The 227,088-nt window shown below is 72.4% G+C and carries 208 protein-coding genes and 2 tRNA genes (1 of these 210 only partly in view); 114 read left to right on the forward strand and 96 right to left on the reverse strand.

Annotated features, from left to right (window positions below):
• The 15 genes from AC27IY_RS04180 to AC27IY_RS04250 all read left to right on the forward strand — a co-directional run.
• Nucleotides 1-1,596 (forward strand): peptidoglycan D,D-transpeptidase FtsI family protein (locus AC27IY_RS04180; protein WP_487177169.1); only part of this gene is annotated, 1,596 nt, incomplete at its 5' end.
• Between the two features lie 40 nt (nt 1,597-1,636).
• Nucleotides 1,637-3,175 (forward strand): UDP-N-acetylmuramoyl-L-alanyl-D-glutamate--2,6-diaminopimelate ligase, encoded by a 1,539-nt coding sequence (locus AC27IY_RS04185; RefSeq protein ID WP_371250257.1) that lies wholly within the window; start codon nt 1,637-1,639, stop codon nt 3,173-3,175.
• On the forward strand, nt 3,175-4,599 hold the full coding sequence (locus AC27IY_RS04190; RefSeq protein WP_487177170.1) for a UDP-N-acetylmuramoyl-tripeptide--D-alanyl-D-alanine ligase: 1,425 nt from the start codon (nt 3,175-3,177) through the stop codon (nt 4,597-4,599). Before AC27IY_RS04185 ends, AC27IY_RS04190 begins: the two co-directional genes overlap by 1 nt.
• Nucleotides 4,596-5,654 carry a phospho-N-acetylmuramoyl-pentapeptide-transferase gene (mraY, locus tag AC27IY_RS04195; RefSeq protein WP_329580462.1) on the forward strand — a complete coding sequence of 353 codons (1,059 nt, stop codon included), beginning with the start codon at nt 4,596-4,598 and terminating at the stop codon, nt 5,652-5,654. The genes AC27IY_RS04190 and mraY overlap by 4 nt, the downstream gene beginning before the upstream one ends.
• On the forward strand, nt 5,651-7,027 hold the full coding sequence (gene murD, locus AC27IY_RS04200) for a UDP-N-acetylmuramoyl-L-alanine--D-glutamate ligase (RefSeq protein WP_487177171.1): 1,377 nt from the start codon (nt 5,651-5,653) through the stop codon (nt 7,025-7,027). The genes mraY and murD overlap by 4 nt, the downstream gene beginning before the upstream one ends.
• Nucleotides 7,024-8,319 carry a putative lipid II flippase FtsW gene (ftsW, locus tag AC27IY_RS04205; RefSeq protein ID WP_364445493.1) on the forward strand — a complete coding sequence of 432 codons (1,296 nt, stop codon included), beginning with the start codon at nt 7,024-7,026 and terminating at the stop codon, nt 8,317-8,319. Before murD ends, ftsW begins: the two co-directional genes overlap by 4 nt.
• A 12-nt stretch (nt 8,320-8,331) precedes the next feature.
• On the forward strand, nt 8,332-9,408 hold the full coding sequence (gene murG, locus AC27IY_RS04210; protein ID WP_449944928.1) for an undecaprenyldiphospho-muramoylpentapeptide beta-N-acetylglucosaminyltransferase: 1,077 nt from the start codon (nt 8,332-8,334) through the stop codon (nt 9,406-9,408).
• Entirely contained in the window at nt 9,405-10,808 is a 1,404-nt protein-coding gene (gene murC / locus AC27IY_RS04215) for a UDP-N-acetylmuramate--L-alanine ligase (RefSeq protein WP_423452735.1), read from the forward strand. The genes murG and murC overlap by 4 nt, the downstream gene beginning before the upstream one ends.
• 80 nt (nt 10,809-10,888) lie before the next feature.
• On the forward strand, nt 10,889-11,554 hold the full coding sequence (locus tag AC27IY_RS04220; protein WP_344214875.1) for a cell division protein FtsQ/DivIB: 666 nt from the start codon (nt 10,889-10,891) through the stop codon (nt 11,552-11,554).
• A 334-nt stretch (nt 11,555-11,888) separates the two neighbouring features.
• Nucleotides 11,889-13,340 carry a cell division protein FtsZ gene (gene ftsZ, locus AC27IY_RS04225; RefSeq protein ID WP_344214877.1) on the forward strand — a complete coding sequence of 484 codons (1,452 nt, stop codon included), beginning with the start codon at nt 11,889-11,891 and terminating at the stop codon, nt 13,338-13,340.
• 47 nt (nt 13,341-13,387) lie between these two features.
• Nucleotides 13,388-14,137 (forward strand): YggS family pyridoxal phosphate-dependent enzyme, encoded by a 750-nt coding sequence (locus tag AC27IY_RS04230; protein WP_371250252.1) that lies wholly within the window; start codon nt 13,388-13,390, stop codon nt 14,135-14,137.
• Between the two features lie 142 nt (nt 14,138-14,279).
• Nucleotides 14,280-14,780: a cell division protein SepF gene (locus tag AC27IY_RS04235; RefSeq protein ID WP_091076051.1), complete on the forward strand. Its 501-nt coding sequence runs from the start codon at nt 14,280-14,282 to the stop codon at nt 14,778-14,780.
• Nucleotides 14,781-14,860: 80 nt separating this feature from the next.
• The gene (locus AC27IY_RS04240) at nt 14,861-15,148 is read left to right on the forward strand and encodes a YggT family protein (RefSeq protein ID WP_020545512.1); all 288 of its coding nucleotides are present in this window, start codon (nt 14,861-14,863) and stop codon (nt 15,146-15,148) included.
• 107 nt (nt 15,149-15,255) lie between these two features.
• On the forward strand, nt 15,256-16,131 hold the full coding sequence (locus AC27IY_RS04245; RefSeq protein WP_329580428.1) for a DivIVA domain-containing protein: 876 nt from the start codon (nt 15,256-15,258) through the stop codon (nt 16,129-16,131).
• A 41-nt stretch (nt 16,132-16,172) separates the two neighbouring features.
• Nucleotides 16,173-18,392 carry a hypothetical protein gene (locus AC27IY_RS04250; RefSeq protein ID WP_487177172.1) on the forward strand — a complete coding sequence of 740 codons (2,220 nt, stop codon included), beginning with the start codon at nt 16,173-16,175 and terminating at the stop codon, nt 18,390-18,392.
• A gap of 73 nt (nt 18,393-18,465) precedes the next feature.
• On the opposite strand, the gene ileS is transcribed toward AC27IY_RS04250, so the two are convergent.
• Nucleotides 18,466-21,612, reverse strand: coding sequence for an isoleucine--tRNA ligase (gene ileS, locus AC27IY_RS04255; protein WP_487177173.1), 3,147 nt, complete (start codon nt 21,610-21,612; stop codon nt 18,466-18,468).
• 463 nt (nt 21,613-22,075) lie between these two features.
• Between ileS and AC27IY_RS04260 the strand changes: the two genes are divergently transcribed.
• The 3 genes from AC27IY_RS04260 to AC27IY_RS04270 are packed head-to-tail and all read left to right on the forward strand — an operon-like array spanning nt 22,076 to nt 23,971.
• Nucleotides 22,076-22,465: a TraR/DksA family transcriptional regulator gene (locus tag AC27IY_RS04260; RefSeq protein ID WP_344214889.1), complete on the forward strand. Its 390-nt coding sequence runs from the start codon at nt 22,076-22,078 to the stop codon at nt 22,463-22,465.
• Nucleotides 22,466-22,503: 38 nt separating this feature from the next.
• Nucleotides 22,504-23,049 (forward strand): signal peptidase II, encoded by a 546-nt coding sequence (gene lspA / locus AC27IY_RS04265; RefSeq protein ID WP_487177174.1) that lies wholly within the window; start codon nt 22,504-22,506, stop codon nt 23,047-23,049.
• A complete protein-coding gene (locus AC27IY_RS04270) occupies nt 23,042-23,971 on the forward strand; it encodes an RluA family pseudouridine synthase (RefSeq protein ID WP_344214893.1) in 930 nt (309 codons plus the stop codon). Before lspA ends, AC27IY_RS04270 begins: the two co-directional genes overlap by 8 nt.
• A gap of 10 nt (nt 23,972-23,981) precedes the next feature.
• On the opposite strand, the gene AC27IY_RS04275 is transcribed toward AC27IY_RS04270, so the two are convergent.
• Genes AC27IY_RS04275 through AC27IY_RS04300 form a run of 6 tightly spaced genes read right to left on the reverse strand, consistent with a single transcriptional unit; the run spans nt 23,982 to nt 31,084 of the window.
• Nucleotides 23,982-25,544 carry a serine/threonine-protein kinase gene (locus tag AC27IY_RS04275; protein ID WP_487177175.1) on the reverse strand — a complete coding sequence of 521 codons (1,563 nt, stop codon included), beginning with the start codon at nt 25,542-25,544 and terminating at the stop codon, nt 23,982-23,984.
• A 9-nt stretch (nt 25,545-25,553) separates the two neighbouring features.
• Nucleotides 25,554-25,865 (reverse strand): AzlD domain-containing protein, encoded by a 312-nt coding sequence (locus AC27IY_RS04280; protein ID WP_344214897.1) that lies wholly within the window; start codon nt 25,863-25,865, stop codon nt 25,554-25,556.
• Nucleotides 25,866-25,872: 7 nt separating this feature from the next.
• On the reverse strand, nt 25,873-26,538 hold the full coding sequence (locus tag AC27IY_RS04285; protein ID WP_487177176.1) for an AzlC family ABC transporter permease: 666 nt from the start codon (nt 26,536-26,538) through the stop codon (nt 25,873-25,875).
• 10 nt (nt 26,539-26,548) lie between these two features.
• Complete coding sequence (locus tag AC27IY_RS04290; protein WP_423452727.1) at nt 26,549-27,391, reverse strand: AraC family transcriptional regulator; 843 nt, start codon at nt 27,389-27,391, stop codon at nt 26,549-26,551.
• A 29-nt stretch (nt 27,392-27,420) separates the two neighbouring features.
• Nucleotides 27,421-29,262, reverse strand: a complete 1,842-nt coding sequence (locus AC27IY_RS04295) for a protein kinase domain-containing protein (RefSeq protein WP_487177177.1) — start codon at nt 29,260-29,262, stop codon at nt 27,421-27,423.
• A gap of 10 nt (nt 29,263-29,272) precedes the next feature.
• Nucleotides 29,273-31,084, reverse strand: coding sequence for a serine/threonine-protein kinase (locus AC27IY_RS04300; protein WP_423452725.1), 1,812 nt, complete (start codon nt 31,082-31,084; stop codon nt 29,273-29,275).
• A 1,002-nt stretch (nt 31,085-32,086) separates the two neighbouring features.
• Between AC27IY_RS04300 and AC27IY_RS04305 the strand changes: the two genes are divergently transcribed.
• Nucleotides 32,087-32,410, forward strand: coding sequence for a chorismate mutase (locus AC27IY_RS04305; protein WP_364446252.1), 324 nt, complete (start codon nt 32,087-32,089; stop codon nt 32,408-32,410).
• A 33-nt stretch (nt 32,411-32,443) separates the two neighbouring features.
• On the opposite strand, the gene AC27IY_RS04310 is transcribed toward AC27IY_RS04305, so the two are convergent.
• Together AC27IY_RS04310 and AC27IY_RS04315 are read right to left on the reverse strand one after the other, a co-directional pair.
• Complete coding sequence (locus tag AC27IY_RS04310; RefSeq protein WP_487177178.1) at nt 32,444-33,532, reverse strand: SGNH/GDSL hydrolase family protein; 1,089 nt, start codon at nt 33,530-33,532, stop codon at nt 32,444-32,446.
• A 201-nt stretch (nt 33,533-33,733) separates the two neighbouring features.
• Nucleotides 33,734-35,119, reverse strand: coding sequence for an amino acid permease (locus AC27IY_RS04315; protein ID WP_449944966.1), 1,386 nt, complete (start codon nt 35,117-35,119; stop codon nt 33,734-33,736).
• A gap of 208 nt (nt 35,120-35,327) precedes the next feature.
• Here AC27IY_RS04315 and dnaE point away from each other — a divergent pair, with 208 nt between their 5' ends.
• Both dnaE and AC27IY_RS04325 read left to right on the forward strand, forming a co-directional pair.
• A complete protein-coding gene (gene dnaE / locus AC27IY_RS04320) occupies nt 35,328-38,855 on the forward strand; it encodes a DNA polymerase III subunit alpha (protein WP_423452722.1) in 3,528 nt (1,175 codons plus the stop codon).
• 150 nt (nt 38,856-39,005) lie between these two features.
• Entirely contained in the window at nt 39,006-40,376 is a 1,371-nt protein-coding gene (locus AC27IY_RS04325; protein WP_344214912.1) for an amidase, read from the forward strand.
• 15 nt (nt 40,377-40,391) lie between these two features.
• On the opposite strand, the gene AC27IY_RS04330 is transcribed toward AC27IY_RS04325, so the two are convergent.
• Complete coding sequence (locus AC27IY_RS04330) at nt 40,392-40,754, reverse strand: hypothetical protein (protein ID WP_344214914.1); 363 nt, start codon at nt 40,752-40,754, stop codon at nt 40,392-40,394.
• Between the two features lie 102 nt (nt 40,755-40,856).
• Here AC27IY_RS04330 and sigJ point away from each other — a divergent pair, with 102 nt between their 5' ends.
• The gene (sigJ, locus tag AC27IY_RS04335; RefSeq protein ID WP_487177179.1) at nt 40,857-41,750 is read left to right on the forward strand and encodes an RNA polymerase sigma factor SigJ; all 894 of its coding nucleotides are present in this window, start codon (nt 40,857-40,859) and stop codon (nt 41,748-41,750) included.
• Nucleotides 41,751-41,812: 62 nt separating this feature from the next.
• Here the strand turns inward: sigJ and AC27IY_RS04340 are convergent, their stop codons facing one another.
• Nucleotides 41,813-42,463 carry a hypothetical protein gene (locus tag AC27IY_RS04340; protein WP_487177180.1) on the reverse strand — a complete coding sequence of 217 codons (651 nt, stop codon included), beginning with the start codon at nt 42,461-42,463 and terminating at the stop codon, nt 41,813-41,815.
• Between the two features lie 62 nt (nt 42,464-42,525).
• Between AC27IY_RS04340 and murA the strand changes: the two genes are divergently transcribed.
• Both murA and AC27IY_RS04350 read left to right on the forward strand, forming a co-directional pair.
• Nucleotides 42,526-43,836 carry a UDP-N-acetylglucosamine 1-carboxyvinyltransferase gene (gene murA / locus AC27IY_RS04345; protein ID WP_344214920.1) on the forward strand — a complete coding sequence of 437 codons (1,311 nt, stop codon included), beginning with the start codon at nt 42,526-42,528 and terminating at the stop codon, nt 43,834-43,836.
• Between the two features lie 52 nt (nt 43,837-43,888).
• Nucleotides 43,889-46,147, forward strand: a complete 2,259-nt coding sequence (locus tag AC27IY_RS04350; protein ID WP_423452719.1) for a transglycosylase domain-containing protein — start codon at nt 43,889-43,891, stop codon at nt 46,145-46,147.
• On the opposite strand, the gene ybaK is transcribed toward AC27IY_RS04350, so the two are convergent.
• Both ybaK and AC27IY_RS04360 read right to left on the reverse strand, forming a co-directional pair.
• A complete protein-coding gene (ybaK, locus tag AC27IY_RS04355) occupies nt 46,148-46,603 on the reverse strand; it encodes a Cys-tRNA(Pro) deacylase (RefSeq protein WP_344215070.1) in 456 nt (151 codons plus the stop codon).
• Between the two features lie 59 nt (nt 46,604-46,662).
• A complete protein-coding gene (locus AC27IY_RS04360; protein ID WP_487177181.1) occupies nt 46,663-47,403 on the reverse strand; it encodes an AraC family transcriptional regulator in 741 nt (246 codons plus the stop codon).
• A 55-nt stretch (nt 47,404-47,458) separates the two neighbouring features.
• Here AC27IY_RS04360 and AC27IY_RS04365 point away from each other — a divergent pair, with 55 nt between their 5' ends.
• Nucleotides 47,459-48,583, forward strand: a complete 1,125-nt coding sequence (locus AC27IY_RS04365; RefSeq protein ID WP_487177182.1) for an MFS transporter — start codon at nt 47,459-47,461, stop codon at nt 48,581-48,583.
• Here AC27IY_RS04365 and AC27IY_RS04370 read toward each other — a convergent pair.
• From AC27IY_RS04370 to AC27IY_RS04380, 3 genes are all read right to left on the reverse strand, one after another.
• Entirely contained in the window at nt 48,574-50,010 is a 1,437-nt protein-coding gene (locus AC27IY_RS04370; RefSeq protein ID WP_487177183.1) for a trypsin-like serine peptidase, read from the reverse strand. The two genes, AC27IY_RS04365 and AC27IY_RS04370, sit on opposite strands and share 10 nt — an antisense overlap.
• Before the next feature lie 109 nt (nt 50,011-50,119).
• Nucleotides 50,120-51,121 carry a non-homologous end-joining DNA ligase gene (gene ligD / locus AC27IY_RS04375; RefSeq protein ID WP_487177184.1) on the reverse strand — a complete coding sequence of 334 codons (1,002 nt, stop codon included), beginning with the start codon at nt 51,119-51,121 and terminating at the stop codon, nt 50,120-50,122.
• Between the two features lie 30 nt (nt 51,122-51,151).
• A complete protein-coding gene (locus AC27IY_RS04380; protein WP_344214932.1) occupies nt 51,152-51,364 on the reverse strand; it encodes a hypothetical protein in 213 nt (70 codons plus the stop codon).
• 407 nt (nt 51,365-51,771) lie between these two features.
• Between AC27IY_RS04380 and hisD the strand changes: the two genes are divergently transcribed.
• From hisD to hisF, 9 genes are all read left to right on the forward strand, one after another.
• The gene (hisD, locus tag AC27IY_RS04385) at nt 51,772-53,118 is read left to right on the forward strand and encodes a histidinol dehydrogenase (RefSeq protein ID WP_487177185.1); all 1,347 of its coding nucleotides are present in this window, start codon (nt 51,772-51,774) and stop codon (nt 53,116-53,118) included.
• Nucleotides 53,119-53,183: 65 nt separating this feature from the next.
• Complete coding sequence (locus tag AC27IY_RS04390; RefSeq protein ID WP_449945414.1) at nt 53,184-54,212, forward strand: histidinol-phosphate transaminase; 1,029 nt, start codon at nt 53,184-53,186, stop codon at nt 54,210-54,212.
• Nucleotides 54,209-54,802, forward strand: a complete 594-nt coding sequence (gene hisB, locus AC27IY_RS04395; protein WP_020543824.1) for an imidazoleglycerol-phosphate dehydratase HisB — start codon at nt 54,209-54,211, stop codon at nt 54,800-54,802. Before AC27IY_RS04390 ends, hisB begins: the two co-directional genes overlap by 4 nt.
• Nucleotides 54,799-54,954 (forward strand): hypothetical protein, encoded by a 156-nt coding sequence (locus AC27IY_RS04400; protein WP_177240453.1) that lies wholly within the window; start codon nt 54,799-54,801, stop codon nt 54,952-54,954. Before hisB ends, AC27IY_RS04400 begins: the two co-directional genes overlap by 4 nt.
• Complete coding sequence (gene hisH, locus AC27IY_RS04405; protein ID WP_364446248.1) at nt 54,951-55,586, forward strand: imidazole glycerol phosphate synthase subunit HisH; 636 nt, start codon at nt 54,951-54,953, stop codon at nt 55,584-55,586. Before AC27IY_RS04400 ends, hisH begins: the two co-directional genes overlap by 4 nt.
• 28 nt (nt 55,587-55,614) lie before the next feature.
• Nucleotides 55,615-55,944, forward strand: a complete 330-nt coding sequence (locus tag AC27IY_RS04410) for a hypothetical protein (RefSeq protein ID WP_423452714.1) — start codon at nt 55,615-55,617, stop codon at nt 55,942-55,944.
• Between the two features lie 4 nt (nt 55,945-55,948).
• Nucleotides 55,949-56,671: a bifunctional 1-(5-phosphoribosyl)-5-((5-phosphoribosylamino)methylideneamino)imidazole-4-carboxamide isomerase/phosphoribosylanthranilate isomerase PriA gene (gene priA, locus AC27IY_RS04415; protein WP_487177186.1), complete on the forward strand. Its 723-nt coding sequence runs from the start codon at nt 55,949-55,951 to the stop codon at nt 56,669-56,671.
• Between the two features lie 20 nt (nt 56,672-56,691).
• The gene (locus AC27IY_RS04420) at nt 56,692-57,102 is read left to right on the forward strand and encodes a Rid family hydrolase (protein ID WP_344214945.1); all 411 of its coding nucleotides are present in this window, start codon (nt 56,692-56,694) and stop codon (nt 57,100-57,102) included.
• Nucleotides 57,099-57,860, forward strand: coding sequence for an imidazole glycerol phosphate synthase subunit HisF (gene hisF, locus AC27IY_RS04425; protein ID WP_344214947.1), 762 nt, complete (start codon nt 57,099-57,101; stop codon nt 57,858-57,860). The genes AC27IY_RS04420 and hisF overlap by 4 nt, the downstream gene beginning before the upstream one ends.
• A gap of 30 nt (nt 57,861-57,890) precedes the next feature.
• Here hisF and AC27IY_RS04430 read toward each other — a convergent pair whose 3' ends face one another.
• The 3 genes from AC27IY_RS04430 to AC27IY_RS04440 all read right to left on the reverse strand — a co-directional run bounded on the left by AC27IY_RS04430 (nt 57,891) and on the right by AC27IY_RS04440 (nt 60,279).
• Nucleotides 57,891-59,252, reverse strand: a complete 1,362-nt coding sequence (locus tag AC27IY_RS04430) for a glutamine synthetase family protein (RefSeq protein ID WP_487177187.1) — start codon at nt 59,250-59,252, stop codon at nt 57,891-57,893.
• A 61-nt stretch (nt 59,253-59,313) separates the two neighbouring features.
• Complete coding sequence (locus AC27IY_RS04435; RefSeq protein WP_020543816.1) at nt 59,314-59,475, reverse strand: cytochrome c family protein; 162 nt, start codon at nt 59,473-59,475, stop codon at nt 59,314-59,316.
• Between the two features lie 174 nt (nt 59,476-59,649).
• Nucleotides 59,650-60,279, reverse strand: a complete 630-nt coding sequence (locus tag AC27IY_RS04440) for a TIGR03085 family metal-binding protein (RefSeq protein WP_487177188.1) — start codon at nt 60,277-60,279, stop codon at nt 59,650-59,652.
• Between the two features lie 117 nt (nt 60,280-60,396).
• Between AC27IY_RS04440 and AC27IY_RS04445 the strand changes: the two genes are divergently transcribed.
• Together AC27IY_RS04445 and AC27IY_RS04450 are read left to right on the forward strand one after the other, a co-directional pair.
• The gene (locus tag AC27IY_RS04445) at nt 60,397-62,235 is read left to right on the forward strand and encodes an ABC transporter ATP-binding protein (RefSeq protein WP_449945416.1); all 1,839 of its coding nucleotides are present in this window, start codon (nt 60,397-60,399) and stop codon (nt 62,233-62,235) included.
• Complete coding sequence (locus AC27IY_RS04450; RefSeq protein WP_487177189.1) at nt 62,232-64,013, forward strand: ABC transporter ATP-binding protein; 1,782 nt, start codon at nt 62,232-62,234, stop codon at nt 64,011-64,013. The genes AC27IY_RS04445 and AC27IY_RS04450 overlap by 4 nt, the downstream gene beginning before the upstream one ends.
• On the opposite strand, the gene AC27IY_RS04455 is transcribed toward AC27IY_RS04450, so the two are convergent.
• Entirely contained in the window at nt 64,014-64,403 is a 390-nt protein-coding gene (locus tag AC27IY_RS04455; protein ID WP_423452710.1) for an ATP-binding protein, read from the reverse strand.
• A 151-nt stretch (nt 64,404-64,554) separates the two neighbouring features.
• Here AC27IY_RS04455 and AC27IY_RS04460 point away from each other — a divergent pair, with 151 nt between their 5' ends.
• From AC27IY_RS04460 to trpA, 9 genes are all read left to right on the forward strand, one after another.
• On the forward strand, nt 64,555-64,917 hold the full coding sequence (locus AC27IY_RS04460; RefSeq protein WP_344214958.1) for an STAS domain-containing protein: 363 nt from the start codon (nt 64,555-64,557) through the stop codon (nt 64,915-64,917).
• Nucleotides 64,918-64,956: 39 nt separating this feature from the next.
• Nucleotides 64,957-65,301, forward strand: coding sequence for a phosphoribosyl-AMP cyclohydrolase (gene hisI / locus AC27IY_RS04465; protein ID WP_423452709.1), 345 nt, complete (start codon nt 64,957-64,959; stop codon nt 65,299-65,301).
• Nucleotides 65,302-65,305: 4 nt separating this feature from the next.
• Nucleotides 65,306-65,887 (forward strand): Trp biosynthesis-associated membrane protein, encoded by a 582-nt coding sequence (locus tag AC27IY_RS04470; RefSeq protein ID WP_487177190.1) that lies wholly within the window; start codon nt 65,306-65,308, stop codon nt 65,885-65,887.
• Between the two features lie 105 nt (nt 65,888-65,992).
• A complete protein-coding gene (locus AC27IY_RS04475) occupies nt 65,993-66,598 on the forward strand; it encodes a DUF4190 domain-containing protein (RefSeq protein ID WP_487177191.1) in 606 nt (201 codons plus the stop codon).
• 137 nt (nt 66,599-66,735) lie between these two features.
• The gene (locus AC27IY_RS04480) at nt 66,736-67,287 is read left to right on the forward strand and encodes a CD225/dispanin family protein (protein WP_423452706.1); all 552 of its coding nucleotides are present in this window, start codon (nt 66,736-66,738) and stop codon (nt 67,285-67,287) included.
• Between the two features lie 44 nt (nt 67,288-67,331).
• On the forward strand, nt 67,332-67,763 hold the full coding sequence (locus AC27IY_RS04485; protein ID WP_487177192.1) for a DUF2752 domain-containing protein: 432 nt from the start codon (nt 67,332-67,334) through the stop codon (nt 67,761-67,763).
• Nucleotides 67,764-67,894: 131 nt separating this feature from the next.
• Nucleotides 67,895-68,734, forward strand: coding sequence for an indole-3-glycerol phosphate synthase TrpC (trpC, locus tag AC27IY_RS04490; RefSeq protein ID WP_364445456.1), 840 nt, complete (start codon nt 67,895-67,897; stop codon nt 68,732-68,734).
• Between the two features lie 20 nt (nt 68,735-68,754).
• Nucleotides 68,755-69,978 (forward strand): tryptophan synthase subunit beta, encoded by a 1,224-nt coding sequence (gene trpB, locus AC27IY_RS04495; protein ID WP_423472630.1) that lies wholly within the window; start codon nt 68,755-68,757, stop codon nt 69,976-69,978.
• A gap of 71 nt (nt 69,979-70,049) precedes the next feature.
• Nucleotides 70,050-70,844 carry a tryptophan synthase subunit alpha gene (gene trpA / locus AC27IY_RS04500; RefSeq protein ID WP_364445455.1) on the forward strand — a complete coding sequence of 265 codons (795 nt, stop codon included), beginning with the start codon at nt 70,050-70,052 and terminating at the stop codon, nt 70,842-70,844.
• 61 nt (nt 70,845-70,905) lie between these two features.
• On the opposite strand, the gene AC27IY_RS04505 is transcribed toward trpA, so the two are convergent.
• A complete protein-coding gene (locus AC27IY_RS04505) occupies nt 70,906-71,565 on the reverse strand; it encodes a VC0807 family protein (protein ID WP_487177193.1) in 660 nt (219 codons plus the stop codon).
• Nucleotides 71,566-71,762: 197 nt separating this feature from the next.
• On the opposite strand from AC27IY_RS04505, the gene AC27IY_RS04510 reads away from it, so the two are divergent.
• The 6 genes from AC27IY_RS04510 to AC27IY_RS04535 all read left to right on the forward strand — a co-directional run bounded on the left by AC27IY_RS04510 (nt 71,763) and on the right by AC27IY_RS04535 (nt 77,843).
• Nucleotides 71,763-72,239 (forward strand): MauE/DoxX family redox-associated membrane protein, encoded by a 477-nt coding sequence (locus AC27IY_RS04510; protein ID WP_364445453.1) that lies wholly within the window; start codon nt 71,763-71,765, stop codon nt 72,237-72,239.
• A 23-nt stretch (nt 72,240-72,262) separates the two neighbouring features.
• Complete coding sequence (locus AC27IY_RS04515) at nt 72,263-73,000, forward strand: DsbA family protein (RefSeq protein ID WP_487177194.1); 738 nt, start codon at nt 72,263-72,265, stop codon at nt 72,998-73,000.
• A 26-nt stretch (nt 73,001-73,026) separates the two neighbouring features.
• Complete coding sequence (gene lgt / locus AC27IY_RS04520; RefSeq protein ID WP_487177195.1) at nt 73,027-74,247, forward strand: prolipoprotein diacylglyceryl transferase; 1,221 nt, start codon at nt 73,027-73,029, stop codon at nt 74,245-74,247.
• Nucleotides 74,244-74,948, forward strand: coding sequence for a VIT1/CCC1 transporter family protein (locus AC27IY_RS04525; protein ID WP_423452703.1), 705 nt, complete (start codon nt 74,244-74,246; stop codon nt 74,946-74,948). The genes lgt and AC27IY_RS04525 overlap by 4 nt, the downstream gene beginning before the upstream one ends.
• A 551-nt stretch (nt 74,949-75,499) precedes the next feature.
• Nucleotides 75,500-77,206, forward strand: coding sequence for a hypothetical protein (locus AC27IY_RS04530; protein WP_487177196.1), 1,707 nt, complete (start codon nt 75,500-75,502; stop codon nt 77,204-77,206).
• A gap of 49 nt (nt 77,207-77,255) precedes the next feature.
• Nucleotides 77,256-77,843 (forward strand): hypothetical protein, encoded by a 588-nt coding sequence (locus AC27IY_RS04535; RefSeq protein WP_344214987.1) that lies wholly within the window; start codon nt 77,256-77,258, stop codon nt 77,841-77,843.
• 26 nt (nt 77,844-77,869) lie between these two features.
• On the opposite strand, the gene AC27IY_RS04540 is transcribed toward AC27IY_RS04535, so the two are convergent.
• A complete protein-coding gene (locus tag AC27IY_RS04540) occupies nt 77,870-79,453 on the reverse strand; it encodes a bis-aminopropyl spermidine synthase family protein (protein WP_487177197.1) in 1,584 nt (527 codons plus the stop codon).
• A 342-nt stretch (nt 79,454-79,795) separates the two neighbouring features.
• Between AC27IY_RS04540 and gltB the strand changes: the two genes are divergently transcribed.
• The 4 genes from gltB (at nt 79,796) to pyk (ending at nt 89,205) form a co-directional block, all read left to right on the forward strand.
• A complete protein-coding gene (gene gltB, locus AC27IY_RS04545; protein WP_487177198.1) occupies nt 79,796-84,301 on the forward strand; it encodes a glutamate synthase large subunit in 4,506 nt (1,501 codons plus the stop codon).
• A gap of 14 nt (nt 84,302-84,315) precedes the next feature.
• On the forward strand, nt 84,316-85,797 hold the full coding sequence (locus AC27IY_RS04550) for a glutamate synthase subunit beta (RefSeq protein ID WP_449945037.1): 1,482 nt from the start codon (nt 84,316-84,318) through the stop codon (nt 85,795-85,797).
• Between the two features lie 137 nt (nt 85,798-85,934).
• On the forward strand, nt 85,935-87,593 hold the full coding sequence (locus tag AC27IY_RS04555) for a S8 family peptidase (RefSeq protein ID WP_487177199.1): 1,659 nt from the start codon (nt 85,935-85,937) through the stop codon (nt 87,591-87,593).
• Nucleotides 87,594-87,774: 181 nt separating this feature from the next.
• Nucleotides 87,775-89,205 (forward strand): pyruvate kinase, encoded by a 1,431-nt coding sequence (gene pyk, locus AC27IY_RS04560; protein WP_344214997.1) that lies wholly within the window; start codon nt 87,775-87,777, stop codon nt 89,203-89,205.
• A gap of 57 nt (nt 89,206-89,262) precedes the next feature.
• Here pyk and dapD read toward each other — a convergent pair whose 3' ends face one another.
• From dapD to AC27IY_RS04575, 3 genes are all read right to left on the reverse strand, one after another.
• A complete protein-coding gene (gene dapD, locus AC27IY_RS04565) occupies nt 89,263-90,225 on the reverse strand; it encodes a 2,3,4,5-tetrahydropyridine-2,6-dicarboxylate N-succinyltransferase (RefSeq protein WP_344214999.1) in 963 nt (320 codons plus the stop codon).
• Between the two features lie 44 nt (nt 90,226-90,269).
• Nucleotides 90,270-90,692, reverse strand: a complete 423-nt coding sequence (locus AC27IY_RS04570) for a pyridoxamine 5'-phosphate oxidase family protein (RefSeq protein WP_329580257.1) — start codon at nt 90,690-90,692, stop codon at nt 90,270-90,272.
• A 136-nt stretch (nt 90,693-90,828) separates the two neighbouring features.
• A tRNA-Leu gene (locus AC27IY_RS04575) sits at nt 90,829-90,911 on the reverse strand.
• Nucleotides 90,912-91,022: 111 nt separating this feature from the next.
• On the opposite strand from AC27IY_RS04575, the gene AC27IY_RS04580 reads away from it, so the two are divergent.
• Together AC27IY_RS04580 and AC27IY_RS04585 are read left to right on the forward strand one after the other, a co-directional pair.
• The gene (locus AC27IY_RS04580; protein ID WP_157383121.1) at nt 91,023-91,604 is read left to right on the forward strand and encodes an ANTAR domain-containing response regulator; all 582 of its coding nucleotides are present in this window, start codon (nt 91,023-91,025) and stop codon (nt 91,602-91,604) included.
• 205 nt (nt 91,605-91,809) lie between these two features.
• The gene (locus AC27IY_RS04585; protein WP_344215002.1) at nt 91,810-93,114 is read left to right on the forward strand and encodes an ABC transporter substrate-binding protein; all 1,305 of its coding nucleotides are present in this window, start codon (nt 91,810-91,812) and stop codon (nt 93,112-93,114) included.
• 3 nt (nt 93,115-93,117) lie between these two features.
• Here AC27IY_RS04585 and AC27IY_RS04590 read toward each other — a convergent pair whose 3' ends face one another.
• The gene (locus tag AC27IY_RS04590) at nt 93,118-93,957 is read right to left on the reverse strand and encodes a hypothetical protein (protein ID WP_487177200.1); all 840 of its coding nucleotides are present in this window, start codon (nt 93,955-93,957) and stop codon (nt 93,118-93,120) included.
• A 187-nt stretch (nt 93,958-94,144) separates the two neighbouring features.
• Here AC27IY_RS04590 and AC27IY_RS04595 point away from each other — a divergent pair, with 187 nt between their 5' ends.
• Complete coding sequence (locus AC27IY_RS04595) at nt 94,145-95,452, forward strand: ABC transporter substrate-binding protein (protein WP_487177201.1); 1,308 nt, start codon at nt 94,145-94,147, stop codon at nt 95,450-95,452.
• An 86-nt stretch (nt 95,453-95,538) separates the two neighbouring features.
• Here AC27IY_RS04595 and AC27IY_RS04600 read toward each other — a convergent pair whose 3' ends face one another.
• The 6 genes from AC27IY_RS04600 to AC27IY_RS04625 form a co-directional block, all read right to left on the reverse strand.
• Nucleotides 95,539-95,913 (reverse strand): hypothetical protein, encoded by a 375-nt coding sequence (locus tag AC27IY_RS04600; protein WP_344215008.1) that lies wholly within the window; start codon nt 95,911-95,913, stop codon nt 95,539-95,541.
• Between the two features lie 87 nt (nt 95,914-96,000).
• On the reverse strand, nt 96,001-96,795 hold the full coding sequence (locus AC27IY_RS04605) for an ABC transporter ATP-binding protein (RefSeq protein ID WP_344215010.1): 795 nt from the start codon (nt 96,793-96,795) through the stop codon (nt 96,001-96,003).
• Complete coding sequence (locus AC27IY_RS04610) at nt 96,792-97,670, reverse strand: ABC transporter ATP-binding protein (RefSeq protein WP_344215076.1); 879 nt, start codon at nt 97,668-97,670, stop codon at nt 96,792-96,794. Before AC27IY_RS04610 ends, AC27IY_RS04605 begins: the two co-directional genes overlap by 4 nt.
• A gap of 85 nt (nt 97,671-97,755) precedes the next feature.
• The gene (locus AC27IY_RS04615) at nt 97,756-98,742 is read right to left on the reverse strand and encodes a branched-chain amino acid ABC transporter permease (protein ID WP_423452696.1); all 987 of its coding nucleotides are present in this window, start codon (nt 98,740-98,742) and stop codon (nt 97,756-97,758) included.
• Nucleotides 98,743-98,754: 12 nt separating this feature from the next.
• Nucleotides 98,755-100,044: a branched-chain amino acid ABC transporter permease gene (locus AC27IY_RS04620; protein ID WP_423452695.1), complete on the reverse strand. Its 1,290-nt coding sequence runs from the start codon at nt 100,042-100,044 to the stop codon at nt 98,755-98,757.
• Between the two features lie 418 nt (nt 100,045-100,462).
• Nucleotides 100,463-100,834: a PaaI family thioesterase gene (locus AC27IY_RS04625; protein WP_344215078.1), complete on the reverse strand. Its 372-nt coding sequence runs from the start codon at nt 100,832-100,834 to the stop codon at nt 100,463-100,465.
• 104 nt (nt 100,835-100,938) lie between these two features.
• Between AC27IY_RS04625 and polA the strand changes: the two genes are divergently transcribed.
• The 6 genes from polA to coaE all read left to right on the forward strand — a co-directional run bounded on the left by polA (nt 100,939) and on the right by coaE (nt 108,933).
• Nucleotides 100,939-103,629: a DNA polymerase I gene (polA, locus tag AC27IY_RS04630; protein WP_423472299.1), complete on the forward strand. Its 2,691-nt coding sequence runs from the start codon at nt 100,939-100,941 to the stop codon at nt 103,627-103,629.
• Between the two features lie 109 nt (nt 103,630-103,738).
• On the forward strand, nt 103,739-104,848 hold the full coding sequence (locus tag AC27IY_RS04635) for a polysaccharide deacetylase family protein (RefSeq protein WP_371250182.1): 1,110 nt from the start codon (nt 103,739-103,741) through the stop codon (nt 104,846-104,848).
• A gap of 192 nt (nt 104,849-105,040) precedes the next feature.
• Nucleotides 105,041-106,519 (forward strand): 30S ribosomal protein S1, encoded by a 1,479-nt coding sequence (gene rpsA / locus AC27IY_RS04640; protein ID WP_091075891.1) that lies wholly within the window; start codon nt 105,041-105,043, stop codon nt 106,517-106,519.
• A gap of 131 nt (nt 106,520-106,650) precedes the next feature.
• Entirely contained in the window at nt 106,651-107,805 is a 1,155-nt protein-coding gene (locus AC27IY_RS04645; protein ID WP_487177202.1) for an epoxide hydrolase family protein, read from the forward strand.
• Nucleotides 107,806-107,832: 27 nt separating this feature from the next.
• Entirely contained in the window at nt 107,833-108,321 is a 489-nt protein-coding gene (locus AC27IY_RS04650) for a GNAT family N-acetyltransferase (protein ID WP_364446239.1), read from the forward strand.
• Between the two features lie 9 nt (nt 108,322-108,330).
• Nucleotides 108,331-108,933 (forward strand): dephospho-CoA kinase, encoded by a 603-nt coding sequence (gene coaE, locus AC27IY_RS04655; protein ID WP_364445436.1) that lies wholly within the window; start codon nt 108,331-108,333, stop codon nt 108,931-108,933.
• A 104-nt stretch (nt 108,934-109,037) separates the two neighbouring features.
• On the opposite strand, the gene AC27IY_RS04660 is transcribed toward coaE, so the two are convergent.
• Both AC27IY_RS04660 and AC27IY_RS04665 read right to left on the reverse strand, forming a co-directional pair.
• On the reverse strand, nt 109,038-109,658 hold the full coding sequence (locus AC27IY_RS04660; RefSeq protein ID WP_487177203.1) for a hypothetical protein: 621 nt from the start codon (nt 109,656-109,658) through the stop codon (nt 109,038-109,040).
• A 316-nt stretch (nt 109,659-109,974) separates the two neighbouring features.
• A complete protein-coding gene (locus AC27IY_RS04665) occupies nt 109,975-110,796 on the reverse strand; it encodes an SDR family NAD(P)-dependent oxidoreductase (protein ID WP_423452691.1) in 822 nt (273 codons plus the stop codon).
• Nucleotides 110,797-110,892: 96 nt separating this feature from the next.
• On the opposite strand from AC27IY_RS04665, the gene AC27IY_RS04670 reads away from it, so the two are divergent.
• The gene (locus AC27IY_RS04670; RefSeq protein WP_423472291.1) at nt 110,893-111,480 is read left to right on the forward strand and encodes a TetR/AcrR family transcriptional regulator; all 588 of its coding nucleotides are present in this window, start codon (nt 110,893-110,895) and stop codon (nt 111,478-111,480) included.
• Here the strand turns inward: AC27IY_RS04670 and AC27IY_RS04675 are convergent.
• A complete protein-coding gene (locus AC27IY_RS04675; protein WP_487177298.1) occupies nt 111,469-115,677 on the reverse strand; it encodes an NACHT and WD40 repeat domain-containing protein in 4,209 nt (1,402 codons plus the stop codon). The genes AC27IY_RS04670 and AC27IY_RS04675 overlap by 12 nt on opposite strands.
• Nucleotides 115,658-117,049 carry a TIR domain-containing protein gene (locus AC27IY_RS04680; protein ID WP_487177204.1) on the reverse strand — a complete coding sequence of 464 codons (1,392 nt, stop codon included), beginning with the start codon at nt 117,047-117,049 and terminating at the stop codon, nt 115,658-115,660. Before AC27IY_RS04680 ends, AC27IY_RS04675 begins: the two co-directional genes overlap by 20 nt.
• A 60-nt stretch (nt 117,050-117,109) precedes the next feature.
• Here AC27IY_RS04680 and AC27IY_RS04685 point away from each other — a divergent pair, with 60 nt between their 5' ends.
• The gene (locus tag AC27IY_RS04685; protein ID WP_344205311.1) at nt 117,110-118,267 is read left to right on the forward strand and encodes an ArsB/NhaD family transporter; all 1,158 of its coding nucleotides are present in this window, start codon (nt 117,110-117,112) and stop codon (nt 118,265-118,267) included.
• A gap of 3 nt (nt 118,268-118,270) precedes the next feature.
• Here the strand turns inward: AC27IY_RS04685 and AC27IY_RS04690 are convergent, their stop codons facing one another.
• From AC27IY_RS04690 to AC27IY_RS04720, 7 genes are all read right to left on the reverse strand, one after another.
• Nucleotides 118,271-118,513, reverse strand: a complete 243-nt coding sequence (locus AC27IY_RS04690) for a hypothetical protein (protein ID WP_344205312.1) — start codon at nt 118,511-118,513, stop codon at nt 118,271-118,273.
• 120 nt (nt 118,514-118,633) lie between these two features.
• The gene (locus AC27IY_RS04695) at nt 118,634-119,434 is read right to left on the reverse strand and encodes an inositol monophosphatase family protein (RefSeq protein ID WP_364445430.1); all 801 of its coding nucleotides are present in this window, start codon (nt 119,432-119,434) and stop codon (nt 118,634-118,636) included.
• A gap of 10 nt (nt 119,435-119,444) precedes the next feature.
• The gene (locus AC27IY_RS04700) at nt 119,445-120,059 is read right to left on the reverse strand and encodes a hypothetical protein (protein WP_344205314.1); all 615 of its coding nucleotides are present in this window, start codon (nt 120,057-120,059) and stop codon (nt 119,445-119,447) included.
• The gene (locus tag AC27IY_RS04705) at nt 120,056-121,096 is read right to left on the reverse strand and encodes a hypothetical protein (RefSeq protein ID WP_423452688.1); all 1,041 of its coding nucleotides are present in this window, start codon (nt 121,094-121,096) and stop codon (nt 120,056-120,058) included. Before AC27IY_RS04705 ends, AC27IY_RS04700 begins: the two co-directional genes overlap by 4 nt.
• Nucleotides 121,097-121,240: 144 nt before the next feature.
• Complete coding sequence (locus AC27IY_RS04710) at nt 121,241-122,014, reverse strand: sporulation protein (protein ID WP_344205317.1); 774 nt, start codon at nt 122,012-122,014, stop codon at nt 121,241-121,243.
• Nucleotides 122,015-122,030: 16 nt separating this feature from the next.
• Entirely contained in the window at nt 122,031-123,260 is a 1,230-nt protein-coding gene (locus AC27IY_RS04715; protein ID WP_344205319.1) for an SPFH domain-containing protein, read from the reverse strand.
• Complete coding sequence (locus AC27IY_RS04720) at nt 123,257-124,873, reverse strand: SPFH domain-containing protein (RefSeq protein WP_423452687.1); 1,617 nt, start codon at nt 124,871-124,873, stop codon at nt 123,257-123,259. The genes AC27IY_RS04715 and AC27IY_RS04720 overlap by 4 nt, the downstream gene beginning before the upstream one ends.
• Nucleotides 124,874-125,043: 170 nt before the next feature.
• Between AC27IY_RS04720 and AC27IY_RS04725 the strand changes: the two genes are divergently transcribed.
• The 3 genes from AC27IY_RS04725 to AC27IY_RS04735 all read left to right on the forward strand — a co-directional run bounded on the left by AC27IY_RS04725 (nt 125,044) and on the right by AC27IY_RS04735 (nt 128,216).
• On the forward strand, nt 125,044-125,277 hold the full coding sequence (locus AC27IY_RS04725; protein ID WP_344205323.1) for a helix-turn-helix transcriptional regulator: 234 nt from the start codon (nt 125,044-125,046) through the stop codon (nt 125,275-125,277).
• A gap of 38 nt (nt 125,278-125,315) precedes the next feature.
• Nucleotides 125,316-127,427 (forward strand): excinuclease ABC subunit UvrB, encoded by a 2,112-nt coding sequence (uvrB, locus tag AC27IY_RS04730; RefSeq protein WP_344205324.1) that lies wholly within the window; start codon nt 125,316-125,318, stop codon nt 127,425-127,427.
• 69 nt (nt 127,428-127,496) lie between these two features.
• Nucleotides 127,497-128,216 (forward strand): PepSY domain-containing protein, encoded by a 720-nt coding sequence (locus tag AC27IY_RS04735; protein WP_487177205.1) that lies wholly within the window; start codon nt 127,497-127,499, stop codon nt 128,214-128,216.
• A gap of 315 nt (nt 128,217-128,531) precedes the next feature.
• Here AC27IY_RS04735 and AC27IY_RS04740 read toward each other — a convergent pair whose 3' ends face one another.
• Entirely contained in the window at nt 128,532-129,293 is a 762-nt protein-coding gene (locus AC27IY_RS04740; RefSeq protein ID WP_423472284.1) for an alpha/beta fold hydrolase, read from the reverse strand.
• 58 nt (nt 129,294-129,351) lie between these two features.
• Here AC27IY_RS04740 and AC27IY_RS04745 point away from each other — a divergent pair, with 58 nt between their 5' ends.
• Both AC27IY_RS04745 and AC27IY_RS04750 read left to right on the forward strand, forming a co-directional pair.
• On the forward strand, nt 129,352-129,891 hold the full coding sequence (locus tag AC27IY_RS04745) for a PadR family transcriptional regulator (RefSeq protein ID WP_487177206.1): 540 nt from the start codon (nt 129,352-129,354) through the stop codon (nt 129,889-129,891).
• A gap of 41 nt (nt 129,892-129,932) precedes the next feature.
• Complete coding sequence (locus tag AC27IY_RS04750; protein WP_487177207.1) at nt 129,933-130,493, forward strand: hypothetical protein; 561 nt, start codon at nt 129,933-129,935, stop codon at nt 130,491-130,493.
• Here the strand turns inward: AC27IY_RS04750 and AC27IY_RS04755 are convergent.
• A complete protein-coding gene (locus AC27IY_RS04755; protein ID WP_487177208.1) occupies nt 130,469-130,891 on the reverse strand; it encodes a MerR family transcriptional regulator in 423 nt (140 codons plus the stop codon). The two genes, AC27IY_RS04750 and AC27IY_RS04755, sit on opposite strands and share 25 nt — an antisense overlap.
• A gap of 47 nt (nt 130,892-130,938) precedes the next feature.
• Here AC27IY_RS04755 and AC27IY_RS04760 point away from each other — a divergent pair, with 47 nt between their 5' ends.
• Nucleotides 130,939-131,736 carry an MBL fold metallo-hydrolase gene (locus AC27IY_RS04760; protein ID WP_487177209.1) on the forward strand — a complete coding sequence of 266 codons (798 nt, stop codon included), beginning with the start codon at nt 130,939-130,941 and terminating at the stop codon, nt 131,734-131,736.
• A gap of 403 nt (nt 131,737-132,139) precedes the next feature.
• Here the strand turns inward: AC27IY_RS04760 and AC27IY_RS04765 are convergent, their stop codons facing one another.
• Nucleotides 132,140-132,745, reverse strand: coding sequence for a hypothetical protein (locus tag AC27IY_RS04765; RefSeq protein ID WP_344205337.1), 606 nt, complete (start codon nt 132,743-132,745; stop codon nt 132,140-132,142).
• Between the two features lie 167 nt (nt 132,746-132,912).
• Between AC27IY_RS04765 and AC27IY_RS04770 the strand changes: the two genes are divergently transcribed.
• Together AC27IY_RS04770 and AC27IY_RS04775 are read left to right on the forward strand one after the other, a co-directional pair.
• Nucleotides 132,913-133,773, forward strand: coding sequence for a glucose 1-dehydrogenase (locus tag AC27IY_RS04770; RefSeq protein WP_487177210.1), 861 nt, complete (start codon nt 132,913-132,915; stop codon nt 133,771-133,773).
• Between the two features lie 3 nt (nt 133,774-133,776).
• Nucleotides 133,777-134,589: an alpha/beta fold hydrolase gene (locus AC27IY_RS04775; RefSeq protein ID WP_364445418.1), complete on the forward strand. Its 813-nt coding sequence runs from the start codon at nt 133,777-133,779 to the stop codon at nt 134,587-134,589.
• Between the two features lie 147 nt (nt 134,590-134,736).
• On the opposite strand, the gene AC27IY_RS04780 is transcribed toward AC27IY_RS04775, so the two are convergent.
• Nucleotides 134,737-135,342 (reverse strand): DUF4126 domain-containing protein, encoded by a 606-nt coding sequence (locus AC27IY_RS04780; RefSeq protein WP_423452678.1) that lies wholly within the window; start codon nt 135,340-135,342, stop codon nt 134,737-134,739.
• A gap of 19 nt (nt 135,343-135,361) precedes the next feature.
• Nucleotides 135,362-136,294, reverse strand: a complete 933-nt coding sequence (locus AC27IY_RS04785) for a phosphotransferase (protein WP_423452677.1) — start codon at nt 136,292-136,294, stop codon at nt 135,362-135,364.
• Nucleotides 136,295-136,363: 69 nt separating this feature from the next.
• On the opposite strand from AC27IY_RS04785, the gene AC27IY_RS04790 reads away from it, so the two are divergent.
• Entirely contained in the window at nt 136,364-138,727 is a 2,364-nt protein-coding gene (locus AC27IY_RS04790) for a GcvT family protein (RefSeq protein ID WP_487177211.1), read from the forward strand.
• Here the strand turns inward: AC27IY_RS04790 and AC27IY_RS04795 are convergent.
• The 3 genes from AC27IY_RS04795 to AC27IY_RS04805 form a co-directional block, all read right to left on the reverse strand.
• Entirely contained in the window at nt 138,720-139,463 is a 744-nt protein-coding gene (locus tag AC27IY_RS04795) for a GntR family transcriptional regulator (protein ID WP_487177212.1), read from the reverse strand. The two genes, AC27IY_RS04790 and AC27IY_RS04795, sit on opposite strands and share 8 nt — an antisense overlap.
• Nucleotides 139,464-139,489: 26 nt before the next feature.
• Nucleotides 139,490-140,611, reverse strand: a complete 1,122-nt coding sequence (locus tag AC27IY_RS04800) for an NAD(P)H-dependent flavin oxidoreductase (protein WP_487177213.1) — start codon at nt 140,609-140,611, stop codon at nt 139,490-139,492.
• A 62-nt stretch (nt 140,612-140,673) separates the two neighbouring features.
• Nucleotides 140,674-141,318, reverse strand: coding sequence for an acyltransferase (locus tag AC27IY_RS04805; protein ID WP_364445412.1), 645 nt, complete (start codon nt 141,316-141,318; stop codon nt 140,674-140,676).
• A 110-nt stretch (nt 141,319-141,428) separates the two neighbouring features.
• On the opposite strand from AC27IY_RS04805, the gene pyrG reads away from it, so the two are divergent.
• The 9 genes from pyrG to AC27IY_RS04850 all read left to right on the forward strand — a co-directional run bounded on the left by pyrG (nt 141,429) and on the right by AC27IY_RS04850 (nt 151,305).
• Nucleotides 141,429-143,093 carry a CTP synthase gene (gene pyrG, locus AC27IY_RS04810; RefSeq protein ID WP_364445411.1) on the forward strand — a complete coding sequence of 555 codons (1,665 nt, stop codon included), beginning with the start codon at nt 141,429-141,431 and terminating at the stop codon, nt 143,091-143,093.
• An 8-nt stretch (nt 143,094-143,101) separates the two neighbouring features.
• Nucleotides 143,102-143,710, forward strand: coding sequence for an NUDIX domain-containing protein (locus tag AC27IY_RS04815; protein ID WP_344206428.1), 609 nt, complete (start codon nt 143,102-143,104; stop codon nt 143,708-143,710).
• Nucleotides 143,711-143,731: 21 nt separating this feature from the next.
• A complete protein-coding gene (gene xerD, locus AC27IY_RS04820; protein ID WP_344205349.1) occupies nt 143,732-144,637 on the forward strand; it encodes a site-specific tyrosine recombinase XerD in 906 nt (301 codons plus the stop codon).
• 123 nt (nt 144,638-144,760) lie between these two features.
• Nucleotides 144,761-145,696 (forward strand): ParA family protein, encoded by a 936-nt coding sequence (locus AC27IY_RS04825; RefSeq protein WP_371250375.1) that lies wholly within the window; start codon nt 144,761-144,763, stop codon nt 145,694-145,696.
• The gene (locus AC27IY_RS04830; RefSeq protein ID WP_423452673.1) at nt 145,693-146,514 is read left to right on the forward strand and encodes a segregation and condensation protein A; all 822 of its coding nucleotides are present in this window, start codon (nt 145,693-145,695) and stop codon (nt 146,512-146,514) included. The genes AC27IY_RS04825 and AC27IY_RS04830 overlap by 4 nt, the downstream gene beginning before the upstream one ends.
• Before the next feature lie 640 nt (nt 146,515-147,154).
• Nucleotides 147,155-147,688, forward strand: coding sequence for an SMC-Scp complex subunit ScpB (gene scpB / locus AC27IY_RS04835; protein ID WP_329592529.1), 534 nt, complete (start codon nt 147,155-147,157; stop codon nt 147,686-147,688).
• 236 nt (nt 147,689-147,924) lie between these two features.
• The gene (locus AC27IY_RS04840) at nt 147,925-149,742 is read left to right on the forward strand and encodes a pseudouridine synthase (protein ID WP_487177214.1); all 1,818 of its coding nucleotides are present in this window, start codon (nt 147,925-147,927) and stop codon (nt 149,740-149,742) included.
• Nucleotides 149,743-149,817: 75 nt separating this feature from the next.
• Entirely contained in the window at nt 149,818-150,177 is a 360-nt protein-coding gene (aroH, locus tag AC27IY_RS04845) for a chorismate mutase (protein ID WP_344205353.1), read from the forward strand.
• Nucleotides 150,178-150,216: 39 nt separating this feature from the next.
• Nucleotides 150,217-151,305 (forward strand): prephenate dehydrogenase, encoded by a 1,089-nt coding sequence (locus AC27IY_RS04850; protein WP_344205354.1) that lies wholly within the window; start codon nt 150,217-150,219, stop codon nt 151,303-151,305.
• Nucleotides 151,306-151,382: 77 nt separating this feature from the next.
• Here the strand turns inward: AC27IY_RS04850 and AC27IY_RS04855 are convergent, their stop codons facing one another.
• Nucleotides 151,383-151,577, reverse strand: a complete 195-nt coding sequence (locus AC27IY_RS04855; RefSeq protein WP_344205355.1) for a DUF2795 domain-containing protein — start codon at nt 151,575-151,577, stop codon at nt 151,383-151,385.
• Nucleotides 151,578-151,627: 50 nt separating this feature from the next.
• Nucleotides 151,628-152,473: a glycosyltransferase family 2 protein gene (locus tag AC27IY_RS04860; RefSeq protein ID WP_487177215.1), complete on the reverse strand. Its 846-nt coding sequence runs from the start codon at nt 152,471-152,473 to the stop codon at nt 151,628-151,630.
• 118 nt (nt 152,474-152,591) lie between these two features.
• Here AC27IY_RS04860 and AC27IY_RS04865 point away from each other — a divergent pair, with 118 nt between their 5' ends.
• From AC27IY_RS04865 to aspS, 5 genes are all read left to right on the forward strand, one after another.
• Nucleotides 152,592-153,362, forward strand: coding sequence for a TetR/AcrR family transcriptional regulator (locus tag AC27IY_RS04865; RefSeq protein WP_487177216.1), 771 nt, complete (start codon nt 152,592-152,594; stop codon nt 153,360-153,362).
• Nucleotides 153,359-154,720 carry a carotenoid oxygenase family protein gene (locus AC27IY_RS04870; RefSeq protein ID WP_487177217.1) on the forward strand — a complete coding sequence of 454 codons (1,362 nt, stop codon included), beginning with the start codon at nt 153,359-153,361 and terminating at the stop codon, nt 154,718-154,720. The genes AC27IY_RS04865 and AC27IY_RS04870 overlap by 4 nt, the downstream gene beginning before the upstream one ends.
• 52 nt (nt 154,721-154,772) lie before the next feature.
• The gene (gene cmk, locus AC27IY_RS04875; RefSeq protein ID WP_487177218.1) at nt 154,773-155,429 is read left to right on the forward strand and encodes a (d)CMP kinase; all 657 of its coding nucleotides are present in this window, start codon (nt 154,773-154,775) and stop codon (nt 155,427-155,429) included.
• Nucleotides 155,430-155,471: 42 nt separating this feature from the next.
• Nucleotides 155,472-156,863 (forward strand): ribosome biogenesis GTPase Der, encoded by a 1,392-nt coding sequence (gene der / locus AC27IY_RS04880; protein ID WP_423452666.1) that lies wholly within the window; start codon nt 155,472-155,474, stop codon nt 156,861-156,863.
• A gap of 336 nt (nt 156,864-157,199) precedes the next feature.
• The gene (gene aspS / locus AC27IY_RS04885; RefSeq protein ID WP_487177219.1) at nt 157,200-158,462 is read left to right on the forward strand and encodes an aspartate--tRNA(Asn) ligase; all 1,263 of its coding nucleotides are present in this window, start codon (nt 157,200-157,202) and stop codon (nt 158,460-158,462) included.
• Between the two features lie 21 nt (nt 158,463-158,483).
• Here aspS and AC27IY_RS04890 read toward each other — a convergent pair whose 3' ends face one another.
• The 3 genes from AC27IY_RS04890 to AC27IY_RS04900 form a co-directional block, all read right to left on the reverse strand.
• Nucleotides 158,484-160,064, reverse strand: a complete 1,581-nt coding sequence (locus AC27IY_RS04890; RefSeq protein ID WP_423472260.1) for an MFS transporter — start codon at nt 160,062-160,064, stop codon at nt 158,484-158,486.
• Entirely contained in the window at nt 160,061-160,714 is a 654-nt protein-coding gene (locus AC27IY_RS04895) for an LppX_LprAFG lipoprotein (RefSeq protein WP_423452663.1), read from the reverse strand. Before AC27IY_RS04895 ends, AC27IY_RS04890 begins: the two co-directional genes overlap by 4 nt.
• Nucleotides 160,715-160,800: 86 nt before the next feature.
• Complete coding sequence (locus tag AC27IY_RS04900) at nt 160,801-161,259, reverse strand: MarR family winged helix-turn-helix transcriptional regulator (RefSeq protein ID WP_344205370.1); 459 nt, start codon at nt 161,257-161,259, stop codon at nt 160,801-160,803.
• 33 nt (nt 161,260-161,292) lie between these two features.
• Between AC27IY_RS04900 and AC27IY_RS04905 the strand changes: the two genes are divergently transcribed.
• On the forward strand, nt 161,293-162,237 hold the full coding sequence (locus AC27IY_RS04905) for a cation diffusion facilitator family transporter (RefSeq protein WP_487177220.1): 945 nt from the start codon (nt 161,293-161,295) through the stop codon (nt 162,235-162,237).
• On the opposite strand, the gene AC27IY_RS04910 is transcribed toward AC27IY_RS04905, so the two are convergent.
• From AC27IY_RS04910 to AC27IY_RS04960, 11 genes are all read right to left on the reverse strand, one after another.
• Nucleotides 162,234-162,836 (reverse strand): 4'-phosphopantetheinyl transferase family protein, encoded by a 603-nt coding sequence (locus tag AC27IY_RS04910; RefSeq protein ID WP_487177221.1) that lies wholly within the window; start codon nt 162,834-162,836, stop codon nt 162,234-162,236. The genes AC27IY_RS04905 and AC27IY_RS04910 overlap by 4 nt on opposite strands.
• A 17-nt stretch (nt 162,837-162,853) precedes the next feature.
• Nucleotides 162,854-163,612: a hypothetical protein gene (locus AC27IY_RS04915; protein WP_487177222.1), complete on the reverse strand. Its 759-nt coding sequence runs from the start codon at nt 163,610-163,612 to the stop codon at nt 162,854-162,856.
• Nucleotides 163,609-164,946 carry an MlaD family protein gene (locus AC27IY_RS04920; RefSeq protein ID WP_487177223.1) on the reverse strand — a complete coding sequence of 446 codons (1,338 nt, stop codon included), beginning with the start codon at nt 164,944-164,946 and terminating at the stop codon, nt 163,609-163,611. The genes AC27IY_RS04915 and AC27IY_RS04920 overlap by 4 nt, the downstream gene beginning before the upstream one ends.
• Nucleotides 164,943-165,959, reverse strand: a complete 1,017-nt coding sequence (locus AC27IY_RS04925; RefSeq protein ID WP_487177224.1) for an MCE family protein — start codon at nt 165,957-165,959, stop codon at nt 164,943-164,945. Before AC27IY_RS04925 ends, AC27IY_RS04920 begins: the two co-directional genes overlap by 4 nt.
• On the reverse strand, nt 165,956-166,975 hold the full coding sequence (locus tag AC27IY_RS04930; RefSeq protein ID WP_487177225.1) for an MCE family protein: 1,020 nt from the start codon (nt 166,973-166,975) through the stop codon (nt 165,956-165,958). Before AC27IY_RS04930 ends, AC27IY_RS04925 begins: the two co-directional genes overlap by 4 nt.
• Nucleotides 166,972-168,021, reverse strand: coding sequence for an MlaD family protein (locus tag AC27IY_RS04935; RefSeq protein WP_487177226.1), 1,050 nt, complete (start codon nt 168,019-168,021; stop codon nt 166,972-166,974). Before AC27IY_RS04935 ends, AC27IY_RS04930 begins: the two co-directional genes overlap by 4 nt.
• The gene (locus AC27IY_RS04940) at nt 168,021-169,076 is read right to left on the reverse strand and encodes an MCE family protein (RefSeq protein ID WP_487177227.1); all 1,056 of its coding nucleotides are present in this window, start codon (nt 169,074-169,076) and stop codon (nt 168,021-168,023) included. The genes AC27IY_RS04935 and AC27IY_RS04940 overlap by 1 nt, the downstream gene beginning before the upstream one ends.
• A 1-nt stretch (nt 169,077) precedes the next feature.
• Nucleotides 169,078-170,097 carry an MCE family protein gene (locus AC27IY_RS04945; protein ID WP_487177228.1) on the reverse strand — a complete coding sequence of 340 codons (1,020 nt, stop codon included), beginning with the start codon at nt 170,095-170,097 and terminating at the stop codon, nt 169,078-169,080.
• 4 nt (nt 170,098-170,101) lie between these two features.
• Nucleotides 170,102-170,953 carry an ABC transporter permease gene (locus AC27IY_RS04950; RefSeq protein ID WP_487177229.1) on the reverse strand — a complete coding sequence of 284 codons (852 nt, stop codon included), beginning with the start codon at nt 170,951-170,953 and terminating at the stop codon, nt 170,102-170,104.
• Nucleotides 170,953-171,705: an MlaE family ABC transporter permease gene (locus tag AC27IY_RS04955; RefSeq protein WP_329580065.1), complete on the reverse strand. Its 753-nt coding sequence runs from the start codon at nt 171,703-171,705 to the stop codon at nt 170,953-170,955. Before AC27IY_RS04955 ends, AC27IY_RS04950 begins: the two co-directional genes overlap by 1 nt.
• A 204-nt stretch (nt 171,706-171,909) precedes the next feature.
• Nucleotides 171,910-173,313 carry an aminopeptidase P family protein gene (locus tag AC27IY_RS04960; RefSeq protein WP_487177230.1) on the reverse strand — a complete coding sequence of 468 codons (1,404 nt, stop codon included), beginning with the start codon at nt 173,311-173,313 and terminating at the stop codon, nt 171,910-171,912.
• A 145-nt stretch (nt 173,314-173,458) separates the two neighbouring features.
• Here AC27IY_RS04960 and AC27IY_RS04965 point away from each other — a divergent pair, with 145 nt between their 5' ends.
• From AC27IY_RS04965 to AC27IY_RS05005, 9 genes are all read left to right on the forward strand, one after another.
• Entirely contained in the window at nt 173,459-173,887 is a 429-nt protein-coding gene (locus AC27IY_RS04965; protein ID WP_364445391.1) for a CBS domain-containing protein, read from the forward strand.
• 22 nt (nt 173,888-173,909) lie between these two features.
• Nucleotides 173,910-174,521: an Rv1352/Rv1906c domain-containing protein gene (locus AC27IY_RS04970; RefSeq protein ID WP_487177231.1), complete on the forward strand. Its 612-nt coding sequence runs from the start codon at nt 173,910-173,912 to the stop codon at nt 174,519-174,521.
• 207 nt (nt 174,522-174,728) lie between these two features.
• Complete coding sequence (locus tag AC27IY_RS04975; RefSeq protein ID WP_487177232.1) at nt 174,729-175,697, forward strand: carbohydrate kinase family protein; 969 nt, start codon at nt 174,729-174,731, stop codon at nt 175,695-175,697.
• Nucleotides 175,694-176,974 carry an alpha-glucosidase/alpha-galactosidase gene (gene melA / locus AC27IY_RS04980; protein WP_364445388.1) on the forward strand — a complete coding sequence of 427 codons (1,281 nt, stop codon included), beginning with the start codon at nt 175,694-175,696 and terminating at the stop codon, nt 176,972-176,974. The genes AC27IY_RS04975 and melA overlap by 4 nt, the downstream gene beginning before the upstream one ends.
• On the forward strand, nt 176,971-178,248 hold the full coding sequence (locus AC27IY_RS04985) for an ABC transporter substrate-binding protein (protein ID WP_487177233.1): 1,278 nt from the start codon (nt 176,971-176,973) through the stop codon (nt 178,246-178,248). The genes melA and AC27IY_RS04985 overlap by 4 nt, the downstream gene beginning before the upstream one ends.
• The gene (locus AC27IY_RS04990) at nt 178,245-179,159 is read left to right on the forward strand and encodes a carbohydrate ABC transporter permease (RefSeq protein ID WP_364445386.1); all 915 of its coding nucleotides are present in this window, start codon (nt 178,245-178,247) and stop codon (nt 179,157-179,159) included. Before AC27IY_RS04985 ends, AC27IY_RS04990 begins: the two co-directional genes overlap by 4 nt.
• Nucleotides 179,156-179,977, forward strand: a complete 822-nt coding sequence (locus tag AC27IY_RS04995; RefSeq protein WP_487177234.1) for a carbohydrate ABC transporter permease — start codon at nt 179,156-179,158, stop codon at nt 179,975-179,977. The genes AC27IY_RS04990 and AC27IY_RS04995 overlap by 4 nt, the downstream gene beginning before the upstream one ends.
• An 85-nt stretch (nt 179,978-180,062) precedes the next feature.
• The gene (locus AC27IY_RS05000; protein WP_487177235.1) at nt 180,063-180,836 is read left to right on the forward strand and encodes a cyclase family protein; all 774 of its coding nucleotides are present in this window, start codon (nt 180,063-180,065) and stop codon (nt 180,834-180,836) included.
• Nucleotides 180,833-182,686, forward strand: a complete 1,854-nt coding sequence (locus AC27IY_RS05005) for a thiamine pyrophosphate-binding protein (protein ID WP_487177236.1) — start codon at nt 180,833-180,835, stop codon at nt 182,684-182,686. Before AC27IY_RS05000 ends, AC27IY_RS05005 begins: the two co-directional genes overlap by 4 nt.
• A 140-nt stretch (nt 182,687-182,826) precedes the next feature.
• Here the strand turns inward: AC27IY_RS05005 and dhaM are convergent, their stop codons facing one another.
• The 3 genes from dhaM to dhaK are packed head-to-tail and all read right to left on the reverse strand — an operon-like array spanning nt 182,827 to nt 184,912.
• On the reverse strand, nt 182,827-183,201 hold the full coding sequence (gene dhaM / locus AC27IY_RS05010; protein ID WP_344205401.1) for a dihydroxyacetone kinase phosphoryl donor subunit DhaM: 375 nt from the start codon (nt 183,199-183,201) through the stop codon (nt 182,827-182,829).
• Complete coding sequence (gene dhaL / locus AC27IY_RS05015; RefSeq protein ID WP_487177237.1) at nt 183,201-183,932, reverse strand: dihydroxyacetone kinase subunit DhaL; 732 nt, start codon at nt 183,930-183,932, stop codon at nt 183,201-183,203. Before dhaL ends, dhaM begins: the two co-directional genes overlap by 1 nt.
• Nucleotides 183,932-184,912: a dihydroxyacetone kinase subunit DhaK gene (gene dhaK, locus AC27IY_RS05020; RefSeq protein ID WP_487177238.1), complete on the reverse strand. Its 981-nt coding sequence runs from the start codon at nt 184,910-184,912 to the stop codon at nt 183,932-183,934. Before dhaK ends, dhaL begins: the two co-directional genes overlap by 1 nt.
• A gap of 120 nt (nt 184,913-185,032) precedes the next feature.
• On the opposite strand from dhaK, the gene AC27IY_RS05025 reads away from it, so the two are divergent.
• Both AC27IY_RS05025 and AC27IY_RS05030 read left to right on the forward strand, forming a co-directional pair.
• Entirely contained in the window at nt 185,033-186,199 is a 1,167-nt protein-coding gene (locus tag AC27IY_RS05025) for a cytochrome P450 (RefSeq protein ID WP_344205406.1), read from the forward strand.
• 21 nt (nt 186,200-186,220) lie between these two features.
• On the forward strand, nt 186,221-186,967 hold the full coding sequence (locus AC27IY_RS05030) for a lysophospholipid acyltransferase family protein (protein WP_423472235.1): 747 nt from the start codon (nt 186,221-186,223) through the stop codon (nt 186,965-186,967).
• Between the two features lie 548 nt (nt 186,968-187,515).
• Here AC27IY_RS05030 and AC27IY_RS05035 read toward each other — a convergent pair.
• Both AC27IY_RS05035 and AC27IY_RS05040 read right to left on the reverse strand, forming a co-directional pair.
• Entirely contained in the window at nt 187,516-188,322 is an 807-nt protein-coding gene (locus AC27IY_RS05035; protein ID WP_329580026.1) for a serine/threonine-protein kinase, read from the reverse strand.
• A 56-nt stretch (nt 188,323-188,378) separates the two neighbouring features.
• A complete protein-coding gene (locus AC27IY_RS05040) occupies nt 188,379-189,653 on the reverse strand; it encodes an MFS transporter (RefSeq protein WP_487177239.1) in 1,275 nt (424 codons plus the stop codon).
• 73 nt (nt 189,654-189,726) lie between these two features.
• Here AC27IY_RS05040 and AC27IY_RS05045 point away from each other — a divergent pair, with 73 nt between their 5' ends.
• A complete protein-coding gene (locus AC27IY_RS05045) occupies nt 189,727-190,341 on the forward strand; it encodes an ArsR/SmtB family transcription factor (protein ID WP_449945186.1) in 615 nt (204 codons plus the stop codon).
• 22 nt (nt 190,342-190,363) lie between these two features.
• Here the strand turns inward: AC27IY_RS05045 and AC27IY_RS05050 are convergent, their stop codons facing one another.
• Both AC27IY_RS05050 and AC27IY_RS05055 read right to left on the reverse strand, forming a co-directional pair.
• Nucleotides 190,364-190,987 (reverse strand): DJ-1/PfpI family protein, encoded by a 624-nt coding sequence (locus AC27IY_RS05050; protein ID WP_487177240.1) that lies wholly within the window; start codon nt 190,985-190,987, stop codon nt 190,364-190,366.
• 2 nt (nt 190,988-190,989) lie between these two features.
• Nucleotides 190,990-191,952, reverse strand: coding sequence for a GlxA family transcriptional regulator (locus tag AC27IY_RS05055; RefSeq protein ID WP_487177241.1), 963 nt, complete (start codon nt 191,950-191,952; stop codon nt 190,990-190,992).
• Between the two features lie 181 nt (nt 191,953-192,133).
• Between AC27IY_RS05055 and AC27IY_RS05060 the strand changes: the two genes are divergently transcribed.
• On the forward strand, nt 192,134-192,586 hold the full coding sequence (locus tag AC27IY_RS05060) for a helix-turn-helix domain-containing protein (protein WP_487177242.1): 453 nt from the start codon (nt 192,134-192,136) through the stop codon (nt 192,584-192,586).
• 18 nt (nt 192,587-192,604) lie between these two features.
• Nucleotides 192,605-193,192 (forward strand): PIN domain-containing protein, encoded by a 588-nt coding sequence (locus tag AC27IY_RS05065; RefSeq protein ID WP_487177243.1) that lies wholly within the window; start codon nt 192,605-192,607, stop codon nt 193,190-193,192.
• 91 nt (nt 193,193-193,283) lie between these two features.
• On the opposite strand, the gene pruA is transcribed toward AC27IY_RS05065, so the two are convergent.
• A complete protein-coding gene (gene pruA, locus AC27IY_RS05070; protein ID WP_423452637.1) occupies nt 193,284-194,909 on the reverse strand; it encodes an L-glutamate gamma-semialdehyde dehydrogenase in 1,626 nt (541 codons plus the stop codon).
• A 3-nt stretch (nt 194,910-194,912) separates the two neighbouring features.
• Nucleotides 194,913-195,830, reverse strand: coding sequence for a proline dehydrogenase family protein (locus AC27IY_RS05075; RefSeq protein ID WP_344205418.1), 918 nt, complete (start codon nt 195,828-195,830; stop codon nt 194,913-194,915).
• A gap of 107 nt (nt 195,831-195,937) precedes the next feature.
• On the opposite strand from AC27IY_RS05075, the gene AC27IY_RS05080 reads away from it, so the two are divergent.
• Nucleotides 195,938-196,990 (forward strand): PucR family transcriptional regulator, encoded by a 1,053-nt coding sequence (locus tag AC27IY_RS05080; protein WP_364445373.1) that lies wholly within the window; start codon nt 195,938-195,940, stop codon nt 196,988-196,990.
• A gap of 67 nt (nt 196,991-197,057) precedes the next feature.
• Here AC27IY_RS05080 and AC27IY_RS05085 read toward each other — a convergent pair whose 3' ends face one another.
• Both AC27IY_RS05085 and AC27IY_RS05090 read right to left on the reverse strand, forming a co-directional pair.
• The gene (locus tag AC27IY_RS05085; protein ID WP_487177244.1) at nt 197,058-198,161 is read right to left on the reverse strand and encodes a glycosyltransferase; all 1,104 of its coding nucleotides are present in this window, start codon (nt 198,159-198,161) and stop codon (nt 197,058-197,060) included.
• Nucleotides 198,162-198,272: 111 nt separating this feature from the next.
• Nucleotides 198,273-200,105, reverse strand: a complete 1,833-nt coding sequence (locus AC27IY_RS05090; protein ID WP_423452634.1) for a SpoIIE family protein phosphatase — start codon at nt 200,103-200,105, stop codon at nt 198,273-198,275.
• A gap of 58 nt (nt 200,106-200,163) precedes the next feature.
• On the opposite strand from AC27IY_RS05090, the gene AC27IY_RS05095 reads away from it, so the two are divergent.
• Complete coding sequence (locus AC27IY_RS05095; protein WP_329580002.1) at nt 200,164-200,880, forward strand: ANTAR domain-containing response regulator; 717 nt, start codon at nt 200,164-200,166, stop codon at nt 200,878-200,880.
• 20 nt (nt 200,881-200,900) lie between these two features.
• Here AC27IY_RS05095 and AC27IY_RS05100 read toward each other — a convergent pair whose 3' ends face one another.
• Complete coding sequence (locus AC27IY_RS05100) at nt 200,901-201,257, reverse strand: STAS domain-containing protein (RefSeq protein WP_364446234.1); 357 nt, start codon at nt 201,255-201,257, stop codon at nt 200,901-200,903.
• Nucleotides 201,258-201,438: 181 nt separating this feature from the next.
• On the opposite strand from AC27IY_RS05100, the gene AC27IY_RS05105 reads away from it, so the two are divergent.
• Both AC27IY_RS05105 and AC27IY_RS05110 read left to right on the forward strand, forming a co-directional pair.
• Complete coding sequence (locus tag AC27IY_RS05105) at nt 201,439-202,209, forward strand: SigB/SigF/SigG family RNA polymerase sigma factor (protein ID WP_344205423.1); 771 nt, start codon at nt 201,439-201,441, stop codon at nt 202,207-202,209.
• Between the two features lie 15 nt (nt 202,210-202,224).
• The gene (locus tag AC27IY_RS05110; protein WP_423452633.1) at nt 202,225-202,635 is read left to right on the forward strand and encodes an ATP-binding protein; all 411 of its coding nucleotides are present in this window, start codon (nt 202,225-202,227) and stop codon (nt 202,633-202,635) included.
• 82 nt (nt 202,636-202,717) lie between these two features.
• Here AC27IY_RS05110 and AC27IY_RS05115 read toward each other — a convergent pair whose 3' ends face one another.
• From AC27IY_RS05115 to AC27IY_RS05130, 4 genes are all read right to left on the reverse strand, one after another.
• Nucleotides 202,718-202,915 (reverse strand): hypothetical protein, encoded by a 198-nt coding sequence (locus AC27IY_RS05115; RefSeq protein WP_329579995.1) that lies wholly within the window; start codon nt 202,913-202,915, stop codon nt 202,718-202,720.
• Nucleotide 202,916: 1 nt separating this feature from the next.
• The gene (locus AC27IY_RS05120; protein ID WP_487177245.1) at nt 202,917-203,732 is read right to left on the reverse strand and encodes a hypothetical protein; all 816 of its coding nucleotides are present in this window, start codon (nt 203,730-203,732) and stop codon (nt 202,917-202,919) included.
• A gap of 7 nt (nt 203,733-203,739) precedes the next feature.
• Nucleotides 203,740-204,288 (reverse strand): hypothetical protein, encoded by a 549-nt coding sequence (locus AC27IY_RS05125; RefSeq protein WP_329579989.1) that lies wholly within the window; start codon nt 204,286-204,288, stop codon nt 203,740-203,742.
• A gap of 146 nt (nt 204,289-204,434) precedes the next feature.
• Nucleotides 204,435-204,863: a helix-turn-helix domain-containing protein gene (locus AC27IY_RS05130; RefSeq protein WP_487177246.1), complete on the reverse strand. Its 429-nt coding sequence runs from the start codon at nt 204,861-204,863 to the stop codon at nt 204,435-204,437.
• Between the two features lie 93 nt (nt 204,864-204,956).
• Here AC27IY_RS05130 and AC27IY_RS05135 point away from each other — a divergent pair.
• A tRNA-Pro gene (locus AC27IY_RS05135) sits at nt 204,957-205,030 on the forward strand.
• A gap of 270 nt (nt 205,031-205,300) precedes the next feature.
• Here the strand turns inward: AC27IY_RS05135 and AC27IY_RS05140 are convergent.
• The 10 genes from AC27IY_RS05140 to AC27IY_RS05185 form a co-directional block, all read right to left on the reverse strand.
• The gene (locus AC27IY_RS05140; protein WP_487177247.1) at nt 205,301-206,500 is read right to left on the reverse strand and encodes a hypothetical protein; all 1,200 of its coding nucleotides are present in this window, start codon (nt 206,498-206,500) and stop codon (nt 205,301-205,303) included.
• A gap of 11 nt (nt 206,501-206,511) precedes the next feature.
• Nucleotides 206,512-208,446: a TOMM precursor leader peptide-binding protein gene (locus AC27IY_RS05145; RefSeq protein ID WP_487177248.1), complete on the reverse strand. Its 1,935-nt coding sequence runs from the start codon at nt 208,444-208,446 to the stop codon at nt 206,512-206,514.
• Nucleotides 208,443-210,182 carry a hypothetical protein gene (locus tag AC27IY_RS05150; RefSeq protein ID WP_487177249.1) on the reverse strand — a complete coding sequence of 580 codons (1,740 nt, stop codon included), beginning with the start codon at nt 210,180-210,182 and terminating at the stop codon, nt 208,443-208,445. Before AC27IY_RS05150 ends, AC27IY_RS05145 begins: the two co-directional genes overlap by 4 nt.
• Nucleotides 210,179-211,384, reverse strand: a complete 1,206-nt coding sequence (locus AC27IY_RS05155) for a hypothetical protein (RefSeq protein WP_487177250.1) — start codon at nt 211,382-211,384, stop codon at nt 210,179-210,181. The genes AC27IY_RS05150 and AC27IY_RS05155 overlap by 4 nt, the downstream gene beginning before the upstream one ends.
• Nucleotides 211,381-213,978, reverse strand: a complete 2,598-nt coding sequence (locus AC27IY_RS05160) for a lantibiotic dehydratase (RefSeq protein ID WP_487177251.1) — start codon at nt 213,976-213,978, stop codon at nt 211,381-211,383. Before AC27IY_RS05160 ends, AC27IY_RS05155 begins: the two co-directional genes overlap by 4 nt.
• 62 nt (nt 213,979-214,040) lie before the next feature.
• Nucleotides 214,041-214,202, reverse strand: coding sequence for a thiazolylpeptide-type bacteriocin (locus AC27IY_RS05165; protein ID WP_329579958.1), 162 nt, complete (start codon nt 214,200-214,202; stop codon nt 214,041-214,043).
• 15 nt (nt 214,203-214,217) lie between these two features.
• Nucleotides 214,218-214,364 carry a thiazolylpeptide-type bacteriocin gene (locus tag AC27IY_RS05170; protein WP_329579955.1) on the reverse strand — a complete coding sequence of 49 codons (147 nt, stop codon included), beginning with the start codon at nt 214,362-214,364 and terminating at the stop codon, nt 214,218-214,220.
• Nucleotides 214,365-214,374: 10 nt separating this feature from the next.
• A complete protein-coding gene (locus tag AC27IY_RS05175) occupies nt 214,375-214,536 on the reverse strand; it encodes a thiazolylpeptide-type bacteriocin (RefSeq protein WP_423452624.1) in 162 nt (53 codons plus the stop codon).
• Nucleotides 214,537-214,606: 70 nt separating this feature from the next.
• Entirely contained in the window at nt 214,607-215,416 is an 810-nt protein-coding gene (locus AC27IY_RS05180; RefSeq protein ID WP_487177252.1) for an ABC transporter permease, read from the reverse strand.
• Nucleotides 215,413-216,357, reverse strand: coding sequence for an ABC transporter ATP-binding protein (locus AC27IY_RS05185; RefSeq protein ID WP_487177253.1), 945 nt, complete (start codon nt 216,355-216,357; stop codon nt 215,413-215,415). Before AC27IY_RS05185 ends, AC27IY_RS05180 begins: the two co-directional genes overlap by 4 nt.
• A 205-nt stretch (nt 216,358-216,562) precedes the next feature.
• Between AC27IY_RS05185 and AC27IY_RS05190 the strand changes: the two genes are divergently transcribed.
• From AC27IY_RS05190 to AC27IY_RS05210, 5 genes are all read left to right on the forward strand, one after another.
• Nucleotides 216,563-216,748 carry a thiazolylpeptide-type bacteriocin gene (locus AC27IY_RS05190; RefSeq protein ID WP_329579942.1) on the forward strand — a complete coding sequence of 62 codons (186 nt, stop codon included), beginning with the start codon at nt 216,563-216,565 and terminating at the stop codon, nt 216,746-216,748.
• 80 nt (nt 216,749-216,828) lie between these two features.
• Nucleotides 216,829-217,911 carry a hypothetical protein gene (locus AC27IY_RS05195; RefSeq protein ID WP_487177254.1) on the forward strand — a complete coding sequence of 361 codons (1,083 nt, stop codon included), beginning with the start codon at nt 216,829-216,831 and terminating at the stop codon, nt 217,909-217,911.
• The gene (locus AC27IY_RS05200) at nt 217,908-219,548 is read left to right on the forward strand and encodes a hypothetical protein (RefSeq protein ID WP_487177255.1); all 1,641 of its coding nucleotides are present in this window, start codon (nt 217,908-217,910) and stop codon (nt 219,546-219,548) included. The genes AC27IY_RS05195 and AC27IY_RS05200 overlap by 4 nt, the downstream gene beginning before the upstream one ends.
• Nucleotides 219,549-219,550: 2 nt before the next feature.
• Nucleotides 219,551-221,314: a TOMM precursor leader peptide-binding protein gene (locus tag AC27IY_RS05205; protein ID WP_487177256.1), complete on the forward strand. Its 1,764-nt coding sequence runs from the start codon at nt 219,551-219,553 to the stop codon at nt 221,312-221,314.
• A 13-nt stretch (nt 221,315-221,327) separates the two neighbouring features.
• The gene (locus tag AC27IY_RS05210) at nt 221,328-222,917 is read left to right on the forward strand and encodes a thiopeptide-type bacteriocin biosynthesis protein (RefSeq protein WP_487177257.1); all 1,590 of its coding nucleotides are present in this window, start codon (nt 221,328-221,330) and stop codon (nt 222,915-222,917) included.
• Nucleotides 222,918-222,921: 4 nt separating this feature from the next.
• Here the strand turns inward: AC27IY_RS05210 and AC27IY_RS05215 are convergent, their stop codons facing one another.
• The 3 genes from AC27IY_RS05215 to AC27IY_RS05225 all read right to left on the reverse strand — a co-directional run.
• On the reverse strand, nt 222,922-223,461 hold the full coding sequence (locus AC27IY_RS05215) for a response regulator transcription factor (protein ID WP_423472203.1): 540 nt from the start codon (nt 223,459-223,461) through the stop codon (nt 222,922-222,924).
• A 123-nt stretch (nt 223,462-223,584) separates the two neighbouring features.
• A complete protein-coding gene (locus tag AC27IY_RS05220; RefSeq protein ID WP_487177258.1) occupies nt 223,585-226,641 on the reverse strand; it encodes an AfsR/SARP family transcriptional regulator in 3,057 nt (1,018 codons plus the stop codon).
• Nucleotides 226,642-227,060: 419 nt separating this feature from the next.
• Nucleotides 227,061-227,088: the 3' end of a hypothetical protein gene (locus AC27IY_RS05225; protein ID WP_487177259.1), read on the reverse strand. Its footprint extends 242 nt past the window's final position; only the last 28 of its 270 coding nucleotides appear in the window; its start codon lies off the right edge, out of view — the gene reads right to left on this strand; the stop codon is at nt 227,061-227,063.

Here is a 227,088-nt window from a genome sequence, read left to right on the forward strand (position 1 = left end):
CAGCGCCAGCACGTCGAGACGATCCCCGCCAAGCGCGGCTCGATCACCGACGTCAACGGCCACGACCTGGCGGTGACGGTCGAGGCCCGCGAGCTGTCCATCGACCCGTCCAAGATCACCGACGCGGGGGTGCGCGCGAAGGCCGTCAAGCTCCTCGCCCAGCAGCTCGGCAAGAGCGAGCAGGACATGGCCGCCAAGCTGGCCCGTACCGACACCCGTTACCAGCGCCTGGCGAGCGACGTCGACCCGCTCGTGGCGAGCCGCCTGCTGCAGGCGTCCATCCCGGCGCTGAACGCGAAGAAGACCTACCGCCGCCTCTACCCGGGCGGCGACCTCGCGGGCAGCCTCATCGGCTTCATCGGCGACGAGGGCAAGGGCCTGATCGGCATCGAGCGCACCAGCAACAAGCTGCTCGCCGGCCGCGACGGGCAGCAGCGCATGGAGATCGGCCGCGACGGCCAGCAGATCCCGATGACCAGCAGCCAGCGCACGGCCCCCGTCAACGGCCAGAACGTCCGGCTGACCCTCGACCGCGACGTCCAGTGGGCCGCCCAGAAGTCGGTCGCCGACCAGGTCAAGGAGTCGGGCGCGGACAGCGGCACGGTCATCGTCATGGACGTGCGCACCGCGCAGATCGTCGCCATGGCCAACGCCCCCGAGCTCGATCTCGGAAACTGGCGCTCGGCCCCGGCCTCCAGCCAGATCAACAAGGCCGCCGCCGACGTCTTCGAGCCGGGCAGCACCAACAAGGTCATCACGGCCGCCGCCGCGCTGGAGGCCGGGATGGTCACCCCGGACACCGTGTTCGAGGTGCCCGACCGGATCAAGTGCTACGACCAGGTGCTGCGCGACGCGCACGCGCACGCGGCCGAGTCGATGACGTTCCGCCAGGCGATGGCCGAGTCCAGCAACGTGGCCACGATCATGGCCGCGCGCAAGGTCGGCAGCGCCCGCCTGTACGCGATGCTGAAGGCGTTCGGCTTCGGCAGCACGCCGGGCGGCGGGGTGCCGGGCGCCGAGGCGGGCCTGCTGCCCGACTACCGCAAGTGGTCCGGCAGCCAGAGCTGCACCGTAGCCTACGGACAGGGCGTGTCGGTGACCGCGCTGCAGATGGCCAGCGTCTACCAGACCATCGCCAACGGCGGCGTCAAGATCGAGCCGCAGATCGTGGCGGGCACCACGGACGCCTCCGGCCGCTTCGTCCCGGCCGCCCCCGGCAAGCAGACCAGAGTGGTGAGCGAGACCACCGCCAAGGAGATCACGACCATGCTGGAGAGCGCCGTCGGCGAGGAGGGCACCGGCCATCTGGCCGCCATCCCCGGCTACCGGGTGGCGGGCAAGACCGGCACCGCCAACCGCTACGACGCCGCCCTCGGCCGCTACGACGGCTACACTGCCTCGTTCGTCGGTTTCGCGCCGGCCGACGACCCGCGCCTGGTGGTGCTGTCGGTGCTGCAGAACCCGAAGAACGGGCACTTCGGCGGGCAGCTCGCGGCCCCCGTGTTCAAGGATGTGATGACGTTCGCCATCAAGAGCAAGAAGATTCCTCCCACAGGCTCCTCCGCGACGCCGGTGCGTACGCGCGCCGGAGAGTGACCAGGGAAGGTACGCTCTCGCCGTGCGTCCCCCGTCGTCTATGCGTCCCACGACCAATCCGCCCCGCCCGCTGACCGGGCTCGCGACCATGCTCGACGCCGGCTCCGGCACGTCGAGGTCGCCCCATGCCGCCCTGACCGGCGTCACCATCGACTCCCGCGACGTCCGGCGAGGTGATCTCTACGTCGCCCTGCCCGGCAGCCAGGCGCACGGCGCCACGTTCGCCGCGCAGGCGATGGCCGGCGGCGCGGTGGCGATCCTGACCGACCCCGCCGGGCGGGAGGCCGCCGCGGCCACCGGGCTGCCCGTGCTGATCGTGCCGGAGCCGCGCGCGCTGCTCGGGCAGATCTCCTCCTGGGTCTACGGCCAGCCGGCCCACGACATCCAGGTCCTCGGCGTGACCGGCACCAGCGGCAAGTCCACCACCACGTTCATGCTGGAGGCGGGCCTGCGGGCGGCCGGGCACACGACGGGCCTGGTGGGCGGCGTCGAGATCCGCGCGGGCGAGCTGCGCTTCCAGCCGACGCTGACCACGCCGGAGGCCACGGCGCTGCACGGCTTGTTCGCCCTCATGCGCGAGCAGTCCGTCACCGCGGCCGCCATGGAGGTCTCCAGCCACGCGCTCGCCCTCGGCAGGATCGACGGCGTCTACTACGACGTGGCGCTGTTCACCAACCTCTCGCAGGACCACCTCGACTTCCACAAGGACTTCGAGGACTACTTCGCCGCCAAGACGCGGCTGTTCCAGCCGGAGCTGAGCCGCGCGGGCGTCACCAACCTCGACGACCGCCACGGCCGCGAGCTGCTGCACCGGGCCAAGGTGCCGATGACCACGTTTTCGGCGGAGGGCGACCCGGAGGCCGACTGGCGGGCGCTGGACGTCCGCCTGGGCGCCGACGGCAGCGCCTTCCGGGTGACCGGTCCCGGCGGCGTGGAGGCCGACGCGCGGATCGCCCTGCCGGGGCCGTTCAACGTCGCCAACGCGCTCGGCGCCATCGTCACCCTGGTCGAGGCCGGGGTGCCGCTGCAGACCGCCGTGCACGGCGTCGGCACGCTCGCCGGGGTGCCGGGGCGCATGCAGCGCGTCACGACCGCCGAGGACGACTTCCAGGCGATCGTCGACTACTCGCACAAACCGGGCGCGGTGGAGTCGGTGCTGCGCTCGCTGCGTACGGTCACCGCCGGCCGGCTGGTCATCGTCCTCGGCTGCGGCGGCGACCGCGACAAGGGCAAAAGGCCCATCATGGGCGAGATCTCCGCCGAGCTGGCGGATGTGGCCATTTTCACCAGCGACAATCCCCGTACGGAGGATCCGCTCGCCATTCTCTCGGCGATGATGGAAGGAGCGCTCCGCGTTCCGCAGCACGGCCGCGCTCATGTGATCATTGAGCCCGACCGCGCCGCCGCCATCGGCCTGGCGATCGCCAGGGCCGGGCGCGGCGACGTGATCGTCGTGGCAGGCAAGGGTCACGAGCAGGGCCAGTACGTCTCAGGCGAAGTGATCCCCTTCGACGACCGCGAGGCCGTCGCCGAGGCGATCCACGCACGCAAGGAAAGCACGGAAAGCAGGAAGCACTGATGATCCCGTTGCCGCTGGCCAGGATCGCCGAGATCACCTCCGGCACCCTGTCGGGCAAGGCCGATCCCCGCGCCGTCGTGCGCGGGCCCGTCGTGATCGACTCGCGGGCCGTCGAACCGGGATCGTTGTTCGTCGCGTTCGCGGGCGCGCGCGTGGACGGCCACGACTTCGCCGCCCAGGCCGTCAGGTCCGGGGCCGTCGCCGTGCTGGCCACCAGGCCCGTCGAGGCGCCCGCGGTGATCGTCGAGGACGCCGCGGCGGCCCTCGCCGTGCTGGCCTCCGCGCAGGTCGCCGCGCTGCCCCGCACCACCGTGATCGGCGTGACCGGCTCGGCCGGCAAGACCACCACCAAGGACCTCCTGGCCCGGCTCACGGCCAGGATGGGCCCGACCATCGCCCCCGTCGGCAGCTTCAACAACGAGCTCGGCCACCCGCTGACCGTGCTGCGCGCCGACCAGGACACCCGGTTCATGGTGCTGGAGCTGGCCGCCCGCAACATCGGCCACATCAAGGAGCTGACCCGCATCGCGCCGCCGCGCATCGGCGTCGTGCTCAACGTCGGCACCGCCCACCTCGGCGTGTTCGGCGGCAAGGAGGCCATCGCCAAGGCCAAGGGCGAGCTGGTCGAGGCGCTGTCCGGGGAGGGCGTGGCGGTGCTCAACGCCGACGACCCCCTCGTCCGCGAGATGGCTTCGCGCACCGAGGCCAGGGTCACCTTCTACGGCCGGGGCGAGGACGCCGCGATCCGCGCCGAGGACGTCACCATGGACGAGCGCGGGCGGGCCTCCTTCACCCTGCGCGCCCCGTCCGGCGCCGCGCCCGTCACGCTCCAGCTCTACGGCGGCCACGCGGTCGACAACGCGCTCGCGGCGGCTGCGGCGGCGTACGAGCTGGGGCTGCCCGTCGCCACCATCGCCGAGGAGCTGTCGCAGGCCACGCCGGCCAGCCGGTGGCGGATGGAGGTCAGCGAGCGGGCCGACGGCGTCACCGTGATCAACGACGCCTACAACGCCAACCCCGACTCGATGCGGGCCGCGTTCGAGACGTTCGCCGTGCTCGGCCAGGGGCGGCGGCGCTTCGCCGTCATCGCGGCCCTGCGCGAGCTCGGCGAGGAGGCCACCGCGCTCAACCGCGAGCTCGGCGTCCTGGCCGGCGGCGCGGGCCTGACGGGCCTCGTCGTGGCCGGGCCCGACGCCGAGCCCGTCCTGGAGGGCGCCCACGAGGCCGCGAAGGCCGCGCAGGCGCCGCCGGGCGGCCCGCCCGGCGAGACCGGGCCGCGCATCGTGCACGTCCCCGACGCCGCCGCGGCCGCCGCCGCGCTCGGCGAGTGGCTGCGGCCCGGCGACGCGGTGCTGATCAAGGGCCCGCGCGCCATGGGCCTGGAGCGCACTGCCGAACTGGTCCTCGGAGGTGCCCCCCAGTGACCAACATCATCATCGCCGGCGCGGTGGGCCTCATCCTCTCGATGCTGGGCACCCCGCTGGCGATCCGGCTCTTGACGCGGCGCGGCATCGGCCAGCAGGTCCGGGAGGAGGGCGTGCAGGCCCACCTCGGCAAGCGGGGCACCCCCACCATGGGCGGCATCGTGTTCGTCCTGGCCGCCCTGTTCGCCTACGGGGCCTCCCACCTGGCCACCCTCACGCCGCCGACCGTCTCGGGCACGCTGGTGCTGTTCCTGATGACGGGGCTCGGCGCGGTCGGGTTCCTCGACGACTTCATCAAGATCTACAAGCAGCGCAGCCTCGGCCTGCGCAGCGGCGCCAAGGCACTCGGCCAGCTCGTCGTCGGCGCGGTCTTCGCCGTCCTCGTCGTCCGCCAGCCCAACGTCTACGGCATCACCCCCGCAGAGACCCGGGTGTCGTTCCTGCGCGACATCGGCCCCTCGATCGGCATCGTCGGGTTCACCATCTGGGTGCTCATCATGATCGTCGGGTTCTCCAACGCGGTGAACCTCACCGACGGGCTCGACGGCCTGGCGAGCGGCGCCGCCGGCGTGGTGCTGGCGGCGTACGTGCTGATCGGCAACTGGCAGCTGCGCAACAACTGCATCGACCAGCTCGGCCCCAACTGCTACTGGGTACGCGACCCCCTCGACCTCGCCGTGGTCGCCGCGGCGGTGCTGGGGGCGCTCATCGGCTTCCTGTGGTGGAACGCCCCGCCCGCCCGCATCTTCATGGGCGACACCGGCTCGCTCGCCCTCGGCGGCGTGCTGGCCGGCCTGGCGATCGCCACCCGCACCCAGCTCCTCCTCATCATCCTCGCCGGCCTGTGCGTGATCATCACCCTGTCCGTGATCATCCAGGTCGGGTCGTTCAAGATGACCGGCAAACGCGTCTTCCGCATGGCCCCGCTCCAGCACCACTTCGAGCTCAAGGGCTGGGCGGAGACCACGATCGTGGTCCGCTTCTGGCTCATCGCCATGCTCTGCGCCGCGCTCGGGCTCGGCCTGTTCTACGTCGAGTGGATGCCCAAGCCATGACCTTCACCTGCGTCGCCGGGCTCGGCGTCTCCGGCACCGCCGTGGCGCGGGCCCTCGCCGGGCGCGGCGAGCGCGTCGTCGTCGTGGAGGCCGCCGAGGGGGAGCGCCAGCTCGCCGCCGCGGCCGAGCTGGCCGGGCTCGGCGTCGAGACCCGCTTCGGCGCGATGACCCTGCCCGAGGGCGCCACGCGGCTCGTCACCACCGGCTGGGCGCCGCACCACCCGCTCGTCGCCGCCGCGCTGGAGGCGGGCGTGGAGGTCGTGGGGGAGGTCGAGCTGGCCTGGCGGCTGCGCCCGGCCCAGGCCGCCCCGTGGCTCGCCCTGACCGGCACCAACGGCAAGACCACCGCCGTGCGCATGCTCACCTCGATCCTGCTCGCCGCCGGGCACAAGGCCCTGGCCGTGGGCAACGTGGGCCTGCCCGTGGTGCGGGCGGTCGCGGAGCCGTACGACGTGCTGGCCGTCGAGCTGTCCAGCTTCCAGCTCCACTGGTCGGCCACGCTGGCCCCGCACGCCGCGGCCGTGCTCAACGTCGCCCCCGACCACCTCGACTGGCACGGCTCCATGGAGGCGTACGCCGCCGCCAAGGGCCGCGTCTTCGAGCGCGCGGGCACCGTGATCTACAACGCCGACGACCCCGAGGCGGCCCGGCTGGCCGCGCCCTACCCGGGGGCCGTCGGGTTCACGCTGCGGGTGCCGAAGCCCGGGCAGCTCGGCGTCGTGGAGGACCTGCTGGTCGACCGGGCGTTCGTGGCCGACCCGGTGGAGGCGGCCGAGGAGCTCGCCACGCTGGGCGACATCCGCCCCCTCGCCCCGCACAACGTGGCCAACGCCCTGGCCGCGGCGGCGCTGGCCCGCGCGTTCGGCGTGCCCGGCGAGGCGGTCGCGCGGGGCCTGCGGGACTTCGTGCCCGACCCGCACCGGCTGGCGCTGGTCGAGCGGGTCGGCGACGTCGACTACGTGGACGACTCCAAGGCCACCAACCCGCACGCCGCCGCCGCTGCCCTGGCCTCCTACCCGTCGGTCGTGTGGGTGGCGGGCGGCCAGCTCAAGGGCGCCGACGTGGACGACCTCGTCCGCCGGGCCGCCCCCCGGCTGGTCGGCGCCGTGCTGCTCGGCGCCGACCGCGCCCAGATCGCCGAAGCCCTCGCGCGACACGCCCCGAATGTCCCCGTCGTGGACATCGCCGATCGGGACACTGGTGCGATGGAGAAAGTCGTCATCGCAGCCGCCGGCCTGGCCTCGCCGGGCGACACCGTGCTGCTCTCCCCGTCGGCGGCCTCACTCGACATGTACCCCGGCTATCCGGCGCGGGGCGAGGCGTTCGCGCGCGCCGTACGCGGGCTGAAGGAGCGGGCCGAGGGAGCGGTGTGAGCGCGACCGCCGAGAAGCGCGCGCACCCCGCCCCCGCCTCCGCCTCCGCCGAGGGGCCGCAGGGCTGGGCCCGCGAGCAGCTCGCCACCCTGCGCGAGCTGCTCGGCAGGCCGCTCACCACCTACTACCTGATCATCATGTGCGGCGCCCTGCTGCTCGCGCTGGGCCTGATGATGGTGCTGTCGGCCTCCAGCGTCGAGGCGCTGCAGGAGACCGGCAGCCCCTTCTCGTGGTTCATCAAGCAGTCGCTGTCGGCCGCGATCGGCCTGCCGGTCATGTACGCCTGCTCGCGCCTGCCGGTGAAGTTCTTCCGCTGGGCCGGCTATCCGCTGATGGCGCTGTCGATCATCTTGCTGGTGATGGTGCTGTTCATCGGCTCCGCGGAGCAGGGCGCGCAGCGCTGGATCTACGTCGGATCCCTCACCATCCAGCCGTCGGAGCCGGCCAAGCTCGCGCTCGTGCTGTGGGGCGCCGACCTGCTGGCGCGGCGGGCGCGGCAGGGCCGCATCGAATGGCGTCAGCTGCTGATCCCGCTGATGCCGGGCACCGCCATCATGGTCGTGCTGGTGCTGCTGGGCAGCGACCTCGGCACCACGCTGGTGCTCTTCATGATCTTCCTGTCCCTGCTGTGGGTGGTGGGCGCGCCGATCAAGCTGTTCGGCGGCATCATGTCGCTGGCCGTGCTGGCCGCGGTCATCATGATCAAGGTGGAGCCCTACCGGATGCGGCGCATCGGCTCCTTCCTCAACCCCTGGGCCGACGCGCAGGACGCCGGCTACCAGGCCGTGCAGGGGCAGATCGCGATGGGCTCCGGCGGCTGGTTCGGGGTCGGGCTCGGCCAGAGCCGGCAGAAGTGGAGCTGGCTGCCGCACGGCGAGAGCGACTTCATCTTCGCCATCGTCGGCGAGGAGCTGGGCCTCATGGGCACGCTCCTGGTCGTCGCGCTGTTCGGGCTGCTCGGCTACGCGGGGCTGCGCGTCGCCGTACGCGTCAACGACCCCTTCATCCGGCTGACCGCGGCCGCCATGGTCGCCTGGATCGTCGGGCAGGCCATCGTCAACATGGGCGCCGTCCTCGGCGTCCTGCCCATCACCGGCATCCCCCTTCCGCTGGTCTCGTACGGCGGCTCGTCGCTGGTGCCCACGCTCGCCGCGCTCGGCATGCTGCTGTCGTTCGCCAAACACGAGCCGGGCGCGCGCGAGGCTCTGGCCGCTCGTGGCCCCGGACCCGGCGCGCGGGCCCTAAGCTGGCTTGGCCTGGGGGGTACGTCCAGAGGCCGAGCGACACGTTAGGGAGTGACCTTGATGAGGGTGGTCCTCGCCGGTGGGGGGACGGCCGGGCACATCGAGCCCGCGCTAGCCCTTGCGGACGCGCTGCGCCATCTCGATCCCGGCATCGGCGTCACCTGCGTGGGCACCGATCGCGGCCTGGAGACCCGGCTGGTGCCCGCCAGGGGCTACGACCTGGAGCTGGTGCCCGCGGTCCCGCTGCCGCGCGCGATCACCCCCAGCCTGCTGACCGTCCCCGGCCGGCTGGCCGGGGCGATCAACGCGGTCGCGAACGTGCTCGAACGCGTCCAGGCCGACGTGCTGGTCGGCTTCGGCGGCTACGTCGCCACGCCCGCCTACCTGGCGGCCAAGCGGCGCGGCCTGCCGATCGTCGTCCACGAGGCCAACCCGCGCGCCGGGCTGGCCAACCGGCTCGGCGCGCGGCTCACCGAGCACGTCTTCACCGGCCACCCCGAGGCCGCGCTGCCGAAGGCCGACTACATCGGCACGCCGCTGCGCCGCGAGATCGTCACGCTCGACCGGCTGTCCATGGGCGACAAGGCGCGCTCGTGGTTCGGGCTGGAGACCGACCGGCCCACGCTGCTGGTCTTCGGCGGCTCGCAGGGGGCCCGCTCGATCAACGAGGCCGCGCTGGCCGCCGCGCCCGCGCTGCGCGGGGCCGGGGTGCAGGTGCTGCACGTGATCGGGCCGAAGAACGTCATCGAGCGCGAGCCGCCGCCCGGCGACCCGCAGTACGTCCTGCTGCCCTACGTCGACCGCATGGACCTCGCCTACGCCGCCGCCGACGTGGCCCTGTGCCGCAGCGGCGCGCTCACCTGCGCCGAGCTGACCGCGGTGGGGCTGCCGGCCGCGTACGTGCCGCTGCCGCACGGCAACGGCGAGCAGGCGCTCAACGCCGAGCGGATCGTGCGCGGCGGGGGCGGGCTCATGGTCGACGACTCCGAGCTGTCGCCCGACTGGATCATCAGGAACGTGCTGCCGATGCTGCACGACCCCGAGCGCGTCGCCGCCATGTCGGAGGCCGCCGCCAGGCTCGGCCGTAAGGACGCAGATATCATGCTTGCCAGGAAAGTGTTGGAGATAGCCCGATGAGTCTCGTGAAGCTGGTCGATCCCGTCCGCGTCGAAGAACTGGGGCGGGTGCACTTCATCGGCATCGGCGGAGCGGGCATGTCCGGCATCGCGCGCATCCTGCTCAAGCGCGGCGTGCGCGTGTCGGGCAGCGACGCCCGCAGCTCCGAGCTGGTCGCCGAGCTGCGCGAGCTCGGCGCCTCCGTGCACATCGGCCACGCCGCCTCGCACATCAAGGACGTCGACACCGTCGTCGTCTCGACCGCCATCCGCGACTCCAACCCGGAGCTGGGCGAGGCGCTCAAGCAGGGGCTGCGGATCATCCCGCGGGCGGCCGCCCTCGCCTCCGTGATGGCCGGGCGCACCGCCGTGGCCATCGCCGGCACCCATGGCAAGACCACCACGACCTCGATGCTGACGGTGGCGCTGCAGAAGTGCGGCGCCGACCCGTCCTACTGCGTGGGCGGCCAGCTCGTCACCACCGGGCTCGGCGCCGACGACGGCACCGGCACGGTGTTCGTGGCCGAGGCCGACGAGAGCGACGGCTCCTTCCTCATGCTGGCCCCCGACATCGCCGTGGTCACCAACGTCGAGGCCGACCACCTCGACAACTACGGCGACCCGCGGGCCGTGCACGACAGCTTCGCCCGTTTCGCCGACCGGGTCGGCTCGCTGCTGGTGATCTGCGCCGACGACCCGGGCTCGGCCGAGCTGGCCGACCGGGCTCGCGAGCGCGGGCTGCGGGTGCGCACCTACGGCGCCGCCGAGGGCGCCGACTACCGTCTCTCCGGGGTCCGGCCCGACGGGTTCGGCACGGTCTTCGAGATCGAGGGGCGCGGAGACGTGCGTCTGGCCGTCCCCGGGGCGCACAACGCGCTCAACGCCACCGCGGCGATCGCCGTGGCCGACGAGCTTGGGTTGTCCTTCGAGGAGATCAGAGGGGGCCTGGGGGCCTTCACGGGGGCCAAGCGGCGCTTCGAGGCCAAGGGGGAGGCCGGGGGCGTCGCCGTGTTCGACAGCTACGCCCACCATCCGACCGAGCTGGCCGCCGACCTGCGGGCCGCCCGCGACGTCGTCGCCTCCTACTCGGGCGACGGGCGGGTCGTCGCGATCTTCCAGCCGCACCTCTACTCGCGCACCCGCTTCTTCGCCGACGAGTTCGGCGCGGCGCTAGGGCTCGCCGACGAGGTCGTCGTGCTCGACGTCTACGGGGCCCGTGAGGACCCGGAGCCGGGCGTGTCGGGGGCGATGGTGGCCTCGCGGGTGCCGCTGCCCGCGGAGCGGGTCTCGTACGCGCCGGACCGGGCCGCCGTGCCGGCGCTGGTGGCCGAGCGGGCGCGGCCGGGCGACATCGTCCTCACGATGGGCGCCGGCGACGTCACCGAGCTGGGCCCCCAGATCGTCGCCCGGCTCTCCTCCTGACGGCCGCCCGGGCGTGGCGCCGGGTCTCAGGCGTCGCGCGGGCGTAGGTTCGGTGCCGATATGCGTGATCTGGGAGGGCGATGAAGGCGCGGACGGCGTTCCTGGTCCTGCTCACGGCGGGGGTGGTGGGCACGGCCGCGTGGCTGGTGTTCTTCTCGCCCGTGCTGGGCGTGCGTTCGGTGGAGATCGTGGGAAATATCACAGTCTCCCGCGAGCACATCGAACGGCAGGCCGCGGTGGCCGACCTGCACCCCCTGGCCACCGTCGACCTGGCGGGCGTCGAGTCGCGGGTGCTCGGCATCAGACAGCTCGCCAGCGCCAAGGTGGACCGGATCTGGCCGGGCACGCTGCGGATCGAGGTCGTCGAGCGGGAGGCCGTGGCGGCCATCCCCGCGGGCGGCCAGGTCGCGATCGTGGACGGCCAGGGCGTGGTGATCGAGGTCAGGCAGGAGGTCCCGCCCCTGCTGCCGGTGCTCCGGGTGGACAACCCCTCGGCCACCGACCCGGCGACGGTCGCCGCGCTCCAGGTCATCAAGGCCGTTCCCGGCGCGATCGCGCCGAAGGTCAGGCAGGTGCGCGCCGGCACGGCCGAGGGCGTCACGCTGGTGCTGTCCGACGGCCGTACGGTCGTGTGGGGCGGCACCGACCGGCCCAAGGAGAAGGGCCGCATCCTGGCCTCGCTGCTCAAGCGCGAGAAGGCGAACGTCTACGACGTGAGCTCGCCCGACGTGGTCACCCTGAAGTGATCAAGACCGTCAGGGTCTGGCAACCCAGCGGCAACGGCATCGCCCAGGCTGTGCGAGGCAGGGGTCGCGGCGTGAGAGCCTAAAGTCGTGATCGGCCAGGGGAGTGCCCCGACCAGGCACGACTTCGGAGCGAACCGGACAGCCCGCGACACGCCGGACGTGCTTGCGGCGCGGTTAGTTGACCCGCCCGGAGCGTAACTCCTACTGTCCGTATCAATCCTCAGGTTGACATAAATCTAAATCTCAACCTGAGGTTGAGAGTTACCCGAACTGACAAAAAGCGGAGACAATCCGCACCGAAATGGCAAGTCAACGAGCGGAAAGGCCCCTCGTCGTGGCAGCACCGCAGAACTACCTCGCGGTCATCAAGGTCGTCGGCATCGGCGGCGGCGGAGTCAACGCCGTCAACCGGATGATCGAGGAGGGACTCAAGGGCGTCGAGTTCATCGCCATCAACACCGACGCCCAGGCGCTGCTGATGAGTGACGCCGACGTGAAACTCGACGTGGGCCGCGAGCTCACGCGCGGACTGGGCGCGGGCGCCAACCCCGACGTCGGGCGCAAGGCCGCCGAGGACCACCGCGAGGAGATCGAGGAGGTCCTCAAGGGGGCCGACATGGTCTTCGTCACGGCGGGCGAGGGCGGCGGCACCGGCACCGGCGGCGCCCCCGTGGTGGCCAACATCGCCAGGTCGCTGGGCGCACTCACCATCGGCGTCGTCACCAGGCCGTTCAGCTTCGAGGGGCGCCGCAGGGCCATGCAGGCCGAGGCGGGCATCGAGACGCTGCGCGACGAGGTCGACACGCTGATCGTCATCCCCAACGACCGGCTGCTGTCGATCTCCGACCGGCAGGTCAGCGTGCTGGACGCGTTCAAGGCGGCCGACCAGGTGCTGCTGTCCGGTGTCCAGGGCATCACCGACCTCATCACCACCCCCGGTCTGATCAACCTGGACTTCGCCGACGTCAAGTCGGTCATGTCCGGCGCCGGCTCGGCCCTCATGGGCATCGGCCACGCCCGCGGCGACGACCGCTCGGTGGCGGCCGCCGAGATGGCGGTCTCCAGCCCGCTGCTGGAGGCCAGCATCGACGGCGCCCACGGCGTGCTGCTGTCCATCGCGGGCGGCTCCGACCTCGGCCTGTTCGAGATCAACGAGGCCGCCCAGCTCGTGTCGATGGCCGCGGCGCCCGACGCCAACATCATCTTCGGCACGGTCATCGACGACGCACTCGGCGACGAGGTGCGCGTGACGGTGATCGCGGCCGGCTTCGACGACGTGCCGGGACCGGCGGTCAAGGAGGTCCCGCGGCCGGCTGGCCGCGCCGCCGCCGCGCCGCCGCCCGCGCCCCCGGTGTCCTCGCCGGTGCGGCCGAGCGTGTCGTCGCCCAGCGTCAAGTCCGAGCCGCCCGTGCTGCGCCCCGAGCCCCGCCCGGAGCCCCGTCCCGAGCCGCGCGCGGACTTCCGTACGGAGACCCGCCCCGAGCCGCGCCCCGAGCCGCGTCCTGAGCCCCGCCCCGAGCCGCGTCCCGAGCCCCGGCAGGAGTTCAGGCCGGAGCCGCGTCCCGAGCCGGTGCGCCCGGTGGAGCCGGTGCAGGCCGTCGCCGAGCCGGCCGGGGAGCCGCCCGCCGACGAGCCGTCCGGGCCCGTCTCCATCCCGCGGCCCACTCCCGAGCCCGCCAACCCGCCCACGCCCATCACCTCCCGCATGCAGGAGCCGGCCAAACGTCCCCGGGTGATCTTCGAGGAGCAGGAAGAGGAGCTCGACGTTCCCGACTTCCTCAAGTAGCACAGGCGTTCCACGCCGCTCCCCGGGGACACGGGAGCGGCGCCGTCATGTGCGCGGCAGGTCCGGACGCGACGACTCCGGCACGAAGACGCAGGGAGACTCAGGTGAGAAGGGACGAGATCGCGGCCGGCCTCGCCCAGGTCGACGAGAGCATCGCGGCGGCCTGCCGCGCGGTGGGCCGCGACCGGGGCGAGGTCACGCTGATCGCCGTCACCAAGACCCGCCCGGCCGAGGACGTCAGGATCCTCGCCGAGCTGGGCGTGCGCGACGTCGGCGAGAACCGCGACCAGGAGGCCGCGCCCAAGGCGGCCGAACTGGCCGGGCTCCCGCTGACCTGGCACTTCGTGGGCCAGCTGCAGACCAACAAGGTCCGCTCCGTCGTCGCCTACGCCGACGTGATCCACTCCGTGGACCGCGTACGGCTGGTGGAGGCGATCAGCCGCGAGGCGGTCCGCCAGGGACGCGACGTCGGCTGCCTCATCCAGGTCGCCCTCGACGACGACCCGGCCAGAGGCGGCGCCCGCCCCGCCGACGTCCCGGAGCTCGCCGACGAGGTGGCCCTGGCCGAGGGCGTCTGGCTCGGGGGCGTCATGGCGGTCGCGCCGCTGGGGGAGGAGCCCGCCAAGGCGTTCGCCCGGCTGCGCGAGGTGGCCACGCGGGTGCAGGAGCAGCACCCGCGCGCCACGATGGTCTCCGCCGGGATGAGCGGCGACCTCGCCGAGGCGATCGCGCACGGCGCGACACACGTGCGGGTCGGTACGGCGTTGCTCGGTCGTCGCAAGCCCTTCGTCAGGTAATGTCCCCTCAAGTGGGTCTTCAGGCCCATGATCAGGTAGAGGTCGAGCCGGTGGAGGGTCTGAGCGGGTCACGTGATACCGCCTCGGCGCCGGGACACCGGGCCCGAGCGAGGGCGACCATGAGCAGGAGGACGACGTAGCGATGGCCGGCGCGATGCGCAAGATGGCGGTCTACCTCGGTCTCGTGGAGGACGACCGCTACGAGAGGTATGAGACCTACCAGGACGATTACGCCTACGAGGACGAGGCACAGCGGACCGGCGAGGAGCGGCCCGTGGCGGTCCAGGACCGCGACGACGAGCCTGACGCCCCGGTGCCCGCGCCCAGGCCCTCCACGGCGATCCTGGAGCGCCGCACGACCGATCTGGCCCGCATCACCACGCTCCACCCGCGCACGTACAACGAGGCGCGCACCATCGGCGAGCACTTCCGCGACGGCACCCCGGTCATCATGAACCTGACCGAAATGGTTGACAGCGACGCCAAACGGCTGGTCGATTTCGCGGCAGGTCTGGTCTTTGGCCTACACGGAAGCATTGAACGTGTTACCAACAAGGTGTTCCTGTTGTCCCCTGCCAATGTCGAGGTGACCGCCGAGGACAAGGCTCGAATCGCGGAACGCGGGTTCTTCAATCAGAGTTAGAGTCTCTGTATGTCCAACCCACCCCACCCGGTCTCGGCGAGACGGGGAGGGCTCATCAGAAGTGGAGGCTCGGCCGGGCCGTGGCGATCGTAGGTCAGATCTTGGTCGTAGTCCTGTCTCTCTACTTGGTGCTGCTCATCGGCAGAATGATCTTCGAGACCGTGCAGGCCTTCGCCAGACACTGGCGGCCGACCGGGCTCGTGCTGGTGCTGGCAGAGGCCACGTACACCGCGACGGATCCACCTCTGAAGTTCCTCCGCCGTTTCATTCCCCCGCTCCGGTTGGGTACGGTGGCCTTTGACCTAAGCTTCACCGTCCTCTTCATCGTGGTCCTGATCCTGATCCAGCTCGCGGGGCTGCTGCGGTGAACGGGACCGGTGCCGCGCAGGTCGTGTTCCAACTCGTGTCCGCGCTGAAGTGATTCGGGTTACCGTCCCTCCGGACAGACTCCAAGCGCGCCAAGGAGACCAAAAAGATGCCGCTGACGCCCGCTGATGTGCGGAACAAGCAGTTCAGTACCACCCGGTTGCGGCCGGGCTACGACGAGGAAGAGGTCGACGCCTTCCTCGACGAGGTGGAGGCTGAGCTTGACCGCCTGATCCAAGAGAACGAGGAGCTCCGAGCCAAGCTGGCCGAGTGCCTGCGCGGGAAGGTGCCGGGCGGCATGAGCATGCCCATGGCCTCCGCCCCGGTCCAGGAGCAGCCCAAGCCCGAGATGATGGCGCCGCCGCAGCCGGAGCCCATGCGGGCCCCCGAGCCGCCGCCGGTGCAGCAGCAGCAGCCGATGCCCGTGGCCATGAACATGCCTCCCGCCGAGGACAACATGGACACCGCGGCCCGCGTGCTCGCGCTCGCCCAGCAGACCGCCGACCAGGCGATCGCCGACGCCCGCCGCGAGGCGGACGAGACCGTCACCCGCGCCCGCCGCGAGGCCGACGAGATCCTCACCAAGGCCCGCCGCCAGGCCGAGCAGGTCATCGGCGACGCCCGCGCCCGCGCCGAGACCCTGGAGCGCGACGCGCAGGAGCGCCACCGCCAGGCCATGGGCTCGCTGGTGCAGACCCGCGACGAGCTGGAGCGCAAGGTCGAGGAGCTGCGCAGCTTCGAGCGCGAATACCGCAGCAGGCTCAAGCTCTACCTGGAGAACCAGCTCGCCGAGCTCAACGTCTCGGCCGAGGGCAGCGGAGGGTTCCCGGTCATGTCCGGTGGTCCCGGCGGTCAGGCTCCGGCCATGCACGCCGTGCCGCAGGGCGGCCAGCCGCCGCTTCCCGGCAGCCCCAACCCCTTCGGCGGAGAGGCTCCTCAGGGTGCTTTTCCCGGCGGTGACGGTCCCCACAACGACCGCCGGTAAAGTAACGGGTCACTAGGACCTGTCACTCGAAAGAGCCCTCTGTGATCCTTATCAGTGCTGGTTTGGTGCTCGCGGCGGTCGTGTTGCTGATCGCGGGCTTCGTACTGGCGAAGCCGTTCCTGATCATGTGGTCCATCGTGGTCAGCGTGCTGTCCGCGCTGTTCCTGGTGATCGGGGCGTTCCTGCGGAGACACGAGCTGTTCCCCGGTGGTGGGCGGGCCGCCGCACCGGCCACCCCCCCTCCTACGGGGCTCATGCCGCCGCCTCCTGGCTCGCCGTACAACCAGACCGGTCCTGTGGCTCACCAGCCGCCGCCCCATACGCGCCCGCAGCCGCAGCCGCCGCAGCGGACGGTGACCCTTCCGGCCACCGGCCCGCGCCGCCCCCCGGCCGGCGGTGTCGCACCGGACGCGATCGTGCTGGTGATCCCCGGCCGCAAGCGCTACCACGTGGCCGGCTGCCGGCAGCTCGCCGGCCGGGAGCACGAGGAGCTCACCTACGAGGAGGCACGCGAGGAGGGCTTCACGCCCTGCACGGCGTGCCTGCCCGACGCAGCGCTCGGCGGACGGCAGCTGCCGCCTGCCGCCGACCCCGAGCCCGCCGCCGCCCCCGGCTCCGCGCTCGCCGCGGAGAGCCGGGCGGAGCCGCCCGCAGAACCCCGCACCCCGTCCACGCCCCGCCCAGGCCCGCAACCGGCCAGCGGCCCGCAGCCGTCTACTGGCCCGCAGGCGTCTACTGGTGCACGCCCGGCCGCCGATGCGCAGCCGGCCACAGGCCCCCAGTCGGGCACCGGCCCTCAGTCGGGCAGCCGTCCGCAGCCGTCCACCGGCCCGCAGCCGTCCACCGGCCCGCAGCCGGTCAGCGGCGCGCAGGCGGCTACTGGCCCGCGGTCGCCCAGTGGCCCGCAGGCGTCTTCCGGTCCGCAGGCGGGGGTCCGTTCGCAGTCGCCTTCCGGCCCGCAGGCGGCTACCGGTCCGAAGCCCGGTGAAGGCGCTCGGTCCGGTGATGCGCCGCAGTCCGGAACCAGACCGGCTGCCCGGCAGGAGCCCGCCGGAGCTGAGGCCGAGGGGGCGAAGTCCGGAGACAGGCCGGAGCAGGCCGCCTCCCGCGAGGAAGGCGCCACCGGGTGGTTCGGCAGGCCGGCCGCCGCGTCGGCAGGCCAGGCCGGGGCCAAGGGCCCGGCCACCCCCGGCGCTGGGTCCGAGGACGAGCAGGGGGAGACGCAGACCTCCATCTTCCGGCCGCCGCCGTACGCGAGCCGGCCCCAGTCCACGCCGCCCGGCAAGAGCTCCCGTCCCGAGGACGAGCCCGGCCCGCGCCCCGAGGGCAAGAAGCCCGGCACCCCGTCCGCGAAGCCCACCGCCTCCGGCACTACGGGAGCGGCATCCGAGGCCGCCGCCGGCAAGTCCGGCAAGCCCGGCGCGACGCCTGGCAAGCCCGCTGCGACGTCCGGGGAGCCTGCAGGCAAGCCCGGTAAGCCTGCCACGACGTCTGGCGAGCCTGTCGGCGCGTCCGGCAAGTCTGCCGCGACGTCTGGCGAGCCTGTGGGCGCGTCCGGCAAGTCTGCCGCGACCCCTGGTAAGTCCGCCGCCACGTCCGCCGAGCCAGTTGGCGCATCCGGTAAGCCGGGCGAGAAGCCTGGTAAGCCTGTCGGTACGTCCGGCAAGCCTGGTGCGACGTCCGGTAAGTCCGTTGCCGGCAAGTCCGCTGCCACCCCCGGTGCATCCGGCGAGCCCGCCGCGACGTCCGGTAAGTCCACCACCACCTCCGGTAAACCCGTCACGTCCGGTGGTTCCTCTGGAGTCAAGGGTGGGACGCCGCCCGAGGGGGACGCCGAGCGTACCGATCCCGCGCTGCGCCCTCCGGGCCGGCCTGAGGGAGCGGGGCGGGCCGGCGGTGACGAGGATGATGATGCCGGGCCGTCCACGGCGCCGCAGCCGCGGATCACGGTCGCGCCGAAGGAGCGGACCGAGCGGGCGCAGGAGTCTTCCGCCGCCTCCCGGACCACGGTGTTCCCCGTCGCGGGACAGGAGAAGGCCGAGGGCGAGAGCGGTGAGGAGCCGGCGGGGCCGAAGGGGGCGGATCAGGGTGCTAGCGCGGTGAAGGTCATCGCCGGCACGCGCCGCTACCACGGCGCCGACTGCCCGTTGGTCAAGGGTGCGGGGGACCGCGACGTCGAGACGATGACGGTCGCCGCGGCGGAGGCCGCCGGGCTGACGATCTGCCCGATCTGCCGGCACGACCGCGAATCGGTCTCCTGACCCCTCCTTCCCGAGCGCACGCGAACGCCCCCGGTCAATACACGACCGGGGGCGTTCGCCGTACCAGATGGGGTCAGGCGCGGCGGAGCTGGAAGGTCAGGGACAGGTCGTCGTCCGTGTGGACGGGCAGGCCGTCGGCGGTGCCCTCCGTCAGCGACGTCGCCAGCACCTCCTCCGCCACCACGCGCGGCTCCTCCCGCAGCGCGGCGGCGAGCTCCGGCGACGTGGCCGACCACCACAGCTCGATGCGGTCCGTGATCGACAGCCCGGTGGCCTTGCGGGCCTCCTGGACCAGGCGGATCACCTCGCGCAGCAGCCCGGCGCGGCGCAGCTCGTCCGTGAGCTCCAGGTCCAGGGCGATGGTCTCGCCCGCGCCCGCGCCGATGGCGCCGGTCTCCACGGCCCAGCCCGACTTGGGCTGCTCGTTGACGATCACGTCGTCGGGGCCGAGCATGATCTCGCCGAGCTCGTCCGCCTCGACCATGACCGTGCCGCCGGCACGGATGGCGCGCGCCACGCGGGCCGGGTCGGCGGCGGTGACGGCCGCGGCCACCAGCTTCGTACGGGGCCCGAACCGCTTGCCCAGCGTCCGGAAGTTGGGCTTGACCGTGTAGGACACGAGGTCGGCGCTGAAGCCCGACATGTCCTCCAGGGTCTGGACGTTGAGCTCCTCGGCCACCAGCCCCCGCAGCTCGCCGGGCAGCGACTGCCAGCCGTGCGCGCCCACCAGCGCCCGCCGCAGCGGCTGCCGGGTCTTGACGCCGGAGGTGGCGCGGGCCGAGCGGCCCAGCTCCACCAGCCGCCGCACGAGGGCCATCCGGTCGGACAGCACCGGGTCGATGAGGTCCTGGCGCGCCTCCGGCCAGGACGCCAGGTGCACGGAGACGGGGGCGTCGGCCGGGCGGAGGACGTCCCAGAGGTGGTCGGTGACGAACGGCGTGACGGGCGCCATCAGCCGCAGCACCGTCTCCAGGCACTCGTACAGGGTCGCGAAGGCGTCCTCGGAGCCCTGCCAGAAGCGGCGGCGCGAGCGGCGGACGTACCAGTTGGACAGGTCGTCGAGGAACTCGGCGAGGCGGCGGCCGGCCCGCTGGGTGTCGTACTCGTCGAAGGCGGCCGTGACCTCGGCGACCGTGCGGTGCAGCTCGGCGAGGGCCCAGCGGTCGAGCAGCGAGCGCTCGGCGGCCGGGGTGGCCTCGGCCAGCTTGGCCGGGGTCCAGGACTCGGCGTTGGCGTAGAGGGTGAAGAACGACGAGGTGTTCCACAACGTCAGGAGGACCTTGCGGACGATCTCCTCCAGGACGTTGTGTCCCACGCGCCGGGCCGACCACGGCGAGCCGGAGCAGGCCATGAACCAGCGCAGCGCGTCGGCGCCGTGCTCGTCCATGAGCGGGATCGGCTCCAGGATGTTGCCGAGGTGCTTGCTCATCTTGCGGCCGTCCTCGGCGAGGATGAGGCCGAGGCAGAGCACGTTCTCGTAGGAGGACTGGCCGAAGACCAGCGTGCCGACGGCCATGAGCGAGTAGAACCAGCCGCGGGTCTGGTCGGTGGCCTCGCAGATGAACTGCGCCGGGTAGACGCCCTCGGGCTTGCCGCGTTCGCCCCACTGCGCGAACGGCATCGAGCCGGAGTCGTACCAGGCGTCGATGACGTCCGGCACCCGGCGGGCCTCGGCGCCGCAGCTCGGGCAGGGGAAGGTGACGTCGTCCACGAAGGGGCGGTGCGGGTCGAGCGCGGAGACGTCCCGCCCGGCCAGCGTGCCCAGCTCCTCCAGCGACCCGACGCACGTGACGTGGCCGTCGTCCTCGCCGCACACCCACAGCGGCAGCGGCGTGCCCCAGTAGCGCGAGCGCGACAGCGACCAGTCGACGTTGTTGCGCAGCCACTCGCCGAACCGGCCCCACTTGATCGTCTCGGGGAACCAGTTGGTGTCGGCGTTCTCGGCCAGCATCTGGTCCTTGACCGCGGTGGTGCGGATGTACCAGGACGGGAGCGCGTAGTAGAGCAGCGCCGTGTGGCAGCGCCAGCAGTGCGGGTAGCTGTGGTCGAAGTGGCCGCCGCGGTAGAGCAGGCCGCGGGCGCGCAGGTCGTCGGTCAGCCGCTCGTCGGCGTCCTTGAAGAAGGTGCCGCCGACCATGGGCACGTCGTCGAGGAAGCGGCCGTCGGGGCCGATCGGGTTGACGACCGGCATGTCGTAGCGCTTGATGACCGCCATGTCGTCGGCGCCGAACGCGGGGGCCTGGTGTACCAGGCCGGTGCCGTCCTCGACGGTGACGTAGTCGCCGAGCACCACGTAGTGGGCGCCGGGGATGTCGACCAGCTCGAACGGCCGCGCGTACGGGGTGTGCTCCAGCTCGCGGCCGGTGTAGCGGGCCACCTCGGTGGCGCCCTCGCCGAGGACCGACAGCAGCGGCTCGGCCACGACCAGGACCTCGCCGTCGGCGGTGCGCGCGGCGACGTAGGTGACGTCGGGGTGCACGGCGACGGCGGTGTTGGAGACCAGCGTCCACGGCGTGGTGGTCCAGATCAGCAGCGAGGCGTTCAGCTCGGCCAGCGGGCCGGACAGCACCGGCATGCGGACGTAGACCGACGGGCTGGAGACGGTCTCGTACGCGCCGGGCTGGCCCATCTCGTGGTCGGAGAGGCCGGTGCCGCAGCGCGGGCAGTAGGGCGTGATCCGGAAGTCGCGGAACAGCAGCCCCTTGTCGTGGATGACCTTCAGCGACCACCACACGGACTCGACGTAGGACGGGTCCATGGTGCGGTAGGCCTGCGACAGGTCGATCCAGTAGCCCATCCGCTCGGTGAGCTGCTCGAAGGCGTCCACGTTCCGCAGCACCGACTCTCGGCACTTGGCGTTGAACTCGGCGATGCCGTACGTCTCGATGTCCCGCTTGCCGGACAGGCCCAGCTCGCGCTCGACGCCCACCTCGACGGGCAGGCCGTGGCAGTCCCAGCCGGCCTTGCGCGGGACGCTGAAGCCGCGCATCGACTTGTAGCGGGGGAAGAGGTCCTTGAAGACGCGCGCCTCGACGTGGTGCACCCCGGGCAGGCCGTTGGCGGTGGGCGGGCCCTCGTAGAAGACCCACGACGGGTTGCCCGCGTTCTGCTCCACGGAACGCTCGAAGATCTTCCCGTCCCGCCAGCGGTCGAGGACCTCGCGCTCGAGCGCGGGCAGGTCGACCTGCGCGGGGAGAGGGCGGAAGGTTGGGGAAGACATCTCGGGCGTGACCTCCACGCTTGATCGGCCGACAGGGCGAGCGTGAAGGGACGAAGCCGTGCGGCTCCGCGGTACCACCCTTCTTGACCCCGCCCTGCGGGCGGAGCCCTCTTCTTTGGGTCTGCTGCCGGGTCTAATGAGCTCGCGGGCGAGCCGTTCTTCCGGCGGCTCCGGGGTGATATCCCTCACATTCGGGGCCCCATCGACGCCTTGCAGGTCTTCAACAATAACGCAGAGCCGGGCCCGCAGCTTCCACGTTTGCGGTGGCGTCCGCGGAGGCCGAAGGGTACGCAACCCGTAAACACCGACAAAGTTGTGGGAATGGACGCCGCCGCGGAGGAGTTGAACGCGCGAGCCGGGATAGTACGGGGAAGGCAAACCGTGCGGCGGGTCGTTTGTCGTTCCGTTATCAGGATCCTAAGCTGCCCGCACCTTATGGCCTTGATCAGCAATGGAGGCAAGCATGGCGGCAGTCACGCAGACCGCTACACCGTCGATGTGGTCGAACAAGGAGCTGGCCGAGGTACGCGACAGGCTCCAGCAGGAGATCGACGAGCTCGAGGCGGACATCCTCCGGCACGAGAACGAGATAGCCTCCGGGGAGATCACCCAGGGAGCCGGCGACGACCAGGCGGACGCCGGCGCCAAGACGTACGAGCGCGAACGTGAGATCGCCCTTACCCTGAATGCGCGCGATCTGGTCGCGCAGAACGAACGTGCGATCGCCAGGATCGACGCAGGGACCTATGGAGTGTGCGAATCGTGCCACAAGCCGATCGGCAAGGAGCGCCTGCAGGCGTTCCCGAGGGCGACGCTGTGCGTGGCCTGCAAGCAGAAGGAGGAGCGCCGCTAGGCCGACCTCGCCGTCGCCGCCTGGTCGCGCTCCTCGTCGTGCTGTCGGCCGTGATCTACACGGCCGACCTCATCACCAAGACGGTGGTGCTGCGGACGCTCGAGGGCCAGGCGCCGCTGGTCGTCATCCAGGACGTCCTGCAGTTCCGGGTGATCTTCAATTCCGGTGCCGCGTTCAGCATCGGCACCGGGATGACCTTCGTCTTCACGCTGATCGCCGCCGGCGTGGTGGTGGCGATCATCCGCACCGCACGCCAGCTGGGCAGCCGGGCGTGGGCCGTCACGCTCGGCCTGCTGCTCGGCGGCGCCCTCGGCAACCTCACCGACCGGCTGCTGCGCTACCCGTCGGGGTTCGGGCGGCCGACGCAGCTCCAGGGGCACGTGGTCGACTTCATCGAGGTGCTGCCCGGCCACTTCCCCGTCATCGACTACTTCCCGGTGTTCAACATCGCCGACTCCGCCATCGTCTGCGGCGGCATCCTGGCGGTGCTGCTGGCCTGGCGGAACGTACAGATCGACGGGACCAAGGAGAGCGCCGACCAGGCGAAGCCGAACGGCGGCAAGGAGGCGGGCGCGAGTGAGTGAGCAGCGCAGCCTGCCGGTGCCCGACGGCCTGGAGGGCGAGCGGCTCGACGCCGCGCTCTCGCGGCTGTTCGGCTTCTCCCGCACCCGGGCCGCCGACCTGATCGCGGGCGGCGACGTGCTGGTGGACGGCCGGCAGCCGGCCAAGTCGGACCGCGTGCAGGCGGGCGCGTGGCTGGAGGTCACCCTGCCGCCGCCGGTCACCACGCCCATGCCCGTGGCCGAGCCGGTGCCCGGCATGACCATCGTGTACGAGGACGACGACATCGTCGTGGTCAACAAGCCCATCGGCGTGGCCGCCCACCCGACCGTCGGCTGGACCGGCCCCACGGTCATCGGCGGGCTGCTCGGCGCCGGGCACACCATCGCCACCAGCGGCGCCGCCGAGCGCCAGGGCATCGTGCACCGCCTCGACGCCAACACCACCGGGGCCATGGTCGTGGCCAAGAGCGAGCACGCCTACTCCCACCTCAAGCGCGCCTTCAAGGAGCGCACGGTCGACAAGCGCTACCACGCGCTGGTCCAGGGGCACCCCGACCCGTTCCGCGGCACGGTGGACGCGCCCATCGACCGTCACCCGTCGGGCGACGGCCGCTTCGCGGTGGTGGCCGGCGGCAAGCCGTCCGTCACCCACTACGACACGATCGAGGCGTTCCGGGCTGCCTCGCTGCTGGACATCAAGCTGGAGACCGGGCGTACCCACCAGATCCGGGTGCACATGTCCGCCCTGCGGCACCCGTGCGTCGGCGACCTGCTCTACGGCGCCGACCCCACGCTCGCCGCCCGCCTCGGGGTCACCCGGCAGTGGCTGCACGCGGTGGCCCTCGGGTTCGAGCACCCGTCCACGGGCGACTGGATGTCGTTCAGCACCGACTATCCGGCGGACCTGCAGAAGGCGCTGGACGTGGTGCGCGAGGAGTCCTGAGGGCGCGCGGTCACTGCGACCCCTCGATCACGCCGGACGTTTCCGGGTCGGACGGCTGGTCGTCCCCTTCGCCGGTGTCCCGTTTCTCGCCGCCGCCGTTGTCGTCCCCGCCGTTCTCGTCCTTGCGGTCTTTGCCGCCTTTGTTGCCCTTGTTGCCTTTGTCGTCGGCCGGGGCCGAGGTCCTGGCGGGGGTCTTCCTCTGGGTCGGGCGATCGCCGGTGGGGGAGGGCGTGGGGTCCGGTGACCGCTGGGGCGCCGGCGCCTCGCCGCTCGGCCGGGACGGCGGCTCGGTGTCCGCCGGGCGGGACTCCTCCTTCTCGGCTGAGGGTCGTGAGGAGGACTCGGTGACGACGGCCGGCTGGGTGGACGACGGAGGGCGTTCCGTGTCCGACGCGCGGCTCGACCACCAGGCCGCGCCGCCGGTGGCCGCGGCCACCAGGACCACGCCTCCGGCGAGCGCCGCCAGCGCGAACCCGCGCCGCCGCCTCCCCGCCCCGAAAGCCGCGCCCGCACCTGCGCCCGCCGCTGCACCTGCGCCTGCGCCCGCACCTGCCGCCCGGTGATCCCCGCCCGCCGCTGCGATGCCGCCGTACGCCGCCTGGGCGCCGGCGTTCGCCGGTCGCGTCTCCCCGCCCGCGTAGGCGTCCGCCGCGCCGCCGGCCGGTCCGCCCGGGACCGTCCCCGCGTCCAGCCCGGCCGCGCCCGCCACGGGGGTGGGCATGATCCTGGTGGCCCGCGCCGGGTCGGGGGCGGCGCCCATGACGATCGCGGTGAGCCGTCGTTCGGCCTCGTCCAGCGTCATGCGTTCGTTCGGGTTCTTGCGCAGCAGCCCGTCCAGCACCGGGGCGAGCGCGCCCGCGTGGGTCGCCGGCTCCGGCTTGGCGTGCATGACCGCGCCCAGCGTGGTCAAGGGGTTGGTGCGCTGGAACGGGGAGTGGCCCTCGACGGCCTGGTAGAGCGTGACGCCTAACGACCACAGGTCCGACGCGGGCGAGGCGCGCCCGCCCGCCGCCCGCTCGGGCGCGATGAAGGCGGGCGTCCCGATGAGGACGCCCGTACGGGTGACGGTGCTGTCGTCCTCGGTGGTGGCGATGCCGAAGTCGGTCAGCACGGCCCGGCCGTCCTCGGCGAGCAGCACGTTGTCCGGTTTGACGTCGCGGTGCAGCACCCCGGCGGCGTGCGCGGCGCGCAGCGCCTGGAGCAGCTGCACGCCGATCTGCGCGGCGTCGTACGGGGACAGCGGCCCGTCCTCCCTGATCGCCTCGCCGAGCGTGCGCGAACGGACGAGCTGCATGACGATCCAGGGGTGCCCGTCCTCCTCCAGGACGTCGTACACCGTGGCCACGCCCGGATGCGCCACCCGGCCCGCCGCCCTGGCCTCGCGGAAGGTGCGCCGGGAGAACACCTCGCGCTCAGGGCCGGTCAGGTCGGGCGGAGGCAGGACCTCCTTGACCGCCACGTCCCGGCCCAGCACCTCGTCATGCGCCTGCCAGACCTTGCCCATGCCGCCCTTGCCGATCGCCTTGAGCAGCCGATATCTCCCGCCGACCATCACCGCCGCTGAATCGGACATGCATCGCGACTACCCCAGAAGCAGCCGGGCAAGCGCGGTCACCGCCGCCGCGGCGAACAGCACGGCGAGGAACGGCGCCCGCAGCAGCAGCGCGACCACCGCCGCGGCGAGCCCCGCCGTACGGGCCGGGTCGACGTGCAGCTCGCCCGCCTCGGTGAACGTCTGGACCGCGATCAGCGCGGCCAGCAGCGCCACCGGCACCAGCTCGGCGAACCTGCGTACCACGGGATGCTCCAGCACCCACCGCGGCGCGGCCAGTCCCGAGAGCTTCAGCGCGTAGCAGCCCGCGCACAGGGCGGCGATCGCCCACCACAACGTCATCGCCGCCTCACCTCCGGATCAGGGCCGGCAGCACGGCCGCGGCCGACAGCAGCACAGGGACGCCCGGCGACAGGAACGGCGTGGCGCACAGCGCGAGCGCCGCCGCGCCCGCCGCGAGCGCGCGCAGCTCGCGGCTCGCGCTCAGCCGGGGCCAGAGAATGGCGAGGAACGCGGCCGGTCCCACCACGTCCAGCCCGAGGGCGCCGGGGTCGCCGAGGAACGCGGTGCCGTACGCGCCCGCGAGCGTCGTCAGGTTCCAGGCGATGTAGAGGCTGACGAAGGTGACCGTGAAGCCCGTGCGCGCCGATTCCCTGTCAGGCTGGGCGAGCGCGACGGCCGCGGTCTCGTCGATCACGCCGTGCGCGGCCAGCAGCCGCCGGGGGCCGCGTACCCGGAGCAGGTCGGCGAGGCGCAGGCCGTAGAGGGTGTTGCGGCCGCCGAGCAGCAGCGCGCCGGCGACGGCGGCCAGCGGGTCGCCGCCCGCGCCGACGGCTCCGGTCAGCGCGAACTGGGAGGCGCCCGTGAACGTCAGCAGGCTCAGCACGCACGCCTGCGGCACGCTCAGCCCCGCGGTGACGGCGGCGGCCCCGAAGGCGATCCCTGACAGCCCCACGGCCAGGCCCACGCCCAGACCGTCCCGCACGGCGGCGGGACGATGTGTCGTTCCATCCATGGCCAGGAGGTTAGGTGCCGGGCGTTTCGTCCGTCTTGTACGTTCCTGCGGCACGTTGATAGGCGGCCGGCGGAACCCCCACGATCCGGCGGAAGTGCCGGGTGAGGTGCGCCTGGTCGGTGAACCCCACCTCGGCGGCCACCTGCGCCGGCCGTACGCCGTCCTCCAGCAGGCGGCGCGCGGTGCGTACGCGGAGCGAGGTCAGGTACGCGTGCGGCGGCAGCCCCGTCGCCTCCTTGAACGCCCGCAGCAGCCCGAACGGCCGCGCCCCCACCGCCGCGGCCAGCTCCTCCAGCGCGGGCGGGTCCACCAGGCTCTCGTGCAGCAGCTCCAGAGCCTCCCGCACGGCCCGGCCGCCCGCGGGCGACAGCGGCCGCACCGGGCGGGGCGCGGCGTGGCGGGTCAGCAGCCGGGCGAACATCGTCCGGCTCAGCGTGGACGCGGCCAGCGCGTCACCCCGCTCGGCCGCCTGGTGGGCCCGCGCCAGCAGCGCCGCGACCGCCTCGTCGCGGACCACCTGGCGCGGGAAGTGCGGCGTCGCGTAGGGGGCGCGCAGCTCGGCCGCGATCGTGGTCAGCGCCTCGATCGACGGGTAGAGCATCCGGTACGACCAGCCCTCCGGCGTGCCCGCCTGGCCCGTGTGCACCGACTCGGGGTTGACCAGCACCAGCTCGCCCGCGCCCGCCCGATGGGTGGTGCCCCGGTAGTCGAACTCCTCCACGCCCCTGACGATCACGCCGATGGCGTAACCGTCGTGGACGTGGCGGGAGAAGCGGTGGGTGACGTAGCGGGCCTTGAGCAGGTCGGTCTCCGGCACCGCGGGGTGCCGCCAGAAGTGGGCCAGCTCTTTCACGCCTGTTCTCTGCTCACGGGTCCGGGCCTTCACTGAGGGCGGAAGGTCCTCACGAAGGCGTCGAAGTAGTGACGGTCGCGGGCCCAGCGGGAGTCGAGGGTCTCCCAGTAGAGGGCGAACGGGCGGCCGTCGGCGGTGTGGAAGCCGCGGTTGACGACGTGGATGAGGGTCCCGGAGCGGGTCCGGGTGAACTCCCAGTCGGCGGCTTCCCGTCCAAGGTACCTGACGCCGGTGATGCCGATGCGGGTGTAGTCGCGGAACTCGCCCTTGGCGCGGATCTCCCGTTCGAGGCCCAGCCAGTGGGCTTTCGGGTCCTGCCACGGGATGTCGGGGACGGTCCACTCGACGATCAGGGCGCCGGGGGTGTCGGGGCCGGTGAGGCGGATGCTGTCCCTGTCGGGGTTCTTCGTGGCCCGCCAGCCCTTGGGGAGGCCGATGGTGAAGCCGCCCGCCGAGTTGGTGAGCGTACGCCAGCCTGCGGGGAGGGGGCGGGTCGTGGGGTTGGGCGAGGAGGTGACGGACGGCGTCGGCTCCGGTTGATCGGTCGCCGTCGTCGGATCGGCCCCTGTCGGATCGGTTTCCGTCGGGCCGGTCGTCGGGCCGATGGCCGTCAGGTCGGTCGCTGTCGGGTGGGCCGCCGGGGAGGACGTCTGGGGGGAGGCCGAGCGGTCGTACAGCATCCAGCCCCCCACGCCGAGTGCGCCGAGCGCCGCCAGCGCGGCCACGACGGCCGCCCCGACGGCCAGCGGCCCCCTGCCGCGCCGGGACCGCCCCTCCGGCACCGTGATGTGCGCCCGACCCGGCTCCTGCGTCGCGTGCGGCCCGCCCGGGGCGGCGGGCACCTGCCCGAAGGAGTGGGGCGCCTGCCCGGCGGGGCCGAGGGGCGGCCCGAAGGGGGCAGGAGGGTGCCCCGGGGGGCCGGAGACCTGCCCGGCAGGGTCGGAGAACTGCCCGGAGGGGCCGGGGAAGGGTGTGCCAGGGCCGGGAGGCTGCCCGGAGAGGGCGGGAGGTTGCCCGGAGGGGCCGGAGAACTGGCCGGCGGGGCCGGGGAAGGGTGCGGAGGGCGTCGTCTGGGCGGTGGCGATTTCGTGCAGCAGGCGTGCCGCCTCCCCGGCCGGCAGCCGGCCGGCCGGGTCCCGGTGGAGCAGCCCCATGACGACCGGCGCGAGCGCCCCCGCCCGGCGCGGCGGCTCGGGCTGGTCGCGCAGGACCGCCGCCACGGTCGCCGCCCACGACTCGCGCTTGAACGGCGGCTCGCCCTCCACCGCCGCGTACAGCGTCGCCCCCAGCGCCCACAGGTCGGACTCCGGCCGAGCGGGCTCGCCGTTCAGCCGCTCCGGCGGCATGTACGCGGGCGTGCCCACCAGCCCGCCGGTCGCCGTCAGCCCCGCCTCGGCCTCCAGCGAGGCGATGCCGAAGTCGGTCAGCACCACCCGGCCGTCGTCGGCCAGCAGCACGTTCTCCGGTTTGACGTCACGGTGCAGCACCCCGGTGGCGTGCGCGGCCCGCAGCGCGTCCAGCACCCGGCCGCCGATCACCGCCACCTGGCCGACCGGCAGCGGCCCCTGCTCGCGCACCACCTGCGCGAGCGAGCGCGAGCGTACGAGCTGCATCACGATCCACGGCCGGCCGTCCTCCTCGACCACGTCGTGGACGACCACCACCGACGGGTGGTCCAGGCGGCCCGCCGCCCTCGCCTCCCTGATGGTGCGCCGGTTGAGCTCGGCCCGCCGCTCGTCGCCGACGCCGGCGTAGCGGACCTCCTTGATCGCGACGGTCCGGTCGAGCAGCTCGTCGTAGGCCCGCCAGACCACGCCCATGCCGCCCTCGCCGAGGGGTTCGAGGAGACGGTAGCGGTTGCTGACACGCACGGCGGGAAGCCTACTTGGCCGGTTTGAACGACGCGCAGAACCCTTCGAAGAAGCGGTAGTCGGCCTTCCAGTGGCTGTTGAGCGTGTGCCAGTAGATGGCGTACGCGCGCCCGTTGTCGGTGACGAAGCCCCGGTTGCGCACCCGCGTCTTGCCGGTGTTGGTGTTCCAGGTGAAGTCCCAGTCGGCGGCGGACTTCTGGTAGTCGACGCGCTTGATGTCGAGCTTCTTGTAGCCGCCGAAGTTGTGCTTCAGCACCGGCTCCTGCTTCTTCCAGTCCTTGTACGGGTCCTTGCCCGGCTTGGCGGCCTCCTCGACCATGACGTACGCGTTGGACGCCGCCCCCGGACCCTTGAACTTGACCTGCAGCCCGCTGCGGTCCCAGACGTCCCAGCCGGGAGGCAGGCCGATGGTGAAGCCCATCTTCTTGTCCTTGTACCACTTCCAGCCCTTGGGCAGCGCGGCCTCGGCGGTCTTCTCCTCGCTCGGGGACGCGCTCGGGGAGGCGCTCGGCGTGGCCGTGGGGCTCGGCGTGGCGGAGGCGCTCGGCGACGGGCCGTCCGTCGGCGTGCCCTCGCTCGCCGACGGCGAGGACGGCGGGGCCGGAGGGGACGCCGCCGTGCTCACGCCCGCCGTGGAGGCGCCGGCGTCGCCGGTGTCGTCGCCGGGGCCGGAACGCAGGCCGAGGTAGCCGGCCACGCCCGCGATGAGCAGGACCGCGAGCGCCGCCGCGATCACCGGGCCGGGCCGCTTCTGCTCCGACGGCGAGGCCGCGTCCATGGTGGACTCCGCGGGCGGCTTCGGGCCGGCGGTCACCGGCGTGAGCCTGGCGCCCGTCTCGGGCGGCGTGCCGGCGGCGGGCAGGAGGTCGGGATCGGTGGGGGTGTCGTCCTCGGCGGGCGGCTTGGGCTGGTAGGGCTGCCTGCGCGGCCGGGCCGGCTTCGCGGACGACCTGGTCTCGCGCGGCGCGGAGGCCGGGAACTGCGTGGTGGCCGACGGGCTCGCCTGCGCGATCGCCCCGCGCAGCATGCGCTCGGCCTCCTCGTACGTCAGCCGCTGCACCGGCTCCTTGGCCAGCAGTCCGGCGATCACGTCGGCCAGCGGGCCCGCGTGCGGCGCGGGGTCGGGCTCGTCGGTCAGCACGGCGTGCATGGTCGCCAGCGCCATGCCGCGCTCGTGCGGAGAGCGGCCCTCCACCGCCGTGTAGAGGGTGGCGCCCAGCGACCACAGGTCGGACTCGCGCCGCGCGGGCAGCCCCTTCAGCCGCTCGGGGGCGATGAACGCCGGCGTGCCCGCCAGGCCCGTCACCGTGAGCTGCGTCTCGGTCTCCAGCGTGGCGATGCCGAAGTCGGTGAGCACCACGCGGCCGTCGTCGGCCAGCAGCACGTTCTCGGGCTTGACGTCGCGGTGCAGCACGCCCGCCTCGTGCGCGCGGTGCAGCGCGTCGAGCACGGCGATGCCGATCTCGGCCACCCGCTTGGGCGGCAGCGGCCCCTCCTGCTTGATGACCGTCCCCAGTGAGCGCGACTGCACGAGCTGCATGACGATCCAGGGACGGTCGTCCTCCTCGATCACGTCGTGCACGACGATCACGTTGGGGTGCTCGAACCTGGCCGCCGCCCTCGCCTCGCGCATCGTGCGCCGGTTCAGGAGCTGCACTTCCTCGCCCAGGGCGGCCGCGTAGCGGACCTCCTTGACCGCGACGGTGCGGTCGAGCAGCTCGTCGTGGGCTCGCCAGACGATGCCCATCCCGCCCCGGCCGATGATCTCCTGCAGCTGGTAGCGGCCGGCGATGCGACGTCCTGCCTGCTTACGATCCGACATCAACGGCCTCAAACCCTCCCTCTCGGCCAAGAAATACTCCCATAGCGGGGGATCATCGGCGACTCGCGCGAAGGACAGTCCGCCATACGAGAAGGGCCGTCCAGCAGGTGAGAACAGGGTGTAGGCTGCTCGCATGACTTGTCGCCAGGTGTTTACCGAGCCGGCTCCGGGAGGGCCGGTCGGCAGCTAGCGACCACCTGGAGCCGGCACAAGGCAGAGACGCACCCGTCTCTGCCTTTTTGTATTCCCGCCGGCTCCTGTCCGCATGGCGTGTGGGCCGGCCTGTGCAGAGAGGGTTCGGTCATGTCGTCGACCTTGGAACGGCACGCGGTGGCCGTCGGTGACCTGCTGGTGGGCGAGGGGCCCGCCGTGGTGATCGGGGACCGGGTGAGCCTGCGGGCCCATCCGGCGGAGGCGGACGCGTACGAGGTGCTGCGGGAGGCCCGTGGACTGCCGGGCGCGCTCGTCGAAGGCGCTCCGGAGGGCGCGCCGGCCCGTGAGGGGGCCGCGGCCGTGCTCGCCGAGCCGCGCACCGCCGCCGACCTGCCGGCCGTCGCCGCGCTCGCGGACGCGGTCGTGGTGGGGGCGGCGTGGACGCGCGACATCCCGCTCGTACGGGCGGCGGCGGAGCTCGGGCTGCCGGTCGTCGTCGAGCGGCGGGCGGGCGCGCCGCTGGGGGAGTGGCTCGGGCTGGCGGACTACTGCGCCCTGGAGGGCGACGGGCGGGTGATCCTCTGTGAGCGTGGCCCGCTCGACCTCGGGCTGCTGCGGGCGGCCCGCACGGCGTCGGGACGGCCGGTGCTGGCCGACGTCTCGGCCGACCCCGGCCTGTCCGCGGCCGCCGTCGCCGCCGGAGCCGACGGGCTCATCGTCCACGCCCCCGCCCACCTCCGACTCGCCCCGGCCTTGCCGTACGGGACGCCGCCCCTTCCGCGCGGTGGCGCCGTACGGCGGGGGACGACCGGCCAGGACGCGAAGGCGGAGGCGCTGACGGCGTGGCGGATGGCCGAGGAGGCCGTGACGGTCGTGGGGGCGTTGCTGCGGCCCGAGTCGCCCGCGACGATCCCCGAGTGCCGGGCCGCCATCGACCGCGTGGACGCCGCCCTGGCCACCCTCCTCGAACGGCGTGCCGCCCTCGCGGGCACCGTCCAGCGTCTCAAGCCCGTCGGCGGCTTCGCCGGGCGCGACCTGGCCAGGGAACGCGCCCTGGTGGCCCGCATGGCCCTGCGCGCGCCGTCACTCGGCGAGGCCCGGCTGGCCCCCGTCATGAACGCCGTCATCGAGGCGGGCCTCCACCTGGCCGAGGAACGCGGCCACCACCACTGACCCCCTCCACCCCGCTTCACGCGGCGGGCGGGGTCAGGGGCTGGTGGTGAGGCGGTAGTTGTTGAGCGGGCGGCCCGGGCCGGCGGCGATCTGCTGGATGATCAGCTCGGCGAAGCGCCGGTAACCCTCGCCCGTCGGGTGGTAGCTGCGGGCGTTGACGTTGATCGGGTCCATGTCCAGCGCCAGCCCGTTCAGGTAGGGCTGCTGCCGCCCCACCTCGTGCCCGGTGAAGGCCTCGTAGGCGTCCACGTATTCGGCGCTGCCCGGCCCGCCGAACGCCGCGATGGCGCGGTCGAAGTCGCGCACCACGGACCCGACCGTGTCGTTGAGCCGCCGGGCCACGCCGTTGATCCACCGCTGGTCGGCGGCGCTCAGGTTGTCGACGGAGGCCACCGGGTCCTGCGGGAACGGCCGGGGGTAGCCGAGGACGATGATCCGCGCCTCGGGCGCGCGGCCGCGCAGCTCGCGCAGCACCTTGAGCATGTCGGCGCGCAGTTGCTCGATGCGGCGTCCGACGGCGGCGTCCTGGTCGACGCAGGCCGACGACCAGGGCAGTTTGGCGATGCAGGCGGTCAGGACCCTGGAGAAGCCCGCGTCGTTGCCGCCGATGCTCAGCGTGATCAGGCTCGCCTCCGGGCCGACCCGGCTGATCTGCGGGGGGTGGCCCCACTGGCCGGTGAGGAGCTGGCCGGTCGTGGCGCCGCTGCAGGCGTAGAAGGCGGTGCCGCCGGGGAAGCGGTAGGTCTCGGCGATCACGGGGACGTACGAGCCGCCGGCCCGGTGGCAGCGGTCGGCGCCGTCGTTGACCGGCTCGGTGTCCTGGTCGTAGACGCCTTCGCCGGAGGAGTAGGAGTCGCCGAGGCCGACGTACGCGCCGCTCTGCGCCGCCTGGAGCGGCGTGAGGCGGACCCGCTCGGGAAGCCGGCCGGTAGGCGCGGTCAGGTCAGGGCAGCCGAGGCCGAGGACGGCGCAGGCCAGTGTCGGCACCACGCCGAGCGGCAGGCAGGCGACCGCGAGGACGACCCCCAGCACGACCGCGGCGACGACCCGCCCCGGCGCCCCCCGCCACCGCGCCCACCCCAGGCCCCGCTCGGGCGACGGCGGGCGGGAGGACGGCGGCACGGCCTCAGTCGGGACGGGCTCAGTCGGGACGGGCTCAGTCGGGACGGGCTCAGTCGGGACGGGCTCAGTCGGGACGGGCTCAGTCGGGACGGGTTCTGTGAGGGTGGGCGAGGCGGGCTCGGTCGCTCGGTGGGCGAGATCGGGCTCGGTCGTGTCCAGTGCGGCCTCCCCCCGGACGGCGGACTTCGTGCCGCATCGAGACTAACCCGTCTCCGGCCGCCCTTCGGGAGCCGCGAGGGCCCCCGCAGGCCCGTCACGCCGCCTGCGCACCAGCAGCCACCCCGCGGCGATGGCCGCGACCAGCGCCGGGATGAGGAAGAACGCCACCCGCTGATCGCGGTCGGCGAACGGCATCAGCAGCACCACCAGCGCCAGGAACGCCAGCGTCAGCCAGTTGGTGACGGGCGAGCCGGGCATGGGGAACGCCGAGCGGTGCCCCGCCCGCCGCAGCCGCAGCTGGCAGTAGACGAGCACCCCCCAGGTGGTGACCACGCCGAGCGAGGCGCCCGCCGTGGCGATGTTGAACGCCCGCTCCGGCAGGAAGTAGAACAGCACGACCCCGCTGAGGAACGTGAGCGCCGTGAACACGATGCCCCCGACGGGCACGTGCCGCCTGCTCAGCGCGGCGGCGAACCCCGGCGCCTCGCCCTTCCTTGCCATCGACCGCAGGATGCGCCCGGTCGCGTACAGGCCGGAGTTGCACGAGGACAGGGCCGCCGTGATGACGACGAGGTTCATGGCGTCGGCCGCCCACGGCACGCCGAGCCCGGAGAAGACGGTCACGAACGGCGACACCCCCGCCCGGTACGCCGTCCACGGCAGCACCATCGCCAGCAGCAGCACCGACCCCACGTAGAAGACCGCGATGCGCCACACCACGCCGTTGACGGCCTTCGGCATCACCTCGCGGGGCCGCGCCGTCTCGCCCGCCGCGATGCCGACCAGCTCGATCGAGGCGTACGCGAACACCACCGACTGCAGGCTCATCAGCACCATGGGCAGCCCGGTCGGGGTGAACCCGCCGTGCGCGACCAGGTTGGCCGGCCCGGCCCCGCCGACCGAGAAGACCACCAGCACCAGGCCGACGACGAGGAAGACGGTGATCGCCAGCACCTTCAGCAGCGCGAACCAGAACTCCAGCTCGCCGAACAGCCGCACCGACAGCAGGTTGACCACGAGGACGAAGCCGAGCGCGATCAGCGCCGTCAGCGCCTGGGGGAAGGCGGGCGCCCAGTAGTGGATGTACGCGGCGATCGCGGTCAGCTCGGCGATGCCGGTGAACGCCCAGTTGACCCAGTACATCCACCCGCTGGCGAAGGCCGCCCACGGGCCGATGAACTCGCCGGCGTACTCGACGAACGACCCCGACGTGGGCCGGTAGAGCACGAGCTCGCCGAGCGCCCGCATGACGAAGAAGGCGGCGAGGCCGGCCGCGGCGTACGACAGCACCAGCGCGGGCCCGGTGGCCTGCAGCCGGCCGCCCGCGCCGAGGAACAGCCCCACCCCGATCGCGCCGCCGATCGCGATCATCTGGACCTGCCGGTTGCCCAGCGCGTGCGAGTAACCCTCGTCGGTCTGCGTGCGCACTCCGCGTCCTTCCCGCTACGTTCCGTGGTCACGACGATATCGGCGCCGCTGATCGCGTGAGCCACCGGCGCGCCGTCCGCGAACCCGTCAGGAAGAGCCCCCGGCGATCGTCGCGGGGCGGCTCCAGGATGTCGGCGCGGGCCACTAGAGTCGGACCACCGCCATCGTCCGGCGGGCACCGTCAGGCAGACCCGGGAGGCGCCGCTCCATGTCGTCCAGCGACTCGTTCGTCCATCTGCACGTGCACACCGAATACTCGATGCTGGACGGCGCCGCCCGGCTGAAGCAGATGTTCAAACAGGTCGGCGACCTCGGCATGCCGGCGATCGCCATCACCGACCACGGCAACATGCACGGCGCCTACGACTTCTACAAGCAGGCCACCGGCGCCGGCATCAAGCCGATCATCGGCATCGAGGCGTACGTCGCGCCGGAGCTGCGCCACAACAAGCGCCCGGTGCTGTGGGGCGAGCCGCACCAGAAGAGGGACGACGTCTCGGCGGGCGGCTACTACACCCACATGACGATCTGGGCCCGCAACAAGACGGGCCTGCACAACCTGATGAAGCTCAGCTCGCGCGCCTACACCGAGGGGTTCGTGCGCAAGTGGGCCCGCATGGACGCCGAGATCCTCGCCGAGCACTCCGAGGGCCTCATGGCCACCACCGGCTGCCCCTCGGGCGAGGTGCAGACCCGGCTGCGCCTCGGCCAGTACGACGAGGCGCTCAAGGCCGCCGCGAAATATCAGGACATCTTCGGCAAGGACAACTTCTTCCTGGAGATCATGGACCACGGCCTCGACATCGAGCGCCGCGTCCGCGACGGGCTGACCCGCATCAGCAAGGAGCTGGGCATCCCGCCCCTCGTCACCAACGACTCCCACTACACCTACGAGTCCGACGCCGCCTCGCACGACGCCCTCCTGTGCATCCAGACCGGCAAGCAGCTGTCCGACCCCGACCGCTTCCGCTTCGACGGCACCGGCTACTACATCAAGACCGCCGACGAGATGCGCGCCGTCGACTCCTCCGACCTGTGGGCCGAGGGCTGCCGCAACACCCTGCTGGTGGCCGAGAAGGTCGATCCCGAGGGGTTCTTCACCTACAAGAACCTCATGCCGACCTTCCCCGTCCCCGAGGGGATGACCGAGGAGGCGTTCTTCCGGCAGGAGGTCTGGAAGGGCCTGGAGCGCCGTTTCCCCGAGGGCGTCGACGACGAGCACCGCGAGTGGGCCGAGAACGAGCTGCGGGTCATCATCCAGATGGGCTTCCCGAGCTACTTCCTCGTGGTCGCCGACTTCATCATGTGGGCCAAGAACAACGGCATCCGCGTCGGCCCGGGGCGTGGCTCGGCGGCCGGCTCGCTGGTCGCGTACGCGCTGGGCATCACCGACCTCGACCCGATCCCGCACGGCCTGATCTTCGAGCGCTTCCTCAACCCCGAGCGCGTGTCCATGCCCGACGTCGACATCGACTTCGACGAGCGCAGGCGCGGCGACGTGATCCGTTACGTCACCGAGAAGTGGGGCGCCGACAAGGTCGCCATGATCGCCACCTTCGGCACCATCAAGGCCAAGGCCGCCATCAAGGACGCCGGCCGCGTCCTCGGCTACCCCTACGCGCTGGGCGACAAGGTCTCCAAGGCGTTCCCGCCCGCCGTCATGGGCAAGGACATCCCGCTGTCGGGCATCTTCGACAAGGACCACCCCCGTTACGCCGAGGCCGGCGAGCTGCGCAAGCTCTACGAGGAGGACGTCGACGTCAAGTCGACGATCGACCTCGGGCGCGGCCTGGAGGGCCTGATCCGGCAGACCGGCGTGCACGCCGCCGGCGTGATCATGTCCGCCGAGGTGCTGACCGACCACATCCCGATCATGCGCCGCGACTCCGACGGCGCGATCATCACGCAGTTCGACTATCCGACCTGCGAGACGCTCGGCCTGCTGAAGATGGACTTCCTGGGCCTGCGCAACCTCACGATCATCGACGACTGCCTCAAGATGATCGAGGCCACCAGCGGCGAGAAGATCGACCTGCTCAAGCTGCCGCTGGACGACCGCAAGTCATACGAGCTGCTGGCCCGGGGCGACACGCTCGGCATCTTCCAGCTCGACGGCGGCGGCATGCGCACCCTGCTGCGCCTGATGAAGCCCGACAACTTCGAGGACATCTCCGCCGCCCTCGCGCTCTACCGCCCCGGCCCGATGGGCGCCAACTCCCACACCAACTACGCGCTGCGCAAGAACGGCGCCCAGGAGATCACCCCGATCCACCCCGAGCTGGAGGAGCCGCTCGCGGAGATCCTGTCCACGACCTACGGCCTGATCGTCTATCAGGAGCAGGTCATGGCCATCGCCCAGAAGGTCGCCAACTACTCGCTGGGCGGCGCCGACCTGCTGCGCCGCGCTATGGGCAAGAAGAAGAAGTCCGAGCTGGACAAACAGTTCGTGACCTTCGAGGCGGGCATGAAGGACAACGGCTTCTCCGACGCCGCGGTCAAGGCCCTGTGGGACATCCTGCTGCCCTTCTCCGACTACGCCTTCAACAAGGCCCACACCGCCGGCTACGGCCTGGTCTCCTACTGGACCGCCTACCTCAAGGCCAACCACCCGGCCGCCTACATGGCCGCGCTGCTGTCGTCGGTCAAGGACGACAAGGACAAGTCGGCGCTCTACCTCAACGAGTGCCGCCGCATGGGCATCAAGGTGTTCCCGCCGGACGTCAACGACTCCGACTTCGACTTCACCCCGCGCGGCACCGACATCCGCTTCGGCCTGTCGGCCATCCGCAACGTCGGCGCCAACGTCGTCGACGGCATCATCGCCGCGCGCAAGGAGAAGGGCCGCTTCTCCGACTTCAAGGACTTCCTGCGCAAGGTGCCCGCGCTGGTGTGCAACAAGCGCGTCATCGAGTCGCTGATCAAGGCCGGCGCGTTCGACTCGCTCGGGCACGTCCGCAAGGGCCTGGTGATGGTGCACGAGCAGGCCGTCGACGCGATCATCGACATCAAGAAGAACGAGGCCATCGGCCAGGACTCCCTGTTCGGCGCGATCGACGGCGGCGAGGACCAGACGTTCGACGTGCAGATCCCGCCGGGCGAGTGGGACAAGACGACGCTGCTGCAGTTCGAGCGGGAGATGCTGGGCCTCTACGTGTCCGACCACCCGCTGTTCGGGGTCGAGCACATCCTGGCGGCCGGGGCCGACTGCTCGGTCGCGGCCCTGCAGGACGACAGCCGGCCCGACGGGCAGATCGTGACGGTCGGCGGCATCCTCAGCGGGGTGCAGCGCAAGGTCACCAAGAAGGGCGACACCTGGGTGCTGACCCAGCTGGAGGACCTCGAAGGCGCCATCGAGGTGATGATCTTCCCGTCGGCCTACCAGCTCTGCTCGACGATCCTGGCCGAGGACGCGATCGTGTTCGTCAAGGGGCGCATCGACAAGCGCGAGGACATCGGCAAGATCATCGCGATGGAGGTGACGGCGCCCGACCTCACCCAGGAGGCCGGCGGGCCGCTGCTGGTGAGCCTGCCGCTGACCCGCTGCACGCCGCCCGTGGTGAGCCGGCTGAAGGAGATCCTCACCACGCATCCGGGCACGTCGGAGGTGCACCTCCAGGTCCACAACGGGCCGCGGACGACGGTGATGCGGGTCGACGACCGGCTGCGCGTCACCCCGTCGCCGGCCCTGATGGGCGACCTCAAACAACTCCTCGGCCCGGCCTGCCTCGGCGCCTGACACCGGGCCCAGGGCGGCCCCCTGCCTCGGCGCCTGACGCCGGGTCTCGGCCGGACCTCGGCCTGGCGCCTGATCTTCACAGGGTGGTGGGGCGGCGATCGGCAACCCTCGCCATCGCCCGCCCGCACCCCGTGGGGCAGGATCGTCAGGGTGAGCGAACTGCACTACCTCAGCGCGACCGAGCTGGCCGGACTGATCAGGACCAGGCAGGTGAGCGCCGTCGAGGCGGTCCGTGCCTGCCTCGACCGCATCGACCAGGTCAACCCGCAGGTCAACGCCATCGTCACGCTGGCCGCCGAGCAGGCGCTCGACGCGGCGAAGGCGGCCGACGCCCGCGAGCCGGACGGCCCGCTGCACGGCGTGCCCGTCGCGCACAAGGACCTCGTCGACACCGCCGGCATCCGCACCACCTACGGCTCGCCGGTCTACGCCGACCACGTCCCCGACCGGGACGAGCTGATCGTCGAGCGGCTGCGCGCGGCCGGCGCGATCAGCATCGGCAAGACCAACACGCCCGAGTTCGGCACCGGCTCCCACACGGTCAACGAGGTGTTCGGCGCGACCAGGAACCCCTACGACCTGTCGAGGTCGGCGGGCGGCAGCAGCGGCGGGGCGGCCGTGGCGCTGGCCACCGGCATGGTGCCGCTGGCCGACGGCTCCGACATGGGCGGCTCGCTGCGCAACCCGGCCTCGTTCTGCAACGTGGTGGGCCTGCGGCCCACCCCCGGCCGGGTCCCGGTGGTCTCCGACGTCAACGCCTGGTACACGCTGTCGGTGCTCGGGCCGATGGCCCGTACGGTCGAGGACGTCACGCTGATGCTGGGCGCGATCGCCGGTTTCGACCGGCGCTCGCCGTACGCGATCAAGGAGTTCTTCGCGCCCGAGCCGGAGGAGGGCGTGCGGGGGATGCGCGTGGCGTGGAGCCCCGACCTCGGCGGGCTGCCCGTCGATCCGCGCACGGCGGCGGTCACCGCCACGGCGCCGGCCGTGTTCGAACGGCTCGGGGCGCGGGTGGAGCAGGTCGAGCTCGACCTGTCGGACGCCGAGGACGCCTTCCGCACCTACCGGGCCTGGAACTACGCGCTGTCCTTCGGCGACCTCGACCGCCTCGGCCCCAACACGGCCTGGAACGTCGAGCAGGGCCGCCGGGTCACCGGGGCCGACCTGGCGCGGGCCGAGCGCGCGCGCAGCCGCCTCTACCAGCGTATGGCGGCCTTCTTCGACGTCTACGACGTGTTGATCGCGCCGGTCAGCCAGGTGCCGCCGTTCCCGGTCGAGCACCCGTACGTCAGCGAGATCAACGGGCAGGAGCTGCCGGACTACCTGGCGTGGATGCGCTCGGCGTACTGGATCAGCGTGCTGCACGCGCCGGCCGCGTCGGTGCCGGCCGGGTTCACGCCGGAGGGGCTGCCGGTGGGGGTGCAGATCGTGGGCGCGCCGTTCGCCGACGCGCGGGTGCTGCGCGTGGCGCGCGCTTTCGAGCAGGCGACCGGTCACGGCCTGCGCCGCCCGCTCCTCTGACCCCCACGCGGAGTGTCAGCGCCGCGCCAGCGCCAGCACGCTCAGGCCGAACATCAGGACGCCCAGGGGCAGATGGACCGCCGTGAGGTGCGCGATGCCGAGCGCGACCTGGGCCGAGGCGAGGACGAGGAAGACGGCCGCCTGCCCGATGGGCCGGGGGGAGCCGCCGCCCGGCTTCCACGCCAGCACCGCCGCGATCACGTACAGCAGCGCCGCCCCCCACATCACGCGGGCGCCGATGCTGTGCAGCGTCTCCCCGTAGGAGGTGGTCAGCAGCAGTCCGGCGGAGATCGCCTGCAGGAAGATGGTCAAGGTCTGCAGGGCGATCGCGATCCGCAGAAACGAGAGACGGTCCTGTGCCGTCGCCTGGGTGGCCATGTCATGGTCCCCTTTCCCGCCCCGGGGCGGTAGGTCGATAAGGTCTCATGAGCCCGACGACGCGGGCCCGCGAAAGGTAAGGCGAGGAGGCTGCCGGAGACCATGGGGACGGCTGTGACGGGGGCCGGCGAGCTCGCCGGTGAGCGGGGCCCGCTGATCAACGTCGCCTACCGGCTGCTCGGCTCGCTGTCGGAGGCCGAGGACGCCGTGCAGGAGGCCTACGCGCGCTGGTACGCGCTGCCGCGCGACCGGCGCGACGAGGTCGTGTCCCCCGGCGCCTGGCTGACGACCGTGACCGGCCGCATCTGCCTGGACGTGCTCGGCTCGGCGCGGGCCCGGCGCGAACGGTACGTCGGCGCGTGGCTGCCCGAGCCGCTGCCGGACCGCGCGGGGGAGGGGTCCGGCGCCGACCCCGCCGACCTGCTGGTGATGGACGAGTCGGTGACCACGGCCTTCCTCGTCGTCCTGGAGTCGATGACGCCCGCGGAGCGGGTGGCGTTCGTCCTGCACGACGTCTTCCGCTATCCGTTCGCCGAGATCGCCGGCGTACTCGGCCGCAGCCCCGCGGCCTGCAAGCAGCTCGCCTCCTCCGCCCGGCGGCGGGCCCGCCTGGCGCGGACGCCGGGGCCGGTGGCCGAGCGGGCCCTCACCGTACGGCGGGTCAAGGAGGCCTGGCAGGCCAGGGACATCGCGGCCCTCGTCGACCTCCTCGACCCGGCCGCCGTGCTGACCGCCGACGGCGGCGGCCTGGTCAGCAGCGTCCTGCATCCGGTCGAGGGCGGCGCGGAGATCGCCCGCTACATGGTCGCCATCGCCGACCTGGCCCAGGGGCTCGAACTCCTGGAGCGGACGGTCAACGGAACGCCCGGCCTGGTGGCGCGGCAGGCGGGCGTGGTCGGGACGGTGGCGTCGTTCGAGATCGACGGCGGTCGCGTCACCCGGATCTGGGCGGTGCGCAATCCGGAGAAGCTGCGGGCCTGGACGCGGGACGGCTGACCCGTTCGACCCGTTCGAGCCGTTCGAAGCGGTGGCGGGCGGGCGGGTCGTCCGAGACGGCTCTAGCCGCGGACGGGGCCGTCCCCGCCGCCGGGAGGCCCGTCGAGAGGCCGTTCTGCGGGCCCGCCGGGAGGCCGTTCTGCGGGCCCGCCGAGGGGCCCGTCTGCGGGCCCGCCGAGGTACCCGCCCGTGGGGCCGCTGAGAGGGCCCTCGCCGTACGGCTGCCGCAGCGGCGACTCGCGGTAGCCGTGCATGCCCTCCAGCAGCCCGAACAACCCCACCGCGAGCAGCGGCCAGGCCACGGCGACGCCGTTCGCGGTCAGCGCCAGCGCCCCGGGAACGATCTTCACCCCGGGCACGGCCGCCGCCTCCACCGTGACGGCCCCGATCGTGAACGTCGAGCCCACCCAGTACGTGAGCGCCGCCCCCGCGCTCCCGCCCACGCCGAGCCCGGCCAGCACGCCCAGCATCCACCGCCGCCCCGCGAACCAGCCGGCCGCGCCGCAGAGCAGCCCGAGCCCGCCGGTGATCACCGCGTACCAGCCGTCGGCCGCGATGAGCGCCTGCGTGGACAGGTCGGCCAGCACGAGCCCGCGCTCGGTGACCTGGTAGGGGGCGCGCGGCGACACGGCGGACCAGAGCAGCCCGGCGCCGATCCCGAGTGTGGCGAGTGCGAGGACAGTTACCGCGAAGGCGCGTACTTCCCTCGACACTCCACGCTCCCTGATATCTCCGTCCGAATCACTCGATGGTATCCCCCGGCTAGGCTCGCTCCGTGATTGCAGAAGAGGTCTGGCTGATTGAGCCCTCCGGCCCGCTCCGGGGGGACGTCGAGGTGCGCGGTTCCAAGAACGGCGTCTCCAAGCACATGGTCGCCGCCATGCTGGGCACCGGCGAGAGCAGCATCCACAACGCCCCCGAGGTGGGCGAGGTCGGCATCACGGCCGCGATGCTGGAGGCGCTCGGCATCCACGTGCGGATCGACGGGCCGGAGATCAGGATCGAGCCGGGGGCGCACATCGAGCCACGGGTGCCCGACGCGTTCACCGGGCTCAACCGCATCCCGATCCTCATGCTCGGCCCGCTGCTGCACCTGGCGGGGGAGGCGTTCGTGCCGCTGGTCGGCGGCGACCCCATCGGGCGGCGGCCGGTGAACTTCCACGTGGAGGCGCTGCGCTCGATGGGCGCCGAGGTGGAGGTGGGCGACACCGGCATCTACGCCAAGGCGGGACGGCTGCACGGCACCCGGATCGAGCTGCCGTACCCGAGCGTGGGCGCGACCGAGACGGTGCTGATGTCGGCGGTGCTGGCCGAGGGCAAGACGGTGCTGAAGAACGCCGCCATGGAGCCCGAGGTGGTGGAGCTGGCGCTGTTCCTGCAGCGGATGGGGGCGCGGATCGAGCTGTCGCCCGACCGCAGGATCGTCATCGAGGGCGTCGAACGGCTGCGCGGCGCCTCCACCTGGCTGACCGGCGACCGCATCGAGGCGTTCTCGTACCTGGCGGCCGGCCTGGTGACCGGGGGAGAGGTGCGGGTGCACGGCTGCCCGCAGGACCGCCTGGTTACCGCCATCACCACGCTGGCCAGGATGGGCGCGCACTTCGAGATCAACGACCAGTACCTGTGCGCCACCGCGCCGCCGGAGGGGCTGCGCGCGGCGGCCGTGCAGACCGACACCCATCCGGGGTTCATGACCGACTGGCAGACGCCGCTCATGGTGCTGTTCACGCAGAGCCAGGGCATGTCGGTGCTGCACGAGACGGTCTTCGAGAACCGCCTGGTGTACGTGCCCGCGCTGCAGAAGATGGGCTGTGAGATCGAGGTCTTCGACCAGTGCCTCGGCGGCCCGGCCTGCCGCTACCACGACACCAACGCCCGCCACTCGGCGGTCGTGCGCGGCGTGTCGAAGCTCAAGGGCGCCGACGTGACGCTGCCCGACATCCGGGCCGGGTTCTCGGCGGTGCTGGCGGCGGCGGTGGCCGACGGTCCGTCCACACTGCGCGGGGTGCACCACATCGAGCGCGGGTACCACCGGCCGTTCGAGCAGTTCGCCTCGCTCGGTCTGAACATTCGCAGGCAACGGTAAAGACGCAGGGCCCGGGCGTTTGCCGGTGATCGTCCGGTTGCACATCGTTTGAGTGACCGTACTCAGGACCGCCGGAACGCTCGCCCTGGCCGGTGCGCTGGGCGGCGTGCTGGCGGCGGCGCTGGCCGCGCCCGTGGTGAGCGGGGGCGGCCTGGCGGCCAAGAACGTCGCCGACACCTTCGTCCAGCTGCCGGCGGCGCCCCGCGAGGAGCCGCTGGCGCAGGTGACCAGGCTGCTGGACCGGGACGGCCGGCCGTTCGCCCAGTTCTACGAGGCCAACAGGACGGCCGTGCCGCTGGCGTCGGTCTCGCCCGTCATGCGCAAGGCCATCGTGGCCATCGAGGACGCCCGCTTCTACGAGCACGGCGGCCTCGACGTGCGCGGCACCCTGCGGGCGCTGCTGACCAACACCCAGGCGGGCGGCATCCGCCAGGGCGGCTCGTCGCTGACGCAGCAGCTCGTCAAGAACATCCTGGTGGAGAGCGCGCGTACCGACGAGGAACGCGACCGGGCCCGCGCGCCCAACCTGGCCCGCAAGATCACCGAGCTGCGGCTCGCGATGGCGCTGGAGCGCAAGTACCGCAAGGACGAGATCCTGGAGCGCTACCTCAACATCGCTTACTTCGGCGCCGGGGCGTACGGCGTGGAGGCGGCGGCCCGCCGCTTCTTCTCGACCTCGGCCGCCCGGCTGACGCTGACCCAGGCGGCCACGCTGGCGGGGGCGGTGCGGATGCCGTACTCGACCGATCCCTCGCTCGGCGCGGCGCACCGCACCCGGCTGCGGGCCCGGCGCGACCTCGTGCTGGACCGCATGGCCGGGCTGAAGATCATCAGCCAGCAGGAGGCGACGGCGGCCAAGAGCGCGCCGCTCGGCATCAACCTGCGGCCCGAGCCCGGCGGCTGCGAGCAGAGCGAGTATCCGTTCTACTGCCTGTACGTCCAGCGCGAGCTGCTGTCGAACCCCGTCTTCGGCAACACCCCGTCGATCCGCCGGGCCAGGATGGCGCGGGGCGGCCTGACGATCAGGACCAGCCTCGACCCGATCGCGCAGCGCGCCGCCGAGCGCGCCATCCGCCGCCATGTCCATCCCGAGGACACCGAGGTGGCCGCCGAGGCCATGGTCGAGCCGGGCACCGGCCGGATCCGCGCGATGGCGGCCAGCAAACGCTTCGGCCGCAACCCCGGCAACCGCAAGAACGGCTCCAGGACCACCTTCAACCTGGTCGCCGACGTCGCCCACGGCGGCGGCCAGGGCTTCCAGGCGGGCTCGACGTTCAAGGTGTTCACCCTGGCCACGGCGCTGCGGCAGGGGTGGAGGTTCGGTGACGGCTTCCAGACGCCCGGGGCGCTGGTGCCCGCCGCCGGCTACCGCAACTGCGAGGGCCGGCCGGTCAACGACCCCGGCACCCGCGTGCTCAACGCCAGCGGCGAGGGCGAGGGCGGCCCGCACAGCATCGAGACCGGCACCTGGAAGTCGGTGAACATCTTCTACATGATGCTGGAGCGCAAGGTCGGGCTGTGCAACGTGGTCAAGACCGCCAAGGCGCTCGGCATCGCCAGGGCCGACGGGACGCCGCTGCGCGAGGTGCCGACGTTCACGCTGGGCATCAACGAGATGGACCCGGTGACGGTGGCGGCGGCGTTCGCGGCGTTCGCCGCCCGCGGGACCTACTGCCGGCCGCTCGCCATCGTCGAGATCGTCGGCAGGGACGGGCGGCGCACCCACGTGCCGCCCGCCTGCGAGCAGGCCATCGAGCGGCCGGTCGCGGACGCGGTCAACCACGTGCTCGAAGGCGTCTTCGACAAGGGCACCATGAAGGGGCAGAGCATCGGCCGCCCGGCCGCCGGCAAGACCGGCACGAACAACGGCTACACCTCGGCCTGGTTCGCCGGCTACACGCCGCAGCTCGCGGCCGCGGTGAGCGTCGGCGACATCCGGGGCTCCTACCGCTACCCGCTGCGGGACGTGCAGATCGGCGACGACTACTACGGCTCGGTGCAGGGCGCGTCGCTGCCCGGGCCGATCTGGGTGGAGTCGATGGAGCCGGCGCTGCGGGCGGTCGAGCCCCGGCGGTTCCATCCGCCGGACATGAGCCGCTTCGGCGGCGGCAACACTCCCGGGCTCAAGGAGGCGCTGGCCGAGGAGGAGAAGCGGAAGAAGCGGCACGGCGACCGGGCCTTCCGCCGGCACCGCAGGCTCTTCCAGTGGCTGCTCGGCCAGACGCCGGGCGTGCCGTCACTGGAGTGGCCGCCCCGCGCGCCGCTCGACGGCTGGGAGCGGCGCCCCTGGCCCCGCCGCCACCGGCACTGATCAGCCGGTCTTGCCTATGGGGGCCGTTACGGCGCGGGTGAGCGTGATGAGGTTGTCGGGCGCGGTCTCGATCTGGAGGCCGCGCCTCCCGGCGGAGAAGTAGATCGTCGGGAAGTCGAGCGCGGAGGAGTCGACCACGGTCGGGAGCTGCTTGCGCTGGCCGAGCGGGCTGATGCCGCCCACGACGTAGCCGGTCACCCGCTCGACCCTGGCCGCGTCGGCCATGGCGGCCCGCTTGCCGCCCAGCGCGTGGGCGAGCGCCTTGAGGTCGAGCTTGCCGGCCACCGGCACCACGGCCACCGCGAGGCCGCTCTCGGTCTCGGCGACGAGGGTCTTGAAGATGCGCTCGTACGGGAGGCCGAGCGCGTCGGCGGCCTCCTCGCCGTAGGCCTGGGCGGAGGGGTCGTGGTCGTACGGGTGGAGCGTGAAGTCGGCCTTGGCCCTGGTCAGGGCCATCGTCGCCGGCGTGCCGCCTTTGCCTTTCGCTTTGCTCACAAAGAGCGATTGTAGCGAATCTACAACGTAAAGGCCCGGCCGGGGGTGTACCCCAGGGCGCGCCGGAACACGTCGATGAACGCGCTCGCCGACGCCCACCCGCAGCGGTGCGCGACCGCGGTCACCGGCAGGCCGTCGGCCAGCAGCAGGAGCGCGTGGTGCAGGCGGAGCTGGGTGCGCCACTGGGGGAAGCTCATGCCGAGCTCGTTCCTGAACAGCCGGGCCAGGGTGCGCTCGCTCGCGCCCGCCCCGGCGGCCAGCTCGCCCAGTGTCCTGCGGTCGGCGGGGTCGCGCTCCAGCGCGGCGCAGACGGCGGCGAGACGGGGGTCGGCCGGCGCGGGCAGGTGGAACGCCTGCTCGGGCGCCCGCCGCAACCGGTCCAGCAGCACCCCCAGCAACCGTCCCCGCTCGCCGTCCCCGAGGTCGCCCGGCTCGCCGGTGTAAGCGATGATCAGCTCGCGGAGCAGGGGATCGACGGCGAGCACGGCGGGGCGGTCGAGGGCGAGCGGGTTGCCGGTGAGTCCGATGAGGCGCAGGTCGGTGTCGCCGTGCGCCCGGTGCTCGTGGACGGTGCCTGCGGGCACCCAGATCGCGCGGTTGGCGGGCGCGACCCAGACGCCGGCGCCGGTGGTGACGGACAGGACGCCGCGGCAGGCGTACACGATCTGGTGGGTGTCGTGGCGGTGGGCGTCGATGCCGCCGCCGGGCGCGAGCGGGCGCCGTCCGGTGGGCGCCTCGGCGAGGTGGCGGATCTCCGACATGAGTTGGCACTTTATCGGAAGCAGGCCACCGGCGGCGCGGGCGACGATCGGAGGCGTGAACAGGGTCCCCATGCTGGCCGCCGGGCACGCGGCCGTCGATCTCTACCAGGGCGCGGTGCCCGCCCTGGTGCCCTTCCTGGTGGCCGAGCGCGGCTACGGCTACGTCGCGGTCTCGGGGGTGGTGCTGGCGGCGACGTTGCTGTCGTCGGTCGTGCAGCCGGTGTTCGGGCTGCTGACGGACCGGTGGCGGATGCCGTGGCTGATCCCCGTGAGCATGGTGGCGGCCGGGGCTGGGGTGGCGGTGGGCGGGGTGGCCGGCTCGTACGCCCTGACCTGCCTGGCGGTGGCGCTGTCCGGGCTGGGGGTGGCGGCCTACCATCCGGAGTCGGCGCGGCTGGCGCGGATCGCGAGCGCGGGCAGTCATGTGCGGATGAGCTGGTTCTCGCTGGGCGGGACGCTGGGGTTCGCCGCGGCTCCGGTGCTGGTGACCCCGTTGCTGGCGGGGTGGGGACTGGGGGCCTCGCCGCTGCTGGCGGTGCCCGCGGTGGCGGGTGCGCTGGTGACGCTGCCCGCGGTGCTGGCGCTGACGGGCGGCGGTGGCGGGTCACGGCGGGAGGGGACCCGGGCCGTGCGCGGGCGGGACGACTGGCGGTCGTTCGCGCGGCTGACGCTGGTGATCGTGTTCCGATCGGTGGTGTACGTGGGCCTGAGCACGTTCGTCGCCCTGTACATGGGCGGCGGCGCGGCCGGGGCCGTGGCGCTGTTCGTGCTGTTCGCGGGCGGGGCGGCCGGGACGGTGCTGGGCGGGCGGCTGGCGGCCCGCTGGGGGCGGGTGCGGACGATGCGGCTGGCGTACGCGGCGGCGGCCCCGGCGGTCGCGGGCGTGGTGCTCGCGCCGGGGCCGGCCGCGTACGTCTTCGTGGCCGCCTCCTCGATCGCCCTGTACGTCCCGTTCTCCCTGCACGTCACGCTGGGCCAGGATCTCCTGCCGAACCGGGTGGGCACGGCGGGCGGCGTGACCCTGGGGCTCGCGGTGAGCGTGGGCGGGCTGACCAGCCCGCTGGTGGGCGCGGTCGCGGAGGCGTCGTCGCTGCGGGTGGCGCTGGGCTGCCTGGTGGTGTTCCCTGTCCTGGCGTGGCTGCTGGCGCGCACGCTGCGGGAGCCGGTGCCTCAGTCCTGAACCGGGATGCGGGCCACCGCGGTGTTGTCGCGCTGTGAGGGGTCGAGGGCGGTGGCGGTGACGTGCGCGGTGACCGGCACCTGGCGCGGCGCGCCGGCGGTGAGGCGTACGCGGGCGGTGAGCCGGACCGGGTGGCCGGGGCGTACGGCGTCGATCGCGCAGGCGGCCTGCTGGGCGGTGCGGGCGCAGGCGGCGCCGGTGACGGCGGTGAGCGCGGCGCCGTCGGGGACGCGGAGGGTGACCGGCACCTGGGCGGCGGCCAGGAGGCCGCGCATGGTGACGGTGGCGGTGACGGTGGCGGTCCGGCCGCGGCGCACCGGGCCGTTGGGGCCGGTGGCGGCGACGGACAGGGCGTCGTAGACGCCGCGCGGGTCGGCCTTCTTGACGATGGCGCCGTAGCTCTCGACGTTGAGCGCGTTGGCGACGGAGTAGCCGTCGGCCTCGCCGTCCTCGGTGCCGGCCGACAGCACGCCGACGAGGTCGCGGGTGCCCTGGACCACCCAGGGGCCGCCGCTGTGGCCCTTGGACAGGTGGCAGTTGTACGTCTCCAGCTTGCCCACCAGTTCGGTGGCGCTGGAGGAGACGGCGGCGTTGACGGCGGCGAGCGCGCGGGCCGGCTGGGTGCGGGCCAGGCACCAGAGCTGGTCCCTGCCGTCGTAGGGCTTCCTGCCGAGGACGCCGGGGTAGCCGGTGGAGATGACGGTGTGCCGCCCGCCCTGGCTGCGCAGGGGGGTGAGGGCGCCGACGGCGTCCTGGAGGGTGCGCTCGCGCCGGCCGACCTCGATGAGCGCGACGTCGTAGACGGAGTTCCAGTCGCCGCCGGCCAGGCCGGTGTAGGCGCCGGGTTTCCAGGCGCGGCGCCCGCCCCAGCGCCCGTACGGCTCGCGCTGCCGCTCGCCGGTGGCGCGCCCGTCGTAGGCGGGGACGAAGGCGAAGTTCGTGTGCCATTGGCCGTGTTCGGCCCCTTCGGGGACGCTGTAGACGCAGTGGGCGGCGGTCACGACGAGCAGCCCGGACGCCGAGCGGACGACGCTCGCGCTGCAGGAGTCGCCCTGCCCGGCGGCGTTGACGAAGAACAGCCGGCCGGTGACGCGGCTGCGCGCGGCCCCGGTGTAGGGCCGGCGGACGGGGGCGTAGCCGTTGTCGTCGCCGCCGGGGGTGATGCGCTGGTCGTCGGGGACGCTGAGCAGGCGGCGGGCGGAGGCGGGGACCAGGGACGGCCGGGTGGCGGGCAGCTCGGCGGCGCCGGCCCCGGCCTGCCTGGCGGGCGTCCAGTAGCGGATGGCCTGGCGGGGGCGCATGAGGGGGGACGCCTCCGCCCCGCCCAGCGCCCGCGTTGCCGCGCTGCTCTCCAGTGAGGTGGTCGTGGCGAGGCCGCCCAGCGCGGCCAGTGCCGTGACCAGTGTGCTGACCAGCGTTCTCGCCACGGTGTCCCCCTGGGCGTCGATACGGAGCAAATCCTCTCGGTCACTTTAAGTCACGAGATCGGGACGAACCGTAGTCATGGGGGTCGTGTCGTGATCGGTCCGGCCCGGGTCAGCCGGCGGCGTCGCCGCGGCGCGGAAGGAGCTCGGAGGTGACCGCGTCGGCGGGGGAGCGGTCGGGGCGCAGGCCGCGCCAGGACGGGTGGCGCAGCAGCCCGTCGCCGGTGACCTCGGCGTACTGGACCTCGCCGACCAGGACGGGCTCGGTCCAGCGGGCGTCGCGGGCGTGCTCGCGCGGCACGGGCTCGGCGAACGGCGACGCGGGCCGCTCCAACGGGGCCAGCCGCTCGTGCAGGTCGGCGAGCATGGCCTGGGTGAAGCCGGTGCCGACGTGGCCGACGTAACGCAGCCGGCCGCGTTCGTCGTGCGCGCCGAGCAGCAGCGAGCCGATCGTGCCGGAGCGCCGGCCGCCGCCGGGCCGCCAGCCGCCGATGACGACCTCGACGGCGCTGACGTTCTTGATCTTGGTCCATTCCGCGCTGCGCCGGCCCGGCCGGTACGGCGAGTTCAGCCGCTTGCACACCACCCCTTCGAGCCCGAGCCGGCGGGAGGAGTCGAGCGCGCGCTCGGCGTGGTCGGGGAACGAGACGGGCACCTGCCACCGGAACCCCGGCGTGAGCACGCTTTCAAGCAGCCGCCGCCGCTCGCTGTAGGGCAGGCCGACGGTGGGCGTCTCGTCCAGGTGCAGGATGTCGAAGGCCATGAACGTCACCGGCACGGCCCTCGCCAGCTCGGCGACGGCGACCGGGTTGCGCTGGTGCATGCGCGGCTGGAGCGCGCCGAAGCTGGGGCGGCCGGCCTCGTCGAAGGCGACGATCTCGCCGTCGATCACGGCGGCGCGGCGGTCGGTGGCGCCGGCCATGAGCTGGAGCTCGGGGTAGGCGGGGGTGATGTCCTTGCCGTTGCGTGACATCAGGCGGACGGCGCCGCCCTCCACGTAGGCGAGGGCGCGCACGCCGTCCCATTTCATCTCGACGGCCCAGTCCTCGCCCTGGACGGAGGTCAGGGCGCCGAGCTGGGCGAGCATCGGCGCGTAGGCCGGCAGCCGCACCATGGTGCGTGCATTACCCCGTCCGCTTGATCGTCAAGGGTGGCGAGGGGTCTCCGGATGGTCAAGCGGCCCGTCCTCGACGAGCTCGGCCAGGTCGACGCCGTGGCGGTGCAGCTCGGTGACGTTGTGGCAGTAGCCGCGCAGGTACGTACGGCCGCCGATGTTGTGGGTGACGCGGAGGAGGGGGCGGTCGTCGAGAATGATCGCCTCCACCAGGATGCCGTCCGGCCCGCGCCACTGTCCCATGCGGCAAGGGTATGCGACTGGACATAATGGACATGTAATAAAAAAGCGACCGTCATGTTTCCGGACTCGCCCGAAACGGGCCGCTCTAGCGGTAAAGATGACTTGGGGTGAGCTTGAAGAGCAGAAAGTAGTTCGGTCCCGGACGTTAAACGCTCTTCACCCCGGGCACGGCACAACCCGAACTTCCTCCGGAGTCGTGGCCGCGCCCCCGTGGCGGCCACGGCGGAACGCCCCGGCAGGCCCGGTCCGGGGCGGCGACGGCCGCGTGGCGGTACAGGCGAGTGCCGCCACGCGGCCGTCGTGCGCCCCGCACCGGAAGCCGGCGCCGCCGGACGCCCCGGTCCGTCCGCCTGTCCCGCAGTGTGGACAGAACGAGATTCGGGGCCCGGACTCCGTAGACTGTGGGGGTGATTTCCCGTATTGACATGCGCGGTTCCCTCCCGGCGAACCTGCGTGACGTGCTGCCCCGCGCCGAGCTCGACGTCGAGGCCGCCCTGGAGAAGGTGCGGCCCATCTGCGACGACGTGCGCCATCGCGGCGTGGCAGCCGTACGGGAGCTGACCGCCAGGTTCGACGGCGTGGAGATCGCCACCACCCGCGTCCCCGCCGAGGCCATCGAGCGCGCGCTCGCCGAGCTCGACCCGCGGGTGCGCGCGGCGCTGGAGGAGTCGATCCGGCGCACCCGGCTGGTCCACCGCGACCAGCGGCGCGCCGACGTCACCACCCAGGTGGTGCCCGGCGGCACGGTCACCGAGCGGTGGGTCCCGGTCGACCGGGTGGGCCTCTACGTCCCCGGCGGCCGCGCGGTCTACCCCTCCAGCGTGGTCATGAACGTCGTCCCCGCCCAGGAGGCGGGCGTCCCCTCGCTGGCCGTCACCAGCCCGGCCCAGAAGGAGTTCGGCGGGCTGCCGCACCCCACGATCCTCGCCGCCTGCGCCCTGCTCGGCGTCGAGGAGGTCTACAACGTGGGCGGCGCCCAGGCCGTGGCCATGTTCGCCTACGGCACCGAGGAGTGCGCCCCGGCCACCCTGGTGACCGGGCCGGGCAACATCTACGTCGCCGCCGCCAAGCGCCTGCTGAAGGGCCGCATCGGCATCGACTCCGAGGCCGGGCCGACCGAGATCGCGATCCTCGCCGACGACACCGCCGACCCGGTGCACGTCGCCGCCGACCTGATCAGCCAGGCCGAGCACGACACGATCGCCGCCGCCGTGCTCGTCACCACCAGCCCAGAGCTTGCCGACGCCGTGGAGAAGGAGCTGCCCGGCCAGGTCTCGGCCACCCGCCACTCGGCGCGCATAGCCGAGGCGCTGAGCGGCCGGCAGTCCGGCATCGTGCTGGTGAGCGACCTCGACGACGGACTCAAGGTCGTCGACGCCTACGCCGCCGAGCACCTGGAGATCCACACCGCCGACGCCGCCGCCGTGGCGGCGCGGGTGCGCAACGCGGGCGCGATCTTCGTGGGCACGTACGCGCCGGTCTCGCTCGGCGACTACCTCGCCGGCTCCAACCACGTGCTGCCCACGGGAGGCTGCGCCTGCCACTCCAGCGGCCTGTCGGTGCAGTCGTTCCTGCGCGGCATCCACGTCGTCGACTACACCCGCGACGCGCTGGCAAGCTCCGCCGCGCACGTCACGGTCCTGGCCGACGCCGAGGACCTGCCCGCCCACGGCGCCGCCGTCCGCGCCCGCTTCGACTGGCGCGTGCCCACCGCAGAGCCCACCGCCGTGCCCACCACGGAGACGACCGAGTGAACCCCGACCAGAAGCCCGGCGACGTGACGCTCGCCGACCTGCCCATCCGCGACGACCTCAGGGGCATGTCGCCCTACGGCGCTCCCCAGATCGACGTCCCGGTCCGGCTCAACACCAACGAGAACCCCTACCCGCCCTCGCCCGAGCTGGTCGCCGACCTCGCCGAGGAGGTGCGCGGCCAGGCGGGCGAGCTCAACCGCTACCCCGACCGCGACGCGCTCGCCCTGCGCGCCGACCTCGCCGGCTACCTCGGCCACGGGCTCTCCACCGAGCAGGTGTGGGCGGCCAACGGCTCCAACGAGGTGCTCCAGCAGATCCTCCAGGCGTTCGGCGGCCCCGGCCGCACGGCGATCGGGTTCGAGCCCTCCTACTCGATGCACCCGATCATCACCGGCGGCACCAGCACCGAGTGGATCAGGGCCAGCCGCGAGGACGACTTCTCCCTCGACCCCGGCAAGGCGGTCGCGGCGATCGAGGAGCACCGCCCCGACGTCGTCTTCCTGACCTCGCCCAACAACCCGACCGGCACCGCGCAGCCGCTGCCCGTCATCGAGGCCGTGGTCGAGGCGGCGCCGGGCATGGTCGTGGTGGACGAGGCCTACTTCGAGTTCGCCCGCGAGGGCACGCCGTCGGCGCTGACGCTGCTGCCCGAGCACCCGCGGCTGATCGTCACCCGGACGATGTCCAAGGCGTTCGCCATGGCCGGCACCCGTCTCGGCTACCTCGCCGCGCACCCGGCGGTGATCGAGGCGCTGCTGCTGGTGCGGCTGCCGTACCATCTGTCGACGCTCACCCAGGCGGCGGCGCGGGTGGCGCTGCGCCACCGCGCGGAGCTGCTCGGCACGGTCGACGCGCTGCGCCGCGAGCGCGACGACACGGTGGCCTGGCTGCGCGCCAAGGGGCTGCGGGTCGCCGACTCCGACGCGAACTTCGTGTTGTTCGGCCGCTTCCCCGACCGGCGCGCGGTCTGGGAGGGGCTGCTGGAGCGGGGCGTGCTCATCCGCGAGGTGGGCCCGCCCGAATGGCTGCGGGTGTCGATCGGCACCGGCGAGGAGATGGCGGCCTTCCGCGCCGCCCTGGAAGGAGTCCTGTGAGCCGCGTAGGCCGCGTCGAGCGCGTCACGAAGGAGACCTCGGTCCTGGTGGAGGTCGGCCTCGACGGCACCGGCCGGGTGGAGGTCGCCACCGGGGTCGGCTTCTTCGACCACATGCTGGCCCAGCTCGGCAAGCACGGGTTGTTCGACCTGACGGTCAAGACCGAGGGCGACCTGCACATCGACTCCCACCACACGATCGAGGACACCGCGCTCGCGCTGGGCGCCGCGTTCCGCGAGGCGCTGGGCGACAAGTCGGGCATCAGGCGGTTCGGCAGCGCGTCGTGCCCGCTGGACGAGTCCCTCGCCCAGGTCACCGTCGACCTGTCCGGCCGCCCCTACCTCGTGCACACCGAGCCCGAGGGCATGGCGCCGATGATCGGCCACGACTACGACACCACGATGACCCGCCACATCCTGGAGTCCCTGGTCGCCCAGGCCGCGATCTGCCTGCACGTGCACGTCCCCTACGGCCGCAACGCCCACCACATCGTCGAGGCCCAGTTCAAGGCGCTGGCGCGGGCGCTGCGCGAGGCGTCCGAGCCCGACCCGCGTGCGACGGGGGTGCCCAGCACCAAGGGCGTGCTGTGACGGGCAACGCCATCGCCGTCGTGCTGGTCTTCGTCGGGCTGTTCCTCGCCGGCGGCGTGTTCTCCCTGTTCAAGCAAGGGCTCAAGATCGGAGCCGCCGTCTGCGCCGTGGGCGCGGTCATGGCGGTCACGGCGGGGGTGTTGTGGTGGTGAAGAAGAACGTCGTCGTCCTCGACTACGGCTCGGGCAACCTGCGCTCGGCCGAGCGGGCCCTCGCCAGGGCCGGCGCGGAGGTGACCGTGACCGCCGACTTCGACGCGGCGGTCGAGGCCGACGGGCTGGTGGTGCCCGGCGTGGGCGCGTTCGCCGCGTGCATGACCGGGCTGAGGGCGGTGCGCGGCGAGCAGATCGTCGGGCGGCGGCTGGCCGGCGGCCGGCCGGTGCTGGGCATCTGCGTCGGCATGCAGATCCTGTTCGCCCGCGGCGTCGAGCACGGCGTGGAGAGCGAGGGCTGCGGCGAGTGGCCCGGCACGGTCGAGCGGCTGGACGCCCCCGTGCTGCCCCACATGGGCTGGAACACCGTCAAGGCGCCCGCAGGGAGCGTGCTGTTCGCCGGGCTCGACCCCGAGACCCGCTTCTACTTCGTGCACTCCTACGGCGTGCGCGAATGGGAGCTGCACGCCGGCGAGGGGTTCGCCGAGCCGCTCGTCACCTGGGCCGAGCACGGCGTGCCGTTCGTGGCCGCCGTGGAGAACGGCCCGCTCATGGCCACCCAGTTCCACCCGGAGAAGTCCGGCGACGCCGGCGCCGTGCTGCTGGGCAACTGGCTCAAGACCCTCGACTGACCACGAGCGCGACCAGGGCGGGAGAGCGGTGAGCAAGGAACGGGCCCGGCGGCGGGCCGAGCGTGAGGCCGAGCGGGCCCGCGCCATGCGCGCCAACGAGGAGCGCCAGGCGCGCGGCGCCCGGCGGCGGGCCTTCTTCGCCCGGCTCGTGCCGCGCCCGGTGCGCGTCCGCCGCCAGGGCGGCCTGATCGCCCGCCGCCACCGGGCGCAGAACGTGGTGGTGGGGGCGGCGTTCCTGCTGGTCCAGGCGCTGGCCTGGCTGCTGTGGGGCTCGCTCGCGGTCAGTTTCGCGGTGCTCGTCCTGTCCCTGTTGCTCGTACCCGTTGTCGTGACCCTCGCCTTCGACCGGAGGACCTGAAGAAATGTCGCTCGTACTGCTGCCCGCCGTGGACATCGTGGACGGCCAGGCCGTCCGCCTGAGCCAGGGCGAGGCCGGCACCGAGACCGGCTACGGCGCGCCGCTGGACGCCGCGCTGGCCTGGCAGGAGGCCGGCGCCGAGTGGATCCACGTGGTGGACCTCGACGCGGCGTTCGGCCGGGGGGACAACCGCGAGCTGATCGCCGAGCTGATCGGCCGGGTGGACGTCAACGTGGAGCTGTCCGGCGGCATCCGTGACGACGCCACCCTGGCCGCCGCCCTGGCCACCGGCTGCCGCCGGGTCAACATCGGCACCGCCGCGCTGGAGAACCCCGAGTGGTGCCGCAAGATCATCGCTGAGCACGGCGACCGCATCGCGGTGGGCCTCGACGTGCGGGGCACGACCCTGGCCGCGCGCGGCTGGACCCAGGACGCCGGTGACCTGTGGGAGGTGCTCGACCGGCTGGAGGCCGACGGCTGCCCCCGCTACGTCGTCACCGACGTCACCAAGGACGGCATGCTCCAAGGCCCCAACCTCGACCTTTACCGGCAAATCTGCGCACGGACTGACAAACCGGTCATCGCCAGCGGCGGCGTCTCCAGCCTCGATGACCTGCTCGCACTGGCTTCTCTCGTTCCCGACGGAGTGGAGGGCGCCATAGTGGGCAAGGCCCTCTACGCTCACGCGTTCACACTCGAGAACGCGCTTGCCGCGGTACGCGTGTAGCTCCGCCGGGAGGGGACGGAATGAGCGTCAGCAGCGACGGCATGCAGAACACCGGTCCGAGGATCTTCTCCGGAGGCATCTGGGAGGAGAAGTACGGCTACGCCCGCGCCGTGGTCGCCGGGGAGCGGGTGATCGTGTCCGGGTGCACGGCCACGGTCGAGGGAGAGGTCCGGCACGTCGGCGACGCCCACGCGCAGGCGCTGACCGCGATCGACATCGCGCTGGAAGCCGTCCTGATGGGCGGGCTCACCCGCGAGGACGTCGTCATGGTCCGCTACTACGTGGTCGAGCAGCGTCACTTCGACGTCGTCGGCCAGGCCATCGGCGAGGCCTTCGGCAAGGTGCGGCCCGCCTGCACAGGAGTACGGGTGGCCGGACTGGTCGACCCGAGAATGCTGGTCGAGATCGAAATAGAGGCACTGCGAGCATGACCGTAGCCGTACGAGTGATCCCCTGTCTCGACGTCGACGCCGGGCGCGTGGTCAAGGGCGTCAACTTCGAGAACCTGCGCGACGCGGGCGATCCCGTCGAGCTGGCCCGGCGCTATGACGAGGAGGGCGCCGACGAGCTGACCTTCCTCGACATCACCGCCTCGTCCGGCGAGCGGGAGACCATGCTCGACGTGGTGCGCAGGACCGCCGAGCAGGTGTTCATCCCGCTCACCGTCGGCGGCGGGGTGCGCTCGGTCGAGGACGTCGACCGGCTGCTGCGGGCCGGCGCCGACAAGGTGTCGCTCAACACCGCCGCCATCGCCCGGCCGGAGCTGCTGACCGAGGCGTCGCGGCGGTTCGGCGCCCAGTGCGTCGTGCTGTCGGTGGACGCCCGGCGGGCGCCCGGCACCCCGAGCGGGTTCGAGGTGACCACCCACGGCGGGCGGCGCGGCACCGGCATCGACGCGGTGGAGTGGGCGGCGCGCGGCGAGGAGCTGGGCGTGGGCGAGATCCTGCTCAACTCGATGGACGGCGACGGCACGCTCGACGGCTACGACCTGGAGATGCTGCGGGCGGTGCGCGCCGCCGTCCGGGTGCCGGTGATCGCCAGCGGCGGGGCCGGCCGGCTGGAGGACTTCCCGCCGGCGGTGGCGGCGGGCGCCGACGCCGTGCTCGCGGCGTCGGTTTTCCACTTCGGCACGCTGAAGATCTCCGAGGTCAAGGACACGCTGCGGATGGCGGGCCACCCGGTCCGCTGATCCGCGAGGGGGAGGGCCACCGCGTGCGCGTCAGAAGGCGCGCACGTGGTGGTACAGCTCGTAGGCGACGTCGTGGGCGGCGAACGCGGCCGCCTCCGACCGCTTGACCGCCACGTACGCGCTGCTGCGCAGCGGCCCGAGCGCCTCCGTCAGCACCTCGTCGGCCTCCAGCGAGTCGAGCGCCTCGCCGAGCGAGGACGGCAGGCGGGGATAGCGGCCCGGCAGCGTGTCCGGGTCGACGCCGACCGGCTCGCCGGGGTCGAGCCCGCGCCGGATGCCGTCGAGGCCGGCGTGGATGACCGCGCCCAGCGACAGGTAGGGGTTGGCCGAGGAGTCCGACGGCTTCAGCTCCAGGTTGGGCTCGCCGCTCTCGCCGAGCGCGGAGCACACGCGGACCGCGGCCTCGCGGTTGTCCGGCCCGTAGACCGCGTACGCGCTGGCCCACGTGCGCGGCGCCAGCCGGCGGAAGCTGTTGACGCTGCCGCAGGTGAGCGCGGTGAGGGCGGGCAGGTGGGCGAGGAGCCCGCCGATGAAGGCGCGGCGCACGTCGTTGTCCTGGCCGAAGACGTTGACCTTGTCGTCCCACAGCGACAGGTGCAGGTGGGCGCCGTTGCCCGCCTGGTCGGCCAGTGGCTTGGGCGCCAGCGTGGCCCACATCTGCATCCGCATGGCCACGCCGCGCGCGCTCTCGCGGAACAGCACGTGGTTGTCGGCGGCCCGCAGCGCGGGCGCGTGCCGGACGGACAGCTCCTGCTGGCCGGGCCCGAGCTCCGGGTGGTAGTGCTCGACGCGCAGGCCCTGCGTCTCCAGCGTCCTGACGAGCTTGACGGCGTAGTCGTGGGCCGTGTCGAACCCGGTGTTGGCGTAGCACAGCGAGTCGTCGAGCGGGACCAGCCGGTCGGGGCCGCCCCCGGGGTCGGGCAGCCGGCGTCCGAGCGTGAACTCCGGCTCGAACGCCGCGACCAGCGTGTAACCCTCGGTGGCGAGCTCGGCGATCGCGTCCTTGAGGAACGTCCGCGGGCACGCCTCCCAGGGCGAGCCGTCGGGCCGGCGAAGGTCCGACAGCATGGCGGCCGCGCCTGGGGCATGCGGCAGCGGGACGTAGGTGGCCGGGTCGGGGACGATGCGGACCTCGCCCACCGGGCCCAGCTGCTCGACGTCCTGGAGCTGGTCGAGCATGTTCATCGCCATCATGGCCACCGTGTGCCCGATGCCCGTGCCGAGGCGTTCGGCCAGCCGCGACCTGGACGCCGCCTTGCCACGGATCACGCCACCGTGGTCGGCGTACAAGAAGCGGATCAGCTCGACGCCCTCCAGCTCGGCCCGTTCGAGGATGCGCCGTGCGTGGGGGTCGAGCTGGCTGGTCCTGTTGCCGCTGGGGCGATCTCTCATCCTGCCTGCGTAACACGATCGGGCACCGCGGGGAAGCACCCGCCGCAGACAGAAGGGCGGGTTACGTCAGAACCTGCGAGAAGAACACGGCCAACTGATCGGCTCCTTGGAAGATTCCGTTGATCACACCGTTCACCGCGTCGGCGGCTTGGGCCGGCCGGGTGAACAGGTAGAAGACCACGAACGCGATAGCCACGTAGGTGATCACCTTCTTGACCTGCATGGGGGGCCTCCTGCAGTCCATTCCCAGCCGTATATACCCGGATCTGGGCGATCACTGGCATCCACGGCGAAGATGTTCATGATCATAACCGGGGGGCTTCTTTCCTCTGCCATGGTACGGGCTCGAATGCTCATGCGAGCCCCTACGGGACCGGGACTTCTGCTTGACCGGCGGCTAGATCCCCAGGGTCGCCGAGCGCACCCTGGCGACCGCCTCGGGGTCGCCCGTGAGCTCGACCCGGGCGTGCTCCTGGCGGCCGAAGCAGAACAGCAGCAGCTCGGAGGCGGTGCCGGTGACCTCGACCCGCGGGCCCTGGCGGGGGCCGCCGAGCGCCACGCCGCCGCCGAGGCGGTGCAGCACGACGCCGACCGGCGAGCGGCGCAGCATGAGCCGGGAGCCGGCCGAGACCCGCTGCCACAGGAGGCGGTCGAGGCCGGCGGGCAGGTCGCGGGGCTCCCAGGCGGACTGGGCGCGGCGCACGTCCTCGTGGTGGACGAACATCTCGATCGTGTTGACGGTCTCGTCGAGGAAGCGGGCCAGGCCGTAGACGCCGCCGGGCCGCCGGACGATGCCGACCAGCTCGGGATAGGGATGTCTGGCCTTCATGGCGTCCATGACGGAGGCGGTGTAGCCGGACAGCGCCTTGACCGCGATGCCGGGCATCGCGTCCGGGCGGCGCTCGCGGACCGCCAGGTGGGCGGCCAGGTCGTAGCTGGTCCAGCCCGTGCACAGGGTCGGCGCGTCGGGGCCGACCCGGTCGAGCAGGTCACACAGCGCGTTGCGCTCGTCGCGGGCATACGTCACGTGCCCACCCTACCCACGGGAATAACAGCAGGATCAGGGGTGATGTAGTGACTTGCGTGTAAATACCGTTGAATACAGGGAGGCCAACCGGTGGCGAGCAAGGTCACCTCGGCCGTCATGCGTCAGGGACTGCGGGTCCTTGGGGTGGCCGTCCGTACCGAGAAGGCCGTTTTCGCCCTCGCCGTGCTGGCCAGCGCGGTCTACGGGGGCATGACCGTCGCCTCCGCCTGGGCGCTCGGCTGGGCCACCGAGAACGTGGTGCTGCCCGCCTTCGCCGAGGGCCGGGTAGGCGCGGGCGCGCTGTGGGCCGGCGCGGGCCTCATCCTGGGCACCGCGCTGCTCAAGGCGCTGGGCGTGGCCGGGCGGCGCATCCTGGCCGGCGTCATGCAGTACCGCATGCAGGCCAGGTCCCGCAGGGACGTCACCAAGCAGTACCTCCGGCTGCCGCTGTCCTGGCACCACCGGCACCCGACCGGCCAGCTCCTGTCGAACGCCAGCGCCGACGCCGAGGCCGCCTGGGCCCCGCTCGCGCCGCTGCCCATGGCCGTCGGCGTGATCGTCATGCTGGTCACCGCGGCCGTGGCGATGGTGTTCACCGATCTCGTGCTGGCCCTGGTGGGCTTCCTGATCTTCCCGGCCATCGCCGTGCTCAACCTCGTCTACCAGCGCAGGCTCAGCCCGCTGGCCACTCGCGCCCAGCAGCTGCGCGCCGAGGTCAGCGAGATCGCGCACGAGAGCTTCGACGGCGCGCTCGTCGTCAAGACCCTCGGCAGGGAGGACCTGGAGACCGAGCGCTTCCTGCGCCGCGCCCACGAGCTGCGCGACGCCAACATCGCCGTCGGGCGGGTGCGCGGCCTGTTCGACCCGATGCTGGAGGCGCTGCCCACGCTGGGCGTGCTCGCGGTCCTGGCCGTCGGAGCACTGCGGCTGTCCGGCGGCGCGATCGGCTCCGGCGACCTGGTGCAGGTCGCCTACCTGTTCACGCTGCTGGCCTTCCCGATCAGGGCGCTCGGCTGGGTGCTGGCCGAGCTGCCGCGCAGCGTCGTCGGCTGGCAGCGGGTGCAGGCCGTGCTGGACGCCACCGGCTCCATGGACTACGGCACACGCGAGGCCGCCGCGCAGGAGGCCGGGCCCGCCGCCCTGGAGGTGCGCGGCGTCTCCTACGCCTACGGCGAGGCCGAGGTGCTGCACGACGTCGCCTTCGAGGTGCCCGCCGGGCGTACCGTCGCGATCGTCGGGCCGACCGGCGCGGGCAAGTCCACGCTGGTGCAGCTGCTCGTCAGGCTCGTCGACCCCGACCGGGGCGCGGTCCTGCTCGACGGCGCCGACCTGCGCGAGCTGGCCTACGGCGCGGTCGCCTCCTCGGCGGCCCTGGTGCCCCAGCAGACGTTCCTGTTCGACGACACCGTACGCGGCAACGTCGCGCTCAACCTGGACACCTCCGACGAGGACGTGTGGGCCGCGCTCCGGCTGGCCCAGGCCGACGGCTTCGTGGCCCGGCTGCCCGAGGGGCTGGACACCCGGGTCGGCGAGCGGGGCGCGTCCCTGTCCGGCGGCCAGCGCCAGCGCGTCGCGCTGGCCCGCGCGATCGTCCGCCGCCCCCGCCTGCTCGTCCTCGACGACGCGACCAGCAGCGTCGACCCCCAGGTCGAGGCCAAGATCCTGTACGGCCTGCGGGACGCCGCCGAGTCCTCCACCGTCGTGGTGGTCGCCTACCGCATGGCCACGATCGCGCTCGCCGACGAGGTCGTCTACCTCGACCACGGCCGGGTCGTGGACCACGGCCCGCACGAGGAGCTCATCGAGCGCTGCGCGGGCTACCGCAACCTGGTGACGGCCTACGAGCGCGAGGAGGCCGAGCGCGTCGCGATCGAGGTCGCGGGCGTCACCGGGGAGGAGCTGGAGGAAGAGATCGAGAAAGAGATCGCCGGCGAGGAAGAAGAGGTCAGCGCATGACGGTCCAGGGCATCCACGGCAACGCCGAACGCTCCGCGCTGGCCACCGTCCGGCAGGGGTTGTCGCTCACGCCCGAGTTCCGCAAGGGGCTCGGGGTCACGCTCGCCCTCGCCGTCGTCGCCACGGCCGGCAAGATCATCGTGCCGATCGCCGTCCAGCAGACGATCGACCAGGGGCTCAAGTCCGGCAGGCCGGACGTCGCGTACATCACCTGGGCCGTGGTGGTGTGCGCCGCCGCCGTGGTGCTGACGGCGCTGGCCGCGTACGTCATGAACGTCCGCCTCTACAAGGCCACCGAGTCGTCGCTGGCCACCCTGCGCGTGCGCGGCTTCCGGCACGTGCACGACTTGTCGGTGCTCACCCAGAACTCCGAGCGCCGCGGCGCCCTGGTCTCGCGCGTCACCAACGACATCGACCAGATCAGCTCCTTCATGCAGTGGGGCGGGCTGATGATCATCGTGTCGCTGGGGCAGCTCCTCGTGGCCACCGCGCTCATGCTCGTCTACTCCTGGCAGCTCACGCTGCTGGTGTGGGCCTGCTTCATCCCGCTGATGATCGCCCTGCCGCGCTTCCAGCGGCTGCTGTCGCGGGCGTACACGGTGGTGCGTGAGCGGACCGGCGACATGCTGGCCGCGGTCAGCGAGTCCGTCGTCGGCGCCGCCGTCATCCGCGCCTACGCCGCCGAGCGCCGCACCGCCGAGCGCGTGGACAAGGCCGTCAACGCCAACCGCGCCGCCCAGACCAGGGCGCAGACCATCGTCGGCTTCGTCTTCCCGCTGACCGAGATCGTGGCCGCCGTCGCGATCGCCGGGATCGTCCTGCTCGGCGTGCGGCTCGGCCTGTCCGGCGACATCTCGCAGGGCCGGCTCGTGGCCTTCCTGTTCCTCGTCACGCTCTTCGTCTCGCCGCTCCAGACCGCCACCGAGGTGCTCAACGAGGCCCAGAACGCGGTCGCCGGCTGGCGGCGCATCCTCGGCGTCCTCGACACCCCGCCCGACGTGGCCGACCCCGGCCCCAAGGGCGTCGAGCTCCCCCGCGGCCCCATCTCCGTCGCCTTCGAGGACGTCGACTTCGCCTACCCCGGCGGCGCGCCCGTGCTGCGCGAGGTCTCGGTGCGGATCCCGCCCCGCTCGCGGGTCGCGATCGTGGGGGAGACCGGCTCGGGCAAGACCACGTTCGCCAAGCTGCTGACCCGGCTCATGGACCCGGTCGCGGGCCGCGTCACCGTGGACGGCCACGACCTGCGCGACGTGCGCTTCTCCTCGCTGCGCGAGCGCATCGTCATGGTCCCGCAGGACGGCTTCCTGTTCGACGGCACGCTGGAGCAGAACATCCGCTACGGCAAGCCGTCGGCGACCCGCGAGGAGATCGCGCTGGCGCTGACCGAGCTGGGCCTCGCCGACTGGCTGGAGGGCCTGCCCGCGGGCCTCGACACGCCCGTCGGCCAGCGCGGCGAGTCGCTGTCGGCCGGCGAGCGGCAGCTCGTCGCCCTGGCCCGCGCCTACCTCGCCGACCCCGACCTGCTGCTGCTGGACGAGGCCACCTCGGCCGTGGACCCGGCCACCGAGGTGCGCCTGGCCCGCGCCCTGGAGGGCGTCACACGCGGGCGCACCGCCGTCTCGATCGCCCACCGCCTGTCGACCGCGGAGAACGCCGACGAGGTGCTGGTCTTCGACGCCGGGCGGCTGGTGCAGCGCGGCCCGCACGCCGAGCTGGTGGGGCAGCCCGGGGTGTACGCCGACCTGCACGCCTCCTGGGTCTCGGCCGCCCGCTCCTGATCAGCCGGCCCCCGCCGCGAACGTCACGGTCGTGCCTCGGGGCCCGGAGACGATCATGACCTGGTCGCACAGCGTCCGCATCAGCCACAGCCCCCGCCCGCCGCTCTCCAGGCCGGTGGGCGGGGGCCGGGCGGCCGTCCAGCCCGGCGGCAGCCCGGGGCCCTCGTCGGAGACCTCGCACCACAGCCGCCCGGCGTGCGACCAGAGCCGCAGCGTGCCGCACCCGCCGCCGTGCACCACGGCGTTCGTGGTGATCTCGTTGACCGCCAGCACGAAGTCCTCCAGCCGCGGCCCGGCCAGCCCCTCGCGGGCGGCGTGCTCGGCGACCGTCCTGCGCAGGGACGCGATGTGCCCGCGCGCGAAGACCACGCGCAGCGCCTGCCTACACATCACCCACCCGGGACGTCCCCTCCTCCAGCACGAGCCGGCCACGAAAATACCCGGCGGCTCGTCATCACGTAGCGCATTCTCTGCAAAACCCACGGTGACGCCTCCCCGGGCGGTGTACCTTTCCGGCGGGGGACCGCCCAGGGGAGGGGTCATGAACGACGTGAGCGCCGGCGTGCTGGAGATGACGCGGCGCCGCCACGGCGAGCTCGTGGTGGTGAGCCTGGCCGGGGAGGTCGACGTGGACAACGCCACACGGGTGCGCGCCTGCCTGGACGAGGCGGCGGCCGAGGCCGCGAAGGTCCCGGGACCGCGCCTGGTCGTCGATCTGAGCGCGCTGACGTTCATCGACACGACGGGGCTCGGCGTCCTCGTGCGCCAGCTCGCCGCGCTGCGCGAGCGCGACGGCTCGATGGCGCTCGTCGCCCCCGACGGCCAGGTGCTGCGGCGGCTGCGCAGGACCAACCTCGCGCCGCTGTTCCCCATCTACGACACGCTCTCCCAGGCCCTCGCCTGAGCGACGGCGGTGGCGGGGGCGTGCCGCCGGGCTGGTTGAATGGAACGCATGTCCCTGGATCCGGAGATCGCCGCCCGGCTGAAGCGCAACCCCGAGGGCCTCGTCCCCGCCATCGCGCAGCAGTACGACACCGGCGAGGTGCTGATGCTGGCCTGGATGAACGACGAGGCGCTGCACCGCACCCTGACCACCGGCCGGGCCACCTACTGGTCGCGCAGCCGCCAGGAGTTCTGGGTGAAGGGCGACACCTCCGGCCACGTCCAGCACGTCAAGTCGGTGGCGCTCGACTGCGACGGCGACACCCTGCTCGTCCGGGTCGATCAGGTGGGCGCTGCCTGCCACACCGGCGAGCGCACCTGCTTCGACGCCGACGTGCTCGCCTAGGCCGATGTCGACGGACAACGACGTCCGGCCGCGGGCGGCCACGCGCGGGCGGGAGCTGTGGGCCTGGCTGGCGGTCACCGTTCTCGGCTGTCTGCTGGTGCTGCTGGCCGCCGGCCGCACCTGGGTGAGCGTCGCCCAGGCCGGGGCGGATACGCCGACCGGCGGCGACCTCAGCCCGGTGCTGACGCCCCTCGCGCTGGCCGGGCTGGCCGGCGTGGTCGCCGTGCTGGCCACCAAGGGCGCCGGCCGCCGCGTCGTCGGCGGCCTGCTCGCCCTGTGCGGTGCCGGAGCGGGCGCCGGGACATGGACCGCGCTCGACGGCTCCGGGGTGACCGACTGGCTCGCCGCCCACAACACCCTGCACGGCGCGACCGGCCTCACGTGGCACTTCGTGGCGGTGTGGCCGGCGGTGGCCGGCGCCGGCGCGCTGCTGCTGGCCGGGGGAGGGGTGCTGGCGATCGTACGCGGCGGCAGGTGGGCCGGCATGTCGGCCCGCTACGAGCGGCGCGGCCCGGCCCCCGCCGACGGCGACGAGGCCCTGTGGGACGCCCTCGACCGGGGGGACGACCCGACCGATCCCCGCTGACGCCGGGGATGACGAAATCAGCACTGTTCTGAACCTCTGTCCGCCCGTCCGCCGTTTCCTCAATAAGCTGCCGGTGCAACGGGCCACGACACGAGGAGTCAGGGGATGAGCTACGGGGACCAGGGCGGCGGCTACGGCGCCCAGCCGCCAGGCGGCGGCTACGGCCAGCCGGGCCAGGGCCAGCCGGGTTACGGCCAGCCGGGCTACGGGGGCTACGGCCAGCAGCCGCAGAGCGGGGGCGGCGGCTACGGCCAGCAGCCGCCCAGCGGGGGCGGCGGCTACGGCGGTTACGGCCAGCAGCCCCCGAGCGGCGGCGGCTACGGCGAGCAGCCGCCGAGCGGCGCGGGATACGGTCAGCAGCAGTACGCCTACGGCCAGATGCCCCCGAGCGGCGCCTACGGCTACAACCCGTACGGCGCGCCCCCGCCCCCGCAGCGCCCCACCAACGGCATGGCCGTCGCCTCGCTCGTCCTCGGCATCGTGGGCCTGATCAGCTGCGGGCTGACCAGCATCGTCGGGGTGATCCTCGGCCACATCGCGCTCGCCCGCATCAAGCGCTCCGGCGAGGAGGGCCAGGGCATGGCGGTGGCCGGCCTGGTGACGTCGTACATCATGGTCGTGATCAACGTCCTGCTGCTGATCTGGTTCGGCGGCATGATCCTGTCGATCATCGGGATCGGCGCCGCCGCGTCGACTTCCTACGGCTATTAGCCACGGGCCAGTAGCCGCACGATGACCATGCGCTTGCGGTCGGATCACGAATTGTCCGCGATGCGGATATAAGTCCACGTGGGGCGGGGTTTCTCGCTAGGCTGCCGCGCACTCGCACCACTTGAGAGGTAAAACCCATGACGTACGGAAACCAGGGCGACGGCGGCTACGGCTCGCAGCCGCCCGGCGGGGGTTACGGCCAGCAGCCGCCCAGCGGTGGCGGCGGCTACGGCCAGCAGCCGCCCAGCGGCGGTGGCTACGGCGGTTACGGCCAGCAGCCGCCGAGCGGCGGTGGCTACGGCGAGCAGCCGCCCAGCGGCGGCGGTTACGGCGGTTACGGCCAGCAGCCCCCGAGCGGCGGCGGTTACGGCGGCGGCTACGGCCAGCAGCCCCCCGGCGGCGGTGGCTACGGCGGCCAGCAGCCGCCGGACAACCACCTCGTCCCCGCCATCCTCACCACGCTGTTCTGCTGCCTGCCCCTCGGCATCGTGTCCATTGTGAAGTCGTCGCAGGTCAACCAGAAGTGGCAGGTCGGCGACTACCAGGGCGCGGTGCAGGCGAGCGAGGAGGCCAAGACCTGGTGGAAGCGCTCGATCATCTTCGGCGCCATCGGCTGGGGACTCCTCGTCCTCTTCTACGTCGTGGTGTTCGTCCTGCTCGCGGCGAGCATGCCGTCCACGTCGTACTGACGGCCGGACACGAAGACGGATACCGGAAGACGGATACTGGAAGCATGAATCTCGCGACGACCGGGCGGCGCGGCACGGGCCGGATCAAGGGCCTGCTCGCGCCGCTCGGGGTCGCGGCCGGGACGGGGGCGGTGTTCGCGCTCGTCGGCGCGGTGGACCCCAACGAGCCCGGCCACTACCCGACCTGCCCCTTCCTGTGGCTGACCGGCCTCTACTGCCCGGGCTGCGGCACGCTGAGGTCCATCCACGCGCTGGCGCACCTCGATCCGGTCGCGGCGCTCGGGCTCAACCCGCTCATGGTGGCGATGATCCCGTTCCTGCTGTTCTGGTGGGGCAGGTGGGTGGTCCGGGCCGCGCAGGGCCGGCCACGCAGGACGACACTCGCTCACCCGGCGTGGCTATGGGCCTTCCTGGCGGTCGTCGTGGTCTACTGGATCGTCCGGAACCTGCCTTTCGGTGCGTTCCTCGCCCCCTAGGGCACGTGGAGACGCGAGCCCTGTGGTGAGGTACCCCGCAGGGGCCGATACCATCGCAGGACAGGCGGAGAGCGGACGCGAAGCGAACTCTTCAGCCACCCCCACAGTCGATCCGGAGGGACCCCAAGCGCGTGAGTGAGCGGACGGAAGGGCCGAGTGTCCTCGACGACATCCTCGACGGGGTGCGCGCCGACCTCGCGGCACGTCAGCAGGCCGTGTCCATGGAGGAGCTCAAGCGGCGGGCCGAGCGGGCCCAGCCGCCCAGGGACGCGATGGCCGCCCTCGGAGGCGACAAGGTCTCGGTGATCGCCGAGGTCAAGCGCTCCAGCCCGTCCAAGGGCGCGCTGGCCGCCATCGCCGACCCCGCCGCCCTGGCGGCCGACTACGAAGCGGGTGGCGCCCACGTCATCAGCGTGCTGACCGAGCAGCGCAAGTTCGGCGGCAGCCTCGACGACCTGGCCGCCGTGCGCGCCCGGGTCGACATCCCGATCCTGCGCAAGGACTTCATCCTCACCTCCTACCAGCTGTGGGAGGCGCGGGCGCACGGCGCCGACCTGGCGCTGCTCATGGTCGTCTGCCTGGAGCAGGAGGCGCTGGTGTCGCTCATCGAGCGGGCCGAGTCGATCGGGCTGACCCCGCTGGTCGAGGTGCACACCGAGGAGGAGCTCGACCGGGCGGTCGCCGCCGGGGCCCGCGTCATCGGGATCAACGCGCGCAACCTCAAGACACTTGAGGTCGATCGCGAGGTCTTCACGAAGCTGGCGCCGAAGATCCCGGATAATGTCCTCAAGATCGCCGAGTCGGGCGTGCGCGGACCGCACGACCTGCTCGCCTACGCCCGTAACGGCGCCGACGCCGTCCTGGTGGGGGAGAGCCTGGTCACGGGCAAGGACCCGCGCAAGGCCGTGGAGGCGCTGGTCACCGCCGGCGCGCACCCGTCGACGCGCCCCGACCACTCAGCAGAGGGATAGCAGTGGCAAACGAAGGCACCATCCTGACCGCCGCGGATCTGGCGGGCAACGGCGCACTGGGCAACGACCCCGACGTGCACGGCAAGTTCGGCATCTTCGGCGGACGGTTCGTGCCCGAGGCGCTGATCCCGGCGCTCGACGAGGTCGCCTCGGTCTACGAGAAGGCCAAGAACGACCAGGAGTTCATCCGCGAGTTCGACCACCTGCTGCGCACCTACGCCGGGCGGCCCACGACGCTGACCGACGTGCCGCGCTTCAGCGAGCAGGCCGGCGGCGCCAGGATCGTGCTCAAGCGCGAGGACCTCACCCACACCGGCGCCCACAAGATCAACAACGTGCTGGGCCAGGCGCTGCTCACCAAGCGGCTGGGCAAGAAGCGGGTCATCGCCGAGACTGGCGCGGGACAGCACGGCGTGGCCACCGCCACCGCCGCGGCCCTGCTCGGCCTGGAGTGCGTCATCTACATGGGCGCCGTCGACTGCGAACGCCAGGCGCTCAACGTGGCCAGGATGAAGCTGCTCGGCGCCCAGGTGGTGCCGGTCACCAACGGCTCCCAGACGCTCAAGGACGCCATCAACGAGGCCTTCCGCGACTGGGTCACCAACGTCGACTCCACCCACTACCTGTTCGGCACCATCGCGGGGCCGCACCCGTTCCCCGAGATGGTCCGCGACTTCGCGCGCATCATCGGCGTCGAGGCCCGCCGCCAGATCCAGGAGCTCACCGGCCGGCTGCCCGACGCCGTGTGCGCGGCCGTCGGCGGCGGCAGCAACGCCATCGGCATCTTCCACGCCTTCCTCGGCGACCAGGACGTCGCCCTGCACGGCTACGAAGCCGCCGGGCACGGCCTCGACAGTGGCGAGCACGCGCTCACGCTCACCGCGGGAACGGTCGGCGTGCTGCACGGCTCGCGCACGTACGTGTTGCAGGACGACGAGGGCCAGACGATCGAGTCCCACTCGATCTCGGCCGGCCTCGACTACCCGGGCGTCGGCCCGGAGCACGCCTGGCTCAAGGACACCGGCCGGGCCACCTACCACGGGGTGACCGACGACCAAGCCATGCAGGCGTTCTCCCTGCTGGCCAGGACCGAGGGCATCATCCCCGCCATCGAGTCCTCCCACGCCCTCGCCGGCGCGCTGGAGCTGGGCCGCGAGCTCGGCCCCGAGGCGACCATCCTGGTCAACCTCTCCGGCCGCGGGGACAAGGACATGGGCACGGCGATGAAATACTTCAACCTCTGACGAGTCGCCACCCCGGCAGCGGGCCTGCCGCGGGGCATCATGGTGGGACTCGACCTTCGAAACGGACAGACATGACGACTCTACAGACGGTGTTCGCCAAGGCGAAGGCGGACAACAGGGCCGCGCTCGTCGGCTACCTGCCCGCGGGCTTCCCGTCCAAAGACGGCGCCATCGCCGCCGCCGCGGCCCTGGTGGAGGCCGGCTGCGACGTCATCGAGATCGGCCTGCCCTATTCCGACCCGCTCATGGACGGGCCGACCATCCAGGACGCGGTGCACCGGTCGCTGACCAACGGCACTCGCATCGCCGACGTGCTGCGCACCGTCGAGGGGGTGGCCGCGACCGGCGCGGCCACGCTCGTCATGACCTACTGGAACCCGATCGACCGCTACGGCGCCGAGCGCTTCGCCCGCGACCTCGCCGCCGCGGGCGGGGTGGGCACGATCACGCCCGACCTGACGCCCGAGGAGTCCGAGCCGTGGCGGGCCGCCTCGGCCGCCGCCGGCATCGACACCGTGTTCCTGGTCGCGCCCAGCTCGACCGAGGAGCGCATCAAGGCGGTCGTCGACTGCTGCACCGGCTTCGTCTACGCCGCCTCGCTCATGGGCGTCACCGGCGCCCGCGAGACCGTCAACGTCGCCGCCGAGGGCCTGGTCAAGCGGACGCGGGAGCACACCACGCTGCCGGTGTGCGTCGGGCTCGGCGTCGGCACCGGCGCGCAGGCGGCCGAGGTCGCCTCCTACGCCGACGGCGTGATCGTGGGCTCGGCGTTCATCCGGCGGCTGCTCGACGCGCCTGACGAGGCCGCGGGGCGCGAGTCCTGCGCGGCCCTGGCCCGCGACATGGCGAGCGGCGTGCGCCGCTGACGTTCCGCGTGGACAGCGCGGTCCCCTCGTACGGGGGCCGCGCTGTCGTGTTGTTCCCGCCTCACCCGGTCGCGGTGGCGGGCTCCCGGAGGGGCGCGTACAGCGGCGCGTACCGGTTGTAGAGCCCCGTGGGCACCAGATAGACGTTGATGGCGACCTGCATGAGCAGGAGCCACACGACGTACTGCGCGGTGCCCAGCGCGGGCACCACGTCCATGGGCAGGGTGCAGGCCATCACCACCCGCACCGCGGCGTCCGCCAGCAGGCCCACCCCGTACATCACGGTCACCACCCGCCAGATCCGGCGGAAGGCGGGCAGCCGCTCCCACAGCACGTCCCAGGACTCGCCCGCCGGCCCGACCCGCCCCTCCAACAGGAACCGGGTGAACGTGAACGCGAGCGGCCGGTCCCAGCGCGCGCTCGACAGGAACCACAGCCCCGCCGCGCCCATGAACCAGCCGTCCTTGGCCAGCAGGAAGCGCGGGTCGTGGACGAGCGCCGAGACCGCGGCGCCGGCCAGGATCATCGCGGTCATGAACAGCGCCAGCCGGTCGGGCCTGCGCCCCCGCGCCAGGCTCACGGCGACGCTCACGCCAGGGACGAGCGAGCTGAGCACCAGGGCCAGGTGCTCGTCGAGGCCGGCGCCGTGGCGCAGGCCGTAGTAGACCCCCGTGGGCAGCGCGACGTCGACTCCGAGGACGGCCAGCGCTTTTACTCGCATGAGTAATTCTTACTCTCTTCCGGTAAAACCGGCAAACATCGCAGGTCGGAGTGGGGGACACGCCGCTTAGCTGATGCTTATTCCGGGCGTGGTCCGATGGAGTCCCGGTACTGTGCGCAGTCCCGGCACGGAGAAGAAGGAGATGGCCTGTGGACGCGTCACTATCGTCACCTTCGGCCAGGTTGCCGATACCCTGGGTGACGACAGTCGCCCGGCTGGTGCTGGGCGGAGTGCTGATCGCGGCGGGTGCGCTCAAGATCGGCAACCCGTCCGACTCGGTCCTGGCGGTCAAGGCTTACCAGTTGCTGCCCGAGTCGGTCGCCGTCGGGGTGGGCTACGCCCTGCCGATCGTGGAGATCGTCGTCGGCGTGCTGCTGGTCGTCGGTCTGCTGACCAGAGTGGCCGCCGTGATCGCGGCGCTGCTCATGCTGGCGTTCGTGTTCGGCATCGGCTGGGCGTGGGCGAACGGCCTGCGGATCGACTGCGGCTGTTTCGGCGGCGGCGGGCAGCTCGGGGCCGGCCAGGAGCCGGCCTACCTGATCGACATCCTGCGTGATTTCGGACTGGCGCTGCTCGGCGTCTGGACGGTCCGCTTCCCGCCGGGCCGCTTCGCGCTCGACGGCGCCCTCGGGCTCGGGGGCGACAGTGCTGACGACGACTTGGAGGACCTGTGATGGGCAAGGGCGAGAGGACGACCATGACACGCGGCGCACGCGAGAAGATCAAGGAGCAGCAGGCCGCCGCGCGCGCCCAGGAGCGGCGCAGGCGGGCGATCACCTACACCGCGGCCGGGCTCGCCGCCGTGGCCGCGCTCGGGGCCGGCATCTGGTACGGCGTCAGCAAGTCCCAGCCCGAGGAGGCCGCCGGCGACCTCGCGCCGATCACCGTGCAGTCCGACGGCACCGTGGTCATGGCGAAGAGCGGCGTCGAGAAGCCCGTGCTCGACGTCTACGAGGACTTCCAGTGCCCGGCCTGCAAGGAGGCCGAGCGGGTCAGCGGCCAGACGATCAAGAACCTCGCCGCCGAGGGCAAGGTCAAGGTCGTCTACCACCCCATCACGATCTTCTCCCAGGAGCCCACCCGCTCCAACTCCCTGCGCGCGGGCAACGCCGCCAGGTGCGTCGCCGACGGCAAGCAGTGGCTGTCCTTCCACAACCTGCTCTTCCAGAACCAGCCGTCCGAGACCGCGGAGGGCTTCACCAACAGCCAGCTCATCGAGTGGGGCAAGGAGGCCGGGGTGACCGCGCCCGACTTCGAGCAGTGCGTCAACTCGGGCAAGCACGCGCAGGCGCAGCTGTCGTACAGCGAGAAGATCATGAACGAGCAGAAGCTGACCCACACGCCGACGCTGAAACTTAACGGCACAGAAGTGGACAACGCGGTCGTCTTCAGCCCTTCGGAGCTACGGGACGCGGTCACGAAGGCCGCCAAGTAGGCTCACGTCCGCTACCCTCACCTGACATGCCCCTTGCCTCGATTCCCAGCCCTTCCCAGGGGGTCTGGTATCTCGGAATCATCCCGATCCGGGCCTATGCGCTGTGCATCGTGCTCGGCGTCATCGTCGCCGTCTGGCTGAGCGAGCGGCGCTGGCGCGCCCGCGGTGGCCAGAAGGGGACGATCATTGACATCGCGGTCCCCGCGGTCATCTTCGGGCTGATCGGCGGCCGGCTCTACCACGTCATCACGGACTGGCAGACCTACTTCGGCAGCCGCGCGATCAAGCCCGCCTACAAGGCGCTGTTCATCTGGGAGGGCGGCCTCGGCATCTGGGGTGCGATCGCGCTCGGCGGCGTCGGCGTCTGGCTGGCGGCGCGCCGGCGCGGCCTGTCCATGACCGCCCTGGCCGACACGATCGCCCCCGGCATCGCGTTCGCCCAGGGCATCGGCCGCTGGGGCAACTGGTTCAACCAGGAGCTGTACGGCTCGCCGACGACGCTGCCGTGGGGCCTGGAGATCGACGTCGACCATGGCGGCGAGCCCGGCGTCCTCTACCACCCGACCTTCCTGTACGAGTCGATCTGGGACATCCTGCTCGGCTTCGCGCTCCTCCTCGTGGGCCGCCGCCTGAACTTGCGGTACGGGCGGCTGTTCGCCCTCTATGTGGCCGGCTACACCTTCGCCCGCTTCTGGATCGAGGGGCTGCGCATCGACCCGGTCGGCGGGGTCGACCACGCGGTGACGTTCCTCGGGCTGCGCATCAACCAGTGGACGTCGATCGTGCTGTTCGTCGGGGCGCTCATCTACTTCTGGGCGACGCGGAACAAGGAGGGCGTGGAGGTCGTCGTCTCGCCGTCCGCCGACGCCGACCCGGAGCACGGGGCCGACCAGAGCGATCCGGGCTCCACCGACGACACCCTCGCCTCGGACACGTCCACTTCCGGCGCGTCCGCCTCTGGTGCGTCTGCGTCTGGTGCGTCTGCGTCTGACGCGCCCGCCTCCGACGTGTCCACTGCCGGTGGGTCCGCCTCCGGCGCGCCTGCCTCTGACACCCTCGCCTCCGACGTGCCCGCCGTGGACGGCGGGTCGGGGGCGCCCGGCGACGACCGGGACACCGGCTCCGCGATCGGCTCCGGCTCCGGTGACGCCGCCGTCGGCGCCGTCACCGCCGACTCGCGCGAGGGCGCCGAGGAGGCGGAGAAGGAGCCCGGCAGCCGCGCCGGGAAGGAAACGAACACGCGATGACCGAAGGCGCGGAGATCCACCACCGGCATCGCGACGTCACGGGCGGCTGGCTGCGGCCCTCGGTGTTCGGCGCGATGGACGGGCTGGTGTCCAACTTCGCGCTCATCGCGGGTGTCGCGGGCGGCACCGCCGACACCCGGGTCATCGCCCTCAGCGGCGTCGCCGGCCTGGCCGCGGGAGCGCTGTCGATGGCCGGCGGCGAGTACGTCTCGGTGGCCAGCCAGCGGGAGCTGGCCCAGGCCGAGATAGCCGTCGAACGCCGCGAGCTGCGCCACCACCCCGAGGACGAGCAGGCCGAGCTCGCCCAGACCTTCGTCGACAAGGGCGTGGACCCCGCGCTCGCCGCCGAGGTGGCCAGGCAGATCTCCCGCAACCCCGAGCGCGCCCTGGAAGTGCACACGGTCAACGAGCTCGGGGTCGCGCCGGGGAACCTGCCGTCTCCGCTGGTCGCCGCCATCTCGTCGTTCCTGTCGTTCGGGGTGGGGGCGTTGTTGCCGCTGTTGCCGTACGTGCTGGGAGCCGAGGAGCTGGTGATCTCGGCGGCGCTCTCGTGTGCGGCGCTGTTCGCGGCGGGCGCTATCGTGTCGGCCGTGACGGCGCGAAGCTGGTGGTACTCAGGACTGAGGCAGCTCGTGGTGGGCGCGGTGGCGGCCGCGGTCACCTTCGGGGTGGGCAACCTGGTCGGGGCGGCGGGGCTGTGATGGCCCGCAGAAGAGCGGGCTCCCGCGGCAAGAACGACCAGCCCGGCCAGGACCAGGATCCCGCCTACTCCGGCCCCTCATGGCCGGAATCGGGCCCGGTGAGCGGCGGCCACCCCGGCCAGGGTCCGTACGCGGAAGGCCCGGCGAGCGGCGCCCACCCCGCCACCCCCGGATACGGATACGGCGGTGCGCCTGCTCCGGCCTCGTACGACGACGGCCGGCGAGAAGATCCAGGCGGCCGGAGCGGACGCTCCCGGCACGGCCGCGCGTCCGATGGCCGCCGCGCCACCGGCGCCCCGCCTCACCCGTCCGCCGGACCGGACACCGGCGGCCACCGGGCGTCGTCAGGCGGCACCGGCAACTGGCCGTTCTCCCCACCGACCGGCGAGAACGCTTGGACGTCCACCTCCCCGGAGAGCAGAGGCGCCTGGACACCGGCCTCTGCGGAGGGCGGGAGCGCGTGGACGCCGGCTCCTGGGCCGGGTGGGGGCAGCCGGGCGCCGGGCCCCGCGGAGGGCGGGAGCCCCTGGGCGTCCACCCCTGCGGAGGGCGTGAGCAACTGGACGCCTGCTCCGCCGGACGGTGGCGGCCGTCGCGGCGCCACCGGCTCCGGCTCCGGCGGTGGCGGACACCGGGCGCTGGCCGGCGCCTCCGACGGCGGCTGGGCGGTGGTCACGGGCCCGGGTGCGGCGGATGCCGACGCCCCCGGCAGCGCGCGTGGCGGCCACCACGCAGGGAGCCGGGGCACGGATCCCGCAGCGGACGTGCCGGCGGCGGACGCCGGCCGTGGCAGGCGCCGTAAGGGCCTGTTCGGAAAGGACAAGCCCGAAGAGGACTCCTTCGGCGGAGGAGACGGCCGGGACGGACGCGACTTCTTCGCGAAGGACCGAGTCGTGTCGGAGGCCTACAGCTCGGACGTCATGGCCGCCGAGGGCTTCGACCTGAACGACGGACCGCCCCTGGGCGGCTCCGGACCTGCCCAGGGGCCGTCACGCCGCTCCAGGAGGGCCAAGGGCCCGGCACGCGACACGGATGCGGGCCAGGGTCCGGCACGTGGCCGCGACGCGGGCCGGGGAGCGGCACGTGGCTCGGAGGGGCAGACCCCAGCGCATGGTTCGGATGCGGGGCAGGGCTCGGCTGGCGGTTTCGACGCAGGCCAGGGGCCGGCCCGTGGTCGCGACGCGGGCCGCGGGGCGGCGCGTGGCTTCGATGCGGGCCAGGGCCCGGGAGGCGGCCTCGATGCGGGCCAAGAGCGAGACGCAGCAGCCGGCGGCTTCGCGCGGGGCCCGGGGAGCGGCGGCTTCGCCGCGGCTGCCGGGGCCGGCGGCCGCGGGAGCCTCGCTGCGGGTGCTGGGGGCGGTGGTCGTGGCGGCTTCGGCGCGGACGCGGCCACCGGCGGTCGCGGGGCCGACGCGACGGCGGAGCAGGACGACGACGGCCGGGAGGCGGCGGGCGGCGGGTCGCGGAAGCGGCGGCGTACTCCGCCGTCCGACTGGCAGTTCCCCGTGCTCACCGGCATGGGCCTGCGCCCCAAGCAGCAGAAGACGATCGTCATCGTCGCATCGGTCATCGGCTTGGTGGCCGCACTGGCGGGCGTGGTGATCTTCGCCACCTCGCTCGGCAGGTACACGCCCGACCGCGAGCCCAGCGCGGCCCTGCTGGGGCCCGACACCACGCTGCCGCTGGTGTTCCGGGGCTGGAAGTCGCCCAAACTGTTCGACCCGCTGGCCGACCGGACCAAGGACGCCAAGGCGCTGACGGAGAAGGAGGTGTTCGGGCAGAGCGAGCTCTCGGTCGACAGGAAACTGCGGCTGAAGCTCGTGGCCAAGCGGCTCGACTCCGACTGCTCGGCGGCGGTGTGGGGCCAGGGACTCACCGAACGGGTCTCCGACGCCGGCTGCACCCAGGCCGCCCGCGGCCTCTACCTCAGCTCCGACGGCCGCTACGTCGGCCAGTACACCCTGCTCAACCTCAAGGACGGCCAGGCCGCCGCCGAGCTGGTGGACGCGCTGGAGACCCTCTACAGGGGCGGCTGGGCGCGCCCGCTGCCCTCGCCCAAGGGCTCCTTCCCGGCGGGCGGTTACTCCGAGGCCGGTGGCTACGCTCTCGGTCATTACGTCGGCCTGGTGTGGCTCGGCCGGGTCGACGGCGCCGAGCCCGGCGTCAAGGACGACTACGTCTCGCTCACGCTGGGCCTGCGCGGCGCGGAGAAGGCCGTCTACCGCCGGGTCGTCGCGATCACGGGGCCGAAGTCGTGACGAGCGCGCGGCAGGCCGCCGCTGTCGTGAGCGGGGGAGCAGAAGGCTGATGTCAGGTCGTGTGGTGATCTCCGCCGTGGCCGTCAGTGTGCTGGTCGTCGCCGCCGCCGCGTGGTGGTGGCTGCGTGGCGACGACCCTCGGCCGGCCGCGTTCCACGGCGAGTCCACCTCCGCCTTCTACGCCGCCATCGACAACCGCGGCAAGGACGCCGCCCCGCTCACCGCGCAGGAGGTCTTCACCGCCGAGACCGAGACGGTCGGCGCCATGCGGCGCGAGACCACGGCGGAGTTCACCGACTGCGACGAGGTCCTGTGGGGCGTGTCCCCCGCCGGGTGCGCGCAGGCTCTGCGGGCCACCTACAGGGGCGGCACGATGGCAGGTCAGTTCGTCATCTTCAACATGAGCGACAGCGGGGCGGCCGACGCGCTGGTGGCGGCGCTGGGCAAGGACGGGTTCGTACGTCAGGGCGTGCCGTTCGACCCGGCGACCAGCCGGGCGCAGGCCCGTGCGATGGGCCACTACGTGACGGTGAGCTGGGCCGGCGGCACCGCGTACGAGCAGGAGCTGGTGGCGGCGCTGGTCGCGCTGGACGGGCTCGGGCGGGTGGTGCAGGGCAGGATCGTCGCCGCCACCTGAGCCGCCACCTGAGCCGCCGGACCGCGTCAGGACGTGGTCGTGGTGAGCGCCGTGACCGTGGTGGCGATCGCGGCGGGCAGGGACTCCAGGCGGTGGAGCGGGGCGTCCAGCGGGGTGAGGTCGTCCGACCAGGGGGCGGCCTCGCGGATCAGGGCGCGGGCATCGTTCTTGGTGAGGGCCGAGCCCTGGGCGCGGGCGAGCGCGATGAGCGCCTCGCGCCAGGTGTTGGCCAGCTTGGCGTGGCCGTTGTCCAGGATGCGGCGCAGCACCGCGGGGACGTCGCCGTCCGGCTGCGGCAGGCGTACGGCGTCGAGGCCGCCGGGGCCGGGCCGGACCTCGTAGACGGTGGCCAGCACGGCGGGGAGCGGCGGCAGGCCGGCGCCGGTGACGTGGACGCGCGGGGCGCGGGTGGCCAGCAGCAGCCGGGGCAGGGCGGCCTCCAGGCCGGGCGGTACGGCGATCGCGACCCGCTCGGCCGCCGCCGCGTACGGCTTGGCGAGCCACGTGGACAGCTTGACCCGGGGCTGCGGCAGGCCCTTGGGCCAGTCGCCGACGAGGAGGTCGGGCTCGAAACCCGTGGCGACGGCGACCGGAGCCGCCTCCCCGGGCGCGGACTCGACGGACTGCGGGCCCTGGGTGTAGATGGCGGTGGTGAGGCGGCTCAGCCGGGAGGCCACGGCCGGGCGGGTCTTGGTGGTGGGGCGCAGGAGGTAGAGATCGGCGGCCGAGCCGATAGCCTCCGCACCGAAATAGCGGTTGAAGTCGGGATAGATCGCCTCGTAGGCGAGGTTGAGCTCCGCCAGCGCCTGCTGCACCTTGTACGCCAGCATCGGCGTGCGCTCGCTCGCCCCGTACGCCACCAGCACCCGGCCGTCGTCCTTCAGCCCCTCCACGGCGCGGGCCGCGAACAGGCCGATGCCCTCCGGTGTGTACGGCGGATCGGTGAACGCCAGGTCGTGCCCGTGCGCGGAGGCGGGCAGGCCGAGCCGCAGGTCGGCCCAGCGGGTGCGGACCCCGAGGTCCTGGGCGTCGATGTAGGCCAGGATGCGCTCGTCCACGTCCACGACCGTGACGTCGGTCTCGGGATGGACCAGCTTGACCGCCAGCGAGGTGAGGTCGTGGTCGCCGACGCACAGCAGACGGGCGCCCGGCAGCCAGAACCGGGCCCCGAGCAGCAGCGCGCGCCGCAGCGCCGTCTCCGGCGTGGCCGAGACGTGGTCCAGCGTGTGGCGGGCGCGCGGGGCGTCCGCGACGAGGCGGGCCAGCCGGTCGAGGACGCTCGCGTAGTGGGGGACGAGGTGGCCCACGGGGTCCTCGGGAGGCGGCGCGACGGCGAGGAGGTCCTGGTAGACGGGGGTGTGGGTGAGCGGCACGCGGAAGGCGTCGGCGCCCTGCCGCCGTTCGAGAGGGAGCTCGCGCAGCAGGGCCTCGATCGTGCGGCGGGACGTGGCGGTGGCCCTGACCAGGTCGGCGAGCGTCCACCACTGGCCGTCGCAGAGCAGTGCCAAGGCGTGCCGGAGGCGCCGGCTGTCGGCGCCCGCCGCGTCGAGCAAGCGCTCGACCCCGTCCCGCTCGTCGCCCCTGTCGCTGCGCACCCCGTCCTCCCGCATGGGCCAACCCTATCGAGGGCCCGCCCCCGTCCGGTCTGGTGCAGCAACGGGACCGAAGACACAGGAGGGGCCGGAGGGGCGCGCCCCGGCGCGGGGGCTGAGGGAGGCGGATATCGCTTCTTGTTCCGCAAAAACCACCCATGATCGGGAATTTTGCGCCACATGCCCGAACTTTGGGATGATGAGTTCGGATGTGAGGAATGCCCGAATGTTCGCAATGCGGACGCGGCGGGCACCATTCCGACATGGTGCGGTAACCTCTACGCACGATATGCAGCAGGGCCAACGTCGTCCCCGCCTGTGAATGAAGTTCCAGACAGCGATGACGACGGGAGGGACTACATGCCTGCTGCCCACCTCGGATTCCCCGAGCCCCAGGGCCTCTACCACCCCGCCAACGAGCACGACGCCTGCGGTGTCGCCATGGTCGCCGACGTCGCGGGACGCCGGGGACACGGGATCGTGGTCAAGGCTCTGACGGCACTGTGCAATCTCGACCATCGGGGAGCCAAGGGTAGCGAGCCCGACACCGGCGACGGCGCCGGCATCCTCACGCAGATCCCCGATGCGTTCTTCCGGGCCGTGGTGCCGTTCGCCCTGCCCGCCGCCGGCGCGTACGCCGCCGGCATGGCCTTCCTGCCGGCCGACGAGGAGGCCCGCGGCGTCGCCGTACGGCTGATCGAGGAGATCGCGGGGGAGGAGGGCCTGACCGTCCTCGGCTGGCGTGAGACGCCGGTCGAGCGCACGCTCCCCGGCCCGAGCGCCCGCGCGGTCATGCCGCACTTCGCCCAGCTGTTCGTCGCGAGCCCCGAGGGCCGCGAGGGGCTGGAGCTGGACCGGCTGGCGTTCTGCCTGCGCAAGCGGGCCGAGCACGAGGCGGACGTCTACTTCCCCTCGCTGTCGGCGCGCACGATCGTCTACAAGGGGATGCTCACCCCCGACCAGGTCGAGCCGTTCTTCCCCGACCTGTCCGACGAGCGCTACGAGAGCGCGATCGCCCTGGTGCACTCGCGTTTCTCCACCAACACGTTCCCGAGCTGGCCGCTCGCCCACCCCTACCGCTACGTCGCGCACAACGGCGAGATCAACACGGTCAAGGGCAACCGCAACTGGATGCGCGCCCGCGAGGCGATGCTGGCCTCCCCGCACATCCCGGGCGACATCTCCCGCCTTTTCCCGATCTGCGACCCCGACGGCAGCGACACCGCGAGCTTCGACGAGGCGCTGGAGCTGCTCCACCTCGGCGGGCGCAGCCTGCCGCACGCGGTCCTCATGATGATCCCGGAGGCGTGGGAGAACCACACGGAGATGGACCCGGCCCGCCGGGCCTTCTACGAGTTCCACTCCTCGATGATGGAGGCCTGGGACGGCCCCGCCTCGATCACCTTCACCGACGGCACCCTCGCCGGCGCCGTGCTCGACCGCAACGGCCTGCGCCCCGGCCGCTTCTGGGTGACCGCGGACGGCCTGGTCGTGCTGGCCTCCGAGGCCGGCGTGCTCGACATCAGGCCCGAGGACGTCGTACGCAAGGGCCGCCTGCAGCCCGGCCGGATGTTCCTCATCGACACCGCCCGCGGCAAGATCATCGAGGACGACGAGATCAAGGCCGAGCTGGCCGCCGAGCTCCCCTACGCCGACTGGCTGCACGCCGGCCTGGTCCGCTTCGAGGAGCTGCCGTCCCGCGAGCGCGAGACCATCACCCACGAGGCGCTGGTCAAGCGGCAGCAGACCTTCGGCTACACCGAGGAGGAGCTGCGCATCATCCTCGCGCCGATGGCGAAGGCGGGCCAGGAGCCGATCGGCTCCATGGGCACCGACACGCCGGTGGCGGTCCTGAGCGAGAAGCCGCGGCTGCTGTTCGACTACTTCACGCAGCTGTTCGCCCAGGTCACCAACCCGCCGCTGGACGCCATCCGCGAGGAGCTGGTCACCTCGCTGGCCAGCACCATCGGCCCCGAGGGCAACCTGCTCGACCCGGGCCCTGCCTCGTGCCGGCAGCTCGTGCTGCCGTACCCGGTGATCGACAACGACGAGCTCGCCAAGATCATCCACATCAACGACGAGCACGACCTGCCCGGCTTCCAGCCGCGCGTCATCAGCGGCCTGTACGAGGTCGCCGGCGGCGGGCAGGCCCTGCTGCGCCGCCTGGAGGAGATCCGGGCCGAGGCGTCCCAGGCGATCGCCGACGGCGCGCGCATCCTCGTGCTGACCGACCGCGGCTCGTCCGACACCCTCGCCCCGATCCCGTCGCTGCTGCTGACCGGCGCGGTGCACCACCACCTGATCCAGGAGAAGACCCGCACCAAGATCGGCCTGGTCGTGGAGACCGGCGAGGCCCGCGAGTGCCACCACATGGCGCTGCTCATCGGCTACGGCGCCGGCGCGATCAACCCCTACCTCGCGATCGAGACCGTCGAGGACCTCGTCGACACCGGCGTCCTGCCGCTCGACAAGCGCAAGGCCGTACGCAACCTCATCAAGGCCTACGGCAAGGGCGTCATCAAGGTCATGTCCAAGATGGGCGTGTCCACGGTGGCCTCCTACACCGGCGCGCAGATCTTCGAGGCGCTCGGCCTGAGCCAGGAGGTCATCGACTCCTGCTTCACCGGCACCACCTCGCGCCTCGGCGGCGTCGGCTTCGACGTGCTGGCCGAGGAGGTCGCGCAGCGGCACCGCCACGCCTACCCGCGGGCCGAGAACGCCCACCGCAGGCTCCAGGTCGGCGGCGAGTACCAGTGGCGGCGCGAGGGCGAGCCCCACCTGTTCAACCCCGAGACGGTCTTCAAGCTGCAGCACGCCACCAGGACGCGCCGCTACGAGATCTTCAAGGAGTACACGAACCTCGTGGACTCCCAGGCCGAGCGGCTGATGACGCTGCGCGGCCTGTTCAAGCTGCGCAAGGGCCGGCCGATCCCGATCGAGGAGGTCGAGCCGGTCTCGGAGATCGTCAAGCGCTTCTCCACCGGCGCGATGTCGTACGGCTCCATCTCCATGGAGGCGCACGAGACCCTCGCCATCGCCATGAACCAGCTGGGCGGCAAGTCCAACACCGGCGAGGGCGGCGAGGACCCCGAGCGGCTCTACGACCCGGCCCGCCGCTCGGCGATCAAGCAGGTGGCCTCCGGCCGCTTCGGCGTCACCAGCGAATACCTGGTCAACGCCGACGACCTGCAGATCAAGATGGCCCAGGGCGCCAAGCCCGGCGAGGGCGGCCAGCTCCCCGGCCACAAGGTCTACCCGTGGATCGCCAAGACCCGGCACTCCACGCCCGGCGTCGGCCTCATCTCGCCGCCGCCGCACCACGACATCTACTCCATCGAGGACCTCGCCCAGCTCATCCACGACCTGAAGAACTCCAACCCGGAGGCGCGGGTCCACGTGAAGCTGGTGGCCGAGGTCGGCGTCGGCACGGTGGCCGCGGGCGTGTCCAAGGCGCACGCCGACGTGGTGCTCATCTCCGGCCACGACGGCGGCACCGGCGCGTCGCCGCTGACGTCGCTGAAGCACGCCGGCGCGCCGTGGGAGCTCGGCCTCGCCGAGACCCAGCAGACGCTGCTGCTCAACGACCTGCGCGACCGCATCGTGGTCCAGGTCGACGGCCAGCTCAAGACCGGCCGCGACGTCGTCATCGCCGCGCTGCTCGGCGCCGAGGAGTACGGCTTCGCCACCGCGCCCCTCGTGGTCAGCGGCTGCGTCATGATGCGGGTCTGCCACCTCGACACCTGCCCCGTGGGCGTCGCCACGCAGAACCCCGAGCTGCGCAAGCGCTTCACCGGCAAGCCGGAGTTCGTGGTCAACTTCTTCGAGTTCATCGCCGAGGAGATCCGCGAATACCTGGCCGAGCTGGGCTTCCGCTCGCTGGACGAGGCGATCGGGCACGTCGAGCTGCTCGACACCACGGCCGCCGAGGAGCACTGGAAGGCGAGCGGCCTGGACCTGTCGCCGATCCTGCACCGGCCGGAGCTGCCCGCGGGCACGCCGCTGCGCCGGGTCACCGGCCAGGACCACGGGCTGGCGCACGCGCTGGACAACACCCTGATCCAGCTCGCCGAGGGCGCGCTGGAGCACGGCACCCCGGTCACGCTGGAGCTGCCCATCCGCAACGTCAACCGCACGGTCGGCACCATGCTCGGCTACCAGGTCACCAAGCGCTACGGCGGCCAGGGCCTGCCCGACAACACGATCGACATCGGCTTCACCGGCTCGGCGGGCAACTCCTTCGGCGCCTTCGTGCCGCGCGGGATCACGCTGAGGCTGACCGGCGACGCCAACGACTACCTCGGCAAGGGCCTGTCCGGCGGCCGGATCACCCTCCGGCCGCACGAGGAGGCACCGCTGGACGGCGACATCATCGCCGGCAACGTCGCGCTCTACGGGGCCACGTCCGGCGAGGTGTTCATCCGCGGCGTCGTCGGCGAGCGGTTCTGCGTGCGCAACTCCGGCGCCACGGCCGTCGTCGAGGGCGTGGGCGACCACGGCTGCGAGTACATGACCGGCGGCCGGGCCGTCGTGCTCGGCCCGACCGGGCGCAACTTCGCGGCCGGCATGTCGGGCGGCATCGCCTACCTGCTGGACCTCAAGCAGGAGCGGGTCAACCGCGAGATGGTCGCGGTCGAGGAGCTGTCTGCGGCGGACGCAGAGTTCCTCAAGGAGGTCGTCGAGAAGCACTTCGCGGAGACCGGCTCACCGGTGGCCAAGGAGCTGCTGGCCGACTGGGAGGCGGCGCTCGGCAGGTTCGGCAAGATCATGCCGACCGACTACAAGCGGGTGCTGGCCGCCGCCGAGGCCGCCCGCATCGAAGGCAGGAACGTCGACGAGGCGGTCATGGCCGCCGCGGTTCAGGGTTAAGGGAGGCGTACCGAATGGCTGACCCGAAGGGTTTCCTCACGCACGACCGGGAGCTGCCGGCGCGCCGCCCGGTGGACGTCCGCATCAGCGACTGGCGCGAGGTCTACGAGGACTTCTCCCAGGAGAAGCTGACCAGGCAGGCGTCCCGCTGCATGGACTGCGGCATCCCGTTCTGCCACAACGGCTGCCCGCTCGGCAACCTCATCCCCGAGTGGAACGACCTCGTCTACCGCACCGACTGGCGCGAGGCCATCGAGCGGCTGCACGCCACCAACAACTTCCCCGAGTTCACCGGCAGGCTCTGCCCGGCTCCGTGCGAGGCGGCGTGCGTGCTCGGCATCAACGCGGACCCGGTGGCGATCAAGCGGGTCGAGGTCGAGATCATCGACCGGGCGTTCGCCGAGGGCTGGGTCACCCCGCAGCCCCCGGCGGCGCGGACCGGCAAGCGGGTCGCGGTCGTCGGCTCCGGGCCCGCGGGCCTCGCCGCCGCCCAGCAGCTCACCAGGGCCGGGCACGACGTGGTGGTGTTCGAGCGCGCCGACCGCGTCGGCGGCCTGCTGCGCTACGGCATCCCCGAGTTCAAGATGGAGAAGCGCCACATCGAGCGCCGCCTGGAGCAGATGCGGGCCGAGGGCACCGAGTTCCGCACCGGCGTGAACGTCGGCGTGGACATCACCGCGGCCGAGCTGCGCGAGCAGTTCGACGCCGTGGTGCTGTCCGGCGGCGCCACCCAGTGGCGCGACCTGCCGGTGCCGGGGCGCGAGCTCAAGGGCGTCTACCAGGCGATGGAGTACCTCCCGCTGTCCAACAAGGTCCAGGAGGGCGACTACCCGGTCTCGCCCGTCTCGGCCGAGGGCAAGCACGTGGTGGTGATCGGCGGCGGCGACACCGGCGCCGACTGCATCGGCACCGCGATCAGGCAGGGCGCGGCGTCGGTCACCCAGCTGGAGATCATGCCGGTCCCGCCGCGGGAGCGGCCGGCCGGCCAGCCGTGGCCCACCTTCCCGATCCTGTTCAAGATGGAGAGCGCCCACGAGGAGCTCGCCGACCGCGGCGGGGAGCGCGTGTACGCGGTCTCCACCACGGAGTTCCTCGGCGACGCCGACGGCAACGTGCGGGCGCTGCGCCTGGTCGAGGTCGAGGGGCCGCAGGCCGGTTTCAAGCCGGTCCCCGGCACCGAGCGGGAGATCCCGGCCGAGCTGGTCACGCTGTCCATGGGCTTCCTCGGGCCGGAGAAGGGCGCGCTGCTGACCGACCTCGCCGAGGTCGCCGGCGGTGACGACTTCTTCGACCGGCGGGGCAACGTCGCCCGCGACAAGACGTACATGTCCAAGGTGGACGGCGTCTTCGTGGCCGGCGACATGGGCCGCGGGCAGTCGCTCATCGTGTGGGCGATCGCCGAGGGCCGCGCCGCGGCCTCCGGTGTCGACCGCTACCTGAGCGGGGAGACGGCGCTGCCGTACCCGATCCTGCCGACCGCGCGGCCGCTGGTCTGACCGCGGTTCCGCCTTCTCGTGGAGCGGGCTCCCTCCGGGGAGCCCGCTCCGTCGTGTGTAGCCCTAATTTGGCTAGTTGGTGGCATCGGCGGTTGACTGTCGGAAAGATGAGCATTCTTCGAGATGTGGGGGGAACGATGCGGCGAGTCGCCTCCGGGGTGACGGCACTGGCCCTCCTCGGGCTCGCCGCCTGCGCTCCCGGCACTCCCGCCGAGCAGCGCCCCCAGCGCCCCCAGAGCTCCCAGACGCAGGCCAGCGGCCCCCAGGCCGACTACCTGGTGTTCTACGCCGAAGGCCGGCAGCGGCAGGCCCTGGACGCCGTCACGCACGCCGGCGGCGCCAAGGTGAGCGAGGACGCCAGGCTCGGCTACATCCTGGCCACGGGCGGCCGTGACGGCTTCGCCGAGGCCGTGGGCGGAGACGCCGCCGTCGTCGGCGTCTCCCAGGACCGCAGCATCGGCCACGCCACCGCCGAGCCCGTCCGCTCGTTCCCCGACGCGGGCGTGCTCAAGGCCGGGCGCGCGGCGGGCGAGCCGCTCGCCGGCCGCCAGTGGGACATGCGCATGATCGGCGCCGACCGCGCCAACGCCAAGAACCCCGGCAGCAAGGACGTGCTGGTCGCCGTCATCGACACCGGGATCGACGGCAAGCACCCCGACATCGCCCCCAACTTCGACCGCGCGCTCAGCCGCAACTTCGTCACCGACCGGCCCAAGGACGAGAACGGCGAGACCCTCGACGGCCCGTGCGAGGCGGCCGGCTGCAAGGACCCGGTGGACCAGGACGACGACGGCCACGGCACCCACGTGGCCAGCACCATCGCCTCCCCGATCAACGGCATCGGCATCGCCGGCGTCGCGCCCGGCGTGCGGCTGGTCAACGTACGGGCCGGCCAGGACTCCGGCTTCTTCTTCCTCAAGCCGAGCCTCGACGCGCTCGCCTACGCCGGCGACATCGGCGTGGACGTGGCCAACCTCAGCTACTACGTCGACCCCTGGCTGTTCAACTGCGCGCGCAACCCGGCCGACAGCCGCAAGGAGCAGCTGGAGCAGCAGGCCATCGTCACCGGCATGCAGCGCGCCATCGACTACGCCCGCAAGAAGGGCGTCACCATCGTCTCGGCGCTCGGCAACGGCTCCACCGACCTCGGACGTCCCACGGTCGACGACAAGAGCCCCGGCTACCCGGAGGGCAGCGCGAAGGCCCGCAAGGTCGACAACACCTGCCTCAACGTGCCCGCCGAGTCCGACGGCGTCATCTCCGTCTCCGCGCTCGGCCCGTCCGGGCGCAAGGCCGTCTACAGCGACTACGGCGTCGAGCAGACCGACGTGGCCGCGCCGGGCGGCGACGCCACGGACGGCAAGGGCGCCAAGGCCACCCGCTCCATCCTGGCCGCCGCCCCCGAGCACGTGCTGCGCGCCGCCGGCCGTATCGGCGCCGACGGCGCGCCCAAGGGCGCCGACGTCGTACGCGACTGCACCCGCGGCGCCTGCTCCTACTACCAGTATCTCGACGGCACCTCGATGGCCGCCCCGCACGCGACCGGCGTCGCCGCCCTGCTCGTCAGCCGCTTCGGCAAGCCCGCGCCCGGCGGCGGACTGACGCTCGACCCGGCCACCGTCGAGAAGCTGCTCTACGCGAGCGCCGACCCCAAACCCTGCCCGACGCCCCGGCAGCACGTCTACCAGATCTACGGCCAGACCCAGACGCACGTCTGCGAGGGCGACACGGCCGACAACGGCTTCTACGGCCACGGCCTGGTGGACGCCTGGAAGGCCGTCACCTTCACGCCGTGACGCGGCGCGGGGTGCCGCCTCCCGGCCCCGTCGGCCACTAGATTGAAGGCGTCGTTCAACCGGGGCGGCACACGAACTTGACGCTTTCCAGGCTCGCCGTTCGCGTGCTGTTCTCCTCCGCGGGCTACGTTCTCCGTCGTCGGTGACTGCCAAGTGGTCTGTACCAATTAAGGTAGGACTCGTGACTCGTCGCGCGAAAATCGTCTGCACCCTAGGTCCGGCCACCTCCTCCGAGGAGCGTCTCCGCGAGCTCATCGCCGCGGGGATGGACGTGGCCCGGTTCAACCTCAGCCACGGAAACCACGATCTGCACCGGGAGGTCTACGACCGGGTGAGGCGGGTGGCGGCCGATCTCGGCCGCGGTGTAGGCGTGCTCGCCGACCTGCAGGGCCCCAAGATCCGCGTCGGCACGTTCGAGGAGGGCCCGGTCCGGCTCGGCTTCGGCGACGTCTTCGCCATCACCACCGAGGACGTCCCCGGCGACCGCGAGCAGGTCTCCACCACCTACAAGGGCCTGCCGAAGGACGTGCGTCCCGGTGACACGATCCTCGTCGACGACGGCCGGCTCGTGCTGGAGGCGACCAGGGTCGACGGCGACCGGATCATCACCCGCGTCGTCATCGGCGGCATGATCTCCGACAACAAGGGCCTCAACCTGCCCGGCGTCAACGTCAGCGCGCCCGCGCTCACCGACAAGGACGAATCAGACCTGCGCTGGGCGCTGCGCACCGGCTTCGACATGATCGCCCTGTCGTTCGTGCGCCGCCCGTCCGACGCCGACGTGGTGCGCAACATCATGGAGCAGGAGGCCGTGCGCCTGCCGCTGCTCGCCAAGATCGAGAAGCCGCAGGCCGTCGACCGGCTGCCCGAGATCGTCGAGGCGTTCGACGGCATCATGGTCGCCCGCGGCGACCTCGGCGTGGAGCTGCCGCTGGAGCAGGTGCCGATCGTGCAGCGGCGCATCATCGAGCTGTGCCGCGAGAAGGCCCGCCCGGTCATCGTCGCCACGCAGATGCTCGACTCCATGATGAACGCGCCCCGCCCGACCAGGGCCGAGGCCTCCGACGTGGCCTACGCCGTCATGGACGGCGCCGACGCGGTCATGCTGTCCGGCGAGACCTCGGTCGGCAACTACCCGATCGAGTCCGTCTCCACGATGGACCGCATCGCCTGCGCCGCCGAGAAGTCGTCCCTGCACGCCACCCACACGCTGGAGCGCATGCCCGAGACCACGGGCGGCGCCATCGCGCGGGCCGCGGCCGAGGTCGGCGCGATCGTGGGCGCCAAGGCGCTGGTCGCGTTCACCATGTCCGGCGAGACCGCGCGGCGGCTGGCCCGCTACCGCTCGCCGATCCCGCTGCTCGCCTTCACCTCGGCGCCGCACGTGCGCGGCCAGCTCTCGCTGACCTGGGGGGTGGAGACCTTCCAGGTGCCGTTCGTGCACCACACCGACGACATGGTGCGGCAGGTGGAGGCGTCGCTGCTGTCGCTGGGGCGGCTGGAGAAGGGCGACAAGGTGGTCATCGTGGCCGGTTCGCCTCCCGGCACCCCCGGCTCCACCAACGCCCTGCGCGTCCACACCATCGGCTCGGCGGTCTCGCACGCCAACTGACCTCTGACGGCGCGGCCCCGGCCCCCGCGACAGCGCGAGCCGGGGCGCCGTCGGCGCTCAGTTGGCGTGCAGGGCGGCGTTGAGCTCGATGCCGGTGCCCGTGCGCGGCACCGCCTCGACCGCCCCCGTACGCGAGTTGCGGCGCAGCAGGATGCCGTCGGCGCCCGACAGCTCGGCCGCCTTGACGACCTTCCCGTCCGGGAGGGCGACCTTGGTGCCCGCCGTCACATAGAGGCCGGCCTCGACCACGCAGTCGTCGCCGAGCGAGATGCCGATGCCGGCGTTCGCGCCCAGCAGGCAGCGCTCGCCGACGGAGATGACGTGCTTGCCGCCGCCCGACAGCGTGCCCATGATCGAGGCGCCGCCGCCGACGTCGGAGCCGTCGCCGACGACGACGCCGGCCGAGATCCGGCCCTCGACCATCGACGAGCCCAGGGTGCCGGCGTTGTAGTTGACGAAGCCCTCGTGCATGACCGTGGTGCCGCTCGCCAGGTGGGCGCCGAGCCGGACGCGGTCGGCGTCGGCGACCCGCACCCCGGACGGCAGCACGTAGTCGACCATGCGGGGGAACTTGTCCACCCCGTACACCGTGACCGGGCCACGGGCCCGCAGCCGGAGGCGGGTCCGCTCGAAGTCCGGCACCGGGCACGGGCCGTAGTTGGTCCACACGACGTTGGCCAGCAGGCCGAAGACGCCGTCCAGGTTGGCCCCGTGCGGCCGGATCAGGCGGCAGGACAGCAGGTGCAGGCGCAGGTAGACGTCGTGGGCGTCGACCGGGGCCTCGGAGAGCTTGGCGATGCCCGTGCGCACCGCCACCACCTCCACGCCGCGCGCCGGGTCGGGGCCCGTCAGCGAGGCCAGTTCGCCGGCCTCGTCGTCGGACAGCCGCTCGGTGCCCGAGAACGGCGCCTCGCCCAGCGCGGGGGAGGGGAACCAGGTGTCGAGTACGGTGCCGTCGGCGGCGATGGTCGCGAGGCCGACGCCGTGGGCGCCGGTCGAGGTGGGATCGATAGCAGTCACAGGGCCAAAAATACCGGTTGGGGAGGCTGCGGGGCGGAGCCGCCTCAGGCGAGCGCCCCCAGGTCGGCCGCGAGCCAGCGCTCGGGCCGCATCCGGAACGTCACCAGCGCGTGCAGGTCGGAGCCGTGCACGTAGCCCGTCACGGCCTCGGGCGGCAGGTAGCGGGCCGAGATGCGGGTCAGGTCCTCCAGCGTGGACGGGCTGGACAGCACGATCGGGCCCTCGACGGAGACGTAGCGGTAGGTGGGGCTGCCGCGCTGCACCAGGAGGGAGAAGCGGCCCGCCTTGGCGATGAGCTTGGCCTTGACCGACTCGCCGTCGGTCAGGAAGCGGACGTCGCCGCCGGGGACGTAGTCGTACCAGACGGGCACCGTCAGCGGCGCCCGGCCCTCGCCCGCCTCGACGGCCAGGCTCGCGATGTGCGCCTCCGCCAGGAACTCCTCCCGTGCCGCCACGCTCAACGACATGTCGCCCACCCCCGTGCTGATCGTTCGTGCAACGGCTATTCCCGCGGCGCGCCGCCGTGAATCAGGGACAGGCGTGAATCAAGGTGGGTCAGGAGGAGACGTGGTGCCCGGGGGTGAGGGGCTGGCCCGGGGAGGGTGCCGGAAGCGGGATTCGAACCCGCACGCCCTTTCGAGCAGACGCTTTTGAGGCGTCCATGTCTGCCATTCCATCATTCCGGCCGAAAAATCCGGACTTGTCCGGATCGACGGTACATCCTACCGCCACAAGTTGATCAGCAGCAGGGGTGCCAGCGTGGATCTAATCTACCGGACGTCGGTACTCTTCTGCTCGTGAGTACGCAGCGGCGAGTAGTGATCGCGGAAGACGAGGCCCTGATCCGCCTCGACCTCAAGGAGATGCTCCAGGAGGACGGCTACGTCGTCGTGGGCGAGGCCGGCGACGGCGAGCAGGCGATCCGGCTGGCCGCCGAGCTGAAACCCGACCTGGTGATCCTCGACGTCAAGATGCCGGTGCTCGACGGCATCTCCGCGGCCGAGCGCATCGTCTCCGAGCGCATCGCGCCGTGCCTGATCCTGACCGCCTTCTCCCAGCGCGACCTGGTCGAGCGGGCCCGCGACGCGGGTGCGATGGCCTACCTGGTCAAGCCCTTCACCAAGGCCGACCTGGTGCCGGCCATCGAGATGGCGGTCAGCAGGCACGAGGAGATGGTGGCGCTGAGCGCCGAGGTCTCCAGCCTGTCCGAGCGCTTGGAGACCAGGAAGCTGGTGGAGCGGGCCAAGGGCCAGCTCATGGCGCAGCACGGCTGGACCGAGCCGCAGGCGTTCCGGTGGATCCAGAAGGCGTCGATGGACCGGCGGCTGAGCATGCGCGAGGTCGCCCAGATCGTCATCGACGACGCCGAGAAGCGCTGAGCCGCGGAGCCCGTGAGTCACGCCCGGCAGGAGCCGGGAAGGAACTCCCGGCTTCCGGCTGTCCTCGCCCGCGACGTTTCGGACATCACAACTCTGTATAAAAGCCGCGTTAAAACTGCGCGAAGCGCCCAATCCGGGCATGCTGAGCTTGGAAAACGTCAACGGGGGCGAAACCCCGCCGGCGCATACAGGGAGTACCTTTTACATGATCCGCATCGCTCCAGCGGGCCGCGTCCTGGCCGTCGCGGCCGCGGCGAGCCTCGCTCTGACGGCTTGTGGCGGCGGCGCCGACGACACCGCCGCGTCGCAGGAGACCGCGTCCTCGTCCGCGCCGGCGTCCTCGGCGCCGGCCGCCGCCAAGGGTGACGGCACGCTGACGCTCGGCACCGTGCTGCCGCAGACCGGTTCACTCGCCTTCCTCGGCCCGCCCGAGTTCGCCGCGGTGGACCTGGCCGTCAAGGAGATCAACGAGGCCGGGGGCGTGCTCGGCAAGCCGGTGAAGGCGATCCACACCGACTCCGGCGACACCACCACGAACATCGCCTCGCAGTCGGTGGACAAGCTGCTGGGCCAGAAGGCCGACGCCATCATCGGCGCCGCGTCGTCCTCGGTGTCGGAGTCGATCATCGACAAGATCACCGGCGCGGGCGTGGTGCAGTTCTCGCCCGCCAACACCTCCGACAAGTTCACCACGGTCAACGACAACGGCCTGTACTTCCGCACCGCGCCCCCGGACAAGCTCCAGGGCCGCGTGCTCGGCGACCTCGTCGTGGCCGACGGCAACGACACCGTGGGCATCCTCGCCATGCAGGACTCCTACGGCTCGGGCCTCGCCGACCAGATCGCCAAGACCGCCGAGGAGGGCGGCGCGACGGTCGTCGAGCGGGTGGACTACGACCCGAAGGCCGCCGAGTTCTCGGCCGACGTGACGAAGATCAAGGCCAAGAACCCCAAGGCCATCGTGCTGATCGGCTTCGAGGAGACCTCCAAGGTCATCCAGGAGCTCGTCAAGCAGGGCCTGACGGCCGACAAGCACAAGTGGTACATGGTGGACGGCAACATGTCGAACACCAACTACCTGAAGATGCCCAAGGGCACCCTCAAGGGCGTCAAGGGCACCATTCCCGGCGCCGAGGCCCCGGACGCGTTCCGGGAGCGGCTGCTCACGGTCGACAAGGAGCTTGAGGACTACACCTACGCCGCGGAGTCGTACGACGCCGCCGTCCTCATCGCCCTGGCCGCCGAGGCCGCCAAGGACGACAGCGGCGCCTCCATCGCCGCCAAGCTGGCCGAGGTCAGCAAGGTCGGCGAGAAGTGCAAGAGCTTCAAGGAGTGCGCCGACCTGCTGAAGGCGGGCAAGGACATCGACTACGAGGGCCTGAGCGGCCCGATCGAGTTCGACGACAACGGCGACCCCGCCGTGGCCACCATCGGCGTCTACCAGTACGGCGACGACAACAAGTACCCGGGCAAGGCCGAGGAGTACCGCACCGGCAACATCGCCGGCTGACGGTTACGAGCCGCCGCCCAGGCCGCACGTCTCGCGCGCCCACCGCGTGAGACGCTCCTGCAGCGGCTCGGGCGGCACCACGATGATCACGCGGGCCTCGCCGCCGTCGAGCGAGGCCCGCACGGGGAACAGGAACGCCTTCTTGGCCTCGGCGAAGGCGTGCGGGTCGCAGCGGCCGGGCGAGAGGGTCACCGGCACCTCCAGCCGCGACGCGCCCGGCTCCAGCGTTCCCAGCGGCCGGTGCTCCGGCGTGACGATGTAGTGGGTCGTGCCGCCCATGTCGGTCAGCGTCACCTTCCCGGCGCCGCGCCGCGTGACCACCACGCTGCCGCGCATGGTCCCGTCCGACTCCGTCCACCGCGGGCCGAACGCGAGCTCGGCGACCTGCTTGATGAGGAACTCCGAGCACTCGTCGCGCAGCAGCCTGGCCAGCAGCGGGTCCGGGTGCGGCACCGGGAAGACGACCGTGCGCAGCGGGCCGCCGCCGGTGCTGAGCCGCGCCACGACGGTCGCCGGCCGCACCTGGGGGAGCCCCTGGGGCGGGCAGTTGGCGGCGCCGTACGGCGCGGGCAGGTCCGTCCGTTCCGTACGGCCGAGCGTGGTGTCGGCCCTGGCCGGCGCCAGCGTCTTGAACGACGGCGTGACGAGCTGCACGTCGGCGAAGTGGACGGGCGTGTCCGTGGCGTTGCGTACCGCGATCTGCAGCCGGTGCGCCGGCTCGTCGGACCGCCACTGGGCCAGCGACACCGACAGCCCAGGAGGAGGCGTGGTGTCGGGCCGCTCCGGGGAGCCGCAGGCGGCGAGGGAGGCCGCCAGAGCGAGGGACAGCGTTATGCGCTTCACCTGCCGCACCTTAAGCACGCCTGACCAGCTCCGTAAGTTGAGGACTGATTACGACTCCGCATCCAAGTGCCGACAGTTGTTCGGCGCATCTGGTTCGGGCGTGCGGCGGTTTTGTACGTTTCCACCATTCGATCGGGAACGCTCGGCCTGCTGACGAATCCCGGCCTGGAAATGAAGGAGACACTTCATGATCCGCATTGCTCCCGTGGGGCGGGCGCTGGCTGTCCTGGCTGCCACCAGCCTGACCCTGACAGCCTGCGGCGGTGGCGGCGGCGACACCGCCTCGGAGACCTCGCCGTCTTCGGCCGCTCCCGCCGCCTCGTCGTCGGCCCCGGCCGCGACGAAGGGCGACGGTACGCTGACGATCGGGACCCTGCTGCCCCAGACCGGGAACCTCGCGTTCCTCGGCCCGCCCGAGTTCGCCGGCGTCGATCTCGCCATCAAGGAGATCAACGAGGCGGGCGGCGTGCTGGGCAAGCCGGTCGCCAAGATCGACACCGACTCGGGCGACACGACGACCAACATCGCCTCGCAGTCGGTGGACAAGCTCCTCGCGCAGAAGGCCGACGCGATCGTCGGCGCCGCCTCCTCCTCGGTGTCGGAGTCGGTCGTCGACAAGATCACGGGTGCCGGCGTGGTGCAGTTCTCGCCCGCCAACACCTCTGACAAGTTCACCACCCTGAACGACCAGGGCCTGTACTTCCGCACCGCGCCCCCGGACAAGCTCCAGGGCCGCGTGCTCGGTGACCTGATCGTGGCCGACGGCAGCGACACGGTCGCCATCTTCGCCATGCAGGACTCCTACGGCACGGGCCTGGCCGACCAGGTCCAGAAGACCGTCACCGACGGCGGCGCCGAAGTGGTCGAGCGGGTGGACTACGACCCGAAGGCCGCCGACTTCTCGGCCGAGGTCACCAAGATCAAGTCCAAGAGCCCCAAGGCCATCGTGCTGATCGGCTTCGAGGAGACCTCCAAGGTCATCCAGGAGCTCGTCAAGCAGGGCCTGCCGGCCAGCAAGCACAAGTGGTACATGGTGGACGGCAACACGTCCAACACGAACTACCTGAAGATGCCCAAGGGCACCCTCAAGGGCGTCAAGGGCACCATCCCCGGCGCGGCCGCTCCCGAGGAGTTCCAGAAGAAGCTCCTCGAGGTCGACAAGGAGCTCGAGGACTTCAGCTACGCCCCCGAGTCGTACGACGCCGCGAACCTGATCGCGCTGGCCGCCGAGGCCGCCAAGAGCGACGCGGGCGTGGACATCGCCGCCAAGCTGGCCGAGGTCAGCAAGGTCGGCGAGAAGTGCAAGAGCTTCAAGGAGTGCGCCGACCTGCTGAAGGCCGGCAAGGACATCGACTACGACGGCGTCAGCGGTCCGGTCGAGTTCAACGACGCCGGTGACCCGGCCGTCGCCACCATCGGCATCTACGAGTACGGCGACGACAACAAGTACGGCAGCAAGGCGATCGAGTACCGCACCGGCAACATCGCCGGCTGATCACCACCGCTGAGACGAGCTGAGACGAAGGGCCCGGCCGCCGCGGCCGGGCCCTTCCGCGTCCCTGGAACCGCCCGGCAGGGGCCTCACCGGCAGCCGGCGACGATCCGGTCGGCCGCCGCGCGGTACTCCCTCAGCAGCGCCACCTGGCGCTCCCGCGGCACGTCGTTCCTGGCGAGCCCGGCGGTGGCCGACTCCAGCGCCGCCACGTCGCCCTTGAGCGAGGCGGGCAGCCGGGCGCCGAACTGCAGGGTGATGCCGCGGGCCTCGGCCAGGCGGCCGATCACGGCGTCCTCGAAGCGCTGCCGGTCCTCCTGGCCCTTCGGCTCCAGCAGCAGACCGGCGTACCCGATGGCGGAGACCACCCGGGCGCAGGGGCTGTCGGTGGGGTCGCCGCCGGTGCTGTATCTCGGCGCGGAGGAGGCGTCGTCCTGGCAGCCCAGGAGCAGGACGGGCAGCATGAGCGCGACTGTCGCTAAGCGTTTCACATCGCCCATTAAAAAACGGCTGAGGGGCTCCGTGGGAGCTCCTCAGCCGTTCTGGGCGAATTACGCCTTGGCGAGGGTGCCGAGGTACAGCTGGATCACCTTCGGGTCGTTCGCGAGCTCCCTGCCGGTGCCGGTGTAGGCGTTGCGGCCCTGGTCCAGGACGTAGCCCCGGTGGCAGATCTGCAGGCAGCGGCGGGCGTTCTGCTCGACCATGATGACGGTGACGCCGGCCTTGTTGATCTGCTGGGCCTGGATGAAGACCAGGTCCTGCAGCTTGGGCGACAGACCGGCCGACGGCTCGTCGAGCAGCAGCACCGACGGCTCGGTCATCAGGGCCCGCGCCATCGCCACCATCTGCCGCTCACCGCCGGACAGCGAGCCGGCGCGCTGCTTGCGCCGCTCCTTCAGCGCGGGGAACAGCTCGGCCACGAACTCGAAGCGCTCCTTGAACTTCCCCGGCACCTGGAAGGCGCCCATCTCCAGGTTCTCCTCGATGGTGAGGCTGGGGAAGACGTTGTTGGTCTGCGGGACGTAGCCGACGCCGCGCGAGACCAGCGCGTGCGCCTTCATGTTCGTGATGTTCTCGCCCTTCAGCAGCACCGTGCCGCTGCGGATGTTGACCAGCCCGAACATGGCCTTGAGCAGCGTCGACTTGCCGGCGCCGTTGGGGCCGATGATGCCGATGAGCTCGCCCTCCGCCACGTAGAGGTCGGAGCCGTTGAGGATGTTGACGCCCGGCAGGTAACCGGCGATCAGCTCGTCGCAGCGCAGGAGGGCGTTCTCGGCGCCCTCCAGGTGCGCGCTGCGGTCGGTGACCGCCGCGTTGGACTCGGCCGGCTCCGGGACGGCGTTCACTTCTGCGTCTCCTCTTCGATCTCGGCCTCCAGCTCGGCCTCGGCCTCGTGGAGCTGGGCCTGGAGCTCGGTGTCCGACAGCGGGGCGTCGTGGTGCGCGCCGAGGTAGGCGTCGATCACGCGCTCGTCCGACATGATCGTCGAGGGCGGGCCCTCGGCGATCACCGCGCCCTGGGCCATGACGATGACCCAGTCGCTGATGTCGCGCACCATGTCCATGTCGTGCTCGACGAACAGCACCGTCATGCCCTGCTCGCGCAGGTCCTTGACGTGGCCGAGCAGCGACTGCGTCAGCGCCGGGTTCACGCCCGCCATGGGCTCGTCCAGCATGACCAGCTCGGGGCCCACCATGAGCGCCCGCGCCATCTCCAGCAGCTTGCGCTGGCCGCCGGAGAGCGAGCCGGCGAAGTCGTCGCGCTTGGCGTCGAGCTTGAACCGGACCAGCAGTTCCTCGGCCCGCTCGGTGATCTCCTGCTCCTGGGAGCGCCAGAAGCCGGGCACGAGGGCCCGCCAGAAGCTCTCGCCCTTCTGCTGCTGGGCGCCGAGACGCATGTTCTCCATGACGGTCAGCCGGGAGAGCGCCTTGGTGAGCTGGAACGTGCGGACCATGCCGGCGCGCGCCACCTTGTGGGCGGGCACGCCGCTCATCGTGCGGCCGTTGAACGTCCAGGTGCCGGCGTCGGCGGTGTCGAAGCCGGTGAGCTGGTTGAAGAAAGTGGTCTTGCCCGCGCCGTTGGGGCCGATCAGCGCGGTGATGGAGCCGCGCTGGACCTCCACGTGCTCGACGTCGACGGCGGTGAGGCCGCCGAAGCGGCGCACGACCTTGTCCACGACGAGGATGGGGTCGGGCTTGGGCACGCCCGGCTCGCGGGCCATGTCCTTGAACGCCGCCAGGGCCGCGGCCTTGCGCGTGGTGGTCACCGCGCCGTCCTCCGACTCGCCAGTCGTCTCATCCATGGTGTCATCGCGCATTGATCGCGATCTCCCTCTTGTCACCGAAGATGCCCTGCGGCCGGACGATCAGCAGCAGGATGAAGCCCAGACCGACCAGGGCGTAGCGGATCGGGCCCACCTGGATGCTGGTCATGAACGGGATGTAGCCGTTGGCCACCAGCTCGGCGAGCAGGTTGCCGACGAAGACGAACAGCACCCAGAAGATCATCGCGCCGACGACCGGGCCGAAGACGCGGGCGGCGCCGCCGAGGATGACGATCGTGTAGGCGAAGAACGTCATCTCGGTGCCGAAGACGTCGGGCTGCACGGCGCCGTTGTAGAGGCCGTAGAAGAAGCCGCCGAAGCAGCCGATAACGCCGCCGAGCACCAGCGACTGCATCTTGTACGAGAAGACGTTCTTGCCGAGCGCGCGCACGGCGTCCTCGTCCTCGCGGATGGCCTTCAGCACGCGGCCCCACGGGCTCTTCATGAGCAGGTAGACCAGCCCGCAGGCGAGCAGCACGACGATCCAGCCGACCGTCAGCAGCCACAGCGTGCGCTCGTCGAAGACGATCGGGCCGATGCCGTAGCGGCCCTCGGGGTAGGGGTTCATGGCGTAGAAGTCGCCGTTGAAGCCGCGCCGGCCGTCAGAGCCGCCGAAGACCCCCTTGAACTGCACCGAACGGAAGATCAGCCGGATGATCTCGGCCGCGGCGATGGTGACGATCGCCAGGTAGTCGGCGCGCAGTTGCAGCGTCGGGATGCCCATGAGGAGCGCCAGGAGCACCGCGGCCCCCAGGCCGACGAAGATGCCGACCCAGAAGGGCAGGTCGAGCACGGTGACGGTGACGGCCAGGCCGTAGCCGGCCACGGCCATGAACGCCGCCTGGCCGAAGTTGAGCAGGCCGGTGTAGCCGAAGTGGATGTTGACGCCGATCGCGGCCAGACCGTAGACGATGGTCTCCCAGCCGATGGCGGCGTGGACGGTGGTGGTGAAAATCGTGAGCCAGTCCATGTGTTACCCCCGTCACCCGATCCGCTCGCGTCGGCCGAGGATGCCCTGCGGCCGGAAGAGAAGCACGACGATGAGCACCACCAGCGCGCCGACGGACTTCAGCTCCGGCGGCACCCACAGCGTGGACACCTGGATGAACACACCGACCACGAGCGAGCCGACCAGCGCGCCGAAGGCGGTGCCGAGCCCGCCGAGCGTGACGCCGGCGAAGATGAGCAGCAGGATGTCCTGGCCCATGGTGAACTTCAGCGACTGCGACAGGCCGAGCATGACGCCGGCCAGCGCGGCGATGGCGCCGCCGCCGGTCCAGATGATGCGGATGACGCGGTCGACGTTGATGCCGGAGGAGGCGGCGAGCGCCGGGTTGTCGGCCACGGCGCGGGCGGCCTTGCCGGTGCGGGTCTTCATCAGGGCGAGGCCCACGACGACGAGCACCGCGAGCTCGATGCCCATGGCCCACAGGTTCTTGGGGGCGGCGCTGATCGGGCCGAGCTGGATGCCGGCCTGGGTGTTGTAGTCGGTGTAGGTCTCGGTCTGCGGCCCGAAGAAGAACTGGATGAGGTTGCGCAGCAGGATCGCGACGCCGATCGAGATGATCATCATGGCGATCGTGCCGGTGCCGCGTTTGCGGAGCTGCCCCCAGAAGAAGCGGTCCTGGCCGTAGCCCAGCGCCCCCGCCACCACGACCGCGATGATCGCCGCCGGGATGAGCTGGATGCTGAATCCGACGTTGAAGGCGTAGGCGAGGACAGCGCCCAAGGTGACGAGCTCACCGTGGGCGAAGTTGGTCAGGCCGGTCGTCCCGTAGATGAGGGAGAGGCCGAGCGCGCCCAGGGCGATGATGAGGCCGAGGTTGAGCCCCTCGAAGGCGAGCTGCGCGGCCTGGGCCCAGAAGGAGCTCTCGCCGGTGGCCTCCTGCTCGGGGCCGGCGGCGGCGCCCTTGGCCTCGAGCGCGAACAGCACGGTGGAGCAGTTGCCCTCGTAGACGGTCGGCGTGCGGACGTTGTTGCCGCCGCGGACCTGGCTGTTCTGAGGAAGCGAGCCGGGGTCCAGAGTGACCTTGTACTTGCCCGGCTTGTCGACCTGAACGTCCCAAGTGCCTTGAGCGTTCGAGGTAACCTCCTGGACGGGTTGTCCGCCCTCGGTGGTCACCGAGATTTTGGCGCCGTTCACTGGCTGGCCTTGGAGTTTGAGTGTTCCCTTCAGCCCCTGGCAGTCGGCGGGGCCCGCGTGTGCGGGCCCGGCCAGCAGGAAGACGAGTCCACCCAGGAAGGCCGTGAACGCGATCACGGCTCTGCGCAATGGTGCTCCCTCATGTAGGTCAAGGCGGGGTGGTGCCCCTCCATCTCGACACGCGCGCATCGCAGGCACAACTGGGATGCAATGGCGGGAGCCTATTGCCGTGACGCCCGTTTCAGTATCGTTCGTCACCAATTAGTGACAACACGGTGTCACTCACGTGAGGAATCAAGTTGGCAGGTCAGGGGCTAAATAGGGGAAGACACCTGGCGGCCGGAAGGAACGGAACGATAACGAAATCACGGTAGGTATGGACGAGCCCGCGGGGGCGGCCTTTGGGGCCGTGCAGGCATCGCCGGCCGTACACGTTATCTACCGGGCCGCCCCCGCGGGCTCGCGTTCGGACCACCGTAGCGACCCCCGGGGGCGATGCGCAAAGAATCGGGCGAAGTGACCGCTGGGCAAAAGTACGGCAAAAGCCTCAGGCGTCGCGCAGCATGCAGGTGAGGCGGGAGGTGCACACCCGCCGGCCCTCCTCGTCGGTGATCTCGATGTCGTACGTCGCCAGCGTCCGCCCCGCGTGCAACTTCGTCGCCACGCCCGTCACGTGCCCCGAACGGGCCGAACGGTGGTGCGTGGCGTTGATCTCGACGCCCACCGCGATGCGCCCCGGCCCGGCGTGGATCGCCGCGGCCACGGAGCCGAGGGTCTCGGCCAGCACCACGGAGGCGCCGCCGTGCAGCAGCCCGTACGGCTGTGTGTTCCCCTCCACCGGCATCCGGCCCACCACCCGGTCGGGGCCCGCCTCCAGGAACTCGATGCCCACGCGGCTCGCCAGCGTGCCGTCGTGCATGCCGCTCAGCAGCGGGAGATCAAGCGGGTTGGTCTGCGTCAAGGGGACGCCTCCACTCTTCCGAGCTCAGGTTTTCTGTCGCAGGGGCAGACTAGGCTGCGTACGTGCCGAAGAGTGAAGTGACCCCCAGCCGTCCGTGCCTGCTGCTGCTTGACGGGCATTCCCTGGCTTATCGCGCCTTCTACGCGCTCAAGGACGCCAACCTCATGACCTCCGACGGTCAGCACACCGAGGCGGTCTACGGGTTCACCTCGATGCTGACCAACGTCCTGCGCGACGAGCAGCCGAGCCACGTCGCCGTGGCCTTCGACCGGTCCGAGCCTACGTTCCGGCACGAGGAATACGCCGACTACAAGGCCAACAGGAGCGAGACGCCGGAGGACTTCCGCGGCCAGATGCAGCTCATCTTCGAGCTGCTCGACACGCTGCGCATCCCGCGCCTGTCCAAGGCGGGCTTCGAGGCCGACGACATCATCGCCACGCTCGCCACCCGCGCGTCGGAGCAGGGGATGAGCGTGCTCATCGTCACCGGCGACCGCGACGCGCTGCAGCTCGTCAACGAGCACGTGACCGTGTTGATGACCCGGCGCGGCATCAGCGACATGACCAGGTTCACGCCCGAGGCCGTCGAGGAGAAATACGGCCTCACCCCGGTCCAATACCCCGACTTCGCGGCGCTGCGCGGCGACCCCAGCGACAACCTCCTCAGCATCCCCGGCGTGGGCGAGAAGACCGCGGCCAAGTGGGTGCGCGAGTTCGGCACGCTGACCGCGCTCGTCGACCGGGTCGACGAGGTCAAGGGCAAGGTCGGCGACAAGCTGCGCGACCACGTCGCCCAGGTGCTGATGAACCGCCGGCTCACCGAGCTGCTGCGCGACGTGCCGGTCGAGGCCGAGCTCGGCGAGCTCAGGCAGGGCGCGTGGGAGCGCGAGGAGGTCAACAAGCTCTTCGACACCCTGCAGATCCGCGGCGAGCTGCGCGAGCGGGTGTTCAAGGTGCTCGGCACCGGCGAGCAGGAGCCCGACCAGGGCTTCGAGGTCGAGACCGTGATCCTCGGCCCCGACCGGGTGGCCGGCTGGCTGGCCGCCATGCCCGAGGGCCGCGCGGGGCTCGCCGTCAAGGGCGCCTACGGCAGCGGCACCGGCCGCATCGACGCCATCGCCGTGGCCTCGCCCGACGGCACCGCCGCCCACATCGACCCGGTCAAGCTCACCGAGGCCGACGAGACCGCCCTGCGGGCCTGGCTGGCCGACGAGAGCAGGCCCAAGGCCGTCCACGACGCCAAGGGCCCGATGCTCGCGCTGTGGGCGCAGGGCATGGACCTGCGCGGCCTGAGCTGCGACACCGCGCTGGCCGCCTACCTCGCCATGCCCGGCCAGCGCACCTTCGCCCTCGAGGACCTCGCCCGCCGCTACCTCAACCGCGACCTGCGCGCCGAGGAGGAGTCCGACGGGCAGGCCGCGCTGTTCGGCGACGACGAGGACGCCCCCGCCAAGGACCTCGCGCTGCGCGCCCACGTCGTGCGCGAGCTGGCCGAGGCGCTGGAGCGGTTCCTGGCCGGGCGCGGCGGCACCCAGCTCCTCGACGACGTCGAGCTGCCGCTGCTCACCGTGCTGGCCGAGATGGAGCGCGCGGGCATCGCGGTCGACAGCGCCTACTTCACCGGGCTGGAGGCCGAGTTCGGCTCGGCCGTCAAGCACGCCGTGGAGGAGGCGCACCGCTCCGTGGGCGAGCAGTTCAACCTGGGCTCGCCCAAGCAGCTCCAGGAGATCCTGTTCACCCGGCTCAACCTGCCCAAGACGAAGAAGATCAAGACCGGCTACAGCACCGACGCCGACCAGCTCGCCTGGCTCGCCACGCAGACCGAGCACGAGCTGCCGACGATCATGCTGCGCCACCGCGACCAGCAGAAGCTGCGCACCACGGTCGAGGGCCTGATCAAGGAGATCGCCGACGACGGGCGCATCCACACGACGTTCAACCAGATCATCGCCGCGACCGGCCGGCTCTCCTCCGAGAAGCCCAACCTCCAGAACATCCCGATCCGCACCGCCGAGGGCCGCCGCATCCGGCAGGGCTTCACGGTCGGCGAGGGCTACGAGACGCTGCTCACGGCCGACTACAGCCAGATCGAGCTGCGCATCATGGCGCACCTGTCGGGCGACGAGTCGCTGATCGCCGCGTTCGAGTCCGGCCACGACTTCCACAAGGCGACCGCGGCCCGGGTCTTCGACCTGCCGCCCGAGCAGATCGACGGCGAGCTGCGGGCGCGCATCAAGGCCATGAACTACGGCCTCGCCTACGGACTGTCCGACTTCGGGCTGTCCGGGCAGCTCAACATCCCGGTGGCCGAGGCGCGGGCGCTCAAGGAGGAATACTTCCAGGAGTTCGGCGGCGTGCGCGACTTCCTGCAGGCCATCGTGGCCCAGGCGCGCGCCGACGGCTACACCGAGACGATCATGGGCCGCCGCCGCTACCTGCCCGACCTCACCAGCGACAACCGGCAGCGGCGCGAGATGGCCGAGCGGATGGCGCTCAACGCGCCGATCCAGGGCTCGGCGGCCGACATCATCAAGGTCGCCATGCTCCACGTGCACCAGGCCATCCGGGAGGAGGGGCTGGCCTCGCGGATGCTGCTGCAGGTCCACGACGAGCTCGTGTTCGAGGTGGCGCCGGGCGAGCTGGAGGCGCTCAGGCAGCTCGTGCGCGACCAGATGAACGCCGCCTACCACCTGCGGGTGCCGCTGGAGGTCTCCGTGGGCGTCGGGCGCACCTGGGAGGACGCCGGGCACTGACCCGCGGTCCGGGAGCCCCGGGGGGCGGCATGTCGCCCGGGGTCACCGGTTTCCGTACAGATCTGGACTAGGGTGGAGTGTCGGCTTCCCCTAGCGGCACGGGAGTTCTGTGCGGTTACCAGCGTCCTCCACGAAGATCATCGGCCTCGCGAACGTCGTCGTGGTCACCGTGGCGGTCATCGGGCTCAGTCTCATGCCGGCGCAGGAGGTCCCGCACGCCGGCCCGGCCTCCGCCGGGAAGGTCGAGGAGAGCCCGCCGTCCGCGGCGCCCGCCGACACCCCGGCGACCCCGCCCGGGCAGCCGCCCGGGGTGGTGGCCACGCCCGAGTTCGCCCGGCAGGTGCGCGCCAACGAGGCGGGGCTGGTGCCGGTCCTCATGTACCACCGCATCCAGCGCAAGCGGCTCGCCTCCATCGACCGCACCCCCGACCAGCTCAGGAAGGAGCTGGAACGGCTGGCCCGCGAGGGCTACGTGCCGATCACCGCCGCCGAGTTCGCCACGGGCGACATCCACGTGCCCGCGGGCCGCTACCCGGTCGTGCTGACCTTCGACGACGGGCACCCGAGCCACTTCGCGCTGGACGCGAACGGCAACCCGGCGCCCGGCACCGCGGTGGCGATCATCCAGGAGGTGGCCGCCCGCTACCCGTCGTTCCGGCCGACCGCCACGTTCTGGATCAACCACGAGCCGTTCGGCCTGCGCGACGAGGCCGCGCAGGCGGCCGCCCTGCGCTGGCTGAACGAGCACGGCTACGAGGTGGCCAACCACACCTGGAGCCACCCCAACCTGCGGGTCCTGCGCAAGCGCAAGGTCCGCGAGCAGATCGGCCGGATCGAACGGCTGCTGAAGAAGCTCGGCGCGCCGCCGTCGCGCACCATGGCGCTGCCGTACGGGTCGATGCCCCACGGCAAGAAGGTCGCCAGGACCGGATCATGGGACGGGACCCGTTATGATTTCGCCGGCGTGTTCCTCGCCGGGGCCGAGCCCTCGGTTTCGCCCTACGCGAAAAGTTTCGACCGGGGCGCGATCCAGCGGATCCAGAGCAACGGCAAGAAGGGCGAGTGCCGCAAATGGTGCTCGCAGTACTGGCTGGAGTGGCTGGACAAGCATCCCGGCAAGCGCTACGTCTCCGACGGGGACCCGGAGCGGATCTCCATCCCCCGGGCGGCGAGGGGTAATATCATCCCCAAGCGAGGGCTCCAGGTCATCGCCTACTGACCTCGCCCTGGATTGACCCCGTGGCATTGGTCTCATATGCTGATCGCTGCGCTGTGGGCTCGCGCGCGCCTCAGACGGAGCGGGCTCGCGCTCGGTCACGTCGATGTCGTAATTCCTCGGCTTGATGCGGAAGAGGGCCTGCCGCGCGTCCGCCACATCGACATCCTGTCCGCGTTCGGAGCAATTCCACACATGACGTCCAGCACTGAGGCCACCTCGAGCACCCCGCAGGTAGCGGTCAACGACATCGGGTCCGAGGAAGCCTTCCTCGCCGCGATCGACGAGACCATCAAGTACTTCAACGACGGCGACATCGTCGAGGGCACCGTCGTCAAGGTCGATCGAGACGAGGTCCTTCTCGATATCGGCTACAAGACCGAGGGTGTCATCCCCTCGCGCGAGCTTTCGATCAAGCACGATGTCGACCCTGCTGACGTCGTGGAGGTCGGCGAACACGTCGAGGCCCTGGTTCTCCAGAAGGAGGACAAAGAGGGCCGCCTGATCCTGTCCAAGAAGCGCGCCCAGTACGAGCGCGCCTGGGGCACGATCGAGAAGATCAAGGACGAGGACGGCATCGTCACCGGCACCGTCATCGAGGTCGTCAAGGGTGGTCTCATCCTCGACATCGGCCTCCGTGGCTTCCTCCCGGCGTCCCTGGTCGAGATGCGACGGGTCCGCGACCTGCAGCCGTACGTCGGCCGCGAGCTCGAGGCCAAGATCATTGAGCTCGACAAGAACCGCAACAACGTGGTCCTGTCGCGCCGCGCCTGGCTCGAGCAGACGCAGTCGGAGGTCCGCCAGACCTTCCTCAACACCCTCCAGAAGGGTCAGGTCCGCAAGGGCGTCGTCTCCTCGATCGTCAACTTCGGTGCGTTCGTGGACCTCGGCGGCGTCGACGGCCTGGTCCACGTGTCCGAGCTGTCCTGGAAGCACATCGACCACCCCTCCGAGGTCGTCGAGGTCGGCCAGGAGGTCACGGTCGAGGTCCTCGACGTCGACATGGAGCGCGAGCGCGTCTCCCTGTCGCTCAAGGCCACCCAGGAAGACCCGTGGCAGCAGTTCGCCCGCACCCACCAGATCGGCCAGGTCGTGCCGGGCCGCGTCACCAAGCTGGTGCCGTTCGGCGCGTTCGTCCGGGTCGAGGAGGGCATCGAGGGCCTGGTCCACATCTCCGAGCTGGCCGAGCGCCACGTGGAGATCCCGGAGCAGGTCGTCCAGGTCGGCGACGAGATCTTCGTCAAGATCATCGACATCGACCTCGACCGTCGCCGCATCAGCCTCTCGCTGAAGCAGGCCAACGAAGGCGTGGGCGCCGAGGTCGAGTTCGACCCGACGCTCTACGGCATGGCCGCGACCTACGACGACCAGGGCAACTACATCTACCCCGAGGGCTTCGACCCGGAGACGGGCGAGTGGCTCGAAGGCTTCGACAAGCAGCGTGAGGAGTGGGAGCGGCAGTACGCCGAGGCCCAGCAGCGCTTCGAGGCCCACCGCAAGCAGATCGAGGAGGCCCGCAAGGCCGAGGCCGAGGCCGGCGAGGGCGCTCCGACGTCCTACGGCGGCGAGACCCAGGCTCAGCAGAGCTCCTCGTCCGCTCCGGCGGCCGGCGCGCTCGCCTCGGACGAGGCGCTCGCGGCCCTGCGCGAGAAGCTCGCGGGCGGCCAGAGCTGAGGCTCTAGCTCCCAGGAGTAGGCGGTAACGGAAAGCCCCGCACGGGTTCGTGCGGGGCTTTTCGCGTGTCATCGGTCTTCTCGCTTGATTGCGGAAAGATCCTTGCCGCATGTCCTCCTACTGTTCGTTCCATGACCGAAACGATCACGCCGTTCCGCATCGACATCCCCCAGGCCGACGTCGACGACCTGCGCGAGCGGCTGCGGCGCACCCGCTGGGCCCGGCAGCTTCCCGGCGGCTGGGACCGCGGGGTGCCCGTCGCCCACCTGCGGGAGCTGGCCGAGCACTGGGCCGAGACCTTCGACTGGCGGGCCCAGGAGGCCAGGCTCAACGCCTTCCCGCAGTTCACCACCGACATCGACGGGCAGCGGGTGCACTTCCTGCACGTACGCTCGCCGGAGCCGCACGCGCTGCCGTTGATCATCACGCACAGCTGGCCGAGCACGGTCGCCGAGCTGCTCGACGTGCTCGGGCCGCTCACCGACCCGCGCGCCCACGGGCTCGACCCCGCCCTCGCCTTCCACGTCGTCGCGCCGTCCCTGCCCGGCTTCGCCTTCTCGCCGTTCCCCGAGCCCGCCGACGAGCGGCCGTGGAGCGTCGACCGGGTCGCCCGCACCTGGGCCGAGCTGATGCGCCGCCTCGGCCACGACCGCTACGGAGCCCACGGCAACGACGCCGGCGCGCTGGTCACGGCGCGGCTCGCCGCCCTCGACGCCGAGCACGTGACCGGGGCGGTGATCACCTCCGGCCTCGGCGTCCCCACCGGCGACCCCGCCGAGCTGGAAGGGGCGAGCGAGGAGGAGCTGGGCTGGCTGAAGATGCTGGGGGAGCGGATGGCCGGCGGCAGCGGGTACGGCCCCTACCTGGCGAGCCGGCCCCAGACGCTCGCCCACGGGTTCGCCGACTCGCCGGTGGCGCAGCTGGCGTACCTGGTGGAGCGGTTCAAGGAGTTCGACGGCTGGCCCGAGCGGAACGGCCCCGTCGCCGAGCCGATCGGCCGTGACCTGCTGCTGACCACGGCCAGCCTGTACTGGTTCACCGGCACCGGCGGCTCGTCCTCCTGGACGTACTACGAGGGCGCCGCCGGCATGCCCGTCGACCAGCGGGCCGTGCCCACCGGGGCCACGCACGGCGGCCCCGACCTGCTGCGCCGCATCGCCGCGCGCGGCAACGACGTCGTGTACTGGGGCGACGGGGAGAGCCCGAGCCACATGGTGGCGATGGCCGCGCCCGGGTCGGTCGTGACCGGCGTACGGGAGTTCTTCGAGGTCCTCCTCCGGCCGTGAGCGCCCGGCCGGTAGGGTGACGGCGTGATCATCGAACGAGCGGTGCCGGCGGACGCCGGGGAGATCCTCACCGTGCAACGGGCGGCCTACGTGAGCGAGGCCCAGCTCTACGGCGACCCCTACATCCCGCCGCTCGTCGAGTCGCTGGAGCAGGTGCGCAAGGTCATCGAGGGCGCCGTCGTGCTCAAGGCGCTCGACGGCGGCCGCCGTATCGTCGGCGCCGTACGCGGGCAGCTCTCCGGCACCACCTGCCTGGTCGGGCGGCTGGTCGTCGCCCCCGACCTGCAGGGGCAGGGCCTCGGCACGGCGCTGCTGCGGGCGCTGCACGAGCAGGTGCCGGAGGCGACGGCGTTCGACCTGTTCACCGGGCACCTGTCGGCGGGCAACCTCAAGCTCTACCGGCGTCTGGGCTACCGGGAGACGCACCGCGAGCGGATGGACGACCACCTGACGATGGTCCACCTGCGCCGGGAGGCGGAGCCTTCCGGTCGTGCGCCGTCCGGCCATCGTGGATAGGCTTCAGCGGTGCTGAAGATTGGGCTCACCGGTGGCATCGGATCCGGCAAGAGTGAGGTGTCCAGGCGGCTCGCGGCTCACGGAGCGGTCGTGATCGACGCCGACAAGATCGCACGCGAGGTCGTCGAACCCGGCACGGCCGGGCTGGCGCGGGTGGTCGCGGCCTTCGGCGAGGAGGTGCTCCGCCCCGACGGGGCGCTCGACCGCGAGAAGCTCGGCTCGATCGTCTTCGCCGACTCCCAGAAGCTGGCCGTGCTCAACGGCATCGTGCATCCGCTCGTGGGGGAGCGGGTGGCGCAGCTGCAGTCGGACGCGCCCGGCGACGCCGTCGTGGTCTACGACGTGCCGCTGCTGGTCGAGAACAAGCTCGCCCCCATGTACGACGTCGTGATCGTCGTGGACGCGGCCGACGAGGTGCGCATCCGGCGGCTCGCCGAGCATCGCGGCATGGCCGAGACCGACGCCAAGGCGCGCATCGCGGCGCAGGCCAGCCGGGAGGACCGGCTGGCGGTCGCCGACATCGTCATCGCCAACGAAGGGGCGTTGGAGGAGCTGGATGCGCGGGTGGCCGAGGTGTGGGGCGAGCTGCTGCGGCGAGGGGCGCGCGGCTGACCGGTCCGCCGGCTGGGGGTGCCTGGGCTGGTCAGGGGACGGGTTCCTGAGCCGGCCGCCGGGCTGATCACTAGGAGACGGGCCCCGGGCCGGTCTCCTGGCGATCACGAAGTTCCGCCGGCTGCCTGGCCCTTGAGGCGGCCGGGGACCTGCGGGGCCGGGGTGAGGGTGGCGTCCGGGGGCGTCGTGGTGGCCGTGGGGGCGGGGGTTCCCGAGTCCTCGCTGGTGCCGACGATCACGGATCTTTTTCTGGGGCGTACCGGCTGGGGGCGGATGGCGCGCGGGCGGGCGGTGCGGGCGCGCGGGTTGCGGGCCCCCTGCGGTCGGACGATGCCCGGCGTGGTCGGGTAGGTCGCGGTCGCGACCGGCTGCGACGACAGCCGCGACGAAGGCGGCGCGGCGGGCGTCGCGGGCGCGGCGGGCGTCGTGACGGGTGCGGCGTTCACGGGCGGCGGCGTGGTGGCCGACGCCGGTGCGGTGGCGGCGGGGCTGCGGCGCAGTGCCGCGGCGGGCGGCGTCGGAGGCACCGAGCCCGGATAGGGCACGGGGTCCAGCGTCGTGCGGAACGCCGGGATGCCGATCAGGACCCCGGCCAGGGTCAGCAGCACCACGCCCACCGCCACGGCGGCCGTCTTGGCGGCCTGCGAGCGGCCCTCGCCCTCCCGCGCCGGGCGGGTGCCCGAGTGCCGCGTCCATGGCATCGGTACGGCGGCCCGCTTGGGCATGACCTCCCGCCCACCCGCGACCTCATCCGCTGCCGCAACCAGGCCCGCGTCGCCAGGCCCGTCCTGATCCGACCCGTCCTGGCGCATCCGTACGTCGCCCGTCTCGTCCTGGTATGGCCCGGTCTGGTCTGGTCCGTCACGATCAGGCCCGGCCCGACGCGGTCCGGTGTGGTCGCGTGCGGCGGTCACGAGCCCAGCCTCCGGCAGGTAACCATCGTCCATCCCCTTCGCGATGCTCCGCGCCACCGAAACGATCTAGCCCAGGATCCTCCCACAGTCCGGCGACCGGGCGCGGCAATCGCGGCAAATGGGGCGTTCAGTCGAGGAGGTGGCGGGTCAGGTCGTAAAGGCGGCGGGCGGCGGCCGGGTCGAGTGTCGGGATCGACGGGTCCACCGGGGCGCGGCGGTCGTAGGCGAGCAGCCGCCCGGCGGGCGGGTCCGCCATCAGCGCGATGATCGGCTCGATGGCCTTCTCCACGGGCTGCGCGGCGACCTTGGCGAGGAGCCGGACGAGCGCCCGCGCGGGCTGGCGAAGGCTGCCGGTGCCGCTGTCGGTGAAGCCCGGATGGTGCAGCAGGAAGCGGGTGCGCCCGCCGGGATGGACGTCCGGGTACGCGACGCCCAGCAGATCCGTGGCCCGCCCGCCCTGCAGCATCGCCTTGACGCCGCTGTAGCCGCGGCCGAGCGTCAGGTCGTCCCAGTGGATCCGGCCCTTCGTGACCCCGACGCCGCACACGTTCACGATCATCGGCCGGTCGCCCTTCTCCAGCAGGTCCGTGAGGCCGTGGCTGAGCAGGAGGCGGCTGACGTAGTAGAGGGCGAAGGTGGCCTCGAAACCGTCCGGGGTGAGGGTGCGGCTCCCGAAGTGCCGCATGGCGGTGAGGACCAGCCCGTCGAGGGCGTCGTGCCGGGCCCTGACCTCCTCGACCACCCGCCTGTTCTCCGCGACCGACGTCAGGTCGGCCCGTACGAACGCGGCCCGCTCCCCGGCCCCCAGCCGCTCCGCCTCGGCGAGGAAGGCTCGCCCTCTGCCCGGATCGCTGCCGACCACCGTCACCCGGTCGCCGTTCCGCAGGTGGTGCAGCGCCAGGCCGCGCCCCATCCCGGTCGTGCCGCCCGCCACCACGTACGTCCTCATGCCGCGCTCCCGTCGTCAAGTCATCGTTCGATGACTTGAAGGACCGTAACATGCCCGGCCGCTAGGATGTCAACAGTCGATGACTCAGGAGGGGCGATGGCGAAGAGGGACCGGGAGGCCACGAGGGCCCGGCTGCTGGAGGCCGCCCGGCTGCGCTTCGCCCGCGACGGCTACGACGCCACCAGCGTCCGCGACGTCGCCGCCGACGCCGGCGTGGACGCCACCCTGATCTTCCGCTACTTCGGCTCCAAGAAGGCCCTGTTCGACGAGGTCACCGCCGACCTCCCGGCCGGCCTCCTCGACGACGGCCCGCCGGAGGAGCTGGTCGCCCGCATGGTCGGCGCGGTCGTCTTCCAGGACTGGACCGGCTACGGCGGCGAGCACCCGTTGGTGGCCATGCTCCGCTCCTCGGCCCACGAGGACGCCCGCCTGCGGATGCGCGAGGAGGTCTGCGCCACCTACGTCCGGGCCCTCGCCGACCTGGCCGAGGGCGAGGACGCCGAGCTGCGCGCCGAGCTGCTCAGCGCCTGGCTGGTCGGCATCGGCATCCTGCGCTCGGTCGTCGGCACCCCGGCGCTGACCGGGGCGGCCACCGCCGACCTCGCCCCGCACATCGAGAGCGTGGCCACCGCCCTCCTCGGCCGCCCCATGCGCGGCACGTCAGGCGGCACGTCAGAAGGGTGAGTCCAGCGGCACCTGCCGCACCCCGGGCAGGTACGGATCCAGCTCGCCCAGCTCGAACCGCGACATCCCGATCACGTGCCAGAACTGCCCGCCCGGCTCGCCGTGCAGTTTGTACCGGCCGTCGGGGGCCAGCGCCGCCCACCCCTCGGGCAGCCCGAGCAGCGTCGCCCGCCGCTCGCCGCCCGCCCACAGGATGACCACGCCGTCGTCGCCAGCGCTGGCCAGCAGGTCGTCGCCGGCCGGGCTGAAGGCGACCGACCAGACCCGCCGGGTGTGCCCGGCCAGCACGTGGAGCTGCCGCCCGGTCGCGGCGTCCCAGACCCGGACGAGCTTGTCGTCGCCGCAGGTCGCCAGCCGCGCGCCGGCGGCGTCGAAGGCCACGCCCCACCACCGCCCGCCGTCGCCGCCGAGCGTGCGCGCGAGCCGCGGCTGCCAGGGCTGGCCGGGCAGCAGCTCCCACAGCAGGGCGCGCCCGTCATTGCCGGCGCTCGCCAGCAGCCGCCCGTCGGGGGAGAAGGCCACGGAATAGACCCGGTCGGTGTGCCCTTCGAGGGTGGCGACCCGGCCGCCCGAGGCCACGTGCCAGATCCGGACGAGCTTGTCGTCGCAGCCGGTGGCCACGTACGAGCCGTCGGGGCTGAACGCGATCGAGCGCACCCGCCCCCGGTGGTCGAGCAGGTTGACCGCCAGCCGCCCGGTGGGCCGGTACCAGATGCGGACGCTGTCGTCGTCGTTGGCCGTGGCCAGCAGGTCGCCGTCGGGGCTGAACGCCTCGGCCCACACGTGGTCGGTCTCGGCGTGCAGCTCGCGCTCGTAGTCGCCGGTGACGGCGTTCCACAGGTGCACGCCGCCGTCGTTGCTGGAGGTGGCGAGCACCGGCCCGGCGGGCGAGAACAGCGCGGAGATCAGCCGGTCGGAGGTGCCGCTGAACTCGCGCAGCCGCCGCCCGGTGCGCGGCTCCCACAGCCGTACGACGCCGTCGTTGCCGCTGGTGGCCAGCATCGTGCCGTCGGCGCTGAAGCGCACCGACGAGATGCGCCGCCCGTGGCCGCGCAGCACCCGCTGGCACTGGCCGGTGTGGGGGTCCCACAGCCGTACGGTGCCGTCGTTGCTGCTGGTGGCGAGCTGCTGCCCGTCGGGCCGGTACGCGAACGGCCACACCGAGCTGCGGTGCCCGGTCAGCTCGACCCGTGGCCCGCCGCCCACGGGCTGGAGGCGTACGAGCCCGGCGGAGTCGCCGGAGGCGATCACGGCGCCGTCGGGGCTGAAGGTGACCTGGTAGACCGAGTTCGCGTGCGTCGTGTGCACGCCGATCGCCCGCCCCGAGGGGTCCCAGAGCCGTACGCCGCCCGCGGTGTCGCCGCTGGCCAGCAGCGAGCCGTCCGGCGCGAACGCCATGCAGTAGACGCTGCCCGCGTGCCCCGTGAGGGTGTGCAGCAGCCGCCAGGAGCCGGTGTCCCAGAGCCGGACCGTGCCCGCCTCGTCGCCGGTGGCCAGCAGCGCGCCGTCGGGGCTGAGCAGCGTGCGGTAGACGCTCCCGCGGTGGCCGTCGAGGGTGTGCCGCACCTCCCCGCTCGCCAGGTCCCAGACCCGTACGGCCCCCGCCGCGTCGCCGGTCACCAGCTCCGAGCGGCCGAAGGCCATCGTGTAGACCGGCGCCTGGTGCCCGGCCAGCTCGTGGGCCGTGCGCCCGGTCGCGGTCTCCCACACGCGGACGACGCCGTCGCCGCCGCCGGCCGCCACCAGGTCGCCGCCGGGGCTGAGGCGCACCGGCCAGACGCCGTCGGCGTGGCCGGTCAGCGTGCGCAGCCGTTCGCCGGTGAGGGCGTCCCACAGGATGACCTGGCCGTCGCTCGCGCCCGTGGCCAGCAGGTCGCCGGCGAAGGAGACGGCGTAGACGCGGCCCCGGTGGCCCTGGAGCGTGCGCACCGGCGCGCCGCCCGCGCACAGCAGCACGCCGCCGTCCTCGTCGCCGATCGCGACCGTGGCGCCGTCGGGGGAGTAGGCGATCGGCTCGGGCAGGCGGCTGGTCTGGAAGTGGTAGCCGTACGGGACGCCGATGCCGGCGGGGGCGAACTCGACCTCGACCGGCTGCCCGGGCACCACGGCCGCGCCGGGCAGGTGCGGCAGGGTGCCGGTGACGTTGATGAGCGCGGCCCGGTGCCAGCGCGCGCCCGCCACGGTCACGTCGCTGAGGTCGGTCTGCGCGAGCCGCGCGCCCGACAGGTCGGCGTCGGTGAGGTCGGCCCCGGCGAGCGTCGCCCCGTCGAGCCGCGCGCCCGTCAGCCGGGCCCCGCGCAGGACGGCCCGCGACAGGTTGGTGCCCGCGAGCGTGGCCTCCGACAGGTCGGCGCCGGTGAGGTCGACCTCGCGCAGGTCGCGGGCCGACAGGTCCTCGCCCTTGAGGTTGGCGCCGCGCAGGTCGGCGCGGGCCGGGGTGCGCAGCCGGGCGGCGATCTTGCCGGCGTTGGCGCCCGAGACGTCGCCGGCGGGCGGGTCGGCCACCCAGGCGCGCAGCGCCCGCACGTCCGCGAGGTCGCACAGGAACTCCACGGTGAGCGACGACAGCGGGTGGCGGGCCAGCAGGGCGAGGTCGCCCGCCGCGAGGTGCCGGGCGATCAGCCACTCCATGACCGAGGTGTGGATGAAGCCGAACATGCCCTCCTCGGTGCGTACGAGCAGGCTGCCCGAGCCCATCGCGTGCGCCGCGTGGGCGGCCGAGAGCTGGCCGCCCGCCAGGTCGGTCAGCGTCTCGCCGATCTCGGTCAGCTCGTCCACGCCGAGCAGCGACTCGCCCGTCTCCCACAGCCGCAGCGCCAGCGCCGTCACCACCCGCCACAGCTCGCCCGTGGTCAGGGCCATCGCCGAGCCGGGCACCCGGGCCCGCCGCTCCTCGAAGGCCAGCCACGAGCCGAGGATCTCCTCGTACAGCAGGGCCGGGCTGATCGTGTGGCGGGCCCGCGCCACGGTGCGCAGCCGGTCGGCGTCGAGGTCGGCGATGAAGGAGAGCATGCGCGGGTTCTGCGCGAGCGCCAGCAGGTCCGTGAGCTCGCCCATGAGCGACATGCGGGCGTGCGCCTCGTCGCCGTCCTCGAACCGGTTGTCCAGGTACGAGCGGATCTGGTCGCGGGTGAAGTCCTCGACGCTGAGCACCCGCCGCTGCGGCAGCACCCCGACCATCTCGCCGAGCGAGGTGAGCACCTGGCTGTGCGACTTGAAGTGCTGGGTGCGGCTGGCCACCACGACCTTCGCCTTGTCCTCGGCCGCCGCCAGCAGCGTCGCGAGGTGGTCGGTCGCCCGGTCGTAGGTCAGCCGCGTCACCAGCTCGTCGAACCCGTCGAACAGCAGCACGATGCGCCCCTGCCGCAGCAGGTAGCGGAACGCCTTGAGGTCGATGTACTCCTCGCCGTGTGAGGCCAGGTGGGCCGCCACCAGCGCGTCCACCGAGTGCGCCTTGTCCAGCGCGCGCAGCTCGATGAGGATCGGCGTCAGGTGCGGCAGCTCGGCCGGGATGCGCCGGGCCAGCTCGCGCAGCGCGAACGTCTTGCCGTGCCCGAAGTCGCCGAGCAGCAGCAGGAAACGGCCGTGGTCGGTGGCCAGCAGCCGCATCATCTCGTCCGTCAGGCCGTGCCTGACCTGGCCGCCCGGGCGGTCGAGCTCGCGGAAGCGCTGCGGGACGTACAGGTCGGGCGGGTAGCGGCGGTCGCCGACCAGCCGCGCGGTCTGCTCGCTGACGTAGCCGGTGAGGTCGAGCAGGCCCTGGAACTCGGTGAAGCTGCGCAGCCGCACCCCCTGCCGCATCAGGTCGTCGCGGATCCAGCGGGGCGCGGGCGGCCCCTGGTAGACCAGCTCGGCGGCCAGCCCGGCGGCGTGCGCCTGCCGGGCGAAGGCGTCGGCGGCCTCCTCGGTCACCTCGCCGACGTGCGCGCCGATCATCAGCTGCCGGACGAACCCGTCCTCGGGGTGGGTGACCACGAGATGGGCGGGGAAGCGGCGGATCCTGGCCCGCTCGTGGCGCGCCTCGCACACCTCGGCGATCCGGTCGAGCAGCAGCTCGACGGGGCTCGGCGCGCGCTCGTCCGGCTTGGGCCGCGGCGGCGGCACGTCCAGGGTGCGGCCGGTGAACGTCGCCTGCGCGCCCCGCCACCTGCCGGGAACCCGCTCGGGCACGCCCTCGTCAGGCAGCCACGTACGCATGCCGTCGGGGGTGATCTCGACGACCTGGTGCCGCCCGGCGCGCGGCGCGGCCACCCGGCCCTCGCCGCCGTGCCCGGGGCCGCCGTGGAAGAGCAGGTGGAGGCGGTGCCCCAGCAGCCGCTCGAAGGTCGGCGCGTCCCGCAGCTCCCGCGGCGGATGGCCCATCGCGCCGAGACGCAGCCAGCCGCCCTCCTCGTACGGCCGCAGCCGCTCGGCGAACCAGGCCGCCTGGGCCTCGCCCAGCAGCGCGTACGCGTCCCGTTCGAGATGGCTCATCGCCATCGTCGAGTTGAGCGCCGCCACGACCACCCTGAGATCGGGCACCTCGAACAGCGTCCCACGGCTGCCCGCCGTCGAACACCCGGTCGTCCAGCCCCTGGTAGACCTCGCCGAACAGCCCGGCGAAGTGCCGCCACTTCGGCCAGTAGGGCGGCTGCGGGCTCACGTCGTCGGCCTCGCACGTCATGAAGTAGGCGCTGGCCGCCGCCTTGGTCACGTCGCGCGGGCCCGGCAGCAGCACCAGCCGGTGCGGCTCCAGCCCGAGCAGCAGCCGCAGGTCGGTGACGAACCTGGTGGCCTGCCCGAACTGCCGCAGACTGCCCGACTCGGTCAGGTCGCCGCTGACGACCATGAGGTCGGGGCGTGGCGTGCCGCGGTCGTACATCGCGGTGAGGTCCGCCCAGATGCGCGCCTGCATGTCCTCGGGCGTGAACGGGTCGCCGGGGTCGGGCAGCGCCCGGCCGAAGCGGGGGCCGCCGATGTGCAGCACGCTGACCGACTTCCGCCCGCCTACGGGGCCGGCCGCGGGCGGGAAGGCGGGCGCGGTCACCGGGGCGCGGCGCGTCCGCGCCCGCTCGGCGGCCGGAGGCGGCAGCGTCGGCGCGGGAGCGGGCGCGCGGCCGCCCCTGCCGGCGTCGGGGAAGGCGGGGGCGTACTCCGGCTTGGCCCGGCCCGCCAGCGCCTCGCCGACCCGGCCCAGCAGCAGCGCCCTGGCCTGGCCCGGGTCGGTGACGCCGAGCAGGTCCACCCAGGTGATCGTGGACAGCAGCCCTTCGAGCTGGACGTCCTCCAGGCGGATGGTGACGAGCTTGTTGGAGGGGTTGTCGGGGTCGGCCCGCAGCGCCGCCTGCCACTCCATGCGGCCGTAGCGCGAGGTCAGGTAGTTACGCGAGAGCACGGCGACGACGAGCTGGGCCTCGCTGACCCCGCGGTCCATGAAGTCGATGAAGTTGGTGCCGGGGACGAAGTCCCACGCCTGGATCATCGTCCGGTAGCCCGCCGCCTCGAGCTCCCAGGCGATCCATGTCGCCCAGGCGGTGTCGGCCGGGGAGTAGCTGACGAAGATGTCGGTCGGCCTGCCGTCACGTGCCATGCCGTCAGTATCCCCCGCGCGGAGCGCGGTCCATGAGCTCCTTATGCGATCATCTTCTGCGTGTGGCGTCTCAGCCTGCTCGACTGGATCAGGATCGGCCTCCTGGTGCTCGGCCTGGTGTTCGTGGCGACCGGGCTGCTGCCGTGGGAGGCCGCCGCGGAGAGCCTGGACGAGATCTGGCCGCTGCTGATCTTCCTGGTGGCGGTCATCGTGCTGGCCGAGCTGACCAAGGAGGCCCAGGTCTTCGACGCCATCGCGGCGCGGATGGCGGTGCTGGGCCGCGGCAACTACGCGGCCCTGTTCCTCCTCTGTACGGCCTTCGCGTCGTTCGTCACGATCTTCCTGAACCTGGACACCACCGCCGTCCTGCTCACCCCCGTGATGCTGGCCCTCGCCCCGAAGGCCCGCATCGCCCCCCTGCCGCTGGCGATGACGACGATCTGGCTGGCCAACACCGCGAGCCTGCTGCTGCCGGTCTCCAACCTCACGAACCTCCTGGCCATGGACAAGCTCGGCCTCGACGCCCAGGAGTTCGCCGCCCGCATGTGGGCCCCGCAGATCGCCGCCATCCTGGTGACGATGGCGTTCCTGTGGGCGTTCTTCTGGCGGCGGGGGGAGCGGGGCGACCTGCGCTACAGCCCGCCGGTGCTGGAGCCGGTCGGCGACCGGGCGCTGTTCGGCGCGGCGTCGGCCGGCTGCCTGCTGTTCATCGTGCTGCTGCTGCTCAAGGCGCACGTGGCCGTGGCCGCGGGCGCGGCCGCCGCGCTCGTCCTGGCGGCGTTCCTGCTGCGCGCGCGGGAGCGCCTGTCGTGGCGGCTGTTCCCGTGGCAGCTCGTGGTGTTCGTGACCGGGCTGTTCCTGGTGGTGCCGACCCTGAGCCGGCACGGGCTCGCCGACCTCATGACCTGGATGATCGGCGCCGAGGGCGACCCCTACCGCACCGCCGCCGTGGGCGCGGGCCTGTCCAACGCGATCAACAACCTGCCCGCGTACAAGGCCGTCGAGGGCGTCATTCCCGCCGCCGACCAGGACCGCCTGCTGTCGCTGCTGGTGGGCACCAACGTCGGCCCGGTGGTGACGCCGTGGGCGTCGCTGGCGACGCTGCTGTGGTTCGAGTCGTGCCGCAGGCACGAGGTGCGGGTGCCGATGCGCCGCTTCCTGCTCACCGGCGCCGGGCTGGCCGTGGTGGGCCTGGTGGCCACCGTCTGGGCGTTGTGAAGGTCAGGCCGCGGTGAGCTGGTAGGCGCCGGCGACCGCGCCGAGCGCCCAGCGCATGCGCCGCGCGTACGCCTCGGGGTGGTCGCCGGCCTCCTGCGCCACCTGGCCCGCGCACCGCGCCGGGTCGCCGCCGCACGCGCACAGCCGCTCGTCCACGGCCTCGCGGATGGCGTGAGGAGAGAGCGCGTCGGAGGGCTGCAGAGCGGTCGTGAAGAGCACCTGCGCGAGTTCGGCCGTGGTCATCATGTCGGGCTCCTCTTCCGTAAGTGCCGTCGTCTCATGAGACGCCGGACGGAAGCGGAACTCATCGGCTTGCGACACACTTCTTCCGCGTACTTGTGCACAGAACCTTGTGCACAGAACGGATCAGCGGAGCAGCGCGAGCAGCCCGGGGATGGCCTGCGGATGGGCGGCGACGAAGCTGCGCCGCTCGGCGGGCGCGTCCATGCACGCCTCGAACGGCCCGCCGTCCAGCGTCCTGATGTCGATCCCGGCCTCCACGGCCAGCAGCGCGCCCGCCGGCAGGTCGACGGCCTCGGCGCGGTAGCCGACGATGCCGTCGATGTCGCCGCGCGCCAGCATCGCCCACGACAGCAGCGGCGCCCACAGCTGCAGGACCCGGCGGGCGGCCCGCTCCATCGCCAGCTTGAGCGCGCTGCCCGTGGCGTCGTCCCTGGCGACGCCGTAGCCCTGGGTCCAGGCCAGCAGCGGGCCGTGCGGGCTCGGCGCGTACGGCGGCGCGAGGCGCGCCCCCGAGGAGGCCGTCGCCCCCCGCCCCCGCAGGGCCGACCACGTCTGCCCGGACACCGGGTCGTGCACCACGCCCAGCACCGGCCGCCCGTCCCTGCACAGCGCCACGCCCACCACGTACGCGGGCAGCCCGATCGCCACGTTGTTGGTGCCGTCGAGCGGGTCGACCAGCCACGTCCACTCGCCGCCCGCCGCCCCGACCAGCCCGGACTCCTCGGCGATCACCGAGTGGGACGGGAACGCCGTCAGGATGCGCTCCAGCAGCAGCTTCTCGGAGGCGAGGTCGAGGTCGGTGACCACGTCGCCGGCCACGCCCTTGGCCCGGACCCCGATCGTGCCCCGTGTGCCCTCCCTGAGCAGGTCTCCCGCGGCCTCGGCGGCCTCGACGGCGACCGTGCGAGCGTGGTCCAGGTCCATCGGCTACCCCTCAGGTCAGGTGCGCGGTGACGAGGCGGACGGCGAGTGCGGTCTCGCCGGGGTCCAGGGGCTGCCTGGACACGCGGTGCGGACCGGCGTCGAGCGGCCCGAGCGACAGGTCGTGGCTGCCCGGCCGGCCCCTGCCGAGCGCGACGGTGGCGGCCTCGCCGCCCTCGGGCACCACGCTGGAGTGGAAGCGGCCGGCCGGCAGCGTGTAGGTGTCGCCGGGGCCGAAGACCTCCACGAGGCCGGTGGCGTGCCGCACGGTGCGGCCGGTGGGCGAGATGCGGTCGCCGGAGGCGTCGCTGACCACCTCGAACACCCGGTGCGTGGCCTGCTCGCCGGCGTCCGTGACGTTGACGTGCACGTTGCGTATCTGCCCGTAGAGCACGTGGCTGAAAAGGTCCCAGCTGTGGCAGTGGATCTGCGAGGTGGTGCTCTCGGCGTGGGCGAGCGAGGCGGACCACAGATGGACGCAGACGCCCTCGTCGCCGTCGCGCTCCAGAGGCAGGCAGACGAAGCCCAGGGGATGGCGTACGGCGCTCAGCGGCCGTTCCAGCGCCTCCAGGGCCCATTCCCGCGCCTGTCCCGCCGTCACCCTGCGGCGTACGTCCCGGTAGCTCATGGTCCGTAGGGGTCCACGGCGCGCAGCGCCTTGCGCGCGATGTCCACCACGTCGCGGCCGTCGTACGACTTGGGCAGGGGCATGCCGATGTGCTCGAACAGCTCCTGCACCTCCTCGATGGTCGGCTCGTCGCTCAGCGGCACCTTCTTGTACTGCTCCAGCGGCACCCGCCGCGCCTGCTCGAAGCTGAGCCGCAGCTCGGTGTCGCAGTTCTCGTAGTAGAAGGTGCCGGCGAGCGCCGTCATCGCCATGTTGGGGTCCTCGACCGTCATGATCAGGCGGGTGCTCGACAGGTCCCACCTGAACGTGGTCATCGTGGCCGACAGGCCCACGGCGATGTCGAGCAGGCCGTAGCGCTGGCGGTGCCAGAAGGCGGCCAGGATGGTCGCGTACGACTCCTTCCTGACCCGGTCGGTCGTCCACGTCTCGCCGGTGGCGTCGGGCGACTCCGACAGCGAGCGGCGGTAGTGGGCGTAGGTCTCGCACACCTCGGCGTCGGCCGGGTCGAGCACCTCGACCCTGACGGTGAGGTGCCGTTTCTCCCTGCGCGCCGCCGCCACGCACAGCGGCAGCGTGACCGCCCGCAGGTAGGTGCCGGTGCCGCCCTTGAAGCTCCAGCGGGCGGTGTCCTTGCGCGCCTCGGCGTGCGACTGCGCGATCTCCTGCCGGCTGCCCAGCACGCGGACGAGCTGCAGGGCGTCGAGCGCGCGGCGGGTGCTGTGGGCGAGGCTCTCGATCTGCTCCATGCGCGCCAGGCGCACCGGCAGCTCGGCCAGCGCGCCCGAGGTGATCGTCCGCTCGACGGGGGCCTGGCGCAGCCGGTCGCGCAGCAGCGCGGTGGCCACCAGCGCGAGGATGACCAGCGTCGCGGCGTTGACGAGCTGGCGCTGGATGTCCTGGCCGTCCTTGCCGAACATCTCGTCGGGGATGATGCCGAGCACGCCCACGACGACGGCCAGAACGAGGGCGATGGCGCCGTCGGCGTTGCGCGCCGCCCACGGAGCGGCCCGCTTCATCGCCCACACGAACCGTGCCATCTTCGCCCCGCCGTCCGACGATCAGTCAGTCCCCGAGGTCATGGTAACGACCGCGCAAGGAGACCACCAGAGAACGATCACCTGGCGAAAGATGCCGGGGACGTCGCCCCGGGCGGCACCCTCCGCCCGGGGACGTGACCCGGCTCAGAACCAGCCGCGGTGGCGGGCCATCTGCTCCAGGCCGTGCTGCAGCGCCTGCTCCGCCGCGTGCGGCGGGCCGTCGTAGTGCACGGTGAAGCGGTTGTAGGCGTCGTGGCTGGAGGTCAGGAAGCCGCCGCGCTTGTCGGCCTCCAGGATGACGTCCATCTGCCGCGGCCCGGCGATGAAGGTCAGCTCCAGCTCGTTGAAGTGGCGCCGCCACTGCCCGCCGGCGTAGTACTCGATCTCCTGGAAGAACGGCATCGTGGAGCCGTACAGCGTGCCGCGTTCCAGGTCGGCCTTCTTGAAGTGGAAGCCCATCCGGTCGAGCGCCGCGATGACGTACTCCTGGGCCGGCAGCGGGCTGACGAACAGCGGGTCGAGGTCGCCCTTGTCGAGCGCGCCCGCGAGGGCCAGCTCCGTCTGGACGCCCAGCTTCATCCCGTGCAGCGGGTGGCCGCCGATCGCGCTGATCGGCGTCTCCCACGGGATCGCGATCTGGAACGGCTGCTGGTGCTGGGCTCCGGCGGCGAGCTGGAACGTGCCCGCGACCTGCTGGCGCAGGAAGCTGTAGCTCGTCTTGTACTCGTTGTCGCCGGACTCCACCTCGACCACGGCGGTCAGGTCGATGTAGATGCCCTCGACCTTGTAGTCGTTGTTGCCGCCGCGGAAGTTGACCACGCCGTGCAGGCTCTCGCCCGGCCGCACGCCCGTGTTCGTGAGGACCGTGTCGACCTCGACGCCCGCGCCGAACGCGGCCATCAGTTTGCGGAACACCATGGGGTTCTTCTCCTGGTTACTGAGCGGAAGGGGAGTGGCCGTTCTGGCCCGAGAGGCGGGGGAGCAACTGGGCCAGGAGGAGGGTGGACAGCGCGGAGTCGCCCTGGCCCTGCTGGGTCCGTACGACCAGCGGCTGGGGGGCGTTCTCCGCCAGGCGGGCGCCGACGTCGAGCCGCCTTCTGGCCAGCTCGTACTGCAGCACGGCCCGGTTGTCGCGGTAGGACTCGGCCAGCCGGCGCAGCGCCTTGGCCTCGTTCTCGGCGGCGGTCAGCTCGGCCCTGCCGCGCGCCTCGATCTCCCACGTGACCCGCTGCGCCTCGGTCTCCTGCTCCTCCAGCATGCGCGCGACGTCCTTGCGCGCGGTGTTGTAGGCGGCCTTGACCTCGACCACGCGGGCGTCGCGGGTCTTCTTGGAGCGCTCGATCTCCATCAGCAGCGTGTCGATGCGGCGCTTGCGGGTCAGCTCCCACTCGCGCTCGTACGCCGACAGCTCCTTGGCGACCTTCTCCCGGGTGGCCAGGTGCTGCTGGTACTGGTCGGGGAGCTGGACGTCGGGGATGTTCGCGCCGGTGATGCGCACGCCGTAGCGGCCGAGCTGCCGGTTGAGCGCGTCCTGCATGTCGCCGACGTCGGAGCCGCGCAGGTCGTAGGCCCGCTCGGTGTTGACCCTGCGGCTGCGCTGGCGGATCGCGTCCTGCACGGCGCTGGACAGCACCAGGTCGAAGTTGCCCGCGCCGATCGTGCGGTGGAAGGCCACCGGGTCGACGATCCGGAACTTCAGGAAGAACTCGATCGACTTCAGCGGCACGTTCTCGGCCGTGGGGCAGGCCACGATGGGCGCCGAGTACGGGATCTCGGTGGAGGTGTCGACGACCGCGTCCACCCGGTCCCACGGCAGCCACAGGTAGTGCCGGCCCGGCGGCAGCGTGCCGGTGATGGCGCCCCAGCGGCTGCGCACGCCGGTGGTGCCCTCCTCGATCTCGATGATCGCCTTGCGCCACATCGTGACCAGCGCGAGGAGAAGGAACAGCAGCGCCAGAAGCGCGGCGGAGACCGTGAAGTCGGTCAGCGCGGCCATGCCCGCGAAGTAGAGCGCCAGGAAGATCAGCGTCATCCAGGCGAAGCCGCGCCGGTCCTTGGGGATGACGACGGGCACGAGCTGGCCCTGCTCGCCGCCCCTCAGCAGCTGGCGGATGTCGCCCCAGGAGGCGACCGACTCCTTGATCTTGGAGAACTCGCGGCTCATCGGATCTCCCCCTTGCCGGGCAGCAGGCGTTCGACGGTTCGCTCCAGGTCCTGGTCGGGCACGGGCGGCTCCTGGGCGCCGGCGACGTCGGCCGCGGCCTTCCTGAGCAGCGCCGCGATCTCGGCCTCGCGGTCGCGGACACGGGTGCCGATCTCGTCGAGGCGGGACCGGATGGCGGCCATGTCCTCGGCGGAGAAGAGCTGCGCCCCCTTGCCGCCCACGAGCTGCTGGGCGAGGGCGAGGAAGTCGATGTCGCTCTGCTCGCCGACCTGCACCACCTGGGGCAGCCGGGTGGCGACGGACTCCAGCTTGGCGAGCAGGTCCTGCTGGAAGCGGTAGTCGAGGATCTCGGGGGCCTCGGCGGCCGACAGCGCCCTGATGTCCAGCGCCTGCGCCTCCAGGAGCGCGGCGTTGGCGTTGGCCGTGGACTCGGCCTCGACCAGGCGCTGCCTGGCCTGCGCCGTGGCCTGGTGGGTCGCGCGCTCCAGCGCGGTGTCCATGCGGGCCTGGTAGCCGGCGATCTCCGCCTGGATGGCGCTCAGCGTCTCCTGGAGCCCGGCCAGCTCCTTGACCAGGTCGCCCTCGTTCTGCTCCTTGCGGAGCTGGAGCTCGTACTCGTAGGTGTACGCCTCCTTGGCGACCCTGACCATCTCGGGGGCGGCCAGGTCCATGCGGTACTCCTGGCTGGACGGCTCGGCGTGCGTGATGTTCACGTCCGTGAGCCGGACGGCCGGCAGGAACTGCTGGTTCAGGCTCTCCAGCATGCCGAGCGTGCTCTCGCCCACCAGGTCGTAGATGTCCTCGGCGCGCTGGGCGTAGATGAGGGAGCGGGTGACCTCGCTGATGGCGTTCTGCAGCTTGGACTGGAAGCCGCTGACCGAGCCGAGCACGAAGATGAACTCCGCCGGGTTCTCGATCCTGAACTGCAGGAACAGGTCCACGCTCGCCTTGACGCCCTGCTGCGTCGGCGCCTCGCGGATGGGGGCGTTGAACGGGTACTCACGGGTGGTGTTGACGATGTAGCTGACCCGCTTCCACGGGTTGAACAGCGTCACCCGGCCCGGGTCGGCGATGTGCACCAGCTTGCCGAACTTGGTGATGAGCGCCTTGCAGCCTTCGGGGACCATCACCACGCTGCGCCGCCACCACAGGAACGCGGCCGCGAGGACCAGCGTCACCCAGTAGTGCGGCCCGAAGAACAGGTCGGTGTTCGGGATGACGTTGCCGAGCGCGCCGATGAGGCCGAGCGCCACGAGGATGCCCAGGGGCACCAGGACCTTGGCGGTGCCGCTCTTGGGGATCACGACCGGCGAGATGACGTGCATGCCGTTCTCGGCGAAGCTGCGGTTGACGATCTCGCCGGCCTCGTTCAGCGAGGCGGTGCGCGCCTCGATGAGCGTGCCGACGGACGTGCCCCCGTCCCGCTCCCCGGCGAAGTCGTGCGGGTTCAGCGCGAAGCCGGGAGCCTGGCCCTGGTTGCCGCGCTGGCCGCCCACCTGCCCGGCGAACTGGCCGGCGACCTGGCCCACCGCCCCGCGTACGTCACCCCCTTGGGCCACCGCCTGGGCTATGCCCTGACCTGCCTGGATCAGTGCCTCTCTGGGTCGTGACATCGAACCTCTCTTTTCCGCTACCGGCGCGAATCCGACCGTATCGGGTGTCACTTACTATTCACTTGCAAAGGGATGTCACAGGTCTGTTGCGCCTTGTAGTAGACATGCCACCTATGTAGTAGATCTACGATTGAGGTGGGCCGGGCGCGGGGCTGAGAAGATACGCGGTGATGAGCGAGACCGTCTACAACCGCATCGCGCTGCTCCGGGCCGAGCGGAACGTGACCAGAAGACAACTGGCCGACGCCCTGGGCGTGCACTACCAGACCGTCGGCTACCTGGAGCGGGGCGAGTACAGCCCCAGCCTTCACCTGGCCCTGAGGATCGCCGGCTACTTCGAGGTGCCCGTCGAGGTCGTCTTCTCCACCACGCCATTCCCGCGCATCGGCGAGCGCTCCGCCTGAGGTCGGATTCTGTCGGTCGCGGCACCTACAGTGACAGCATGCGTCCGGTCACAGATTTGCAGCGGAAGGTGGCGCCGTTCGAGGTCGTCACCGAGATGACTCCCTCGGGCGACCAGCCGACGGCCATCGCCGAGCTGGAGCGCCGCGTCAAGGCCGGCGAGAAGGACAGCGTCCTGCTCGGCGCCACCGGCACCGGCAAGACCGCCACGATCGCCTGGCTGATCGAGCGGCTGCAGCGGCCCGCCCTGGTGATGCAGCCCAACAAGACGCTCGCCGCGCAGTTCGCCAACGAGCTGCGGGAGATGCTGCCCAACAACGCGGTCGAATACTTCGTCTCCTACTACGACTACTACCAGCCCGAGGCATACGTCCCGCAGAGCGACACCTACATCGAGAAGGACTCCTCGATCAACGACGAGGTCGAGCGGCTGCGTCACTCGGCGACCAACTCGCTGCTCACCCGGCGCGACACCATCGTGGTCGCCTCGGTGTCGTGCATCTACGGCCTCGGCACCCCGCAGGAATACGTCGACCGCATGGCCCGCCTGCGCGTCGGCATGGACATCGACCGTGACCAGCTCCTGCGCCGCCTGGTCGACATGCAGTACACCCGCAACGACCTCGCCTTCACCCGCGGCACCTTCCGGGTGCGCGGCGACACCATCGAGATCATCCCGAAGTACGAAGAGCTCGCCGTCCGCATCGAGATGTTCGGCGACGAGATCGAGAAGCTGTCCACGATGCACCCGCTCACCGGCGAGGTCATCACCGAGGACGAGGAGCTCTACATCTTCCCCGCCTCCCACTACGTCGCCGGCGAGGAGCGCATGGCCGCGGCGGTCGCGGGCATCGAGGCGGAGCTGGCCGAGCGGCTGTCGGAGCTGGAGCGGCAGGGCAAGCTGCTGGAGGCGCAGCGGCTGCGGATGCGCACGACCTACGACATCGAGATGATGCGCCAGATCGGCACCTGCTCCGGCATCGAGAACTACTCGCGCCACATGGACGGCCGGGCCCCCGGCAGCGCGCCCAACACGCTGCTCGACTACTTCCCCGAGGACTTCCTGCTGGTCCTCGACGAGTCGCACCAGACCGTGCCGCAGATCGGGGCGATGTACGAAGGCGACGCCTCGCGCAAGCGCACCCTGGTCGACCACGGCTTCCGGCTGCCGTCGGCGCTGGACAACCGGCCGCTCAAGTGGGAGGAGTTCCTGGAGCGGATCGGGCAGACGGTCTACCTGTCGGCCACGCCCGGCCCCTACGAGCTGGGGCGGGCCAAGGGCGAGGTCGTCGAGCAGGTCATCCGCCCGACCGGCCTGGTCGACCCCGAGATCGTGGTCAAGCCCACCAAGGGCCAGATCGACGACCTGGTCCACGAGATCCGCGAGCGGGCCGAGCGCGACGAGCGGGTGCTCGTCACCACGCTGACCAAGAAGATGGCGGAAGACCTCACCGACTACCTCCTGGAGCTCGGCATCCGGGTCCGCTACCTCCACAGCGAGGTCGACACGCTGCGCCGCATCGAGCTGCTGCGCGAGCTGCGCACCGGCGAATACGACGTGCTCGTCGGCATCAACCTGCTGCGCGAGGGCCTCGACCTGCCCGAGGTGTCGCTGGTCGCCATCCTCGACGCCGACAAGGAGGGCTTCCTGCGCTCCGAGACGTCGCTGATCCAGACCATCGGCCGCGCCGCCCGTAACGTGTCGGGCCAGGTCCACATGTACGCCGACAAGGTCACCCCGTCCATGGAGCGGGCGATCGACGAGACCAACCGGCGCCGGGCCAAGCAGATCGCCTACAACGAGGCCAACGGCATCGACCCGCAGCCGCTGCGCAAGAAGATCGCCGACATCCTCGACTCGCTGCAGCGCGAGGACGCCGACACCGACAAGCTCCTCGGCGGAGGCGGCCGCCAGCAGTCGCGCGGCAAGGCCCCGGTGCCCGGCTTCGGCGGCCGCGCCGCCGGGCAGCACGCCAAGGCCATCGCCGGCGAGATGCCGCGGGCCCAGATGGAGTCGCTCGTCGAGTCGCTCACCGAGCAGATGCACCAGGCGGCGGCCGACCTGCAGTTCGAGGTGGCAGCGCGGCTGCGCGACGAGATCAAGGAGCTCAAGCGCGAGCTCCGCGACATGCGCGAGGCCGGCGTCAAGTAGCCCTCGCCCAGCGGCCGTGGCTCGGCCGGGCGCGGCATGGACCCGGCGCCGGTGGGCAGCGGAGCCTCCATGAACAAGACGCTCACGGGGGTCCTGGCCGGCGCCGCGCTGCTGACGGGAGCGTGCGGCGGCCAGGCCGCGCACGAAGCACAGGGGATCGAGCGGCTGGCCGCCCAGCCGCCCAGCCCGACCGGGGGCGTGCCGAGCGCCCCGCCCACCGGCCCGATGGTGTCCACTCCCGCAACCGGCTCGCCCACCGCCGGCACGCCCGGCGCCGCCGGGGCGGACGACCTGAAGCGCGCCGCCCAGGCCGCGCTATCCGCCGCGTCCGGCGCCGCGCTCGTCTCGATCGAGAGCGAGGAGAACGGTAAGCGCTGGGAGGTGCAGGTCGCTGACCGCGACGGCACCGAGCGCCGGCTGGACGTCGCCGACGGCAAGGTCGTCTCCGGCCCGAGCCTGGAGGACGACGATCCGGAGGACATGGCCGAGCTCAAGAACCTGCTGAGCGCGGTCAAGGTCGACTGGACCCAGGCCCTGGACAAGATCACCGCCACCGTCCCCGAGGGGCGCGTGACGGAGCTCAACCTGGACTCCGAACACGGCAAGCCCGTCTGGGAGGCCGACGTCATCCTCCCGAACGGCACCAAGCAGGAGGTCGCCATCGACGCGGTAACCGGCGAGGCGACCAACCCCGGCAGCGCCACACCCGCCGTAACCGGCACCCCCACAGAGACCGGCACACCCACGACAACCGAAACACCGACCACCACCGAAACACCCACAGGCTGATCCGCGTCCGCACCCGGCTCCGCATCCGCACCTGGGCCGGTAGCCGCACTCGGGTCCCGCGCCCGCACCTGGGTCCGCACTCACACAAGGGTCCGCGCCCGCATCTGGGCGCGGACCTGCACCTGGGCCTGCATCCGCACCTGCGGAGCCTGCACCCGCACCTGCGCCCGGGCCCCGCGCCTGGCCCCGCATCCGCGCCTGGGCCTGCACCCGCGTCTGCGCCCGGGCTCGTACCCGCGCCTTGGTCTGCGCCCGCGCCTACCCGCCTCCCTCCGCCCTCTGGCCTGTCTGACCGGAGGGTGGGGGAGCGGGTGGTCAGGGGAGGAGGTCGTTGAGGGTTCGGGCGAAGGCGTCCGGGTTGTCGAGCATGATGTTGTGGCCCGACTCCGGGATGGACAGCACCCGGACCCCGGCCGCCCGCAGACCGTCGGCGTCGTCCGGGGCGCCGCCCTCCGGATGCAGGTACGTACGCGGCATCCGCAGCGACACGAGCAGCTCGCGCATCGTGGGATCGGTGCCCCGGGCGAGGCTGACGGCCGTGCGGTGGAGCCCGCGCAGGTCGGCCAGGCGCATCGTGGACCACCAGTGCGGCCCCACGCGATCGCGCACCTCCTTCCACCCGCCGCCGACGAACTCCTCCTCCCCGTAGCTCGCGATGCCGCTGCCGCCGGGCGGCACCGGGGCCGGAGGATAGGGGTCGAGGTTGGCGTCCACGAGGACCAGCCGGGAGACGAGCTCGGGATACCGGGCGGCCAGGACGATGGCCACGGCCCCTCCCATGCTGTGGGCGATGAGCGCCGCGTCGGCGACCCCCGCCTTCTCCAGGGCGGCGGCCAGCGCGCCGGCGTGGGCCTCCAGCGTGTACGCGAAATCCCGCGGCCGGTCGCTGATGCCGAACCCGAGCAGGTCGATCAGGAGGGAACGGCGGCGCGGCAGCAGCGGATGAGCGGCGACCTCCGCGTAGTAGGGGGCCGAGGTGGCGCCGAGCCCGTGGACGTAGACCCGGGCCGGATCCGGGCCGGGCAGCTCGACCCAGCGCATGCGGGCGCCGCTGGGATGGACGATGGCATCGTGCATGACGGTCTCCTCATACCTCGGGATCAATATATATCGACACCGAGGTATGCTCATCGTCATGTTGGAGCTGGCGATACTCGGGTTCCTCAGCGACCACCCCCTGCACGGCTACGAGCTGCGTAAACGGGTGGCCGCCCTCATGGGGCACGTACGCCCGGTGGCCGACGGCACGCTCTACCCGGCCATCAAGCGCCTGGCCGCCGCCGGATGGGTGACGAGGAAGGACGAGCCGGGCGCCGCCGCCGCGCCCCGCCGCGTCCTCTACCTGACCGAGGACGGCCGCGCGGAGCTGGAGCGGCGCCTGCGTGAGCCCGCCGACCTCGACATCAGCGACGAGAACCGCTGGTTCACGCTGCTGGCGTTCCTGCGCCTGCTGGACGAGCCGGGCGCGCAGGCGGCCGTGCTGCGCAGGCGGCTGACGTTCCTGGAGGAGCCGACCAGCTTCTTCTACGACGGCGAGCGGCCAATGGCGGCCGAGGAGTTCGCGGACCCGTTCCGGCAGGGCCTGCTCGTCATCGCCCAGGCCACCAGCCAGGCCGAGCTGACCTGGCTCAGGACCACGATCGCGGAGCTGGAGAGAGCCCCGGCGGCCGGATAACGGGATGCGCCGCGCTCAGGCGGTTGCGTACGGTTCGGGACATGCGGCGATGTGAGGAGTGCGGTCACTGGGAGCCCGCCGGGGCGCCCGCCTGTGCGCGGTGCGCGGCCCTGGTGGACAAGATCGTCGAGGAGGGCTGGCGGGCCTTCGTGGAGCGCGAGTTCGGCACCGCAAACCCGCCAGGCGAACGCCTCATCGCCGAGATGGTCGTGGACGAGCCCGACCGGCACCCCTGGCGGGTGGTGGACGCCGCCTACGACCGGCTGACCTGCCCCGAGTGCGGGGGCCGGCTCAGCCGGGGCCCGGCCGGCTGCGCCCCCTGCGACCTGGCGAACGGCTTCCGCTACGCCGCCGTCGAGATCGACCGTCCCGGCGTGCCGCCGGGCAACGAGCACGCGCTGCGGGTGAACGTGGCGGTGACCCGCCGCCCGTACGGCGTCTCGGCCGCCGAGGTGCTGCTGCGCCGCCTGTCCCTGCCGATCCTGCTGGACGGCCTGCTGCCCACGACGGCCCAGGCCCAGGCCACCAAGGCGGCGGCCAACGCCGGCGCGACGGAGGCCGAACTGGCCGCCCTGGTCTACGGGGAATGGGGCCGCGGCTGAGGTCGGGCGGGCCCGGTGCCGAGGGCCCGTTTGAAGTCGGGGCATTGGACGATCGGCTCGTGATCGCAGACGGCGGCGTGCCGGAGACTGTCGCGCAGCCGGGTGAGCCGGCCGATCTGCTCATCGAGGCTGCTTGCCCTGGCGGCCATGTGGGCGCGCAGATCCGGGTCGCCGGGCCGGGCCGCCAAGAACCGGCCGATCTCCGCGACCGAGAGTCCGGCCTCACGCGCGCACGTGATCAGCCCCAGACGTTCCAGAACATCCGGTCGGTACGTACGGCGGAGCCCGTTGCGTCCGCCGGAGGCGATCAGTTCTTTCTTCTCGTAGAACCGCAGCGCCGAAGGCGCCAGCCCGGACCGCTGCGCCACCTCGGCGATGTCCAGCCAATCCTCGTCCACCACTGCCCCTTGACTTGAACCGCGCTTCAAGTCGCAGTCTAGACGCCATGAAGATCCATCATCTGAACTGCGGATCCGTACGGACGATCGAGGCCACCTACGACGGTCCTCCGCCCGCGCCCGCCGTGAACCACTGTCTGCTGGTCGAAACCGACGCCGACGGCCTGGTGCTGATCGAGACCGGACTCGGCCTCGACGATGTCCGTGACCCCGGCGGCACGCTCGGGGTCGAATGGGTCGAGATGGCGCAACCCGTCCTGGACGAGGAGGAGACGGCCGTCCGCCAGATCGCCCGGCTCGGCTACACGCCGTCCGACGTCCGCCACATCATCGTGACCCATCTGGACGTGGACCACTGCGGCGGCCTTCCCGACTTCCCCGGCGCACGGGTTCATGTGCTTGCCGCCGAGCTCGAAGCGGCCCTGGCCGAGGCGGCCGGCTCCCGCTACCGTCCCGCTCACTGGGCTCACGGCCCCGACTGGGTCACCTACCGTCCCGTACCGGGGGAGGAGTGGTTCGGCTTCACGGCGGTGCAGCCGGAAGGGCTGCCGCCGGAGATCAAGCTGATCCCGCTCGGCGGGCACACCGCCGGCCACACGGGGGTCGCCGTGCGGGACGGCGGCCGGTGGCTCCTGCACTGCGGCGACGCCTACTACTACCACCGTGAGCTGGAGGCGCTGAAGGAGCCGCACCCGCTGCTGGACTTCGTCCAGACCCGCTCAGAGGTGCATCGCGACCTGCGGCTCGGCACCCAGGCCCGGCTGCGCGAGCTCGTACGCGACCACGGGGACGAGGTCGAGGTGTTCTCCGCGCACGACCCGTGGGAACTGGCCCGTTATCGCTAAGAGCGCGGCGGCCAGCTCAGATGCAGGTCGAGGTCGACGTCGAAACCGATGTCGAGCTGCAGTCTCTCGCGGTGGATGCCGGTGGGGACGTAAGCCTTGACGGCCGGCTCCAGCTCGAAGGTGAAGGGTCACCGTCATCTCGCGGACCACCGCGAGGTGCTCCGGCGGCTTCAGGCGGTTCTCGAACAGCCGGACCGCGTAAAGCTGGAACGCCGTCCGAGGCGGCATCGTGATCAGTGACCCGTCGATCAGCTCGACGTGCCGTGGCGCGCCAGGGGGAAGGTGGTCGAGCATGTCGGCGGTCCAACCGCCGCGCGGGCGGGGGTGGAACCACTTGGGAAAGGCCGCGGTCATCGACGTGACTCCTTGCTCTGCGTGTCAAGGATGCCACGGTTAGTGAACGTCAGGGGCGTTCTCGGCGTTCGTCGAGGGAACGGCGGTAGAGCTCGTCGATCTCTTCGAGGGGGTCCGGTGGGCGGCGGCGGGCCTCGATCTCCAGGTCCGTACGCGACGACAGGTCGGCGATCCCGGCGGCGGTGTGCTGGACCTGGTCGCCGAGGAGGTCGGCGCGGATGCGGGCGCACATGGCCGTCAGCGTGGCCTGGTGCTCGCGCAGCCGGCCGAGCGTGGCGTGGTCCACGTAGGGGGAGACGCGGCGCTGCTGGGCGTACATGCCGAGCTGGCCGTCGTGGACCTCGGCCTGGGCCTCCAGGTCGGCAAGGAGGCGGGGCAGGTCGCCGAGGCCCCAGCCCTGGCGCTGGGCGTGCTCGAAGGCCTGGCGGGTGAGGGCGACCTCGCGGCGCAGGTCGAGGCGGAGGCGTTCGACCTCGGCGGCGTCGCCCGTGCCCATCGCGTTGACGTGCGTGCTGAGGCGGCCGGCTGCCTGCTTGGCGTGGCCTGCGGCCTTTCGGCCCAGCTTGACCAGCAGGTAGATGCCGACGCCTCCGAGCAGCAGGAGGAACGCCAGAATCACCAGGACGACGACGAGGAATTCGCCGATCTCCGTCACCCCCCTTGTCGGTGTCGTTGTCTTGAGGATAGTCGGCCCCGGCGGTCCTGGCGCGCCGCGCGGCCCGCGCCCCTGCCTGTGCCAAGCAAGCACTTGATCCAGGAGAGGAGTCGTGTTTCAGTGCACAAGGGTCGGAGCTGGATCGCGGCGGAAGGGCGGCGGCGGGCGTGCTGGACGGCAAGGTTGTGATCATCACCGGGGGAGCGCGCGGCATGGGCGCGGCCACCGCGCGGCGCTGCGCCGCGGGCGGGGCGCACGTCGTGCTCACCGACGTGCTGGAGGAGGAGGGGACCGCCACCGCCAAGGAGGTCGGCGGGCGGTTCCTGCCGCACGACGTGACCGACGAGGAGCGGTGGGCGGCGGTGGTCGCGCGCACGGTCGAGGAGTTCGGGCGGCTGGACGGCCTGGTCAACAACGCGGGCATCGCGACCGCCGTGACCATCGAACAGCAGTCCCTGCCGGAGTTCGAGCGGGTGCTGCGGATCAACCTGGTCGGGGTCTTCCTCGGGCTCAAGGCCGTCGCCGGGGCCATGCGGGCGTCGGGCGGCGGCGCGATCGTGAACCTGTCGTCCGTCGCGGGGCTCTTCGCGCTGCCGGGAACGGGCGGGTACGGCGCCTCCAAGTGGGGCGTGCGCGGGCTGACGAAGATCGCGGCGCTGGAGTTCGCGCGGGATCGGATCCGCGTCAACTCGGTGCATCCCGGGATGATCGTCACCCCGATGACCCGGCCGTTCGGCGCCGTCTCCGGCGAGGGGACCTTCCCCCTGGCTCCGGCCGGGCGGTGGGGCGAGCCCGAGGAGGTGGCCGAGGCGATCGCGTTCCTGCTGTCGGACGCGGCGTCGTACGTGACCGGCGCGGAGCTGGCCGTGGACGGCGGCTGGACGGCGGGCGAGGTGGCCCTCCTGGGCCCGCCCCCCGGCGCGGCCCCCAGCCCGGCCCCCAGCCCGGCCCCCGGGACGAGCCCCGCCGCAGGCCCAGCGCCGGGGACGAGCCCCGGGACGAGCCCCGGCGCGGGCGGGGTGGGTTGACCGATGGCCTATGCCGACGTGGCCGGCGACGTCCGGCTCTTCTACACCGACGACGGCACCGGCGACGCCGAACGCCCGCCGCTGCTGCTCGTGCACGGCTGGGGCACCGACTCCCACCAGTGGTCCTGGCACATCGACGCCCTGACCGCAGCCGGTCACCGCGTGATCGCCCCCGACCTGCGCGGGCACGGCTACTCGTCGGTCCCTGAGACCGGCAACACGCCCCGCGCGATGGCCGCCGACCTCAAGGCGCTCCTCGACGGCCTCGGCGTCCGGCAGGTGGTCGCGGTCGGCCACTCGATGGGCGCCCAGGTGGTCTCCGTCCTCGCCGTCGAGCATCCGGACCGGGTCCGCGCGCTCGTCGCCGTCGATCCCGGCTACGGCATGTCCGACGACATCGTCCGCGGCTTCCCCCGGATGGTGGCGGGCCTGCGCGGGCCGCGTCCGCACGAGGCCGCCGAGGCCATCGACGAGTGGTGCACGAACGCCGCCACCCCCGCCGTCGTCCGCCGCTGGCACAAGCGCCGCCTGCACGGCATGGCCCCGCACGTGCTGGCCGAGGCGATGGAGGCGATGTTCACCGCGCCGGACGCCATCGGGGCGCGGCCCGCGAGCGAGGAGTACCTGGCGCGGCGGACCTGCCCGGTGCTGTCGATCTGGTCCGACGCGGGGCGGGCGTCCTGGGAGGCGGGGCTGCTCAAGGACCCGGCGTCCAAGGTCGTGTGCTGGGAGGGCTCCAGCCACCGGCTGCACGAGGAGCGGCCCGCGGAGTTCGTCCACCTGGTGACGGGGTGGCTGCGTCGAGTGGCAGCGTGAGGGGTCCCGGCGGAGCACCGGAACCCCTCACCGCGTGGGCGCGGCAGGGTCGGGGGCCACGTGACGCCCACACGTCGCGTTCGCTACCGGGAAGGACTGTAGGGGGCGCGCGGGAACCGGCGGATCAGCCCGCAGGGTGATCGCGGATCATCCTGGAGGCTGACTCCGGGCGGCCCGCCTGCGGGCACGGAACCGCCGTACGCGCCGCAGGAGCCACCAGCTCAGCACGGCGAGCAGCACCAGCGCGACGATCACCAGCAACGGGAGGAAGATCGCGATCAGGCTCATGCCGAGCGACCCCGCGTCCTCGACGGTGCTCACGACGGGGGCGCCGGCCCCCGCCGTGCCCACGTTGACGAGGGGACGGGCGGCCGCCTTCATGGCGTGCACGGCCAGCGCGACGCCGATGCCGAGCAGCCAGCCGACCCAGGGGTGCTCGGTCATCCAGGAGGAGTTCTCCAGCTCGGCGGCGGCGCTGGTGGCGGAGAAGACCACGCCTCCCGAGGCGGGGCGCACCACGGTCTGGATGGCGTCGTTAACGCTGTCGACGGCGGGCACCTTGTCGAGGACCACCTCGGCGGCCAGCAGCACCGCGATGATCGCGAGCACGCCCCAGTTCGACAGCCAGGCGTAGCCGTCGGGTAGTTTCACGGTGTCGGTGAGGTTCGACAGCACGCCAACGACCAGGAGCGGGATGTAGGCGTTGAGGCCGGCGGCCGTGGACAGGCCCAGGCCGGTCAGTGCGGCGAGCATTGCTCCAGTCTGCCCGGCTTCAGTCGGTACGCGCGGCCTCGTCCATGAGATCCGTGAGCCCGCCGCCGGTGAACTCGGCCACGGCCCGCTCGTACTTCTCCATCCCCCAGGACCAGAAGTCGAAGTCGATGGTGTCGTTCGCGCCGTCCTGGATGGCGGCCCAGAGCGTCCAGCCGTACTTGGACATGAGGCCGAGCAGCCGGGCGCGGGCGATCTTGTGGCGCAGCCGCCGGCCGTAGTACGCGGTGACCAGCTCCTCCAGGTGGCCCGGCGGCAGGTCGGACTCGCTCCAGACGTTGCCCAGCTCGAAGCAGGGGTCGTTGTTGCCGGCGTACTCGTAGTCGATCAGCCACAGGCGCTCGCCGTCGTCGAGGATGTTGCCCGGCAGCAGGTCGTTGTTGCAGGGAACGGTGCCCTCGGCCCGCACCTCCAGACATTTCCGGATTTTTGCCGCGTCGGGCATGAAATCCAGATATCTCGCCGGCAACCGGAAGCCCCGCTCCCGCACGATCCCCAGATACCGCCGCTGCACCTCGAACATGTCGAAGTCCCGGGGGAACCGCGGCCCCGCGTGCAGCCGCCGGCACGCCTCCGCCACCCTCGGCAGGTTCGCCGGATCCCGCAGGTCCGCCTCGGTGAAGGCGCGCGCCGGAAGGTACTCCACCACCAGCACCCCAAGCTCCGGCAGGTACGCGTGCACCGGCGCCCCCACCCCCGCGGCCGCCGCCGCGAGCGAGCTGGCGTGCTCGGCGTCCCTGTCGATGGCCAGCAGCGCGCCGTCGCTGGCCTGCACCCGCACCACGTACGCGCCGGCGGGCGTGACGACCTTGTAGTTGCGGTTGGTGAGCCCGCCGGGCAGCTCCTCGACCGAGCGCGGCCCGCCGCCCGGCAGGGGGACGCGCTCCAGCAGGTCGAGCAGCTCGGACGGGACGGGCGCCTCGGGCACGGCCATGGTCGATGCTAGGCCGCCCGCCACCGAACGGTCTAGACCTTTCACACCCCGCCGGTTAGCCTCCGGATCATGAGCGACTCGGCCCGCATCGTGATCATCGGCGGGGGCGTCGGCGGCGCGTCCGTGGCCTACCACCTGACCCGGCTCGGCGAGCGCGACGTCGTCGTGCTGGAGCGGGACGAGCTGACCAGCGGCTCCACCTTCCACTCCGCGGGCCTGGTCGGCCAGCTCCGCGCCGATCCCACGCTCACCCGCATGAACCAGTACTCCGTCGAGCTCTACCGCACCCTCGACGCCGGCTGGACCGAGTGCGGCGGCATCAAGCTCGCCTCCACGCCCGAACGCATGGAGGAGATCCGCCGCCAGATCGGCTGGGCGCGCGCGTCGGGGCTGCCGCTGGAGGAGATCTCGGTGGCCGAGGCCGTGGAGCTGTTCCCGCTCATGGACCCCGAGGGCGTGGTCGGGGCGGCGTACCTGCCGACCGACGGCCAGATCGACCCCTCCCAGCTCTGCTACGCCCTCGCCGCCGGGGCCCGCGAGGGCGGGGCGCGGATCAGGACCGGCGTGCGCGTCCTCGGCGTCAGGACGGCCCGCGGCCGGGTCACCGGGGTCGTCACCGACCACGGGGACATCGACTGCGAGATCGTGGTCAACTGCGGCGGCATGTTCGCCGCCGAGATCGGCCGCATGGCCGGGGTGCGCGTCCCGATCATCCCGATGTCGCACCAGTACGTCGTCACCGACGCCTGCCACGACCACCCCCGCCTGCCCACCCTGCGCGACCCCGACCTGCTCGTCTACTACCGGCAGGAGGTGCGGGGCCTGGTCATGGGCGGCTACGAGCGCACCTGCGCGCCCTGGACCGCCGCCCCCGACTCCTACGACGCCGTGCCCGCCGACTTCAACGGCCGCCTCCTGCCCGAGGACTGGCCGCGCTTCGAGGAGATCTCCGCCAACTCCCGGCTCCGCGTCCCCGCGATGGGCGACGTCGGCATCCGCAAGCTCGTCAACGGCCCGGAGGCGTTCACCCCCGACAACGAGTTCTGCCTCGGCGAGAGCGAGGTCGCGGGCTTCTACGTGGCCGCCGGGTTCTGCGCCCACGGCATCGCGGGCGCGGGCGGCATCGGCAAGGTGATGGCCGAGTGGATCATCGGGGGCGAGCCGCCGATGGACCTCTGGCACATGGACGTGCGCCGCTTCGGCCGCCACTACCGCTCACCGTCGTACACGCTGAAGCGGGCCGTGGAGAACTACGAGACCTACTACGACATCCGCTACCCCGGCGAGGAGCGCGGCGCGGGCCGGCCGCTGCGCACCTCGCCCGCCTACGCCTGGCACGCCGCCCACGGCGCCGTCTTCGGCGAGAAGGCGGGCTGGGAGCGGGTCCACTACTACGCGGCCAACGACACCGGCGACGTGGGGGAGCGGCCGTACGGCTGGGCCGGGCGCGGCTGGTCGCCCGCGATCGGCGCCGAGCACCGCGCGACGCGCACGGCGGCCGGACTGTTCGACGAGAGCTCGTTCGCCAAGATCGAGGTCACCGGCCCCGACGCGGCCGAGCTGCTGGAGCGGGTCTGCGCCAACCGGGTGGCCCGCGAGATCGGCACGGTCGTCTACACCCAGGCGCTCAACCGGCGCGGCGGCATCGAGTGCGACTTCACCGTCACCCGGCGGGGCGAGGAGGAGTTCCTCGTCGTCACCGGCACCGCGTTCGGCACGCACGACCTCGGCTGGCTGCGCCGTCAGGCCGCGCTCACCGGCGCGCGGGCCAGGATCGCCGACGTGACCGGCCAGTACGCCTGCTTCGCCCTGTGGGGCCCGCGCGCCGCCGACGTCGTCGCCGGGCTCACCCCCGGCCCGATGGACCTGCCGTTCATGACCGCCCGCGAGACCACCGTCGGCGACGTGCCGGTGCTGTCGCTGGCCGTGACGTTCGTCGGCGAGCCCGGCTGGGAGCTCTACTGCTCCAGCGAGTACGGCCGCGCGCTCTGGGAGACCCTGTGGCGCGCCGGGCAGCCGCACGGCCTGGTGGCGGGCGGCTACCGCGCCATCGACAGCCTCCGGCTGGAGAAGGGCTACCGCGTCTGGGGCGCGGACATCGGCCCGGAGACCACGCCGTACGAGGCCGGCCTCGGCTTCTGCGTCAAGCCGGACAAGGACTTCGTCGGCCGCGACGCGCTCGACCCCGGCCTGGAACGGCGGCTGCGCTGCCTCGTCCTCGCCGACCCGCGCGCCGTGGCGCTCGGCAACGAGCCCGTCAGCCTGGCCGGCCGGGTGGTGTCCAGGGTGACCTCCGGCGGCTACGGCTACACCGCCCGCGCCTCCATCGCCTACGCGTACCTGCCCGTGGAGGCGGGTATCGGCACCGAGGTGGAGGTCGAGATCGAGGGCGCCCGCGTGGCGGGCACGGTCGTCAAGACGCCGCTCAGCTGACGCCGCTGCGCACCGAGATCCGCACCCGGTCCGGCCGGAACAGGTCGCGGGCGTACTCCACGGGGGTGCCGCCGGCCGCGTACGCCGTCCGCTCGATGAGCATGAGCGGCGCGCCCGGCGCGATGCCCAGCTCGGCGGCCTCCCCGGCGCCGGCGATCACCGGTTCCAGGTGCTCGACCGCCGTGCGTGGCTCCAGGTCGTAGCGGGCGCCGAGCAGCGCGTACAGCGAGCCCGTCAGGTCCGCGCCGAGGAAGCCGGGCAGCGGCGGGAAGAACGAGCGCTCCAGCGCCACCGGCGAGCGGCCGGCCGAGCGCACCCGGGCCACCTCGTGCACCGGCGAGCCCGCCGCGACCCCCAGCGCCCTGGCCGCCGCGCCCGGCGCGGGCACGGTCGCGGCGGTCAGGACGCGCGCCTCGGCCCGCAGGTGGGCCCGGCGCATCTGCTCGGTGAACCCGGCGAGCCCGGTCAGGTCGCACTCGACGCGCGGCTCGGACACGAACGCCCCGCCCGCCCGTCCCGGGACCCGTACCAGCAGTCCGTCGCGCTCCAGCGTGGCGAGGGCTTGGCGCAGCGTCATCCGGCTCACGCCGAGCCGCCCGGCCAGCTCCCGCTCGCCGGGCAGCCGGTCGCCGGGCGCCAGCTCGCCCCGGTCGATCGACTCCAGCAGCCACCGCTCGATCTGCACGTGCGCGGGGACGCCGGTGCCGCGTTCCAGCTCAGGCGGAGTGCCGACCACAGGCGCAGGTTACTCCCGAGGGGCGCTCACTCCGAGAGCCGGGCCAGGCGCTCGACCGCCTCGGCGAACTCGCTGACCATCTCGTAGACCACCTGCCGGGCGGGCTTGATCTGGTCGAGCTGGCCCACGACCTGCCCGACGAAGTAGTTGGCCAGCTCCAGCGCGCCCGGCTCGCCCCGCTCCGCCGCCGTGGTGATGCGGGCCATCGCCCCTTCGGCGATGAGCATCTGCAGCGGCATGCCGAGCGGCCCGGGGCTCTCCTGGGCGGCGTCCCACTCCTGCGTCCAGGCGGACCTGAGCTGGCGGGCCGGCTTGCCGGTGCGCGAACTCGAGCGGACCGTGTCGAGCGACGAGGCGGCCAGCATCTTCTGCTTGACCGCCGGAGCCGTCTCGGCCTCCTCCGTGGTCAGCCAGACCGAGCCGCACCACACGCCCTGCGCGCCGAGCGCCATGGCCGCCGCCATCTGCCGCCCGCTCGCGATGCCGCCGGCGGCCAGCACCGGCACCGGCGCGACCGCGTCCACGACCTGCGGCACCAGCACCATCGTGGAGATCTCGCCGGTGTGCCCGCCCGCCTCGGTGCCCTGCGCCACGATGAGGTCCGCGCCCGCGGCCACCTGCCTGCGCGCGTGCTCCACGGTGCCGACCAGCGCCGCGACCGGCACCCCGGCCTCCCGCGCCTTGGCCACCATCTCCGGCGGGGGCGGGCCCAGGGCGCTCGCGATCAGCCCGATCGGGTGCTTGAGCGCCACGTCCACCAGGCTCGACGCGCCCGCCGCCGTCACCCGCCGGCCGAACGAGTCCGCCGTCGCCGCCATCGGCTGCGCCGACCCGCCCACCTGGTACTTCGACATCAGATGGGTGACGAAGTCGCGGTGCCGCTCGGGCACGAAGTCCATCAGGTGGCCGCCCTCAAGCGCGGCGGCGTCCACCTTGCCGGGCACGAGCACGTCCACGCCGTACGGCCTGCCGCCCACCTGCTCGTCGATCCAGGTCAGCTCGGTGTCGAGCTGCTCGGGCGAGTACGCGACCGCGCCCAGCACCCCGAACCCGCCCGCGTTCGTGACCGCGGCCACGACGTCCCTGCAGTGGCTGAAGGCGAACAACGGGAACTCGACGCCGAGACGTTCGCACACAGGGGTCCTCATGAACCGACGCTAACCGACCGAAGGAAGTTCGGTCCATCCCCGGCCGGCGACGGCGCTCCGTGTCAGGACGCCGGGTCCGGCCTCACGGGGTCGTGCCAGCCCAGCTCCGGCGTGTAGCCGCGGACCCGCCGCGCCGGCACCCCCGCCACCACGCTGTGGTCCGGGAACGTGCCGCGCACCACCGCGCCGCCCGCCACCACGCACTGCCGGCCGAGCGTCGTGCCCGGCAGGATGATCGCCCCGGCGCCCAGCCACGAGCCCGAGCCGATCGAGACCGGGCTGTTGCGCGGCCACTGGCGGCCGATCGGCACGTCGGGGTCGTCGTAGACGTGGTTCTGGTCGGTGATGTAGACGTACGGGCCGGTGAAGACGTCGTCGCCGATGTCGATCGACTGGTGTGCCACGATGTGGCTGCCCCGGCCGATCGAGCAGCCGCGGCCGATCCGCAGGATGGAGGAGGGGCCGAGGTCGAGTCCGGGGTTCATGCCGCAGGAGATCGACACGCGCTCGCCGATCAGCGTGTGGTCGCCGATCTCGATGTACGCCTCGCCGAAGATCGCCCCGGGAGGGAACGCGATGCTGACCCCGTCGCCGATCCGGCGGAATTCATGGCCGCCCGGAGTGGCCGGAGTGATCGCGCCGGCACGGCGGATCGCCGCGTAGGCGCGATGGATCGCCGCGTTCACGATCCGCCGAACTAGTGACATAGCCACCAAAGTTACCGCTAGGTCATACCGTTCGGGCATGTGAGGGGCGTTGTTTGATATCCTGAGAGCCCGTGGACACTTCGACCACACATCGAGCCACGGGAGCCCCTTTGCGCAGCGCATCGCAAACCAAGCATCTGTTCGTCACCGGCGGTGTCGCCTCCAGTCTCGGCAAGGGGCTTACGGCCTCCAGCCTCGGTCGCCTGCTCAAGGCACGCGGTCTCCGGGTCACCATGCAGAAGCTCGACCCCTACCTCAACGTGGACCCCGGGACGATGAACCCGTTCCAGCACGGCGAGGTGTTCGTCACCGACGACGGCGCGGAGACCGACCTCGACGTCGGCCACTACGAGCGTTTCCTCGACACCGACCTGCACGGCTCGGCCAACGTCACCACCGGCCAGGTCTACTCCAACGTCATCGCCAAGGAGCGGCGGGGCGAATACCTCGGCGACACCGTCCAGGTCATCCCGCACATCACCAACGAGATCAAGGACCGCATCAGGGGCATGGCCGGTCCCGAGGTCGACGTGGTCATCACCGAGGTCGGCGGCACCGTCGGCGACATCGAGTCGCTGCCGTTCCTGGAGGCCGTCCGGCAGATCCGGCACGAGGTGGGCCGCGACAACGTCTTCTGCCTGCACGTCTCGCTGCTGCCCTACATCGGGCCGTCCGGCGAGCTCAAGACCAAGCCCACCCAGCACAGCGTGGCCGCGCTGCGCAGCATCGGCATCCAGCCCGACGCCATCGTGCTGCGCTCCGACCGGTCCGTGCAGACGGCGATCAAGCGCAAGATCAGCCTCATGTGCGACGTCGACGAGGACGCCGTGGTCTCCGCCGTCGACGCCGCCTCCATCTACGACATCCCGAAGGTGCTCCACTCCGAGGGCCTCGACGCCTACGTCGTACGCCGGCTCGGCCTGCCCTTCCGCGACGTCGACTGGAAGGAGTGGGAGGAGCTGCTGCGCCGGGTGCACCGCCCGGCCAAGGAGGTCACGATCGCGCTGGTCGGCAAGTACATCGACCTGCCCGACGCCTACCTGTCGGTCACCGAGGCGCTGCGCGCGGGCGGCTTCGCCAACGACGCGCGGGTCAACATCCGCTGGGTCAAGAGCGACGACTGCGAGACGCCCGAGGGCGCCGAGCGCGAGCTCGACGGCGTGGACGGCGTGCTCATCCCCGGCGGCTTCGGCGTGCGCGGCATCGAGGGCAAGATCGGCGCCATCCGGCACGCCAGGGAGCAGAAGGTCCCGCTGCTCGGCATCTGCCTCGGCATGCAGGGCATGGTCATCGAGGCCGCACGCAACATGGCCGGCATCACCGAGGCCAACTCCACCGAGTTCGACCCCGACACCAAGCACCCGGTCATCTCCACCATGGCCGACCAGGAGGACGTCGTCGCCGGCGAGCGCGACATGGGCGGCACCATGCGCCTCGGCAGCTACACCGCCAAGCTCGCCGAGGGCTCGCTCGCCCGCAAGCTCTACGGCGGCAAGGCCAAGGCCGACGAGCGCCACCGCCACAGGTACGAGGTCAACAACGCCTACCGCGAGCAGCTGGAGAAGGTGGGCCTGGTCTTCTCCGGCCTGTCGCCCGACGGCAGGCTGGTCGAGTACACCGAGCTGCCGGTCGAGACGCACCCGTTCTTCGTCGGCACGCAGGCGCACCCCGAGTTCCGCTCCCGCCCGACCCGCGCCAACCCGATGTTCAAGGGCCTCATCGGCGCGGCGCTCGACTACGCCGAGGGCCGGGTGGGCGCTAGGGTCGCCCAGTGAGCTCAGCCATGATCAGCGACACGCCCGAGTCGTGGGACGTCGTCGAGAGCAAGGAACATTTCTCCGGTTACGTCATCCGGGTGGTCACCGACACCGTCAGGATGCCCCGCGACGAGGTCGCCGACCGCGACTACGTGGTGCATCCCGGCTCCGTCGCGGTGCTCGCCCTCGACGACCTCGACCGCGTCCTCATGATCAGGCAGTACCGCCATCCGGCCCGGCAGCTGATGTGGGAGCTGCCGGCCGGGATCCGCGACGTGGCGGGCGAATCGCTGGTCGACGGGGCGGCCCGTGAGCTGGCCGAGGAGGCCGGCTACCGGGCGGCCACCTGGCACACCCTCGTCGACCTGCGCACCTCGCCCGGCATGAGCGACGAGCGCATCCGGGTCTTCCTCGCCCGCGACCTCACCAAGATCCCCGACGAGGAGAACGGCTTCGTGCACCGGCACGAGGAGATCGACATGCCGGTCGAATGGGTCCCGCTGCCCGACGCGGTCGAGAAGGCGCTCATGGGTATGATCCACAATTCCCCGGCCGTGGCCGGTATCCTCGCCGCATATGCGGCTTCGGTCGAGGGTTTCGCGACGTTGCGCCCGGCCGACGCCCCGGAGGCGTGACGTATCGGGAAGGACCGGCTCGTGGAGGCAGTGCTCTCCAGCTACCTCGCCCATCTGGCGGTGGAGCGGGGGCTGGCCGCCAACACGCTCGCGTCCTACCGCCGTGACCTGCGCCGTTACATGGAGCATCTGCAGGCGCGCGGCCGTGCCGAGCTCGGCGAGGTGGGGGAGGCCGACGTACAGGCCTTCCTCGCCGCGCTGCGCGAGGGCGACGGCGAGCACCCCGCGCTCGTCGCCAGCTCGGCCGCGCGCGCGGTCTCGGCCGTACGCGGCCTGCACCGCTTCGCCCTGCGCGAAGGCGTCACCGCCCACGACCCCGCCCACCAGGTGCGCCCGCCGCGCCAGCTCCGCCGGCTGCCCAAGGCCATCACGGTGGACGAGGTCGAACGGCTCATCGCCGCCTCGGGCCCCGACGGCGCGCCCCTGACCCTGCGCAACCGCGCCCTGCTGGAGGTCCTGTACGGCACCGGCGCGCGCATCTCCGAGGCTGTCGGCCTGGCCGTCGACGACCTGGAGGACGACCAGGTGCGCCTGCGCGGCAAGGGCGGGCGCACCCGCGTCGTCCCCCTGGGCCGCTACGCCCGCGCCGCGCTCGACGCCTACCTCGTCCGGGCCCGGCCCGGCCTGCTGGCGCACGGGCGCGGCACGCCCGGCGTCTTCCTCAACGCCCGCGGCGGGCGCCTGACCAGGCAGGGCGCCTGGGAAGTGCTCCAGGCCGCCGCCGAACGAGCCGGGCTCGACGGGATAAGCCCCCACGTCCTGCGGCATTCGTTCGCCACCCATCTCCTCGACGGCGGCGCCGACGTCAGGGTGGTCCAGGAACTGCTCGGCCACGCCTCGGTCACGACCACGCAGGTCTACACCCTGGTCACCGTCGACAAGCTCCGCGAGGTCTACGCGGCGGCGCACCCACGCGCCCGGCAGTGATCTATAGTCTTTTGCGACGTGCCGCGGCGACGGCGTGCCGCCTTGCCGCGTTAAGTGGTGACGCCATAGTGTCCGTCCGGACGGTCCGGTTCGGGACCGTCAGGGAGGTTCGAGCTGGTGACTGTGACGACCAAGGGTTCGACCCCGGGGACCCCCGACAACCCCTGGGGCGACACGAAGACCAACGCGCCTTCCAACGGCGTCAACCTGGGGCCCACGCAGCGGCCACGGCCGGTGTTCCCCGAGCCGGTGCCGCCCGCCGTGCACGGCCCCGCGCGCGTCGTCGCGATGGTCAATCAGAAGGGCGGGGTCGGCAAGACCACGACCACCATCAACCTGGGCGCCGCCCTCGTCGAGTACGGCCTCAAGGTCCTGCTGGTCGACTTCGACCCCCAGGGCGCGCTCTCCGTCGGCCTGGGCATCAACCCGCTCCAGCTCGACCTGACCGTCTACAACCTCCTCATGGAGCGCGGCGTCACCGCCGAGGAGGTGCTGCTGCAGACCGGCGTCGAGGGCCTCGACCTGCTGCCCAGCAACATCGACCTGTCCGCGGCCGAGGTCCAGCTGGTCACCGAGGTGGCCCGCGAGCAGGTGCTCGGCCGGGTCATCAAGCCGCTGCTGCCGCACTACGACGTCTGCCTCATCGACTGCCAGCCGTCGCTCGGCCTGCTCACCATCAACGCGCTGACCTGCGCCCACGGCGTCATGGTGCCGCTGGAGTGCGAGTTCTTCGCCCTGCGCGGCGTCGCGCTGCTCATGGACACCATCTCCAAGGTCCAGGAGCGCCTCAACGAGGACCTCGAGATCGAGGGCCTGCTCGCCACCATGTACGACGCCCGCACCCTGCACGGCCGCGAGGTGCTGGCCCGCGTGGTCGAGGCGTTCGGCGACAAGGTGTTCCACACGGTCATCAACCGCACCGTGCGCTTCCCAGACGCGACCGTGGCCGGTGAGCCGATCACCACGTTCGACCCCTCCTCGCTGGGCGCCAACGCCTATCGCGAGCTGGCCCGCGAAGTGCTCTCGCGCTGGCCGGCACCTGCCACAATGGCCAGGTGACCACCGCCGAGCAGACCGGCCCCCAGGGCTTCCAGGTCCACCTGGACGTCTTCGAAGGGCCCTTCGATCTGCTCCTCGGCCTCATCGCCAAGCACAAGCTGGACATCACCGAGGTCTCGCTCTCCAAGGTCACCGACGAGTTCATCGCCTACATCCGCTCGCGGGGCCCCGAGTGGGACCTCGACCAGACCAGCCACTTCCTGCTGGTCGCGGCCACGCTGCTCGACCTCAAGGCGGCCCGGCTGCTGCCCTCCGGCGAGGTCGAGGACGAGGAGGACCTGGCGCTGCTGGAGGCCAGGGACCTGCTGTTCGCGCGGTTGCTGCAGTACAAGGCGTACAAAGAGGTCGCGAAGGTCTTCTCCGGGCTCATGGCGGAGGAGGCGCTGCGCTTCCCGCGTACCGTGCAGATGGAGCCCCAGTTCGCGAACCTGCTGCCCGAGCTGGTGCTCGGCGTCGGGCCCGAGCAGCTGGCCAGGATCGCGGCGCGGGCCTTCACCCCCAAGGCGCCGCCCACCGTCGGGATCGGGCACATCTACGAGCCGCTGGCCAGCGTCAAGGAGCAGGCCGCGATCCTCGTCTCGCACCTGCGGCGGCTGCGCCGGGCCACCTTCCGGGCGCTCGTCGCCGACTGCGCGGGGACCTTCGAGGTCATCGCGCGGTTCCTGGCCGTGCTGGAGCTGTTCAGGGAGGCGGCGGTGACCTTCGAGCAGGTCGAGCCGCTGGGCGACCTGCACGTCACCTGGACCGGGGCCGACGAGGGGGATGTGGCGGTGGGGGACGACTACGAGGAATCCGCGGAGAAGCCACGCAATGACTGACAACCCCAACCCCTCCGACCCCCGCCACCCGCTCCCCGCCTGGATGACCCTCCCAGGCTCCCTGGCCCATCCGGCGGATCCCCCTGCCGACGCACCTCAGCCCGCTGCGGTGTCAGGGACTGCGGCCGCCTCAGAGCCGGCGCAGGAGCCTGCGGATGCCCAGGAGCCGGCGGAGGTCCCCGAGCCCGGGGACGTCCCTGAGTCGGCGGAGGTCCCCGAGCCCGCGGACGTCCCTGAGCCGGCGGAGGTTCCGGGGCCTGATGACATCCCTGAACCGGTTTCCGAGCCTGCGGACGGTCCTGAGCCTGCGGCCGAGCCTGCGGACTTCTCTGAGGCGGCGGAAGAGTCCGAGCCCGTCGATGCGCCTCGACCGGCGGAGGTGTCCGAGCCCGCCGAGATGCCGCAGCCCCCGGCCACCGCACCCCCTGCCCCGGCTCCTCATGCCGGCCCGGCATCAGCGGACGGGACGCCCCTCACCGCCGCGACGCCCGTGGCCGAAGAGGTGCGAGAGCCCCTGCGAGCGGAGCCGTCCCCAGCACCCGCGCCTTCGCCCCGCCCTGGGGGCGTCGCAGCCCCAAGCACGGGGGAGTTCGGGGCCGGTGACCAGCAGGAGGAGCAGGAAGAGGCGGCAGGGCCGACGTTGCAGGCGGCTCTGGAGGCTATCCTGCTGGTGGTCGATGAGCCCGTCGCCGAGGTGACCCTGGCGCAGGTGCTGGAGCGCCCCACCCACGAGGTCGCCGCCGCGCTGCGCGGGCTCTCGGCGGAATACACCGCCTCCGGGCGGGGTTTCGATCTGAGAGAGGTCGCAGGCGGCTGGCGGTTCTACACGCGCGCCGACTGCGCAGCGCTGGTCGAGCGGTTCGTCCGCGACGGCCAGCAGTCGCGGCTGACCCAGGCCGCGCTGGAAACCCTCGCGGTCGTGGCCTACCGGCAACCGGTGAGCCGCGCCCGTGTCGCCGCCGTACGCGGCGTCAACAGCGACGGCGTCATGCGGACGCTCGTCGCCAGGGGGCTGGTCGAGGAGGCCGGCACCGACCCGGAGAGCCAGGCAGTGCTCTACCGGACAAGCTCATACTTCCTTGAACGTCTGGGACTGCGGGACCTGAGCGAGCTCCCCGAGCTCGCCCCCTTCCTCCCCGACGACGTGGAGAACCTCGAGGAGACAACAAAGTGATCAACAGGCGAAGCACCCCGTCCGGTGATGGACGCGGTCGTGGACGCACCGGCGGCTCGGACCGTAGTGCCGGCCGTGGCGGGCGTCCCGCCTTCCGCGCGGAGCGCGACGACCGCGGATACGGCGGCCGGCCGTCCGGCGACCGCGGCAGGTCGTCCGGCGACCGCGACCGCTCGTCCGGTCGTGACCGCTCCTTCGGCGGTGACCGTGACGACCGCGGCTACGGCCGCGACTCCGTGAGTGACAACCGGCCTTCGCGCGACTCCCTCCGCGCCGACCGCGGGGGTTCCCGCGCCCGGTACGGCGGACGTGACGGCGCGAGCGAGGGCCGCTACCCCCGAGACGACCGAAACCGCCGGGATGACCGTTACGCCGGCGGCGACCGCGGCGGCGACCGGGAGCGCGGCTCCTGGTCGCGAGGCGACCGCGACGACCGGCCCGCCCGCGGCGACCGCGACGGCGGATTCTCCCGCGACGACCGCTCCGACAGGTACGGTCGCAGCCCACGCGCCGAGCGCCCGCGCGGCGAAGGCTTCGGCGGCCCCCGAGGCGATCGCGACCGCGGCTGGGACCGCGACCGGTCCAGCGACTGGTCCAGCGGCAGGCCCAGTGACCGGACCGGTGACCGGGCCGGTGACCGGGGCGGCAGCCGGACCTGGGACCGCGACCGCGACGGGAACCGCGGCGGCTACCGCGCCGACCGCCCCGAGCGCCGCACCGACCGCTCCTTCGACCGTCCCGAGCGCCGCACGGATCGCTTCGGCGACCGCTCCGACAGCCGCGCCGACCGCTTCGGCAACCGTTCCGAGAGCCGTTCCGACCGCTTCGGCGGCCGTCCTGAGGGCCGTTCCGACCGCTTCGGCGGCCGTTCTGAAGGCCGCACCGACCGGTTCGGCGGCCGTTCCGAGGGCCGCGTCGAGCGGTCCGGTGGCCGTACCGACGGGTTCGGCGGGCGTGAGGACCGGGGTGGTTACCGGTCCGACCGTGGTGAGCGCCGGGACGACCGGGGTGGTTTCCGTTCCGACCGGAGCGGGGGACGCTCCGAGCAGGGCGCGCCCCGCGATGCGGGATCGACCCGTTCCCGCTACGGCCGGCGTGACGACGCCCCCCGGGGCGTCGTACGGGCGACCGCCCGTGGCGGCAGGCGCGACGACGTCCAGACCATTGGCAAGGCCGGCAGGACCGGCGGGCCGGGAGGCGGCGCGTCCGGTGACCGCAAGGGTCCCGGCAGCCCCCAGCAGGCCCGCATCAAGGCGGCCCGCCAGCCCATCCGCGACCGCGACCTGTTCCCCGAGGGCTACACCGACGAGCGCGACACCACCGAGGTCCCGGACGGCGTCCGGCTGCAGAAGGTGCTCGCGCAGGCGGGCGTGGCCAGCCGCAGGGCGTGCGAGGAGATGATCGGTGAGGGCCGCGTCACGGTGAACGGCCAGGTCGTACGCCGCTTCGGCGCCAAGGTCGACCCCGCCAAGCAGGTCATCCACGTGGACGGCAAGCGCATCCCGACGGCCCCCGACCTGGTCTACTACGCGCTCAACAAGCCCATCGGCGTCGTGTCCACCATGGAGGACCCGCAGGGCCGCCCGTGCCTGGCCGACTACGTCCAGGAGCTGGCGCCGAGGCTGTTCCACGTGGGCCGGCTCGACACCGAGACCGAGGGCCTGCTGCTGCTCACCAACGACGGCGAGCTGGCCAACCGGCTCACCCACCCCAGCTACGGCGTGCAGAAGAAGTACTGGGCGAAGGTGCCTGGCCCGATCCCGAGGGACCTCGGGCGCCGGCTCAAGCAGGGCATCGAGCTGGAGGACGGTCTCGTCAGGGCCGACAGCTTCGCCATCGTGCAGGAGCACGCCCAGCAGGCGCTGGTCGAGGTCGTCCTGCACGAGGGGCGCAAGCACGTCGTCAGGCGCATGCTGGAGGAGGCCGGGCACCGGGTCATCGACCTGGCCAGGATCGAGTTCGGCCCGGTGAAGCTGGGCCGTACCAAGCCCGGCACCATCCGCGCGCTGACCCTGAAAGAGGTCGGCGAGCTGTACGCGGCCGTGAAGCTGTAATCTGTCCGAACGCAGGAGCCCGTGCGTGCTTTGTCCCGCACGGGCTCTCCCGCTTGTCAGAAGGGGACGAACCACATGGTGCGGGCGGTCCGCGGGGCGATCCAGGTGGACGCGAACGATCGTGACTCGATCATCGAGGGCACGACCGAGCTGGTCAGCGTCCTCATGGAGCGCAACCGGCTGACCACGGACGACGTGATCAGCGTGCTGTTCACGGCCACGCCCGACCTGACGGCGGAGTTCCCCGCGCTCGCGGCGCGCAAGCTGGGCTTCCACGAGGTGCCGCTGATCTGCTGCACCGAGATCGACGTGCCGGGCGCGCTGCCCCGCGTCGTACGGCTCATGGCCCACATCGAGACCGATCGCCCACGTTCGGAGATCCACCACGTCTACCTGCGGGGTGCCGTGGCGCTCCGCCAGGACATCGCCCAATAGGCCCCGATCAGGGGCGGCCCGACACACCAGGACATCCAGATGGAACTACGCACCGTGCTCGTCGTCGGCACCGGTCTCATCGGCACCAGCACCGCGCTGGCGCTGCGCAGGCACGGCGTGCGGGTCCTGCTCGCCGACCGCGACCCCGGCGCCGTACGGCTGGCGCGCGAGCTCGGCGCGGGCGAGGAATGGACGCCTGAGGCCCCGCCCGAGGAGGGCGTAGACCTGGCGGTGATCGCGGTGCCCCCGGCGTTCGTGGCCGGCGAGCTGCTGGAGCTGCAGCGGCACGACGCCGCCCGCTTCTACACCGACGTGGCCAGCGTCAAGGCCGAGCCCATCGACCGGGCCCGGCAGCTCGGCTGCGACCTGACGTCGTACGTCGCCTCGCACCCGCTCGCGGGCCGGGAGCGGAGCGGCCCGGGCGCCGCCCGCGAGGACCTGTTCCTGGGCCGTCCGTGGGCGCTGTGCCCCACCGGGGAGGCCGATCCCGAGGCGAAGGCCGCCGTGCTGCGGCTGGTCGAGCTGTGCGGGGCAAACCCGGTCGAGGTCGGCGCGGTCGAGCACGACCGCGCCGTGGCCGTCGTCTCCCACGCGCCGCACGTCACCGCCTCGGCCGTGGCCGCGCGCCTGGCCGACACCACGGACGTCGCGCTCGGCCTGGCCGGTCAGGGCGTCAGGGACGTTACCAGGATCGCCGGCAGCGACCCCGGCCTGTGGCTCGGCATCCTGTCGGGCAACGCGGCCCCGGTCGCCGAGGTGCTGGAGGCCGTCGCGCGGGACCTCACCGAGGCAGCGGGCGCGCTGCGCGCCCTGGCCGACGGTGACGGCACCGCCATGCAGGACATCACCCAGCTGCTCAAGCGGGGTGTCGTCGGGCACGACCGCATCCCGGGCAAGCACGGCGGGCCCGCCTCGGCGTACGCGGTGGTCCAGGTGGTCATCGGCGACCGTCCCGGGCAGCTCGCCCGGTTGTTCCAGGTGTGCGACGAGGTCGGGGTCAACGTCGAGGACGTCCGGCTGGAGCACGCGCCCGGGTTGCCGCTGGGCATCGCCGAGCTGTCCGTGCAGCCCGACGCCGCGGTCCCGCTCGTCGAGGCGCTGCGCGACCGGGGCTGGCAGCTTCCCTGACCCGCTGGTGCCGCGGTGCCCCGGTGGGGTGCGCGGCGGGTGTCGGCGGCCCACCGCGCACGCTGATCACCGCTCGGTCACTTCTTGGTGACCGCCTGGCTGACGGCGTTGGGGCCGTCGTACTCGCGGTCCGGCATGTCCTCCAGAGCCTTGACGATGTCGTCGTCCGCGCCGTGGTCACGGGCGGCCCGGACCAGGTCGTCCTTGCTGGCGGGGTAGTCCACGCCGCTCAGGTGCTTCTGGAGCTGGATCGGGTTCGGTGCTGTACTCATGTCGGCCTGCTGCCCGTCGTACGCGGGAGGTAACAGCGGGTGCCCCGAAGTCAGCCGCCGGCGCGTTCCAGCAGGCGGCGGTCGCGTTCGACGGACGGAGGGAGGGCACGGCGGGCGGCCAGGGCCCGTGGCAGGCGGGGTACGGCGGTGCGCAGCCCCTCCCAGCCCGCCGGCCCCCGGCGCAGCGCGGCGAGGAGCCTGCGGGCCACCACCGTCCACGGGCGGCGCAGCACCGCCGTGAGCACGGAGTTGCGCGCGGCCAGCACCTGCCGTCCCCGGTGGTCCCTGGACGGTGACGGGTGGCGGTGGGCCACGACGTCGTCCACGTACGCCAGGCCCCACCCGCGCGCCGCCAGGTCCACCGCCAGCCGTTCCTCCTCGCCGAAGAAGAAGATCACGTCGTCGAACCCGCCCGCCTCCAGGAACGCCTCCCGCCGCACCACGGCGCCGCACGCCAGGAAGCCCAGCACGCTCGGCCCCGGCAGGTCAGGCCCGGCGCCGAGCGGCGAGCGCGCCATCCGCTCCGACACCGGGTCCAGCCGCTCCTCGGGGCCCACGAGCACGCGCGCCCCCAGGACCGCCAGCCGGGGGTGGGCGTCCAGCACGTCGGCCGCCCGTCCCAGCGCTCCCGGCGCCCACCAGGAGTCGTCGTCGGCGAAGGCCACGTAGGGCGTCTCCGCCAGGCGTACGCCGACGTTGCGGGCGGGCGCCCCCAGGTTCTCGCCCGCCTCGACCACCTGTACGTCGGGGAAGTGCTTGCGGACGAAGCCCACCGTCCCGTCGGTGGAGCCGTTGTCGACGAGGATCACCGGACGCGGGTGCCGGGGGAGCGAGCGGGCCAGCGCTCGCAGCCTGTCCTTGCTGGCCACCACGACCGTGACCCGGGCTTCGCTCACATCAGAGCACTTACCTGCCGAAACCCTCTTAGTCGCTGAATGGCGGTTGATGAACCGGGGGAGGAGGGCGTACAAAGGACGGTAACAACGTTACCGAGAAGAAACGGCGTTACCGAGTATGGCGACCGCGTACCAGCAGGCACAGCGAGAAGGGCAGGACGTCGTCCGGACGGCGATCCTCGACACCGCCACGCACCTGCTCGTCACCGAAGGGCCGGGCGCGCTCACCGTCCGGCGCATCGCGGGCGAGGCCGGCTGCTCCACGAAGGTCATCTACACGCTGTTCGGCGGCAAGGACGGGCTGGTCGAGGCGCTGTGGCTGGAGGGGTTCGCCCGGTTCGAGCGCCGGCTGCGCGCCGCGCCGAAGAACGCGCGAGGGGAGCGGCGGCTGCACGCCGCGCCCGAGGACGAGCACGGCAAGAGGGACGCCGTCGACGGCCCCCTCTCCGAACCGCCGGCCGATCCCTTGGCCGAGCTGCGGGCCGGGCTGGACGCCTACCGCGACTACGCGCTCGCCGAGCCCGACTACTACCGGGTCATGTTCCAGGGCGCGGTGCCCGGGTTCAGCCCGGGGCCCGAGGCCGTGGCGGCCGCGCGGCGCTCGTTCGAGCTGCTCGTCCACGCCGTACGGGCGTGCCTGGAGCACGGGCTGCTGCGCGGCGGCACCGCCAGGGAGATCGCCGACCTGCTCTGGATGGCCGTCCACGGAGCCGTCAGCCTGGAGATCACCGGTTTCTTCGCGGCACCCGAGGCCGCCCGGCGCTACCGCGCCCTGTACGCCGCCGTCCTCGCCCCCTTCCTGCTGCCGCCCGACCTGCCCGACGACGAGCCGGGCGGCGAGTTTCGCGAACTGCCGTACGAGGAGTCCGTAGAGAGGACCGCGTCATGACCACCACCCCGTTCAGGGACGGCTTCGCACCCGTGACCGAGGAGATCACCGCCTTCGACCTGGAGGTGACCGGCCGCATCCCGGCCGTGTTCAACGGCCGATTCCTGCGCAACGGCCCCAACCCGCTCAGCCTCGACGACCCGCACGCCTCCCACCTGTTCCTCGGCGAGGGCATGGTGCACGGGGTGCGGCTGCGCGACGGCCGCGCCGAGTGGTACCGCAACCGCTGGGTCCGCAGCGCCGACGTCGCCCGCAGGCTCGGCGAGCCGGTCCGGCCCGGACCCGTGCACGCGGGCATGGACTTCGCGCCCAACACGCACGTCATCGGGCTGGCCGGGCGCACGTTCGCGACCGTGGAGGCGGGCGCGCTGCCGTACGAGCTGAGCTACGAGCTGGAGACGATCGGCAGCTGCGACTTCGGCGGCGGCCTGCCGGGCGGGTTCGCCGCCCACACCCATGCCGACCCGGTCACCGGCGAGCTGCACGCGGTGGCGTACTTCTTCGGCTGGGACCACCATCAGCACCTCGTCCTCGGCCCCGACGGCACGGTGCGGCAGGTGCGCAACATCCCGATCGCCGACGCGCCGATGCTGCACGACTTCGCCCTCACCGAGCGCTACGTCGTCCTCTACGACCTGCCGGTCACGTTCAGCATGGAGCACGCCCAGAAGGGCACGCCGCTGCCGTACGCATGGAACGAGGCCCACGGCGCCCGCATCGGCCTGCTGCCCCGCGCCGGCGGCGAGACGCGCTGGTTCGACGTGGAGCCGTGCTGGGTCTTCCACACGGTCAACGCCTACGACGACGGCGACGAGGTGGTGGTGGACGTGATCCGCTACCCCAAGAGGTTCGTGGACGCCCGGCTCGACGCCGGCGGCGCGCCCACCCTCGACCGCTGGCGCGTGGACCCGGCCTCCGGCAAGGTCTCCCAGACCCGGCTGGACGACCGCTCGCAGGAGTTCCCGCGCATCGACGAGCGGCGCACCGGCCTGCCCCACCGCTACGGCTACACCGCCGCCGCCCGCGAGCTGAACGACATCGTCAGCCCGCACGACACGGGGCTGGAGGACCTGCCGGACGAGGCGTTCGACAACACCCTCATCAAGCACGACCTGGTCCGCGGCACGCAGGAGGCCCGGCAGTTCGGGCGGGGGGCGTACGTCGGCGAGCCGGTCTTCGTTCCCGAGGGCGAGGCCGAGGACGACGGCTACGTGATGACGCTCGTCAACGACCCGGACAGGGGAGCGGCCGACCTCGTGATCGTCTCGGCCCGCGACTTCACCGGCGAGCCGGTCGCCACCGTGCACCTCCCCGCCCGCGTCCCGCTCGGCTTCCACGGGAGCTGGATCGCCGACTGAGCCGGACGCGGTAGCCTCTTCAGGTCGAGACACACGTCAAGAGGGAGAGGCCGTGACCGGTCTGGTCGTCGCCATGGACGGACCTTCGGGGTCGGGCAAGTCGAGCGTGTCGCGCGGGGTCGCCCGCGCGCTGGGCCTGCGCTACCTCGACACCGGGGCCATGTACCGCGCGATGACCTGGTGGATGCTCCAGCAGGGCGTCGACCTCGCTGATCCGGCCGCGATCGCGGCCCGCAGCGGCGAGCCGGGCATCGTCTGCGCCACCGACCCCGACGCGCCCGCCATCCACGTCGACGGCGTCGACGTCGGCGGGCCGATCAGGGAGGCCGAGGTGACCAGCGCGGTCTCCGTCGTGGCCGCCGTCCCCGAGGTGCGGGCGCGGCTGGTCGCACTCCAGCGGGAGGCCATCGGCGCCGGCGGCATCGTCGTCGAGGGCCGCGACATCGGCTCCGTCGTCTGCCCCGACGCCCCCGTCAAGATCTACCTGACGGCGAGCGCGGAGGCGCGTGCCCGCAGGCGCTCCGCCGAGCTGGCGGGCACCACGGTCGAGGCGCAGCAGGAGGCCATGGCCAGGCGTGACACCCTGGACTCGACGAGGAAGACCGACCCACTCTCGATGGCGGATGGCGCCGTCGAGCTCGACACCACCGCGCTCAGCCTCGACGAGGTGATCGCGGAGGTGTTGAGGCTGGTCAAGGAGCGCGCCTGATGACCATGTCAGGCGCGGTACTCACACAAAGGACGAAATATCGTGTCAACGGGGGACTGGGTCGAGGCAGAGCTCGACGACCTTGAGATCACCGAGCACGGCGACAGCACTCCGCTGCCCGTCGTCGCCATCGTAGGACGCCCGAACGTCGGCAAGTCCACGCTGGTCAACCGCATCATCGGCCGCCGCGAGGCGGTCGTCGAGGACGTGCCGGGCGTGACCCGCGACCGCGTCACCTACGAGGCCAACTGGCGTGGCCGCCGCTTCACCGTCGTCGACACCGGCGGCTGGGACCCCGACGCCACCGGCATGAACCTGCGCATCGCCGAGCAGGCGCAGGTCGCCGTCGAGCTGGCCGACGTGATCGTGTTCGTGGTGGACGCCACCGTGGGCGCGACCGACGCCGACGAGATCGTGGGCGCCGTGCTGCGCCAGTCCGGCAAGCCGGTCGTGCTGGCCGCCAACAAGGTCGACAACCAGCAGCTCGAACTCGAGGCCGCCGCGCTGTGGGCGCTCGGCCTCGGCGAGCCCTACCCCGTCTCGGCCCTGCACGGCCGCTCCAGCGGCGACCTGCTCGACGTGGTGCTCGACGCGCTGCCCGACACGCCGCGCGTCACGTTCGAGACCCAGCGCGGCCCGGCCAGGATCGCGCTGCTCGGCAAGCCCAACGTGGGCAAGTCCTCGCTGCTCAACAAGCTCGCCGGCGAGGAGCGGGTGCTGGTCGACCCGATGGCGGGCACCACCCGCGACCCGGTGGACGAGCTGGTCGAGCTGGGCGGGCGCACCTGGCGCTTCATCGACACCGCCGGCATCCGCAGGCGCGACCGCGAGCTGCAGGGCGCCGACTTCTACGCCGCCATGCGCACCCGCGCGGCCCTGGAGCGCTCGGAGGTGGCGATCGTGCTGATCGACGCCAGCGAGCCGCTCACCGAGCAGGACCTGCGCATCATCGGCCTGGTCATCGAGTCGGGCCGGGCCATGGTGGTCGCCTTCAACAAGTGGGACCTCGTCGACGAGGACCGCCGCTACTACCTGGAGAAGGAGATCGACCGGCAGCTCGTCCGCACCCCGTGGGCGCTGCGGGTCAACATCTCCGCCAAGACCGGGCGGCACGTCGACCGGCTGGTCCCGGCGCTGGAGAAGGCGCTCGACTCGTGGTCCACGCGGGTGCCGACGGCGCGGCTCAACGCGTTCCTGACCGAGCTGGTGCAGCAGACGCCGCCGCCGGTGCGGGGCGGCAAGCAGCCGAAGATCCTCTTCGCCACGCAGGCGTCGACCGAGCCGCCGAAGTTCGTGCTGTTCACCTCCGGCTGGCTGGAGGACACCTACCGGCGCTTCATCGAGCGGCGCATCCGCGAGGAGTTCGGCTTCGCGGGCTCGCCCATCGAGGTCACCATGAAGATCAGGGAAAAGCGTCCCAAGAAGGACAAGTGACAGGCGCGGGCGCTTCCGGAGACCGGGAGCGCCCGCCCGTTTTTTGCCCCGGAGGCCGCCCGGCCGTAAAGTGATCGGCAACACGTTGAGGGAGCCGAGTAGCCGCGGCCCCGCTCGGGTCCAGAGAGCCGCCGGAAGCTGTGAAGGCGGCCCCGAGCCCTGCGGCGAAGACACTCCTGAGTGCGGGGAGGAAATGCCCCGCCGGCCTGACCCCCGTCATCGGGTCCTCTTCGAGGCCGCGCCGCTCCGGCGGGGCGGCGAAAGTGCGGTGGCACCGGGAGCTCCCTTCTCCCCCGCACTCCCAAGGGATCACGCACATCCTGCAGAGGAGCTGTGATGATCTCTCGTATTCTGTCCGCTGAGCTCGCCGAGCACACCGGACGACGAGTGACGATCGCCGGCTGGGTCCATCGCCGCCGGCACCTGAAATCCGTGTCCTTCCTCGTGGTACGCGACCGCGCCGGCCTGGCCCAGGTGGTCACCGGGAGCGGCCTGCCGGGGGAGGAGAGCGTGGTCCGGGTCACCGGCACCGTGACCGCCCGGCCGCAGGCGCCCGGCGGCGTCGAGCTGACCGAGCCGGAGATCGAAGTGCTGGCCGAGCCGGGCGCGCCGCCCCCGTTCGACCTCTACCGGCCGGTGGTGCCCGCCGCGCTGCCGACCGTGCTCGACCACGCGCCGGTCGCGCTCCGGCACCCCCGGCTGAGGGCGCCGCTGGAGATCTCGGCCGCGAGCGTGGCCGGGTTCCGCGAGACGCTCGACCGGCTCGGCTTCACCGAGATCCACACCCCGAAGATCGTCGCCTCGGCCACCGAGTCCGGGGCGAACGTCTTCGGCATCGACTACTTCGGGCGGCGCGCCTACCTGGCCCAGTCGCCGCAGTTCTACAAGCAGACGATGGTGGGGGTGTTCGAGCGGGTCTACGAGGTCGGGCCAGTCTTCCGCGCCGAGCCGCACGACACCGCGCGGCACCTGGCCCAGTACACCAGCCTGGACGCCGAGCTGGGCTTCGTGGCCGACCACCGGGACGTCATGGCCGTGCTCCGCGAGGCCGTGGCGGGCATGCTGGCGTCGGTGCGCGACCGCGCTGCGCCGGCCGTCGAGCTGCTCGGCCTGACGCTGCCCGAGGTGCCCGCCGAGATCCCGGCCGTGCACTTCACCGAGGCGCAGCGGCTCACCTCCTCAGGCGAGCCGGACCTGGACCCGGCGCAGGAGCGGTGGCTGTCGGAGTGGGCGCTGCGGGAGCACGGGTCGGAGTTCCTGTTCGTCACCGGCTACCCGATGACCAAGCGGCCGTTCTACACCCACCCCGACCCCGCCAGGCCCGCCTACTCCAACGGCTTCGACCTGCTGTTCCGCGGGCTGGAGCTGGTGACGGGCGGGCAGCGGCTGCACCGGCACGAGGACTACACGGCGGCGCTGGCCGCCCGTGGGGAGCCGGTGGAGCCGTACGAGGGGTATCTGCAGGCGTTCAGGTACGGCATGCCGCCGCACGGCGGGTTCGCGCTGGGCCTGGAACGCTGGACGGCCCGGCTGACGGGCGCGGCCAACATCCGCGAGACCACCGCCTTCCCGCGCGACCTCCACCGCCTGTCTCCCTGACCGGCGGCGCCCCGGCCCCGGTCAGCGGGTCTCCGCTGCCGGGGCCGGCGCGGGGACCCGCCCGGGGAGGCGGCGCGGCATGAGGAAGGCGGCCGCCGCGCCCGCCAGGCAGACGAACGCCGTCACGAGGAACATCTCGGTGTACTCCACGTGCAACGCCGCCTGCACCTGACCGGTGTACTCGGCGAGCTGCCGCTGGTAGGTCGCCGCGTCCACGCCGAACGGGAGCGGCGTGTCCAGGTCGGCCGTGAGCGACTGGAACCGGTGGAACCCCCACGCCGACACCGCCGCGATGCCGACCAGCATGCCCATCATCCTGGCCACCACGACCGCCGCCGAGGCCACCCCGTGCTGGTCGGCCCGGCTGGCGCGCAGCACCGCCGACGACACCGGGGCGATCACCACGCCGAGGCCCAGCCCGGCCACCACCAGGGCGGCGTCCACGGCCAGGCCCGCCTCGGCCAGCCGCAGCGGCCAGCGGCTCATCAGCCCGTAGCCGGCCGCGGCGACCACCATGCCGGCCACCGCGACCACGCGCTCGCCCAGCCGGCGGGAGAGCACCCCGCCGAGCAGCGCGCCGACGGTCAGCGCGATCAGGAAGCGGGCCAGGACGAACGCCGCGCCCAGCTCGTCCCGGTCGAGCAGCGTCTGCGCGGTGAACGGCACGAACACCATCGTGACCAGCAGCGCCGCCCCCGCGAGAAAACTCACGCCCAGCGTCGCCAGCAGCGGCCCCTTGGGGACGCCGGACAGGTCGAGGATGCGTACGGGGGAGCGGATCTCCCACCAGACGAAGACTCCGGCCGCCACCGCGCCCGCCGCGATCAGGGGGGCTCCCCAGGGCGGCAGGAACGCCTCGGCCGGGTCGGGGTTGTACAGGCCGATGACGAGCAGGGCCAGGGCGAGGGCCAGCAGCGCGCCGCCCACCGCGTCCACCCGGCGGGCCGCGCCTTCCACTGGGCCTTCCACTGGGCCTTCCACTGGGCCTTCCACGGGGCGGGCGGGCCGGCCGGGGACGGTGAAGTGGACCGCCACGGCCGCGAGCGCCGCCAGCGGCACGTTGACCCAGAAGATGGCGTGCCAGCCGCCCAGCTCCACGCCCGCCACCGCGAACGCCGGGATCTGCGCCAGCAGACCGCCGTAGAGGGGGCCGAGCGCCGAGCCCAGCTCCTGCGCCGCGCCGACCGCGCCGAGCGCGACCGGCCGCTCCCGCTCCTCCCACAGGTCGCCGATGAGCGCCATCGTGATCGGCAGCAGCGCCCCGCCCGCGATGCCCTGCACGGTGCGCCCGGCCACGACCATCGTCTCGCCGGCCGCCAGCGCCGTCAGCACCGACCCGAGCGCGAACACCGCCAGGCAGGCGTGGATCAGCGGCCGCCGCCCGTAACGGTCGGAGAGCTGCCCGAGCAGCGGCATCGCCGCGATGTAGCCGAGCAGGAACCCGGTGACGATCGGCGTGGCCCGCTCCAGGTGGTTGAGCGGCACGCCGACGTCCCTGGCGATCTCGATGAGGACGGTCACCACCACGTACGCGTCGAGCGCGGCCAGCAGCACCACCGCGCCCCCCGCGCCGAGCGCGACCCGGCGGGCGACGGCCGTCATCCGGCGGGCGGCGTGATCGTGACCGGCGCGTCGTAGTCGCTGAACGACACCGTCACGGTGCCGCCGGGCAACGGCAGGCTCGCCTTGCTGAGCCTGCTGGTGGCCTGGTCGATCCAGACCTTGCCGTTCACGTCCTGCGTGACCCCCGGCACGATGTCCTTGACCACCTGGGCGGGGAACGTCGTCGCCACCCGGTAGGCGCCGCCCTCGACGCCCTCGACCTGCGGGTTCGTCGCCGAGGACAGCATCTTCGCGATGCCCTTCGTCGGCTCCAGGATCACCGACGGGTCGTAGAACTGCGCGAGCTGCTGCCTGGTCATCTTCTGGAAGCCGCCCGTCGGGCCCTTGAAGTGCACCGTGTCGCCGACGAGGGCGAAGGTGACCTCCTGGAGGTTGCCCAGGATGGAGATCGTGAGCGTGCCGTCGGCGTCACCGCCGGCGGTGAGCCTGCCGTCCGCCTTCTGCAGCGGCACCTCCGGCTTGCCTTCGGTGGCGATGGAGAAGGCGGCCGACTTGACCGCCGTCATGGCCTCGGCGGCCTTCTTCATCAGGTCGGGGCCGGCGGGCAGCTCGGCCTCGCCGCCGCCACCACCCGACGAGCAGGCCGACGCGAGCGCGAGAACCGCCACGATCAGAAGTCTTCTGAGCATGAGCGGATCGTAGCGACCGGTGGCGGAGGCCGCGCGCGGTCGCGGATATCGGTTGGATGTCGGCCCGCGACCAGGCGCGGGCGCGATCAGCGCAGCTTCTTGAGCTGCTCCACGAGCGGCGCGTACGCCGCCTCGATCGCTTCGAGCTGCTCGTCGGTGAGCCGGTCCACGAAGTGCTCGCGCACGCTCGCCACATGGAACGGCGCCACCCGCTGGATGGTCTCCCAGCCCTCGTCCGTCAGCACCGCGAACGTGCCCCGCCGGTCGTCACGGCAGTCCTCCCGCTTGACCAGGCCCTTGGCCTCCATGCGGGAGATCTGGTGCGACAGGCGGCTGCGGGACTGGATGGTGGCGTCGGCCAGGTCGCTCATGCGCATCCGGCGGCCCTGGCTCTCCGACAGGTTGACCAGGATCTCGTAGTCGTTGAGCGACAGGGCGTGCTCCTGCAGCTCGCGGTCGAGCCGGTGCATGAGCAGCTTGTGCAGCGCCAGGTGCGTGCGCCAGGCACGCTGTTCGGCGGATGACAGCCAGCGAGGGGCGCTCATGATCTCAAGATTAGCGTACGTAGAGTGAACGGCATGGGGGAGAGGCCGGCGGAGAAGGGGGCGGAGAGCCTCGGCACGGTGCTCGTGGCCGGGGCCGCGAACCTGGCCATCGCGCTGGCCAAGCTGATCGCCGGGCTGTTCAGCGGCTCGGCGGCCATGCTGTCGGAGGCCGCGCACTCGGCCGCCGACACCGTCACCGAGATCCTGCTGCTGGTCGCGATCCGCCGCTCGGGCCGGCCCGCCGACCGGCGTCGTCCGTTCGGGTACGGCAAGGCCGGGTTCGTCTGGGCCATGATGGCGGCGGTGGCCACGCTCGTCGGCGGCGCCGGATTCTCCGTGACGCACGGCGTGCACGTGATCAGCCGCGGCGAGGAGCTCGGCAACCTCGTCCCGTCCTACATCGTGCTGGCCGTCTCCTTCGTCATCGAGTCCCTGTCGTTCGCCAAGGCGTACAGCCAACTGCGTGCCGAGGCGGCCCGCTACCAGCTCCATCCGGTGCGGCTGGTGCGGATCACCTCCGACACGGCGCTCAAGGCCGTGGTGTTCGAGGACGCGGCCGCGCTGGCCGGGCTGGTGATCGCGGGCGGCGGGCTGCTCGGCTCCCAGCTCACCGGGTCGGCCCTGTGGGACGGCCTGGCCTCCGTCGCCATCGGCCTGCTCCTGCTGCTGGCCGCGCTCACCCTGATCAGGGCCAACCTGTCGCTGCTCATCGGGCAGGCCGCGCCGCCCTCCGTGGAGACCGGGATCCGCGCGGTGCTCCTGGCCCAGCCGGAGGTCGAGGACGTCGTCGAGCTGCTCACCATGATGATCGGCCCCGGCGACGTGCTGGTCGCCGCCAAGATCGACTTCAGGGACGAGGCCAGCGCGGCCGGCGTCGAGATCGCCTGCGACGAGGTGGACCGGCGGCTGCGCCGGGAGTTCCCCGTCGTCAGGCTGGTCTTCCTCGATCCCACCCCGACCCGCCGCCCCTCCGGCTAGCTCACGTGCGGGATCGGCACGCGGCGGGCCGGGAGGTCCGTCACGACCGCCACCCTGAGGTCCGGGCCGGCCGTCCACTCCAGCAGGTGGCGGCCGTCCAGGTCGTCGCCGCCGCTGTCGAGCTGGTCCAGCTGGTCGAGTGACAGCTCGCCCCGTTTGATCAGGGCCTCCTTACGGGTCCAGCGCCGCATCAGCTCGTCGTTGCCGGTGACCTCGGCCCGCTCGCGCGGGGTGAGCACGCGTTCGGCCAGCGCCTCGTCCAGCGGGCCCGGCGGCACCCGCTCGGCGTCCACGCCGACCTTGCCGGGGCCGGCCGCGGCGCAGACGTACCCGCGGGTGTGGCTGAGGCTCACGCCCAGCTCGGGGGCCTGCTCGACGTACGGTCTGCCGTGGCCGGGGCCGTGCACCTCGCAGATTTGCAGCAGCGTCAGCGCGGCCGGGTCGGCGTCGAGCGCGGCCGCCGCGCAGAGCCGGACGAGCAGGTGGGCGGCGACGAACGTGTCGCGGTCCGCCTCGAAACGGAACCGCGCGGCGCGTTCGCGCTCCACCTCGGTGAGCCAGTGTTCGGGCGCGCGCACCTCGCCGGGGTGGCCGCCCATCGCCAGAGGGCCGATCGTCAGTCCTTCTTCTTGCCGTCGTTCTTGCCGTCGTCGAGTGCGTACTGGTCGTCCGAGGCGGCGCCGAGCACGGTGACGTCGCGGACCTTCCAGACGCCCTTCTCCTTCACAAGAGCGATCTTAAGGTGCGAATCCTTCACCGAGCGGATCGCTTCCGAGGTGTTCACCTGCTGATCGACGACGACGATCGCGTGCGCCGTGGCCTCGTCCACGTCGGCCAGGTAGACCTCTCGGACCGTGGCCTGGGCGACGGCCTTCAGCTTGACGATGACCTGCGCCATCGCGCCGCCGAACGCGGTGTCGTAGGTGGTGAGGAAGTCGCCTGTCGCCTGGGCGCTCAGGGTGGAGCGGGTGGACTGGAGGTCGCGGTAGTCGTAGCTCAGCAAGGACGTGCTGAACGCGCTCGCCGCGCCCGACACCTCCAGGCGCAGCGCCCGCTCGGCCTCCAGCGCGGTGCGGGCCTCGTCGGCGCGGGCGGCGGCGTACCACTGGAGACCGGCGGTGGCGGCGAGCGCCACCACCAGCATGGCGGCCACCGCGCCGGCCAGCTTGGCGCGGACGACCCGGCGCCGCTTCCCGTCGTCACCGGCGGGCGTCCCTTCGGGGGAAGGGGGAGCGGGCGCCGCCTCGGACTCGGGGGAGGGTGGGGCGGGCGGCGCCTCGGGCTCCGGCGGGGAGGGCCTCTCCTGGGGAGGGGGTGTCTCCTCCGGGGAGGAGGCGGTGCGGGGGGTGGGGGCGAGGTGTTGTTCGGGGGTCAATCGGACTCCTCACGGCGGCGGGCCGCCCGGCCCGCCGCGGTCCAGCCCACGATGCCACCACTCGCCACCACAGCGAGGAAGATCGCGGCGATCAGCGGGACGATGTTCGTCGGGGTACGGGACGACGGGGCGGCGGCCCCGCTGGGGGAGGGCGTGCCGAGGTCGAGCTCGTCCTGGTCCGACGGTTCGGGAGACGGTTCAGGAGAAGGAGGGTTGGGCGGCCACGTGGTGTCGGGGTCGGGGTCGGGGGAGGCCGGGGCGCCGGTGTGGCGGACGTCGGCGGCGACCGCCCGCTTCGGGCAGGCGCGCGCCCGGGGCACCGACGGCGGCCCGAGCGGCCCCGCGTACTCCTCGGCCGGGGTCGGCCCGCCCGGCACGCTGAAGATGAACGTCGCCTTCCCGTACACGGTGCCGCCCTGCCGTTCGCTGATGTCGTCGGCCAGGGTGAGCGCCGTCGGCACGATGGAGAGCAGGTGGTGGGTGTCGCGTTCGGTCGCGGCCGAGAACGCCGGCCGGTGCGGCAGCCCCAGCCCGGTCAGCAGGCAGGAGAACCCCGGCCGTGACCGCTTGACGGCCGCGTCGAGCTGGGCGAACACCCCCGGCCCCTGGTCGAGGAAGGCGTTCAGGTCGGTACGTGAGGCCCGCAGCGCGGCCGTCACCGTGCTGAGGTCGCCGATCCCGGAGGCGAGGGCGTCCTTCCGCCCGGCCAGGGTGTGCGTGAGCCGGGTGAGCTGCACCGCCAGCTCGTCGAGCGCGTCGGCGTTGTCGGCCAGCGTCCCGGTGAGCGAGTGGGCGTCCTCGATGATGTTCCGGATCGCGGGCGCCCGCCCGTCGAGCGCGACGGCCAGCTCGTGGGTGATGGTCCTGGCGTCGCGGGGCGGTACGGCGTTCAGCAGCTTGCCGACGCCCTCGAACAGGCGCTTGTAGTCGAGCGGCACCGCCGTCTTCGTCAGCGGGATCGTGTCCCCGGCCGCGAGGACCGGCCCGCGCACGCCGGTCGCCGGCGGCGACAGCTCCACGTACGGCTCCCCGACCGCCGACTTGCGCCGCACCTCGGCCGTCACGCCCTTCGGCAGCCGTACGTCGCGGTCGAGGTCGAGCCCGACGACGATCCGGCCGGGCGCGAGCCGCACGTCGCCGATCCTGCCGACCCGCACCCCCAGGTACGCCACGTCGAACCCGCGTACCAGCCCGGGGGAGGAGACGAACTCGGCCGACACCCGGTACGGCCGCTCGATGACGTCCAGCCGGATGACGGTGCTGAACGCCCAGACCGTCATGACGATCCCGAGCAGCACGAAGAAGCCGAGGTTCAGGTGGATGCGGTGCCTCATCGCGGCGGCTCCAGCAGCAGGCGGAAGTCCCCGCGCCCCTCGGCCGCGGGCGGGTCGCCGGGGGAGGAGGGGTTGGGGGCGGGTAGCAGCAGGCCCTTCAGCCAGAGGTAGGTGAGCATCTGCCCGTTGACCACGATCGGCGGCGCGTCGATGAACTCCTGGAGCTCGTTCACCAGCCTCTTGAGGTCCTCCTTGCCGCGCTGCATCGACGACGAGACGGCTTCGAGCTCGCGCAGCAGCGTACGCAGCCGGGCCGCGTGGCGCGGGTAGACGGTGAGGTTGGCCTCCCTGGCCAGCTTCGTCAGGGCGATCACGGTCGTCTTGATGTGCCGGCGGCCGTGCGCGAGCCGGGAGGTGGCCGCGGCGAGCGTGCCGGGCAGCCGGTCCAGCTCGGCGCTGCCCTCGGCCAGGTCGTCGCCCAGCCGGGCCAGCGCGTCGATGGTGGTGGCGAGGTCGGCACGGGCGGCCGCGTAGGCGTCGGTGACCTCGGCGGTCTGCCTGATGAGCCGGTTGACCTGGTCGCCCTGCCCGGCGAACGCGGTCGAGGCGGCGTCGAGTATGGCGTTGACGTCCTGCGCGCCGAGCGCCTCGATGAGCGGCCCGGCCCTGGCGGTGACCTGCTCGATGTCCGGCTCGACGGAGGTCTCGGCGATGGTGGCGCCGTCGGCGAGGTACGGCCCGGTGGTCAGGTCCTTGCCCGGCGGCGGGGTGAGCAGCACGTAGTTCTCGCCCAGCACGGACGTCTTCGCGACGGTGGCGGTGCTGCCCTGCGGCACCCGGTGCGCGGCCTGGACCGACATGGTGACCCTGGCCCGGTAGCCCTGGAGCCGGATGCCGGTGACGGTGCCGACCCGTACGTCGGCGATCTGCACGCTGTGCCCGGTGACGAGGCTCTGCACGTCGTCGAAGACGGCGTGCAGCGTCAGCTCGCCGGTCGTGGCGCCCGGCGTCGGCAGCGCGCAGGACGCGGTCATGAGCAGCGCGAGCAGCGCGGCCGGCAGGCGGGCCCTCATCGCCGTCTCCTCTCGAAGGGGCAGTTGCTGAGCCCGCCGGGCAGGCACGGAACCGGCCCCAGCTTCAGCGCGTCGAACAGCGGCTGCAGCCAGGCCCTGGTGAGCGCGTTGAGCACGACCCGGATCTTCAGCACGTGGTGTTTCCTGTCCCAGGAGTCCACGAGCACGTCGGCGAAGTCGGCCGCGCCCTTGACCGCCCGCGCGACGGACTCGCTGTTGGCCCGCATCGTCAGGACCAGCTCGGCCAGCGTCCCCGCGGCCTGCGGCAGCCGGGTGGAGTACTGCTCGATGAGCACGTCGCCGCGCCGGACGAAGTCGGCCATGCCGGCGATGAAGCCGCGCAGCCGCCGCCGCTCCTCGGCGAGGATGGCACTGGCCTCGGAGAAGGAGTCGATGGCGCCGGTCACCTGGCTCTCGCGTTCGTTGAGCGTGGTGGCGATCTTGTTGAGGCCCTTGGCCAGGTCGACGAGCTGCTGGTCCTGCTTGGCGAGGGTGCCGGTCAGCTCGGCGGTGTCGGCGATCGCGTTGTTGATCGTCTTGCCGCGGCCCCGTACGCTGCGGGCCAGGTCGCCCGCCGTCTCGCCCAGCTTGTCGGAGTCGAGCGCGTCGGTCAGCTTGGTGAACGCGTCGAGCGCGTCGTCGATCTCCACCGGCAGCTCGGTGCGCTCCAGCGGGATCGTGGCGCCGGCCGCGATCCGCCGGTCGCCGGGCCGCCACGGCGGGTGGAGCACGACGTTCCGCTCGCCCAGGGTGTTCTGCGGCGCGACCACGGCGCGGACGTCGGCCGGCAGCGGCACCTCCCGGTCCACCAGCAGGCTCACGCGCACCCGGTCGCCGTCGACGCGGATGCTCTCGACGTAGCCGGCGTCGAGGCCCATGACCTTGACCCGTGCCTGCTCGTACAGGGCGGGCGCGGCGCTGAAGATTGCCGTCAGCCGGTACGGCTGCGCCCCCAGCACCGAGCACCCGGACGCCAGCAGCGCCCACACCGTCAGGACCGCCGCCAGCCGCCTCACCGGTCGTCCTTCCTGTCCTTGGCCCTGTCCTTGGCCCTGTCCTTCGCCACAGCGGCCAGCACCTCGGGGTTGATGGGACCGAGGCCCGTGGCGATGGCCTCCAGCCACGGGCCCTGGCCGCCCATCGTGGCGAGGCCCGTGAACGTCGGGCCCGCCCACGCGAGGAGCGCGTTGAACTCCTTGTTGCTGCCGCTGAGCCGGGTCGTGATGGCCGCGTTGTCGTCGAGCACCTGGACGAGCGCGCGCTCGTGCTCGCTGATCAGCCGCGTGGTGCTCTGCACGAGGTCGCTGCCGTCGCCGAGCAGGGTGCGCAGCTCGTTGCGCCGTTTGCGCAGCTCGCGCAGCATGATCTCGATGGCGTCGATGAGCCGGACGAGCTGTCTGTCCTTCTTCTCCAGGACGTCCATGATCTTGTTGCCGTTGTCGAGGAGCCGCTGGAGCTGCGGCTCGCTCTTGCTGATCGTGTCCGACAGGTCGCCGATGTTGCGCAGCAGCCGGGTCAGCCGGCCCTTCTTGGACAGGTCCACCTTGTTCAGCTCGCTCAGCAGGTCGTCCACGGCGTGGGTGTCGAGCCGCTTCACCAGCCGGGTGGCGTCGTTGATGGCGTCGTTGACCAGCGTCGGCACGCCCGTCCTGTCCAGGGGGATGCGCCGCTGCGCCTCGGGGAGCTGGTCCAGGTAGGGGGCCGCGACGGCGCCGGACAGCTTGACGTAGCGGCCGCCGAGCAGGTTCGACAGGGCGATGTCGGCCCGGGTGGCGCGGCCGAGCCGTACGCCGTCGTCCACCCGCCAGGTGACGACGACCTGGCCCCGGGCGTAGTCGGCGCGCACCTCGGTCACCTTGCCGACGCGTACCCCGGCCACCCGCACGTCGTTGCCGGTCCGCAGCCCGCCGGAGTCGGCGAACACGCCCGAGACGGTGTATCCGCCCTCCAGCAGCCCCAGGTTGCCGACCAGGAACGTGACGACGAGGATCGCGCCGAGCGTCACCATCGACACCAGGCCGACGGCGTGCTTGTTGCGGTCCCGAAAGGATTTGAGCGGCATCAGCGGCCCACCATCAGCTTGCGCAGGTCGTCGGCGCTCTGCACGCGCGTGTTGCGGAGCGGCGGCGGCGTCTGCATCCCGTACGGGCACGGCGCCGGCCCCAGCGCCAGGCAGGGCACGGCGGTGACGAAGTAGCGGCCCCGGTCCACCGTCGAGTACGCCCGCGCGAGCACCGGCTGCAGGGTGTTCACCGTCCGGTCGATCTGGCCCACGTGTCGCCGGACGCCGCCGGTCAGCCCCTGGAGGTTGTCCACGAACGCGCCCAGCTCCCCGGCGTTCCTGCCGAGCACCTGGTCGGCGGTGTGCACGGTGGCCGACAGCTCCACCAGCGAGTCGTCCACGAGCCTGCGGTTGGCGGCGAACGCCTCGGTCAGCGTGACGAGGTTGTCGACGAGCCGCTCGATCTGCACGTCCCGGCGGGCAACCACGTCGCTGACGGTCGCGTAGTCCTTGAGCAGGCCCTCGATCGTCCGCCTGCGTTCGGCGACCGTGGTGGTGATGGCGTCCACGTTGTCCAGCAGCCGCGGGAGGTTGCGCTCGTTGCCCTTGAGCGCGGCCGCGGCGGCGGTCAGGAGCTGGTTGATCTGGTCGGCGTCGAGGCTGCGGGTCAGCGGGCCGAGGTCGCTGACGAGCTGCCCGACGTCCACGACGGACGAGGTGCGCGCGATCCGGCCGCCGGGCGGCAACCGGCCGGGCGCGGTGCCGGGCAGCAGGTAGACCACGCGCTGGCCGATCGCGTTGCGCCAGCGGATCGCCGCCTCGGTGTCGGCCGGCACCCTGATCGCGTCCTGCACCTCCATCGTGACCTCGGCGCGGCCGTCCACGACCCTGATGTCCTCGACCCGGCCCACCGGCGCGCCGGCGATCTTCACCTGGTCGCCCTCGGCCAGCCCGGACACGTCGTCGAACGCGGCCACGACGCGGTAGCCGCCACCGCCGCCGACCCGGGCGATCTGCACGCCGATCACCACGATCAACGTCACGGTCAGCCCGAGGAACAACGCCAAGCGCAGGAACGTCCAGCGGCGGCGGGCCCGTTCGGCGGAGACGCCCATCTCAGCGCCTCCCGTCGGTCGGGCCGCAGGCCCCGACGAACAGCTCGCAGACGTCGGTCTCCACGAACGCCTCCACCTGGAGCTGGTTCCTGCCGCCAGGGCCGGGGGCCTCGACGAGCTCGTTGAGCAGGTCGAGCAGCCGGTTGAGCCCGCGTACGCCGTCGCCGGCCAGGCCGAGCTGGGCGTAGATGAGCGCGGCCACCCGCTCGGCGGAGTGCACCCCGGCCCGCAGGTCCTGGCGGTGCGCGCGCAGGCCGTGCGCGCCCTGCTCGGCGATCGAGGTCGTCTCCTCCAGCAGGGCGCGTACCTTGTCGGCGCGTCTCAGCAGGTCGGGGGTGATGACGTTGACGTCGGAGGAGATCGAGACCAGCTCGTCGCCCTTGTCCGACAGGGCCGTGCCGAGCGCGGCGGTGTCGTGCAGGAACCGCCGGGCGAGGTCGCGCCGGCGGTGGGCGACGCCGACGAGGGTGCCGGCGTCGCCGATCAGCTCGCGCAGGTTGCCGCCCTCGCCGTCGAGGCCGCGGGCCAGGGTGTGGACGATGACGGTGACCTCGCGCGGGTCGATCGCGTCGAGGCCGCGGTAGGCGGCGCCGAGCGTGTCGGACAGGTCGAGCGGTCCCGTGGTGTTCGTGATGACCGCGCCGGAGGCGAGGAAGGGGCCGGTGGCCTCGTCCGGGCCGGGGACGAGGGCGACGTACTTGGGGCCGAACACCGAGCTGGGCTCGACGGAGGCGGACGCGGAGGCCGGCACCCGCACCTCCGGCCGCACGTGCATGGTGACCACGGCGCGGCCCTTGGCGTCGAGGGAGACGCCGGTCACGTCGCCCACCGTGATGCCGCGGATCTTGACCGGCGAGTTGGTGTCCAGGCCCTGCCCGGCGCGGGCGAACACCGCGTCGATCCGCGTCCCGGCCGCCTCGGTGGCCGTGCGCACCACGACGACCCCCGTCGCGGCCAGCACGGCGAGCACGGCGAAGGCGATGCCCACCCGGGCGGCGAGGGGAAGTTCGAATCGGGCCACCGGCTCACCCCGTCAGCGGTATGTTGCCGCCGCCCCAGAACAGGTACGACAGCAGCAGGTTGAGCAGCACGATCGTGACGATCGACTGGCGGATGGCACGGCCCGCCGCCACCCCCACGCCCACCGGCCCGCCCGTGGCGTGGTAGCCGTGGTAGCAGTGGATCACGATGACCGCGAAGGCGAACACGCCGACCTTGGCGACGCTGAACAGGATGTCGCTGACCGGCAGGTACAGATAGAAGTAGTAGTCGTAGACGCCGGGCGCCAGCCCGAACAGCGCCGTGCACATGAGCCGGGTGGCGAAGAAGCTGGCGAACAACGCGATCAGATAGATCGGCACGAGCGCCAGCAGCGCCGCCACCACGCGGGTGCAGATGAGATAGGTGAAGGCGTTGATGCCCATCACCTCCAGCGCGTCGATCTCCTCCGAGATCCGCATCGCGCCGAGCTCGGCCGTGAACGACGAGCCGACCTGCGCCGCGAGCGCCGTCGCGGCGATGATGGGGGTGATCTCGCGGACGTTCGCGAAGCTGCCGACCAGCCCCATGAACGACTCCGCGCCGATCGCCTGCAGCCCCTGGTAGCCCTGCAGGCCGACGGTCGCGCCCACGACGAACGCCATGGTGAACACCACGAACACCATGCCGCCGCCGATGACGGTCGCCCCGACCCCCACCACGACGTCGCTGACCTGCCGGATGACGACCTTGAAGTAACGCAGCCGCAGGACGACGTCGCGCACGCAGTAGAAGAGCACCTTCCCCACGAACAGCGGCCAGTCCGCCAGCCCGGCGAACCGTTCGGCGAGGTCCCGCCCCCGGTGGGCGAGCCGCAGACCCGCGGTCCGCGACACCATCACAGGGACCTCGGGGGATAGGCGAGGAAGTACACCGCCGAGATCACGTAGTTGAACGCGAACACCAGCATGAACGTGACCACGGTCGCCTGGTTGACCGCCCGCCCCACGCCGACCGGGCTGGTCGCGCAGGTCATGCCCTTGTAGCAGGCCACGGCGGCGGCGATGAAGCCGAAGATCCACGCCTTGAACAGCGTGACGTACAGGTCGGAGGAGACCACCAGGGACAGCGCCCCGTCGAAGTACGCGCCGGGCGTGACGCCCTGCACCACCACGTTGAAGAAGTAGCCGCCGCTCGCGCCCGCCAGGATGACCAGCGGGCACAGGCACACCGCGATCGTGCTGGCCGCCCACATGCGCGGCGTGACCAGGCGGTGGATCGGGTTGACGGACATGACCTCCATGGCCGACAGCTCGTCGCGGATGTGCCGGGCGCCGATGTCGGAGGTCATGGCGCTGCCGCCGGCCCCGGCGATCAGCAGCGCGCTGGCCAGCGGCGCCACCTCGCGGATGAGGCCGACGAACACCGCGCTCCCGGTGGCCGAGCCGGCGCCGAGCTGCCAGGCCAGCTCGCCCACCTGGAGGGCCACGGTCGCGCCGAGCGGCAGGGAGACCAGCAGCACCGGGACGCTGGTGACGCGGGCGAGGAACCAGCACTGGTCGACGAACTCCCACCACCAGCTCTTGACGTCCCAGCTGCGCCGCAGGCCCTCCAGGGCGATGACGAACAGATCGCCGACCTGCCCGAGCATCGAGCGGGCCTTGCGCCCCACGAATCCGGACGCGGATCCGGACGCCGATCCGGGCACGGCCATGCGCTGACCACCTCCGCCGCCTACGGATCAGCCACCCTACTGACGGGTTGTCCAGTAGTCGACGCTTCGTTCAGAATTTGCGGGAAAGCGATGAGGCGCCGGCCGTGCCTTGTCAGCACCGGCGGAAACGTGGCCGCTTCGTTACGCCAGGCCGCTCATCCACGACTCGATCTCGTCGGGGTGGCGGGGGAGCGCGGCCGACATGAGCACGGCCCCGTCGGCGGTGACGGTGAGGTCGTCCTCGATGCGGATGCCCATGCCGCGCAGCTCCTCGGGCAGCGTCAGGTCGTCCGGCTGGAAGTACAGGCCCGGCTCGACGGTCAGCACGTGGCCCTCCTCCAGGACGCCGTCCAGGTAGACCTCGCTGCGGGCGCGGGCGCAGTCGTGCACGTCCAGGCCGAGCATGTGGCCGCTGCTGCACAGCGTGTAGCGGCGGTAGAGGCCGGTCTCCATCAGCTCGTCGGTCGAGCCCTTCAGCAGCCCCCAGTCGCGCAGCCCGTCGGTGATCACCCGCATGGCCGCGAGGTGGAACTCGCGGAAACGGGCGCCGGGGCGCAGCGTGGCGATGGCCGCGCTCTGGGCCTCGTACACCAGCTCGTACGCCTGCCGCTGCGCCGGCGTGAAGCTCCCGGACAGGGGGAAGGTGCGGGTCACGTCGGCCGTGTAGAGGGTGTCGCTCTCGACGCCCGCGTCCAGCAGCAGCAGGTCGTTCCTGTCGAGCCGGCCGTCGTTGCGGATCCAGTGCAGCACGCAGGCGTGCGCGCCGGAGGCGACGATGCTCTCGTAGCCGATCGCGTTGCCCTCGAGGCGGGCCCGCAGCCCGAACACGCCCTCCAGGTAACGCTCGCCGCGCGGGTGGGCCAGCGCCTGGGGCAGGGCCCGCACGACGTCCTCGAAGCCGCGCGCGGTCGCGTCCACAGCGTGCTGCAGCTCGCCGAGCTCCCACTCGTCCTTGACCAGCCGCATCTCCGACAGGAACGTCTCCAGCTCGGCGTCGCCGCCGCCGCGCGGCGCGCGGGCGTCCACCGACGGGTCCACGCCGCGCAGCACCCGGGCCGGCCGGTCGAGGTCGCGGCCGAGGTCGAGGTCGCGGATGTGGGCGCACTCCACCTGGTAGAGCTCGGCGGCCTCGGCCAGGTCGGGGCGGCGACCGGCCCAGAACTCGCCGTAGCGGCGGTCGCGGTAGAACTCCTGGCCCTCGCCGCGCGGCGAGCGCGGACGCAGGTAGAGCACGCTCTCGCCGGACGGCTCGATCACCAGCACGTCGTCGGGCTCGCCGGCGCCGGTCAGGTACGCGTACGCGCTGTGCGGACGGAACCGGAAGTCGGCGTCGTTGCTGCGCACCTTCAGCGTGCCCGCCGGGATCACCAGCCGCTCGCCGGGGAAGCGGGAGGCGAGCGCGGCGCGGCGCTTGGCCGCCCAGGGCGCGATCGGCAGCGCCGTCACGTCGGTGCGCCGGGTGTCCGCCCAGCCCGTCCGCATGAAGGCGGCAAGTTCGTCGGTGACGGGCAGGTCATGGCTTCCGATGTTCAGCGGCTCGGTCATCTCACTGTGTCCCTGGTCAAGTGATGAATCGGTACAGGTAATGGAGCGGGTCCGGCAAGCAGCCTACGGGACGGGTTGACGGGCTCCCCACCGGCTTGTTTGCCTTGGGGCAGGAGAAGGAACACCGAGGCAGAGGTGATGCCACATGCTCATCGGGACGATCCTGCGCGTCAAAGGCAGCCGGGTGACGACCATGCCCCCGTCGGCGTCCGTCCGGGCGCTGCTCGCGCAGCTCGCCGCGCACAACATCGGAGCGGTGGTGGTCTCCACCGACGGCTTCACCATCGAGGGCATCGCCTCCGAGCGCGACGTGGTGCGCCACCTGAACGAGCGCGGCGCGGGCGTGCTGGAGGAGCCGGTCTCCGCCATCATGACCACCGACGTGCAGACCGTCGGGCCCGGTGAGAACGTCGAGGCGCTGCGGCAGATCATGACCGAGCAGCGTTTCCGTCACATGCCGGTCGTCGAGAACGGCCGCCTGGCCGGCATCGTCAGCATCGGCGACGTGGTCAAGAGCGCCATCGAGGAGCTGGAGACGGAGAAGGCGTCGCTCGTCGACTACCTGCACCGTTGACAGGGGTGGGACGCTGGGACCCGTGACGTACGGGCCGCCGCCTCCCCCCGGATACTTACCCGACTACCCGCGCGCGACCAGCAGCCCGCCGATCATCCTGCTGGTGTCCGGGCTCGCCGCGCTGCTGGGCTTCCTGCTGGGCGTCTTCGTGGGCCTCGGCGCGGCCGGCACCGGCGGCGACGCGGACGCCGAGCCCGAGCCGGGCGTGACGGTGACCGTCGAGGGCACCGATCCCCCCTCCACCTCTGAGACCCCCGCCGCCGACCCGCTCGCCACCCAGCCCACCGGACCGACCACCGGGCCCACCACCGGGCCCACCACCGGGCCCACCGCTGGGTCGACCACCCCTGGGCCTGGCGTCGTGCCGAGCGGCGGCGCGTCCGCCGGGACCGGCGTGAACCCCGCCTCCCTCCGCACCCTCGTCGTCGGCACGGACATCCAGCCGGGCACCTACCGCACCACCGGCCCGACGTCCGGCTTCTCCATGTGCTTCTGGGCCCGGATGAGCAGCACCGCCGCCAGCCTCGACGACGTCATCACCTCGGGCATGCCGACCGGCCCCGCCACCGTCACCATCGAGCCGACCGACAAGGCGTTCTCGACCGGCGGCTGCGCGGAATGGACCCGCGCATGATTATTTGGTGCGCCAAACTCTGGACAAAAGAGCAAGAACGCGCAATTCTATCGGCAACCAGGAGGGAGGCACGGTCGAGCGTGCTGGCGTGACGTCCTACGGTTATGGGCCACGCCACTCCGGCGCCCCCGGCACGGGCGCGGATCGGAGAGTGCGGAACAGCGCGCAGCGCCACTTGTCCCGAACCGTACGTTCGCGAGGAGTGACATGCGCCCCTCCCCATCCGACCCCTCTGCTCCGGCACCCGCGTTCGACCTGCTGGTCATCGGCGACGTCAACCCCGACGTGGTGCTCTCCGGCGCGCCCCGGCGGCTCGCCTACGGCCAGCGCGAGCAACTCGTCTCCGGCGGCGACCTCGTGCTCGGCGGCTCCGGGGCGATCACCGCGTGCGGGGCCGCCCGCCTCGGCCTGCGGGTGGCGTTCGCGGGACGGGTAGGGGACGACGCCGCCGGGCGGTTCGTCCTGGACGCCCTGTCCGCGCGCGGCGTCGACGTCACGCACTGCGTCGTCGGCCCCACGCCGACGGCCATGACCGTGGTGCTCGCCGACGGCCACGACCGGGCGATCCTCACCTCGCCCGGCTGCCTGCCCGACCTGACCGCGGACGACGTGCCGCGCGGCCTGGCCCGCCACGTACACGTGTCCTCCTATTTCCTGCAACCGGCGCTGGCGGCCGGTCTGCCCGGCCTCCTGGCGGAGGAACGCGCGAGCGGCGCGAGCACGTCGCTCGACACCAACGACGACCCCGCGGGCACGTGGGACGGCCTGGCCGGCGTGCTCCCGGAGGTGGACGTCTTCCTCCCCAACGCCGCCGAGGCCGTCGCGATCGCCGCCCGCCTCGCCACCCCGCACCCGCACCCGCCGTCCGTCGAGCAGCCCCCGTCCGTCGAGGAGGCCGCCGCCCGGCTGGGCGCGTTCGGCCCGCTCGTCGCCGTCAAGGACGGCGCCGAGGGCGCGCTCGCCTGGGAGGCGGGCCGGTCCGTCCGCGTCCCCGCCGTCCCCATGGAGCCGGTGGACACCGTGGGAGCCGGTGACAGCTTCAACGCGGGCCTCATCGCCGCCCGGCTGCGCGGGCTGGACCTGCGCGAATGCCTGCGCGTGGCGGTGACCTGCGGATCCCTCTCGACCCGGGCCGCCGGCGGCACCGCCGCCCAGCCCACCTGGAAGGAACTGTGAAAATCGCCTTCATCGGCGCCGGCAGCGTCGAGTTCACCCAGGGCCTCCTGGCCGACCTGGTCGTCCTCCCCGGACTCGGGGAGTTCGAGGTGGCACTGCACGACATCCACCCCGAACGCCTGGAGACCGCCGAGGCCGCCGCCCGGGTCATCGCGGCCGGCCGCCCCGTCACGATCTCCTCCAGCCTCGACCTGCGCCGCGCGCTGGAGGGCGCCGACTTCGCGATCAACATGATCCAGGTCGGCATGATCGACGCCACCCGCGTCGACTTCGAGCTGCCGGCCCGCTACGGGCTGCGCCAGACGATCGCCGACACCATCGGCGTGGGCGGGATCTTCCGCGCGCTGCGGACGTTCCCCGCCCTGGACCTCATCGGCCGGACCATGGCCGAGGTCTGCCCGGACGCCTGGCTGCTCAACTACACCAACCCCATGGCCATGAACGTCTGGTACCTGGCCGCCGCCACGCCCGTCCGCAACGTGGTCGGGCTCTGTCATTCGATCTACTGGACCGCCCACGACCTGTCCGAGCTCGTCGGGGTGCCGTACGAGGAGGTGTCGTACCTGGCGGCAGGGGTCAACCACCAGTCGTGGATGCTGCGTTTCGAGCACCGCGGCGAGAGCCTCTACCCCCGCCTGGACGAGGCCGTCGCGCGCGACCCCGAGCTGGCCCGCCGGGTGCGCGTGGACATGTACCGCAGGCTCGGCTTCTACCCGACGGAGACCAGCGAGCACTCCTCCGAGTACGTCCCCTGGTACCTGCACCACGAGGACGAGATCGAGCGCCTGCGCATCCCCGTGGACGCCTACCTCGCCATCAGCGAGGAGAACGTCCGCCAGTACGAGGCCACCCGCGACGCGCTCCGCGCGGGCCGGCCGATCACCGTGGAGGGCACGATGGAATACGCCCCGCAGATCATCCACAGCATCGTCACCGGCGCGCCCCGCGTCGTCTACGGCAACGTCCCCAACACCGGCCTGATCGGCAACCTGCCGTCCGGCTCCGTGGTCGAGGTGCCGTGCACCGTGGACGCGCTCGGCGTCCGCCCGATGGCCGTCGGCGACCTGCCGCCGCAGTGCGCCGCGCTCAACCGCGCCTACGTCAACGTCAACGAGCTCACCGTGCGCGCCGCCGTCGAGGGCCGCCGCGACCACGTGCGGCACGCCATGATGGCCGACCCCAACACCGCCGCCTCCCTCACCGCCGGCCAGATCGACGCGCTCTGCGACGACCTGCTCGCCGCCCACGCCGGCCTCCTGCCGGAGTCCCTGCGATGAGGGCGCGCGCGGGCGCGGCCGTCCTCATGCTCGCCGCCGGCCTGCTCACGGCCTGCGGCGGGGGCGGCGCCGAGCAGGAGAGCGGCCCCGTCGAGATCACCTGGTGGCACGGCCAGGTCGAGAGCCAGGCCAAGGTCATCGAGGAGCTGGCCGCCGAGTACGGCAAGGCCCACCCGGACGTCAAGATCGTCCCGGCGGTCGGCACCACCAACGTGGACGAGATGCTGCAGAAGGTGCAGGCGGTCCTGGCCGGCGGCAAGGCGCCCGACATCGTCTACATGTACGGCACGTGGTCGCCGGTCCTCGCCAAGACCCCCAAGGTCCACGACCTGACCGCCACCGTCAAGGCGCCCGGCTTCGGCTGGGACGACTTCTGGCCGTCCGAGCGGGCCGTCTCCGAGGTGGACGGCAAGGTCGTCGGCATCCCCGCCATCGTGGACAACCTCGCCGTCATCTACAACAAGAAGCTGTTCGACGCGGCCGGCGTGGCGTACCCCGAGAAGGACTGGACCTGGGACGACTTCCGCGCCGCGGCGAAGAAGCTGACCGGCGGCGGCGTCTACGGCACCGCCTACCCCGTCACCGGCAACGAGGACACCGTCTGGCGCTTCTGGCCGCACCTGTGGCAGCAGGGCGGCGAGATCCTCAGCCCCGACGGCAAGAAGTCCGCCTTCAACACCCCGCAGGCCGTCGCGGCGCTCGACCTGTGGAGCGCCATGGCCCGCCAGGACAAGTCGGTCTACCTCGACCAGAACGGCGAGAAGTTCCTGCCGCTGTTCCAGAGCGGCAAGGTCGGCATGGTCATCGCGGGACCGTGGGCGCTGTTCGACATCATCGACCACAAGATCGACTACGGCGTCCAGATCCTTCCCGGCACGAACGGCGACCACCAGACCATCGCCGGGCCGGACAACTGGGTCGTCTTCGACAACGGCGCGCGCCGGACCAAGGCCGCCACCGACTTCCTCACCTGGCTCACCCGCCCCGAGCAGGACGCCCGGTGGACGCTCGCCCTCGGCAACCTGCCGGTGCGCAAGGCCACCACGGAGCTGCCCGCGTACCGGAAGTTCACCGAGGACTTCCCCGGCATCGACGTCTTCACCACCAACCTCGACAACGCCGAGAAGGCGCGGCCGCAGCTCGCGTCGTACCCGGAGTTCTCCGAGAAGGTCGGCAACGCCATCGCGCAGGCCCTGGTCGGCGGCACGCCCGCGCAGGAGGCCCTCGCCAAGGCCGCCACCGAAGGGGACCGGGTGCTGGAGCGCTCGCGATGACCCCGGCGATGACCGTCGTCACGGCGGAGGTGGCAGCCCACCGGGCGGCGCGGCGCGCCCGGTGGCTGCCCCACCTCACCGGGTGGGGTTTCGTCCTGCCCGCCACGCTCGTGATCGTCGGGCTCAGCCTCTTCCCCGCCGTGTGGGCGCTGCTGCTGTCGCTCCAGGACGGCGACCTGCTCACCGGCGGCTCCTACGTGGGCCTGCGCAACTACGCCGACCTGATGGGGGACGCCGAGCTGGCCGCGGCCACCGGGCACACCCTCCTCTACACCGTCCTGTTCGTGCCCGGCTCGGTCGCGCTCGGGCTCGTGCTGGCGCTCGCGCTCAACCTGCGCATCCGCCTCATCGGCTTCTACCGCACCTGCTTCTTCGTCCCGTACGTCGTCTCGGCCGCCGCTACCGGCATCCTCGCCAACTTCGTCTTCGACCCCGACTTCGGCATCGTCAACGCCGCGCTCAAGGCCGTCGGCCTGCCCGCGATGGGCTTCCTCCAGGACCCCGACCAGGCGATGCTCACGCTGGTCCTCATCTCCATCTGGGGCGGCGTCGGCATGCCGGCCGTCGTCTACCTCGCCGCGCTCCAGGACATCCCGCGCGAGCTGGTCGAGGCCGCCCGCGTGGACGGCGGCAGCGGCCGGCACGTGCTGCGTCACGTCATCCTGCCGCAGCTCAGGCCCGCCACCGTCTTCCTGGTCATCTGGCAGACGATCACCGCGCTGCAGCTGTTCGACCTCGTCTACACCACCACCAAGGGCCAGCCGCTCGACTCCACGACCACCGTCGTGTTCTACCTCTACCGGCAGGCGTTCCAGCTCTTCCACTCCGGCTACGGCACCGCCATCGCCTACGTCCTGTTCCTCGTCACGCTCGCCGTGTCGGGCGCCGTCCTGTGGAGGAGCGCGCGATGAAGCACCTCAAGCCCCGGCACCTGGCCCACCTCGTGCTCATGCCGGCCGCGCTGCTGTTCGTGGCGCCGCTGGTGTGGATGGTGCTGACCGCGTTCATGCCGGACACCGACATCAACAGCTACCCGCCCAAGCTGTGGCCCGAGCACCCCACCCTGGCCGGCTTCGAACGCATCCTCACCGAGGACGACTACCCGCGCTGGCTGGTCAACACGGTGATCGTGGCCGTCGCGGCCGTGCTCGGGCACGTCGTGCTGTGCTCGCTGGCCGGCTACGGCTTCGCCCGGCTGCGCTTCCGCGGCCGCGGGGTCGCCTTCACCGCGCTCATGGCCACCATCATGGTGCCCACGCAGGTGCTGATGATCCCGACGTTCCTGCTGTTCAAGAACCTCGGCCTCATCGACACCCTCGGCGCGGCCATCGTGCCCTGGCTGGCCTCGGCGTTCGGCGTCTTCCTCATGCGGCAGTTCTTCCTGTCGCTGCCGCGCGAGCTGGAGGAGGCCGCCACCATCGACGGGTGCGGCCGGGTCGGCGTGTTCGTCCGCGTGGTGCTGCCGCTCGCCCGGCCCGCGCTGGCCACGCTCGTCGTGTTCACGCTGCTCGGCTCGTGGAACGACCTCATCTGGCCGCTCATCGCCATCTCCTCCGAGGAGCACTACACCCTGCAACTCGGCCTGGCCACCTTCGCCGGCGCCCGGCACACCGAGTGGTCGGCGCTCATGGCGGGGAACGTGGTGGCCGTGCTGCCGCTCGTGGCCGCGTTCGTCCTGGCCCAGCGGCACTTCGTGGCCACGATGAGCTTCAGCGGGCTGAAGGGCTGAGCCCCCGCGGGTTCCGGGTCGCGGGGTGTTTGCGGCGGTGCGGCGGGCGTAGGAGGATGCGCTCAGCCACATCGAGGAGGATGACATGTCGGTCTTGAAAAGCTTCATGGACAGCGTGCGCAGCGGCGCCATCGAGGTGATCGACCTCACCGCGCCGCTCTCGGCCGAGACGCCGATCCTCCAGCTCCCCGAGCCGTTCGGCAACACGATCCCGTTCCGGCTGGAGGAGATCAGCCGCTACGACGACCGCGGCCCCGCCTGGTACTGGAATAATTTTCAAACCGGCGAACACACGGGGACGCACTTCGACGCGCCCATCCACTGGGCCACCGGCCGCGACGGCGAGGACGTCTCCCAGGTGCCCGCCGCCCGGCTGGTCGCCCCCGCCGTCGTGCTCGACCTGGCCGACGAAGCCGCCAAGGACCCCGACTTCCTCCTCCAGATCGACCACGTCAAGGAATGGGAACGCGCCAACGGGCCGCTTCCCGAGGGCGGCTGGCTGCTCTACCGCACCGGCTGGGACGCCCGCGCGAGCGACCAGGCCGCCTTCCACAACGCCGACGAGACCGGCTCCCACACGCCCGGCATCTCCGCCGAGTGCGCCGCCTGGCTGGCCGCCGAGACCCCGATCCTCGGCCTCGGCGTCGAGACCGTCGGCACCGACGCCGGCGCCGCCCACTCCTTCGACCCGCCCTTCCCCTGCCACGCCTTCCTCCTCGGCGCCGGCAAGTACGGCCTCACCCAGCTCCGCAACCTCGACCGCCTGCCGGTGACCGGCGCCGTCGTGGTCGCCCCGCCGCTGCCCATCCTCGGCGGCTCCGGCAGCCCCGTCCGCGTCCTCGCCCTGGTCGAACGGTGAACGTCGCCGAGGCGGTCGGCCGCGCCCTCGCCGCGTGCGGCGTCGAGGCCGTCTTCGGCGTGGTCGGCAGCGGCAACTTCCACGTCACCAACGCGCTGGTCGCGGCGGGGGCGCGGTTCGTCGCGGCCCGCCACGAGGGCGGCGCGGCGACCATGGCCGACGCCTACGCGCGGATGAGCGGGCGGGCCGGCGTCCTGTCCGTGCACCAGGGGCCCGGCCTCACCAACGCGGTGACCGGCATCGCCGAGGCGGCCAAGAGCCGCACGCCGCTCGTCGTCCTCGCCGGCGAGGCCACCGACCGCCGCTCCAACTTCCACATCGACCAGGACGCGCTGGTGGCGGCCGTCGGCGCGGTGGCGATGCGGGTGACGTCGGGGGAGGAGGCGTGGGGGCGGGCGGAGGAGGCGTACCGGATCGCGGTCGAGCAGCGCCGCACGGTCCTGCTGAGCCTGCCCCTCGACGTCCAGTCCCAGCCTTGCCCCGCCACCCCTGGACCCGGCCCGGCCTCGCGATGGGTCGGATCCGAGTCGGCGGCGGGATCCGGCCCGGCCTCGCGATGGGCCGGATCCGAGTCGGCGGCGGGATCCGGCCCGGCCTCGCGATGGGCCGGATCCGAGTCAGCGGCGGGATCCGGCTCGGCCTCGCGGTGGGCCGCCGGATCCGAGTCGGCGGCGGGGTCCGCCGCCGGCGGAGCCGGGACGGCCGCGCCGGTCGCCGCCGCCTGGCCCGCTCCAGACGGAGGCGAGGGGGATCTGCCGCTCGCGGCCGAGGTGGACGCGCTCGCCCGCCTGCTGGCCGGGGCGTCGCGCCCGGTGTTCATCGCCGGGCGGGGCGCCCGGCACGCGCGGCGCGAGCTGGAGGCGCTCGCCGACCGGTCAGGCGCTCTCCTCGCCACCTCGGCCGTCGCCCGCGGCCTGTTCCGGGGCAGCCCGTGGGACCTGGACGTGTCCGGCGGCTTCGCCACCCCGCTGGCCGCCGAGCTGATCGCGGGAGCCGACCTCGTCGTCGGCTGGGGCTGCGCGCTCAACATGTGGACCACCCGGCACGGCTCCCTCGTCCCCGCCGACGGCCAGGTCGTCCAGGTGGACCTCGACCCCGCCGCGATCGGCGTCCACGTGCCCGTCGACCTCGGCGTCACGGGCGACGCGGCCGTCGTGGCCACGGCGCTGACCGGCCTCGTCCCGGCCGCGGCGGGTTACCGCTCGGCCGCCGTCGAGGGCCGGATCCGGGCCGAGGGCCGGTGGCGGACGGTCCCGTACGAGGACCAGGGCGACGGCGGCCGCATCGACCCGCGCACGCTCACCATCGGCCTGGACGACCTCCTCCCCGCCGAGCGCGTCGTCGCCGTCGACAGCGGCAACTTCATGGGGTACCCGTCGATGTTCCTCGACGTCCCCGACGAGAACGGGTTCTGCTTCACTCAGGCGTTCCAGTCGGTCGGACTCGGCCTGGCCACCGCGATCGGCGCGGCCGTGGCCCGCCCCGACCGGCTGCCGGTGGCCGCGCTCGGCGACGGCGGCGCGCTCATGGGCGCCGCCGAGCTGGAGACCGTCGTCCGGCTGGGCCTGCCGATGGTGGTCGTGGTCTACGACGACGAGGCGTACGGCGCCGAGGTCCACCACTTCGGCCCGCACGGGCACCCGCTGGACACCGTCACCTTCCCGCCCGCCGACCTGGCCGCCATCGCCCGCGGGTACGGTTTCGCCGCCGTGACCGTCACGCGGGAGGCCGATCTGGGCGGCGTGGCGGAGTGGCTCAAGGGTCCACGCGACCGGCCATTGCTCGTCCACGCCAAGGTGACCCGCGACCGGGGGTCGTGGTGGCTGGAGGAGGCCTTCAAGGGCCACTGACCCGACCACCGCATCCGACCACCGCATCCGACCACCGCATCCGACCACCGCCGCCCGCCACCACCCTTGTCGCCGTCCGGCGTCGCCCGAGCTCGGGGGCGCCGGAGGCCGTCGTTGCAGTTGGCCGCCGGGGCGTGTCGTCAGAGTTTGCGGACGGTGCGGGCCTCGTCGGCGGCGGCCAGGACGTCGGACAGCGGCATGCCGGTGCCCGCCATCACCGCCGCCGCGACCGCGCCCTCCACGAACGGCACGTCCGCCACCACGATCCGGCCCGGCTCCTCCAGCAGCCGGGCGGTCAGCACCGAGCTGCCGAGGTCGGGCACCAGCAGCACGCCGTCGCCCTGGTCCACCTCGCGTACGGCGGCCTCGACGAGGTCCAGGCTGGTGCCGAGCCCGCCGTCCTCGGTGCCCCCGGCCGCCGCCACGGGCACCTCCTCGCCGGCGATGCCGCGTACCAGGGCCACGACCTCGCGCGCCAGCCCCGCGCTGTGCGACACCACCACCACGCCCACCATCACGCCGTCCCCGCGGCCACCGTGGCCAGGGCCGCCATGAACAGCGCCGACGACGCCGCCCCCGGGTCCTCGTGGCCCACGCTGCGCTCGCCGAGGTAGCTGGCCCGGCCCTTGCGCGCCTGCAGCGGGATCGTGCCCGCCGCGCCCTCGGCGGCGGCCCGCGCCGCCAGCTCGAACGCCTCCGGGCTCCCCACGCCGTCCCGCAGCGCCAGTGCCAGCGCCCGCGAGGCGGGGACCAGCGCGTCCACCATCGTCTTGTCGCCGAGCGCGGCCTTGCCGAGCCGTTCCAGCGCCACCACGCCCTCCTTGAACGCCGCCGCGAACCCCGCCAGCGTCACCGGCTCCGCGATGCTGCGTCCCATCTGCCGGAACACCGAGCCGTACAGCGGGCCCGACGCGCCGCCCACCTTCCTGATCAGCGTCGCCCCGGCCACGGAGAGCACCTGGCCCGGCGACTCGGGCGGCGCGCCGGCGAGGGCCTGGACGACCTCGGTGAGCCCGCGGTCGAGGTTCGTGCCGTGGTCGGCGTCGCCGATGGCGGCGTCCAGCTCGGTCAGCCGGTCGCGGTCGCGCCGGACCAGCCCGGCCGCCTCCTCGAACCACGCCACGAAGAACCCCGCGTCCATCGGCCTGCCGCCCGCCTCGCCGGTGCCCGCGTCCCGCGCGCCCGCGTTGCCCTCGCCCTCGCCGTTGCCGTCGCCGTTGCCGTTGCCGTTGCCCGGAGTGGACATCAGCGCCCCCAGCGCAGCGCCGGCGTCTCGACCGGCGCGTCCCACAGGTGGGTCAGCGTGTCGTCGAGCCGGCAGACCGTGACGGAAAACCCCTGCATATCCAGACTTGTCACGTAATTGCCGACCAGCGACCGCGCCACCCGCGCGCCCTTCCCCTTGACGAACGACTCCACCTCGGCGAACACCACGTACAGCTCCATCAGCGGCGTCCCGCCCATGCCGTTCACCATGACCAGCAGGTCGCCGCTCAGCGGCAGATCCCCGTGGACCGCCTCCATCGCCACCCCGGCCAGCTCGCGCGCCGACACCATGGGCGCACGGGCCCGCCCCGGCTCGCCGTGGATGCCGATGCCCAGCTCCACCTGGTCGTCCGGCAGGTCGAAGGTCGGCTTGCCGGCGTGCGGCGTCGTACACGAGGTGAGCGCGATGCCGAACGAGCGGCTGCGCTCGTCCACCTCGCGCGCCACCGCCGCCACCTCGGCCAGCGGCGCGCCCTCCTCCGCCAGCGCCCCGGCGATCTTCTCCACGAACAGCGTGGCGCCGGTGCCGCGGCGGCCGGCCGTGTAGAGGGAGTCCTGTACGGCCACGTCGTCGTCCACCAGGACGCTCGCCACCTCGACGTCCTCGGTCAGCTCGGCGGCCATCTCGAAGTTGAGCACGTCGCCGGTGTAGTTCTTGACGATGTGCAGCACGCCCGCGCCGCCGTCCACGGCCTTCGTGGCGTCGATGATCTGGTCGGGGACCGGTGAGGTGAAGACCTCGCCGGGGCAGGCCGCGTCGAGCATGCCGTACCCGACGAACCCGGCATGCAGCGGCTCGTGCCCCGAGCCGCCGCCCGAGACCAGGCCGACCTTGCCCTGGCGCGGCCCCTCGGCGCGGTAGACCACCTGGTCACGCACCCGCAGCGACGGATGGGCCGCGGCCATGCCGTTGAGCGCGTCCGCGACGACGGAGTTCGCCGAGTTGATGAGCTTTTTCATCCGATCTCCCACTGTCGGCACGTGAGGCGAGCCTACAAGGGCCGCCTCCGCCCGACCCCCGAGCGGATCGCCGGATCTGCCCCGTTCCCAGCGAGGCGCGGGCGTCGTAGCGTGGACGGGGTGGATGTCAGCTACAACCCCTACGACCCGTCGATCAACGACGATCCGTACCCCGTCTACGCCCGTTTACGCCGCGAGGCCCCGCTCTACCACAACCCGGAGCTCGGCTTCTGGGCCCTGTCGCGGCACGCCGACGTCGCGCCCGCGCTCGTGGACAGCGCGCGCTACTCCAGTGACCACGGCCCCATGATCGACCCCGGGGCCTGGACACCTCAGGCGCGGGCGTACCTGTCGTTCGTGGCCATGGACCCGCCCGACCACACCCGGATGCGGGCCGTCGTGTCCCGGGCGTTCACGCCCCGCCGGATCGCCGCGCTCGAACCCATGATCCGCGAGATCGCCCGCGCCTACATCGAGGAAGGGCTGGCCAAGGGCACGTTCGACTTCGCCGCCGACCTCGCCGCGAAGCTGCCGCTCGACGTGATCTCCGAGCTGATGGGCGTGCCGTCGTCGCGGCGGCACAAGGTACGGCGCACCGAGAGCGTCCTGCTCAAGAACGACCTCGCCACCTCCCTGACCGAATCGGGGCTCCGCAGCCTGCTGACCCTCGGCGACTACTACGCCTCGATCGTCGCCCAGCGCCGCGCCGAGCCGCGCGACGACCTCGTCTCCGCGCTCGTCGCCGACGGCGACCTCACCGACGAGGAGATCGTCGCGTTCCTGTTCCTGCTGATCGGGGCGGGCTCGGAGACCACGACCCACCTGCTCTGCGCGGCCTGGTACTGGGCCTGGCGCAACCCCGGGCAGCGCGACATCGCCTTCGACGGCGGCGTGCCGCAGTGGGTGGAGGAGTCGCTGCGCTACGACACGCCGGCGCACGTGACCGCCCGCCGTCTCACCGGACCCACCGAGCTGCACGGCGTGCTGGTGCCGCCCGACGCCAAGATGTGGCTGCTCATCGGCTCGGCCAACCGCGACGAGGAAATTTTCCCCGACCCCGACGTCTACGACCTCGGCCGTGACACCTCCCGCGCCATCAGCTTCGGCGTCGGCCGCCACTACTGCCTCGGGGCCGCCCTCGCCCGCCTGGAGGGGCGGATCGCGCTGGAGGAGCTCACCAAGGCGGTCGCACGTGACTACCAGATCCACGAGGAGGGCATCGAACGGACCACGCACGGCAACGTCCGGGGCATGGTCAGTCTCCCGACGACCGTCCGACCTGCCTGATCCGGCTGCTACCTTCTGGACATGGCTGAGATCGTGTACCCGCCGGTGATCGCCGCCGCGCGGACCTTCTTTCGCGCGCTCGACATCCGCTTCCACCTGGAGGGGACCGAGAACGTGCCGCGGAGCGGCGGAGCGGTGCTGGTGAGCAACCACATCAGCTACCTGGACTTCATCTTCGCCGGCTGGGCCGCGCACCCGGCCCGGCGGCTGGTGCGCTTCATGGCCAAACAGGACGTCTTCGAACACCGGATCTCCGGGCCGCTCATGCGCGGCATGCACCACATCCCGGTCGACCGGGGGGCGGGGGCGGGCTCGTACGCGACCGCGCTGCGCATGCTCAAGGCCGGCGAGGTGGTCGGCGTGTTCGCCGAGGCCACGATCAGCCGCTCGTTCACGGTCAAAGAGATCAAGAACGGCGCCATCCGCATGGCCCAGGCGACGAACGTGCCGGTCATCCCGGTGGCCCTCTGGGGCAGCCAGCGCTTCTGGACCAAGGGCCGTCCCCGCAAACTGCTCCAGCGCCACATCCCGCTGACCATCCTCGTGGGGGAGCCGATGTACCCCAAGCGCGGCGAGGACGTCAACAAGCACACGCTCGACCTGCACGAGCGCATCTCGACGCTGGTGGACCGGGCGCAGCGGACGTACCCGGAGATCACGCCGGGCGTGTGGTGGCAACCCGCCCACCTGGGCGGCACCGCCCCGACCCCGGAAGAGGCCGCCGCTATGGACGCAGCCGAAGCCGCCGCCCGCGCGCAGAAGGACTGACCGACGCCACGCCCGCGCCGCCCAGCGGCACGGGGGCAGCAGCAAGTCGGCAAGCCGGTGGGGCGGCGGGTGGGGCGCGCGCTCGCGGTTCCATCCCGTCGGTGGCGAGTCGTGCCCGCCAGCACCATCCCGCCGAAGGGTGAGGCACGCCCGCCAGCTCCAAGTCGTGGGTTGGTGAGGCGCGCCCGCCGACTCCACACACCGCCCGAGGGCGAGGCGTGCCTACTGGCAGTATCCCGCTGGTGGGTGAAGCGCGCCCGCCAACTCCATGTCGTTGGTGTGAGGCGCCCCCTGACTCCACACCGCCCGGTGGCGAGGCGCGTCCCCTGACTCCACACCGCCCGGTGGCGAGGCGGGCTTGTCGGCTCCACAACGTTGGTGGGCGAGGCGTGCCCCGCCACCTTCATGCCGTCAGTGGGTGAGGCGCGCCCGCCACTCCCATGCCGGGGCCGTACGAAGCGCACCCCGCCAGCGGCATCCTGTCGGCACGTGAGGTCCACCCGCCGACTCTCCAATCCGTCGGCGGGTGCGTCAGGTGGTGCCGGTGGTCAGATGGCCGCCTGGTAGGCGCTGGCGCGCATGCCCGCCAGGAGCCCCGCCGTCTGTTCCGGTGTGAACCGGCGTACGGGGTCGTGGTGCAGCAGCCCTTCGAGCAGGGGACGCATCACGCCGGCCCGGCGCGGCGGCGGGTAGGGCCCGCTGCGTGCCATGCCGAGGACCGTGGCCGCGTCCTGCCCCGGGTAGGGAGGCTGCCCCTCGACCGCGCTGTAGAGCGTGGCGCCGAAGGACCACATGTCGGCCTCCTTGCTGGCCGGGCCGCCGTGCAGGCGCTCGGGCGCCATGAAGGCGGGCGTGCCGCGCAGCCGCCGCGACGTCGTCATGCGGATGTCGCCCTCGGCCGTGGCGATGCCGAAGTCGGTCAGCACCACCCGGTCGCCGGTCAGCATGACGTTCGCGGGCTTCACGTCGCGGTGCAGCACCCCGGCCTGGTGCGCGGTGCGCAGTGCGGCGAGCAGGTGTTGCCCGATGGCCGCGACCGACTGCGCCGGGAGCGTGCCGACCTGCGACAGCAACTGGTGCAAGGAGAGCCCGTCGAGGTACTCCATCACGATCCAGAGCTTGCCGCCCTCCTCCATGAGGTCGTGGACCGTGACGATGTTGGGATGCGTCAGCCCAGCAGCCATCCTGGCCTCACGCAGCACCCGGCGGCGTACCATCTCGACCTCACCGGCCAAGGTCAGCTCCTTGAGCGCCACCGTTCGGTGGAGGAGCTGATCGAACGCACGCCAGACGACTCCCATACCCCCACGACCGGCCTCCTCGTGCAGGAGGTACCGTCCGCCGATCTTCCGCATACCATCCCCTCAGACTCGGGGATAATCATGTCACTTCAACACAGTCCATAGGGTGCCTACAGTGATCTGGTTATGTCAGGAAGTGCGGCGTCGCTGGTCAAGGGCCTAGAAATTCGATCCCGCAGGGCGTGCCGCACCAGTCCGACACCGAGCAGACACACGCCGATCGACCCCAGCAGGACGGCCGGGAGCCCCGCGAACTCCGCCACGACGCCCCCGAGAGCCGCCCCCAGCGGCATGCCGCCCATGCCGATGAGCCGGTAGGCGGAGTTGACCCGGCCGAGCAGCTCCGGCGGGATCAGCCGCTGCCGGGTGGAGATCACCAGCACGTTCGCGGCGCCTCCCAAGATGCCCCAGAGCACGGCGGTCGGGTAGAGCGCCCACGGGGACGGCGCGACGACCGGCACCAGGAGCAGCACGCTGCTGGCCAGCCAGCAGGCCGTCAGCGCGCGGAACTCCCCGAAGGCTCCGGCGACGCGCTCGGCCAGCAGCGAGCCGAGCACCGCGCCGGCGGCGAGGGCCGTCATCATCAGGCCGTATCCCTCCGGCGGCAGGCCGATCGCCGAGCCGTCGCCCACCGCCCACAGGACGAAGACGGCGAAGTAGGCGGAGTTGGCGAGGTTGAGCAGGCCCGCGGTGATCGCCAGGCTGCGCAGCACCCGATGGGCCAGCAGGTAGCGCAGCGCCTCGCCGATCTCCCGCAGCAGCGGCCCCGACACCGACTTCCCGTCCGCCTGCGTGGTGTTCCTGGCCGGACGGTACGTGCCCCGCATGCCGAGCAGGAGCGCCGCCGCGGCGGCGTACAGCAGGGCCGGGGCGCCGAAGACGGCGGCGGGCAGCAGGCCGACCAGGAGCCCGGCCACGGGCGCGCCGGCGAACTCGTTGCCGATCTGCTGGGCGCTGAACACCCGGCCGTTGGCCCGCGTGAGCTGGGAGGCGGGCACGGTCATCGGCAGGACGGACTGCGCCGAGGTGTCGGCGAAGACCTCGGCCACCCCGGCCGCCAGCACGGCCGCGAGCAGCACCCACAGATCGAGCGCCCCTGACGCCGCCAGCACCGCCGCGACCGCCAGTGCCAGGGCCCTGACGGCCCCCGCCGTCGCCATGATGCGGCGGCGGTCGGCGCGGTCGGCTATTGCGCCGGCGGGCAGCGCGAGCAGCAGCCAGGGCAGGGTGGCCGCCGCGCCCACCAGCGCGACCAGGGTGGGGGAGCGGGTCATCGACACGGCCAGCAGCGGCGCGCCGGTCTTGAGCACGCCGTCGGCGAGGTTGGACAGCGCGGTGGAGGACCACAGGAAGGCGAAGGACCGCCCGAGGCCATGGCCGGTCATGACTCACTCCAGTAGGGTGGGAAGCGTACAAGGAAAAGTGTGCACAGGTTTCTTTGCAAAGATAGGCTTGCACGTGACGAAGAGCAAGGGCTTTTCCGCTCATACGCTTGACGCGAACGCGCTGAAGTCGTTCGCGCACCCGCTGCGACTGCGCATCTACGAGCTGCTCGACGAGCGCGGCCCGGCGACCGCGACCGGCCTCGCCGTGCTGCTCGGGGAGAACACCGGAGCGACGAGCTACCACCTCAGGGAGCTCGCCAGGCACGGCATGATCGAGGTCGCGGCCGGGATGGGGCGGGGCAAGGAGAAATACTGGCGGGTCGTGCCGGGCGGCTTCAGCTACGGCGACCCGCCGCCCGACGCCGAGGCGGCCAGCGCCCTGGAGGTCCTGCTGGACGACCTCGTACGCCAGCGGGGCGCCGAGCTGGCGAGATGGCGGCAGGGGGCGTCACGGGCGCCGGCGGAGTGGGTGGAGGCGAGCGGGTTCGGGCGGCGGTCGCTGCGGCTCACCGTGGAGGAGACCGCCGAGCTGCGCGATCAGGTGCTGGAGGTGCTGGAGCGATACCGGACGGTCTCGGACGGCAGGCAGGCCGAGCCGGCGGAAGGGCGTGAGCCGCCGGCCGGGCACGTGGTGATCCACTTCGACGTGCTGCCGCTGGGCGCCGTACCCGAGGACGATCCGGCCTGAGCCGCCCCGAACGCGGAGAGGCTCAGACGATGAGCTGGAGGGCGCGGTCGGCGAGGCCCGCCGGCGCCGTACGCGGCGAGCCCGCGTCGAACGGCGGCCGCGGGTCGTACTCGATGGCGAGCTGCACCGTCTGCGCCGTCTCCTCGTCCGTGGCCCGCGCCAGCAGCGTCAGCGCCATGTCGATGCCCGCCGACACCCCGGCCGCCGTCACCACCTTCCCCTGGACGACCGTGCGCTCGCTCACCGGCTCCGCGCCGTACTCCCGCAGCAGCTCCAGCGCCGCCCAGTGGGTGGTGGCCCGCAGGCCGTCGAGCAGGCCGGCCGCGCCGAGCAGCAGGGAGCCGCTGCACACGGACGTCGTCCAGCTCGTACGCCCGTGCGCCCGCCGGATCCAGCCGAGCAGGGCCTCGTCGCCGAGCGCGTCGAAGGTGCCGGGGCCGCCGGGCACCACGATCACGTCGGGATCGGGCACGTCGTCGTAGGAGGCGGTGGCGGCGAGGCTGAGCGAGCCCCGGTCGTCGGTCACCGGGCCCGGCTCGGCCGCGACGAACGTCACCCGCCAGCCGGGCGCGAAGGCGAGCACCGTGTACGGCCCGACCGCGTCCAGCGCCGTGAACCGGGGGTAGAGAGGGATGGCCACGTGCATCGTCAACGCTCCTTGGGTGGTGAGAACCGGCGGCGGTGGTCGCCGGGCGAGACCCGCCAGTGGCGGCGGAAGACGCGGTAGAGCGTCTCGGCCGTCCCGAGCCCGCACCGCCTGGCCACCGTCTCCAGCGGATGGTCGGTGGTCTCCAGGAGCCGCCTGGCGGCGTCGGCGCGGCTGCGCTCGACGTACCGGCCGGGGGAGAGCCCGGTCTGGCGGGTGAAGACGCGCGAGAAGTGCCGCTCGCTCATGCCCGCCCGCGCGGCGAGCGCGGGCACGCTGAGGTCGGCGCGGGGGTGGGCGTTGATGTACGCCTGCAGCTCACGCAGCGGCTCGCTGCGCGGCGTCAGCGCCGCCATCGGCAGGCTGAACTGACTCTGTCCGCCGGGCCTGTGCAGGTAGACGACGAGCCCACGGGCGACCCGCCCGGCCGTCTCGTGCCCGAGGTCCCTGCCCACGAGCGCCAGCGCGAGATCGACCCCGGACAGCACCCCGGCCGAGGTCCACACGCGGCCGTCCTCGATGTAGAGCGGGTCGGCGTCCACCTCGACGTCCGGATAACGCTCGCGCAGCTCGCCGGCGCTCAGCCAGTGGGTGGTGGCCCGGCGGCGCTCCAGCAGGCCGGCCTCGGCGAGCAGGAACGCCCCGTTGCACACCGACGCGGTACGCCGCGCCGCCCCGGCCAGGGCCGCGATGCCGCCGACCAGCCCGGCGTCCGCCAGGTGCCGCGGCACCGACAGGCCGCCCGCCACCATCAGCGTGTCGATCGGCCCCTCGACCTCGTCCAGGGCGCCCGCCGCGACCGTGACGCCGTTGCCCGCGGGCACGAGACCGGCGCGCGGCGCGACCACCTCGACCCGGTAGGAGCCGGGCACGACCAGCTCGGCCGTGCCGAACACGTCGGCGGGCCCGGCCAGGTCGAGGAGCTGGAAGCCGGGGAAGACGACGACCACGATCCTCCGCTGCATGCCTTTCATGCTGGTCGCGGCGGCGGCGTGGCGTCAACGACACGACCGTTGCACATTACGCCACGAGCCCCCGGGGAACATCCGGGGCTCGGCGACGTCGCGCCGTCTGGCTCCGGCATTGGAGTGTCCGGCCACCTAGGTTACACTTATTTCAGATATCCCTTGAGGTGGAGGTGTGGCCATGACCCGCACGGGCGTTCTGGCCAGCGCAACACGTGTCGAGGCGGACAGCGGTGATCGTGAGCTGCTTGCTCACCTGGAGGCGGCTGCGACTGCCGCAAAGGCGTCGCTGGTGCTGCGGGAACCCGACGGCACCGACACCGAGTTGCCCAAATCGCTGGTGAACCTCCTGGTGGCGGCCGCGCACGATCTCGCGAAGGGCAACGCCGTCTTCGCCCTGCCGGTAGAGACTCGGCTGACTCCGAACGAGGCCGCCGAACTGCTGGGGCTGTCACGTCCCTTCGTCGCACGTCTGCTCGACGAGGGCGAGATCCCCTCTCAGTATCTGCCGGACAGCCGTCATCGCCTGGTGCGCCTCGCGGATGTCCTGGAGTTCCAGGCTCGCCGCGAACAGCGAGCGGAAGGCCGTCGCAGGATCATGGACGTCGTCGAAGAAGCGGATCTGCCCTACTGACCTCCTGGGAGCACGCCGATGGTGCGGGTCTTCGTGGATACCAACGTGCTGTTCCCGTTCTCGCTGATGGACCTGATGCTCGCTCTGACCGAGGACGCGGTGCACACCGTGATCTGGAGCGATCACCTGTTGGAGGAATGGGAGCGCGTCATCGTCCGCGAGCAGCACCGCTCCGCGTCGGCGGCGGCCCGTATCAGTGCGGCGATTCGGGAGTTCTTCGCCGACACCCGCGTGTCCGAGGACGACTACAAACACCTGTTGGATCAGTTGGCTGGTCCTGACCCCGACGATCGTCACCACATGGCGGCCGCTATCGCCGGCCGCGCTCAGACCTTGGTCACCTGGAATCTCACCGATTTCCCTGCTGCGACCTTGAGCCCCTACGAGGTGACCGTCACCGACCCTGACACCTATCTGTGCTCGCTGTTGGCGCAGAGCCCTCACGAGGTGGTCGCGGCTCTGGTCAGGATGGCGGCGGGCAAGCGGCGCCCGCCGATGACCGGTGCGGACATCACCTACGCCTTGGAGCGTGCAGGGGTGCCGGTGTTCGCCCGGAGGGCGCGCAACCGCCTGCCTGCCCCACAGAAGAGCTTTGATCCCGCCTGACAGGGCGCGGGCGTCCACACGACCGTTGCACATTACGCCACGAGCCCCCGGGGAACACCCCGGGGGCTCGTGGCGCGGAACGGTCAGGGACTCAGCCCATGTGCGGGTAACGGTGGTCCGTGGGCGGGACGAACAGCTCCTTGATCGTGCGGGCGTTCACCCAGCGGATCAGGTTGAAGATCGACCCGGCCTTGTCGTTGGTGCCGGAGGCCCGCGCGCCGCCGAACGGCTGCTGCCCCACGACCGCGCCCGTCGGCTTGTCGTTGACGTAGAAGTTGCCCGCCGCGAAGCGCAGCCGCTCCGAGGCCGAGGCGATGGCGTACCGGTCCTGCGCGATGATCGAGCCGGTCAGCGCGTACGGCGCCACGCCCTCCATCTGGTCGAGCACCCGGTCGAAGTCGCCGTCGTCGTAGACGTGCACGCCGAGGATCGGCCCGAAGTACTCCTTGACGAAGATCTCGTCCGTCGGGTCGGCGCACTCCAGCACCGTCGGCCGGACGAACCAGCCCGTGCTGTCGTCGTAGGAGCCGGTGAGCAGGTCGATGTCCGCGGACTCGCGGGCCCGGTCGATCGCCGCCTTGTGCTTGGCGAAGGCCCGCCCGTCGATGACGGCCCCCATGAACGTCGACAGGTCGCCGGTCACGTCCCCGACGGTCAGCGACTCGGCCGTGGCGACGAAGTCGTCACGCATCCGGTTCCAGATCGAGCGCGGCACGTACGCCCGCGACGCCGCCGAGCACTTCTGCCCCTGGTACTCGAACGCGCCCCTGATCAGCGCCGTGGACAGCACGGCCGGGTCGGCGGACGGGTGGGCGAGCACGAAGTCCTTGCCGCCGGTCTCGCCGACCAGGCGCGGGTAGGCGTGGTAGGAGGCGATGTTCTGGCCCACGGTGGCCCACAGGTGCTGGAACGTCGCGGTGGAGCCGGTGAAGTGGATGCCCGCGAGCGCCGGGTGGGTGAGCGCGGCCTCGGAGACGCCCTGGCCGTTGCCGGTCACCATGTTGATGACGCCGGGCGGCAGCCCGGCCGCCTCCAGCAGCCGCATCGTGAAGTGCGCGGCGAACTGCTGCGTCGGCGACGGCTTCCAGACCACGACGTTGCCCATCAGCGCGGCCGAGGCCGGCAGGTTGCCGGCGATGGCCGTGAAGTTGAACGGCGTGATCGCCAGCACGAACCCCTCAAGGGGCCGGTACTCCATCCGGTTCCACACGCCGGGCGAGGAGATCGGCTGGTCGGCGTAGAGCTGCCGGGCGTAGGACACGTTGAAGCGCAGGAAGTCGATCAGCTCGCAGGCCGAGTCGATCTCCGCCTGCTGCACCGACTTCGACTGGCCGAGCATCGTGGCGGCGTTCAGCGTGGCCCGCCACGGCCCGGAGAGCAGGTCGGCGGCCTTGAGGAAGATCGCCGCCCGCTCGTCGAACGACAGCGCCCGCCAGGCGGGGGCCGCCTGGAGCGCGTTGTCGATCGCGTCCCGCACGTCCTGGGCCGTAGCGTCGTTGGTACGGCCCAGGACGGAGGCATGGTTGTGCGGCTGCACCACGTCGATGGGGGTGCCGCCGCCGAGCCGCTGCTCGCCGCCGATGGTCATGGTGAGGTCGAGCGAGGTCCCGGAGAGCTCCTTGATGCGGTCCTCCAGCGCGGCCCGCTCGGCGCTGCCCGGCGCGTAGCCGTGGATCGGCTCGTTCACGGGCGCGGGGACGTTGCTGATGGCATCCATTTACTACTTACCCCCAAGGGCGCGAAGGAAGAAGGCGACGTTGGCCGGGCGCTCCGCCAGGCGGCGCATGAAGTAGCCGTACCAGTCGTCGCCGTACGGGACGTAGACGCGGACCGTGTGTCCGGCGCCCGCCAGGGACTCCTGCCGGTCGGTCCGGATTCCGTAGAGCATCTGGAACTCGTGGTCGCCGATCGAGCGCCCGAAACGGTCGGCGAGCAGCTCCGTGATCGCGATCAGGCGGTCGTCGTGCGTCGCCACCATGGGGTAACCCTTCCCCGCCATGAGGATCCGCAGGCATCGCACGTACGCCTTGTCGACCTCGGCCTTGCCCTGGTGGGCGACCGAGGCGGGCTCGCGGTAGGCGCCCTTCACCAGCCGGACGCGGGAGCCCTCGGCGGACAGCTCGCGGCAGTCCGCCTCGCTGCGGAACAGGTACGCCTGGATGGCCACGCCCGTCTCCGGGTAGTCCTCGCGCAGCTTGCGCAGGATGCCGAGGGTGGAGTCGACGGTGGTGTGGTCCTCCATGTCGAGGGTCACGGTCGAGCCGTTGAGCGCGGCGGCCGCGCAGATCTCGCGGGCGTGCTCCAGCGCCATGGCGTCGTCGAGCCGCTGCCCGACGGCCGACAGCTTGACCGACACCTCGCCCCGCGTGCCCAGCCCCAGCGGGCGCAGCGCCTCCAGCAGCGTGATGTACGCGCCGGCGGTGGCCTTGGCGGCGCCCGCGTCGAGCGTCTCCTCGCCGAGGTGGTCGATGGTCACGGCCAGGTTGGCGTCACGGAGGCGTTCGACGGCGACGCGGGCCTCCTCGACGCTCTCGCCCGCGACGAACCGCTCGACCACCTTGTTGGTGAGCGGGAAGCCTGACACGGAGCGGCGGACGAGGCCACTCCTGGAAGCGGCGAGCAACAGTTGACCGAGCATGTGTTCAAGTTTAGAAATCGCAGGTCAGAGGGGTCCATTGACGGGCGTAACGCCTCATGTGGCAGGCTGTCATACAAATGTATGACGCGGCAGACCTACAAGAGACCGTGGACGAGATCGCCGCCCGGCTGGGCGCCTCCGCCACGCTGGAGGACCGCTCGTTCCGGCTGCTCGCCTACGGCGCTCAGCACGGCGACATCGACACGGTCCGCCAGGAGTCGATCCTGCGCAGGCGGGCCAGCGGCGAGGTGCGCGACTACTTCGAACGCTACGGCATCGCCCGCGCCGGCGGCCCCGTGCGGATCCCGGCCGACGCCGCGCTCGGGGTCCTCGCCCGGGTGTGCTGGCCGCTGCGGCACGGCGAGGTCACCTACGGCTACCTGTGGCTGCTCGACTCCGGCGCGCTCACCGACGAACGCCTGGCCGCGGTCGCGCCGCTCGTGGCGAGAGCCGCCGCCGCGCTCGCCCAGGAGGCCAGGAGCCGCAGCGACCTCGGGCGGGGACTGCTCGCGCTGTTCTCGGCCGACCCGGAGGAGCGCGCGGGGGCCGCCATCGAAGCGGCCGGCCCGGTCACCGGCCCGGTCACGGCCATCGCGGTACGCGAGTCGCAGGAGCGGGTCGCCGCCCTGTGGACGCTGCCGCGCGGGGTGCTGGCCCGCCCCGGCTCGCCGGTCGCCCTGCTCGCCCCCGCGCACCTGGCGGGGGAGGTGGCGCAGACGGTGCGGAGCGCGTACGGCACCGCCGCCGGCGTGGGCGCGCCCCGTACGGACCTGGCCGACGCCTGGCTGAGCTGGCGTGAGGCCCGCCAGGCGTTGCGCATCGCCGAGCACTTCCCCCGGTACGCCCCCGTCGCCCGCTGGGAGGACCTGGGCGTGCACCGCCTGCTGGCCCGGCTCGGCCTGCCGGACCTGCGCGAGCTGGCGGCCGAGGTCGCGGCGCTGGACGACGAGCTGGCCCAGACCGTGGAGGTCTACCTCGACCAGGGCGGGCACGCCCAGAAGGCCGCCGCCGAGCTGGGCATCCACCGCCAGACCCTCTACTACCGGCTGGGCAAGGCCGAGCGCCTGGCCGGCCGTGACCTGTCGGACGGTGACGACCGCCTGGCCGTCCACCTGGGGCTCAAGGCCGCGCGCCTGTGCCGCCAGGAGGGCCGCCCGTAGCCGGTGCGCTCCTGAGCAAGCGAACGGCTCCGGCAGGGAAGCCCTGCCGGAGCCGGAGAGACGTTCGTCAGGCGCAGGCGGCCTCGTACACCCGGACGAGCTCCTGGCTGACCCGCTCCCAGGAGTAGCGCGAGCGCGCCCGGTCGGCGCCCGCGTAGCCGAGCGCGGTGCGCAGCGTCGGGTCCTGGAGCAGCTCGCGGGCCAGCCGCGCGGTGCGGGCGGGGCGGTCCGGCGGCACCAGCAGGCCGGTCACGCCGTCGATGACGGAGTCGAGGTGCGCGCCGACGGCGGAGGCGATGACCGGCACGCCGCAGGCCATGGCCTCCAGCGCGACGATCCCGCTCGCGGCCTCGCGCGGCACCGACACCACGGCGTCCGCGCTGCGCATGAGCTTCGGCACGGCCGCGCGCTTGACCTGGCCCAGCAGCGTCACGCGGTCGGCGACGCCGAGCTGCTCGGCCAGCACGCGCAGGCGGCGGGCGTCGCGGTCGGCGTCCAGGTCCTCGGGCTCGGGGCCGCCGGCGATGACCAGCTCGACGTCCTGCAGGCCCTGCAGCGCCCGCACGATGGTGTGCGCGCCGCGGTCGGGGGTGAGCGGGCCGACGTGCAGCAGCCGCTTGTGGGAGCCGCGCGTGGCGACCGGCCCGCGCCGCTGGAAACGCTCGGTGTCGACGCCCGGGGGGACGATCGCGATGTTGTTGCGCGGCACGCCGATGCGGATCAGCGCGGACTCCTCGTCGCCCGAGCCGGCGATGACGGCGCGGGCGCGGCGGCCGAGCGCGCGCTCGACGTCCTTGTGCGCGGTGTCCACGGTGTGGAACGTCTGCGTCACCGGCACCGACAGCCCCTGCGCGCCGGCCACGGCGGCCAGGCCCCAGGTCCAGGAGTGAGCGTGGATCACGTCGGGACGGTCGTGGTTCCACCGCTTGGAGAGGTGGTCGCCGAGGTCGTTCAGGTAGGGCAGCACGTCGTCGGCGGCCAGGTCCTTGGCCGGGCCCACGTCCAGCTGCTCCAGCGTGACACCCGGGGCCACCCTCGTCTTGGGCTTGCCTTCGGTGTTGTCACGGCGGGAGTAGATGGTGACGTGGTGCTCGCGGCCCAGCTCGCGGGCGACGGCGAGAAGGCGGTGGCGCTGGCTGCCTCCGGCGGAAGCGACGATCGCGATATTCATGGCACACCTCAGCAACGAGAAAAGCGTCAGAAGGTGTGCCTGCGTCTTAGGCACGGAAAGGCTGTGCCCTAGAGAATACCCAGCTTTGCCGCGATCGCAAACCCCCACAACTCAGACACCCCGCAGCGCGAACACCACGATCTCGTCCCAAACCTGGCCACCGGAGAACAGGTTGCGGTCCTCCTCGACCGCCTTCACCACCGCGCTGGGCTCCTGACCTGCGCATCTGGCCAGCACGTCGGCCAGACGCTCCTCGCCGTACGGCTCGCCCCGGTCGTTCCTGGAGGAGATCAGGCCCTCCGAATAGAGCACCAGCGTCTCCCCGGGAGCCACCGTCAGCGTCTCCACGCTCGTCTCCGCCTCCGGCGAGATGCCCAGCGGCACGCCGCCGCCGGCCGCGTAACGCACACCGCCGTCGGGCTGCAGCAGCACCGCGGGATGGTGCCCCGCCGACGACATCCGCAGCGTGCGTCCCTTGACGAACCCGGCCACGGCCATCACGAACATGCCCGTGCCCTGCGCCACCAGCGCTTCGTTGACCTTGCGCATCACCAGGTCGGGATCGGACTCCCAGGCGCTCAGCACCCGCAGGCCGCCGCGCACCATGGCGCTGACCGAGGCCGCCTCCTCGCCCTTGCCCGCCGCGCCGCCCAGCGCGAAACCCCAGCCCTTCGAGACCGGGAACACGTCGTAGAACTCCGCGCCCACCGACGAGCCCGGGTGGTAGACGGCCGCCGCCTCGTAGCCGGGCACGTCGGGCAGGTTGCGCGGCGCGACGCTCGCCGACAGCGCGTCCGCCGCCCGCGAACGGCTCTGGTAGCTGCTCTGGGCGCGTACCGCGAGGCCGAGCTGGAGCCCGACCTCCTGCAGCACCGCGAGATCCGCCAGCGTGAACGGCGGCCGGTCGTGCCCGCGCACCAGCGTCAGCGCGCCGTCGCCGTTGCCGATCGGCACGCACACCAGCGAGCCCGCGCCCATCGCCGTCAGCAGCGGCCCTTCGGCGGAGAAGCCCAGCAGCGTCTCGTCGTCCACCATCTCCTGGACCACGCCCGTGCGCCGCTCCAGCACCTGCAGCACCACCTGGCTGCCCATCGGGTCGCTCGCCTCGACCTGGCGTACCAGCCCCGCCACCGGCAGGTTCTTCGGCCCCATCACGGCCGAGCGGCGCGCCAGCCCGTCGCGTACGAGGTCGGCGATCACCCAGTCGGCCCACTCGGCCGCCAGCAGGCGGGTGGCCCGCGCCACCGCCACCGGGCGCAGCAGCGCCTGCTCGTCCAGCAGCAGCTTGCCCATCTTGACCAGCAGGTCCTGCCGCTTGGCCGCGGCGATGAGCAGCGCGCCGTCGGACTGCTCGGGCCGCCGCGCGCCAGGCTCGGGAAGCTGCACCTCCGTCGGCAGCGCCACGGCCGCCACCATCTGCTGCGGCTCGCCCGGCATCGTCAGCCTGGTCAGCGCCACCTGCACGGTGTGGGTGCGCCCCTGGTGCGCCAGCCGGGTCTCGAACGCCGACGGCTGCCCGGTCTGCAGCACCGACGTCAGGTGCGAGCGGAACGCCGCCCGCCGCGACACGTCCACCAGCAGCGGGAACGAGCGGCCCACCAGGTAGCCGTCCGGGCTGCCCAGCATCCGCGAGGTCTCGGGGTTGATCCGCCTGACCACGCCGCCGCCGTCGAGCACGATGACCGGCACGGGGAACGCCCGGAACACCTGCCGCAGCAGCTTCAGCTCGCGCTGCGCGCCGTCCTTCCTGCCCGCCGTGCGTTTGGGGGCCTTGCGCAGCTGCTCGCGCGCCTCGGCCAGCAGCTCGACGGCGGTGTCGAGCTCGGCGAGGGTCGCGTCGAGTGTGGGCGCCAGGTCGTTGGGGTAGGCGGTCCTCGCCTCACGCAGCGACGTGACGCGCCCGGCCAGCGCGTCCAGCGCATGTTCGAGGTCCGGCATGGTCATCCTCTGACGCTACGCTACTCGGGATATTGGTTGCCATATGGGGTAGAGGCTTATCGCTATGGAATCGACCGCCCTGATCACCCCCGGTCTCGCCCGTGACCTCGCCGCACTCGGCCGACTCGGCGAGGACACCTCGATGGAGAGCGTACTGAGGGGTCTCACCACGGCGCTGGCGGCCGGGGTGCCGGGCTGCGCGGGCGCCTCCGCCGAGCACTGGCGCGACCAGCGGGTGCTCGTCTCCGGCTCGCACAGCGAGCTGATCATGCTCGTCGAGGGCGAACGCGAGGTCGGCGAAGGCCCGTCCGTGGAGGCCAGGAAGAGCGGCGCCCGCGCGTCCGTCGCCGACGTGCTCACCGACGGCCGCTGGCCCCGCTACGACGCCCTCGCCACCCGCTGGGGCATCCGCTCGGCGCTGGCCGTGCCCATCGACGTGGCTCAGGCCCAGCTCGTCGTCGGTCTCTACTCCGTACGGCCGGGCGCGTTCTCGCCGCAGGGGGCGCACTCGCTCACCGACATGCTGACCGAGCAGCTCGGCGTCGCCATGGCCAACATGTGGGACTTCGAGGAGGTGCGCACCGACGCCGCGCAGCTCCAGGAGGCGCTCGCCGGTCGCGCGCTCATCGACCAGGCCAAGGGCATCATCATGCAGACCAGCGGCTGCTCCGCCGAGGACGCCTTCGAGGAGCTGCGCAGGATCTCGCAGCACCACCAGGTCAAGGTGGCCGACCTCGCCAGGCTCCTCGTGGAGGAGCACCAGCGCAAGTCACGCCGCTGACCCGCCGCCCCGCCCTCCGATCAGCCGAGGGCGGCGAGGGCGTCGTCGAGCGTGTCGTAGAGCGGCAGGCGCTGCGCCAGGCCCGTGATCCACATCACCTTCGACTTGGAGTACTCCACGCCGACCAGCGCGAACCTGGACCCGGAGGCCAGGCTCGTCTGCCAGTGGTGCACGATCAGGCCGAGGGCGCGTGAGTCCATGAACGTCACGCCGGCGAGATCGAGGATCACGTCGGCACCCGCCATCGACAGGTAATCGGCGAACTGCTCGCGCGTGGTCGCGTCGAGCACGCCGTCGACGCGGATCACGCTGATCCCGTCGACGGCAGACGACGTCAGGCTCAGGGCCGCCGCGGTCCCCTCGCCGTTCTCCGGCATTGTCACGCAGCAACCCTACTGTCACCGCGGGAGGGAGGAATACTTCCGGCGCCAGGGGGGACACTGGAGCCGAAGTCCAGCAGAGGGCTTTCGTCTCGAGAGTAGAGCGAGGTGTGCCTCTGCATGGGCTTTTTCACATTGCTCCCGCGGAGGCCGCCCTGCATCCATATGAGGAGCAGCGATGGCTGTGCAGGAATACGTCCTCGAGGAGATGACCGCCGAAGAGCTCCTGGCCGAGATGTCCCGGGAGGACACCCCCGCAAGCCTCAGGGAGCGGCTGCGCGAGCGCATCGTCGAGATGCACCGGCCGCTCGCCATGGAGATCGCACGGCGCTACCGCTACCGGGGCGAGCCGTTGGAGGATCTCCTCCAGGCCGCGTATGTTGGCCTGATGAAGGCCGTCAACGGCTTCGACGCGAGCCTCGGACACGCGTTCAGGGGCTACGCCGTCGTCACGATGACCGGGGAGGTCAAGCGTCATTTCCGCGACCGCACCTGGGCCATCCGGGTGCCGCGCCTGTACCAGGAGCGCCGCTCCGAGCTCAACAGGCTCGTCGCCGACCTCAGCCAGGACCTCGGCCGATCGCCGACCGTCGCCGAGCTCGCCGCGAAGATGAACATCACCGAGGAGGACGTCCTGCTCACGCTCGACGCCTCCGCCGCCTACAGCACGCTCTCGCTCGACGCGCCGCTCGGCACCGACGACGACGCCGCCTCGCTCGGCGACGTCATCCCGGAGGACGACGACACGCTGAGCACGATGGTCGACAGGGAAGCGGTCAAACCACTCATCGACGCGCTCCCGTCGCGCGAGAAACACATTCTGCTGCTACGGTTCTTCGGCAACATGACGCAGGCGGAGATAGCCGCTGAGTTCGGGATCTCCCAGATGCACGTCTCGCGCATTCTCAGGAAAGTGCTGGACCAGCTGCGTACCGAGCTGGTGGGTTGAGAAGAGAGTCGCCGGGTGAACGAGGACGTCGAGCCTCAGTCGGGCCACGCGGGCCCGCCACCCGGCGCGCCCGTGAAACGGCTCCGGTTCCGGCTGCCGGACCTGCCACAGGTCCGGCAGTTCGCTGAGGACGGAGCCCGCGACGCCGGCATGCCCGAGGAGTCCATCGGCGACTTCGTGATCGCCGTCAACGAGGTCGCCACCAACGCCGTCACCCACGGCGCCGACCAGGCCGTCATGCGCACCTGGGTCGCGAGCGGCGAGCTGGTCGTCGAGGTGCACGACGAAGGCACCTGGAAGCCGGGGCCGATGCCCGGCGCCGTGGGCGGCATGGGGCTGTGGGTCGCCCGGCTGCTGTCGTCCGACCTGACGCTGCGCGTCGGCGACGGCGGCAGCACCGTGATCATGCGCTTCCCCGGCAAGTGACCCCCGCGGGGGCGCACGCGGAACGGCCCCCCGCCTCTGGATCACACGGAGGGCCGTTCGGTCTCGGGGTGGGGCCGGCGGGTCAGCGCCGGGCGCGGCCCCGCCAGTTGCTGTAACCGCTGCGGATGCCGGCCGTGCCGACGCCCGCCTGGTGCAGGGCCAGCAGGCACAGACCCAGCAGGGCGAAGGTCATGCCCGAGAACCCGCCGGGGATCTTCGCGCCGACCAGGTCGAGCAGGAAGCCCAGGCCGAAGATGATCGCTGCGACTATCGCGAGCATGTCATCTCACCTCATCCCTGATGGTGTTCGGGTTGTGGGAGCCGTACGTGGACGTGTGCGCGCCGATCGTCCCTGCTGCCGTCTGCGGCGTCGTGTTGGGCGTCGCGTTCGTCGTCGGGGTCGAGGAGAGCGCCAGGAGACGCTCCAGGACGCTCCTGTACTCGCGCAGCGCCTGCCGGAGCTGCTCGGTGTCCGGGGTCCCGGCGTCCTTCCAGCGCTCGCGCAGGGCGGACGTACGGCTGTTGAGGCTGGCGGTCACCGACTCCACGACCTCGCTCAGCAGCCCGTCGGCGCGCTGCACGGCGTCGCCGGGGTCGTCCACGAACGCGGCCTGCAGGTCGCGCCAGCGGGACTGCACCTCGGCCGGGTCCTGGTCGAACAGGGCCACCTCGGCGGGGGCGGCGTGCGCCGGCGTCTCGGCCGGGACGGCCCCCGTGGTGGTGTCGGGGTGCGGGGGAGGGGACGGCATCGTGGTCTGCTCGCTGCGGGCGAACTCGTCGTCGTCGCCGTCGTCCAGGAGGTCGTCGTCCAGGCGGTCCTTGTCCAGGGGGTCGCGCGTCTCCGCCGAGTGGATCCTCTCGTCCTCGCGCACCTCGCGCCGATCGGGGTCGTCGAAGCCGCCGGCGTGATCGGCGTGATCGGGGTTGTCGTCCAGGACGTCCCGCCCGGTCCCGGTGGGGGTCCCGGCCACTCGTACGTCCCGGGCCTCGGACTCCTCCTCGTACCCGCGCTCGTACGTGTCGCGAGCCCGTACGTCGTCGTCCCGCTCGTCGGGACGCTTGGCCGGAACCTTCAGCTCATCGCTGCCGCTGCTCATGTCTCCCTCACCGTCCTCGGGTGGTTTCCTGGAGCAGCTCCTCGAACAGCGCGCGGTAGTGCACCATGGCCTGGCGGAGCTCCTCGGTGGAGGCTTCCTTCCTGGCCGCGCGCCCGCTGATCTCGTGAGCCGTCCGGTAGTGGTCCAGGGTGGACGCGTGCCGTACCGACAGGTCGGACAGGCGCTGCTCGAAGTCCTCAGTGGGGTAGCCCCGCTCGGCCATGACGGACGTGACCAGCTGGTCGGCCTCCGTCACCGCGAACATCGGAGCGTCCACGAAGCGCTCCTGCACCTCGGTCCACCGGTTCGCGTACGAGTCGCGGGTCTCCGGGGGGAGGGGGCGGATGTCGAGCTCCTTGAGCCGCTCCTCGCGGGCCCGCAGCTCCTCCTCGGCCTCGCGCCGGTTGTCGCTCTCGGCTACCACGCGTTCGTACTCGGGGCCGAAACGCTCACGGAGATGACTGCTGCGCTTCTGCCGCTGACCGACGAAATATGCCACAGCGGCGAGTGCCACCACCGCGACCACGACGACGGCCACCCACGCAAAGGTGGTCATGATCTTCGCCTCCGGTCTCTCAACTTGAGACCAGCGACTTCCCTCGAACGGGTAGGTAAAACTCGCCCAACCCCACTAAAAGGCCCGGATCGGCCTTGCCCGGCCCCGATCCTCCCGCCCGTGATCGGCCCTTTCGCAGCCTCCGGCTACCGCCTCTCGCCCAGCGCCTGGAGCGCATCCTCCAGCACCACGGCCACGTGCGACTTGCCCGCCGCCGCCGGGACCTCGCTGAACCCCTCGGCGGCGTCGTACCGGACGTCCAGCCCGGCGTCCACCAGCCGCTGCGCCCACCGCAGCGCCGTGTTCAGCCGCTCGGCCGCCGGTGGTCTCCCCTGCGCCGCCGCCGACAGATTGCGCAGATTGGTCGCCGGCCCCGACTGGGCGTGGGCCCGCGCCAGCTTCCACGGCAGGGCGCGGCTGTGGTCCATCATCGGCTTGGCCAGCCCCGCGGCCCGCTTGGCCTGCAGCACCCCCGACTCGCTGACCCCGAAGTGCCCCGCCAGCTCCTGCACGCTCATGCCCTGGGCGACCAGCCGTGCCAGCTCCTCCTGATCGATGGTCGGCTTCCGCCCCACCTGCCACCTCCACTACCGCTTCACGTGTGCGCGTGTACCTCCGATGTGCGCTAAGGTTATGACGTCCCGCCCCGCAGGGGGCGGCCGACAAACCGGGACGTAGCGCAGCTTGGTAGCGCACTTGACTGGGGGTCAAGGGGTCGCAGGTTCAAATCCTGTCGTCCCGACTTGTGAGAAACCGCAGGTCGGAGGTCGTTTTCGAGAAATCGGGAACGGCCTCTTCGCGTATTCCTGGGGACCAATCTGGGACCGAACCAGGACAGATCGACGCGCCTGGCTCTTTTGACCGTGGGTCAAGGGGAGAGGTTTGCCTGCCGAAGGTTGGATGCGTGCCTCCGGCGCTGCATGAACCATGTATTCCGCCGTCCCAAACCTGCAGAGTCGGGCTGTGGATTGACGCAGGATCGGATCAGTCGTCCAGGCACTCGAGAGCGTGATCACGAAGTGGCGTCACGGGCCAGCGGCGTCAGGTCGTAGGAGAGCGAGGCGAACCGTGGGCGTCCGACCAGGGCCAGGTAGAGCAGGTCATGAGCGGCGGGTGCGCCGGCGGCGGCCTCCAGTGACGCTTCCCTGACGCTGCGCACCGGGCGGCAGAACAGGCCCTGTACGGCCGCAGCCGTGCAGGCGTGCTGCGCCAGCGCTCCGGCGGCCCGCAGGAGAGCGGGGTAGGCCGGGGGTCCCTCCTCCCGCACCGCGCGCCCGACGTCGGCGGTGATGAGAACGGCCAGGTTCATGCCGCCTACGTGGATCTGCTCGGGCGGGTAGGTGAAGGCGGCCTGGACCGCCGCCATCGCGGCGCCCGGTCGTCGTAATTCCAAGGGGGACGGCGGGTGGCAGTCGTCGCACCTTCGCGGCTCCGAGGGAGACAGCGCGTACCAGCCGTCCGGCAGGCCGGTCACGTTCCTGAGCGCCAGCCGTACTCTTAGGCGCGAGGTCGCGGCAGGAGAGCCCGGCGGCGGATCCGTGAGCGCCTCGGCGACCGCCCGGGCAGCCGACTCCGGCAAGGGCCTGGGGTCGGCCGACACGCCGCGCGGCCCCAGACCAGCGCTGCGCCAGGAGGGCAAGGGCGGCAAGGCGGCGGCGGCCGAGGCGCCGGGGGTGATCGTGACGCCCGCGGGATCCGGGACGAGGGTGAGCCCATAGCCGGGCGCACGTTCGGCCAGGGCTCCCATGAGGTGCCCGGCTTCCAGCTCGGCCAGGGCCTCGGCGAGCGAGCCGTAGCCAGCGGGCAGCCGGTCCGGACGGCGCCGCAGATCCAGCCTGACCCTCCGGGCGGGGCGCGGCGAGCCGGGACCGGCCAGGGTGCGCCGGACCAGGTCGACGCGCCAGGCACTGATGCCGATCCGCAGCCAGGGCTCGATCAGGTAGGCGGCGCGCGGCGAGGGGTAGGCGCGGTGGTCGTTGAACGGGTTGTGCGGCTCCCAGCGGGCCGGGGTGAGCACGTCCGTCAGGAGCCTGGCCAGGGCGGCGCCGAAGTCACCCCAGGCCGCGAGCGAGCTCAGCGGGGTGCCTGGAACGGCGGGCGGCTCAGGCCGTACCGGGCCCTCGGCGTGCGGGCCCTTGCCCGGCCCGTGCTCATGCAAGGTGGCCAGGACGGCGGCGATGCTGTCGGCCGACGGGGCAGGGGAGTCCGTCATGAGAGGCTCCGTCACGGAAATGGGTGGGGTGGCAGGCGGTCGGGTCCACGTGTGGGGCGGCGGCCCAGGAGGGCGGGGACGCTCCAGAGCCGGTCCAGGCCGCGCAGGCGCCGGTTGGCGTGGCCGAAGGTCATCGGCAGCGTGCCCGGCACGATCACCTTCGCCGCACGCAGGCCCAGACGGTCGCGGATGACGGGATGGCTCTGGTCCACGGCGACGAGCTCCAGGCCGAGCCCACGCAGATGGCCGACGTAGTGGTCGAGAACCGCCCACAGGTCGCCGCCGGGCGGAGCGGGGGCGGGCACCGGTTCCGGAGCGTCCTCCAGGAGGAACGCGTACTTCCCTGCCGCCTCCGGCAGGCCGTACACGGCGACGTGGTCCTCCATGGTGCGGATCCGGTCCGGGTCGTCGAGCAGGCGCAGCAGCCGCTCCCTCGTGTAGTCGCCCGGCGCCCGCCTGGCCCGGTCGGCGGCGGATTCGACGTCCACGGCGATCTCCGCGGCGGCCGAGACCATCGCGGCCACCGGATCGGGATGCGCTCCTGCGGCGAAGAAGGCCGCGGGCTGCCTGCCGTCCCTCCGCCGGGCCATCGCCAGGGCGACGGGGACGCCGAGATCGTTCGTGGCGTCGAGGAATTCCAGGACGTACCCACGGTGGTCGAGGCGATCGACCAGGTGGGGCAGCAGGAGATGATCGTCCGGTACGGCGAGACGGGGCAGCGGGGTGCCCGCGTACCAGGCCATCAGGAACGCGTCGCGCTCCGCGACCTCGAAGAAGCCGTGCAGCACCGCCTCGGCCAGGCTGTTGCCCAGCCCGCAACCGCTGGAGGTCTCAGCCACGAACCTGGCCGCGTCGCTTCGTGGCAGCCCCCAGTAGGCGACGTGCTCGGGGACGAGAAGGGGCGTGGAGCGGGTGAAGGACCAGCCTTGAGCCCAGGTGGTCGGCACGTCGGGGGCGTAGGGGACCAGGGTGCGGTGGGGGTCGGTCCGGTACCGGCCGGGCTCGTGCAGGCCCAGCGTGGCGGGATCGACCGCGCGGTCCGGGCCCAGGTCGGCGAAGGCCGCCCACACCGCGCCGCCTGCGCCACCCGCCCGCGCCACCCTGCCCGCGCCACCCGTGACACCCGCGCCGGCCGGGCCGCCGTGCGGGCGCATGCCGCTGAGTCGCTCGACCGCCTCGAACAGGGCCACCCGCTCCGACTGCGCGAAGTCCCCCGTCCGGCCGAACCCGGCCACCTGCCCGTCCGGGTCACCGGCCAGCATCGCGGCCACCGTGGGCAGGGCCAGGGAGCCACTGCGTCTGAGACCTGCCACTGGGCCGTAACGCGAGTCGATGAGCGTGTCGTGGAGGCGTGAGCCCTCGGTCCTTGGGTTGTGGGTCCGCAAGGTGCCCGCGACGGCCGGCAGCGGTGCTCGGGCAGCGGGTTCTGCGGCGGGGGACGACGTCTGTGCGACGGCCGTCGCAGCCGGGGGCGATGGCTGGGCGATGGGCTCCTCCGCCGGCCGCGGTGCGCATGCCGGACATCCCTCGGTGCGGGGCATGACGGTGTGGCGGGTCATGGAGCCGTGGTCGGTCCGCAGGGCGTAGACGACGTCCGCGTGCTGCTCGGCGTCGGCGAGCATCGTGGCCGCCAGCTCCAGCAGAGCGGGCTGGAAGGCGGGCGACGCCACACCTCGCAGGGTGAGCCGCGGGTCGCCCACCGGGACGGCGGTCCCGAACGCGGCCAGCCGCTGGGTCTCGGCGCAGGCCAGGCAGACGCCGCCTCGGGGGCCCTGGACCGGGCCGATCAGGACCAGTGCGCCCTCGTGGCAGATCGGCAGTAACGGATGCCGTCTGCTCTTGGTGCGGGCGGCGAGCTCCTCCAGCTCGGCCAGGCGGTACCGGGTCAGGAAGAGCGCCTCGGCGTCCGTGTCGCGTAGCTCTGCCGCGCAGGAGCGGATCTTCATCGGGCGCGTCCGAGGACGAGCGGCCGCGCCGCGCGGGCAGGGGGTACCCGGACCGCGACCAGACCCGAAACCGCCCGCAGCCCGCCGGCCCCGGCTTCGTCCGCTACGAGTGCAGTCGGCCTGAGCGCGGTGACCCCGATTTCAGTGGCCTCAGCTGCAGGGGTCTCATGCTCGCCGGCCAGGGCTGCGAGGGCCTGCTGAAAGCGGGCCTCGCCTTCGCGGGAACCAGACGGCCAAGCATGGTCCCGGTACCCCCAGGGAAGCGGCTGGGGCGAGGGCTGCCATGCCGGGGTCGCGCCGCAGACCGGTGGACCTTCGGCGATCGACCGGCCCGCTCGGCGCGCCTGTTCCCTCGCCGTCGCCGCGAGCAGGGCGAAGGCTGCCGCCTCGCCTGCTTCGGCTTCCACCGCCCAGCCGAGGACACACCCGCGTGCACTCACCTGGGCGTGCACCACGCCGGCCGCGAGCCGTACCACCTCGATGCTCGCCGGTACGGCCAGGCGTAGGGTCAGCGCTTTCCACCAGCGGCGCGCCGCGGGGTCGTCGGCCCACTCCGCCTCCTCCACGAGCTCCACGGCCTCCGCCGGTTCCAGCCGGTCGCGATGGGTGGCCAGGCGCAGGGCCAGGCCGCGGGCGTGCAGGTGATCCATGCCGACGGCCACGTCGGAGGGCCGGGCGACCGCGGACAGGGCGGCGTGCAGGCGGGCGGCGTCCAGCGTGGTGCCGTAGCCCACCACCTCGCCACAGGCGGCCAGGTTGACGGGGAGCTGGGGCAGATCCTGCGCCTGTGGGGCGGGCACCAGGCCCAGCTCAGGATCGGCGAGGACGTCGAGTGCCGCCACGGCCTCCTCCCAGGAGAGCGCCTCGCGGGGTGGCTCGGCCTCGGGCCAGGGGTGATAGGCCATCCTGAGCGGGTCGAGGCGGGCGACCAGGACCGCGGGGTGCGGTGTGGGGGTCTCGCGCCCTTCCCGGGAGGGGTCGGGCAGCCCGGCCGCCGCGCACAGCAACCGGTGCACCGCAGCCCCGGCCACCAGTGCGCAAAGGACCTCGGGCGGCTCCGTGGTGGGCACGTTCGACAGGCGGGGGGCCGCGTCGGCGGATGCCTCATCCGCCGATGTCTCGGTGGACCCGCCCGACAGGCGGTGGGCCACGGCGGCGGCCAGCGCTGCCGCTGTGTCGGCGGAGCCCGGGGGTACGGCGTAGCCGACCTCTCCCAGGCACCCGGCCACCACGGCGAGCCGGTCGGACGCCTCCAGCGTCAGCGTGGAGGCCGGCCCCGGTACGCGGCGGTAGCGCATCCCCGCCGCGGCCAGGGCGCGCTCGGCGGCGGCGGCCGGCGCCCCCGCGCCGCAGACCGTGAACACCGTCCCGGCGAGCCGGTGCCACGCGGCGGCGGGGTCGGCCGCCGAGGACTCAAGCCAGGCGGCCACCGCGATCGGCGGCAGGTCGGGGCCCGGTTCCCCCCACCCCTGCGGCACGGCCACGAGCATGTCGTGCTCGCGCAGCTGGCCGATGATCAGCTCGATGGCGCGGGTGACCGGTTCCGGGGCGCCGGGTGGGGCGGCCAGCTCGGGGGCGGGCACGCCGCCCGCCAGGGCCGCGGCGAGATGCTCCCACAGCCGCCACAGCCCGGCCCCGCCCTTGACGGTGAAGCTCGACGTCCACCCGCGTACGTGCACCCCGTCGGCGGTGGGGGCGGCGTGGACGACCGGGCGCAGCCGGAGCACCTCCGTCATCGCGCCACCGACCCGAGGGGCGCCCCGAGCTGTTCGCGCCAGCTGGTGCCCGTCACCTGCTGGACCGCGCGGGCCATCATCGAGGCGGCCAGGTACCGCTCCATGGGGGTGACGTCGCAGACGGCCAGGAGCTGGTAGAGCATGTTCGTGCCGAACCGGTAGACGGTGAAGCTGCGGCCGAGCGGAGGCCGGGTGAAGTCCACCGAGCGCAGCGCCCGGTGGTATTCACTGACCTCGCGCGGGGCGCCCGGGTCCCAGCGCCGGGCGGTGCGCGGATCGTCGAGCAGGGCGGCGCGTGCGGCGTAGCCGGGTCCGAGCTCCATCACCAGGACGCCGTCGTCGTAGGCCTGCCCGGCCTCGGCGCGGGCCGCCGCGCTCCAGGCCCGCCAGGCCGACACGGCGGCGGAGGGCCGGTGTCCTTCGGCGATGCGTGCCACGAGGTCGACGGTCGCCTCGCGGTTGCGTTCCCAGGCGGTGTCGAGACCGTGCCGGACCCGGCCGTCCGGGTCGTGCCAGGTGAGGAAATCTTCCACGTGCGACAGGAAGGAGTGGTAGCCGTGCTGCAGGCCGTGCGGGTACTCGTCGGCGTGCACGGTCATCGCGGTGATCGCCAGGGCGATTCGGCCGGGCGCGCTGTCGCCGTCCGATGCGAGCTGGTCCAGGGCGGTACGGCACGGCGGCATGCCCCGTTCGAGCACGCGCGAGCGCAGCCGTACCAGCTCGGCCGAGCCCAGCAGCCCGGCGGCCGAGGCGTGGTCGGCGGGGGTGGTGGTGACGGTGTTGTCGGGAAAAATGGGCTCGTACGGCCCGGCGACCAGCTCCAGGCGCCCGGCCTCGCGCGAGTGGGCGAGTAGTTCGGCGGGGGTCTGCCGGTTGGTCGAGGGGTGGCGGCTCAGGTGGCCGCGCAACCGATCGGCGACCAGCTCCGCGGCAGCGGCCAGCTCCGCCGGGACGGCCGCTCCGAGCGCGGAGACCGGGTCCGGCGCCTCGGCGGCCATGCCGTCCGCGGGGTTCGCGGCGCTCATCGTGTCTGGGCCGAGTCGGAGGCGGACGCGCACGTGGGGGCCGTGGAGCCAGTGGCGCTCGACGTGCCCGCGTACGCCCGCCGCGACCGCCTCCTCCAGCGCGGGAAAGACGGCCTGCCTGAGCAGCCCCGCCTTGACGGGCTCGTAGTAGTAGCAGACGACGTCCAACTCGCTCATGAGGCTCTCCAGCAGGATTCGACGATGAGCTCGGTCACCGGTTCGTCCACGGTCCCCGGTACCGGCAGGGCCTCCACCAGGGCGATGTCCTCGGGGTACCGCTCCAGGTGGGCGGGCAGGCAGCGCAGGTGCAGCGCGTTGCCCAGATCGACGTACTGCGGCTTGGCCGCCCGCAGCTTGCGCAGGAACCCGGCCAGCGAGTCCACGGCCGTGGACGCCTCGGCGAACAGGTGCTCGGGCAGCCCGTGGCGGGCCCGGAGGCGGGCGGCGGCGACGGCGGGATGCTCGCTCCTGAAGGCTTCGCGCAGCGCGGTGGCCGCGTCGTCGGCGAACTTCCACTTGCGGCGCTGCAGCACGATCCCGTCGTGGGTCAGCCGCCCCAGCTCCGTCACCCCGCCCGTCTCGCGCCTGCCCGCGAGGCCGGACAGTGCCGGATGCCCGCACACCAGGTCCGCGGTGAGGGGCGCGGTGCGGTCCGGCAGCGAGTAGGGCACGAGGAAGCCCAGGTAGAGCACGCTCAGGGGGCGTCCGGTGGCGCGGTCGACGACCCGGACGAGCTCGGTGTCCTCGTCGTGGAGGAGGTCGAGCTCCTCGGGCGGGAGGTCGGCCCAGCGTGGGTCCTCGCCCACCTCGCGGGCGGTGACCATGGGGTGCAGGTTGGCGTTGAAGCCCAGCACCGGGCGGTATTGCACGGTGTCGGGGCCCAGGACGCGGTGCAGCCATTCCGTCACGGCCGCCGTGGCCGAGGGGTCGAGCTGGGGCAGGAAGCGGCTGGTGAACCTGGCGAACCCGGCGTAGACGTGGTTGACCGCGAGCCCCCCGCCGGGGACGGGCTGGACGAAGTAGGAGTAGGAGACCGGCCGGGCGTGCACCCAGGCGGGCAGCAGGTCCGCGGCGGCTTCGACGGCTTCCCCGGGGATCTCGCGGTCGAGCGAGTGCGGGTCGCCGGCGGCGGAGATCAGCTCGCGCACCTGCTCGCGGGCGGCCTCGATGCCGGGGTCGCGCCGCCTGTTGCCGAGCACCTGGCTCCAGACCTGCGACATCAGCTCGGTGCAGGCGGACAGGGGCACGCGGGCGCCGCTGCCGTACAGGTCGACGAACCGCTCGGTGACCAGGCGGCGGACGAACAGGTGGTGGTCGAAGAGCATGGTCAGCGGGGTGAGCCGGGCCAGCGCGGGCAGGTCGGCGCGGCCGTCCCTGGCGCCCAGGGCCAGGGGGCGGGGGAGGGTGACGTCCTCCATGAGAACCGGCACCCCGGCCAGGTCGGCGCCCACGAGCTCGCCCGTCTCCCGCCAGTCGTCGGCCAGCGCGGCGAGCGCGGCCGGGCGGGCGGCGGCGGGCAGGCTGGAGAAGGCCGCGGTGCGCTCTCGCAGGCTCGCCAGCCGCCCGGCCAGCGAGCCGCCCGCGACCACGCCGCCCGCGACCACGCCGCCCGCGACCACGCCGCCCGCGACCACGCCGTCTGAAGCCACGCCGCCGGCGGCCGGGGCGGTCTCCAGCCAGCGGGCCAGGGAGCCCAGCACGTCCGGGTCCTGCGGGTCGACCGGCCACACCGGCACGATGAGCCCGACGTCGATCATCTGTCCCACGTACGCGCCCGCCGCCTGCGCGGCCGCCGGGCCGGCGATGTTGCGCGCCAGCAGTTCGGCCAGTTCCCGAGGGGTGTGTTCTCCCTGGCGCAGGTGCCGGAGGAGGAAGGCGATCGGCCCGGTGAGGGCGAGCTCGACCCGTTCCTCCCGGGCCGCGTGCACATGGGTGGCGTCGGCCTGGGGGATGTCGCGCTGGTACACCACCCGCCCGTCGCGCTCCCGCAGGGCGGGTGCGAGCCGGTGCGGCAGGTTCACGCGTCTGCCCGGGTCTCCGAGGAGGGCGTTCAGCAGCCGGGTGACCAGGACGTGGTTGACCTGCGAGCAGGCGCGCGGCTGGGGGTCGCCGCCAGGGCGCCCGTCCCACCAGCCGAGGCCGACCGAGGTGTACCAGGACAGCGGGCTGGTCTTGGAGGTGGCGCGCAGCGCGTAGCGCAGCACGGTGGGCTCGGCCTGGCGGGCGCGCTTGTCGGGGCGCCCGGCGCACGCGGCCGTACGGTCCACGCCGTACAGCAGGTCGCGCCCGGTGAGGGTGACGGCCTGGCGCAGCGGCTCCGCCGTACAGATGCCGGCCAGGACCTCGCGTTCCGCCGTCAGCGCGTCGCCCCATCCGGCCGCGAGCTCCTGCTCCAGCCGGGCGCGTGCGCGGGCGGCGGCCAGCCACCCGGCCAGTCCGGGCACCCTTTCTGGCAGGTCGCCGAGCCGGGCCACGAGGGATTCGCGCGGCACCCGGCCGTTGTGGACGTCGCGCCGCAGCGGCAGCACCACGGCGCGGTGGAAGCCGAGGGAGTGGTGGGCGGCACTGGCCGCGAGCGCGTCGGCCAGGCCGGGCGCGGCCGCCTCCATGGTGCGCAGCAGCCCGGCCAGCTCACGCAGGGCCGCACGCCACGGCTCGGCCGCCTGGGGACGTTCGGGATACGGCAGGGCCGCGCGCCTGACCACCGCGAAGGGCGCCAGTTCGGCGCTCGCCGTACCGCTGCCTGACGGCCTGTCCAATGTGCTGGTCATCACGCATCCTCTGTGGGTGGTCCCCCGGCCACCCGTGAGCGGCCGGGGGTGTGAGCGGCTTCCTAGATCGGGTCGATGGAGCAGCAGGAGCTGCACGACATCGACAGGTTGGAGCAGCTGATGCCGGAGGCGCCGGTCTCGGGAAGCGCGACGCTGTCACGCATCGCCGTCACCGACAGCTCCTCCAGAGCCAGCTCGTCGACCTGGAAGGCGAAACTGGGCATGGCACCTTCTCTCACTCAGGTGGGTTGGATGCACGAGCAGCACGAGGAGGTGGTCAGGCACCCGGAGGCGGCGGTCTCGGGGAGGGCGACGCTGTCGCGCATCGCCGTCACCGACAGCTCCTCCAGGTTCAGATCCGTCACCTCGAAGGGGAAAGCGGTCATCGCGTGCTCCCTACTGGATGACGATGCAGCAGCAGGACGAGGATGTGGCGATCGAGGTGAACGCGCTGCAGGCGGAGGCGCCGGTCTCGGGAAGCGCGACGCCGTCGCGCATCGTGGTGACCGACAGCTCCTCCAGAGCCAGGTCCTCCAGGGTGAAGGTCAGGTTCGGCATGGGGTTTCATTCCTTTCCGTACACGTACGAGTGCGGCTGGCGGGTGGAAGGGAAGCGGCGGGCACCTCCTTCAGTCCAGGGCGCGGCGGCCGAAACCGAGCGCGCCTGCGACCGCGAACCCCGCGCCGGCCACCGCCATGACCAGCAGGCAGAGCCAGAACGCGAGGTGCGGGATCTGGGGGACCATGACCGCGCGCATGGCCTCGCTGACGTAGGTGAGCGGGTTGAGCGCGCAGACGACCTGAAACCACGGCAGCCGCTCCAGCTCCGGCCAGGGGAACTGGGTGGCCCCGGTGAACATCAGCGGCGTCAGCACCGCCGCGAAGACGGTGTTGATGCCCCGGGGCGAGACCGCGGTGCCCAGGGTCATCCCGATCGCCGAGCCCACGAAGGCCCCCAGGGCCATGACGAGCAGGGCGGGCGGCACGGAGGCGAGGGCGATCTCGGTGCCCGGCAGGACGAGCAGGCCCAGCGGGATCATGACCGCTCCGGCGAGCAGGCCGCGAACCGTGCCGAAGAGCATCTTCTCGACGGCCACCAGCCAGATCGGCAGCGGCGCCAGCAGCCGGTCCTCGATCTCCCTGCTGTAGGAGAAGTCCAGCGTCAGCGGCAGCGCGGTGTTCTGCAGCCCTCCGACGAAGGCGTTGAGCGCGACGACTCCAGGCAGCAGCACCGCTCCGAAGTCGCCGCCGACGTAGCCCAGGTCGCCCAGGACCGTGCCGAAGACGAACAGGATGAACAGCGGCTGCAGCACCACCTGGGTCAGGAAGGCGGGCAGCTCGCGCCAGGTGACGACGAGGTCGCGCGTGAGGATGGCGGCGAAGGAGCGCGCCACGGGCGGCCTGGGGGTCGCGGCCCTGGCCTCGTCGATGGTGGTCATCGCAGCTCCCGTCCGGTGAGGCGGAGGAAGACGTCCTCCAGGCCGAGGCGGGCGAACTCCACCCCGGCGAGCGTGAGGTCGTGGCCGGCCAGCGCCTTGACCACGGTGGGCAGCACCTCACCGGGATCGTGCGAGGTGTACAGGCGTACGCGCCCGCCCGGCAGCTCCTCCACGCGTTCGACGGTCTCGACGGCGGCGAGCGCCGCGGCCGCCGCGCCCTCGGCCGAGTCCAGCGCGAGCGTGAGGGTGTTGCTGCCCGGCAGCTCCCTGACCAGGGCGCCGGGGGTGTCCAGCGCCAGCACCTTGCCGTGGTCGAGGATGGCGACCCGGTCGCAGAGCTTGGCCGCCTCGTCCATCTGGTGCGTCGTCAGCACCACGGTCACGCCGCGCTCGCGCAGCTCGGCGATGCGCTCGTGCACGAACAGCCGCGACTGCGGGTCCAGCCCGCCGGACGGCTCGTCCAGGAACAGCACGCGCGGCTCGTGCATGAGCGCCCTGGCGATCATCACGCGCTGCGCCTGACCGCCGGAGAGCCGGTCGGTGCGGTCGCCCGCGCGGTCATCCAGGCCCATGCGCTCCAGCAGCTCGTCGGCCCTCCTGCGCCGCTCGGCGCGGGGCACCGCGTGGTAGGCGGCGTGGCACTGCAGGACCTGCCGGATGCTCAGCGAGCGGTCCAGGTTGGTCCGCTGCGGCACCACGGCCAGCACCTGCCTGGCCCGCGTCGGTTCCCGCAGCACGTCGACGCCCTCGACGACCACCCGGCCGCCGCTGGGACGCACCCGCGTGGTCAGCACGCCGACCGTGGTGGTCTTGCCGGCCCCGTTCGGGCCGAGCATGCCGAAGACCTCTCCGTGGCGTACCTCGAAGCTGATCCCGTCGACCGCGGCACGGGGATTTCCCCGGTAATTCTTGGTGAGATTCTCGACCTCGACAGCGTTCATTTCTTCACCGATACCGATCGCGTCGTGGAAACGGGCGAAGCGTATTCACGTGGGCTCGCGACAGTCAAGGTCCGAAAAATTGGCCGACCGCTGTCAGTACACCTTTCCGACAGCATGGTCAAGACAGCAGAAAAGCTGTCAGGTGATGGCGGCGGGACGCGGCCCATACTCCGGGAGTCGAACTCCAGCACCTGGGAGGTGAATCATGTCCCCTGCGATCACTACCGCCGACTTCGGCCTCGCCGACCTGGATCTGTCCAGTCTGCAGGTGACGGCCATGCGTGACGCCGTCGCCCTGCCCGAGACCGGCGCCTCGTCAGGATCGTCGAGCTGCGGCGGTTGCTCCACCTGCGGCTCGTCGTCCTGCTGCGGCGGTACCGAGATCGAGTGATCTACCGGCCGGGACGCCGCTTCCGCCGGAACTGCGCCCCGGCCATTCAAGAACCTTTTTACGCGCTTGGACGGGTACGTATGATCGACGTTGTCTGCCATTATTACGAGGATTTCAAGGCGCCGTTGCTGCGGCAATTCCTCATTCCGCTCGCGCGGTCTTTTCCCGGCAGCGTCCACCTCGATCGGCATTGGTTGCGCGGGCCGCACGTCCTGCTCCGCTTCCACGGTCCTGGCGATCACGCCCGGGCCGCGGAGGAGGCCGCCGACGCCTGCCGACGCCACCTGGCGGCCTTCCCCTCCACCGCCGTGGTGGATCCGGCCGAGCTGGTACGGCAGGCGGAACTGGCCGGGCGGGCCGAGCTCGTGCCCGGGCCGTACGCACCCCTCCACCCTGACAACTCGGTGCTGGTGCGCCCTGCCGACCTGGCTCCCCTGGTCGACCTGCTGGGCTCGCGGGCCGCCGTGCTCGAGCGGTGCGAGCTGCTGGCCCTCGGCCTGGGCGCGGTGGAGCGGTCACTGGAGCTGGCCGGCGACCCCGGCTCCCGCGTCACCCTCGCCCTGGTCGCGATCACCGCCCATGCCGCCGGCTATCCGGCCGGGCTGGGAGCGGGCTACCAGTCCTTCCTGTCGCACGTGGCCGACCATCTGGCCTACGAGGATCCCGACGGCGACCTGGAGGCGGCCTTCGAGCGCCAGTGGGCCGAGCGCGGCGCGGGGGTGACCGAGCTGGTCCGCGCCGTCGCGGAAGGCGGGGTGCTGCCCGGCCGGCTGGAGGGCGTCGCGGCGGCCTGGCGCGCCTGGTCGCGTGACGCGTCCGCGCACGCCGACGCCGCTCTCGACACCGCCGCCCTGGTCGGCGGCCGTAACGGGCACGCCGCCGTCGCCGCCCGTTTCGGCGGCGACACCGAGATCCGGTGGGACTTCACCCGCCGCCACTACAGCGAATACCACCAGCTGCTCAACCGGTCCGGGTTCGAGAAGGTGGCGCTGAGCAGGCCCTTCGGGCTCTACCGTTTCGGCACCAACGTGCTCTACCGCCTGCTGGCGCTGTGCGACCTGCGGCCTGTGGAGCGTTACCTGGCCGCCTACCTGTTCAGCGAGGCGGTCGAGCGCATCACCGGGCGGACGTGGCGCGAGCGGCTGGGCGGAGTTCCGGCGTGAGCGCGGAGGCGGTCCTGCGGCTGCGCCCTGTGGTGCGGGCCGGTCGCCTGCCCGCGGGTGTGCACCTGCGGTCGTGGAGCGGCGCGGTCAGCCTGGAGGGGGCGGCCGGGCTGTGGCCGCTGTGGCAGCGGCTGGCGCCGTTGCTCGCAGAGGGGGTGAGCGAGCGCGATCTCGACGCGCTGTGCCCGGAGCCCGCTCTGCGGGAGGCCGTGCGGATGCTGCTCGATCGGCTGCGGGAGCACGACCTGCTGGTGGCGGTACGGCCCGGCGACGGCATGCCGCCGGCCGTACGGGGATGGCTGGAATCGGCGGCGCCCGACCCGGACGCGGCGTGGCGCTCGCTGGGCGCGGCCAGCGTGACGGTGCGGGGCGAGGGGCGGCTGGCGGAGGCGGCGCGTGACGCGCTGGCCCGCTGCCATATCGGCGCCCGCACGGCACCCGCCTCGGACGGCCTCACGCTCATCGCGGGCGTACTGGTGGTCCGCGCCGCAAGCCTGGGCCCGACGGGGTTCGTCACGCCCGCCCTGCCCCCCGCCCAGGCCGCCGCCCTGGCCGACGCCCTGACCACCCGCCTCGCGGGCCCTCTGGCCACCCCTCACTTGCCCGACGCCCCGTCCGCCCGCCTCGCGAGCCCTCCGGCCACCCCCCGCCTGCCCGGCGCCCCGGCCACCCGCCTCGCCGACCCTCCGGCCACCCCTCACCCGCCCGGTGCGGGCCATGGGCTCGCGCCCGATGTGATGCTGGCCGAGCTGCTGGGAGCCGCGGCGGCCGACCGGATGGTGAGGGCGATCGCCGGATGGCCCGCCAGGTCCGGCGAGGTCTTGCTCGCCAAGGCCGACCCGCTGGAGGCCTCCTACCGCCCCTGGCCTCCGGCCGCCCCGGTCCCGCCCGCCCGCCGCGTCACGCTGGAGGAGGCGCTCCGGCGGGCCGCGCTGCTCACCGACCCCGACCTCGGAGCGCTGCCCCCCGCCGTCCCGGACGGCCACCCCCAGCTCCCCCTCGGCCTGGTCGTGTGCCCGCTGCCCGGCCGCGAGGTCATCGGAGCCGGTCCCACGACCGACACCGCCCATCTGGCGGCCGTTCAGGCCGCCGCCCAGGCGCTCATCGGCGAGGACCCGGCGCGCGCGGCCGTGGGCGCGGACGAGCTGCACGCCTGCGGCGTCCTCCTGCGCCGCCTGGCCGACCGCCTGGCCGCCGGGCTCGCCCCGTGGCGCGGCCCGGTCCCCGGCAGCCACTGGTGGCGCGTCCTGACCCGCCGTCTGGGCCGCGCCGTGCGGCTGTGCCTGCGCGACCTGGGCGGCGCCTGGCACGCCGAGATCGTCGACAGCGGCGGCTCCCGCCTGGGCTGGGCGGTCGAGCGCGACCGTGACGAGGCGGCGGCCATGGCCGCCATGGCCGCAGTCGGCACGCTCCTGGCACCGGGGCCGGTCACGCCGGTCTGCGGAGCCGTACCCTGCCCCGATCTCACCCCGGAGGAGCGCGACGGCGATCTGGGCCGGTGGTTGTGGCCCGCCGCGCTCTCCGCGCACGAGGAGGAGATGCAGGCCCGCCTGCGCGAGCTGACCGGCTGCCTGCCTCACCGCGACGAACGGCCCTGCGCGGTGAGCGCCGCGGGCTTCCAGATCTGGCGGAGCTGAGCATGGACTTCGACGTCGTCGTCCTCGACACCTGGACCCTGGAATCGATCATCGAGCTGGCCGCCCGCGCCGTGGACGGCGGGCCCGCCGTCCTTCCGGTGCGCTGCGACGGCGGCCTGGTGCTGGTCGGCCCGCTCACCGGACCGGGAACGAGCGCGTGCGTGGCCTGCGCCGAGCACGCCAGGATCCACGCCCTGCCCGGCCACACCCCGCACACCGGCCAGGTTATGGGCGGCTCGGTCCCGCCGACGGTCGCCGCCCTGGTCGAGCGCCTGGCGGAGCGACCGCAGGACGGCGTCATGTGGGCGATCAGGGGCGAGAGCCTGGAGGTCTCCACCCACCGGGTGCGGCCCTTCGGCGGCTGCCGGGTCTGCGCACCGCTGCCCGACGACTCACCGCGCCCGATCACGATCGCCTCGCACCCGGTCACCGGCACCGGCCTGCGCGAGGCCAACCCCCGCACGGCCGGCGCGGACGGGCTGCGTGAGGTCCTGCTGGACTGGCGGGTCGGCCCGGTGCTGCGGCTGTTCCGCTGGGGCTCGCGCAGCCTGCCCCTGGCCAGCGCCGAGTTGCCGGGCGCCGCCGACTCCTCCGAGGCGGGGTACGGCAGGGCGGAGGACTTCGCCGACGCCGAGCGGGTGGCGTTGTTCGAGGCGCTGGAGCGGCTGACCGGCATGACGCCGCGCGGCAGCCGTACCGTCGTGCGCGCCGCCCACACCGAGCTCGACCCGCACGTCGCGGTCGATCCGGCCACCCTCGGCCTGCACGAGCCGGAGTTGACGGACCATCCGGCCTTCCGCCTGACGCCCTACGCTCCCGGCCTGCCGCTCGCCTGGGTCCACGGCTGGTCGCTGACCCACGGGCGCGACCGGCTGGTGCCCGAGGAGCTGGTGTACTGGCGGCTGCGCGGCAGGCGCTCGATCTATGACTCCTCCAACGGCTGCGGGCTCGGCTCCAGCCTGGCCGAGGCGATTCTGTACGGACTGTTCGAGGTCGCCGAGCGCGACGCCTTCCTGATGGCCTGGTACGCCCGCACCCCGCTGCGGCGGATCGCCACCCCGACGGAGGACCCGCAGATCTGCCGCCTGGCCGACCGGCTCGGCTCGCTCGGGCACGATTTGCTGCTGTTCGACGCCACCAACGACTTCGGCGTGCCGGCCGTCCTCAGCATGATCCGCCGGCGCGTGCCGGATCCGCGGCGGCCGAACGCCCTGTTCGCGGCCGGGGCCCACCATGACCCGCTCACCGCCGTCAGGTCGGCCGTCGTCGAGGTCTACATCAACGCCAGGAACGCCGCGGACCCGCGCATCGTCTCCTTCGACCCCGACCGGCTGCGGCCCATGCTGGAGGATCCCACGCTGGTCTGCACGGTCGACGACCACGTCTTCGTCAACGCTCTGGCCGAGGCCGCCCCCTGGCACTCCTTCCTGGGCGGCGAGGAGACCCCCGTGTCCTGGCGCGAGGTGTGGCCCCGCCGCCCCGCCGTACCCGACCTGGGCGAGCACCTGTCGGAGTGGGTGGCGCGGCTGGCGGCGCGGGGCCTGGAGGTGATAGCGGTCGACCAGAGCGAGCCGGTCACCCGCGAGCGGCTCGGGCTGCACGCCGCCAAGGTGATCGTGCCGGGGTCGCTGCCGATGACCTTCGGCCACGTCTACCGCCGCACCCGCGGCCTGCCCCGGCTGCTGGAGGTGCCCGCGAGGCTGGGCCGCCTGCCCGCACCGCCGCGCTACGACGACCTGCCCTTCCACCCCCACCCCTTCCCCTGACGTGAGGACTGCCGTGGACACCTGGACGAGCCTGCATTGCTTCGTGCACTGGTCCGTGGAGCGGACCGACGACTTCCTCACCGGCGTCCTGGGCCCGCTCATGGCCGCCCGCCGCACGTCCGGTTGGTTCTTCATCAGGTACTGGGAGGGCGGGCCGCACCTGCGCGTGCGCGCCCTCGGCGTCGGCGACCCGGCGGAGCTGGAGCGGGCGGTGGCGGACGCGCTGGCGGACGCCCCGCCCGCCGACCTGCCCGCCGACGCCGGCTGGACGCCGCACGGGATCGTGAAGTCGATCGCCTACGCGCCGGAGACCGGCAGGTACGGCGGAGCCGAGGGCATCGGCGTGGCCGAGCGGGTCTTCTGCCGCTCCACCGAGACCGCCGTGGAGGCGCTGTCGGGGCGCTTCCCGCAAGGACGGTTGAGCGCCGCCATCCACCTCGTCCGCGCCACCACGCTGGGACTCGGCCTGGACGAGCGGGCCGCGGCGGCCTGGCTGCGCAGGCACGCGGCGAGCTGGCGGTACACCGGCGAGGTCGAGCTCCTGCCGCCCGCCGTGCCCCTGGCGCGCACCGCCAGGCTCGTGGCCGGCCAGGGCGAGGCGCTGCGCCACCTGCTGGCCGCCGCCGAGGACGACGATCTGTGCGTCCGCTGGAGCCGTACGGTGGCCGAGGCGGACGGCGAGCTGGCCGCGCGCGGGCTCGACGAGGTGCGCCGGCTGTGGATCTGGGCGTCGCAGCTGCACATGCTCTGCAACCGCCTGGGCGTCCGGCCCGACGAGGAGCGCGCGGTGTGCTGGCTGGTCGCCGCGCTGCTGGCCGCCGACGCGGGAGCCGACCAGCGCTACCTGGAGGAGTCGAAGTACCCGCCGGGGATCCTGCCGTCGCTGCCCGACGATCCCCACGGCGTGCCGTCCCAGGACCGGCCGCCGATGCCCGGACTGCCCGAGGTGCGCCTGCCGGAGGGCCCGCCGCTCAGTCTGCCGCTGGGCGAGGCCCTGGACCGCCGGGCCTCCTGCCGTACCCTCACCGGCCCGGTGGGCGCCGCGGAGCTGGGCTCGCTGCTGGGCCTGGCGTTCGGCGCCAGGGCCGACCGCACGCTGCGCTTCGGCGACGGCCCCGCCCATGCCTACCGGCGCCGCCCGTTCCCCGGCGCGGGAGCCAGGTACGGCACGCGCCTGCGTCTGGTCGCACGCGAGGTCGAAGGGCTGGACCCGGGCACCTACCACGTCGGCGAGGACGGCCGCGCCCTGCGACGGCTCGGAGCGCCGCCGGCGGACGACGAGCTGGCGGCCACCTCGATGTGGCTGACCTCGGCGCAGGTGGACGAGCGGCTCGGCCTGATCGACGTCACCCGCGTGCCCGCCGTCCTGCTGCTGACCGCCGACCTCGACACCCACCGGCCCAGGTACGGCACGCGGGCCCTGCGCTTCGCCCTGCTGGAGGCAGGCCATGTCGCGCAGAACCTGACCCTGGCGGCGACCGCGCTGGGGCTGGGCACGATCACCCTCGGCGGTTTCTACGACGACCTGGTGCACGAGCTGTTCGGGCTCGACGGGGTCGCCGAGAGCGCGCTGTACCTGCTGCCGGTCGGCCTTCCCGGCTGAGCCGTCAGCCGAGCAGTCCGTCCTCACGGGCGCAGCGAGCCAGGTCCACCTTGGTGTAGGCGCTGCGCCCGCAGTCGGCGTACTTGCGTTTGATACGTTCCAGGTACTTCTTGGCCGTGGACGGCTGGATGCCCGCCCGGCGCGCGGCGGTCTCCAGCGTGAGCCCGGAGGCGTACCCGAGCAGCACCGCCCGTTCCTGGCCCGACAGCTGCGGGCCGACCCCCAGCAAGGCGCGGATGGCGGGCGCGAGCCGGCCGGGCGCGAGAGCGGACTGCGCGGGCGCCTCCACGAGGGTGGCGTCCTCGCCGAGCGCGAAGGCGCGGTGGCCCGCGGCGCGCAGGAGCCGGAGGGTCTCGGCGCCGTCGGGCGGCCCGGCCAGGGCGGCGTCCACGACGATCACGTCCGCCCGGTCCCCCTGCCGCTCGGTCAGCTCGGGGAGGCTGCCGGCCCTGGCCAGAAGCCTGCAGCCGGGGTCGGCCGCCAGCGAGGCGGTGGCGATGACCAGCAGATCGGGATTGTCGATGATCAGGGACACGGAGATCATGGGCGCTCCAGGCGGGGAGGGGTGCGGTCCCAGTGGCGGATCCAGTGGCGGATCCGGCGGTGGATCCGCCACGGAGGCTAGACCACCCGAATGGATCACGACTGGACGCCGAATGGATCACCGTCAGCCGGTGGCTCCGGCGACGAGCGTCTCGATCTCCTCCATCTCATGCCGGTTGCCGATCCTCCCGTACAGTCCCCTGGCCTCCTCCCACGCCGCCAGGGCCTGCGCGTTCTCGCCCAGCATGACGTGGGCGATGCCGAGGGCCTTCAACACCATGGCCTGAAGGTGCAGCACCCCCAGCTCGCGGAAGACCCGCAGGGAGAACAGCAGACGCTCGCGCGCCTGCTCGAAGTGGCCGTTCACCAGGTCCCTGGTGGCCAGGCTCCGCGAGACGATGGCGCGGGTGATCTCGCCGGCCATCTCCTCGCTGAGCTCCTCGGCCGTGTCGAGGAAGGAGCCGGCGTCCGGCTGCCCGGTGAGCACCCCGCTCTCGCCGAGCACGACCAGCGCCAGCAGCTCCTTCAGCCGCACTCCGAGGCTCCTGCTGAGCCGCAGGCCCCGCAGCAGCGCCTCGCGGCTCTCGTCGTAACGGCCCTGGTAGTGGCGGACCATGCCGAGCGAGCGGAGCGCCGTCAGGTGCAGCCGGTTCACCTTGCGATCCCTGGCCCGCTCGACCACCCGCTCGAGGTGCGCCGAGGCGAGTTCCAGCTCGCCGCGCTCGCGGTAGGTGAAACCCAGGCCCGCGTGGACGAAGTCGAAGCCGGCATCGTGGCCGTGCTCCCCGGTCAGCCGTTGCGCCAGGTGCATCAGCTCCAGACCCTCCTCGCCGTGCCCCTCGGCGAGCACCGCGGTGCCCAGCATCGCGAGCGCGTGGATCTCGCCGCGGACGTCTCCCACCGAGCGGAACAGGTCGAGCGCGATCTGGGCGTGCTCGTGCATCGCGAGCGGCTGGATCATCGGCACGCTCAACAGGTAGGCGAGGTTGCGGGCCATCACCGCCCGCCCACGCGGAACGTCCTCGCCGCACGCCGCCATCGCGACCGCGTGCACCGCCTGGCTCTCCTCCAGCAGGTCGCGCATCTCGTGGAAGCCCACGCACGCCTCGGCCAGGTTCCACGCCAGGTCAGCTCGTCCCTCGCGAGCGCTCTGCGTGATCACGACCGCCAGGTTCGCCCGCTCGCTCTGGAACCATTTCACCGGATCGTCCAGCAGCAGGCCGGTGTGCTCCGCCGGCAGCCTCCTGCGGGGCGCCGGACCGCGCAGCGCGGGCAGGGTCCGGTAGGCCAGTTCCGTGTCCGCCTGCTCGGCGAGCGAGAGCCAGGTCGCGTAGGCCCTGACCCTGGCCTCCTGCCGCGCGGCCTCGTCGTCCTCCAGCGCCGCCCGCTCGGCCGCGTACAGCTTGATCAGGTCGTGCATGCGGTAACGCGGCTCGCCCGTCTCGTCCTCGTCGGCGACCGACACCAGCTGCACGTCGATGAGCTGGTCGAGCAGGCGCTCCGCCTGCTCCTGCGGCTCGTCCAGAAGGGCCGCCAGGGTCCAGTCGGCGAAGTCGGCGACGTCCAGCAGCCCCAGGACGCGGAAGGCCCGCCGTACGGCCGGCGGCAGCGCGTCGTAGCTCAGCCCGAAGGTCGCTCGCACCGCCAGGTCGCCGGCCGACAGGTGGTCCAGCCTGCGGCGCTCGTTGCTCAGCTGTCTGCGAAAACGTTCCAGGCTCAGGTGGGGCTGGGCGGCCAGGCGGGCGCCCGCCACGCGGACGGCCAGCGGGATGTGGCCGCACGCCTCCAGGATCGCGCGGGCGGCGTCGCCCTCACCCCTCACCCGCTGCTCGCCGATCAGGTGCACGAGCACGTCCATCGCCTCGTCGGGGGTGAAGACGCCGAGGTCGAGCCGGTGCGCGCCGCTCAATCCCATGAGCCGCGACCGGCTGGTGACCACCGTGGCGCAGGTGGCGGCGCCGGGCAGCAACGGGCGCACCTGGCTCTCCTCCACGGCGTTGTCCAGCACCAGCAGCACCCGGCGGCCCGCCATCCTGGTGCGGTACAGCGCCACCCGGTCGTCGAGCTCCTTGGGGATGACAGACCCGTTCACGCCCATGGACATCAGCAGCCGGTGCAGCACCGCCGCGGGATCGGCGGCGGGCCGGTCGGTGCCGTGCAGGTCGACGAAGAGCTGGCCGTCGGGGAAGTTCTCCCGCAACAGATGTCCCAGATGCACGGCCAGGGTGGTCTTGCCGACGCCGCCCAGCCCGGTGACCACCGCCGTCGGCATCGCCGTACGACCGTCGGCCGGGGAGCCGAGGATGCGCGACAGCGCCGAGAGCTGGCCGAGCCGGCCCGAGAAGTCGCTGATGTCGGGAGGGAGCTGGGCGGGGACGGGTAATCTTCCCCACCCCGGCGCGACCGGCTGCCGGCCCGCCTGCGGCTTGGCGGCCTGCTGCTTGCCCGGCTGGAGCGTGTCGGCGTGCAGAGCGAGCTCGTGGGCGGCAGCGAGCTGCGCACCCGGCCGCACCCCGAGTTCCTCGTCGAGCCTGCGGCTGATGTCGCGGTAGTGCATCAGCGCCTCGGCCCGCCTGCCGGTGGCCAGGTAGAGCTCAATGAGGACGCTGTGAACGCGTTCGTCCAGCGGCGCCATGCGGCCTATCTCCTCGGCCAGGGGCAGCACGTCGACCGCGTGCCCGTTCAGGACGGCCGATTCGGCAAAGGTCTCCAGGGCGACGATCAGCTCCTGGGCCAGTCCCGCCAGCAGCGGATGCCCCGCCAGGGGGCGCAGCTCGGCCAGCGGCTGGCCGCGCCAGAGCGCCACCGCCCGCCGCACCGAATCGTGACCGCCACCCTGCCTGGCCAGGGCGCGAAACTCCCAGAGGTCCACCTCGACCTCGTCGGTGCTGAGCAGGTAGCCGTCGCCGACGCGCGGGAGCAGGCGGCTGGCCACGCGGCTGGGGCGATCGGGTTCGAGGATGCGCCGCAGCCGTTTGACGTAGGTGTGCAGGACATTGACGGCCGTGGCGGGCGATCTCTCGCCCCACAGGATGTCGACCAGCTCTGACATCGGCGCGCAGCGGCCCTCGGCCAGGGCCAGCACGGCCAGGACGCTTCGCTGCTGGGCCGGCCCGAGGTCGAGTTCCGCCTGCCCACGATAAGCACGGAGGGAGCCGAGGATCTCTATCCGCAACGTCACCCACGGCAGTATGGAGGCAACCGCGACCAAGATCCAGGGCCCCCACGGGCGTGGGGTGCCCGGGTCCGGAATCTTGGCAGAGCCGTTCTATGTGCAGTCCCTTCGGAACACGCTTCATGGCGAGGCATCGGAAGGCCCCGCCAGGAACTGCACGAGTGAGGCGACGAACCCGCCCGCTGAGAACCGTGGGCGTGAGCGTCCGAGGTGGGTTGCTCACATCTGTGGATCTACGCTGTAAAGGAGTGCGCCGTCTACTTTGCCTGGCGTCCCTGGAGGTGAGATGCAGATCTTGACCCTCGGTCCCGCAGGACATCGGCGTGTCGTGCTGTTCGCGGCCGGCGCGGACGGGGATCAGCAGCGGCACCTGCCGCAGTTCCTGTGGCGGGGTTGATCGAAGCGCTCGGTCGGTCGGCCAAGGTTCATAAGGATGCGCCGCCGGCCTCCTCT

Source organism: Nonomuraea sp. B208, assembly GCF_057536035.1.

Bases quoted from the DNA above. Each gene is read 5' to 3' on its own strand.
- pruA (WP_423452637.1), bottom strand. From the start codon at position 194,909: ATGGATGCCATCAGCAACGTCCCCGCGCCCGTGAACGAGCCGATCCAC.
- AC27IY_RS04675 (WP_487177298.1), bottom strand. From the start codon at position 115,677: ATGCGTACGTGGCTGCCTGACGAGGGCGTGCCCGAGCGGGTTCCCGGC.
- AC27IY_RS04540 (WP_487177197.1), bottom strand. From the start codon at position 79,453: ATGCGGGAGGACGGGGTGCGCAGCGACAGGGGCGACGAGCGGGACGGG.
- AC27IY_RS04990 (WP_364445386.1), top strand. From the start codon at position 178,245: ATGACCCCGGCGATGACCGTCGTCACGGCGGAGGTGGCAGCCCACCGG.
- AC27IY_RS05040 (WP_487177239.1), bottom strand. From the start codon at position 189,653: ATGACCGGCCATGGCCTCGGGCGGTCCTTCGCCTTCCTGTGGTCCTCC.
- AC27IY_RS04965 (WP_364445391.1), top strand. From the start codon at position 173,459: ATGCTCATCGGGACGATCCTGCGCGTCAAAGGCAGCCGGGTGACGACC.
- AC27IY_RS05170 (WP_329579955.1), bottom strand. From the start codon at position 214,364: ATGACCGCTTTCCCCTTCGAGGTGACGGATCTGAACCTGGAGGAGCTG.
- AC27IY_RS04855 (WP_344205355.1), bottom strand. From the start codon at position 151,577: ATGAGTACAGCACCGAACCCGATCCAGCTCCAGAAGCACCTGAGCGGC.
- AC27IY_RS05120 (WP_487177245.1), bottom strand. From the start codon at position 203,732: ATGAGCAGCGGCAGCGATGAGCTGAAGGTTCCGGCCAAGCGTCCCGAC.
- AC27IY_RS04450 (WP_487177189.1), top strand. From the start codon at position 62,232: ATGACGGTCCAGGGCATCCACGGCAACGCCGAACGCTCCGCGCTGGCC.
- AC27IY_RS04665 (WP_423452691.1), bottom strand. From the start codon at position 110,796: ATGAGGACGTACGTGGTGGCGGGCGGCACGACCGGGATGGGGCGCGGC.
- AC27IY_RS04185 (WP_371250257.1), top strand. From the start codon at position 1,637: ATGCGTCCCACGACCAATCCGCCCCGCCCGCTGACCGGGCTCGCGACC.
- AC27IY_RS04570 (WP_329580257.1), bottom strand. From the start codon at position 90,692: ATGTCGTTGAGCGTGGCGGCACGGGAGGAGTTCCTGGCGGAGGCGCAC.
- AC27IY_RS05030 (WP_423472235.1), top strand. From the start codon at position 186,221: ATGGCTGAGATCGTGTACCCGCCGGTGATCGCCGCCGCGCGGACCTTC.
- trpA (WP_364445455.1), top strand. From the start codon at position 70,050: ATGACGACTCTACAGACGGTGTTCGCCAAGGCGAAGGCGGACAACAGG.
- AC27IY_RS05035 (WP_329580026.1), bottom strand. From the start codon at position 188,322: ATGCGGAAGATCGGCGGACGGTACCTCCTGCACGAGGAGGCCGGTCGT.
- AC27IY_RS04460 (WP_344214958.1), top strand. From the start codon at position 64,555: ATGAACGACGTGAGCGCCGGCGTGCTGGAGATGACGCGGCGCCGCCAC.
- dhaL (WP_487177237.1), bottom strand. From the start codon at position 183,932: ATGTCCACTCCGGGCAACGGCAACGGCAACGGCGACGGCAACGGCGAG.
- AC27IY_RS04585 (WP_344215002.1), top strand. From the start codon at position 91,810: ATGATCCGCATCGCTCCAGCGGGCCGCGTCCTGGCCGTCGCGGCCGCG.
- AC27IY_RS05065 (WP_487177243.1), top strand. From the start codon at position 192,605: ATGGTGCGGGTCTTCGTGGATACCAACGTGCTGTTCCCGTTCTCGCTG.
- AC27IY_RS04305 (WP_364446252.1), top strand. From the start codon at position 32,087: ATGGCCGAGGAGGCCGTGACGGTCGTGGGGGCGTTGCTGCGGCCCGAG.
- AC27IY_RS04850 (WP_344205354.1), top strand. From the start codon at position 150,217: ATGGAACTACGCACCGTGCTCGTCGTCGGCACCGGTCTCATCGGCACC.
- AC27IY_RS05165 (WP_329579958.1), bottom strand. From the start codon at position 214,202: ATGCCCAGTTTCGCCTTCCAGGTCGACGAGCTGGCTCTGGAGGAGCTG.
- AC27IY_RS04695 (WP_364445430.1), bottom strand. From the start codon at position 119,434: ATGGACCTGGACCACGCTCGCACGGTCGCCGTCGAGGCCGCCGAGGCC.
- AC27IY_RS04360 (WP_487177181.1), bottom strand. From the start codon at position 47,403: ATGTCGGAGATCCGCCACCTCGCCGAGGCGCCCACCGGACGGCGCCCG.
- dhaM (WP_344205401.1), bottom strand. From the start codon at position 183,201: ATGGTGGGCGTGGTGGTGGTGTCGCACAGCGCGGGGCTGGCGCGCGAG.
- AC27IY_RS04475 (WP_487177191.1), top strand. From the start codon at position 65,993: ATGAGCTACGGGGACCAGGGCGGCGGCTACGGCGCCCAGCCGCCAGGC.
- AC27IY_RS04660 (WP_487177203.1), bottom strand. From the start codon at position 109,658: ATGCCCAAGCGGGCCGCCGTACCGATGCCATGGACGCGGCACTCGGGC.
- ileS (WP_487177173.1), bottom strand. From the start codon at position 21,612: ATGTCTTCCCCAACCTTCCGCCCTCTCCCCGCGCAGGTCGACCTGCCC.
- AC27IY_RS05195 (WP_487177254.1), top strand. From the start codon at position 216,829: ATGATCGACGTTGTCTGCCATTATTACGAGGATTTCAAGGCGCCGTTG.
- AC27IY_RS04920 (WP_487177223.1), bottom strand. From the start codon at position 164,946: ATGAGGCACCGCATCCACCTGAACCTCGGCTTCTTCGTGCTGCTCGGG.
- AC27IY_RS04505 (WP_487177193.1), bottom strand. From the start codon at position 71,565: ATGCGAGTAAAAGCGCTGGCCGTCCTCGGAGTCGACGTCGCGCTGCCC.
- AC27IY_RS04780 (WP_423452678.1), bottom strand. From the start codon at position 135,342: ATGCTCGCCGCACTGACCGGCCTGGGCCTGTCCACGGCCGCCGGCCTC.
- AC27IY_RS04935 (WP_487177226.1), bottom strand. From the start codon at position 168,021: ATGCCGCTCAAATCCTTTCGGGACCGCAACAAGCACGCCGTCGGCCTG.
- AC27IY_RS04900 (WP_344205370.1), bottom strand. From the start codon at position 161,259: ATGAGCGCCCCTCGCTGGCTGTCATCCGCCGAACAGCGTGCCTGGCGC.
- AC27IY_RS04815 (WP_344206428.1), top strand. From the start codon at position 143,102: ATGATCAGCGACACGCCCGAGTCGTGGGACGTCGTCGAGAGCAAGGAA.
- AC27IY_RS04715 (WP_344205319.1), bottom strand. From the start codon at position 123,260: ATGAGCCGCGAGTTCTCCAAGATCAAGGAGTCGGTCGCCTCCTGGGGC.
- AC27IY_RS04670 (WP_423472291.1), top strand. From the start codon at position 110,893: ATGGCGAAGAGGGACCGGGAGGCCACGAGGGCCCGGCTGCTGGAGGCC.
- AC27IY_RS04260 (WP_344214889.1), top strand. From the start codon at position 22,076: ATGGCGGCAGTCACGCAGACCGCTACACCGTCGATGTGGTCGAACAAG.
- dnaE (WP_423452722.1), top strand. From the start codon at position 35,328: ATGTCGTCCAGCGACTCGTTCGTCCATCTGCACGTGCACACCGAATAC.
- AC27IY_RS05085 (WP_487177244.1), bottom strand. From the start codon at position 198,161: ATGAATATCGCGATCGTCGCTTCCGCCGGAGGCAGCCAGCGCCACCGC.
- sigJ (WP_487177179.1), top strand. From the start codon at position 40,857: ATGGGGACGGCTGTGACGGGGGCCGGCGAGCTCGCCGGTGAGCGGGGC.
- uvrB (WP_344205324.1), top strand. From the start codon at position 125,316: ATGCGTCCGGTCACAGATTTGCAGCGGAAGGTGGCGCCGTTCGAGGTC.
- AC27IY_RS04300 (WP_423452725.1), bottom strand. From the start codon at position 31,084: ATGTCGGATCGTAAGCAGGCAGGACGTCGCATCGCCGGCCGCTACCAG.
- AC27IY_RS05215 (WP_423472203.1), bottom strand. From the start codon at position 223,461: ATGATCTCCGTGTCCCTGATCATCGACAATCCCGATCTGCTGGTCATC.
- dhaK (WP_487177238.1), bottom strand. From the start codon at position 184,912: ATGAAAAAGCTCATCAACTCGGCGAACTCCGTCGTCGCGGACGCGCTC.
- AC27IY_RS04955 (WP_329580065.1), bottom strand. From the start codon at position 171,705: ATGCTCGGGCAGGTCGGCGATCTGTTCGTCATCGCCCTGGAGGGCCTG.
- AC27IY_RS04220 (WP_344214875.1), top strand. From the start codon at position 10,889: ATGAAGGCGCGGACGGCGTTCCTGGTCCTGCTCACGGCGGGGGTGGTG.
- AC27IY_RS05050 (WP_487177240.1), bottom strand. From the start codon at position 190,987: ATGCACGTGGCCATCCCTCTCTACCCCCGGTTCACGGCGCTGGACGCG.
- ybaK (WP_344215070.1), bottom strand. From the start codon at position 46,603: ATGGCCCTGACCAGGGCCAAGGCCGACTTCACGCTCCACCCGTACGAC.
- ligD (WP_487177184.1), bottom strand. From the start codon at position 51,121: ATGGTGCGGCTGCCGGCCTACGCGCCGATGCTCGCCCAGCTCGGCGCC.
- AC27IY_RS04995 (WP_487177234.1), top strand. From the start codon at position 179,156: ATGAAGCACCTCAAGCCCCGGCACCTGGCCCACCTCGTGCTCATGCCG.
- AC27IY_RS04940 (WP_487177227.1), bottom strand. From the start codon at position 169,076: ATGGGCGTCTCCGCCGAACGGGCCCGCCGCCGCTGGACGTTCCTGCGC.
- AC27IY_RS04230 (WP_371250252.1), top strand. From the start codon at position 13,388: ATGTGCGCGGCAGGTCCGGACGCGACGACTCCGGCACGAAGACGCAGG.
- AC27IY_RS04235 (WP_091076051.1), top strand. From the start codon at position 14,280: ATGGCCGGCGCGATGCGCAAGATGGCGGTCTACCTCGGTCTCGTGGAG.
- AC27IY_RS04950 (WP_487177229.1), bottom strand. From the start codon at position 170,953: ATGGTGTCGCGGACCGCGGGTCTGCGGCTCGCCCACCGGGGGCGGGAC.
- AC27IY_RS04740 (WP_423472284.1), bottom strand. From the start codon at position 129,293: ATGCACGATGCCATCGTCCATCCCAGCGGCGCCCGCATGCGCTGGGTC.
- AC27IY_RS04555 (WP_487177199.1), top strand. From the start codon at position 85,935: ATGCGGCGAGTCGCCTCCGGGGTGACGGCACTGGCCCTCCTCGGGCTC.
- AC27IY_RS04905 (WP_487177220.1), top strand. From the start codon at position 161,293: ATGGGGGAGAGGCCGGCGGAGAAGGGGGCGGAGAGCCTCGGCACGGTG.
- AC27IY_RS04480 (WP_423452706.1), top strand. From the start codon at position 66,736: ATGACGTACGGAAACCAGGGCGACGGCGGCTACGGCTCGCAGCCGCCC.
- priA (WP_487177186.1), top strand. From the start codon at position 55,949: ATGTCGCTCGTACTGCTGCCCGCCGTGGACATCGTGGACGGCCAGGCC.
- AC27IY_RS05160 (WP_487177251.1), bottom strand. From the start codon at position 213,978: ATGACCAGCACATTGGACAGGCCGTCAGGCAGCGGTACGGCGAGCGCC.
- AC27IY_RS04800 (WP_487177213.1), bottom strand. From the start codon at position 140,611: ATGAGGACCCCTGTGTGCGAACGTCTCGGCGTCGAGTTCCCGTTGTTC.
- lgt (WP_487177195.1), top strand. From the start codon at position 73,027: ATGCCCCTTGCCTCGATTCCCAGCCCTTCCCAGGGGGTCTGGTATCTC.
- AC27IY_RS05145 (WP_487177248.1), bottom strand. From the start codon at position 208,446: ATGAAGATCCGCTCCTGCGCGGCAGAGCTACGCGACACGGACGCCGAG.
- AC27IY_RS04805 (WP_364445412.1), bottom strand. From the start codon at position 141,318: ATGTCACTAGTTCGGCGGATCGTGAACGCGGCGATCCATCGCGCCTAC.
- AC27IY_RS04785 (WP_423452677.1), bottom strand. From the start codon at position 136,294: ATGGCCGTGCCCGAGGCGCCCGTCCCGTCCGAGCTGCTCGACCTGCTG.
- AC27IY_RS04710 (WP_344205317.1), bottom strand. From the start codon at position 122,014: ATGGTGTTCCGCAAACTGATGGCCGCGTTCGGCGCGGGCGTCGAGGTC.
- AC27IY_RS04760 (WP_487177209.1), top strand. From the start codon at position 130,939: ATGAAGATCCATCATCTGAACTGCGGATCCGTACGGACGATCGAGGCC.
- AC27IY_RS04525 (WP_423452703.1), top strand. From the start codon at position 74,244: ATGACCGAAGGCGCGGAGATCCACCACCGGCATCGCGACGTCACGGGC.
- AC27IY_RS05205 (WP_487177256.1), top strand. From the start codon at position 219,551: ATGGACTTCGACGTCGTCGTCCTCGACACCTGGACCCTGGAATCGATC.
- AC27IY_RS04725 (WP_344205323.1), top strand. From the start codon at position 125,044: ATGAGCGAGACCGTCTACAACCGCATCGCGCTGCTCCGGGCCGAGCGG.
- AC27IY_RS05090 (WP_423452634.1), bottom strand. From the start codon at position 200,105: ATGACCATGCCGGACCTCGAACATGCGCTGGACGCGCTGGCCGGGCGC.
- aroH (WP_344205353.1), top strand. From the start codon at position 149,818: ATGGTGCGGGCGGTCCGCGGGGCGATCCAGGTGGACGCGAACGATCGT.
- AC27IY_RS04895 (WP_423452663.1), bottom strand. From the start codon at position 160,714: ATGCTCAGAAGACTTCTGATCGTGGCGGTTCTCGCGCTCGCGTCGGCC.
- AC27IY_RS04485 (WP_487177192.1), top strand. From the start codon at position 67,332: ATGAATCTCGCGACGACCGGGCGGCGCGGCACGGGCCGGATCAAGGGC.
- AC27IY_RS04985 (WP_487177233.1), top strand. From the start codon at position 176,971: ATGAGGGCGCGCGCGGGCGCGGCCGTCCTCATGCTCGCCGCCGGCCTG.
- AC27IY_RS05000 (WP_487177235.1), top strand. From the start codon at position 180,063: ATGTCGGTCTTGAAAAGCTTCATGGACAGCGTGCGCAGCGGCGCCATC.
- AC27IY_RS05140 (WP_487177247.1), bottom strand. From the start codon at position 206,500: ATGACGGACTCCCCTGCCCCGTCGGCCGACAGCATCGCCGCCGTCCTG.
- AC27IY_RS04190 (WP_487177170.1), top strand. From the start codon at position 3,175: ATGATCCCGTTGCCGCTGGCCAGGATCGCCGAGATCACCTCCGGCACC.
- AC27IY_RS05175 (WP_423452624.1), bottom strand. From the start codon at position 214,536: ATGCCGAACCTGACCTTCACCCTGGAGGACCTGGCTCTGGAGGAGCTG.
- AC27IY_RS05095 (WP_329580002.1), top strand. From the start codon at position 200,164: ATGGAATCGACCGCCCTGATCACCCCCGGTCTCGCCCGTGACCTCGCC.
- AC27IY_RS04870 (WP_487177217.1), top strand. From the start codon at position 153,359: ATGACCACCACCCCGTTCAGGGACGGCTTCGCACCCGTGACCGAGGAG.
- AC27IY_RS04775 (WP_364445418.1), top strand. From the start codon at position 133,777: ATGGCCTATGCCGACGTGGCCGGCGACGTCCGGCTCTTCTACACCGAC.
- murG (WP_449944928.1), top strand. From the start codon at position 8,332: ATGAGGGTGGTCCTCGCCGGTGGGGGGACGGCCGGGCACATCGAGCCC.
- AC27IY_RS04420 (WP_344214945.1), top strand. From the start codon at position 56,692: ATGAGCGTCAGCAGCGACGGCATGCAGAACACCGGTCCGAGGATCTTC.
- gltB (WP_487177198.1), top strand. From the start codon at position 79,796: ATGCCTGCTGCCCACCTCGGATTCCCCGAGCCCCAGGGCCTCTACCAC.
- AC27IY_RS04910 (WP_487177221.1), bottom strand. From the start codon at position 162,836: ATGGGCGGCCACCCCGGCGAGGTGCGCGCGCCCGAACACTGGCTCACC.
- AC27IY_RS04745 (WP_487177206.1), top strand. From the start codon at position 129,352: ATGTTGGAGCTGGCGATACTCGGGTTCCTCAGCGACCACCCCCTGCAC.
- AC27IY_RS04330 (WP_344214914.1), bottom strand. From the start codon at position 40,754: ATGGCCACCCAGGCGACGGCACAGGACCGTCTCTCGTTTCTGCGGATC.
- AC27IY_RS04960 (WP_487177230.1), bottom strand. From the start codon at position 173,313: ATGACCGAGCCGCTGAACATCGGAAGCCATGACCTGCCCGTCACCGAC.
- AC27IY_RS04435 (WP_020543816.1), bottom strand. From the start codon at position 59,475: ATGCAGGTCAAGAAGGTGATCACCTACGTGGCTATCGCGTTCGTGGTC.
- AC27IY_RS05100 (WP_364446234.1), bottom strand. From the start codon at position 201,257: ATGCCGGAGAACGGCGAGGGGACCGCGGCGGCCCTGAGCCTGACGTCG.
- AC27IY_RS04535 (WP_344214987.1), top strand. From the start codon at position 77,256: ATGTCAGGTCGTGTGGTGATCTCCGCCGTGGCCGTCAGTGTGCTGGTC.
- AC27IY_RS04280 (WP_344214897.1), bottom strand. From the start codon at position 25,865: ATGACGTTGTGGTGGGCGATCGCCGCCCTGTGCGCGGGCTGCTACGCG.
- AC27IY_RS04680 (WP_487177204.1), bottom strand. From the start codon at position 117,049: ATGGCACGTGACGGCAGGCCGACCGACATCTTCGTCAGCTACTCCCCG.
- AC27IY_RS04445 (WP_449945416.1), top strand. From the start codon at position 60,397: ATGCGTCAGGGACTGCGGGTCCTTGGGGTGGCCGTCCGTACCGAGAAG.
- AC27IY_RS04735 (WP_487177205.1), top strand. From the start codon at position 127,497: ATGAACAAGACGCTCACGGGGGTCCTGGCCGGCGCCGCGCTGCTGACG.
- AC27IY_RS04430 (WP_487177187.1), bottom strand. From the start codon at position 59,252: ATGAGAGATCGCCCCAGCGGCAACAGGACCAGCCAGCTCGACCCCCAC.
- AC27IY_RS04890 (WP_423472260.1), bottom strand. From the start codon at position 160,064: ATGACGGCCGTCGCCCGCCGGGTCGCGCTCGGCGCGGGGGGCGCGGTG.
- hisF (WP_344214947.1), top strand. From the start codon at position 57,099: ATGACCGTAGCCGTACGAGTGATCCCCTGTCTCGACGTCGACGCCGGG.
- AC27IY_RS04690 (WP_344205312.1), bottom strand. From the start codon at position 118,513: ATGATGACCACGGCCGAACTCGCGCAGGTGCTCTTCACGACCGCTCTG.
- AC27IY_RS04750 (WP_487177207.1), top strand. From the start codon at position 129,933: ATGCGGCGATGTGAGGAGTGCGGTCACTGGGAGCCCGCCGGGGCGCCC.
- AC27IY_RS04380 (WP_344214932.1), bottom strand. From the start codon at position 51,364: ATGGGACAGTGGCGCGGGCCGGACGGCATCCTGGTGGAGGCGATCATT.
- AC27IY_RS05155 (WP_487177250.1), bottom strand. From the start codon at position 211,384: ATGAGCGAGTTGGACGTCGTCTGCTACTACTACGAGCCCGTCAAGGCG.
- AC27IY_RS04925 (WP_487177224.1), bottom strand. From the start codon at position 165,959: ATGAGGGCCCGCCTGCCGGCCGCGCTGCTCGCGCTGCTCATGACCGCG.
- AC27IY_RS04455 (WP_423452710.1), bottom strand. From the start codon at position 64,403: ATGTGTAGGCAGGCGCTGCGCGTGGTCTTCGCGCGCGGGCACATCGCG.
- AC27IY_RS04610 (WP_344215076.1), bottom strand. From the start codon at position 97,670: ATGGCCCGCGAGCCGGGCGTGCCCAAGCCCGACCCCATCCTCGTCGTG.
- AC27IY_RS04390 (WP_449945414.1), top strand. From the start codon at position 53,184: ATGTCGCCCTACGGCGCTCCCCAGATCGACGTCCCGGTCCGGCTCAAC.
- AC27IY_RS04515 (WP_487177194.1), top strand. From the start codon at position 72,263: ATGACACGCGGCGCACGCGAGAAGATCAAGGAGCAGCAGGCCGCCGCG.
- AC27IY_RS05115 (WP_329579995.1), bottom strand. From the start codon at position 202,915: ATGCTCGCGATAGTCGCAGCGATCATCTTCGGCCTGGGCTTCCTGCTC.
- AC27IY_RS05055 (WP_487177241.1), bottom strand. From the start codon at position 191,952: ATGCAGCGGAGGATCGTGGTCGTCGTCTTCCCCGGCTTCCAGCTCCTC.
- AC27IY_RS05105 (WP_344205423.1), top strand. From the start codon at position 201,439: ATGGCTGTGCAGGAATACGTCCTCGAGGAGATGACCGCCGAAGAGCTC.
- AC27IY_RS04615 (WP_423452696.1), bottom strand. From the start codon at position 98,742: ATGGACTGGCTCACGATTTTCACCACCACCGTCCACGCCGCCATCGGC.
- AC27IY_RS05150 (WP_487177249.1), bottom strand. From the start codon at position 210,182: ATGACGGAGGTGCTCCGGCTGCGCCCGGTCGTCCACGCCGCCCCCACC.
- AC27IY_RS04790 (WP_487177211.1), top strand. From the start codon at position 136,364: ATGAGCGACTCGGCCCGCATCGTGATCATCGGCGGGGGCGTCGGCGGC.
- AC27IY_RS04595 (WP_487177201.1), top strand. From the start codon at position 94,145: ATGATCCGCATTGCTCCCGTGGGGCGGGCGCTGGCTGTCCTGGCTGCC.
- AC27IY_RS05190 (WP_329579942.1), top strand. From the start codon at position 216,563: ATGTCCCCTGCGATCACTACCGCCGACTTCGGCCTCGCCGACCTGGAT.
- AC27IY_RS05075 (WP_344205418.1), bottom strand. From the start codon at position 195,830: ATGCTCGGTCAACTGTTGCTCGCCGCTTCCAGGAGTGGCCTCGTCCGC.
- AC27IY_RS05180 (WP_487177252.1), bottom strand. From the start codon at position 215,416: ATGACCACCATCGACGAGGCCAGGGCCGCGACCCCCAGGCCGCCCGTG.
- AC27IY_RS04470 (WP_487177190.1), top strand. From the start codon at position 65,306: ATGTCGACGGACAACGACGTCCGGCCGCGGGCGGCCACGCGCGGGCGG.
- AC27IY_RS04865 (WP_487177216.1), top strand. From the start codon at position 152,592: ATGGCGACCGCGTACCAGCAGGCACAGCGAGAAGGGCAGGACGTCGTC.
- hisI (WP_423452709.1), top strand. From the start codon at position 64,957: ATGGAACGCATGTCCCTGGATCCGGAGATCGCCGCCCGGCTGAAGCGC.
- aspS (WP_487177219.1), top strand. From the start codon at position 157,200: ATGATCTCTCGTATTCTGTCCGCTGAGCTCGCCGAGCACACCGGACGA.
- AC27IY_RS05125 (WP_329579989.1), bottom strand. From the start codon at position 204,288: ATGACCACCTTTGCGTGGGTGGCCGTCGTCGTGGTCGCGGTGGTGGCA.
- AC27IY_RS04625 (WP_344215078.1), bottom strand. From the start codon at position 100,834: ATGCACGACGGCACGCTGGCGAGCCGCGTGGGCATCGAGTTCCTGGAG.
- AC27IY_RS04285 (WP_487177176.1), bottom strand. From the start codon at position 26,538: ATGGATGGAACGACACATCGTCCCGCCGCCGTGCGGGACGGTCTGGGC.
- AC27IY_RS04720 (WP_423452687.1), bottom strand. From the start codon at position 124,873: ATGTCACGACCCAGAGAGGCACTGATCCAGGCAGGTCAGGGCATAGCC.
- rpsA (WP_091075891.1), top strand. From the start codon at position 105,041: ATGACGTCCAGCACTGAGGCCACCTCGAGCACCCCGCAGGTAGCGGTC.
- murD (WP_487177171.1), top strand. From the start codon at position 5,651: ATGACCTTCACCTGCGTCGCCGGGCTCGGCGTCTCCGGCACCGCCGTG.
- AC27IY_RS05185 (WP_487177253.1), bottom strand. From the start codon at position 216,357: ATGAACGCTGTCGAGGTCGAGAATCTCACCAAGAATTACCGGGGAAAT.
- AC27IY_RS04645 (WP_487177202.1), top strand. From the start codon at position 106,651: ATGACCGAAACGATCACGCCGTTCCGCATCGACATCCCCCAGGCCGAC.
- AC27IY_RS04705 (WP_423452688.1), bottom strand. From the start codon at position 121,096: ATGGCACGGTTCGTGTGGGCGATGAAGCGGGCCGCTCCGTGGGCGGCG.
- murC (WP_423452735.1), top strand. From the start codon at position 9,405: ATGAGTCTCGTGAAGCTGGTCGATCCCGTCCGCGTCGAAGAACTGGGG.
- AC27IY_RS04700 (WP_344205314.1), bottom strand. From the start codon at position 120,059: ATGAGCTACCGGGACGTACGCCGCAGGGTGACGGCGGGACAGGCGCGG.
- AC27IY_RS04600 (WP_344215008.1), bottom strand. From the start codon at position 95,913: ATGCTGCCCGTCCTGCTCCTGGGCTGCCAGGACGACGCCTCCTCCGCG.
- AC27IY_RS04975 (WP_487177232.1), top strand. From the start codon at position 174,729: ATGCGCCCCTCCCCATCCGACCCCTCTGCTCCGGCACCCGCGTTCGAC.
- AC27IY_RS04245 (WP_329580428.1), top strand. From the start codon at position 15,256: ATGCCGCTGACGCCCGCTGATGTGCGGAACAAGCAGTTCAGTACCACC.
- AC27IY_RS04550 (WP_449945037.1), top strand. From the start codon at position 84,316: ATGGCTGACCCGAAGGGTTTCCTCACGCACGACCGGGAGCTGCCGGCG.
- AC27IY_RS04275 (WP_487177175.1), bottom strand. From the start codon at position 25,544: ATGTCCGATTCAGCGGCGGTGATGGTCGGCGGGAGATATCGGCTGCTC.
- AC27IY_RS05060 (WP_487177242.1), top strand. From the start codon at position 192,134: ATGACCCGCACGGGCGTTCTGGCCAGCGCAACACGTGTCGAGGCGGAC.